Origin of the sequence: Xanthobacter dioxanivorans, assembly GCF_016807805.1 — a bacterium.
In the GTDB taxonomy this organism is placed as follows: Bacteria; Pseudomonadota; Alphaproteobacteria; order Rhizobiales; family Xanthobacteraceae; genus Xanthobacter; species Xanthobacter dioxanivorans.
This window is the reverse complement of the sequence record NZ_CP063362.1, coordinates 4,029,506-4,257,776: the sequence shown is the minus strand read 5'-3', so window position 1 is coordinate 4,257,776 and position 228,271 is coordinate 4,029,506. Positions and strand designations below refer to the sequence as shown.

The 228,271-nt window shown below is 68.9% G+C and carries 198 protein-coding genes, 3 tRNA genes and 10 pseudogenes (2 of these 211 cut by a window edge); 83 read left to right on the top strand and 128 right to left on the bottom strand.

The features are described 5' to 3' along the window. From EZH22_RS19830 to EZH22_RS19820, 3 genes and pseudogenes are all read right to left on the bottom strand, one after another. A protein-coding gene (locus tag EZH22_RS19830) for an ArnT family glycosyltransferase (protein ID WP_203192190.1) crosses the window boundary here: on the bottom strand, window positions 1-628 show its 5' portion. 1,106 nt of this gene lie to the left of the window's left edge; 628 of the gene's 1,734 nt are visible here — the first part of the coding sequence; its start codon is at window positions 626-628; its stop codon lies beyond the left edge, outside the window. Between the two features lie 188 nt (window positions 629-816). After that, window positions 817-996 (bottom strand): hemin uptake protein HemP, encoded by a 180-nt coding sequence (locus tag EZH22_RS19825; RefSeq protein ID WP_231711560.1) that lies wholly within the window; start codon window positions 994-996, stop codon window positions 817-819. Between the two features lie 400 nt (window positions 997-1,396). Then, a pseudogene (locus EZH22_RS19820) lies at window positions 1,397-2,229 on the bottom strand (aldo/keto reductase). Between the two features lie 447 nt (window positions 2,230-2,676). Here EZH22_RS19820 and EZH22_RS19815 point away from each other — a divergent pair. Then, the gene (locus EZH22_RS19815; protein ID WP_231711058.1) at window positions 2,677-3,552 is read left to right on the top strand and encodes an alpha/beta hydrolase; all 876 of its coding nucleotides are present in this window, start codon (window positions 2,677-2,679) and stop codon (window positions 3,550-3,552) included. 190 nt (window positions 3,553-3,742) lie between these two features. Here EZH22_RS19815 and EZH22_RS19810 read toward each other — a convergent pair whose 3' ends face one another. From EZH22_RS19810 to EZH22_RS19770, 9 genes are read right to left on the bottom strand one after another with little or no spacing between them, the layout of a single operon-like run. Then, entirely contained in the window at window positions 3,743-4,942 is a 1,200-nt protein-coding gene (locus EZH22_RS19810) for an amidohydrolase family protein (protein ID WP_203192189.1), read from the bottom strand. Between the two features lie 26 nt (window positions 4,943-4,968). Beyond that, a complete protein-coding gene (locus EZH22_RS19805) occupies window positions 4,969-5,553 on the bottom strand; it encodes an amino acid synthesis family protein (RefSeq protein ID WP_203192188.1) in 585 nt (194 codons plus the stop codon). A gap of 5 nt (window positions 5,554-5,558) precedes the next feature. After that, entirely contained in the window at window positions 5,559-6,137 is a 579-nt protein-coding gene (locus EZH22_RS19800) for an amino acid synthesis family protein (protein WP_203192187.1), read from the bottom strand. A gap of 27 nt (window positions 6,138-6,164) precedes the next feature. Continuing rightward, the gene (locus tag EZH22_RS19795; RefSeq protein ID WP_203192186.1) at window positions 6,165-6,953 is read right to left on the bottom strand and encodes an ABC transporter permease; all 789 of its coding nucleotides are present in this window, start codon (window positions 6,951-6,953) and stop codon (window positions 6,165-6,167) included. Between the two features lie 10 nt (window positions 6,954-6,963). Next, a complete protein-coding gene (locus EZH22_RS19790; RefSeq protein ID WP_203192185.1) occupies window positions 6,964-7,824 on the bottom strand; it encodes an ABC transporter permease in 861 nt (286 codons plus the stop codon). Window positions 7,825-7,829: 5 nt separating this feature from the next. Next, entirely contained in the window at window positions 7,830-8,957 is a 1,128-nt protein-coding gene (locus tag EZH22_RS19785) for an ABC transporter ATP-binding protein (protein WP_231711559.1), read from the bottom strand. Between the two features lie 5 nt (window positions 8,958-8,962). After that, window positions 8,963-10,039 carry an extracellular solute-binding protein gene (locus EZH22_RS19780; protein WP_203192183.1) on the bottom strand — a complete coding sequence of 359 codons (1,077 nt, stop codon included), beginning with the start codon at window positions 10,037-10,039 and terminating at the stop codon, window positions 8,963-8,965. Window positions 10,040-10,099: 60 nt separating this feature from the next. Continuing rightward, complete coding sequence (locus EZH22_RS32420; protein WP_269902919.1) at window positions 10,100-10,282, bottom strand: hypothetical protein; 183 nt, start codon at window positions 10,280-10,282, stop codon at window positions 10,100-10,102. Next, window positions 10,222-11,202 (bottom strand): mandelate racemase/muconate lactonizing enzyme family protein, encoded by a 981-nt coding sequence (locus tag EZH22_RS19770; RefSeq protein WP_203192181.1) that lies wholly within the window; start codon window positions 11,200-11,202, stop codon window positions 10,222-10,224. Before EZH22_RS19770 ends, EZH22_RS32420 begins: the two co-directional genes overlap by 61 nt. 499 nt (window positions 11,203-11,701) lie before the next feature. On the opposite strand from EZH22_RS19770, the gene EZH22_RS19765 reads away from it, so the two are divergent. From EZH22_RS19765 to EZH22_RS19730, 8 genes are all read left to right on the top strand, one after another. Continuing rightward, window positions 11,702-12,208: a MarR family winged helix-turn-helix transcriptional regulator gene (locus EZH22_RS19765; protein ID WP_203192180.1), complete on the top strand. Its 507-nt coding sequence runs from the start codon at window positions 11,702-11,704 to the stop codon at window positions 12,206-12,208. A 149-nt stretch (window positions 12,209-12,357) separates the two neighbouring features. After that, window positions 12,358-13,401, top strand: coding sequence for an amidohydrolase family protein (locus EZH22_RS19760; RefSeq protein WP_203192179.1), 1,044 nt, complete (start codon window positions 12,358-12,360; stop codon window positions 13,399-13,401). A gap of 1 nt (window position 13,402) precedes the next feature. After that, entirely contained in the window at window positions 13,403-14,560 is a 1,158-nt protein-coding gene (locus EZH22_RS19755; RefSeq protein WP_231711057.1) for an FAD-dependent monooxygenase, read from the top strand. 30 nt (window positions 14,561-14,590) lie between these two features. Beyond that, window positions 14,591-15,406, top strand: a complete 816-nt coding sequence (locus EZH22_RS19750) for an MBL fold metallo-hydrolase (RefSeq protein WP_203192177.1) — start codon at window positions 14,591-14,593, stop codon at window positions 15,404-15,406. Window positions 15,407-15,485: 79 nt separating this feature from the next. Continuing rightward, complete coding sequence (gene hpxZ / locus EZH22_RS19745) at window positions 15,486-15,881, top strand: oxalurate catabolism protein HpxZ (protein WP_203192176.1); 396 nt, start codon at window positions 15,486-15,488, stop codon at window positions 15,879-15,881. 78 nt (window positions 15,882-15,959) lie between these two features. After that, the gene (locus tag EZH22_RS19740) at window positions 15,960-17,072 is read left to right on the top strand and encodes an NADH:flavin oxidoreductase/NADH oxidase (RefSeq protein ID WP_203192175.1); all 1,113 of its coding nucleotides are present in this window, start codon (window positions 15,960-15,962) and stop codon (window positions 17,070-17,072) included. A 396-nt stretch (window positions 17,073-17,468) separates the two neighbouring features. Continuing rightward, on the top strand, window positions 17,469-18,422 hold the full coding sequence (gene dusA, locus EZH22_RS19735; protein ID WP_231711056.1) for a tRNA dihydrouridine(20/20a) synthase DusA: 954 nt from the start codon (window positions 17,469-17,471) through the stop codon (window positions 18,420-18,422). A 192-nt stretch (window positions 18,423-18,614) separates the two neighbouring features. Beyond that, window positions 18,615-19,451, top strand: a complete 837-nt coding sequence (locus EZH22_RS19730; RefSeq protein WP_203192173.1) for a sulfite exporter TauE/SafE family protein — start codon at window positions 18,615-18,617, stop codon at window positions 19,449-19,451. A gap of 4 nt (window positions 19,452-19,455) precedes the next feature. On the opposite strand, the gene EZH22_RS19725 is transcribed toward EZH22_RS19730, so the two are convergent. Further along, on the bottom strand, window positions 19,456-20,091 hold the full coding sequence (locus tag EZH22_RS19725; protein ID WP_203192172.1) for a hypothetical protein: 636 nt from the start codon (window positions 20,089-20,091) through the stop codon (window positions 19,456-19,458). Between the two features lie 203 nt (window positions 20,092-20,294). Between EZH22_RS19725 and EZH22_RS19720 the strand changes: the two genes are divergently transcribed. Next, on the top strand, window positions 20,295-21,185 hold the full coding sequence (locus tag EZH22_RS19720; RefSeq protein ID WP_203192171.1) for an ATP-binding protein: 891 nt from the start codon (window positions 20,295-20,297) through the stop codon (window positions 21,183-21,185). Between the two features lie 91 nt (window positions 21,186-21,276). Here EZH22_RS19720 and EZH22_RS19715 read toward each other — a convergent pair whose 3' ends face one another. From EZH22_RS19715 to EZH22_RS19705, 3 genes are all read right to left on the bottom strand, one after another. Further along, window positions 21,277-23,055: an SPOR domain-containing protein gene (locus EZH22_RS19715; RefSeq protein WP_203192170.1), complete on the bottom strand. Its 1,779-nt coding sequence runs from the start codon at window positions 23,053-23,055 to the stop codon at window positions 21,277-21,279. Window positions 23,056-23,195: 140 nt separating this feature from the next. Next, the gene (gene argS, locus EZH22_RS19710) at window positions 23,196-24,956 is read right to left on the bottom strand and encodes an arginine--tRNA ligase (RefSeq protein WP_203192169.1); all 1,761 of its coding nucleotides are present in this window, start codon (window positions 24,954-24,956) and stop codon (window positions 23,196-23,198) included. 34 nt (window positions 24,957-24,990) lie between these two features. Further along, window positions 24,991-26,196 carry a deoxyguanosinetriphosphate triphosphohydrolase gene (locus tag EZH22_RS19705; protein WP_203192168.1) on the bottom strand — a complete coding sequence of 402 codons (1,206 nt, stop codon included), beginning with the start codon at window positions 26,194-26,196 and terminating at the stop codon, window positions 24,991-24,993. Window positions 26,197-26,370: 174 nt separating this feature from the next. Between EZH22_RS19705 and EZH22_RS19700 the strand changes: the two genes are divergently transcribed. Beyond that, a complete protein-coding gene (locus EZH22_RS19700; RefSeq protein ID WP_203192167.1) occupies window positions 26,371-26,745 on the top strand; it encodes a HesB/IscA family protein in 375 nt (124 codons plus the stop codon). A gap of 500 nt (window positions 26,746-27,245) precedes the next feature. On the opposite strand, the gene EZH22_RS19695 is transcribed toward EZH22_RS19700, so the two are convergent. The 3 genes from EZH22_RS19695 to EZH22_RS19685 all read right to left on the bottom strand — a co-directional run bounded on the left by EZH22_RS19695 (window position 27,246) and on the right by EZH22_RS19685 (window position 29,831). Beyond that, complete coding sequence (locus EZH22_RS19695) at window positions 27,246-28,070, bottom strand: alginate O-acetyltransferase AlgX-related protein (protein ID WP_203192166.1); 825 nt, start codon at window positions 28,068-28,070, stop codon at window positions 27,246-27,248. After that, window positions 28,040-28,297, bottom strand: coding sequence for a hypothetical protein (locus EZH22_RS19690; RefSeq protein WP_203192165.1), 258 nt, complete (start codon window positions 28,295-28,297; stop codon window positions 28,040-28,042). Before EZH22_RS19690 ends, EZH22_RS19695 begins: the two co-directional genes overlap by 31 nt. Window positions 28,298-28,424: 127 nt before the next feature. Next, a complete protein-coding gene (locus tag EZH22_RS19685) occupies window positions 28,425-29,831 on the bottom strand; it encodes an MBOAT family O-acyltransferase (RefSeq protein WP_203192164.1) in 1,407 nt (468 codons plus the stop codon). 849 nt (window positions 29,832-30,680) lie between these two features. Here EZH22_RS19685 and xth point away from each other — a divergent pair. Next, window positions 30,681-31,469, top strand: a complete 789-nt coding sequence (gene xth, locus EZH22_RS19680; protein WP_203192163.1) for an exodeoxyribonuclease III — start codon at window positions 30,681-30,683, stop codon at window positions 31,467-31,469. Window positions 31,470-31,503: 34 nt separating this feature from the next. Then, entirely contained in the window at window positions 31,504-31,911 is a 408-nt protein-coding gene (locus EZH22_RS19675) for a GFA family protein (RefSeq protein WP_203192162.1), read from the top strand. On the opposite strand, the gene EZH22_RS19670 is transcribed toward EZH22_RS19675, so the two are convergent. The 3 genes from EZH22_RS19670 to EZH22_RS19660 all read right to left on the bottom strand — a co-directional run bounded on the left by EZH22_RS19670 (window position 31,842) and on the right by EZH22_RS19660 (window position 35,148). Continuing rightward, window positions 31,842-33,059, bottom strand: coding sequence for a vWA domain-containing protein (locus EZH22_RS19670; protein WP_203192161.1), 1,218 nt, complete (start codon window positions 33,057-33,059; stop codon window positions 31,842-31,844). The genes EZH22_RS19675 and EZH22_RS19670 overlap by 70 nt on opposite strands. A gap of 32 nt (window positions 33,060-33,091) precedes the next feature. Continuing rightward, window positions 33,092-34,024, bottom strand: a complete 933-nt coding sequence (locus EZH22_RS19665) for an AAA family ATPase (protein ID WP_203192160.1) — start codon at window positions 34,022-34,024, stop codon at window positions 33,092-33,094. Window positions 34,025-34,350: 326 nt separating this feature from the next. After that, window positions 34,351-35,148 (bottom strand): SDR family NAD(P)-dependent oxidoreductase, encoded by a 798-nt coding sequence (locus EZH22_RS19660; RefSeq protein WP_203192159.1) that lies wholly within the window; start codon window positions 35,146-35,148, stop codon window positions 34,351-34,353. 233 nt (window positions 35,149-35,381) lie between these two features. Between EZH22_RS19660 and EZH22_RS19655 the strand changes: the two genes are divergently transcribed. Together EZH22_RS19655 and EZH22_RS19650 are read left to right on the top strand one after the other, a co-directional pair. Further along, window positions 35,382-36,533 carry a polysaccharide biosynthesis/export family protein gene (locus EZH22_RS19655; protein ID WP_203192158.1) on the top strand — a complete coding sequence of 384 codons (1,152 nt, stop codon included), beginning with the start codon at window positions 35,382-35,384 and terminating at the stop codon, window positions 36,531-36,533. Between the two features lie 11 nt (window positions 36,534-36,544). Then, window positions 36,545-37,915 carry a hypothetical protein gene (locus EZH22_RS19650; protein ID WP_203192157.1) on the top strand — a complete coding sequence of 457 codons (1,371 nt, stop codon included), beginning with the start codon at window positions 36,545-36,547 and terminating at the stop codon, window positions 37,913-37,915. A 6-nt stretch (window positions 37,916-37,921) separates the two neighbouring features. Here EZH22_RS19650 and EZH22_RS19645 read toward each other — a convergent pair whose 3' ends face one another. From EZH22_RS19645 to EZH22_RS19620, 6 genes are all read right to left on the bottom strand, one after another. Continuing rightward, window positions 37,922-38,998, bottom strand: coding sequence for a hypothetical protein (locus EZH22_RS19645; RefSeq protein WP_203192156.1), 1,077 nt, complete (start codon window positions 38,996-38,998; stop codon window positions 37,922-37,924). Window positions 38,999-39,039: 41 nt separating this feature from the next. Then, entirely contained in the window at window positions 39,040-40,323 is a 1,284-nt protein-coding gene (locus EZH22_RS19640) for a hypothetical protein (protein WP_203192155.1), read from the bottom strand. A 19-nt stretch (window positions 40,324-40,342) separates the two neighbouring features. Then, entirely contained in the window at window positions 40,343-41,170 is an 828-nt protein-coding gene (locus EZH22_RS19635) for a class I SAM-dependent methyltransferase (RefSeq protein WP_231711558.1), read from the bottom strand. Window positions 41,171-41,188: 18 nt separating this feature from the next. Further along, window positions 41,189-42,520, bottom strand: a complete 1,332-nt coding sequence (locus EZH22_RS19630) for a glycosyltransferase family 4 protein (RefSeq protein ID WP_203192153.1) — start codon at window positions 42,518-42,520, stop codon at window positions 41,189-41,191. Beyond that, window positions 42,445-43,440, bottom strand: coding sequence for an NAD-dependent epimerase/dehydratase family protein (locus EZH22_RS19625; protein WP_203192152.1), 996 nt, complete (start codon window positions 43,438-43,440; stop codon window positions 42,445-42,447). Before EZH22_RS19625 ends, EZH22_RS19630 begins: the two co-directional genes overlap by 76 nt. Before the next feature lie 236 nt (window positions 43,441-43,676). Beyond that, complete coding sequence (locus tag EZH22_RS19620) at window positions 43,677-45,179, bottom strand: glycosyltransferase family 4 protein (RefSeq protein WP_203192151.1); 1,503 nt, start codon at window positions 45,177-45,179, stop codon at window positions 43,677-43,679. 235 nt (window positions 45,180-45,414) lie between these two features. On the opposite strand from EZH22_RS19620, the gene EZH22_RS19615 reads away from it, so the two are divergent. The 3 genes from EZH22_RS19615 to EZH22_RS19605 are packed head-to-tail and all read left to right on the top strand — an operon-like array spanning window position 45,415 to window position 48,174. Beyond that, a complete protein-coding gene (locus EZH22_RS19615) occupies window positions 45,415-46,698 on the top strand; it encodes a hypothetical protein (protein ID WP_203192150.1) in 1,284 nt (427 codons plus the stop codon). Window positions 46,699-46,705: 7 nt separating this feature from the next. Next, entirely contained in the window at window positions 46,706-47,362 is a 657-nt protein-coding gene (locus tag EZH22_RS19610; RefSeq protein ID WP_203192149.1) for an ABC transporter ATP-binding protein, read from the top strand. Between the two features lie 2 nt (window positions 47,363-47,364). Then, window positions 47,365-48,174: an ABC transporter permease gene (locus tag EZH22_RS19605; protein ID WP_203192148.1), complete on the top strand. Its 810-nt coding sequence runs from the start codon at window positions 47,365-47,367 to the stop codon at window positions 48,172-48,174. A gap of 294 nt (window positions 48,175-48,468) precedes the next feature. Here EZH22_RS19605 and EZH22_RS19600 read toward each other — a convergent pair whose 3' ends face one another. Next, window positions 48,469-49,155, bottom strand: coding sequence for a CatB-related O-acetyltransferase (locus EZH22_RS19600; RefSeq protein WP_203192147.1), 687 nt, complete (start codon window positions 49,153-49,155; stop codon window positions 48,469-48,471). On the opposite strand from EZH22_RS19600, the gene EZH22_RS19595 reads away from it, so the two are divergent. From EZH22_RS19595 to EZH22_RS19575, 5 genes are all read left to right on the top strand, one after another. Continuing rightward, window positions 49,154-50,569 carry a hypothetical protein gene (locus EZH22_RS19595; RefSeq protein ID WP_203192146.1) on the top strand — a complete coding sequence of 472 codons (1,416 nt, stop codon included), beginning with the start codon at window positions 49,154-49,156 and terminating at the stop codon, window positions 50,567-50,569. The genes EZH22_RS19600 and EZH22_RS19595 overlap by 2 nt on opposite strands. A 487-nt stretch (window positions 50,570-51,056) precedes the next feature. Then, window positions 51,057-52,661, top strand: a complete 1,605-nt coding sequence (locus EZH22_RS19590; protein ID WP_203192145.1) for a glycosyltransferase family 2 protein — start codon at window positions 51,057-51,059, stop codon at window positions 52,659-52,661. Next, a complete protein-coding gene (locus EZH22_RS19585) occupies window positions 52,658-53,899 on the top strand; it encodes a glycosyltransferase family 4 protein (protein WP_203192144.1) in 1,242 nt (413 codons plus the stop codon). Before EZH22_RS19590 ends, EZH22_RS19585 begins: the two co-directional genes overlap by 4 nt. Window positions 53,900-54,285: 386 nt before the next feature. After that, entirely contained in the window at window positions 54,286-61,668 is a 7,383-nt protein-coding gene (locus tag EZH22_RS19580; RefSeq protein ID WP_203192143.1) for a type I polyketide synthase, read from the top strand. Further along, the gene (locus EZH22_RS19575) at window positions 61,665-62,993 is read left to right on the top strand and encodes an aminotransferase class I/II-fold pyridoxal phosphate-dependent enzyme (protein WP_203192142.1); all 1,329 of its coding nucleotides are present in this window, start codon (window positions 61,665-61,667) and stop codon (window positions 62,991-62,993) included. The genes EZH22_RS19580 and EZH22_RS19575 overlap by 4 nt, the downstream gene beginning before the upstream one ends. A 6-nt stretch (window positions 62,994-62,999) precedes the next feature. On the opposite strand, the gene EZH22_RS19570 is transcribed toward EZH22_RS19575, so the two are convergent. From EZH22_RS19570 to EZH22_RS19550, 5 genes are all read right to left on the bottom strand, one after another. Further along, entirely contained in the window at window positions 63,000-64,199 is a 1,200-nt protein-coding gene (locus EZH22_RS19570; protein ID WP_203192141.1) for a glycosyltransferase, read from the bottom strand. Next, window positions 64,196-65,599: a glycosyltransferase gene (locus tag EZH22_RS19565; protein ID WP_203192140.1), complete on the bottom strand. Its 1,404-nt coding sequence runs from the start codon at window positions 65,597-65,599 to the stop codon at window positions 64,196-64,198. Before EZH22_RS19565 ends, EZH22_RS19570 begins: the two co-directional genes overlap by 4 nt. Window positions 65,600-65,756: 157 nt before the next feature. Further along, window positions 65,757-66,536, bottom strand: a complete 780-nt coding sequence (locus EZH22_RS19560; protein WP_231711055.1) for a queuosine precursor transporter — start codon at window positions 66,534-66,536, stop codon at window positions 65,757-65,759. A gap of 105 nt (window positions 66,537-66,641) precedes the next feature. After that, window positions 66,642-67,865: a class I SAM-dependent RNA methyltransferase gene (locus EZH22_RS19555; protein ID WP_231711054.1), complete on the bottom strand. Its 1,224-nt coding sequence runs from the start codon at window positions 67,863-67,865 to the stop codon at window positions 66,642-66,644. Then, the gene (locus EZH22_RS19550; RefSeq protein WP_231711053.1) at window positions 67,862-68,581 is read right to left on the bottom strand and encodes a TlyA family RNA methyltransferase; all 720 of its coding nucleotides are present in this window, start codon (window positions 68,579-68,581) and stop codon (window positions 67,862-67,864) included. The genes EZH22_RS19555 and EZH22_RS19550 overlap by 4 nt, the downstream gene beginning before the upstream one ends. A gap of 262 nt (window positions 68,582-68,843) precedes the next feature. Between EZH22_RS19550 and EZH22_RS19545 the strand changes: the two genes are divergently transcribed. Next, complete coding sequence (locus tag EZH22_RS19545; protein WP_203192137.1) at window positions 68,844-69,395, top strand: hypothetical protein; 552 nt, start codon at window positions 68,844-68,846, stop codon at window positions 69,393-69,395. Window positions 69,396-69,502: 107 nt separating this feature from the next. Then, entirely contained in the window at window positions 69,503-70,018 is a 516-nt protein-coding gene (locus EZH22_RS19540; protein ID WP_203192136.1) for a hypothetical protein, read from the top strand. 96 nt (window positions 70,019-70,114) lie between these two features. On the opposite strand, the gene ureG is transcribed toward EZH22_RS19540, so the two are convergent. From ureG to urtA, 14 genes are all read right to left on the bottom strand, one after another. Continuing rightward, entirely contained in the window at window positions 70,115-70,738 is a 624-nt protein-coding gene (gene ureG / locus EZH22_RS19535) for an urease accessory protein UreG (protein ID WP_203192135.1), read from the bottom strand. Then, the gene (locus EZH22_RS19530; RefSeq protein WP_231711052.1) at window positions 70,735-71,406 is read right to left on the bottom strand and encodes an urease accessory protein UreF; all 672 of its coding nucleotides are present in this window, start codon (window positions 71,404-71,406) and stop codon (window positions 70,735-70,737) included. The genes ureG and EZH22_RS19530 overlap by 4 nt, the downstream gene beginning before the upstream one ends. Window positions 71,407-71,635: 229 nt before the next feature. Next, entirely contained in the window at window positions 71,636-72,319 is a 684-nt protein-coding gene (locus EZH22_RS19525) for an urease accessory protein UreE (protein ID WP_203192133.1), read from the bottom strand. A 66-nt stretch (window positions 72,320-72,385) separates the two neighbouring features. After that, window positions 72,386-72,943 carry a Dps family protein gene (locus EZH22_RS19520; RefSeq protein ID WP_203192132.1) on the bottom strand — a complete coding sequence of 186 codons (558 nt, stop codon included), beginning with the start codon at window positions 72,941-72,943 and terminating at the stop codon, window positions 72,386-72,388. Between the two features lie 94 nt (window positions 72,944-73,037). Further along, window positions 73,038-74,750, bottom strand: coding sequence for an urease subunit alpha (gene ureC / locus EZH22_RS19515; protein WP_203192131.1), 1,713 nt, complete (start codon window positions 74,748-74,750; stop codon window positions 73,038-73,040). 11 nt (window positions 74,751-74,761) lie between these two features. After that, complete coding sequence (locus EZH22_RS19510) at window positions 74,762-75,118, bottom strand: GFA family protein (RefSeq protein WP_203192130.1); 357 nt, start codon at window positions 75,116-75,118, stop codon at window positions 74,762-74,764. Window position 75,119: 1 nt separating this feature from the next. Continuing rightward, window positions 75,120-75,740, bottom strand: coding sequence for an urease subunit gamma (locus EZH22_RS19505; RefSeq protein WP_203192129.1), 621 nt, complete (start codon window positions 75,738-75,740; stop codon window positions 75,120-75,122). Between the two features lie 55 nt (window positions 75,741-75,795). After that, entirely contained in the window at window positions 75,796-76,014 is a 219-nt protein-coding gene (locus EZH22_RS19500) for a hypothetical protein (protein WP_203192128.1), read from the bottom strand. A gap of 13 nt (window positions 76,015-76,027) precedes the next feature. Then, window positions 76,028-76,879, bottom strand: coding sequence for an urease accessory protein UreD (locus EZH22_RS19495; protein ID WP_231711051.1), 852 nt, complete (start codon window positions 76,877-76,879; stop codon window positions 76,028-76,030). Further along, window positions 76,845-77,540, bottom strand: a complete 696-nt coding sequence (gene urtE, locus EZH22_RS19490) for an urea ABC transporter ATP-binding subunit UrtE (RefSeq protein ID WP_203192127.1) — start codon at window positions 77,538-77,540, stop codon at window positions 76,845-76,847. Before urtE ends, EZH22_RS19495 begins: the two co-directional genes overlap by 35 nt. Window positions 77,541-77,717: 177 nt before the next feature. Further along, the gene (urtD, locus tag EZH22_RS19485) at window positions 77,718-78,503 is read right to left on the bottom strand and encodes an urea ABC transporter ATP-binding protein UrtD (protein ID WP_203196639.1); all 786 of its coding nucleotides are present in this window, start codon (window positions 78,501-78,503) and stop codon (window positions 77,718-77,720) included. Window positions 78,504-78,589: 86 nt separating this feature from the next. Next, on the bottom strand, window positions 78,590-79,717 hold the full coding sequence (gene urtC / locus EZH22_RS19480; RefSeq protein ID WP_203192126.1) for an urea ABC transporter permease subunit UrtC: 1,128 nt from the start codon (window positions 79,715-79,717) through the stop codon (window positions 78,590-78,592). A 232-nt stretch (window positions 79,718-79,949) separates the two neighbouring features. Continuing rightward, on the bottom strand, window positions 79,950-81,518 hold the full coding sequence (gene urtB, locus EZH22_RS19475) for an urea ABC transporter permease subunit UrtB (RefSeq protein ID WP_231711557.1): 1,569 nt from the start codon (window positions 81,516-81,518) through the stop codon (window positions 79,950-79,952). 386 nt (window positions 81,519-81,904) lie between these two features. Beyond that, window positions 81,905-83,137, bottom strand: a complete 1,233-nt coding sequence (gene urtA, locus EZH22_RS19470; protein ID WP_231711556.1) for an urea ABC transporter substrate-binding protein — start codon at window positions 83,135-83,137, stop codon at window positions 81,905-81,907. An 879-nt stretch (window positions 83,138-84,016) separates the two neighbouring features. On the opposite strand from urtA, the gene EZH22_RS19465 reads away from it, so the two are divergent. Further along, window positions 84,017-84,628 (top strand): carbonic anhydrase, encoded by a 612-nt coding sequence (locus tag EZH22_RS19465; RefSeq protein ID WP_203192124.1) that lies wholly within the window; start codon window positions 84,017-84,019, stop codon window positions 84,626-84,628. Between the two features lie 144 nt (window positions 84,629-84,772). Next, the gene (gene mgtE / locus EZH22_RS19460; protein WP_203192123.1) at window positions 84,773-86,137 is read left to right on the top strand and encodes a magnesium transporter; all 1,365 of its coding nucleotides are present in this window, start codon (window positions 84,773-84,775) and stop codon (window positions 86,135-86,137) included. Window positions 86,138-86,145: 8 nt separating this feature from the next. Here the strand turns inward: mgtE (EZH22_RS19460) and EZH22_RS19455 are convergent, their stop codons facing one another. Next, on the bottom strand, window positions 86,146-86,397 hold the full coding sequence (locus EZH22_RS19455; RefSeq protein ID WP_203192122.1) for a hypothetical protein: 252 nt from the start codon (window positions 86,395-86,397) through the stop codon (window positions 86,146-86,148). Window positions 86,398-86,556: 159 nt separating this feature from the next. On the opposite strand from EZH22_RS19455, the gene EZH22_RS19450 reads away from it, so the two are divergent. Further along, window positions 86,557-87,894 (top strand): HdeD family acid-resistance protein, encoded by a 1,338-nt coding sequence (locus EZH22_RS19450; RefSeq protein WP_203192121.1) that lies wholly within the window; start codon window positions 86,557-86,559, stop codon window positions 87,892-87,894. After that, window positions 87,891-89,054: an MFS transporter gene (locus EZH22_RS19445; RefSeq protein WP_203192120.1), complete on the top strand. Its 1,164-nt coding sequence runs from the start codon at window positions 87,891-87,893 to the stop codon at window positions 89,052-89,054. The genes EZH22_RS19450 and EZH22_RS19445 overlap by 4 nt, the downstream gene beginning before the upstream one ends. 21 nt (window positions 89,055-89,075) lie before the next feature. Here EZH22_RS19445 and EZH22_RS19440 read toward each other — a convergent pair whose 3' ends face one another. Beyond that, window positions 89,076-89,783, bottom strand: coding sequence for a DUF1796 family putative cysteine peptidase (locus EZH22_RS19440; RefSeq protein WP_203192119.1), 708 nt, complete (start codon window positions 89,781-89,783; stop codon window positions 89,076-89,078). A 159-nt stretch (window positions 89,784-89,942) separates the two neighbouring features. Continuing rightward, window positions 89,943-90,019, bottom strand: a tRNA-Pro gene (locus EZH22_RS19435). 165 nt (window positions 90,020-90,184) lie between these two features. Here EZH22_RS19435 and fabI point away from each other — a divergent pair. The 4 genes from fabI (at window position 90,185) to EZH22_RS19415 (ending at window position 93,237) form a co-directional block, all read left to right on the top strand. Continuing rightward, a complete protein-coding gene (gene fabI / locus EZH22_RS19430; protein WP_203192118.1) occupies window positions 90,185-91,012 on the top strand; it encodes an enoyl-ACP reductase FabI in 828 nt (275 codons plus the stop codon). 103 nt (window positions 91,013-91,115) lie between these two features. Continuing rightward, window positions 91,116-91,625 carry a hypothetical protein gene (locus EZH22_RS19425; protein ID WP_203192117.1) on the top strand — a complete coding sequence of 170 codons (510 nt, stop codon included), beginning with the start codon at window positions 91,116-91,118 and terminating at the stop codon, window positions 91,623-91,625. A 73-nt stretch (window positions 91,626-91,698) separates the two neighbouring features. After that, window positions 91,699-92,289: a histidine phosphatase family protein gene (locus EZH22_RS19420; protein WP_203192116.1), complete on the top strand. Its 591-nt coding sequence runs from the start codon at window positions 91,699-91,701 to the stop codon at window positions 92,287-92,289. Between the two features lie 198 nt (window positions 92,290-92,487). Then, entirely contained in the window at window positions 92,488-93,237 is a 750-nt protein-coding gene (locus EZH22_RS19415; protein WP_203192115.1) for a hypothetical protein, read from the top strand. Window positions 93,238-93,327: 90 nt separating this feature from the next. On the opposite strand, the gene EZH22_RS32655 is transcribed toward EZH22_RS19415, so the two are convergent. Then, window positions 93,328-93,795: a transporter associated domain-containing protein gene (locus EZH22_RS32655; RefSeq protein ID WP_333473609.1), complete on the bottom strand. Its 468-nt coding sequence runs from the start codon at window positions 93,793-93,795 to the stop codon at window positions 93,328-93,330. A 308-nt stretch (window positions 93,796-94,103) separates the two neighbouring features. Next, window positions 94,104-94,640 (bottom strand): annotated as a pseudogene (locus EZH22_RS32650) (CNNM domain-containing protein); the annotation flags it as partial. Window positions 94,641-94,863: 223 nt separating this feature from the next. Between EZH22_RS32650 and aroC the strand changes: the two are divergent. The 4 genes and pseudogenes from aroC to EZH22_RS19390 all read left to right on the top strand — a co-directional run bounded on the left by aroC (window position 94,864) and on the right by EZH22_RS19390 (window position 99,026). Further along, the gene (aroC, locus tag EZH22_RS19405; protein ID WP_203192114.1) at window positions 94,864-95,988 is read left to right on the top strand and encodes a chorismate synthase; all 1,125 of its coding nucleotides are present in this window, start codon (window positions 94,864-94,866) and stop codon (window positions 95,986-95,988) included. 167 nt (window positions 95,989-96,155) lie between these two features. Beyond that, window positions 96,156-96,533 (top strand): PRC-barrel domain-containing protein, encoded by a 378-nt coding sequence (locus tag EZH22_RS19400; protein ID WP_203196636.1) that lies wholly within the window; start codon window positions 96,156-96,158, stop codon window positions 96,531-96,533. Window positions 96,534-96,666: 133 nt separating this feature from the next. Further along, the gene (ribB, locus tag EZH22_RS19395) at window positions 96,667-97,980 is read left to right on the top strand and encodes a 3,4-dihydroxy-2-butanone-4-phosphate synthase (protein ID WP_203192113.1); all 1,314 of its coding nucleotides are present in this window, start codon (window positions 96,667-96,669) and stop codon (window positions 97,978-97,980) included. Window positions 97,981-98,193: 213 nt separating this feature from the next. After that, a pseudogene (locus EZH22_RS19390) lies at window positions 98,194-99,026 on the top strand (DUF1194 domain-containing protein). A 44-nt stretch (window positions 99,027-99,070) separates the two neighbouring features. On the opposite strand, the pseudogene fni reads toward EZH22_RS19390, so the two are convergent. Continuing rightward, window positions 99,071-100,107, bottom strand: a pseudogene (gene fni, locus EZH22_RS19385) (type 2 isopentenyl-diphosphate Delta-isomerase). Between the two features lie 201 nt (window positions 100,108-100,308). Between fni and EZH22_RS19380 the strand changes: the two are divergent. From EZH22_RS19380 to EZH22_RS19370, 3 genes are read left to right on the top strand one after another with little or no spacing between them, the layout of a single operon-like run. Further along, window positions 100,309-101,394 carry a polyprenyl synthetase family protein gene (locus tag EZH22_RS19380; protein WP_231711555.1) on the top strand — a complete coding sequence of 362 codons (1,086 nt, stop codon included), beginning with the start codon at window positions 100,309-100,311 and terminating at the stop codon, window positions 101,392-101,394. Next, on the top strand, window positions 101,391-102,365 hold the full coding sequence (locus EZH22_RS19375; RefSeq protein WP_203192111.1) for an ABC transporter ATP-binding protein: 975 nt from the start codon (window positions 101,391-101,393) through the stop codon (window positions 102,363-102,365). The genes EZH22_RS19380 and EZH22_RS19375 overlap by 4 nt, the downstream gene beginning before the upstream one ends. Beyond that, window positions 102,362-103,552, top strand: a complete 1,191-nt coding sequence (locus tag EZH22_RS19370) for an ABC transporter permease (protein WP_203192110.1) — start codon at window positions 102,362-102,364, stop codon at window positions 103,550-103,552. The genes EZH22_RS19375 and EZH22_RS19370 overlap by 4 nt, the downstream gene beginning before the upstream one ends. Window positions 103,553-103,584: 32 nt before the next feature. On the opposite strand, the gene EZH22_RS19365 is transcribed toward EZH22_RS19370, so the two are convergent. The 10 genes and pseudogenes from EZH22_RS19365 to EZH22_RS19320 form a co-directional block, all read right to left on the bottom strand. Continuing rightward, on the bottom strand, window positions 103,585-104,163 hold the full coding sequence (locus tag EZH22_RS19365; RefSeq protein WP_203192109.1) for a flavodoxin family protein: 579 nt from the start codon (window positions 104,161-104,163) through the stop codon (window positions 103,585-103,587). Window positions 104,164-104,282: 119 nt separating this feature from the next. After that, window positions 104,283-105,299, bottom strand: a complete 1,017-nt coding sequence (gene era, locus EZH22_RS19360; RefSeq protein WP_203196635.1) for a GTPase Era — start codon at window positions 105,297-105,299, stop codon at window positions 104,283-104,285. A gap of 80 nt (window positions 105,300-105,379) precedes the next feature. After that, window positions 105,380-106,116 (bottom strand): annotated as a pseudogene (rnc, locus tag EZH22_RS19355) (ribonuclease III). Next, entirely contained in the window at window positions 106,086-106,838 is a 753-nt protein-coding gene (gene lepB / locus EZH22_RS19350; RefSeq protein WP_203192108.1) for a signal peptidase I, read from the bottom strand. Before lepB ends, rnc begins: the two are co-directional and overlap by 31 nt. Before the next feature lie 159 nt (window positions 106,839-106,997). Then, window positions 106,998-107,405 (bottom strand): holo-ACP synthase, encoded by a 408-nt coding sequence (gene acpS / locus EZH22_RS19345; protein WP_203192107.1) that lies wholly within the window; start codon window positions 107,403-107,405, stop codon window positions 106,998-107,000. Next, window positions 107,402-108,175: a pyridoxine 5'-phosphate synthase gene (locus EZH22_RS19340; RefSeq protein WP_408647617.1), complete on the bottom strand. Its 774-nt coding sequence runs from the start codon at window positions 108,173-108,175 to the stop codon at window positions 107,402-107,404. Before EZH22_RS19340 ends, acpS begins: the two co-directional genes overlap by 4 nt. A gap of 35 nt (window positions 108,176-108,210) precedes the next feature. After that, a pseudogene (locus tag EZH22_RS19335) lies at window positions 108,211-110,420 on the bottom strand (RelA/SpoT family protein). 250 nt (window positions 110,421-110,670) lie between these two features. After that, the gene (locus EZH22_RS19330) at window positions 110,671-111,645 is read right to left on the bottom strand and encodes a quinone oxidoreductase family protein (RefSeq protein ID WP_203192106.1); all 975 of its coding nucleotides are present in this window, start codon (window positions 111,643-111,645) and stop codon (window positions 110,671-110,673) included. A gap of 69 nt (window positions 111,646-111,714) precedes the next feature. Next, window positions 111,715-112,467, bottom strand: a complete 753-nt coding sequence (locus EZH22_RS19325; RefSeq protein WP_203192105.1) for an SDR family oxidoreductase — start codon at window positions 112,465-112,467, stop codon at window positions 111,715-111,717. Continuing rightward, window positions 112,464-113,225: a TerC family protein gene (locus EZH22_RS19320; protein WP_203192104.1), complete on the bottom strand. Its 762-nt coding sequence runs from the start codon at window positions 113,223-113,225 to the stop codon at window positions 112,464-112,466. Before EZH22_RS19320 ends, EZH22_RS19325 begins: the two co-directional genes overlap by 4 nt. A 269-nt stretch (window positions 113,226-113,494) precedes the next feature. On the opposite strand from EZH22_RS19320, the gene EZH22_RS19315 reads away from it, so the two are divergent. Then, the gene (locus EZH22_RS19315; RefSeq protein WP_203192103.1) at window positions 113,495-114,673 is read left to right on the top strand and encodes a UbiH/UbiF family hydroxylase; all 1,179 of its coding nucleotides are present in this window, start codon (window positions 113,495-113,497) and stop codon (window positions 114,671-114,673) included. 3 nt (window positions 114,674-114,676) lie between these two features. Here the strand turns inward: EZH22_RS19315 and EZH22_RS19310 are convergent, their stop codons facing one another. Both EZH22_RS19310 and EZH22_RS19305 read right to left on the bottom strand, forming a co-directional pair. Then, window positions 114,677-115,633 carry an AEC family transporter gene (locus tag EZH22_RS19310; protein ID WP_203192102.1) on the bottom strand — a complete coding sequence of 319 codons (957 nt, stop codon included), beginning with the start codon at window positions 115,631-115,633 and terminating at the stop codon, window positions 114,677-114,679. Window positions 115,634-115,762: 129 nt separating this feature from the next. Continuing rightward, window positions 115,763-116,587: a gamma-glutamylcyclotransferase family protein gene (locus EZH22_RS19305; RefSeq protein WP_203192101.1), complete on the bottom strand. Its 825-nt coding sequence runs from the start codon at window positions 116,585-116,587 to the stop codon at window positions 115,763-115,765. Window positions 116,588-116,734: 147 nt separating this feature from the next. Between EZH22_RS19305 and EZH22_RS19300 the strand changes: the two genes are divergently transcribed. Together EZH22_RS19300 and hspQ are read left to right on the top strand one after the other, a co-directional pair. Further along, window positions 116,735-117,775 carry an HpcH/HpaI aldolase/citrate lyase family protein gene (locus EZH22_RS19300; protein WP_203192100.1) on the top strand — a complete coding sequence of 347 codons (1,041 nt, stop codon included), beginning with the start codon at window positions 116,735-116,737 and terminating at the stop codon, window positions 117,773-117,775. Between the two features lie 179 nt (window positions 117,776-117,954). Beyond that, window positions 117,955-118,278 (top strand): heat shock protein HspQ, encoded by a 324-nt coding sequence (gene hspQ, locus EZH22_RS19295; protein WP_203196633.1) that lies wholly within the window; start codon window positions 117,955-117,957, stop codon window positions 118,276-118,278. A gap of 135 nt (window positions 118,279-118,413) precedes the next feature. Here the strand turns inward: hspQ and EZH22_RS19290 are convergent, their stop codons facing one another. Beyond that, window positions 118,414-119,229: an invasion associated locus B family protein gene (locus EZH22_RS19290; RefSeq protein ID WP_203192099.1), complete on the bottom strand. Its 816-nt coding sequence runs from the start codon at window positions 119,227-119,229 to the stop codon at window positions 118,414-118,416. A gap of 498 nt (window positions 119,230-119,727) precedes the next feature. Here EZH22_RS19290 and EZH22_RS19285 point away from each other — a divergent pair, with 498 nt between their 5' ends. From EZH22_RS19285 to rpmG, 8 genes are all read left to right on the top strand, one after another. Then, window positions 119,728-121,584: an extracellular solute-binding protein gene (locus EZH22_RS19285; protein WP_408647740.1), complete on the top strand. Its 1,857-nt coding sequence runs from the start codon at window positions 119,728-119,730 to the stop codon at window positions 121,582-121,584. A 902-nt stretch (window positions 121,585-122,486) separates the two neighbouring features. Continuing rightward, on the top strand, window positions 122,487-123,311 hold the full coding sequence (locus EZH22_RS19280) for an SH3 domain-containing protein (protein WP_203192098.1): 825 nt from the start codon (window positions 122,487-122,489) through the stop codon (window positions 123,309-123,311). Between the two features lie 228 nt (window positions 123,312-123,539). Then, window positions 123,540-123,791, top strand: coding sequence for a hypothetical protein (locus EZH22_RS19275; RefSeq protein ID WP_203192097.1), 252 nt, complete (start codon window positions 123,540-123,542; stop codon window positions 123,789-123,791). Between the two features lie 301 nt (window positions 123,792-124,092). Next, window positions 124,093-126,414: a ribonuclease R gene (gene rnr / locus EZH22_RS19270; protein ID WP_203196631.1), complete on the top strand. Its 2,322-nt coding sequence runs from the start codon at window positions 124,093-124,095 to the stop codon at window positions 126,412-126,414. A gap of 10 nt (window positions 126,415-126,424) precedes the next feature. After that, a complete protein-coding gene (locus EZH22_RS19265; protein WP_231711047.1) occupies window positions 126,425-126,955 on the top strand; it encodes a DUF983 domain-containing protein in 531 nt (176 codons plus the stop codon). 4 nt (window positions 126,956-126,959) lie between these two features. Further along, the gene (locus tag EZH22_RS19260) at window positions 126,960-127,520 is read left to right on the top strand and encodes an NUDIX hydrolase (protein WP_231711046.1); all 561 of its coding nucleotides are present in this window, start codon (window positions 126,960-126,962) and stop codon (window positions 127,518-127,520) included. A gap of 182 nt (window positions 127,521-127,702) precedes the next feature. Next, a complete protein-coding gene (locus tag EZH22_RS19255; protein ID WP_203192096.1) occupies window positions 127,703-128,878 on the top strand; it encodes an MFS transporter in 1,176 nt (391 codons plus the stop codon). A 119-nt stretch (window positions 128,879-128,997) separates the two neighbouring features. Continuing rightward, the gene (gene rpmG / locus EZH22_RS19250; RefSeq protein ID WP_203192095.1) at window positions 128,998-129,165 is read left to right on the top strand and encodes a 50S ribosomal protein L33; all 168 of its coding nucleotides are present in this window, start codon (window positions 128,998-129,000) and stop codon (window positions 129,163-129,165) included. Between the two features lie 466 nt (window positions 129,166-129,631). Here rpmG and EZH22_RS19245 read toward each other — a convergent pair whose 3' ends face one another. Beyond that, the gene (locus EZH22_RS19245; RefSeq protein WP_203192094.1) at window positions 129,632-130,000 is read right to left on the bottom strand and encodes a response regulator; all 369 of its coding nucleotides are present in this window, start codon (window positions 129,998-130,000) and stop codon (window positions 129,632-129,634) included. A 106-nt stretch (window positions 130,001-130,106) separates the two neighbouring features. Here EZH22_RS19245 and EZH22_RS19240 point away from each other — a divergent pair, with 106 nt between their 5' ends. The 4 genes from EZH22_RS19240 (at window position 130,107) to purB (ending at window position 134,297) form a co-directional block, all read left to right on the top strand. Further along, the gene (locus EZH22_RS19240) at window positions 130,107-130,433 is read left to right on the top strand and encodes a DUF3572 domain-containing protein (protein ID WP_203192093.1); all 327 of its coding nucleotides are present in this window, start codon (window positions 130,107-130,109) and stop codon (window positions 130,431-130,433) included. 24 nt (window positions 130,434-130,457) lie between these two features. Then, on the top strand, window positions 130,458-131,744 hold the full coding sequence (locus EZH22_RS19235; RefSeq protein ID WP_203192092.1) for a DNA polymerase IV: 1,287 nt from the start codon (window positions 130,458-130,460) through the stop codon (window positions 131,742-131,744). 196 nt (window positions 131,745-131,940) lie between these two features. Continuing rightward, entirely contained in the window at window positions 131,941-132,894 is a 954-nt protein-coding gene (locus EZH22_RS19230) for a Na+-dependent transporter (protein WP_203192091.1), read from the top strand. A gap of 95 nt (window positions 132,895-132,989) precedes the next feature. Beyond that, window positions 132,990-134,297 (top strand): adenylosuccinate lyase, encoded by a 1,308-nt coding sequence (gene purB / locus EZH22_RS19225; protein ID WP_203192090.1) that lies wholly within the window; start codon window positions 132,990-132,992, stop codon window positions 134,295-134,297. A 327-nt stretch (window positions 134,298-134,624) separates the two neighbouring features. Here the strand turns inward: purB and EZH22_RS19220 are convergent, their stop codons facing one another. The 9 genes from EZH22_RS19220 to purC form a co-directional block, all read right to left on the bottom strand. Beyond that, window positions 134,625-134,930, bottom strand: coding sequence for a hypothetical protein (locus tag EZH22_RS19220; protein WP_203192089.1), 306 nt, complete (start codon window positions 134,928-134,930; stop codon window positions 134,625-134,627). 25 nt (window positions 134,931-134,955) lie between these two features. Further along, a complete protein-coding gene (grxD, locus tag EZH22_RS19215) occupies window positions 134,956-135,294 on the bottom strand; it encodes a Grx4 family monothiol glutaredoxin (protein WP_203192088.1) in 339 nt (112 codons plus the stop codon). A 145-nt stretch (window positions 135,295-135,439) separates the two neighbouring features. After that, window positions 135,440-135,919, bottom strand: coding sequence for a RidA family protein (locus EZH22_RS19210; protein WP_231711045.1), 480 nt, complete (start codon window positions 135,917-135,919; stop codon window positions 135,440-135,442). 85 nt (window positions 135,920-136,004) lie between these two features. Continuing rightward, complete coding sequence (locus EZH22_RS19205; RefSeq protein ID WP_203192087.1) at window positions 136,005-136,244, bottom strand: BolA family protein; 240 nt, start codon at window positions 136,242-136,244, stop codon at window positions 136,005-136,007. Window positions 136,245-136,278: 34 nt separating this feature from the next. Further along, a complete protein-coding gene (purL, locus tag EZH22_RS19200; protein ID WP_203192086.1) occupies window positions 136,279-138,495 on the bottom strand; it encodes a phosphoribosylformylglycinamidine synthase subunit PurL in 2,217 nt (738 codons plus the stop codon). A gap of 117 nt (window positions 138,496-138,612) precedes the next feature. Continuing rightward, window positions 138,613-139,071 carry a hypothetical protein gene (locus EZH22_RS19195; protein ID WP_203192085.1) on the bottom strand — a complete coding sequence of 153 codons (459 nt, stop codon included), beginning with the start codon at window positions 139,069-139,071 and terminating at the stop codon, window positions 138,613-138,615. Between the two features lies 1 nt (window position 139,072). Next, complete coding sequence (purQ, locus tag EZH22_RS19190; RefSeq protein ID WP_203192084.1) at window positions 139,073-139,771, bottom strand: phosphoribosylformylglycinamidine synthase subunit PurQ; 699 nt, start codon at window positions 139,769-139,771, stop codon at window positions 139,073-139,075. Between the two features lie 116 nt (window positions 139,772-139,887). Further along, window positions 139,888-140,130: a phosphoribosylformylglycinamidine synthase subunit PurS gene (gene purS / locus EZH22_RS19185; RefSeq protein ID WP_203192083.1), complete on the bottom strand. Its 243-nt coding sequence runs from the start codon at window positions 140,128-140,130 to the stop codon at window positions 139,888-139,890. Window positions 140,131-140,324: 194 nt separating this feature from the next. Continuing rightward, window positions 140,325-141,119, bottom strand: a complete 795-nt coding sequence (purC, locus tag EZH22_RS19180) for a phosphoribosylaminoimidazolesuccinocarboxamide synthase (RefSeq protein WP_203192082.1) — start codon at window positions 141,117-141,119, stop codon at window positions 140,325-140,327. 312 nt (window positions 141,120-141,431) lie between these two features. Between purC and EZH22_RS19175 the strand changes: the two genes are divergently transcribed. Continuing rightward, window positions 141,432-141,752 (top strand): DUF1476 domain-containing protein, encoded by a 321-nt coding sequence (locus EZH22_RS19175; RefSeq protein WP_203192081.1) that lies wholly within the window; start codon window positions 141,432-141,434, stop codon window positions 141,750-141,752. Window positions 141,753-141,891: 139 nt separating this feature from the next. Here EZH22_RS19175 and rpsD read toward each other — a convergent pair whose 3' ends face one another. Further along, entirely contained in the window at window positions 141,892-142,509 is a 618-nt protein-coding gene (rpsD, locus tag EZH22_RS19170) for a 30S ribosomal protein S4 (RefSeq protein ID WP_203192080.1), read from the bottom strand. Between the two features lie 431 nt (window positions 142,510-142,940). Between rpsD and EZH22_RS19165 the strand changes: the two genes are divergently transcribed. Beyond that, window positions 142,941-143,651 (top strand): type 1 glutamine amidotransferase, encoded by a 711-nt coding sequence (locus tag EZH22_RS19165; protein WP_231711044.1) that lies wholly within the window; start codon window positions 142,941-142,943, stop codon window positions 143,649-143,651. Between the two features lie 188 nt (window positions 143,652-143,839). Here the strand turns inward: EZH22_RS19165 and EZH22_RS19160 are convergent, their stop codons facing one another. The 13 genes from EZH22_RS19160 to EZH22_RS19100 form a co-directional block, all read right to left on the bottom strand. Beyond that, window positions 143,840-145,075: a lytic murein transglycosylase gene (locus tag EZH22_RS19160; RefSeq protein WP_203192078.1), complete on the bottom strand. Its 1,236-nt coding sequence runs from the start codon at window positions 145,073-145,075 to the stop codon at window positions 143,840-143,842. A gap of 19 nt (window positions 145,076-145,094) precedes the next feature. Then, window positions 145,095-145,868, bottom strand: a complete 774-nt coding sequence (locus tag EZH22_RS19155) for an aspartate/glutamate racemase family protein (protein WP_231711554.1) — start codon at window positions 145,866-145,868, stop codon at window positions 145,095-145,097. A 232-nt stretch (window positions 145,869-146,100) separates the two neighbouring features. Beyond that, complete coding sequence (locus EZH22_RS32935) at window positions 146,101-146,766, bottom strand: hypothetical protein (RefSeq protein ID WP_408647616.1); 666 nt, start codon at window positions 146,764-146,766, stop codon at window positions 146,101-146,103. A 100-nt stretch (window positions 146,767-146,866) separates the two neighbouring features. Continuing rightward, window positions 146,867-149,089: an OmpA family protein gene (locus EZH22_RS19145; protein ID WP_203192076.1), complete on the bottom strand. Its 2,223-nt coding sequence runs from the start codon at window positions 149,087-149,089 to the stop codon at window positions 146,867-146,869. Between the two features lie 516 nt (window positions 149,090-149,605). Then, window positions 149,606-151,015 carry a carbohydrate porin gene (locus tag EZH22_RS19140; RefSeq protein ID WP_203192075.1) on the bottom strand — a complete coding sequence of 470 codons (1,410 nt, stop codon included), beginning with the start codon at window positions 151,013-151,015 and terminating at the stop codon, window positions 149,606-149,608. 264 nt (window positions 151,016-151,279) lie between these two features. Continuing rightward, on the bottom strand, window positions 151,280-152,749 hold the full coding sequence (locus EZH22_RS19135) for a porin (protein ID WP_203192074.1): 1,470 nt from the start codon (window positions 152,747-152,749) through the stop codon (window positions 151,280-151,282). A gap of 677 nt (window positions 152,750-153,426) precedes the next feature. Next, window positions 153,427-153,518: transfer RNA gene (locus EZH22_RS19130), tRNA-Ser, on the bottom strand. Window positions 153,519-153,631: 113 nt separating this feature from the next. After that, the gene (locus tag EZH22_RS19125) at window positions 153,632-155,608 is read right to left on the bottom strand and encodes a tetratricopeptide repeat protein (RefSeq protein ID WP_203192073.1); all 1,977 of its coding nucleotides are present in this window, start codon (window positions 155,606-155,608) and stop codon (window positions 153,632-153,634) included. Window positions 155,609-155,708: 100 nt separating this feature from the next. Next, window positions 155,709-156,422 carry a glutathione S-transferase N-terminal domain-containing protein gene (locus EZH22_RS19120; RefSeq protein ID WP_203192072.1) on the bottom strand — a complete coding sequence of 238 codons (714 nt, stop codon included), beginning with the start codon at window positions 156,420-156,422 and terminating at the stop codon, window positions 155,709-155,711. A 227-nt stretch (window positions 156,423-156,649) separates the two neighbouring features. Beyond that, the gene (locus EZH22_RS19115; protein WP_231711043.1) at window positions 156,650-157,120 is read right to left on the bottom strand and encodes a GNAT family N-acetyltransferase; all 471 of its coding nucleotides are present in this window, start codon (window positions 157,118-157,120) and stop codon (window positions 156,650-156,652) included. After that, window positions 157,111-158,637, bottom strand: coding sequence for an ArnT family glycosyltransferase (locus tag EZH22_RS19110; protein WP_203192070.1), 1,527 nt, complete (start codon window positions 158,635-158,637; stop codon window positions 157,111-157,113). The genes EZH22_RS19115 and EZH22_RS19110 overlap by 10 nt, the downstream gene beginning before the upstream one ends. A 121-nt stretch (window positions 158,638-158,758) precedes the next feature. Beyond that, entirely contained in the window at window positions 158,759-159,049 is a 291-nt protein-coding gene (locus tag EZH22_RS19105) for an acylphosphatase (protein ID WP_408647615.1), read from the bottom strand. Window positions 159,050-159,074: 25 nt separating this feature from the next. Further along, the gene (locus EZH22_RS19100; protein WP_203192069.1) at window positions 159,075-159,899 is read right to left on the bottom strand and encodes a cell envelope integrity EipB family protein; all 825 of its coding nucleotides are present in this window, start codon (window positions 159,897-159,899) and stop codon (window positions 159,075-159,077) included. A gap of 127 nt (window positions 159,900-160,026) precedes the next feature. Here EZH22_RS19100 and EZH22_RS19095 point away from each other — a divergent pair, with 127 nt between their 5' ends. The 4 genes from EZH22_RS19095 (at window position 160,027) to EZH22_RS19080 (ending at window position 163,391) form a co-directional block, all read left to right on the top strand. Then, entirely contained in the window at window positions 160,027-160,491 is a 465-nt protein-coding gene (locus EZH22_RS19095; protein ID WP_203192068.1) for a RidA family protein, read from the top strand. A gap of 23 nt (window positions 160,492-160,514) precedes the next feature. Beyond that, entirely contained in the window at window positions 160,515-161,258 is a 744-nt protein-coding gene (locus EZH22_RS19090; protein ID WP_203192067.1) for a glycerophosphodiester phosphodiesterase family protein, read from the top strand. 90 nt (window positions 161,259-161,348) lie between these two features. Beyond that, window positions 161,349-162,521, top strand: coding sequence for a GNAT family N-acetyltransferase (locus EZH22_RS19085; RefSeq protein WP_203192066.1), 1,173 nt, complete (start codon window positions 161,349-161,351; stop codon window positions 162,519-162,521). Between the two features lie 99 nt (window positions 162,522-162,620). Continuing rightward, window positions 162,621-163,391, top strand: coding sequence for a proteasome-type protease (locus tag EZH22_RS19080; RefSeq protein ID WP_203192065.1), 771 nt, complete (start codon window positions 162,621-162,623; stop codon window positions 163,389-163,391). Between the two features lie 66 nt (window positions 163,392-163,457). Here EZH22_RS19080 and EZH22_RS19075 read toward each other — a convergent pair whose 3' ends face one another. The 6 genes from EZH22_RS19075 to dusB all read right to left on the bottom strand — a co-directional run bounded on the left by EZH22_RS19075 (window position 163,458) and on the right by dusB (window position 168,965). Further along, on the bottom strand, window positions 163,458-163,919 hold the full coding sequence (locus tag EZH22_RS19075) for a peptidylprolyl isomerase (RefSeq protein ID WP_203192064.1): 462 nt from the start codon (window positions 163,917-163,919) through the stop codon (window positions 163,458-163,460). A 129-nt stretch (window positions 163,920-164,048) separates the two neighbouring features. Then, window positions 164,049-164,624: a peptidylprolyl isomerase gene (locus EZH22_RS19070; protein ID WP_408647614.1), complete on the bottom strand. Its 576-nt coding sequence runs from the start codon at window positions 164,622-164,624 to the stop codon at window positions 164,049-164,051. Window positions 164,625-164,670: 46 nt separating this feature from the next. Next, on the bottom strand, window positions 164,671-165,189 hold the full coding sequence (gene coaD / locus EZH22_RS19065) for a pantetheine-phosphate adenylyltransferase (protein ID WP_203192063.1): 519 nt from the start codon (window positions 165,187-165,189) through the stop codon (window positions 164,671-164,673). A gap of 134 nt (window positions 165,190-165,323) precedes the next feature. Beyond that, window positions 165,324-166,766, bottom strand: coding sequence for a nitrogen regulation protein NR(I) (gene ntrC / locus EZH22_RS19060; RefSeq protein WP_203196626.1), 1,443 nt, complete (start codon window positions 166,764-166,766; stop codon window positions 165,324-165,326). A gap of 7 nt (window positions 166,767-166,773) precedes the next feature. Further along, a complete protein-coding gene (locus EZH22_RS19055; RefSeq protein ID WP_203192062.1) occupies window positions 166,774-167,895 on the bottom strand; it encodes a two-component system sensor histidine kinase NtrB in 1,122 nt (373 codons plus the stop codon). Window positions 167,896-167,927: 32 nt separating this feature from the next. Next, window positions 167,928-168,965, bottom strand: a complete 1,038-nt coding sequence (gene dusB / locus EZH22_RS19050; RefSeq protein ID WP_231711042.1) for a tRNA dihydrouridine synthase DusB — start codon at window positions 168,963-168,965, stop codon at window positions 167,928-167,930. 151 nt (window positions 168,966-169,116) lie between these two features. Here dusB and EZH22_RS19045 point away from each other — a divergent pair, with 151 nt between their 5' ends. From EZH22_RS19045 to EZH22_RS19030, 4 genes and pseudogenes are all read left to right on the top strand, one after another. Beyond that, window positions 169,117-170,316, top strand: coding sequence for a bifunctional 2-C-methyl-D-erythritol 4-phosphate cytidylyltransferase/2-C-methyl-D-erythritol 2,4-cyclodiphosphate synthase (locus tag EZH22_RS19045; RefSeq protein WP_203192060.1), 1,200 nt, complete (start codon window positions 169,117-169,119; stop codon window positions 170,314-170,316). Further along, a pseudogene (locus EZH22_RS19040) lies at window positions 170,298-170,803 on the top strand (CinA family protein). The gene EZH22_RS19045 and the pseudogene EZH22_RS19040 overlap by 19 nt, the downstream one beginning before the upstream one ends. A 57-nt stretch (window positions 170,804-170,860) precedes the next feature. Next, on the top strand, window positions 170,861-171,379 hold the full coding sequence (ruvX, locus tag EZH22_RS19035) for a Holliday junction resolvase RuvX (RefSeq protein ID WP_203192059.1): 519 nt from the start codon (window positions 170,861-170,863) through the stop codon (window positions 171,377-171,379). A 182-nt stretch (window positions 171,380-171,561) separates the two neighbouring features. Continuing rightward, on the top strand, window positions 171,562-172,500 hold the full coding sequence (locus EZH22_RS19030) for an AEC family transporter (protein WP_203192058.1): 939 nt from the start codon (window positions 171,562-171,564) through the stop codon (window positions 172,498-172,500). 91 nt (window positions 172,501-172,591) lie between these two features. Here EZH22_RS19030 and EZH22_RS19025 read toward each other — a convergent pair whose 3' ends face one another. Beyond that, window positions 172,592-173,020, bottom strand: a complete 429-nt coding sequence (locus tag EZH22_RS19025) for a hypothetical protein (protein ID WP_203192057.1) — start codon at window positions 173,018-173,020, stop codon at window positions 172,592-172,594. A 271-nt stretch (window positions 173,021-173,291) separates the two neighbouring features. Between EZH22_RS19025 and EZH22_RS19020 the strand changes: the two genes are divergently transcribed. The 5 genes from EZH22_RS19020 to topA all read left to right on the top strand — a co-directional run bounded on the left by EZH22_RS19020 (window position 173,292) and on the right by topA (window position 180,899). After that, the gene (locus tag EZH22_RS19020) at window positions 173,292-174,239 is read left to right on the top strand and encodes an aspartate carbamoyltransferase catalytic subunit (RefSeq protein WP_203192056.1); all 948 of its coding nucleotides are present in this window, start codon (window positions 173,292-173,294) and stop codon (window positions 174,237-174,239) included. Next, window positions 174,232-175,548, top strand: a complete 1,317-nt coding sequence (locus tag EZH22_RS19015; RefSeq protein ID WP_203192055.1) for a dihydroorotase — start codon at window positions 174,232-174,234, stop codon at window positions 175,546-175,548. Before EZH22_RS19020 ends, EZH22_RS19015 begins: the two co-directional genes overlap by 8 nt. Window positions 175,549-175,587: 39 nt before the next feature. After that, window positions 175,588-176,196 carry a glycerol-3-phosphate 1-O-acyltransferase PlsY gene (gene plsY, locus EZH22_RS19010; protein WP_203192054.1) on the top strand — a complete coding sequence of 203 codons (609 nt, stop codon included), beginning with the start codon at window positions 175,588-175,590 and terminating at the stop codon, window positions 176,194-176,196. A 9-nt stretch (window positions 176,197-176,205) separates the two neighbouring features. Beyond that, entirely contained in the window at window positions 176,206-177,345 is a 1,140-nt protein-coding gene (dprA, locus tag EZH22_RS19005; RefSeq protein ID WP_203192053.1) for a DNA-processing protein DprA, read from the top strand. Between the two features lie 878 nt (window positions 177,346-178,223). Continuing rightward, window positions 178,224-180,899 carry a type I DNA topoisomerase gene (gene topA / locus EZH22_RS19000; protein ID WP_203192052.1) on the top strand — a complete coding sequence of 892 codons (2,676 nt, stop codon included), beginning with the start codon at window positions 178,224-178,226 and terminating at the stop codon, window positions 180,897-180,899. A 9-nt stretch (window positions 180,900-180,908) separates the two neighbouring features. Here the strand turns inward: topA and EZH22_RS18995 are convergent, their stop codons facing one another. Together EZH22_RS18995 and EZH22_RS18990 are read right to left on the bottom strand one after the other, a co-directional pair. Further along, entirely contained in the window at window positions 180,909-182,414 is a 1,506-nt protein-coding gene (locus EZH22_RS18995; RefSeq protein ID WP_203192051.1) for an MDR family MFS transporter, read from the bottom strand. A gap of 115 nt (window positions 182,415-182,529) precedes the next feature. After that, complete coding sequence (locus EZH22_RS18990; RefSeq protein ID WP_203192050.1) at window positions 182,530-183,681, bottom strand: zinc-binding metallopeptidase family protein; 1,152 nt, start codon at window positions 183,679-183,681, stop codon at window positions 182,530-182,532. 255 nt (window positions 183,682-183,936) lie between these two features. Here EZH22_RS18990 and EZH22_RS18985 point away from each other — a divergent pair, with 255 nt between their 5' ends. The 4 genes and pseudogenes from EZH22_RS18985 (at window position 183,937) to EZH22_RS18970 (ending at window position 187,762) form a co-directional block, all read left to right on the top strand. Beyond that, on the top strand, window positions 183,937-185,076 hold the full coding sequence (locus EZH22_RS18985) for a TRAP transporter substrate-binding protein (protein WP_203192049.1): 1,140 nt from the start codon (window positions 183,937-183,939) through the stop codon (window positions 185,074-185,076). 243 nt (window positions 185,077-185,319) lie between these two features. Beyond that, a pseudogene (locus EZH22_RS31920) lies at window positions 185,320-185,736 on the top strand (TRAP transporter small permease subunit); the annotation flags it as partial. A gap of 181 nt (window positions 185,737-185,917) precedes the next feature. Then, window positions 185,918-187,248 (top strand): annotated as a pseudogene (locus tag EZH22_RS18975) (TRAP transporter large permease). Window positions 187,249-187,306: 58 nt separating this feature from the next. Next, window positions 187,307-187,762 carry a DUF488 domain-containing protein gene (locus EZH22_RS18970; protein ID WP_203192048.1) on the top strand — a complete coding sequence of 152 codons (456 nt, stop codon included), beginning with the start codon at window positions 187,307-187,309 and terminating at the stop codon, window positions 187,760-187,762. Here the strand turns inward: EZH22_RS18970 and EZH22_RS18965 are convergent. The 3 genes from EZH22_RS18965 to EZH22_RS18955 form a co-directional block, all read right to left on the bottom strand. Beyond that, on the bottom strand, window positions 187,743-189,377 hold the full coding sequence (locus EZH22_RS18965) for an NTP transferase domain-containing protein (protein ID WP_203192047.1): 1,635 nt from the start codon (window positions 189,375-189,377) through the stop codon (window positions 187,743-187,745). The genes EZH22_RS18970 and EZH22_RS18965 overlap by 20 nt on opposite strands. Then, window positions 189,374-190,078 carry an XdhC family protein gene (locus tag EZH22_RS18960; protein WP_203192046.1) on the bottom strand — a complete coding sequence of 235 codons (705 nt, stop codon included), beginning with the start codon at window positions 190,076-190,078 and terminating at the stop codon, window positions 189,374-189,376. Before EZH22_RS18960 ends, EZH22_RS18965 begins: the two co-directional genes overlap by 4 nt. Before the next feature lie 98 nt (window positions 190,079-190,176). Next, complete coding sequence (locus tag EZH22_RS18955) at window positions 190,177-190,500, bottom strand: XdhC family protein (RefSeq protein WP_203192045.1); 324 nt, start codon at window positions 190,498-190,500, stop codon at window positions 190,177-190,179. A 137-nt stretch (window positions 190,501-190,637) separates the two neighbouring features. On the opposite strand from EZH22_RS18955, the gene EZH22_RS18950 reads away from it, so the two are divergent. Next, window positions 190,638-191,711, top strand: a complete 1,074-nt coding sequence (locus EZH22_RS18950; protein WP_203192044.1) for a lysine-2,3-aminomutase-like protein — start codon at window positions 190,638-190,640, stop codon at window positions 191,709-191,711. A 49-nt stretch (window positions 191,712-191,760) separates the two neighbouring features. Then, entirely contained in the window at window positions 191,761-192,630 is an 870-nt protein-coding gene (locus EZH22_RS18945; RefSeq protein ID WP_203192043.1) for a PCC domain-containing protein, read from the top strand. A 12-nt stretch (window positions 192,631-192,642) separates the two neighbouring features. Here EZH22_RS18945 and EZH22_RS18940 read toward each other — a convergent pair whose 3' ends face one another. From EZH22_RS18940 to mgtE (EZH22_RS18895), 10 genes and pseudogenes are all read right to left on the bottom strand, one after another. Continuing rightward, window positions 192,643-194,049, bottom strand: coding sequence for a TRAP transporter large permease (locus EZH22_RS18940; protein WP_203192042.1), 1,407 nt, complete (start codon window positions 194,047-194,049; stop codon window positions 192,643-192,645). A gap of 3 nt (window positions 194,050-194,052) precedes the next feature. Then, on the bottom strand, window positions 194,053-194,637 hold the full coding sequence (locus EZH22_RS18935; protein ID WP_203192041.1) for a TRAP transporter small permease: 585 nt from the start codon (window positions 194,635-194,637) through the stop codon (window positions 194,053-194,055). A gap of 234 nt (window positions 194,638-194,871) precedes the next feature. Continuing rightward, on the bottom strand, window positions 194,872-195,861 hold the full coding sequence (locus EZH22_RS18930; RefSeq protein ID WP_203192040.1) for a sialic acid TRAP transporter substrate-binding protein SiaP: 990 nt from the start codon (window positions 195,859-195,861) through the stop codon (window positions 194,872-194,874). A 191-nt stretch (window positions 195,862-196,052) separates the two neighbouring features. Continuing rightward, a complete protein-coding gene (locus EZH22_RS18925) occupies window positions 196,053-197,120 on the bottom strand; it encodes an aminotransferase class III-fold pyridoxal phosphate-dependent enzyme (RefSeq protein ID WP_203192039.1) in 1,068 nt (355 codons plus the stop codon). Window positions 197,121-197,163: 43 nt separating this feature from the next. Then, the gene (locus EZH22_RS18920; protein WP_203192038.1) at window positions 197,164-197,628 is read right to left on the bottom strand and encodes a hypothetical protein; all 465 of its coding nucleotides are present in this window, start codon (window positions 197,626-197,628) and stop codon (window positions 197,164-197,166) included. A gap of 27 nt (window positions 197,629-197,655) precedes the next feature. Next, window positions 197,656-198,036 carry a 4a-hydroxytetrahydrobiopterin dehydratase gene (locus EZH22_RS18915; protein WP_203192037.1) on the bottom strand — a complete coding sequence of 127 codons (381 nt, stop codon included), beginning with the start codon at window positions 198,034-198,036 and terminating at the stop codon, window positions 197,656-197,658. Between the two features lie 155 nt (window positions 198,037-198,191). After that, window positions 198,192-199,117, bottom strand: a pseudogene (gene folD / locus EZH22_RS18910) (bifunctional methylenetetrahydrofolate dehydrogenase/methenyltetrahydrofolate cyclohydrolase FolD). A 170-nt stretch (window positions 199,118-199,287) separates the two neighbouring features. Beyond that, window positions 199,288-200,115, bottom strand: a complete 828-nt coding sequence (locus EZH22_RS18905) for a putative bifunctional diguanylate cyclase/phosphodiesterase (protein ID WP_203192036.1) — start codon at window positions 200,113-200,115, stop codon at window positions 199,288-199,290. Beyond that, entirely contained in the window at window positions 200,085-201,431 is a 1,347-nt protein-coding gene (locus tag EZH22_RS18900; RefSeq protein ID WP_203192035.1) for a diguanylate cyclase domain-containing protein, read from the bottom strand. The genes EZH22_RS18905 and EZH22_RS18900 overlap by 31 nt, the downstream gene beginning before the upstream one ends. Window positions 201,432-201,651: 220 nt before the next feature. Beyond that, window positions 201,652-203,067 (bottom strand): magnesium transporter, encoded by a 1,416-nt coding sequence (gene mgtE, locus EZH22_RS18895; protein WP_203192034.1) that lies wholly within the window; start codon window positions 203,065-203,067, stop codon window positions 201,652-201,654. Window positions 203,068-203,473: 406 nt separating this feature from the next. On the opposite strand from mgtE (EZH22_RS18895), the gene EZH22_RS18890 reads away from it, so the two are divergent. After that, window positions 203,474-204,235, top strand: coding sequence for a polysaccharide deacetylase family protein (locus EZH22_RS18890; RefSeq protein ID WP_203196625.1), 762 nt, complete (start codon window positions 203,474-203,476; stop codon window positions 204,233-204,235). A 94-nt stretch (window positions 204,236-204,329) separates the two neighbouring features. Here the strand turns inward: EZH22_RS18890 and EZH22_RS18885 are convergent. Then, window positions 204,330-204,414: transfer RNA gene (locus tag EZH22_RS18885), tRNA-Leu, on the bottom strand. 192 nt (window positions 204,415-204,606) lie between these two features. On the opposite strand from EZH22_RS18885, the gene lipB reads away from it, so the two are divergent. Continuing rightward, window positions 204,607-205,335: a lipoyl(octanoyl) transferase LipB gene (gene lipB / locus EZH22_RS18880; RefSeq protein WP_203196624.1), complete on the top strand. Its 729-nt coding sequence runs from the start codon at window positions 204,607-204,609 to the stop codon at window positions 205,333-205,335. 216 nt (window positions 205,336-205,551) lie between these two features. Here lipB and gatB read toward each other — a convergent pair whose 3' ends face one another. From gatB to ssb, 9 genes are all read right to left on the bottom strand, one after another. Beyond that, complete coding sequence (gatB, locus tag EZH22_RS18875; protein ID WP_203192033.1) at window positions 205,552-207,042, bottom strand: Asp-tRNA(Asn)/Glu-tRNA(Gln) amidotransferase subunit GatB; 1,491 nt, start codon at window positions 207,040-207,042, stop codon at window positions 205,552-205,554. Between the two features lie 200 nt (window positions 207,043-207,242). Then, window positions 207,243-208,727 carry an Asp-tRNA(Asn)/Glu-tRNA(Gln) amidotransferase subunit GatA gene (gene gatA, locus EZH22_RS18870; RefSeq protein ID WP_203192032.1) on the bottom strand — a complete coding sequence of 495 codons (1,485 nt, stop codon included), beginning with the start codon at window positions 208,725-208,727 and terminating at the stop codon, window positions 207,243-207,245. Continuing rightward, window positions 208,724-209,011, bottom strand: coding sequence for an Asp-tRNA(Asn)/Glu-tRNA(Gln) amidotransferase subunit GatC (gatC, locus tag EZH22_RS18865; RefSeq protein WP_203192031.1), 288 nt, complete (start codon window positions 209,009-209,011; stop codon window positions 208,724-208,726). The genes gatA and gatC overlap by 4 nt, the downstream gene beginning before the upstream one ends. Window positions 209,012-209,092: 81 nt before the next feature. After that, the gene (locus EZH22_RS18860; protein WP_333473608.1) at window positions 209,093-209,308 is read right to left on the bottom strand and encodes a type II toxin-antitoxin system RelE/ParE family toxin; all 216 of its coding nucleotides are present in this window, start codon (window positions 209,306-209,308) and stop codon (window positions 209,093-209,095) included. Window positions 209,309-209,376: 68 nt separating this feature from the next. Further along, a complete protein-coding gene (locus EZH22_RS18855) occupies window positions 209,377-209,619 on the bottom strand; it encodes a type II toxin-antitoxin system ParD family antitoxin (RefSeq protein ID WP_203192030.1) in 243 nt (80 codons plus the stop codon). 54 nt (window positions 209,620-209,673) lie between these two features. Further along, the gene (gene recQ, locus EZH22_RS18850; RefSeq protein WP_203192029.1) at window positions 209,674-211,497 is read right to left on the bottom strand and encodes a DNA helicase RecQ; all 1,824 of its coding nucleotides are present in this window, start codon (window positions 211,495-211,497) and stop codon (window positions 209,674-209,676) included. Between the two features lie 259 nt (window positions 211,498-211,756). After that, complete coding sequence (locus tag EZH22_RS18845) at window positions 211,757-212,368, bottom strand: LysE family translocator (RefSeq protein ID WP_203192028.1); 612 nt, start codon at window positions 212,366-212,368, stop codon at window positions 211,757-211,759. Window positions 212,369-212,528: 160 nt separating this feature from the next. Further along, on the bottom strand, window positions 212,529-215,270 hold the full coding sequence (gene gyrA / locus EZH22_RS18840) for a DNA gyrase subunit A (protein WP_203192027.1): 2,742 nt from the start codon (window positions 215,268-215,270) through the stop codon (window positions 212,529-212,531). Between the two features lie 475 nt (window positions 215,271-215,745). Further along, entirely contained in the window at window positions 215,746-216,288 is a 543-nt protein-coding gene (gene ssb / locus EZH22_RS18835; protein WP_203192026.1) for a single-stranded DNA-binding protein, read from the bottom strand. Window positions 216,289-216,436: 148 nt separating this feature from the next. On the opposite strand from ssb, the gene EZH22_RS18830 reads away from it, so the two are divergent. Both EZH22_RS18830 and uvrA read left to right on the top strand, forming a co-directional pair. Further along, window positions 216,437-216,763, top strand: a complete 327-nt coding sequence (locus EZH22_RS18830) for a hypothetical protein (protein ID WP_203192025.1) — start codon at window positions 216,437-216,439, stop codon at window positions 216,761-216,763. A gap of 34 nt (window positions 216,764-216,797) precedes the next feature. Further along, on the top strand, window positions 216,798-219,869 hold the full coding sequence (gene uvrA / locus EZH22_RS18825; RefSeq protein WP_203192024.1) for an excinuclease ABC subunit UvrA: 3,072 nt from the start codon (window positions 216,798-216,800) through the stop codon (window positions 219,867-219,869). Window positions 219,870-220,172: 303 nt separating this feature from the next. Here uvrA and EZH22_RS18820 read toward each other — a convergent pair whose 3' ends face one another. Continuing rightward, a complete protein-coding gene (locus tag EZH22_RS18820) occupies window positions 220,173-220,868 on the bottom strand; it encodes an FkbM family methyltransferase (RefSeq protein ID WP_203192023.1) in 696 nt (231 codons plus the stop codon). Window positions 220,869-221,156: 288 nt separating this feature from the next. On the opposite strand from EZH22_RS18820, the gene EZH22_RS18815 reads away from it, so the two are divergent. The 3 genes from EZH22_RS18815 to EZH22_RS18805 all read left to right on the top strand — a co-directional run bounded on the left by EZH22_RS18815 (window position 221,157) and on the right by EZH22_RS18805 (window position 224,150). Continuing rightward, entirely contained in the window at window positions 221,157-221,318 is a 162-nt protein-coding gene (locus EZH22_RS18815) for a DUF1127 domain-containing protein (RefSeq protein WP_203192022.1), read from the top strand. Between the two features lie 231 nt (window positions 221,319-221,549). Further along, window positions 221,550-223,037, top strand: coding sequence for a methylenetetrahydrofolate--tRNA-(uracil(54)-C(5))-methyltransferase (FADH(2)-oxidizing) TrmFO (gene trmFO, locus EZH22_RS18810; protein WP_333473607.1), 1,488 nt, complete (start codon window positions 221,550-221,552; stop codon window positions 223,035-223,037). A 9-nt stretch (window positions 223,038-223,046) separates the two neighbouring features. Further along, window positions 223,047-224,150: a serine/threonine protein kinase gene (locus tag EZH22_RS18805; protein WP_203192021.1), complete on the top strand. Its 1,104-nt coding sequence runs from the start codon at window positions 223,047-223,049 to the stop codon at window positions 224,148-224,150. 218 nt (window positions 224,151-224,368) lie between these two features. Here EZH22_RS18805 and EZH22_RS18800 read toward each other — a convergent pair whose 3' ends face one another. The 4 genes in view from EZH22_RS18800 to secD are tightly spaced (at most 43 nt apart) and all read right to left on the bottom strand, a layout consistent with a single transcriptional unit that may run on beyond the window. Further along, window positions 224,369-225,277, bottom strand: a complete 909-nt coding sequence (locus tag EZH22_RS18800; RefSeq protein ID WP_408647739.1) for a phytoene/squalene synthase family protein — start codon at window positions 225,275-225,277, stop codon at window positions 224,369-224,371. Between the two features lie 36 nt (window positions 225,278-225,313). Next, window positions 225,314-225,700, bottom strand: coding sequence for an Mth938-like domain-containing protein (locus tag EZH22_RS18795; protein WP_231711040.1), 387 nt, complete (start codon window positions 225,698-225,700; stop codon window positions 225,314-225,316). Window positions 225,701-225,743: 43 nt separating this feature from the next. After that, on the bottom strand, window positions 225,744-226,766 hold the full coding sequence (gene secF / locus EZH22_RS18790; protein ID WP_231711039.1) for a protein translocase subunit SecF: 1,023 nt from the start codon (window positions 226,764-226,766) through the stop codon (window positions 225,744-225,746). Window positions 226,767-226,779: 13 nt separating this feature from the next. After that, on the bottom strand, window positions 226,780-228,271 hold the 3' portion of the coding sequence (secD, locus tag EZH22_RS18785; protein WP_203192019.1) for a protein translocase subunit SecD. Its footprint extends 116 nt past the window's final position; only the last 1,492 of its 1,608 coding nucleotides appear in the window; its start codon lies beyond the right edge, outside the window; its stop codon occupies window positions 226,780-226,782.

Here is a 228,271-nt window from a genome sequence, read left to right as displayed (position 1 = left end):
CGGTCCAGAAGATGGCGGCGAGCTTCAGGTCCCCCTTCCGCCCGGCGGCCGGCAGCGCATAGGCCCGCGCCAGGGCGCCGAAGGACGCCATGATGGTGAACAGCAGGACCGCATCGGTCTTGGCGAGGCGCGCCTCCACCCCCAGCAGCACGCAGCTCGCCATCATGAGGCCGGCGAGGAGCGCGCCCCGACGCGAGACGAAGACGAGCGCCGTCCAGTAGGTCAGCAGCACGGCACCGATGGCGGCGAACAGGGAGGGCAGGCGGTAGAGCCAGATGGAGCCGCGCGCCGAGGGGCCGATCACCGCCTCGCCGGCCTTCACCGTCGCGGCCTGGAGCCAGTAGATGCCGATGGGCTTCTTGTGGCGGGCCTGGGTGTGGAAGCGGATGTCCACGAAGTTCCCGCTCTCCAGCATCTGCTTCGTGGCCTGGGCGAAGCGGGCCTCATCGCGGTCGATGGGAGAGAGCTGGAAGAAGCCGGGCAGGAAGGCGAGGAGCGACACCGCCACCAGAAGGAGGCTGGCGCGGCCGTGACGCGCCGACGCCCCGTCGAGGATGCGCACGAAGCGTCGCGGAAGGTCGAGGACGAACGCCCGCCGCTGGCCGGACGCAGGCTCGGAGATGGCCATGCTTCTGTTTGGATCCGCTCGAATTGGGCGCGGACAATAGCAGAAACGCCCGTGCCGGAAAGGCCCGGACGAGGGGTGCGACAAGCGCCCTCCGGCCGGCGCGGACCTGATGCAGACGAAACGCGGCGAAGGCATGGCACGCCGCAACTCTCCGGGGGATCGTCCGCCCGGCCGTTCCCGGCGGGTCCCTACTTGGTGAGGATCAGCTTGTTCTGCGAGGTGAGGCGCAACTGGTAGGTGTGCTCACCGTGCGCGATGGTGATGAGGCGCCCGGCGGCAAACAGGTCGCGGCTGTCGAGCTGCGCATCCACCATGGGAATGGCGCGCCGGGGCCCGCAGCCCGCCTCGCCGCGCCAGTGCCCTCCCATGTCCGTGCCGTCGTGCTCCAGCCCGCCATGCTCCTGCCCGCCATGCTCCCGGCCGTCGTGCCGGGCATGAACCCGATGTTCAAATTCAGACATTTTGAACCGCTCCAGATTTGGAAGCACCCTCGTCGCAACCCGGACAGTTGCCGGCCACTTTAGAAGTATTCAATACTAGAGTACCACATGCTTATCCTTGAGTAATACATTGTCGCCGGCTGATCAAGCCGCTTGCACCCATGTGGATACAGATGCGCGACAGCGAGCCCCGCGTCTCAAGCCTAGGCGTGGGGAGGGCACGTCCCGTCGTCGCCGCCGGCACTACGGGCGGGCCCGCGCGCGAGCCGGCTTTGCCGGGCGGCGGGGACGCGCGGGCCCGGCTTGCGCGACGTCGCTCGAAGCGGCGTCAGAGCATTTCGAGGGAGGTCTTGCGGCGCGGCGCCGGGAAGGCGCGATCGATGGCTGCGAGGTCCTCGGCATCCAGCACGAGGGCCCGGGCGCCGGCGTTCATCTCCACATGGGCGATGCGACTCGCCTTCGGGATGGCGATCACGTCGCCGCGCCGCATCACCCAGGCCAGCGCCACCTGGAACGGATCGACCCCGTGCTTTTTCGCCACCGCCCCCAGCGCGCCGCCCCGCGGCAGGCGCGCCTGCTCGATGGGGCTGTAGGCCATGACCGGGATCCGCGCGGCCGCGAGCTGCGGGAAGAGGTCGAACTCCGGCCCCCGCCGGCTCGGATTGTACAGCACCTGGTTGGCGGCGCAGGCCTCTCCGCCGGGGGTGGCGAGAAGCTCGTCCATGTCGGCGGCGTCGAGGTTGCTCACCCCCACATGCGGATCTTGCCCGCGGCCTGGAGCGCCTCGAAGCCGGCGATGGTGTCGGCGAAAGGGTGGTTGCCGCGCCAGTGCAGCAGATAAAGGTCGATGACCTCCGTCTTCAGCCGCCGCAGGCTGCGCTCGCAGGCGGAGATGACGCCCGAGCGGCTGCCGTTGTGCGGATAGACCTTGCTGACGAGGAACACTTCCCCGCGCCGCCCGGCCATGGCCTCGGCCACCACCTCCTCCGCCCCGCCGTCGGCATACATTTCCGCCGTGTCGATCAGGGTCAGGCCGAGGTCGAGCCCGGCACGCAGAGCCACCACCTCCCCGGCCCGCGCCGCCGCGCGTTCCCCCATGTACCAGGTCCCCTGGCCGAGGGCCGGCACCGTCTCGCCGTTGGGGAATGTGACCGTCCGCATCTTCCGCCCCGCCTCGTTCGGCTGCGACCTTAGCCCAGCCCTCAGGAAGGTCCAGAGGCCGGCGCGGCCGACCCGTTTGCATCCGCGCGTCCATACTCTACAAGAACAAAAACGGCGGGCGCGCGCTGCGACGGTGCCCGGTTACGGTATGCCGGGAGACGACGGAGTGACGGAGGCGGGCACGGCAAACCGGCGGAAGGCAGTCAGGATCCGGCTTCTCGCGCCCCTGTTTCTGCTGGCCCTTGGCGCCTGCGCCAATCCGGAAGGCGTGCTGGTGCCGCTGAACCCCGGCACGCCGGCGGGCGACCGGGTGGACATGCTGGTGGCCACCACCCGCGCGCCCTCGCCGGCGGAGGGCGTGGTGTTCACCGGCGAGCGGGGCGATGGCCTCGCCTTTACCAATATCGTCGTCTCCATCCCGCCGGATCGGGCGGTCGGCTCCATCCAGTGGCCGCGGCAGGTGCCCGCGGATCCCGCGCGGGACTTCGCGGTGACGCGGGTGGCCCCCTCGCCCGCAGCCAGGTGCTGCCCTGGTTCCAGGGCCAGCCGCGCGCCAAGCGCCGGGTGCTGGTGTTCGTTCACGGCTTCAACACGCGCTTCGATGCCTCGGTGTTCCGCTTCGCCCAGTTCGTGCACGACACCGGCACCGACTACGTGCCGGTGCTGTTCTCCTGGCCGTCGCGCGGGCGGGTGGGCGACTATATCTATGACCGCGAGAGCACCAATTTCTCCCGCTCCGACCTGGCCTATGTCCTCGCCACCGCGGCGAAGAGCCCGCACGTGGACGAGGTGGTGGTGCTGGCCCACTCCATGGGCGCGTGGCTGGCGGTGGAGGCGCTGCGCCAGCTCACTCTGGCGCAGGGGCGGGTGCCGGCGAAAATCTCCAACGTCATCCTCGCCTCGCCGGACCTCGACATCGACGTGTTCGAGCGGCAGGTGCGCGAGTTGGGGCCGAAGCGGCCGCATCTGACCATCTTCGTCTCGCGCAACGACCAGGCCCTGGGCCTGTCGCGCTTCCTCGCCGGCCAGGTGACGCGCGTGGGGTCCGTGGACCTGACCGATCCGGCCTATGCCGCCCGGCTGGAGCAGGCGACGGGGATCACCGTGCTCGACCTCACCGCCCTGCAGGGGGGAGACGCGCTGAACCACAGCAAGTTCGCCACCCAGCCGGACATGGTGCGCCTCCTCGGCGACCGGCTGATGGCCGGCCAGACCATCGCCGACGACGCGAGCCCCGGCGCCACCGCCGTCCAGGCCCTGGGCGGCGCCGTCGGCACCGTGGTCACCGCGCCGATCCAGGTGTTCGCGGCCGGGCGGAACTGAGCGCTCCGATCAACGGACAGGATCGCGAACAGCGCCCCACGCGTCGGCGCAGAGAAGCCCGGCCTCAACCCGTGCGCAGACAGAACCCTTCCCTTCGGCCTTGAAAACTTCGGCACCTTCAAGGCCTTCGCATCAGAAACGGCGCCGGCGCGCCGCTGGCCAGGATCCCCTGCCCCGGAAGCAAGGCGGCTCAGGGGCGCGCCTTGACGATCTCGGGCACGACCTCCGCCGGAGGTGTGTTGCGGCTCCTGCCGCAGCGCACGATGCCATCGATCACCACCATGCCCACCCCCGGCAGGTCGCCGGCGGAGATGCTGGAGAGCAGGTCCTTGCCGGAGCTGCACTGCGCCCGCGCCAGGAAGACGAGGTCCGCCGCGCGGCCGGCTTCGAGGCGGCCGCCGTCCAGGCGCTGGATGCGGGCGGTGTTGCCGGTGGCAAAGCAGATGGCCGCTTCCGGCGGGATGTCGGCGAGCCCGCAAAGGAGGCTCATCACCCGGAGGATGCCGAGCGGCTGCACGCCGGAGCCGGCGGGGGAATCGGTGCCGAGGATCACCCGGTCGAGGCAGCCCAGCTCGGCGGCGGTGCGGGCGGCGAACACCGCCATCTTCTCGTTGCCGTTGTGGACGATCTCGATGGCCCGGGGGGAACGCTCGATCAGCTCGCGGATCTCATCCGGCGGCAAGGCGGTGTGGCCGCCGTTGATGTGGCCGATCACGTCCGCATCGGAGGCGAGCACCACGTTCTTGTCGATCATGCCCGAGCCGGGGATGGACGGCCCGCCGGTGTGGATGATGGTGCGCATGCCGTATTTGCGCGCCCATGCCACCGCCTGGCGCGCCTCGTCCGCCTCCTTCACCGTGCCGAGGCCGATCTCGGCGATGCGGTCCACGCCGATGGCGGCGAGCTCGGCGAAGTCGGCCTCGCTCATGCCGCGCTCCACCACCACCGCGCCGGCATGGACCTTCATGCCGGAAGGATGGAAGGTGCTGAAGGCGCGTTGGGCGGTGATGGCCAGCGCCTTGGCGCCGATCACGTCCCGCGGGCGCCCGGGCAGGTGCACCTCGCCCACGGAGACCAGCGTGGTCACGCCGCCATGGACCATGGAATCGATCCAGCCGATCTGGTTCTGCCGTGGCGTCCAGTCGCCGAACACCGGGTGCGAATGGCTGTCGATGAGGCCCGGCGCCACCGCCGCGCCGTGGGCGTCGATCACCGTATCGGCGCCTTCGGTGTCGCAATCAGCGAAGGCGCCGACGGCGGTGATCCGTCCGCCCTCGCACACCAGCGTATCCGCCGCGAGGATGGGGTTGGCGAGGTCGCCCGAAAGGGCAAGCCCGATGTTGCGGACGACAAGCTTGCCGGCCGAAGGTGCGGCCTGGTCATGGGCCATGGTTGGCTCCCTGTTCGCTGAGGGGCTCAGACGAGCCCGTCGGTGCCCACCACCTGGTCGAGCGTCAGGCCGCCGACGCGGGGCGCGGGCCGGCCGCTGTCGGTGACGGCGATGGCCACCACGATCTCGCCGCGGCGTGGCGCATCGCCGATGCGGGCCTCCACCGCATCGAAATGGCTGCGCACCCGCGCCGCATCCTTGTGGCCGAGGGGTACGTCGATGGCGGTGCCGGGGCCGCCCATCTTCTTGGCGGAGGGGATGAGGGCCGCCCCGCCGCCCACCGTGGCGCGCAGGCTGGTGCCCAGCTTGGGATGCAGGATGGCGGCGGCATGCTCCAGCTCGCCCTGGTCGCCCACGATCACGCCCTTGCCATAGCTGTGCGCCGCCTCCGGCGCGATGCCGAGGGCCTCCACGCAGCGCCGGCCGAGCAGGTCGCCCAGCTCCAGGCCGATATCGGAGAGGTCCGAGAGGTCCTCGGCATAGGTGCCGGCGAACGGGTTGGCGATCACCGCCATGGCCACGGCGCGGCGGGTGGGCGGATCCACCGGGCGGCCCATCTGCGAATGGATCTCGTCAATCTGCACGACGACCTTGCGGATTTCTGCCTTCATCACCCTCACCTCAGTCCGTCCATTGCGGAAATCTGGTCCGCGCGCAGGCCGCCCAGGCGGTCGTGCACGCGGGGGCCGCTGGTCATGGCCAGCACGAAGACGATCTCGTCCGGCTGTGGCGCGCCGGGCACCCGCACCTCGAAGGCGTCGAAATGGCTGCGCACGTAGCTGGCATTGGTGTGGGTGATGGGCACGTCCAGCGTCGCGCCCGGCCCCGCCACCTTCTTGGCCGAGGGCACGATGGCCCTGGCATCGCCGAGCAGGGCGCGCATGGCATAGCCGCCCGGGACGTGCCAGAGGGCGCCGTGCTCCAATTCGCCATCAGTGCCCACCAGCGAGCCCTTGCCATAGCCATCGATGGCCGACAGCGGCACCCCCAGCGCCGCGCTGGTGCGCCGTGCCATCTCCAGGCCCAGGGGCTTCAGCGCCTCCATCATGGGCACGATGTCGGGCTCGTAGCGGCCGGCGAAGGGATTGCGCAACACGATGCCCACCGCCGCGCGCCGCCGTGGCACGGCCGGAGGCGGGCCGAATTCGTGATGGATCTCCTCCATCTGGGTGAAGGTCCGCAGAAGCTCAATCATCGAGGGGTCCCGAGGCGGAAGGAAGGGTCAGCGGCCCCGCAAGGCCAGCGGCAGCAGGAAGATGAGGCCGGCCAGCGAGGCGAAGACGAGGAGGGTGGAGATGGCCGCGACCGAGGGGTCGGCATAGGCCAGGAGCTGCTGCATCAGCCGCAGCGGCAGGGTGTCGCCGCGAGTGATGAAGAGGGAGAGCGAGAAATTGTCGAAAGAGATCAGGAAGGCCGAGACCCCGCCCGCGATCACCCCGCCGCGGATCATGGGCAGGGTCACGCGGAAGAAAGTGCCCACCGGACCCACCCCGAGATTCAGGGAGGCGCGCTCCAGCGAGCCGTCGTGGTTGGCCAGGGCCGCGCTCACCATGGCCACCACGTAGGGCACGCCGAGCACCGCGTGACCGAGCGTCGCGGCGAGGATGCCGGGCCGCATATCGTAGACCGCCAGCGTGAACAAAAGGCCGAGGCCAAGCACGATGGCCGGCATGGCGATGGGCAGCATCACCACCGCCTGCACCGCCGCACGCCCACGGAACCGGTAGCGGTGCAGCGCGATGGCCGCCCCGGTGCCGGCGATGGTGGCGAGCGCGGCATTGCCGAGGCCGATGATGGCGGAAACCGTCAGCCCCTCGATATATTGCGGCGTCTGGAGCGCCACCGCGAACCAGCGCAGGCTGAAGCCCGGAATGGGGAACTCCAGCCGGTCGCCGCTGGAGAAGGCGACGATGCCGGCGATGATGATGGGTCCCATGAGGAACAGCACCACCAGCGCCGCGAAGAAGCGGCTGGCAAGGCCAGGGGTGGAATAGCTCTGCGAGGTCGCCATCGGTTCCCCCTCAGATGCTCGCCCACGGCGCGACGCGCCGGACGATGAGGTTGGCCGTGAGGAGGAACAGAGCCACCGCCGCCAGCACCAGCGTGGCCATGGCCCCGGCGAGCGCCCAGCTGGCATTGGTGCTGGATTCGTAGAAGATGGCCGGAGCCAGCATCTGGAACCGGGTGGAGCCCATCAAGGCCGGGATCACATAGTCCGAGAGCACGCCGGCGAACACCAGCTGCATGCCCGCCACCGCTCCCGGGAGCGAAATGGGCATGACCACGCGGAACCAGGTGAACCAGCGCCCGCCGCCGAGATTGGCCGAGGCGCGCAGCATGGTCTCGTCCACCTTCCGGAGCGAGGTGACCAGCGGCAGGATCATCAGCGGCAGGTAGCGGTGGATGAGGCCGAGGCCCATGCCGCTCACCTCGTTCATGATGTGCACCGGCTGGCTCACCAGGCCCAGGCGGATGAGCGCCTGGTTGAGCATGCCGCTGTCGGAGACGATCACCATCCAGCCGAACACCCGCATGATGACGCTGACATAGATGGGCAGGTACACCGCCCACAGCAGGAACGCCCGGCCCGAGCCGGACGACTGCGCCAGCAGCCAGGCGAAGGGATAGGAGATGGCCAAAGCCAGCAGCGCGACGCCGCCCGCCGCCAGAAGGGTGTTGGTGAAAACGGTGAGGTAATAGCTGTCGCTCAGCACCTTGGCGTAGTTGGCGAAGGTGAAGCCCGGCACCAGGATCCCCATGGGGTCGTCGATATAGACGCTGTTGCGCGCGGTAATGGCGATGGGGATGACGAAGAACGGGATGAGCAGCGCGCCGGTGGGCGCGAGCCAGAGCCAGGGTGTGAGGCTGTTGCGCGTTGCCATGGCGCTCACCCGGCCGCGCCGAGCCGGCAGGCCGCCGGATCGAAGTCCAGATAGACGGCGTCGCCCACCCGCACGGCCAGTTGCTGGACACCCGCCTGAGCCGGGCGGTCCACCACGATCTGGGCATCGCCGAGAAAGACGATGACCCGTTCCTGCGCGCCGAGGAAGGTGCGCAGGGTGACGATGCCGGGGGCCGTGGGATGCACAGGCGTCGGCGTCGGCGACAGGGCGATGTCCTCGGCCCGCAGGTCAAGGCTCACCGGACCCGCCCCGGACCCGGCGACGGTCTCCTCGGGCGCGATGAAATCGAGGGCCGGCGGCACCCGCATGCGATGCCCGGCCCCCTCGGCCACGAGGACGCCGGCGAGGCGGTTGGTGGTGCCGAGGAAGCGCAGCACGGAGCTGGATTGGGGCGCGCGGTAGACCTCCTCCGGCGTGCCGATCTGGGCAATGCGGCCGCCCTGCATGATGGCGATGCGGTCGGCCAGCGCGAAAGCCTCGCGCTGGTCATGGGTGACGAGGACGGTGGTGACCCTGAGGCGGCGCAGCAGCAGCGACAGCTCCAGCTGCATGTCTTCGCGCAAGTTGCGGTCAAGGGCACTGAAGGCCTCGTCCAGCAGCAGCATGTCCGGGCGCACGGCCAGCGCCCGGGCGACGGCCACGCGCTGGCGCTGGCCGCCCGAGAGCTGGGCTGGAAAACGCGTCTCCAGGCCGCCGAGGTGCAGCAGCGCCACCATCTCGGCGACCCGCGCGCGGATCTCCGCTTTGTCGAGGCGGCGGGCGTGGAGGCCGTAGGCGATGTTGTCCGTCACCGTCATGTGCGGAAACATGGCGTAGTGCTGGAACACCATCGCCACGTTGCGCTTGTGCGGCGCAATGCCGGTGATGGCCTTGCCGCGCAGGCTGATGGTGCCGTAGTCCGGTGTCTCGAAACCGGCGATCATGTTGAGCAAGGTGGACTTGCCGCAGCCCGAGGCGCCGAGCAGCGCCACGATCTCCCCGCGCCGCAGCGCGAGGCTGCAGCGGTCCACCGCCACATGGCCGTCGAACGACTTGCACAGATTGTCGAGCACCAGCTCGGGTGGCTCCATGCCGGCTCCGCTGCCTGTCGTGTCCGCCGGCATGGTGACCATGGCGTTCAACTCTGGACCTCGCGGGTGTAGCGATCGAGCCACTCCTTTTGCCGGAGCGCGGCGAACTCCTCGTCCTGGAACCAGACCAGCGAAGCATCCGCATTCACCAGCGGAGCGACGTCCGGGGGAATGGTCACGTCGGCGCGCACCGGGGTGGCGAGCAGGTTGGTGACCATGGCCGCCTGCGACGGCTTGGTGAGAGTGAAGTTCATGTAGGTCTTGGCCTGCGCGATGCGCGGGGAATTGACCGGGATGCACAGATCGTAAGGCACCGCGAGCACGCCCTCCTTGGGCGAGCACTTCACCACCTGCGGCGCCTTGCGCGTGGTGTTGGCGATGCGGATGGCAAACTGCGGGGCGATGCCGATGTCGCCGCGCTCGATCAGCATGTTGGGCTGGCTGCCGTCGGCATAGAAGGAGCGGACGGCGGGCTTCAGCGCCTTGAGACGCGCGAAGGCCTCGTTGAGGCCGGCTTCCGATTTCATGTCGCCGGCGATGGCCTTCACCAGGCAGGCGAGGAAGCCGAAGGCCGAGGAGCCATTGACGGCGCTCGGCAGCATGATCTTGCCCTTCATGTCGTCGCGCCACAGGTCGAGCCAGGACGTGACGGGGGTCGGGATCTGCTTGGTGTCCACCATCAGGTCGAAGGTGTCGAGCATGGTCGCCACGCCCCAGCCGCCCTCCGGGATGATGTGGGGCAGAAGGTGCGGCGCCTCGGCGAAATCAGTGGGCTTCACCGGCGCGAACAGTCCGCCCTTCATGCCGCGCAGGCCCCAGGCGCGCGAGATCATCACCAGGTCGAAGGGCGGGTCCGCCTTCTGGGTCTGGATCTTGGCGCTGGCGCTGGGCGAGATCTCGACGTCGTAGATGACCTTGATGCCGGTCGCCTGCTCGAACGGCTTGGCGATGATGTCGCCGAGCACCTGATAGGGGCCGCCGAAATGGGTGACGCGTAGCGTCACGTCTTCGGCGCGGGCCGAGCGCCCGGCCGACGCCGCGCCGAGGGCGCCGAAGGCGGCGGCGCCAAGGGCGAGGCGTGCGCCACCTGCCAGCAGGTCTCTGCGCTTGATATCAAAGGTCATCGCGCTCTCCGTCGATCGAATTCGGGGCTGTCCGGGACGTGGACCAGGGCTGTTGCTTACTCAATTGAGGCGCATGCGACGCAGCGCGTCGCGATTGACGGTAATGCCGAGGCCGGGCCCGCCGGGCACCGGAAGGGTGCCTTCCGTATCCAGCAGGCAGGGATGGGCGACGGGCTGCTCGGTCAGGTCATCGTGGAGCGGTGTGCGCAGCAGGCTGCATTCCATGATGCGGAATTCCGGCAGCGCCGCCGCCAGATGCAGCGCGGCGGCAGCCTTGACCGGGCCCCCGCATGATGGGGCGCGAATGGCACACCGAGGCTAGCGGCGGCCATCGCCGCCCGCATGAAGCCGGTAATGCCTCCGATGCGCCCGCAATCCGGCTGGAGCAGATCCACGGCGCCGGCGGAAACCAGGGCGATGGCGCCACGCGGGCCGTATTCACTCTCGCCCGCCGCCAGCGGCAGGATGCCATGGGCATTCAGCCGCGCGAGCCCTGCCACGTCGGCGGGATCCAGTGGCTCTTCCAGCCACAGATACCCAAGCTCGGCAAGGCGGCGGGCGAGCGTGACCGCCGCAGGAAAATCAAAGGCGCCGTTGGGATCGGCAACCAGGGCGACGCCTTCACCCACCGCGTCGCGGATAAGGGCCACGCGGGCGAGCGCCGCGTCGAGGGGCGGCGAGATCTTGACCTTGATCTGGCGGAAGCCGAGGGCGACGGCCCGCTCCGCCACGGCGACGGCCTGCGCGTCGGGGATCCAGCCGATAAAGGACGCATAAGCCGGTACCCGGCTGCGCCCATGACCGGCCAGCAGCGTATGGATGGGCGCGTCGAGGCGCTGGCCGAGCAGATCCCACAAGGCGATGTCGATGGCAGAAATTGCCTCGGCTCCCGCTCCGCCCACCGGCGTCACAAGCGCACGGCGCATCTGCTCCCATAAGCCGCCGATGGCGTTTTCATCGGCGCCCAGCAGGAGCGGAGACAGGGTGGCCTCGACAATGCTGGCGGCGGCCTGTGGCGCGGCCGGCGAGAAGGCTTCCCCAAAGCCGCTGCGCCCATCCTTGGTGACAACCTCCACCACGAGGCCTTTCACGGAGCCGGACCGGCCCGACCAGGCCGGCTGAGGCGTCGCGAGCGGATAGGCGGTCAGGGCGGCTATGGTCATCCGGGTCTCCAAGATCACCAAGAGATCGCAGTTGAAGCGCAGGACATTCGTTCGATATCAAATTATTATTCGTCGAACTATGTAGACGTTATTGCGGTATGAAAGGCGTGTCAATTCAAGGGGTATCCCAAATTTTATGCGCCTGCCGGCAGGTGGGGCGCCAAAATTTGTGCAACCGCAAGCCTATGCGGCAATCCGCTCTCGGGAAGCGGCGAAGTCGCCAGGATGCGTTGCCATGACACGGAATACAGGTTATTCGGGAAACGTTTCGGGAATGCGCTCGCGCAACGTCCAAAACCATTTTACATCGAATGATTAGCGGAGGCGACGCGGCATGGTCAGGATTGGGACCCGCAGCAAGGACAGGACCTCCACGCCCGCCGAGACGGAACCTGATGCCGGAGAAATCCCTGCACCGGCTCCGGCGCGAACCGGCAGGCGCAAGGGTGCGGCAGAGGGGGGCGCCAAGAAAGGGACCGCGAAGGCGGGGCAGCTTCAGGTGCCCATCAACGCCATCGTCGAGCAGTGGCATCGCGAGAGGCCGGACCTCGACCCCGAGCCGATGCGGCTGTTCGGCGCCCTGGCGCAGGCACACCTTCTGACCACGCCCTACATGAACAACGTGCTGGAGCAGCACGGCCTCGTGCGGGGCACGTTCGATGTGCTTTCCGCCTTGCGCCGGGCGGGCCTGCCTTATTCCCTGACCCCCAAGCAACTGGCAGAATCCCTGCTGCTGAGCGGGGCCGGAATGACCAACCGGCTCGACCGGCTGGAAAGCCTCAACCTCATCGCCCGCCTGCCCGAACCGAACGACCGGCGCAGCCTCAAGATCCAGCTCACCCAGAAGGGTGTGAAGCTGATAGATGAGATCATCCCGAAGTTCGTGGAGGCGCAACACCGCCTCGTCGCCCGCCTTGGCCTGGCGGACACCGAAATGCTGCTGGGCCTGCTGGAGCGCCTCTCCGCGGCCCTCATGGAAGACATCGGGGCCGAACCTTCAGCGTGACCATTTCCGGGCGATTGACAGGATGAAAAGCGCATCCTATGGTCAATTAGTTCGATATCGAATTATATGATATTGAACGAGTTGCGACCGAGCGCATTCCCTTGCCCTGACCTGTGCCCGGCCGCCCCCATGTTGGATCGGGACACGAGATGCTTCGCCCCAGTCACCTTTCCGTGGTCGACATGCACGCCCATTACGTGGCACCCGACCTCATCCACGAAGCGGAGCGCCACGGCACGGACTATGGCGTGAGCATAATGCGTGACGCGGATGGCCGCGCCCGCCTCGCCTTCGCCGACGGCACCGTGCTGCGCCCCTTCTTCCACGAATTGTGCGACCTTAGCGTCCGCGTGTTCGGCATGGACGCCGCGGGCATCGGCCTGCAGGTGGTGTCCACCTGGACCGACATGGCCGGCGACCAGATCCCCCCGGCGCAGGGCGCGCGGTGGTCGCGGCTTCAGAACGAGACTCTCGCGGCCGATGCGGCCAAGTCCGGAGACCGTTTCGCGGCCATGGGCACGCTGCCCCTGCAGGATGTTTCGCTCGCATTGGCGGAACTGGACCACATGGCGCGGAATCTCGGCATCCGGTCGGTGGAGATCGGCACCAACATCAATGGGCGCGATCTCGACCATCCGGACTTCCGGCCCCTGTGGAAGCGCCTGTGCGATCTCGACATGCTGGTGCTGCTGCATCCTCCCTTCAAGCCCGTGGGCGAGGGCCGCAACGGCGACTATTTCCTCAACAATCTCATCTCATTCCCGGTGGACACCACCATCGCCGCCGCACGCCTCATGTTCAGCGGCATCCTCGATGATCTGCCATGGCTCAAGATCTGCCTTGCCCATGCGGGGGGCTTCCTGCCCTACCAAATCGGCCGCATGGACCGGGGCTTCGCGGCCCATCCGGCCTGCAGCCGCAGCCTCGGCACGGCACCTTCCCGCCTGCTGGACCGCTTCTTCTACGACACGCTCACCCATGACGATGCCGCCCTCGCCTTCCTGGTGACGCAGGTGGGAGCGGAGCGGGTGGTCTATGGCAGCGATTATCCGTTCGAAATGCTGGATCCCACCGGCCCGGAACGGGTGCGCCGGCTGGGGCTCGGCACGGCGCAGGAGGATGCGGTGCTCGGTGGCACCATCCGGGACCTCCTTTCCGCGGCCGATGCGCCGCTTGCAGAGGGAGAGGGCTGACATGCGGCGCGACATCCGGATTGCGGTCATCGGCGCGGGGCTCGGTGGCATGACCACGGCCGGCCTGCTCCAGCGTGCCGGCTTCAAGGTGCAGGTGTTCGAACAGGCGGCCGCCTTCTCCCGCATTGGCGCCGGCATCCACCTCAGCCCCAATGTGATGAAGGTGATGCGCCGCCTGGGCATCGAAACGACGCTCACAGACATCGGCCTGCATCCCGACGCCTTCGTGAGCCGCAAGTGGGACACGGGCGAGGTGTTGTTCGAACTGCCGTTCCACCCGCAGAACGAGGCGCATTTCGGCGCCGCCTACATCAACGTGCACCGGGGCGACCTGCATCAGGTGCTGGAATCCGCCCTCGATCACGGCACGGTCGCCTTCGGCCACAAGCTGCGCGCGATGGAGGAGCGGCACGGCATCGTGCACCTCGCCTTCGAGAACGGAGCGAAGGCCGAGGCGGATCTCGTCATCGGCGCGGACGGGGTGAATTCCCGCGTACGGGAATATCTGCTCGGCACGGAAAAGCCGCGCTATAGCGGCCACGTCGCCCACCGCGCGGTGTTCCCGGCGGCGCTGCTGAACGGCCTGCCCATCCGCGCCTGCACCAAATGGTGGGGCGAGGGCAGCCACATCCTCGTCTATTACATGACCCAGGCGCGGGAGGAGGTCTACGTGGTCTCCAGCGTGCCCCATCGCGAATGGACCTCGCCCCAGTCCTTCCTGCCGTGCGACCGCGACGCCTTCATCGCCGCCTTCGACGGCTACCATCCCGAGTTGCAGCAGGTGGTGGCGGCGGCGCCGGAGGTGACCATGTGGCCGGTGTTCGACCGCGAGCCGGTGGATTGCTGGAGCCGGGGCAACGTGGTGCTGCTGGGCGACGCCTGCCACCCGCTGCGGCCCTACATGGCCTCCGGCGCCGCCATGGCCATCGAGGACGGCGCGGTGCTCGCCCGCTGCCTCGCCGACATCGGCCATGACGACCCCGCCACGGCGTTCTCCTGGTACGCCGCAAACCGCATGCCGCGCACCAACAAGGTGCAGCGCATCTCCGTGGCCAACACCTGGTTCCGCGGCCCCACCGATCCCGACTGGCTGTTCTGCTACGACGCCTGCGCCGTGCCGCTCCTGGCACCGCAGGAGGCCCCGAGGGAACTGGCCTGACCTGCGGGTCGGCAACACGGCGAGGCATCCATGACAGCCTTCATCTGCACCACCTGCGGCACCCAATATGCCCCGACGCCGGAGCCTCCGGCCCGGTGCCTGATCTGCGAGGAGGAGCGCCAGTTCGTGGCCGCCACCGGCCAGGCCTGGACCACGCTGGAGCGCCTCCAGGTGACCCACAGCCCCATCTTTCGCTACGAAGGCGAGCTGATGGCGCTGGGCATCGCCCCCGCCTTCGGCATCAACCAGCGCGCGCTCCTCGTGCCCACGCCCGCCGGGACCGTGATGTGGGACTGCGTCAGCCTGGTGAGCCCGGCCATGGTGGATCTCATCAAGGGCCTCGGCGGCCTCACCGCCATCGCCATCTCCCACCCGCATTATTACACCACGCTGGTGGACTGGAGCCGCGCCTTCGGCGGCATCCCCGTCTATCTCCACAAGGCGGATGCGGAATGGGTGATGCGCCCGGATCCCTCAATCCGCTTCTGGGAGGGGGAAACGCTGGAGATCGCGCCCGGCTTCACGTTGGTGCGCAGCGGCGGCCATTTCGAGGGCGGCACGGTGGCCCACTGGGCGGCGGGCGCAGGCGGGCGCGGCGCGCTGCTCTCCGGCGACCTCCTCCAGGTGGTGGCGGACCGCAAGCACCTGGGCTTCATGCGCTCCTATCCGAACTTCATCCCGCTCGGCGCGCAAGCGGTGGCGCAGGTGGCGGCGCGGGTCGCGCCGTTCGCCTATGACGCGATTTATGGCGCCTTCTGGAACGGCCTCATCCCCGCCGGGGCGCAGGAGGCCATGGCCCGCTCCGTGGCGCGGCACATCGCGTGGCTCGATCGCCCGGCCCCCTGACGCCCGACGCCTGCGCGGCCCGTGCGCGAACCCACCCGGCTCCGGTCGCGTACCGGGGCCGATGGCAAGAGGACCCGCCATGAATATCGATCTGCCGGATGTGCATGCCGAGGCCGAGGCCGCCTTCCTCAGCTATGAGGCGGCGCTGGTCGCCAACGATCTCGATGCGCTGCGGGACCTGTTCTGGGACAGCCCGCTCACCCTGCGCTTCGGCGCCGCGGAGCACCTCTACGGCCGCGACGCCATCGTCGCCTTCCGTGCGGCCCGCCCCGCCGCGCCGCGGCCGCGCGCGCTCCTGTCCTACGTGGTCACCACCTTCGGCACCCATATGGCGAGCGCCAATGCGGTGTTCCGCAACGAGGGGGAGACCCGCATCGGCCGCCAGAGCCAGGCCTGGGTGCGCCTGCCGGAGGGCTGGCGCATCGTCAGCGCCCATGTCTCCTACGCGGACCCGGGCGTGCTTGATGCACCCTGAGGCCCAGCGGTCCATCCACGCGCCGACCGTCTTGGCCGACAATGCCGTTCCCCTGCCCTCCCCAAACTGGCGAGCCCCATGAGCGCCCTGTTCTCCCCCCTGGCCCTGCGGGGCGTCACGCTGGCCAACCGCATCGTCGTGTCCCCCATGTGCCAATATTCGGCGGACGAGGGCGCCGCCACCGACTGGCACCTGATCCACCTCGGCCAGATGGCCCTTTCCGGCGCGGGCCTGCTGTGCCTGGAGGCGACGGCGGTGGAGCCGGCCGGCCGCATCTCTCCGCACGACCTCGGCCTGTGGGACGACCGCACCGAAGCAGCCCTCGCCCGCGTTCTCACCGCGGTGCGCGCCTATTCGCGCATGCCGGTCGCGGTGCAGCTCGGCCATGCGGGGCGCAAGGCGTCGAGCAATGTGCCCTGGAAGGGCGGCGCCCTGCTCCCGCCGGAGGCGGGCGGCTGGCATCCCTTCGCTCCGTCCGCCGTGCCCCACAAGGAGAGCGAACCGCCGCCCCAGGCGCTGGACGCGGAGGGCCTCGCGCGGGTGCGCACGGCCTTCGTATCGGCGGCACGAAGGGCGGCGCGCCTCGGCATCGACGCCATCGAGCTCCATGGCGCCCACGGCTATCTGCTGCACCAGTTCCTCTCGCCCCTCGCCAACCGGCGCACCGATGCCTATGGCGGCTCGCTGGAGAACCGCATGCGCTTCCCGCTGGAGGTGTTCGATGCCGTGCGCGCCGCGTTTCCGGACGACCGGCCGGTGGGCATGCGCATCTCCGCCACCGACTGGGTGGAGGGCGGCTGGGACCTCGACCAGTCCATCGTCTTCGCCCGCGCGCTGAAGGCCCATGGCGCGGACTTCATCGACGTGTCGTCGGGGGGAGTGTCCCCCCTGCAGAAGATCACCCTCGGTGCCGGCTACCAGGTGCCATTCGCGGCGGCGGTGAAGGCGGCGACGGGCATGCCCACCGTGGCGGTGGGGCTCATCACCCAGCCGGCCCTGGCGGAGCGCATCGTCGCCACGGGCGAGGCCGACATGGTGGCCCTGGCCCGCGGCCTCCTCTACGACCCGCGCTGGCCCTGGCATGCGGCGGCGGAGCTGGGCGCCAGCGTGGAGGCCGCCCCCCAATACTGGCGCTGCCAGCCCTCCGGCAATCGCCAGCTGTTCGGCGAGACCCTTACGGGCGCGCGCTGACGCCCGGCTGTCGCAGACCGACGACGCGCACCTTCACCACGGCGCCGCGTGAGCGCGGAAGCGTTTCGCGTCACGCGACCTGCGCGTGACGGCGGGTTCCTGGCGATCGATGCGGCGCTCCATGTCGAGCGCCCATTCCCCGGCATCCTTGCGGCGCAGGAACGTCTCGCTGACGTACTGCCCCTTCCGACGGATCTGGGTTCTCCAGGAGCCGGATTTTAGTATAGGGAGGGTCGCCAATCCGTGCGCGCTCTGTGTGCACCGCACTCACGCGTCGAAAAATCGGAAATTGGGGCGTATCGTGGCGAAAAATCGAGTGCACACGACGCGGCCCAATGCCTTGAAACCACAAAGATAATGTCGAAAAATCAATCATTTGGATTTGCCATTGCGCCCATGATGGATTGGACGGACCGGCACTGCCGCGCCTTCCATCGTACCTTCTCGCGCCATGCGCGGCTTTATACGGAAATGGTCACCGCCCCCGCCATCCTGCATGGCGACCGCGACCGGCTGCTCGGCTTCGCGGCGAACGAACACCCGGTGGCGGTGCAGCTCGGCGGCAGCGATCCGGCGCAGCTCGCGCAGGCGGCCCGCATCTGCGCCGATTTCGGCTATGACGAGATCAACCTGAACGTGGGCTGCCCCTCCGACCGGGTGCAGGGCGGCAATTTCGGCGCCTGCCTCATGCGCGAGCCCGGCACCGTCGCCGACAGCGTCGCCGCCATGAAGGCCGCCGTCACGCTTCCGGTCACCGTCAAGTGCCGCATCGGCGTGGACGAGCAGGACCCCGAGGAAGCCCTGGACACCCTCGCCGACGCGGTGGTGGCGGCGGGGGTGGACGGGCTCATCGTCCATGCCCGCAAGGCGTGGCTGAATGGCCTGTCGCCCCGCGAGAACCGGGATATCCCGCCCCTCGACTACGACCGGGTGCGGCGGCTGAAAGCGCGCCTGCCGGACCTGCCCATCTCCCTCAATGGGGGCCTGACCAGCCTGGAGCAGGGGCTGGCCGAGGGCCACGGCCTCGACGGCATGATGCTGGGGCGGGCGGCCTACCATGAGCCGGAGCTGCTGCACGCGGTGGACCCGCTCCTCTTCGGCGCCCCCGCACCTCATGCGGATACCTTCGCGGCGCTGGAGGCGTTCGAGCCCTATGTGGCGCGGCACCTTGAGGCCGGCGGCCGCCTCAGCGACATCACCCGCCACATGCTGGGCCTGTTCGGCGGCCGCAAGGGCGCGCGCATCTTCCGCCGGCGCCTGTCGACCGAGGCCATCATGCCGGGCGCCGGGCTCGACGTGCTGCGCTCCGCCGTGGACGAGGTGCGCCGGCGCGATCCCATCGCCGCCTGATCGGCCCGCCGCCGCCTCCCCATTGCGCCAGGCCTGCGTGGAATGCGCGGCTTGGCCCGCGCCGCATGCGGCGCGGATGGTGGACAGAAGACCGAATCCACGCCACTTGATCGCCCCCGTCTTCCCGTTTCCGGTCCGCGCCGGCTGAACCGGCCGTCGCGCGACCGGTGTTCCGCCTGCCCCGGACATCCCATGCTGCAATCCGTCCCCCTCGATGAACTGGCCGTCCTGCTCGCCGCGCTTCTGGCGGGCGGCGTGCTCACCGGGCTGATCGCCGGGCTGTTCGGCGTGGGCGGGGGCGGGGTCATCGTGCCGGTGCTCTACGAGGTGTTCGGCATCATCGGGGTGAGCGATTCCGTGCGGATGCAACTGTGTGTCGGCACCTCGCTGGCGGTCATCATCCCCACCGCCATCACCTCCCAACGGGCCCACATGGCCAAGGGCGCGGTGCTGCCGGGGGTGGTGCGCACCTGGCGCGCGCCGGCCATCATCGGCATCATCGCCGGAAGCGCCATCGCGGCGGTGGCGCCGGGACGGGTGCTGCAGGCCGCCTTCGTGCTGGTCATCGGCCTGCTCGGGCTGAAAAGCCTCGTCGGCCGCAACGACATCACAGTCTCCGACCACCTGCCGGGCGCCGGCGCCATGCGGGCCTACGGCTTCTTCATCGGCCTGGCCTCGTCCCTGGTGGGGATCTCCGGCGGCGGCATCGCCACCAACATCCTGCTGCTGTACGGCGTGCCGATCCACGCGGCGGTGGCCACGTCCGCCGGCATCGGCATCATCATCCCCATCCCCGGCGTCATCGGCTATGCCATCGCCGGCTGGCCGCACCTGTCCGAGCTGCCGCCCTTGTCCATCGGCTACGTGTCGGTGATCGGCTTCCTGTGCATCGCGCCCCTGGCCGCCTTCGTCGCGCCGTTCGGGGCGCGCCTCGCACACCGGCTCGCCCGCCGGCACCTGGAGATGGCCTTCGGCCTGTTCATGCTGCTGATCGCGGCGCGCTTCCTCTACGCCGTGATCACCGGCTGACCGCTCACCAGCGGTGGGAGAAGCCGGCGGTGATGCTCTTGTTGAGGGTCGAGCCCGTATCGGCGAGCGAGGTGGTGACGCTGACGTCGCCGAACAGCTTCTGCTGCGCGCTCACCGAGGGCAGCAGCTTCGGGGTCTCCTGCGTCGCCTTGGTGGCCAGGGAGAAGGTGGTGCCCGTCTCGGCCAGCTTCAGGCTCACCGTCTTGTCGGTCTCCCACGCCTGCGCTCCGCCGGCGACCGCATAGCTGTCGGCGAACACCGCGTCGATGCCGTCCACGAGGGGAATGGTGCGCTCGAAGGTGGTGGCGACCTTGCCCCTGGCGTCCGTGGGGCTGAGCGAGACATTCACCGTATTCTTCTGCCACAGCATCCAGTCGGGCAGGCTCCGCAGCGAGACCTTGGCATAAGCGGTGCCGGCAAGATCGCTCGCCCCGGCGGCCGGGACGGGCGCGGCGCTCGCCGCCGCCGTCGACAGGTCCATGCCGAACACGGTGCCCAGGTCGTCCACCGCGCTGGAATAGGTCATGGACGTAGTGCCGTCCGGGTTGAGGGACGTCTTCGCCACCACCTGCCCGTCCGCCAGCGCAGGGCCGGCGAGCGCGACGAGGACGGGCAAAAGGAGCGCGGTGCGGGGCATCATCGGCATCCTCCGGCAGAACGGGCGCGGGCGGCGCCGCGGGTATCGGGTTCATCCCAGATGCATGCGGAGAAGTTAAGGCAGCCTTGCCGAAGGCCGCCGCCCCCCGCTGCATGCGATCCGCGCATGGCTCGCGCCGGCCGAACGCACGCCGGTGCCTTGCGGGCGGGCGAGCGGGGTCCTATCCCGCCACCGGGAGGACCAAGATGCCAGATCGACAGGAAACCGAGACCGCCACCTTTGCCTTGCTTGCCCGCATCGCGGACGCGCTGGAGCGCCTCGCCCCCGCCCCCATCGCCAAGCCCGATTTCGATGCCGCCGACGCGTTCGTGTGGGCCACCGAGCCCGCCCGCTTCGAGCCGGTGCCGCGGGTGAACCGGGTGGAGATGGAGCTGCTGCAGGGCATCGACCGCGTGCGCGACCAGCTGATCGAGAACACCGAGCGCTTCGCCCGCGGCCTGCCGGCCAACAACGCCCTGCTGTGGGGCGCCCGCGGCATGGGCAAGAGCTCGCTGGTCAAGGCCGCCCATGCGTCCATCAACCGCGCGCAGGCATCCCCGGACGGCCCCCGGCTGAAGCTGGTGGAGATCCATCGCGAGGATATCGAGAGCCTGCCGCTGCTCATGGGGCTGGTGCGCCGCTCCGCCCACCGTTTCATCGTCTTCTGCGACGACCTGTCCTTCGACGCGGATGATACCTCCTACAAGTCGCTCAAGGCGGTGCTGGAGGGTGGCATCGAGGGGCGTCCGGACAATGTGATCTTCTACGCCACCTCCAACCGGCGCCACCTGCTGCCCCGGGACATGATGGAGAACGAGCGCTCCACCGCCATCAATCCCGGCGAGGCGGTGGAGGAGAAGGTCTCCCTCTCCGACCGGTTCGGCCTGTGGCTGGGCTTCCACAAGTGCAGCCAGGACGAATACCTCGCCATGGTGGCGGCCTATGTGGCGCACCACGGCCTGCCGGTCGGCGAAGAGGCATGGCGGCCGCAGGCGCTCGAATGGGCGACCACCCGTGGCGCCCGCTCGGGCCGCACCGCCTACCAGTTCGTGCAGGATCTCGCCGGCCGCCTCGGCGTGCCGCTCAAGGCGGCGTGAATCGGAAGGGCCGCCGTCCCTCGCGGGAACCGGCGGCCCTTATTCCTGAGACGGCCTGACGATCGCGAGCGGATCCGTCAGCCGGTCACCCTCAGTTCTTTGCGACGATGCAGTCCCCACCCTGAGCGTGGAGCGCCTGGCAGAGCTGGTTGGCCTGGTCGCGCGTGGCGAACGGTCCCACCTGGGCGCGGAAGAAGATGCCCCGGTCACCCAGGTCGGCCTTCTTCACGCTTGCCCGGTAGCTGCCGAGAATGTTCGGGTATTTCTGCTGGAGCGCGCGCCAGGAGCCGTTGGCGTCCGCCTCGGTGCGCTGGGACGCCACCTGCACCACATAGGCGCCGTTGGCCAGGGGCGTCGGCATGGCGGTGGCGTTGGATGCGCCGGCATTCTGCGCCGCGGCGGCGGTCGCCGCGCTGGCCGGGTCGGGCAGCGAGGACGCGGGATTGGCCGCATAGGCCGTCACCGGAGAGGCCGACACCGCCGGCGCGGCGCTGTCGGCCCGGACGGCGAGGGTGCGGACCTTCTTCGGCTCGTTGAGGCTGGGGGCGCCGGCTGCGGACACCTGGGCCTGGGTGGACGCCTGGGCCTGGGCGGACGGCGCCGGCTGGGACGGTGCGCCGGCATCCGGAGCGGCGGCGTAGGACTTGGAGACGGCGGCGGTCACGTCCACCGGCTGCTCCTCGCGCGGCACCACCCGCTCGTTGGCGGCGGTGGTATTGCCGCCGAGGCGGTCGTAGATGAGCTTCTGCTGCGGATCGGCCGGCGGCGGGGTCGGATTGACGGTCTTGGACGAGCCCGCGTCGGCCTTGATCACCGGCGGCGATCCGCTGGCACTCATCGCGTGCTTGCCCACCGCCATGTTGTAGGCGAATACGCCCGCCGCGCCGGCCACCAGCAGGCCGAGGATGGAGACGCCGAGCAGCAGCGCCATGCGCCCCCTGCGGCGGCGCGGCTCCTGGTCGTAGATGTCCTCGCCGTGGGGGGGCATATAGCCCTCGTCGGCGTATTCAGGATCGTAGGCGTCGTCGTAATCGTCGTAGGCGTCGTCGTCCCGGCGGGGGGCGGAGTAGGCGTAGGCCGCCTGGTCGTCATCCTCGTCGTCACGATCATCGCGGCGCGTGCCGTAGGCTCGGGCGTCCTCGTAGCGGGCGTCCGCCGGGCGGGCCTCGCCATAGCGCGGCTCGGCGGGACGCGCAGCAGTCCCTTGGCGCGGATCTTGGCCACGACCATAGGCGGCGCGATCATCATAGGTGTGATCATCGTTGTCATCGTCGGCATAGGCCTGAGGGGCGGCATATCCCTGCGAGGCATAGGACTGCCCGCCGCGGGCCTGCGTGGCCGCCGGCCGGGCCGGGACATCGTCCTCGTAGTCGTCCTCATCGTCGACCACGGCCGGCTGCGGACGCGCCGGCATGGTCCGCGCGAGAGAGCCGTAGCCGAGCCGAACCGTCCCGTCCTGGGTGGGATAGGGCGAAGAAGCCTCGGCCTGCGTGCGGTAGGCGGGGGAAGACGGCGCAACGCGGGCCGGAGCACTTGCGTACCGGGCGGCGGCGGGAGCGGCCTGCGGGGCGGGCGCCCAGTCGGTCGCATCGTCGTCCGTATCGTCCTCGTCGTAATAGGCAGCCGGCTGGGCGGCGGGCTGGCGCGCGGCCGGAGCGGCATAAGCGGGTGCGCGCTGCGCCTGGCGAGGATCGGCATGGGCCGGCTGCGGCACGGCGGCCGGGCGCGGCGCCGTCAGCTGGCGCTGAGGGGCCTGCTGCGGCGGCATGTCGGAGAAATCGTCGAACGGATCGTTGTCACCGATCAGTCGGGCAAGCTCGGCGAGGGGGTCACCCCCGCCCGAGGAAGCTGGCGCGCTGCGTTCGCGCATCACGCGCTCCGCGGCACCATCGTCACGCCGGTAGCGGAACCTGCTTTCGTCGCCCATATCGCCTCGATGCGTTGTCGTTCGCCCCGGAGGGGGGATCCCGGCCCAGGCACTACCGCCCTGTCGGGGCGCGGGGCGGGCAATCATTTCATCTCGTCAACGGCCTCCACCCCCAGCACTTTGAGACCCGAGGCGAGCACCGCAGCCACGCCATGGACCAATGCCAAGCGCGCCGAGCTCAACTCTCGATCATTCTCCATAATGAAGCGTAAATGTGGCAAGTCTTTTCCACGGTTCCACTGGCCGTGAAACTCGCTGGCCAAATCGTGCAGGAAGAACGCGATGCGATGGGGCTCCCGCGCCGCCGCCGCCTGCTCGATGAGCCGCGGCCAGCCGGCCAGCCGGCGCAGCACGAGAAGTTCGCCCTCGTCGTCGAGTCGGTCGAGCGGCGCCCCAGCGAACGCCGCCGCTTCCCGCGGCAGGTCCTTGAACGCCTCGGCCGCGTTGCGCAGGATCGACTTGGCGCGGGCGTGGGCATACTGCACGTAGAACACCGGGTTCTCGCGCGACTGCTCGATCACCTTGGCCAGGTCGAAGTCGAGCGGCGCGTCGTTCTTGCGGAACAGCATCATGAAGCGCACCGCGTCGCGCCCCACCTCGTCCACCACCTCGCGCAGGGTGACGAACGAGCCCGCGCGCTTGGACATGCGCACCGGCTCGCCGGCGCGGAACAGGCGCACCAGCTGGATCAACTCCACATCCAGCGACGCCCTGCCGCCGGATACCGCCTTCACCGCCGCCTGCATGCGCTTCACATAGCCGCCGTGGTCGGCGCCCCAGACGTCGATCATCTTCAGGAAGCCGCGGTCCACCTTGTCCTTGTGGTAGGCGATGTCGCCGGCAAAATAGGTGTAGCTGCCGTCCGACTTCTTCAGCGGCCGGTCCACGTCGTCGCCGAAGTCGGTGGAGCGGAACAGGGTCTGCTCGCGATCCTCCCAATCCTCGATGGGCGCGCCCTTGGGCGGCGGCAGGCGGCCCTCATAGACCTCGCCGGTGGTGCGCAGGGCCTCGATGGTGGCGCCCACCTTGTCCACGGCGCCCACCGAAAGGGACCGTTCGGAGAAGAACACGTCGAACTCGATACCCAGCGCCGCGAGGTCGTCGCGGATCATCACCATCATGGCGCCGATGGCGAAGCTGCGGAAGATCGGCAGCCATTCGGCTTCCGGCGCCTCCATGTATTCGCCGCCGTGCATCCGGGCCAGCTCCTGGCCCACGGGCACGAGATAGTCGCCCGGATAGAGCCCGTCCGGAATGTCCGCCGGCTCCCCGGTCACCGCCTCACGGTAGCGCAGGAAGGCGGAACGGCCCAGCACGTCCACCTGCGCGCCGGCATCGTTGATGTAATATTCCTTGGTCACGGCGAAGCCGGCGAAATCCAGCAGCCGCGCCAGCGCGTCGCCGAACACCGCGCCCCGGCAATGGCCCACATGCATGGGCCCCGTGGGGTTGGCGGAGACGTATTCCACGTTCACCTTCTCGCCGGCCCCGAGCGGGGAGCGGCCGAAATCCAGGCCCTGCCGCAGCAGCGCCGCGAGCACGGCGGGCCAGAAGGTGGCGTCGAGGCCGATATTGATGAAGCCCGGCCCGGCCACGTCCACCTTGGCGACGCCCTGCACCTGCATGAGCTTGCCGGCGATGCGCTCGGCGAGGTCGCGCGGCTTCACGCCCGCATCCTTGGCCAGCACCATGGCGGCGTTGGTGGCGAGGTCGCCGTGGCTCGCATCGCGCGGCGGCTCGACCACCACGCGGGCGAGGTCGAGGCCCTGGGAGACCTGTCCTTCGGCGGCAAGGGCGGCGACGGCTGCGCGCACGTGATCGGCGAAGATCGCGTAGACGTTCATGGGGTGGGGTCCGATCGGGTTGGTTGCCGGGCGCCTATCGCAAGTCCGGCGTCAAGTCAAAGAAGCGGGCGTGCTGGTCGAGGGCGTAGCGGTCGGTCATGCCGGCGATGTAGTCGGCCACGCGGCGCGCCATCCGCTCGGAACCGAGGCCGTCGATGTCGTCATGCCAGGAGGAGGGCATATCCTTGGGATGGCTCAGGAAATGGCCGTAGAGATCACGCACCACCTGCTGCGCGTCGGCCATGATGCGGTTGACCCGCTCGTGTCGGTACATGCGCGGGAAAAGAAAGCCCTTCACCGCCTTTTCCTTCTCCCGCATGGCCGGCGAGAAGCCCACCACCGGGCCGTCCAGCGCCCGCACCGCCTCGGCCGAGGCGACGCCGGCGGCGTCCGCCCGCCGCTCGCTTTCCGCCACCACGTCCTCGATGAGGCGGGTGATGACGCGCCGGAACACCTCGTTCACCGTGCGCGGCAGATCGAGGCCGCGATAGCGCTGGCGCACCTCGGCGATGGCCTCGCCCAGGAGCGGCAGCTCGGCGAGGTCGTCGAGGGTGAACATGCCGGCCCTGAGGCCATCGTCGAAATCGTGCACGTCATAGGCGATGTCGTCGGCGATGGCCGCCGCCTGCGCCTCGGCCGAGGCGTGGCTCCACAATTCCAGGTCCTGCTGCGCGGAATGCACGCGGATGGCGTGGGGCAGGCCGTCGCGGTAGCGGCCGATGCCCCGCCCCTGCCGGTCGGTGAGCGGGCCATTGTGCTTGGCGATGCCCTCCAGGGTCTCCCAGGTGAGGTTGAGGCCGTCGAACTGGGCGTAGCGCCGCTCGATGCGCGTCACCACGCGCAGGGACTGCGCATTGTGGTCGAAACCGCCCTGCCCCTTCAGGCAGGCATCCAGCGCCCGCTCGCCCGCATGGGCGAAGGGCGGGTGACCGAGGTCGTGGGCCAGCGCCAGGGCCTCCGCCAGGTCCTCGTCGAGGCCGAGCGCCCGGGCGATGGAGCGCGCCACCTGCGCCACCTCCAGCGTGTGGGTGAGGCGGGTGCGGTAATGGTCGCCCTCGTTGAACACGAAGACCTGGGTCTTGTGCTTCAACCGGCGGAAGGCGGTGGAATGGATGATGCGGTCGCAGTCGCGCCGGAACGGGCTGCGCGGCGGCATCTCCGGTTCCGGAAAGAGGCGGCCGCGCGCCTCGAGGGCATCGCAGGCCCAGGCCACGCGGGGCCTTGCGCCGGAAACCGCCATCTTCGCCCCCTCCCCTCGGTCCTCTTGCCGGCCCGTCCGCCAGCGGCCGGCAGAGGGCGCATGCCGGAGCGGGATGCCCCGTGCCGGCGCTTTTTGCAGTGCATCCCTTTAATTCAGGGACCGTTGGCCTTACCTTAAGGGCCATTGCCAGCTTCATTTCATAAAGTCGATACCATGGACACCACCCTCGCCCCGACCCAGGCCGCCGATGTTCCCGCGGTCGAACTCGAATTCACCGTCACCGACGCGGCGGCCCGCCGCATCGGGCAGATCCTTTCCCCTGAGCCGCCCGGCACCTTCCTGCGGCTCAGCGTGGAAGGCGGCGGCTGCTCCGGCTTCTCGTACAAGTACGACGTGACCCGCGAGCAGACCGAGGACGACCTCGTGATCGAGAAGGAAGGCGCCAAGATCGTCGTCGACCGCCTCTCGCTCGACTACATCAAGGGCTCCCAGCTCGACTACAAGGCGGACCTCATGGGCTCCGCCTTCAAGATCTCCAACCCCCTCGCCACGGCGAAGTGCGGCTGCGGATCGAGCTTCGCGGTCTGAGCCGCGCACGGCGGGCATGAGGACCTGCGCCCCCCGGCATCCGGGGGCGCGCAAGTCCATGCCTGTCCATCCATGCCTGTCCATCGACGACGGCAGGGCGCGCGAAACCTCCCCATTCGGGTCGCCATCCGGCTTGTCCGGTTGCGGCTGCGCCCAAAGCCCTGCGTCGTTCCCGACCGCCGGGTGGATGCCCCGGACGAGCCGGGCCATGACGGTTGCTTTCGGATCGGATGCGCCGCCGCCTCATCCCGCCCGCTGCGCCCCTCTCCCCTTGTGGGAGTGGGCTGGGGTGAGGGGTGGCACGGCCTCGGAAAACAGAGCGCAAACGGAGAAACCAGCCCCTCACCCCCGGCCCCTCTCCCGCGAGGGGAGAAGCACCGCGCCGGCGGAACGGTGGATGCCCCCGGCGAGCAGCGATGACGGGTGCATTGGAGGCAAATGCCGACGCCGCCGCCAGGCGCCGGACCTCGCCATGACCGCAGACGGGCGCTATCCCCACCCTACGGCGCCACGTTGAGCGGTACCGCCCGGGTCCACGGGCGCGGCAGGCCCTTGGGCCAGTCGTCGCCGTAGCAGGGGAAGAATCGCTCGGTGCGGGCGAAGATGATCAGGTCTGGCTTGAAGCGCCTCACGTCGTCGAAGCTGAAATCGCAATTGCCAGTCACCCGCGCCGAGGCGTGCATCCAGCCCACCACGCTCACGTCCGCGTTGGCGAACAGGCGCGGCCACGTCACCGCGGTGAACGAATCGCCCATGATCAGCACCCGCTGGCCGGTCGGCGCGTAGTCGCGCACCACGGACTTGAACGCGATATGCTCGTTGTGGTGCGACAGGGCCGGGTCGAAGCGCGGCTTGGCCGAGCGGTCGGTGATCTGGAGGCGGAAATTCTCCTCCTTCACGTCGGGCGGCATGCGCATGGCGCGCAGCAGGTCGCCACGCGGCGCCTCGTGGAGTTCCCCCACCAGCTGGGCCGGGTCGACCTGCCAGCCGGGATGCCCCGCCGCTGCCATCACCGCATTGAACGCGAGCACGCTGGAGCGGTTGTTCCAGTGGGTATCGGTGAGCAGGTACCGGGGCCGGGGACTGGCGCGCAGCACCGCCCTGAGATCCACCGTCGCCACGCCCTCGGCCTTCAGCCCCTGCAGGGCGAGGTCGTATTCGGTGACCGGATAGGCAAGCGCGTCGGTCCAGGCGGGCAGCGCCTCCAGCTCCACCGACTGGGCGTTGGGCGGGATCGCCACCACGATGCGCGTGCCCTGGGGCGCCAGCACCCGCTGCATCTCGCCCACCATGGTCACGAAGCGCTCCACGTTGGCGGTCCGCACCAGGGCGCCGGAGGATTGCTGCGGCGTCTGCTCGCGCCCCAGAACAGCTGCCCGTCGCGCCCGGCATAGAAGGGCCGGCTGTCGGGCGAGCGCAGGTCCGCGCGCAGCTCGCGGCGCAGCACCGGCAGGGTGGCGCGAAAGCCGAAATTGTCCTGGATGTAGGTGCCGATGTTGCGGAACCAGTAGTTCAGCTTCTTGTCCCAGCTGAATTCGGCCGGGACCTTCACCCGCCAATCCCCCGTGCCAGGGGGTCGGGGATGAGGTTCGACACCAGCAGGAAGCCGAACAGGCCGGCGACCATCAGGCCCATGTAGCGGCGGTGGCGCGCGAGCATCGTCATGATCCGTCCTCCGCTCAGAACCGGTAATAAAGGAATGGGGTGGCGGTGGTGCCGCCCACCCAGGCGATGCTCGCCAGCATCAGCACGGCGACGAGGGCATAGTCCGCCACGCTGGCCAAGGCCCCCTCCCCCGCCAACGCCTTCCAGCGCGGCCAGCGGAAGAAGCCGATGAGGCCGCCCGCGACCAGCATGACGACAGCGAGCGGGGTGAGCCCGAAGCCCAGCGCCATGGAGGCGCGGCTGAAGCCGTGGAGGCCGACGAGGCCGCCAAACATGTCGACGGCGCCGGGGAAGCTGTCGGCGCGGAACCAGACCCAGCCCAGCATGACCACCAGCACGGTATAAAGATGGGCGAGGACGCCCGGCGCCCGCTTCAGCCAGCGGCCGAGGAAGGCGCGCTCGATGATGAGGAAGGCGCCGTGGTGCGCGCCCCAGATCACGAAGTTCCAGCTTGCTCCGTGCCACAGGCCGCAGAGCAGGAACACGGCGGACAAATTGATGTAGGTACGCAGCTCGCCGCGCCGGTTGCCGCCCAGCGGGATGTAGAGATAGTCGCGCAGGAAGGCGGACAGGCTCATGTGCCAGCGGCGCCAGAAATCGGTAATCGAGTGCGCCGTATAGGGCAGGCGGAAGTTGCGCGGCAGCACGAAGCCCACCATCACGCCGAGGCCCACCGCCATGGTGGAATAGCCGGCGAAGTCGAAATAGATCTGCACCGTGTAGGCATAAAGGCCCAGCCACGCCTCCACGAAGGTGGGGTGCGTGGTGGTGTCGAACACCCCGTCCACCAGCCGCGCCACCTCGTCGGCGATGAGCACCTTCCAGGCGAGGCCGATGGCGAACAGCCGCGCCCCGGCCGAGAACCGCCCCAGCGTGACGCGCCGCTCGGAGAGCTGCCGCGCCACGGTGGCGTAGCGCACGATGGGGCCGGCCACGAGCTGCGGGAACATGCACATGTAGAGCGCGAACTGGGCCGGGTCGCGATTGGCGTGCACCTTCCGCTTGTAGATGTCCGCGAGGTACGAGATGGCGTGGAAGGAATAGAAGGAGATGCCCAGCGGCAGCGAGATCCTCGGCAGCGGCAGGGCGAAGCCGGCCGGCGCGACCAGCGCGTTCAGGTTCTCCACCAGGAAGCCGGTATATTTGAAGATGCCGAGCAGGATCAGGTTGAAGGCGACGCCGCCAGCGAGCAGGCGCTGGCGGCCCGGGCCCTCGCGCCCGTCGATGGCGCGGGCGAGGAAGAAGTTGACCGCCACCGATCCCAGAAGAATGAGGATGTGCGGCGTATAGCCAGCCGCGTAGAAGACGAGCGAAAAGGCAAGAAAGATGTAGTTCCGCGTCGTGACGGTCTTCGCGGAGAAGTAGGTGACGAGGAACAGAGGGAAGAAATAGAACAGGAATTCGATGGACGCGAACGTCATGCCGCTCTGCCGCCTGTGAGGGACAAGGGGCGTTCCTGCCACTCTTTTCCCGCGCTCGCAACCCTTGCGGGGAATGGCGAGCGCTCCCCTCGCGCCTCGGCCGACTGCGGCGATAGCGGCAGGAGAGCCGTGGCCCATCCTCCGGAATCGCCGCGCCGTGCGTGTCCCGCCCCTCTCCGCCGCATCGCCCGCCGGCGTCCCCGCCGACTGCAGCGGGGCGGAATGCGAGCCGGGACCCCGCGCGGGGTCCCCGCGCAAGGGCTCGCCGCGCGGCGGGCGGTGCCTCTTCCCCTCTCCCCTCGCGGGAGAGGGTGGATCGCGGCGTAGCCGCGAGACGGGTGAGGGGGATGGTGCCGATTGGCGCAGAGTTCCGACGTGGAGAGATCCTGCCACCCCCTCACCCCAACCCTCTCCCGCGAGGGGAGAGGGGGCGCGGTGGTGCCTGGACTTCTTGCCATCCGTCATGGCCGGGATTGCCCGGAGAACCACGTCTCGTCCGGCACCCCTCTCGCATCCCGACCGACTGCGGCGCGGCGGGCGGTGCCTCTTCCCCTCTCCCCTCGCGGGAGAGGGTGGATCGCGGCCAAGCCGCGAGACGGGTGAGGGGGCTGGTGCCGCTTGGCGCAGAGTTCCGACTTGGAGAGCGCCTGCCACCCGCTCACCCCAACCCTCTCCCGCGAGGGGAGAGGGGGCGAGCCGGTGCCTGGGTCGCATCACGCCCCCGATGAGTCGGCCGCCTGCTGTCTTTCTCCCCGCCTCCCGTCAGCCCCCTCCCCCGCTTCCGGTCCCCGCCCTCTGGCGCCCGGCTCCGGCCCGGGGCTATCCTCCCGCCCGAAGGAGCCCGGCCCCATGCGCATCGCCACCTGGAACGTCAATTCCGTCCGCCAGCGTCTCGACCACGCGGTGAAGTGGCTGTCGGAGACGCGGCCGGACATCGTCTGCCTCCAGGAGATCAAGTGCCAGACCGAGGCGTTCCCGAAGGAGCCGTTCGAGGCGCTGGGCTACAACGTTTCCGTCCACGGCCAGAAGGGCTTCAACGGCGTCGCCGTCCTCTCCCGCCTGCCGCTGGAGGACGTGACCCATGGCCTCGCCGGCGACGACGGGGACGAACAGGCCCGCTTCATCGAGGCGGTGGTGTCGGTGAAGGGCGGGGTGGTGCGGGTCGCCTGCCTCTATTTGCCCAACGGCAACCCGCCCGACACCGAGAAATACCCCTACAAGCTCGGCTTCATGCAGCGCCTGCACGATTTTGCCGCCGACCGCCTCGCGCTGGAGGAGCCGCTGATCCTCGCCGGCGACTTCAACGTGATCCCCGAGCCGCGCGACGCCGCCGACCCCGCCGCCTGGGTGAACGACGCCTTGTTCCTGCCGCGCACCCGCACCGCCTTCCGCGCCCTGACCCATCTCGGCCTCACCGACGCGCTGCGCGCCACCTCGGACGCGGAGCGGCTCTATACCTTCTGGGACTACCAGGCCGGCGCCTGGCAAAGGGACAACGGCATCCGCATCGATCACCTGCTGCTTTCCCCTCAGGCGGCGGACAAGCTCATCGCCACCGGCGTCGACAAGCACGTGCGGGCCTGGGAGAAGCCCTCCGACCATGTGCCGGTCTGGGCCGATTTCGCCATCGCGGCGTGACGCCATGAACGGGAACGCCATGAAGGGGAACGCCATGGCGCCCCTGACCGGCGGCTGCCTGTGCGGCCGGCTGCGCTATGGCGTCCGGCGGGTGCAGAGCGCCTACTGGTGCCATTGCACCATGTGCCGGCGGGTGTCCGGGGCCGGCGCGCTGCCGTGGGCCACCGTGATGCGGCAGGATTTCGCCTTCACCCAAGGCACCCCGGCCACCTATGCCTCCTCGCCCGGCGTGGTGCGCGCCTTCTGCGGCACTTGCGGCAGCCCGATCCTGTTCGACATGGCGGCGGAGGCGGCGGTGGATGTCACCCTCGGCACGCTGGACGATCCCGACGCGGTTCGGCCCGATCATCACATCTGGGCCGAAACCGCCCTTCAGATGAGCGCGGGGCTGGGGGCCGGACTGCCGCGCCACGCCGCCGAGCGGCCGGCGGAGCCGGAATAGTCCCGCCCGAGCGCCGCCACGAGGCTTTCCAGGCTTTTCAGGTCGTGCACCGGGCGGAAATCGTCCACGTGCGGCAGCATGGCCTTTACCCCCCGCGCCTTCGGCTCGAAGCCCTCGTAGCGCAAGAGCGGGTTGAGCCAGACGAGGCGCCGACACGAGCGCTTCAGGCGCGCCATCTCGGCCGCGAGCTGCGGGTCCACGTCCCGCTCCAGCCCATCGGTGAACAGCAGCACCACCGGGTTCTGCGCCATCATCCGCCGCGACCACAGCCGGTTGAAGGCGTGGAGGGAGGGCGCGATGCGGGTGCCGCCGGCCCAGTCCTGCGCCACCTCGGCCACCGCCTTCAGGGCCGCGTCGGGATCGCGCCGGCGCAGGGCCCGCGTCGCATTGGTGAGCCGGGTGCCGAACAGGAACACGCCGACGCGCCGCTTCGCCCCCAAGGCGTGCAGGAAATGCAGGATCGGCCGCGAATAGTCCGCCATGGAGCCGGAGATATCCACCAGCGCCACCACCGGCGGAGGCTTGAGGCGCGGGCCGCGCCGCTTCAGTTGCAGCAGGTCGCCGCCGGTCGCGAGCGCGGCCCGCAGGGAGGCGCGGAAATCCACGCGGCGGCCACGGGGATCGCCGGCGAGGCGCCGGGTGCGGGCGCGGTCGTCGGGCATGCGCAGGGCGGCGATGCGCCGGCGCGCCTCGGCCAGCTCGGCGGCGGTCATCTCGGCGAAGTCCCTCGTGCGCAGCACGTCCTCGCTGGAGGCGGACAGCCGCGCCTCCACCTCGATGCGCGGCTTGTCCGGCGGGCGTGGCGTGCCGACGCCGGAGAACAGCGCCTCCTCCACCCGCCGGAGCACGCTCTCGCGCTTCTTCTCCCGCTGCGGTACCGCCACCGGCGACAGCAGCGCCATGAGCTTCTCCTGGTGCGCCCGCCGCCGCCAGAACAGGCGGAACGCTTGGTCGAACACCGGGCTGTCCTCGTGGCGGGAGACGAAGAGCGCGTGGAGGGTCCAGTAGAAGTCGGCGCGCGAGCCGATGCCCGCCACCTCCACCGCCGCGACCGCATCCAGCACCCGCCCCGGCCCCACGGAGAGCCCGGCCGCCCGCAGGGCACGGCCGAAATAGGCGATGTTGTCGGCCAGGCGGCCGCCGGCCACGGCTCTCGCCCCGGGGGTCGTCGCCTCGGGGCTCACTCGGCCGCCCGCGCCGCCTGCCGCGCCTCCTCGATGAGGCGGGCGATGCGGGGGGCGTCGGTGGCGGCGATGTCGTCCTGGTACTTCAGCAGCACGCCCAGCGTGTCGCCCACCAGCGCCGGATCGAGGGCGACCGCGTCGAGCTCCACCAGGGCCGAGGCCCAGTCCAGGGTCTCGGCGATGCCCGGCAGCTTGAACAGATCCTCCCGCCGCAGCGCCTGGACGAAGGCCACCACCTCGGCCGCAAGCCGCGCCGGGGCATCCGGCAGCCGCGCCCTGAGGATGGCCAGCTCACGCGCGGCGTCCGGATAGTCCACCCAGTGGTAGAGACACCGCCGCTTCAGCGCGTCATGGATCTCGCGGGTGCGGTTGGAGGTGAGGACGATGATGGGCGGCGCGGCCGCCTTTACCGTTCCAAGCTCGGGAATGGTGATCTGGTGGTCGGCGAGCACTTCCAGGAGAAACGCCTCGAAGGCCTCGTCGGTGCGGTCCAGCTCGTCCACCAGCAGCACCGGCGGACCCTCCGGCTGCGGCTCCAGCGCCTCCAGCAGCGGACGGCGCAGCAGATAGCGCTGCGAAAACACATCCGCCGCGATGGACGCCTTGTCGGTCTCCCCCGCCGCCTCGGCGAGGCGGATGGCGATCATCTGCGCCGCGTGGTTCCACTCGTAGACGGCGGCGGAAAGATCCAGCCCCTCGTAGCATTGCAGGCGGATGAGCCGGCGGCCGAGGGCGGCGGCCAGCGTCTTCGCCACCTCGGTCTTGCCCACCCCGGCCTCGCCCTCCAGCAGCAGCGGACGGCCCATGCGCAAGGCGAGGAAAACCACGGTGGCAAGGGCACGATCCGCCACGTAGCCCTGCCCCGTGAGCAGGGCGAGGGTGTCGTCGATGGAGCCGGGAAGCCCCGCCCGGGTCGGACGCGCGGTCATGGCCGAAGACTAGAGCGCGATCCCATCGGATGGAAACAGAAACTGTTTTCATCCGATGGAGGAACCACTCTCTAAACCATTGAATTGAGGCCGGTTCATCACTCACGTCGTATCATGCGGCGATATGATGTGCGTGGATCCGGCTCTGGGACCGATCGACATTCAGATCGACCGGCGCCCTCCCTGCACCACCGTCATGGCCGGGCTTGTCCCGGCCATGACGGTGGCCGAAGAAAAACGCGGACACTGAAGGTCGATCGGTCCTGGAGGGCGCCGAGATCCGATGGCAACGCCCGGCTCGGGCATCGGTCCGCGGCGCGGTCGGGCTACGGTGCGCGCCTGCCTACCAGAAGGCGCATCTGGATGGCGGCGAGGCGGTGCCGGACGAGGTCGCCGAGCGCGGCGATGGCGCGCAGCTTCCAGCTCGGAGCCGAGAGGAAGCCGCCGCGCCGGGCCGTGCGGATCATGTGCCGCGCCACCGCCTCCGCGCTCAGCGGCGGCCCGCCCGCGGCGAAGGCGGCGATGGCGCGCGGGCGACGGGACAGCTCGTGAGCGAGCTGCGGCGTATCCGTGTCCGGCGGCACCGCCACCGTGACGCCCACCCCCGCCGCGGCGAGCTCGATCCGCAGCACCTCGCCAAGCCCGCGCACCGCGAACTTCGTGGCGCAATAGCCGCCATAGCCGGCAACTCCGAACAGGCCCGCGCCCGAGGAGACCAGAATGATATGGCCGCGCCCCGCCTCCGCCATGGCCGGCGCCGCGGCGCGGACCAGATGGCAGGTGCCGAGCAGGTTGGTCGCGACCTGCTCCTCCAGCAGCGCCGGATCCTGATCGAGAAAGAAGCCGGGCTCCACGATGCCGGCGCTGGCGATGACCCAGAGCGGCGGCCCGAACTCCGCCGCCAGCGCGTCGACCACCCGCGCGCAGCGCGGCCCGTCGCGCACGTCGAGGCAGCGCGCCTCCACCGCGATGCCCTCCGCCCGCAAGGCGCCGGCCGCGGCGGCAAGCCTCGCCTCGTCGCGACCGAGGAGCGCCACGCGGCACCCCTCACCGCCCAGAAGCCGGGCGCAGGCGAGGCCGATGCCGCTCGACCCGCCGCTGATGACCGCGAGCGGGTGATTCATGTCCGCGTCCGTCATGCCCGCGCCGCCATACCCCCTGTGCTACCGCCGGGCCGTTTTTCCCCCGGCGCCACAGGACGCCATCCCCATACCAGTGGCCCGGTTATGCGACCAGTCGTCCCAATGTTGCACAACCGCAACACTCCCTTAAACGTTGTATGGCTAGGTCGATCTCGCCAATCGCGACATGTATAACAGCGACGGTATCGTAGCGGCGGACGAGAATCTGAATTTTCATGCAGGCTTACGCTCGAATTCTTGCATTCGCGCTCCTGTGCGGGAGCCTGCTTGGCTGTACCGCGCTGCCATCGTCGGGGCCATCGCGGGTCGATCTGGAGACGGCCCAGCCGGAGGACGACCAGCGGTACCTGCTGGTGGATGTGGATGATCGCACCCTCTATCTCCTGGCCCAGGAGCGCCCCGCCACGTTCGGGGCGCGCTTCGGCGACTACCGGCCCCCGAGCCGCTATGTGGTCGGCGTCGGTGACAGCCTGACGGTGACCATCTGGGAGGCGGCGGCCGGCGGCCTGTTTTCCGGGCCAGTGATCGACCGCCTCGGCACCGGCTCGCGCAGCGCCGCGATCCCGGAGCAGCAGGTGGCGCAGGATGGCTCGATCACCGTGCCCTATGCCGGCCGGATCCCGGTGGCGGGCAAGACCACGGCGCAGATCGAGGCCACCATCGTCGACCGCCTCTCCGGCAAGGCCATCGAGCCGCAGGTGGTGGTGGTGGTGTCGAAGAGCGTCAGCAACGCCGCGACCGTGCTCGGCGAGGTCACCACCGGCGCGGTGGTGCCCCTGTCCCCGCGCGGCGACCGGGTGCTGGACGTGATCGCCGCGGCCGGGGGCATCAAGGTTCCGGCCCACGAGGTGTTCGTGCGGCTCAGCCGCAGCGGCGCCACCGTGACCGTGCCCATGCAGGTCCTGCTGAACAATCCGGCCGAGGACGTCTATGTCCGCCCGCAAGACAAGATCGTGCTCATCCGCGATCCGCAGACCTTCACCGTGTTCGGCGCCGCCGGCAATCCCACCATCGTGCCATTCGACGCGGTGGGCATCACCCTCGAAGAATCGATCGCCCGCGTGGGCGGCCTGCTCGATGCCCGCGCCGATCCGTCCGGCGTGTACCTGATGCGCATCGAGCCGGTGCGCTTCGCCGCGCAATTGCGGCCGGATGCCCGGCCGCTGCAGAGCCAGGGCTATGTGCGCGTGATCTATCGCTGGAACATGCGTGATCCCAACGCCCTGTTCCTCGCCCGCAGCTTCCAGATCCGCAACAAGGATGCGATCTACATCGCCAATGCGCCGCTGGCGGACCTGCAGAAGATCACCTCCCTCTTCAACGCCGTGGCTCAGCCCGTGGTGAGCACCGCCGTGGTGGCGCAGTAGCGGGCGCGGCGATGAGCTCCCCGGCGCACGCGCACAGCGGGATCTCCAAGGCGCTCCAGCCGGGTCAGGCGGAGGCGGGTGGGGCGGAGGCGGTGCGCCGTACCGTCCGGCCGATCGCGCAGATGCCGTTGGTGGTGCTCCGCCGCCTGGCGCCGATCATGCGCCCGGTCGCCCGCCGCATCGCCACCCTCGCGCCCCTCCTTGCGCCGAGCCCGAGCCCCTTGCCCGCTGGTGTCCGGGCTGGAACCGCGCCCGGAGCGAGCGCCCGGCTGCTGACGCTCACCCGCGCGCAGGTGGCCCTGGCGAGCTTTCTCCTCGCGGTGGTGCTGCCGACGGCGGCAACTTTCCTTTATCTCTGGCTCGTGGCGATGCCGCAGTTCCGTTCGGAGGCGCGCCTCGTGGTGCGCGGCAACCTGGAGACCATCGCCAACTCCGGCGCGCCGACCTCGGGCAACGGCGTCCCGCAGGTGCCCAACAGCCAGGAAGCCCGCGTGGTGGTGGACTATCTCAAGAGCCGCGCCATGGTCGATGCGCTGCAGCAGCAGTTCGACCTGCGCCGCGTGTTCGGCGTATCGGGGCGCGACCCCGTCTTCGCCCTCGCCGCCGACGCCAGCATGGAGGACGTGCTCGCCTACTGGAACCGGCAGGTGAGCGTGAGCCTGGAATCCCTGTCGGGGGTGATCAAGGTCCAGGTCGACGCCTTCAGCCCGGAGAGCGCCGCGCTGCTCGCCGCCTTCATCCTGCGGCAGGCGGAGGCGGTGACCAACGAGCTTACCACCCGCAACCGCGGCGACCGCGTGCTCCAGGCGCAGGCGGAGGAACGCAGCGCCTTCGCCGAGCTCGCCCTCGTCCGCACCGAGCTCGAGCAGTTCCGCAACGTGCAGGGCACCATCGACCCCACCCGCTCCGCCCTCAATTCCTTCACGACCATCGCCAAGCTGCGCGACCAGCGCTCGTCGCTCAACACCGACCTTTCCGCCGCCCGCGCCCGCCTTGACGAGGATTCCCCCGTGGTGCGGGCGCTCAAGGAGCGGCTGCGCTCGCTGGACGAGAAGATCGCCGCCCTGGATTCCGCACTGCTGGGTGGAACGGCTCGGCCGCAGGAGGGCAGCAGCGCCAACCTCGCCGCCTCCGCCGCCATCGAGATGCGCCGGCGGATGGCCGAGCAGCGGCTCCAGCGCGCCGAGGCGGAGCTGATGGACGCCCGCGCGCAGCAGGCGCAGAAGCAGGTCTACATCCTCACCTTCATGGCGCCTTCCATGCCCGCCGACCGCGCCTTTCCCCATCCGTTCCTGCAGGCCGCCGCCGTGTTCGGCATCCTGGCCGCGGCCTGGGCGGTGATCGCCCTTTACGTGACCAGCGTCTACGCCCGCAGCCGGTGAGAGGCGTCAGGCCGACGCGGTCGCCACCGGCGCCTCCTCGGTCACCTCGTCGGCGCGCGCGAACACTTCGGTGATATCCGTGAAGAGCTGCACGTCCGCCGCGAGCAAATCGTGCACCACCGGCCATTCGCGCACCTGCGCCTCCAGCTCCTTCACCTGCCGCGACCAGGACAAGGGCGGCACTTCGGGCAAGGGGATCTCCAGCACCGCCGCGAGGGTGTCCCAATAGGCCTCCACCTCGCTGGAGAGGCCCACCACGTCCATCTCGGACAGGATGTCGAGGGCGTTCTCCACCGCCGTGGTCTCCAGCTGATCATCCGAGCCACGGCAGGTGAGCAGGCGCGCGAGCGGGCTTGCGATCAGCGAGCGCTCGAACGGCGTCAGCGTGCCGATCCAGGTCTGAAGGTCGCCCATCTCCTGGACATTGGCGCGCGAGAGGCTCTCCACCAGCGGCCGGTAGGCCTCGTTGAGCACCGAATAGGCGAGGTTCGGCGTCTTCACCCCCCAGCGCAGCACGAGGAGCTGCTCCGCCAGTTCCTCGAACGGATCGCGCACCAGCACCGAGCACTTGAACCCGCGATCGCGCAGCAGCGGCTCGTAGGCGCGGTAGTACAGCCGCCCGGTGGCGAAGATCGAGGGAGTGAAGGCGATGCCGAGGATGGACTTCACCGCCTCCTCGGGAATGCGGTCGAGCCGCGTGAAGGTCATGTGGAACAGGCTCTGAAACGGCTCGTTCAGCGCCGCCTGCGGCACCAGCCGGGTCTCCAGCCGGAAGAACTTGAGATCCGTCCGCGCCGCCGCCGGCCGACGGCGGTAGATGCGGATGTTGGTGGCATCGTCGTAGAGCTCGAGGTCCTGCACCTCGGACAGGTTCGACAGGATCTGCTCGTCGATCACGAAGCCGCAGATTCCGGTCTCGTGCAGCCCCTGCTCGCGCAGCAGCGGGCGCAGCACGCTGGCCGACACCACCTTCTTCAGCTCGCCACCGGCGAACACCGCCACGTGGGGCGTGCTCGCCGGATTGTCGGGCATGATCCAGCCGACGATGCGCGAACCTGCATCCTCGTCGATGCTAAACAGCACGGCACGGCTCCGGGTTGGCGTCGGTCATGCCTCGTCCCTCCTCAGTGGCGGTGGTCGCGGATGACCGCGAGGAGGATCATCGCATTGATCCAGAAGATGCCCGCGAGGGCGAACACGAACAGGCCGGTCTTCCACCATTTCGGCTCGGAGGCAGTGGTCGGCAGGCTCGGCGGCACGAAGACGTTGACGAAGGCGCTCTGCGCCCGTGCCCGCCGCTCCGCCTCCTGCAGGCCGGCAACAGCGATGGACTGGAGGGTCTCGGCGAAGCGAACCTCCAGCTCTGCCTCCTCGTAGGACGCAAGGGCGTCCACCGCCGAGCGCCGCGCGCCGGGCTCGGCGAGGCGCGCCCGGAAGTCGGCGATCTCCGAATCCACCGCCCGCACCCGGTCGCGCAGCACGCCGAGGGTGGGCCCGTCCGGGGCCGAAAGGCGTTCCAGCGCGCGCATTTCCCGGTCGGCGGAGATGCGCTCCTGCTCCAGCCGCAGCAGGCTCGCGCCGAGGGCGTCGGCCGCCTGGACGGGATCGACCGAGCGTTGGCGCCCGCGCCATTCCTGCTGGCTCACCAGCGCCTGCTCGTAGCGCCGTCTGGCGCGGTCCAGCTGTTCGCGCGCCCGGCCCACGCTATCGGCGCGGGCGCGCACGACGATGTCGTTGAGCAGGCGCTCGCCGTCCGTCACCACCCGCTCCCCGAGGGTGCGCGCATCCTGTGGCGAGAAGGCCCGCACCCGCAGCAGCACGATCTCCGACCGGCGGTCCACGGCGGCGGTGACGTGCCGGTTCCAGTAGCGCCACAGGTCCTCGAGGCTGGCGTCGGCGCCGAGGGCGGACCAGCGGTCGATGCCGGCGCGGGAGAAGAAGCGGCGCAGCCAGCCCTCCTCGTCGAGCCGGGCGACATAGGACCGGCTGGTCACGTAATTGGTAAAGATGAAGGGCGCCTGCGACTGCTGGCTGGTGCCGAGCCCGCCGAGCAGGTTGGAGAGGCCCCGCAGGATGCCGCCCGCCGCCCCCTTGGCGCCCTCGTCGCCGGGATCGGCCCCGGCCCGCTCCGGAATGGCCTCGCGGATGGCGAGGCGGGCCTCGGACACATAGACCGGCGAGGCGACGAAGGCGGCGAAGATCGCGGCCAGCACGGCCGGCACCAGGACGCAGGCCACGAAGGACAGGCGCAGCAGGCGGAACCAGCGCGAGGAGGCCGAGGCGCCGGATCCATACGTCCGCGGCAGCCGCCGCCAGCGCAGGGCGGGCCGCACGAACGGCCGCGCGACAAGGGCGCGTCCCCGCTCCAGAAGGATCCGGATGGGCGGCGCGGCGGGCAGCCCGGCCATCCTCACCGCGCCTTCAGGATCACGACGTCCTGGAAGTCGTGAAGAGCGCCGACGGCGATGCCCGCCACCTCGAACCACCGCCCCACACCGCGCGCACATAGGCCTCGGACACGAAGGTGATGCCGTAGTCATAGGCGGCGCTGGTGAGATGGCCGTTCTGGAGGATGAAGGCATAGCCGGGCCCCGCCGCCAGCTCCGCCGCGGCGGCGTCGAGGGCCGGTCGGGGGATGGACAGCATCTCGAAGATGCGCGCCTCGCCACGCGCCCGCTCCAACGCCCGCGCCCCGTGGATGGAGAGCAGCAGCACCGCCCCCGGCCGGGCGACACGCGCCAGCTCGGCGAGATAGAACAGGTGGTCCTTCTCGCTCAGATGGCTGAAGACGGAGACGGACACGACGGCGTCGAAGCTATCGGCAGGGGACGGAAGCGGCTTGCGGGGCGCGGTGAGCACCGCTTCCACATGAGCGAGGTTCTCCGCCACCCAGGCGATGTGGCGCGGGTCCACGTCCATGCCCACGTAGCGCCCGCCAAAGCCGTGGAAAAGCCGGGCGAGGCGGCCGACCCCCACGCCGAAATCGAGGATCGACGGGCAGGTGCGCAGCGGCCGCGGGCTGATGCGCTCCAGCGCGCGCATGAAGTCGACGCCGTGGCTGGCGAAGTCGCGCGGCTCGGTCAGCCCGGTGGTGTTGTGCATGAGATCGGCCGGCGGGAACGGGGCGATCTCGCCTTCCGCCGGGACGATGCCGTCGCGCAGCAGGTTGCGTTCGAGCCAGCGGTCGAAATCCCCGGCGATGCCCGCCGGCTCACGCTCCAGCACCGCTGCCCCCGCCTTGATCTCGCCCGCCATCGCCTTCACGCATCGCCCTCATTCGCCGCCCGGACCCGTCGCCCCGGCACGGACGCGATCATAAAGCGCCACCACATCCGCCACCATAGCGCGCGAGGTACGTCCATATTGCGTCTGCGCCCCCAGCTCGCGCGCAAGGCCCGGCGTCGCCGCGAACCGCCCCAGAAGTCCGGCCAGGTCGTCCACGGACCCCGTGGGGAAGCTGAAGCCGTTGCGCCCTTCCTCCACGAACTCGCTCATGCCCTCCACCCGCGAGACGAGGACCGGCGTGTGGGTCGCCAGCGCCTGGAGCAGGATCAGCGGGCTGTTCTCCACCCAGGTGGAGGGAATGGCCAGCACGTCCATCTCCCCCAGCACCGCGGCGATGCGCTCCATGGGAAAGGTGCCGCGGAAGGTCACCGGCAGGCCGGCGGCCAGCTCCCGCAGGCGGCCGGCATAGGCCGGGTCCATGGCTTCGTCGCCATGGATGTCCAGCGTCAGGGCCGGCGAGCCCACCCGCCGCAGGGCCTCGATGAGCAGATGCGGCCCCTTGTGAGCGGCGAGCTGGCCGACGAAGCCGATGCGCGTCGGCCCCGGCGGGCGCTCGGGCTTGGGCGCGCGGTCGATGTCGATGCCGAACCGGCTGAGCTCCAGCGGCACCGGGATGCCCGCCTTGCGATAGGCCTCCAGCAGGAACCGCGTCGGCGCCAGCGCCCCGGCATAGGCGCCGTAGGCGGCGCGCAAATGGTCCGGCCGCGCGCGCAGCGCGGCGATGGTGGGCGCCTCGGGGCCGGCGAGCCGGGGCACGCGGGCGAGCACCCGGGGCACGATCGCGCGGCGCAGGCGCCCGGCCGACCCCTCGTCCGCCGCCTGCTGCGGAAACAGCGCGCAGGCGAGGCAATTGGAGCGCTGCCGGTTCGGCCCGGCGCAGAGCGCGCCGTCCGGCGTGCTGAGCTTGTTGTTGTAGCAGAAGCCGAAAAAGTCGGTGAAGGTCGCCACCGTGGTCAAGCCCAGCCGCCGCGTCACGTCGAGGAGCGCGGTGGTGTGGTTGATGAGGTGGCACACATGGACGATGTCCGGCCGCACGTCGCGCAGGATGCGTTCATGGACGAAATGCAGGTCCGGCAGGTCATAGGTGTCGCGCACGCCGCGGTTCGGGATGACGTTGCGGTCGATGCGGATCACCGGGATGCCGTCGAAGCTGTCGCGCTCGGCGAGCGTGGACTGGCGCGGCTCGCCGGGAAAGGTGGCGGTGACCACGACCGGCTCGTGCCCGAGCGACGCGAGCTCGCGGGCTAGGTTCCGTGTGTAACTTTCGGTCCCGTAAAAATGCCCGGGATAATAGCAGTGGACGAAAAGGGCGACGCGCATTCCAGACCCAACTCCGCACGCAACTCGCCGATCAGCATCTCGATGCCGAGGTCGAGGTCGATGGTCGGACCCCAGCCGATTCGCTCCCGCGCGCGCTCGATATCCAGCACCGATGCCTTCACGTCAAAGGCGCGCGCCGCGGCCTGGTGGACGGCGAGGCGACGCCCGAGCACCGCCTCGAGCTTGACGATGACCTGTTTCAGGGAATGCCCGACCCCGGAGCCGATGTTGATCGGGCCTTGAACGTTCCGCCGGCCGCCGGCGGCGACCAGGGCGGCGACCACGTCGTCCACGTGGATGTAGTCGCGCACCACGTCCCCGTCCCCGTAGAGGGTTACCGGCTCGCCGCGCAGGCCGGCGCGGGCGAACAGGGTCACGGCGCCGAGGCCCTTCTTCTCGTTCTGGCCGGCGCCGTAGCAATTGCTGAAGCGCAGCGCGATGCCGTCCACGCCGTGCACGGCGCGATACTTCTCGATGTAGTGCTCCACCGTGAGCTTGGAGATGCCATAGGCGCTCACCGGCCGCGTCAGGTGCCGCTCGCTCACCGGCAGGGCATCGGGCGGGCCGTAGACGCTGCCGCCGGAGGAGGCGAACACGATGCGCACGCCGGGCGCCCGGCGTGCCGCCTCCAGCATGCGCACGGTGCCCACCACGTTGTCGGTGACGTCCTGCGCCGGATCATGGGAGGCGCTGGAGGGAATGGTGGACCAGGCCAGGTGGTAGACCGTGTCGACCTGCCGGAGCAGCTCGTCCCACCCGTCGAACGAGGCGAGGTCCACGACCTTCCACTGCACCCCCGGCCAGGCCGGCCGCTCACCTGCGGCCCGCGTGGTGGCGATGATGCCCACCGAGAGCCGCGACAGCCGTTCGCAGAGCCGCCGTCCGATCAGCCCGGTACCCCCGACAACCAGACTTGTCATCCCCACCCCACCGACGCGATGCTCTTGCGCTCCGCGTCCCCTGACATCCGGCGATCGCCGATCCGGGGCACCCGCTCCGGCCGGCACAGGAAAGACCGTGGGATTTCCCTGGACGCCGCATGACGCCCCTTGGGAAGGACCCATCCCCCTGTGATACCACCCTAGCGCGAGCACTACCCTGACGCCACCGAATGTTACTGCGGTGCGGAAATTCCTCCCGGCGTGCGGCGGGAAAATCACACCTCTGGGTAGAATTGAGCCGGCGGAAAGCCCGGCATGGGGTCCGCCTCGCGCCCCAGCGCCTCGGCATAGACCTGCGCGTAGGCGCGAATCATTCCGTCGAGGGAGAAGCGGCGCGCGCGCTCCATGTTGGCGCGGGACAGGGCGGCCATGCGCTCGGGCTGGTCGAGCAGGCCCACGAGGATATCGGCGAGCGCGCCGCCGGTGGCGCCGAGCGTCTCGTCGCCGCCTAGGATCTCCGGCAGGGCGCCGGTGCGCAGGCCCGCCACCGCCTGCCCCATGGCCATGGCGAAGGGGGTCACCTGCCCGAAGCTCTCCCGCACCACCGGCGCCACGAAGGTGCGGAACTGCCGGTAGAGCTGCGGCAATTGATCGAACGGCACCACCCCGGTGAACTCGAAATTGCGCCGGACGCCGGCCGCGCTCACCCGCGCGAAGTAGACCGGCAGCAGCTCGCCGTCCCCCACCACCAGGACGCGCGTGCGCGGGCGCCGCTGGGCGACCTCGATGAGCGGCTCGATGGAGGCGTCGTCCAGCTTGTCGCGGGCGAGGCGATAGACCATGCCGATGGTGTCCGCCGCCCCCGGGGCCCACGCGGCCGGCGGCCGGAAGCGGTCGAGGTCGATGCCTGGATGGATGACGCGCCCGTTGCCCACGCCGGGCGCGAAGGTGACGCGGATATAGTTCGAAACGAACAGATAGGCGTGGATGCGCGGGTCGCGCAGCGGCTCGACCGGCGTATTCACGTTTTCCAGGATCACGGCGGAGGTCGCCTTCGCCGCGTCGAGGGCCGCCTCGTACCACGGCCGATCGCCCTCGCCCCAGTAATGCAGGTGCACCATGTCCGGCTTCACCGCGTCGAGCAGCGCCGCGAAGGCCGTGGCGGGGGTGCCGAGGGGCAGGTGGTGCAGCACCATGCCCTCGTGCCGGCCGTTGGGGGGCAGGGCCGCGGTGACCACCTGCATCTCGTAGCGGTGCCCCAGGCGCTCGTGCAGGTCCACCACCAGCTGCGTCGACCCGCCGACGAAGACGTTGGGGATGACGTGCAGCACGCGCGGGCGCTCGCCCACCGGGGCATGGCGCGGACGCACCCGATACACCACCCCCCGGTGCCCGAGCATGAGCCCGGCGAAATCGCGCGCCATGTGCCGCGCCGCGCGCAGCGGCCGCACGCGCGGGTGCCAGGCGCCGGAGGCGTCCTGCACGAGGCCGGTGCTGGTGATGACGCCGGCGCGCGCCATCTCCCGGAGGAAGGCGAGCGAGGGCCCCGGCGACACGACGAGGTCGCGCAGCCGCGCCAGCGGCAGCGGCAGGTCGCGCGGCGGGCGCTGGTTCGCGTGGACCTGCTGGAGGATGTGGCCGACGAGGTTCGCGTGCACCTGCATGGCCGCCACCTGCTCCCGCAGGGCCTCCTGGCCGGCGAGGAGGGCGGCGTTCTGGCGGGCGAGGTCCTCGATCCGCCCGTTGAGCGCGGCGATCGCTTCGGGAAGCGCCGCCACGGCATCCCCCTGCGCCCTCTCCTCCCCGCCCCCGCGATCCTCGGCGAATGGGGGCGTACTGGCAGGAAGCGGTCGGGTCATCCGGGCGTCGATCTGGGGTGGTGGAACGGGGGAGCGGATCGCAAATTGGATCGCCGCAAGATAGACACGGAAGGTGTCCGAATGCTAGTAGCCACATGACAGTGAGCGCGAAGGTTGAAGCTGCGGTCCCCGCGGGAGTGGCGAGGGTGGGAAGGTGAACCAGACCGTCGCATCGCCCGTGCAGAGGTTGCCGGAGCAGCACGCCGCACCCGACGTCCTGCTCAAGCGCAATTCCCGCATCCGCGAGGAGCTGCGCCGCCAGGCGCGGCAGGCGCGCATGCGCCAGTCGGTGGTGCGCCCGTCCGGCGCCGCCTTCTGGAGCGCCGAGGCGCGCGCTATCGCCGAGTTCCGGCTGCCGCTCATGGCGAGCTTCATCACCATCGTGGTGGTGCCGTCCTTGCTGGTGGCGTTCTACTTCGTCTTCATCGCCTCCAGCCAGTATCTCTCCGAGGCGCGCTTCGCCGTGCGCGCCGCCGAGCATTCGGGGCTGGAAAGCCTCAGCGGCGCCTCCGCCTTGCAGGGGCTCTCGGAGGTGCAGGATTCCCTCATCATCGCCAACTACGTGAAGAGCCTCGCGGTGGTGGAGGCGCTGGAGCAGCGCGTCGGCCTGCGCGCGCTGTTCTCCCGCCCGGGGATCGACTGGATCTCGCGCTTCAATCCCGACCGGCCCATCGAGCGGCTGGAGAAGAGCTGGCGCAGCCAGATCGAGACGGCGATCGAGGCGCCCTCCGGCATCATCACGGTGCGGGTCTGGGCCTTCTCGCCGGAGGATTCGCTCGCGATCGCCCAAGCCATCGTCGGCCTCAGCGAGGACATGGTGAACAAGCTCGGCGAGCGCACCCGCGAGGACGCCATCGCCCAGAGCCGGACCGAGCTGGAGCGCGCCGAGGCGCGGCTGCGCCGGGCCCGCGCCGCCTTGCGCGACCTGCGCAACGAGGTGGGTGTGATCGATCCCGCCCGCACCAACGAAGGCATCGCCAAGCTGGTCGGCGACCTGGAAAGCGATCTCCTGCTCATCGACCAGGAGCTGGCCACCGCGCGGCGCACCCTGAGCCCGGAGGCGCCGCAGTTCGCGCTGCTGGAGGCGCGCCGGCAGGCGACGCGGGAGAACATCGCCCTGCTCAAGGCGCGCCTCACCGTCGCCGCCGGCGGCGACAAGGACACGCTTTCGGCGGTGATGACCCGCTACGACACCCTCGACCTGGAGCGCCAGATCGCCGAGCGGCAGTACACCGCGGCGGCGGCGGCGCAGGAACAGGCACGCATCGCGGCGGAGCGGCAGGGCATGTACCTCGCCACCTTCGTCAAGCCGGTACTGGCGCAGGAGGCGGACTATCCCCACCGCTTCTGGCTGCCGCTGGCGGCGGCGCTGGTGTTCTGCCTGATCTGGCTGGTGATCGTCTCGGTGTTCGAGATCATGCGGCACCTGAAGGCGTGAGGCGGGCATGATCGTCATCGACCGCCTGACCAAGACCTACTGGACCCACTTCCGCCGCAAGGTGGTGCTGAGCAACGTGTCGGTGAACCTCGACCCCAAGCTCAGCTACGGCCTGCTGGGCCAGAACGGCGCCGGGAAGTCCACCTTCCTCAAGCTGATCGCCGGCACCGAGGCGCCCACCTCCGGGCGCATCCACCGCTCGGTGCGCATGTCCTGGCCGCTGGGATTTGCCGGCGGCTTCCATCCGCTGATGACGGGGCGGGAGAACGTGCGCTTCCTCGCCCGCGTCTACGATGCCGACATCGCCGAGGTCACCGACTTCGTCGAGGATTTCAGCGAGCTCGGCCGCGACCTCGACATGCCGGTGAAGACCTATTCCTCCGGCATGACCTCGCGCCTCGCCTTCGCCGTGTCCATGGCCATCGAGTTCGATTTCTACCTGGTGGACGAGATCACCGCGGTGGGCGATTCCCGCTTCCAGCTCAAATGCGCGCGCGCCTTCGCCGAGCGCCGGGCGCGGGCCGGCCTGATCATGGCCTCGCACTCCACCGGCACCATCAAGGACTATTGCGGCGCCGGCATGGTGCTGCAGAAGGGGCGGCTGATGGTGTTCGAGGACATCAACGATGCCATCGAGGTGCATCGCCAGGCCATGGAGGCATGAGCATGACCGCCCCCGACACCTCCAACCCCCGTCCCGCCCTCGACGGCTGGTCCACCGCCTCGGCGATGCATGCGCGGGTGGTGGGGGCGGTGATCATGCGCGACCTCCAGACCCGCTTCGGCACCGGCTATCTGGGGTTTCTGCTAGGGCTGATCATGCCACTGGGGCACCTCACGATCGCGATGGTGATAACAGCGCTCCTTGGCCGCCCGGCGCCGCTAGGTTCAAATACTATTGTATTCCTAATGACCGGAGTTTTACCATTTATTATTTGGCTATATACTCACCGTCAAATAATGACAACAATCGCGCAGAATCGTCCTCTGTTAAACTTTCCAAATGTTGATATATTTGATCTTTTTATGGCACGGATAATTGTCGAAATAGCGAACAGCACATTGGTTGTCACCATTGTTATATCATCAATATTTTTTGTTGAGGATGCAATTTTCATTGATAACTGGCCTAGATTTATTTCAGGCCTGATTTACGCCTGGATGCTCGGTGTTGGTACCGGAATTATATTTGGCTGCTTCTCAAATATCACGCATATAGCATTCATATTGGGAAATATTTTAGGACCGCTTCTCTGGGCAACATCCGGCGTATTCTTTCTTCCGGATGAGTTGCCAGAAAAACTAGGAAATATTATTTTCTTCAATCCTTTAGCGCAGATAATATGCGACGTGCGTGTTGCGTATTATGCGGAATTTACGAGCTCATTCCTGGACATTTATTTTATAAACTATAGCATATTAATTATATTTTTTTCAGGCATGGCGCTGGTACCAATAATGCGCCGGATTTCCTAAATTTAATTATATTTCTAGAAATTCAATTTATATACTAGAGGGCGCTGACGTCATCACGGCTCCCCGCCGGATCGGATGCTCTTCAAGCCTGGGAAAGCCGCGAGCGGTCCGTGATGCCCGGCCTTCCACGAAACATTCGCTCCGAAATCGTGTGCGACTTCCTGAAACAAGACTCCCTGCCTTGACAGCGCGAAAGTGCCGACATCGCCGTTGAGAACCCATCCGGGCAAATTTCTAATCGCGCCACATAGTGCACTCTAATTCATCCGACGTTTAGACGGGCATTTCGACAAATTAGAGCAGATCAGCTACCGTCAACCACCCCGGATTGTACTCGCGCAGCCTGCACTCTTCGATCGCTTTGTCGATCTCGTCCAGCGCCCTAAGGGGATCGCTCAAGTCGAAACGTTGCAGATCAACCAACGAATAGCGCCACCAACTGGAAGCGCAGAGACGCGCGATCGTCGGACCATCGAACCGATAGCGAATGATTCGCGCCGGGTTCCCCGCAACGATCGCATAAGGAGGAACAGACTGGATCACGTTCGACATGCCGCCGATCACCGCTCCATCGCCGATCGTCACCCCACCCCGGATGAAGGCGTTCTGCCCAATCCATACGTCATTCCCGATTTTAATCGGCCGCAAGCTGCCTGCGAAATTGCGTGCAGGACCCTCTTCTCCCGCAAGCGCCCGGTGCCAGCCGAAGAGGTTGGGATTCTCCGCCAAAGACGAAGTGGTCAGCCACTCCATGGCATGCTCGTTTGCACCGATCACAACCCCGGGGGCAATCGAGCAATACCGACCGATGCTGGCGCAGACAATTTCGCCCGGACCATGAAGCATGGTGAACGCACCAACCTCCACGGCCGTATCCCAACGGATCTGCTTGGTGATCCGCGCGGGCGGTTCGAGCCGGAAATTCCGTGCGCCCGCAGCTGGCGGAGGCGGGACGATCGAAACGAGGGACGCCAAAGGCATGGTCACATTTCTGATTGAAAAACCACGGTACGTATATATATACGGGAAACAAATATTTGAGGATAGCAGGGGGCGCAGAGAGGGAATGTCGGAAGCTGCCAGGCTCTGCGTGCTATTTGACGCCGATACGAGGAACAACAGGGACCTCCTAGCGGTTAACTACAATAAAATCTCATCACTTTTCGAAGGATTTGCTGATGTTGTCGCGGTTTTCGAAGGGAAAGGCGCGGACAATCTGCCATTTGAGAGAGTGATTGAGCTTTCTAGCACCGAGATTTTTAACAACACTGCACACCAAAAGGGCGACTCGCTTATCCCCGGCAACGTAGACCTCAAGCTCCTCGCCTCCGTGGAGTGCTTACCCGAGTTCACGCACTTCATAAGAATCGAGTTCGACGTGTGGCCGACGGATAAAGCCGTCGCACACATTCCGGAGCTCTGTCGGCATGCAACTAGCGGCGCATTCGGCGCAAGCTTCATTCGAAGTCAGAGCAACGACAGCACCTGGATGTACTGGCCTACTTTGCAGGAGTCACCTGGGGAGTCTGTCTCTGCGACAGAGAGGATGACCGGGTTCTTGCCCTTGATGTTTTTTTCCCGTGAATTCATCGAGCATTACAGGACCGAGCTGGAAAGGGGCTGGCGAGGGCATTACGAGGCGTTGATGCCGACCTTGGCTCGCCGAGCGGGTGTCCCGCTGGTCGAACTCGGGCAAGAAGGGTTGAAACTGACATCCTACTGCGAGTTCAATACCGTGGCGCGTGAGTACGATACCCCCAGCGACGGCGCCTTCATCCACCCGGTCAAGACTCTGGGAAAACGATCCGTCACCGCGCATACCTACATCGACAAGATTCACGCCACGGCAGCCGAGATCGACGAGATCGCGCGCCGCATGCGGGAATCATCCTGCTATCTCGAATATGGTTCTGGGGGCACCACGCTGCTTGCGTGCGAGCTTGGAGTCCAGAGCATTACCTCGATAGATACAGACCTTGCATTTTGCACGCAGCTGATTGAAAAATACAGTCTACGTAGTTACATCGATACTGGGCGGCTTGCGTTGCGCCATGTTAATATTGGAAAGACTGGTAACTGGGGATATCCCCTCTCCACTCCACCCGAACGTCAAATACATAATTATATTTCATGGCCATCCAAGATTGATGGGATCGACTTAATTCTCATAGATGGCCGCTACAGAGTCGCTGTGGCAGCCGCAGCAGCACTTGCCATTACCAGCAATACCGTCATCATGTTTCATGATTACTTCGACAGACCCCAGTATGGCCTCGTCGAGGAGTTCCTTGCGCCTGTGGGAAGAGTCGAGCGGTTAGCAGTTTTCCGCAAGATTGAAGGAGCTGAAGAGAAGGCCAGGGCTATACTGCGGGACAAGTTTTCGCTGGCAGACTAGCCTATCTCAAAGATATGCGGCGCAATTTGACTCACCATTTACATAGTTTCCAACCCACTATTCCTCGATCGGAAAATCATAACGTTGCATTTAATTCAAGAAGGACAGGTCAGGCAAGCACATGAGGTGGCTTTTTACTCGCCTACGATTAGGCCGCATGGGGAATCGTTTGGAGGGCGCTCAAGCGCCGATTTCGGGCCAAATGCCATCGCCCATTGAGCCGTCGGTTGAGTCGCCAACCTCAGCGAATGCCACGGTGGAGGGACCTGTTTGGTCACCGCTCATAGATCTGGGTGCCGCAGGTCGGGCGCAAGGCGGCGCAGGCCTCGATCGCATTTTCTTCAAGGATGGAATCCTTGTTCTTACAGGATGGACCTGCGGTGCCGCCTCCATTTTCGTCACTGGAGGGCAGGGTCTTGCGACTCCGCAAGTCTGCTGTGATGTGTCGCGCCCCGATGTCGAGGAGCTCTATCCGTTCGAAGTACCCGTGCGGGGATTCCTTCTGTTCTGGCTCGGGCCCCTGTCACCGTCGGCCGCAGTCGTCGCCCGGGTCGAAGGGCAGGAGAAGGTGCTCGCCCTTGCCGACTTTCCCGCCGCGCGGCTTGAGGCGGATCTCGCGCGCATCCTGCGGGAATACGCGCCGGCCCGCGGCGCCCTGTTCGACGCGCTGCGCGATTTCCCCGTTCATTTGAAGCACGTGGCTTGGGCCGCGACACCGTCGCCGCATCCCGGCGGTCCGCGCGGGCATATCGACATCCTCAATGCCGTGCCCGGCGCCGGCGGCCTGTGCGCGGGATGGACCCTGGGGCGGGTCGATTTCTTCCTGGTGGACGATGCCGGCGGATGCCTGCCGCTGGCCGGCCGCGCCCTGCGCTGGAACCGGCCGGACATCTTCCACGGCTTCGAGGCCGACTACGGCGCGGACTGCGCCGACGCCGGCTTCCTCCAGGCGCTGCCGGAAACGCTCCGGGAGAAGGCCGCGGTGCGGCTCGTCGCCCGCTCCGGCACCGAGCTTGTGCTCGTCCACGAGCGCCCGCTGGAGCTCGCGCCCCTCGATGCGGTGGGATTTGCCCGCTGGTCGTTCGCCCTGCCGGTGCCCCCCGAGCGCATGGTGGAGCGCTTCGCCGGCCACGACGGCGCGGTGCTGCGGCGGCTGGTGGCGCGCAGCCGGACCCACACGGCCGCGAACGCCCCCCTCGTCAAGCGCATCGGCCCGCAGGTGGAGGCGCCGGAGGTGTCGCTGCTGGTGCCGCTCTTCGGCCGCTACGACTTCGTCGACCACCAGCTGCTCGAATTCGCCGACGACCCGTTCATCACCCGGCGCTGCGAGGTGATCTACATCGTCGACGACCCCAACATCGCCGCCCCCGTGCTGTCGGCGATGGAGGGCTGGTGGCAGCTCTACGGCGTGCCGCTCACGGTGGTGTGGGGCGGGCGCAACCGCGGCTTTTCCGGCGCCAACAATCTCGGCCTGTCGGTGGCGCGCGGGCGGCAGGTGCTGTTCCTCAATTCCGACGTGGTGCCCACCGCCCCCGGCTGGCTGGAAAAGCTCAGCCGGCGGCTGGACGCCCATCCCGGCCACGGCCTGCTCGGCGCGCGGCTGCTGTTCCCCGGCGGCGGGCTGCAGCACGACGGCATGGCATTCGAGTTCAACCGCACCTACGGCGTGTGGCTGAACCAGCATCCCGGCAAGGGCCTGCCCGCCCCCGTGGCGACGGACGGCGCGGTGGTGGACTGGCCCGCCGCCACCGGCGCCTGCCTCATCGGCCGGCGGGAAGAGATCGGCGCCCTCGGCGGCTTCAGCGAGGACTATCTCATCGGCGACTTCGAGGATTCCGACCTCTGCCTCAAGGTGGAGGCGGCGGGGCGGAAGATCGGCGTTTGCCCGGACATCGCGCTCACCCACCTGGAGCGCCAGTCCTTCGGCCTGCACGGGTCGGGCGAGTTCCGGGTGCGGGTGATGCTGTTCAACGCCTGGCTCCACCAGGAGCGGTGGGGCGAGGCCCTCGCCCGCCATGCCGTCGCCCAGGATATCCGCGCCCAGGATGCCCGGGCCGGCCATGCCGGCGCGCAAGCGGAGGCCGCGTGGTGATCGGAACCATCCTCGTCATCGCCCACGGCCACCGCGAGTTCAGCACCGGCGGCGCCGAAGTCGCCGCCCACCAGCTGTTCGAGGCGCTGCGCCGCATGGGCGTGGCGCGCAAGGTGGCGCTGCTGGCGCGGCACGCGGGTCCGGAGCAGTCCGGGCTCATCTCGGTGCTGCGCGAGGACGAATATCTCTGGCGCACCGGCATGGGCGACTGGTTCAAGTTCCGCAGCGCCGTGCCGGAAGCGGTGCCGGCCGCCTTCCGGCGCTTCCTCGCCGGGCTGAAGCCGGACATCGTCTTCGTGCACCATTATGCGCATATGGGCCTGGAGATGCTGCGCGAGATCCGCCGCACCTGCCCCAACGCGCGCATCGTGCTGACGCTGCATGAATTCCTCGCCATCTGCGCCAATAACGGCCAGATGGTGAAGCCCGGCACGCGGGAGCTGTGCTTCGGCGAGAGCCTGCAGGCCTGCGCCGGCTGCTTCCCGGAGCGCAGCGAGGAGGATTTCTGGCTGCGCAAGCACTTCGTGCGCCGCCATTTCGATGCGGTGGACCGCTTCATCGCCCCCTCGGACTTCCTGCGCCGGCGCTACGTGGCCTGGGGCCTGCCGGAAGGGCGCATCCGCGTCATCGAGAACGGCCAGCCACGCGGCGCGCGCCTGCCGCCGCGGCCCCTGCCGCCGGGCGGGACGCGCAACCGCTTCGCCTTCTTCGGGCAGGTGACGCCGTTCAAGGGCGTCGACGTGCTGCTCGCCGCCCTCGCCCATCTGCCGCGCCGGCTGCGCAAGGAGCTCCACCTGGAGGTGCACGGCGCCAATCTGGAGGCCCAGGCCGAGGACTTCCGCGCCCGCGTCGAGGCGCTGCGTGGTCCGCTCATGGAGGACGGCGTGCTCCACTGGCCGGGGGCGTACCACCGGGACGACCTCGCCCGCCGCATGGCGCGCATCGACTGGGTGGTGGTGCCGTCCGTCTGGTGGGAAAATTCTCCCGTGGTGATCCAGGAGGCCCGCCGCTTCGGCCGGCCGATCCTCTGCTCCAACATCGGCGGCATGGCGGAGCACGTGCGGGACGGCCTGGACGGCCTGCACGTGGGCGTCGGCAACACCGCCGACTGGGGCGAGACCATGCTGTCCGCGGCGGCGGACGCGGACCGGTGGGAGCGCATGCACCAGAACATGCAGCCGCCGGTCGACGTGGAAGAGGCTGCCCGCGACTATCTCGCCTGGGCGGTGGGGGGGTGATTCGGCGGCCGACGCCGCCGATGGCCGGCCCCGCCCGGCGTCGGCGATCCCCCTGACGTGAGCGGCCGCAGATCACGCTCGCGTGATATCTCCCGGAGGTACCTGACTAAATGCTCATGTCTTGGGCATCGGGACCGATCTCCCGCCATGATTGCACCGGATTTTTCCTCGACCAGCCTCCGGTGCTGGGATATAGCTGAAAGACTGGGCGACGAGAGAAAGTTCATGTCAAGGTCAGGGCGCAACACAACTTCCCCGCACTGCGGAGAAGAAATTGAACTTGCACGTAAACTGGAATCTGCTGACGAAGTCAGGATGATGAACGCGTTCATTGTCACAGCGTCTGCTCTGGAACACTGAATTTTTCCGGGGCACGGACAAGAACATTGAACCGATCTTCTCCATATGACATCGCCGTCGTTGGCCATGCGTGTCGGCTGCCCGGCGCTTCTGATGTAACGGAACTGTGGGCGCTGCTCCGCGCCGGGGGCTCGGCGGTGAGCGATGCCCCGGTCGGCCGCTGGCCGGTGGAGCGGGCCCTCCATCCGCGGCGGACAGAGCCGGGCTTCAGCTACACCTTTGCCGGCGGCTATATCGCGGACCCCTTCGCGTTCGATCCGTCCGTCTTCGGCATTTCCCCGCGCGAGGCGCAGCAGATCGACCCGCAGCAGCGCCTGCTGCTGGAGGTGGTCTGGGAGGCGCTGGAGGATGCCGGCCTGCCGCCGTCGCGAACGGCCCGGCAGGACATCGGCGTCTATGTGGGCGCCTCGAACGTGGACTACCAGGCCGGCGCCTCCGGCGACCCGGCGGCGATCGAGAGCCATTTCATGACAGGCAATTCCCTGTCGATCGTCTCGAACCGCATCTCCTACATCTTCGACTGGCGGGGGCCGAGCTTCACGGTGGACTCCGCCTGCTCGTCCTCCTTCGTGGCGCTTGCCCAGGCGGCGGCGGCCCTGGAGGCGGGGATGATCGACACCGCCGTGGTGGCGGGGGTGAACCTGCTGCTGTCGCCGGCCCCGTTCATCGGCTTCTCGCGCGCCTCCATGCTGTCGCCCACCGGCCGCTGCCGCCCCTTCTCCGCCGCCGCCGACGGCTATGTGCGCTCGGAGGGGGCCATCGCCCTGGTCGTGCGCCGCGGCGCGGATGCGCGGGGGGATGGCAGCCGCATCCATGCGCAGGTGGTCGCCGCCGGGGTGAACTCGGACGGCCGGACCTCCGGCATCTCCCTGCCCTCCATCGAGGGGCAGAGCGAGCTGATGGGCGCCACCTACCGCAGCCTCGGCATCGGCGGCGACGCTCTCGCCTTCGTCGAGGCGCATGGAACCGGCACCCCGGTGGGCGACCCCATCGAGGCGCGCGCCATCGGCGGCGCCCTCGCCGTGGGGCGCGCGGCGCCGCTTCCGGTGGGCTCGGTGAAGTCCAATATCGGCCACCTGGAATGCGTGTCGGGCCTGGCCGGATTCCTCAAGGCATCGCTGGCCCTGAAGCACCGCGTGCTGCCGCGCACGCTGCACCTGGAACAGCTCAATCCGAACATTCCCTTCACCGAGCTGAACCTCGATCCGGCGCGGGCGGAGACGATCCTCGACCCGGTCCGCACGCCGTTCGCCGGCATCTGCAACTACGGCTTCGGCGGCACCAATGCCCATGTGGTGCTGCGCGCTCCGGACGACCTGCCGGCCCTGCCGGACACCACGCCGGAACCCGCTTCGGCGCGGTTCCTGGCCCTCTCTGCCCGGTCGCAGGACGCGCTGCGCGCCCTCGCCGGCGCCTATGCCGGGCGCCTGGAGGCCGGCGATGCCGCCCCAGCGGAGATCGCCGGCGCCGCCCGTCACCAGCGGGACCTCCTCGACCAGCGCCTCGCCGTGCCGGTGAGCGAACCGGCGGCGATGGCCTCCGCCCTGCGCCGCTTCGCCCGCGGCGACCTCGCGGAGCCGGGCGTGGCCTCGGGCAAGGCGACGCCGAGGACCGGGAAGGCCGTGTTCGTCTATAGCGGCAATGGCGCCCAGTGGGTCGGCATGGGCCGCGCCGCCTACGCCCGCAACGCCGCCTACCGCGCCTGCTTCGGGGAGGTGGACCGGCTTTACATGCAGGTCGGGGGATGGTCGCTCGTCGCGGCGCTGCACGCGGGCGACCTCGCCGATCGCATCGCCCACACCTCGGTGGCCCAGCCACTCATCTTCGCCATCCAGACCGCGACCACCGCCGCCCTGGCGGAGGAAGGCCTGGCGCCCGATATCGTCCTCGGCCACAGCGTCGGGGACGTGGCGGCGGCGCTGGCAAGTGGCGCGCTCGATCTTGAATCGGCGGTCCATCTCATCCACCACCGCAGCCTCCGACAGGAAAGCGTGGCCGGCCGCGGCCGGATGATCGCCCTGGCGGCAGGGGAGGAGCAGGCCGCCGCCTTCGTCGACGACCTCGGCAGCGCGGACCTCGAGATCGCCGCGGTGAACGGCCCGCGCTCGGTGACCCTCAGCGGTTCCGAGGAGGCCATCGTCCTGGCGGAGAAGGCGGCCCGGCTCCGTCGCCTCGCCACGGTGCAGCTCGGCATCGACTATCCTTTCCATTCCCACCTGCTGGACGGGGCCGAGGCTGGCATCCGCGACGACCTGCGGGCACTCGCCCCCCGCGACACGCGCATCACCTTCGTCTCCACCGTCACCGGCGACGTGTTGCCGGGCACGGCGCTGGGCGCCAGCTACTGGTGGCGCAACATCCGCAACCCGGTGCGCTTCGCCGACGCCCTGGCGCGGGCCGGAGCGCTGGGCGGCACCCATTTCCTGGAGATCGGCCCGCGCCCCATCCTCGTCTCGGCGGCGGGCGAGACCCTGAGGCAGGCCGGCTATGCGGCCGAATGCTTCGGCAGCCTGTCGGAGCGCGACGACGAGGGCGACGGCGATCCCGTGCGCGCCACCGCCGCGCGCGCCTTCGTGCGCGGCATGCGCATGGACGAGGCGCGCGCCTTCGGGCCGGCGCCGGGCGCGCCGCTGCCCCTGCCGCATTATCCCTGGCAGCGCCAGCGCTTCATCCTGTCCGGCACATCCGAGGCCCTCGACCTCTACGGGGCGACGGTCGCTGCCACGCCGACCCATCCCCTGCTCGGCCGGCGGGTCAGCGCCGGCGTGCCGGAGTGGCTCGGCTTCATCGACTCGCAGATCATCCCCTATCTCGCCGACCACAAGGTGGAGGGCGAGGCGGTCGTGCCCGGCGCCGCCCTCGCGGAGATGATGCTGGCGGTGGGCCGGGAGGCGTTCGGCGCCGTGCCGGTGGAATTGTCCGCCTTCGACATCCTGCGCCCGCTCACCCTCGCCGAGGGGAGCATGCGCGAGGTCTCGACCCGCCTCGACGAGGCGACCCACACCTGCGAGATCTGGGCCCGGCGGCGGCTGGGCGGCGGCGAATTCGCGCTCCACGCCACCGGCCATCTCGCCCCCGCCGCCGGCAAGCCGGTGCGCCTGCCACCGCCCGATCCGGGCCGGTTGAGGGCTGTCGCCGCCGAAACCATCTATGCGGCGGCGATCCGGTGCGGCCTGGACTACGGCCCGAGCTTCCGCAAGGTGCTGGGGACGCTGCGGGACGACGACGGCAGCGTGAGCCGCCTCGCCACCGGCGCCCTTCCCCTCGGCATGTTCCAGGACCTGCACGTCATCGATCCCACCTCCCTCGATGCGGCGCTCCACCCCCTGTTCCTCGATGCCCGGCTGCGCGACGGCGAGGTCCGCACGCACCTGCCCGTGCGCATCGGCGCCCTGCGCCTGTGGCAGGCGCGAACCCCCGTCACCGAAAGCATCCTGCGCCGGCGGCGGGAGAACCGCTTCACCTCCTCGGTGGACATCACCCTCATCGCCGCCGACGGCTCGGTGGTGGCGGAAGTGGAGGGGCTGGTGCTGCGCGAGGTGGTCCTCGCCCGACGCAACGACGCGGAACGGCTGTTCCGCATGGAGCTGGAGCCCGTCCGCATCGCGCTGGCCGCGCCCGCCTCCGGTCCCGCGGCGCCGCCCGCGCCGCCCCTCGCCACCGACGCCCTCCTGCTGCTGCGCGCCTTCGTGCGCTCGCAGGCCTACGAGACTGCCCGGCGGCTCGCCGTGGGCGACGACGTCTCCCCCGCCACCCTCGTCGCGCACGGCCGCCTTTCGCCGGAGGCGCAGGACCGCTTCACCCCCCTGCTGGACCATCTCGCCACCTACGGCCTCGCCGTCGCGGCGGGACCGGGCTGGCGCCTGCTGCCGGCTGAGCTGCCCGCATCCACCATCCTCCTGCGCACCCTGGTGGCGCGTTTCCCGGAAGCGAACGCGGAGATCCGGCTCGCCGCCCATTTCCAGGCGAGCCTGCCGGACGCGCTGGAGAAGGGCGTCCCGTGGCGCCTGCCCGCGGCGCTGGCGGAGCAGTTCGAGGAGGACGGCCTCGCCTTCCGCGCCGGCCTCGACGCCATCCGGCGCACGGTGACGGCGCGGATCGCCGCCTGCGCGCCCGCGCGGCCGCATGTGGTCGTCGCACGCCCCTGGACGGCGGGCCTCATGCGCACCCTCCTGCCCTTCATGCAGGCGGATGCGATCCGCGTCACCCTGGCCGGGGCGGACGGGGCGGCCTTCGATCGGATCGCCTCGCGCTCCGGCATGGGGGCCCTCGGCTTCCTTGACACGACGCAGGACGACACACACCCGACACCGGCCGACGTCGTGGTCGGTGTCGCCTCCGGCGGCCTGTTCGGCGGCGACCCCTCCGAGGGCGCGCGCCTCGCCGCCCTCGCCGCCGGCGCGCACCTGGCGGTGGTGCACCCGGCGCCCGATCCGGCCCTTGACCTCCTGCTCGGCGCCTCCGCCGCACCGCATCTCGTGCCGTCGCGGGCGGAGCTGGAAGCGCTCCTCCAGCGCATCGGCGGCCTCGTCAACGAGGCGGAATTGCTGGCGGACGGCGCGTCCGCGCTGCTCACCGGCACCCTGCCCGCAACCGCCTCCGCGCCTGCGCCGGCACCGGTCGCCGTCTTGTGGAGCGGTGCCGCGCGCGCCTTCGCGCAGCTCATCCGGGAGGCCGAGCCCGGCACCACCCTCCTCGGCAGCGGCGATGCCCTGCCTGCCCGGCCCACCGGCGGCGCCCTGGTGGTGCCCGTCGCCTTCGAGCCCGATCCCCCCGCCCGCACAGGGCTCGCGTCCGCCCTCATGGACCTGAAGGCGGTGTTCGCGAAGGCGAGTGCCGCCGGCGACGCCTTCCGGCTGTGGATCGTCACCGCGCGCGGCCGCACGGCCGAAGGCGCCGCGCTCGATCCGCGGGCGACCGCCGTCTGCGCCTTTGCCCGCGTGGCGATGAACGAGCACCCCGGCCTCGATATCCGCCTTATCGACGTGGATGCCTTCGATGCCGAGGCGGCCCGCCGCGTGCTCGGCCTCGTCCGCCTCGACAGCCCGGAGACAGAGCGCGTCTCCACCCGGCAGGGCGAGCGCGCCGCGCGGGTGCTGCGCGGCGCCGGCGCATTGCGCGCCGAGATCTCGGACACGCTCAGGGTTCGCCTCGACGTGCCCCAGCAGGGCGCGCTCGGCTCCATGGAATGGTGCGTGGCCGACCGGATCGCGCCGTCCGACGGCGAGATCGAGATCGAGGTCGCCGCCACCGGCCTCAATTTCCGCGACGTGATGCTGGCGCTGGGCGCCCTCGACGACGACATCCTCGGCCCGGGCCTCACCGGCGCCTCCCTCGGCTTCGAATGCGCCGGCACGGTGGTGCGGGTCGGCCGCGATGCCGGGGACCACAAGGTGGGCGATACGGTGATGGGCTTTGCCCCCGATGCCTTTTCCTCCCACGTCACCGTGCCGGCCTGGTTCGCCTTCCCCATTCCGGACGGGGTGCCGCCCGAGGCGGCCGCCGCGGTTCCGGTGGCCTTCGCCACCGCCTGGTATGCCCTTGTCGAATGCGCCCGGCTCGCCCCCGGCGAGACGGTGCTGGTGCACGGGGCGGCCGGCGGGGTCGGCCTCGCCGCGGTCGAGATCGCCCATAGCCGCGGCGCCCGCGTGATCGCGACCGCCGGCACGCCGGAAAAGGCGGCGCTGCTGCGGGCTCTCGGCGTCGAGGCCGTGTTCAACTCCCGCGACCTGGCCTTCGCCCGCGAGATCGCCCAGGCCTATGGCGCGGTGGACGTGGTGCTGAATTCACTGGCCGGTCCGGCGATGGCGGCAAGCCTGCGACTGGTGAAGCCGTTCGGCCGCTTCGTCGAGCTCGGCAAGCGCGACTTCCTCGCCAACACCGCCGTGGGCCTGCGCCCGTTCGCGCGGAACCTGAGCTATTTCGGCATCGACCTCGACCAGCTTCTCGCCCACGATCCCGGCCGGGCGAAGGCGATGATGCGCGACATTGGCGCGGCCTTCGCGGACGGGACGCTGAAGCCCATTTCCTACCGCGTCGTGGCCGGGGAGGCGGTGGAAGACGCCTTTCGCCAAATGCAGGCGGCCCGGCACGTGGGCAAGCTCGTGGTCCGCCCGCCGCGGGAGGGCCGCGTCCGGCCGGCGCCTGCTCCCGCTTTGGCCCTGCGCGAAGGGGTGCATCTGGTGGTGGGCGGCACGCGCGGCTTCGGGTTCGAGACCGCCCTCTTCCTCGCGGCGCGGACGATGGGGGTGGTGGTGGTGGCCTCCCGCGCCGGGGCCTGCGCGCCCGAGATCGAGGCGCGCATCGATGCGGCGCGCCGCGCCGGCGCCCGCATCGTGATCGAGCGGCTCGACGCGCGGGACGCGGATGCGGTTGCCGCCCTCGTCGCGCGGCTGGTGGCCGAGCACGGCCCGCTCCGGGGCATCTACCACACTGCCATGGTGCTGGAGGACGGCATCATCCAGAATCTCACGCCGGAGAGCCTCGCCAGCGTCCTCGCCCCCAAGGTGGACGGCGTGGTCGCGCTCGATCGGGTCACGCAGGCCCATCCGGTGGACCAGTTCGTGGTCTATTCCTCGGCCTCCGCCATGATCGGCAGCCCCGGCCAGGGCGCCTATGTGGCGGCCAACGCCTTCCTGGAAGGGGTGGTGCGCAATCGCCGCGCCCGGGGCGAGAGCGGCCTCGCGGTCGCGTGGGGCGCCATCTCCGATGCCGGCGTCCTCGCCCAGGACGAGGCGCTGGGGCTGCGCCTCCAGCGGGCGACCGGCGTGGCAGGCATCCCGGCGCGGGACGCCCTGGCCTTCCTCCAGCGACTGATGGCCCAGGGCGGCGAAGCCGAGCCGGTGAACGTCTACGCGCAGGTGAACCAGACCGCCATCGCCAGCCAGCTTTCGGTGCTGAAGACGCCCAGCTTCCCCCGCCTCTTCGCCGGCACGGCCCACGGGACCACGGGCGAGAGCGGCAACCTTCAGGAACAGCTGGAAGGCCGGACGGACGCCGAAGCCCTCGGCCTGCTCTGCGAGGTGCTGGCGCGCGAGACCGCCGCCATCCTGCGCCTGCCGGCGGACGCGGTGGATGCCGGCGCCGTGCTGTCCGACCTTGGCATGGATTCGCTCATGGCGCTGGAGCTGCGGCTGACGCTGGAGAAGAAGTTCGGCCTGGAACTGCCGCTGCTCGGCATCGGCGGCGGGCGCACGCTGGCGGACCTCGCCGGCCTCGCCCTCGCCGGCCTCAGGGGCGCGCCGGCCGCGCAGGCGCCCGCCGCAACGGACGGCGCCGATCCACTCGCCATTCCGGCACCCGATGCCGCGCTGATCGCCCAGCACGGCATCCGCCTCGATGCCGATGGCGCCGGCACGCTGCTCGGCGCCATCGAGGAGAAGCGCACGACGGCGGGAGGCCTCCCGTGACCGCGCGGGGCGGCCTGTCGGACGCGGAACTGGCCCGGCTGATGAACGAGATGCGCGAGGGGCCCCGGCCCACGGCGCCCGCCGCTCTTCCCGCCAGCCCGGCCCACGACGCGCTCCTCTCCTTCTCCACCCTGCCCCGGTTCGCGGAACTGCGGACCCAGAGCGCCGCCGCCGAGGTGCTGGGCATCGAGAACCCCTACCACCGCCTGCACGAGGCACGGGCCGGCGCCGTCTCGCGCATGGCCGGGCGGGAGATCGTCAACTTCGCCTCCTACGACTATCTCGGCCTCAACGGCGACCCGCGCATCACCCGGGCGGTGGTCGAGGCGGCGGAGGCGTGGGGCACCAGCGTCTCGGCGAGCCGCCTGTCGGCAGGTGAGCGGCCGGCGCATCGCGCGCTGGAGGAGGCCCTGGCCGGCGTCTACGCGGCGGAGGATGCGCTCGCCTTCGTCAGCGGGCACGCCACGCCGCTGGCCGTGCTGCCGACCCTGATGGGTCCCAAGGACCTCATCGTCACCGACGCCCTCATGCACAATTCGGTGGTGCTCGGCGCCCAGTATTCCGGCGCCACGCGCCGCTCATTCCCGCACAACGACCTCGACGCGCTGGAAGCGATGCTCGCCCGCGACCGCGACCATTTCGCCCGCGTGCTGCTCATCAGCGAGGGCCTCTTTTCCATGGACGGGGACGGGCCGGACCTGAAGCGCCTGGTGGCGCTCAAGCAACGCTTCGGCTGCTGGCTGATGATCGACGACGCCCACGGGCTCGGCGTGCTCGGGCGCACCGGGCGCGGTCTTGCGGAACATCAAAGCGTGGACCCGCGCGGCGTGGACATCTGGTTCGGCACCCTGTCGAAGACCCTGGTCAGCTGCGGCGGCTACATCGCCGGACCTTCGGCGCTGATCGCCTACCTGAAGGCCTTCGCACCCGGCATGGTCTACAGCGTGGGGCTGCCGGTGCCGGTGGCGGAAGCGGCGCGCACCGCCCTCGCCATCTTGCTGGAGGAGCCGGGCCGCGTCGCCCACCTCCAGGCGAACAGCATCGCCTTCCGGGATGGCGCGGCGGCCGCCGGCTTCGACGTGGGAACGTCCTGGGGCACCGGCATCGTGCCGGTGATGGTGGGTGAGACCATCAAGACCGTGCTGCTGGCGCAGAAGCTGCTGGAGCGCGGTATCAATGCCTTCCCGGTGCTGCCGCCGGGGGTTCCCGACCGCTCGGCGCGGCTGCGCTTCTTCATCTCCGCGGCCCACCGGCCGGAGCATCTCGACGCGGCCCTCTACGCCCTTCGGGAAGAGGGCGCGCGGCTCGGTATCGTTGGGTTCTGACCGCCTTCACGCGACACGCCGGTTGCGGGCGACGATGCCCTCCACGGCTTCGAGCCACGCCGCGACCGCCGCATCCCAGCCGATGGAATTCCGGTGCGCCACCAGCGCCTCGCGCAGTTCGGCCCGAACCGCCGCATGTTCCGCAACGCGCGCCACCGCAGCCACGAAGCCCTTAAGGTCCGCCGGCTCGAACAGGAGGCCGGTGCGGCCGTCGGCGATCTGGTCGGGAAGGCCGCCGGCGCGCGGAGCGATCACTGGCGTTCCGCTGGCCTGTGCTTCATAGACCGCCAGGCTCGCATTCTCGTGGCGCGACGCGGTGGCGTAGAGATCGGCGTTGGCGAGCAGCCCCGGCATGCGCGCCCGCGGCACCGCCCCCAGCAGGTGCCCTTGGGGGACGGCGGTGGCGAGGAGCTGCGCCACACGGGGCCGGAGCGCTCCCTCCCCCGCGACCACGACGGCGAGCCGGTCGCCGAGCCGCCGGCCCAAAGCGGGCAACGCCCCTTCCCAGAAGCGCCATCCCTTGTCCGCCGTGAGCCGCCCCACGACGAGCAGCACGAAGCGACCGTCGATCTCCGGCAGCCCCCATTCCCGCGCCCAATAGCCCGGCTGGCGTAAGGCCGGCGTGAAGAGGGAGGTGTCCGCGCCGTTGAACCGGCCGTACACGCCGGTGCGGAGCCCGAAGGATTCCAACCGCCGGTGGGTCTCGGCGCTGGGCACGAGGGTCGCGTCATAGAGCGCATAGAGCCGCGCCACCGCCCGCCACCCGATGGCGCCGAGCGGCCGCAAGGCGCCATCGCCCACCGCATAGTCCACGAAATTCGTGTGGAAGAAGGCGATGCTGGGCACGCCGTGGCGGCGCGCATAGGCGCGGGCGGGAATGCGCTTCAGCCCGAGGGCGAGGCGCTCCGGCTCGTCCACGTGGATCACGTCCGGCCGGAAGGCGGCGAGGGCAGTCTCGATCTCGCCGTGAGCCGCGTGCACCGCATTTCGGTCACCATGGGCACCGCCGAACGGCGCGCTGGCGAGCGCCACATGCTCGACCCCTTCCGGCAATGCGCCGATGCCACCGAGGGCGGGACCGGGACGCGGCGCGAGGAGCAGAACGCGGTGCCCGCGGGCGGCGAGGCGCATCACCCGCTCGTGCACGCTCACCGTCACGCCGTCGAGCACCGGCAGGTAGCCGGAGCTGATCAGGGCGATCTTCATGCCGGCGCGCGGCTCGCCGGGGCCGGAAGCGCGCCGAAGCGCCCGTAGAGATCGAGCACGTCGCGCGCCATGTCCTGCTCGGTGCGATCGAACACGGTCGATGCGCTCATGGCGCGGGCAAGGCCCGGATCATCCACAAAGCGGCGCAGAACCTGCGCCAGGGCGTCGACGTCGCCGCGGGGGAAGGAAAAACCGTTCACCCCCTCGGCGACGAACTCGGTCATGCCGGCCACGTCTGAGACCACCACCGGCGTATGTGTCGCGAGGGCCTTCAGCAGCGTGAGCGGGGCATTCTCGAACCAGGTGGACGGCAGGACGGCCACGTCCAGCTCCGCCATCACATCGGCGGTTGCAGCCGCGTCGAAGGTGCCGCGGAAGGTGACCGGCATGGGCGCCGCCACCTCCCGCAGATCGCGGGCATAGTCGGGCGCGAGCTGCTCCGAGCCCCAGATGTCGAGGGTGAAGGCCTCTGGCGGCAGCAGCCGCAGCGCCTGGAGCAGCAGGTGCGGGCCCTTGTGGTACATGAGCTGGCCGATGAAGCCGAAGCGCACGGGCCCGGCCGGCCGCGGCGGCTTCGGCCGCCGGTCGATGTCCACGCCGAACACGCTGCGCACGAGGGGCGTCGGCGTGCCGTTGGCTCGGAATACGTCCTCCAGGAAGCCGGTGGGGGCGATGGCGGCGCGGTAGCGGCCCATGGCAGCCCTCAGCACGTCCGGCCGGCGCACCACCGCGCGCGCGTCGGTTCCGATCGGCGGCGGCAAGAAAACGTGCAGCCGGGCGGCGAAGGCGGCGGCGAAATCGCGCATCCCCGGATGGGAAACGGCCCGCCAGAACGGCGTGGGCTGCTCGATCGCCCTGAGCGAGAGGCCGCACCGCATGCAATTGAGGCGCGCCGCATCGGGGCCGCGGCACAGCCCGCCGCCGGGGATCTCCAGCGTCGCGGTGAGGCAGATGTTGAAGAAGTCGGTCAGCGTGGCAAAGGTGGGAATGCCCAGCGCGGCGGTCACCTCCGGCAGGACCGCCGTGAAGTTCCCGAGATGGCAGACATGCACCACGTCCGGCGCGATCTCCCGCAGGATGCGGGTCAGGAGCGGCACGAGGGAGGGCTGGTCGTAGCTGTCCCGCGCCGAGCGCGGCGGCGTCCGGTTGCGGTCGATGCGCAGCACCGGGATGCCGGCATGCACGTAGCGCTCGACCTCCTCCGCCTGGGGCGACTCCCCCGCCTCGCGGGCGGTCACCACGACCGGCAGGTGGCCAAGCTCCGCGAACCGCCGCGCCAGCGTCAGGGTATAGGCTTCGGTGCCATAGACATGGTCGGGATAGAAGGCATGGACGAACAGAGCCACCCTGAGGGGCCGGAAGGGATGCGGCAGGTGGTCGTGATCGTGAAACTGGCGCATCGGCCCCTGTGTCGTGACGCGTGGCGATCCGGCCAGCTTCGGCACGGCCCGCGGATCACGTGGAATTGCCTTCCCCGTACCTCAGGTTGCTAACACCGAACGGTACGGCAATCCAGCTTGCGCGATCAAAAATCGCCACGGCCATCGCGCTGGGCGGCTAGACCTTGGTGCGGAACGGCGTGAAATCCGTTCCCACGTCATAGACGTCGATCCCCTCCCGCCGCTTCATGAAGGCCACGATCTTGTAGGTGACGGGGGTGAGCAGCACTTCCCAGCCCACCTTCATCAGGTAGTTGCTCACCATCACGGCGACCACGAGATGCGTCTCCCATACGCCGAGGAAGGCCAGCGGATAAAAGATGAGGCTGTCCACGGCCTGCCCCACCACGGTCGAGCCGATGGTGCGCGTCCACAGGTGGCGGCCGCCGGTGAGAACCTTCATCAAGGCAAGGACATAGGCGTTGACGAACTCGCCGCACCAGAAGGCGAGGATGGAGGCGGCGAAGATGCGCGGCGTCTGGCCGAAGACGGTGGTCAGCGCATCCTGCGCCGGCCAGCCGGGGGCCGGCGGCATGGCCACCACCGCGGCCGCCATGGCCGCCGCGTAGATGGAGGCGACGAACCCCACCCACACCACGCGCCGGGCGCGGGCATAGCCGTAGACCTCGGTGAGCACGTCGCCGAGCACGTAAGAGAGTGGAAAGAACAGCACTGCCGAACCGAAGATCACCGGCCCGATGTACGGCACCTGCACCACCGAGACCTTCGCCGCGCCGATGAGGTTGGAGCAGATGAGGATGACCGAGAAGGCCACCATGCAATAATCGTAATAGCGCAGGCGCCGCCCTTCGAGGGCGCTTGCCTCGACGGCGCGGATGCCGGACGGCTCGCGCACCCCCGGAACGGAGGGGATGGCATCTTCGGGGAAGGGTTTCACGGGGCAGCCTCTATGCTGCGCCGCATTAGAACCCAATTGCCAGCGCCCGACTAGATTCGCCCGACGAGATTGCCCTGCGGGGAGATTGCCCTGCGGTGCGGCGGCTCAGCGCTCGAGCACGCCCACCAGTTCCACATGGGCCGAATAGCGGAACTGATCCACCGGCGTCACATGCCGCAGGTGGAAGCCGCCGGCGGCGAGGACGCGCGCGTCACGGGCGAAGGTGGCGGCGTTGCAGGACACATAGACGACGCGCGCCAACTTCGCGCGGGCGAGTTCGGCCACCTGGGCCTCCGCGCCCTGGCGCGGCGGGTCGAGCACCACCGCATCGAAGGCGGAAAGCTCCGCCGGCATGAGCGGGCGGCGGAAGAGGTCGCGGGCCTCCCCCTCCACGCCGCGCAGGCCGGAGGTTGCACGAGCCGCCTTCAGCAGCGCGGCGAGCGCCCCCTGATGGCTTTCGACCGCAAACACGCGGGCCGTCTCGGCGAGCCGCAGCGCGAACGTGCCGGCCCCGGCAAAGAGGTCGGCGACCCGCTTCGCCCCGGCGGTCGCGGCGAGCACCGCCTCCGCCAGCACACGCTCGCCCTCGGCCGTGGCCTGGAGGAAGGCGGCGGGTGGCAGTTCCACCTCGGCCCGGCCCATGGCGAGGCGCGGCGGCGTGCGCTGGAGCAGCAGCTCGCCATGGCGGGTCAGCCGTGCCAGGTCGAAGCGCGCGGCGAGCCCGGCGAGTTCACACACGAGGGCCGGCGGCAGCGGCCCGGAGCCGCGCACATCCATGTCGAGCCCGGTATCGGTGGCGACCACCTGCACGTCCAGCGGCTTCTTCAGCGGCGCCAGCGCCTGCGCCACCGCGCGGGCGGCCGGCAGGGCGGCATGAAGGCTCGGCGCCAGCACCGGACAGGCGCCGATCTCCACCATGGCGTGGGAGCGCCGCTCGGCGAAGCCCACCACGGTGCGCGCCCCGTATTGCCGGGCGTGGAAGATCACCCGCCGCCGCCCGGCCCCGTGGGCATCCACGATCGGCCGGACCTCGGTCCCGACACCCTCGCGGGCGAGCGCTTCCGCCACGAGGCCGCGCTTCCAGGCGAGATAGGGGGCGATCTGCCAGTGCTGGAGCAGGCAGCCGCCGCAATGGCCGAAATGGGGGCAGAAGGGCGTGGCGCGCTCCGGGCTCGACCGCAGCACCTCGTCCACGACGAAGCGGTCCTTCTCGATGTGCCCGCGCACCTCTTCGCCCGACAGGGTGTAGGGCGCGAACAGCGGTCCGGCGGGCCCCTGGGCGAGGCCGTCGCCCTGCGCGCCCATGCGATCGATGGTGATCTCGGTCACGGCCTTGCCGCCCCGACGAGGAATTCACGGTTGCCGTCTCCCCCCTCGATGGGTGAGGGAACCCGGCCGAGGACCCGCCAGCCGAGGGCCGCGATCTCGCCTTCTACCCGGGCGCAGACCGCCTCGTGCACCGCCGCGTCGCGGACCACGCCCTTGCGCACGGCGGCGCGGCCTGCCTCGAACTGCGGTTTCACCAGCGCCACCAGGCTCGCCCGCGGGGCGGCAAAGGCGAGCGCCGGCGGCAGCACGAGCGCCAGCGAGATGAAGCTCACGTCCACCACCACGAGATCCACCGGCTCGGGGATGGCGGCGCGTTCCAGGGTGCGGATGTCCGTGCCCTCCATCAGTTGCACCTCCGGCCGGGCGGCGAGGCGGGGATGGAGCTGGGCGCGCCCCACATCCACCGCATGGATGCGCCGCGCGCCCCGCCGCAGCAGCACCTCGGTAAAGCCGCCGGTGGATGCGCCCACGTCCAGGGCGACGAGGCCGCGGGGATCGATGCCGAACGCATCGAGACCGGCGGCGAGCTTCAACGCGCCGCGGGACACGAAGTCGTGAACATCTTCCGCGCTGATCGAGGCGGCGGGGTTCACCTCGGCCGAGGGCTTCGCCACCACTACCCCGTCGGCGCGCACGAGCCCCGCCGCGATGGCCGCCTGGGCGCGGGCACGGCTCTCGAACAACCCAAGCTCCACCAGCAGGCGATCGATGCGCACCCGCCCCGATGCCCCCGCGCGAGGCGACTCGGCCGGGGAGTGGGCGCCGCGTTCAGGAAGCTCGGGCATGGTGAATTGGGCCGCGGGGTTTCAACACATTTCCCGCGCGTGTTGTCGCGGCGGGCGGGACGCCGTGATATGCGATGGCGTCGGGGGACGCAAACATCACTCGTCTATGGGGTGATTGAAGGCACCGGGACGCATGCGCGTCTTCGGGGCACGGCATTCCTTGGGATCGTGCACGGGCGAGGACCGAGAATCCATGCGGGCATGGCTGCTCACGAAAGTGCTCGTCGCGATCGCGGCGCTCATCGCGACCCCTGTCCTTGCCGCGCCCAAGAGCAGCAAGGGGACGGCGCAAGAGCCCAAGAAGGATGCCAAGAAGGAGACCAAGGGCGAGAAGGCGGATCCGCGCGTCTGGGTCCTCGCCAGAGGCGAGGATACGATCGTGCTGCGCTTCGGCCTGCCCCGCGCCGCCGATCCGGTGTTCGCCGTCGCCTGCCAGCCGGGCGCCCAGCTCATCCAGTTCACGGTGGAGGTCGCCTCGGGCAAGGTGAAGGCTGGCGATGGCGTCGCCCTGTCGCTCGCCGCCGGCAAGCGCCGGCTGGAGCTCGCCGCCTCGGCCTTCCGCGGCGCGGCGGATGGGCGCGTGGTCGTGGAGGCGGCCGTTTCTCTGGAGGGGCGGGTGCTCGACCTTTTTTCCGAGGGCGAAACCCTGGTCGTGAAGATGCCCGGCGCCAGCGACAGCTACCCCCTGGCTGGCGCCAAGGCCAAGCTTCCGGACTTCCGCCGCGCCTGCCTCATCGGCCGATGATTCCCGCGCGCCATAGATTTCATCGCAAAGTCAGAAGCTTACGGCACGGCTTCCCCTTTGCTGCGCAGCCGGTATGATCCGCCGCCGCAAAAACTGGACCCACACCCATGCTTCGTCCCGCTCTTGCCCTCTGCACCCTTCTCGCGCTCGCCGGACCAGCGGCCGCCCAGCAGAAGATGACCTGGCACCTGCAGGAAGGCGAGGAGACGACCGCCCTCGTCTTCGGCGTGCCGGACAGCGACGATGGCGCCATCTTCTTCCTGTGCAAGCCGGGCACGCCCGGGCTCACGGTGCAGTCCATGATCGGCTCCAAGGGCATCGAGCGCGGCGCCAGCACGGCCCTGGTCCTCACCGTCGGCGCCACCAAGAAGAGCCTCGTCGGCAAGGGCGTCGCAGGGGAGGAGGGCGAGCAGGTGGACGTGGAGGCGCCCGCCCAGATGGCCGACCTCAAGGCTTTCGCCAAGGCAGGCGGCACCTTGACGATCGAGGTGAAGGGCGCCAAGCGCGCCATTTCCCTCTCGGGTGTCGGCCCCCTGGTCGCCAAGTTCGAGGCCGCCTGCAAGGCGAAGCCGGCGCCCAAGGCCGAGCCGGGCAGCGAGCCGAAGGCCGGTCCCAAGACGTGATCTCACAAGACCTGATCTCACAAGACCTGATTCCATGACCCGACCCGCGGCCGCTCCGGATCGGCCGCGGAATGCGCCGCCGCCGCCCCGCAGTCCTCACGCGGCGGCCGAGAGGCCCCCTGCCTGCTCGATGAAGCGGGCCACCACGTCCACCCCCACGCCGTTGCGGATGGAGGCGAAGACGTAGGGCCGCCCGGCGCGCATGCGAATGGTGTCCGCCTCCATGACCGAGAGGTCGGCGCCCACCATGGGGGCAAGGTCGGTCTTGTTCACCACCAGCAGGTCGGACCTTGTGATGCCGGGTCCTCCCTTGCGCGGGATCTTCTCGCCGCCCGCCACGTCGATCACGTAAATGGTGATGTCCGCCAGCTCCGGCGAGAAGGTCGCGGCGAGATTGTCGCCGCCGGATTCGATCAGCACGAGATCGAGGTTGGGGAAGCGGGCCTGCATGTCCGCCACCGCCCGCAGATTGATGGAGGCATCCTCGCGGATGGCGGTGTGCGGGCAGCCGCCCGTCTCCACGCCCAGGATGCGCTCCGGCGGCAGGGCCCCGGCCACGGTGAGAAGCCGGGCGTCCTCCTTCGTGTAGATGTCGTTGGTGATGGCGCAGATGTCGTAGCGCGCGCGGAAGGCCTTGCACAACGCCTCCATGAGCGCAGTCTTGCCAGACCCCACGGGGCCGCCGACGCCGACGCGGAGCGGAGATTTGCCGGAACTCATGAGCGGAACAGCCTCGTATATTGGGTTTCGTGGCGGAAGCTGCCGAGATCGGCGCGGAAAGTGGCGCTGCCGATATCGTCGAGGGTGAGCGCGGGGATGTCCGCGGCGAGCGCGCCAATGGAGGCGGCACGGCCGGCCACCACGCGCGTGCCCGCCGTCTGCCCGATGGGCGCCAGCCGCACCGCGGCGGAGACGAGGTTCTGCACGGTGGCGAGCAGGAACGCTTCGAGCGTCGCGCCGAGCGGCAGGCCGTGGGCGCCCGCGGCAAGGCCGACGGCGACGGGATAAGCCACTTCGCCGGTGAGCGGTGCGACGATGCCGTCCAGGGCTGGGCCCGGCCATGCCGCGCGCACGGCATCCAGAAAGGAGCGGCCCTGCTGGCACGTCTCCAGCCTCAGCTCGGCGGAGGGCGCGAGGGCGACGGCAAGGGCGTTGACCTCGGCGAGAGCCGCGCAATCGCCCGCGACGGCCGCCCTGTGCGCATGGGCCAGGAGGATGCCATCCGAGCGGACGAAGCCCTGCGTCAGCAGGTCGGCGAGGAAGGCCGCGAGGCTTTTCTCGTCCGTCACGTCACCGGCCGCGACCGCCCATTCGAGGGTGTGGGAATAGGCGTAGGCGCCCACCGGAAATGCGGGGGAGAGCCAGGCGAAGAGCGGCAGGAGCGACACCGACCCGGCCTCCTTCCGGGCGGAGGGCGCTTCCCCCTCCCCGCTCGTTTCCAGCGCGGGCGGAGGTGACGCATCCCCGCAGGGTGATCCACTATCGCCAGAAGGTGATGATGCGTCGCCGCCGCCGGCACCGACCACCGAGCCCTCGTTCCCTGCCGGGGAGAACCGGGAGGGGGGCATCTCGCACCGTTCACGGACTGGCGCAGGTGGCGCGGCCGGCATGCCCCGTTCAGCCATGCTTGTGATCGTGCCCGCAGCCAGGGCCATGGACATGCCCATGCTCCGAGTGGGCGGGTTTCGCCTCTACGTGATCGTGGTGACCATGATCGTGGTGACCGTGATCGTGGCCGCAGGCGCAATCTGCACCGTGCTCGTGATGCGCGTGGGAATGGTCGTGGTGCTCGTGCGCGGAATGCTCATGCCCGGAATGCTCGTGCGCATGGTCATGGGCGTCGTGGCCGTGTCCGCCATGGGCCTCCGCCGCCTCGTAGGCCCCCTTCTCGGGCCGGAACGGCCGCACCACCTTCGTCACTGCCGCGCCGAGGCCGCGCACCATCTCGGTCAGCACGTGGTCGTCCACGAAATAGACCGCGCTCTCCGTGATCTCGGCCGGCACGTGCCGGTTGCCGAGATGCCAGGCCACCTTCATGAGCCGGAGCGGATTGACGGTGGTGACCTCCACCAGCTCCTCCGGCGCCGCCTTGATGCGGACGAGCCGGCCGTCCTCCAGCTTCACCGCGTCGCCATCGTCGAGCACCGTCGCCTTGTCGAGATCGAGCAGGAACGCAGTACCGCCATCGCCGGTCATGGCGAAGCGGCGGCGGTGGCGGGCGAGGTGATCGAGGGTGATCTCGTCCGCCACCTTCTCGGCGCGGACGGCGGGACGGCGGACGACGGCGGTGGCGCGGATCATGCCTTCACTCCATAAGCGCCCCCGAACACCGCCCGGCCCGAAACGAGGCTCAGGGCCGGCTTGCGCTCAGGTGGCGCTGTCCTGTCGATTCTGGTTGGTCTCGAACAGGAACCACAGGCGCTTTTCGGCCTCGTCCACATATTCTTCCAGCAGGCTGGCCGTGGCAATGTCCTCCGCATCGTCGGCCACTTCATGGGCGGCCCGCATGGACTTGATGGCCGCCTTGTTGTCGGCGATCAGCTCCGTGAACATGGCTTCCGGCGCGACATAGGCCGCGTTGTTCTCCTTGAGGCCGGTGAGCTTCAGGATCTCGCCGTAGGAATGCACCGTCTGGCAGCCGATCTTGCGCACGCGCTCGGCCAGCGGGTCGATGGTTTCCTCGATGGCGGAGGCCTGCTCGTCCAGCAGCAGGTGATAGTCGCGGAAGTGCTTGCCGCTGACGTGCCAGTGGAAATTCTTGGTCTTCAGATAGAGCACGAAGGTGTCGGCAAGCACGCGGTTCAGGGCGTCGGCCACCTTCTGCGCCTTCAGGTGATCGAGATCGGTGGGGGTGGCGAGTGCCGCAGTCGCGGCAACAGCAGAAGGCTTGGCCGTCTTCTTGGACAATGAACGCACGTTCGACATGGGCTGGCTCCTCAATCGGCGAGTTGCAACACCCGCTAGAAGCAAGGAGCCATGGCAAAGGTTCCGGCCGCGCGACGTCTTTCGCGCCGGGTGCTCAGAACAGAAAATACCTTTGCGCCATGGGCAGAACCTCGGCCGGCTCGCAGACCAGCAGCTCGCCATCCGCCCGCACGTCGTAGGTCTCGGGGTCCACCTCGATATGGGGCGTGGCGTCGTTGTTGATCATGCTCTTCTTGGAGATCCCCGAGCGGGTGTTCTCCACCGCCACCAGCTCCTTCTGGATGCCGAGGCGGGACGCCAGCCCGTCCTCCACCGCCGCCTTCGAGACGAAGGTGAGCGAGGTGTGGGTGCGGGCCCGGCCATAGGCACCGAACATGGGCCGGTAATGCACCGGCTGGGGCGTGGGGATGGAGGCGTTGGGATCGCCCATCTGCGCCATGGCGATGGCCCCGCCCTTGATGACGAGATCCGGCTTCACGCCGAAGAAGGCCGGTGTCCACAAAACAAGGTCGGCGAGCTTGCCCGGCTCCACCGAGCCGATGTGCCTCGACATGCCGTGGGCGATGGCGGGATTGATGGTGTATTTGGCTATGTAGCGGCGGGCGCGCAGGTTGTCGCTGTCGGTCTCGCCCGGCAGCTTGCCGCGCTGGCGCTTCATCTTGTCCGCCGTCTGCCAGGTGCGGATGATCACCTCGCCCACCCGCCCCATGGCCTGGCTGTCCGAACTCATCATGGAGAGGGCGCCGAGGTCGTGCAGGATGTCCTCGGCCGCGATGGTTTCCTTGCGGATGCGGCTCTCGGCGAAGGCGAGGTCCTCGGCGATCTCCGGATCGAGATGGTGGCACACCATGAGCATGTCGAGATGCTCGTCGATGGTGTTGCGGGTATAGGGCCGGGTCGGATTGGTGGAGGAGGGCAGGACGTTCGCCAGCCCCGCCACCTTGATGATGTCCGGCGCATGTCCGCCGCCCGCCCCCTCGGTGTGGAAGGCATGGATGGTGCGGCCCTTGAAGGCGGCGATGGTGTCCTCCACGAAGCCCGACTCGTTGAGCGTGTCCGTGTGGATCATCACCTGCACGTCGAGCGCGTCAGCCACCGACAGGCAACAGTCGATGGCGGACGGCGTCGTCCCCCAGTCCTCATGGAGCTTGAGCGCGCAGGCGCCGGCCAGCACCATTTCCTCCAGCGCCGCAGGCAGGGAGGCATTGCCCTTGCCGGCGAAGGCGAGGTTCATGGGGAAGGAATCCGCCGCCTCGATCATCCGGGCGATGTGCCACGGCCCCGGTGTGCAGGTGGTGGCGAAGGTGCCTGTGGCCGGCCCCGTGCCGCCGCCCAGCATGGTGGTGACGCCCGAGGCCAGCGCCTCCTCGATCTGCTGCGGGCAGATGAAGTGAATGTGGCTGTCGAAGCCGCCGGCGGTGAGGATCTTTCCCTCCCCGGCGATCACTTCCGTGCCCGGGCCGATGATGATGTCGACGTCCGACTGCACATCCGGATTGCCCGCCTTGCCGAGGCGGACGATGCGCCCGTTCTTCAACCCCACGTCGGCCTTCACCACACCCCAGTGGTCGAGCACCACGGCATTGGTGATGACGGTGTCGACCGCCCCGTCGGCGTTGGCCACCTGCGACTGGCCCATGCCGTCGCGAATCACCTTGCCGCCGCCGAACTTCACCTCCTCGCCATAGGTGGTGAAATCTTTCTCGATCTCGATGAACAGCGAGGTGTCGGCAAGCCGCACCTTGTCGCCCACGGTGGGGCCGAACATGTGGGCATAGGCGGCGCGGGGCATCTTGGACGAGGACATGGGACGGTTCCTTACTTGCTCGCGCCGTCGTACTCGGTGGGGGTCAGCGTCTTCACGTCCACGCCATCGAGGCAGCGGGCGTTGATCGCCACCATTTCGGCGCCGTCGGGCGCCGTGCCTCTGGCAAAGGATTCGATGCCGCAGGTGGAGCAGAACAGGTGCCGGATCTTGCCCGTGTTGAACAGGTATTCGGTGGTCTTCCCCTCCCCGGCCCGCAGACTGAAGGCACCGGCGGGAGCGAAGGCGAAGATGCTGCCCAGCCTGCCGCAGCGGGAGCAGTTGCAGCTGACCGTGTGGTCGAGATCCACATCCACCTCGTAGCGGACGCTGCCGCACTGGCAGCCGCCCAGATAGTGCCGGACCGTCATTTCAGAGCTTCCCCGCCACCGCGCCCCGGAACCCGTAGACCTCCCGCTTGCCGCCGAAGGGCACCAGCGTGACCTCCCGCGTGGCGCCGGGCTCGAAGCGCACCGCCGTGCCGGGGGCGATGTCGAGGCGCATGCCGCGGGTCTTCTCCCGCTCGAAGGCGAGGGCCGGGTTGGTCTCGAAGAAATGGTAGTGGCTGCCCACCTGGATCGGCCGGTCGCCGGTATTGGCCACGCTGACGCGCACCCGCTCCGCGCCCGCGTTGAAATGGATGTCGCCTTCCTGCGGCACCAGCTCGCCGGGAACCAGGTCGGACGGCGCCCCCCGGATGGGGTGGTGCACGGTGACGAGCTTGGTGCCGTCCGGAAAGGTCGCCTCCACCTGGATGTCGTGGATCATCTCGGCGATGCCCTCCATCACCTGGTCGGAGGTGATGACCTTGGCGCCCGCCTCCATCAGCTCCGCCACCGTCCGCCCGTCGCGGGCGCCTTCCACCACGAAATCGGTGATGAGCGCGACCGCCTCGGGGTGGTTCAGCTTCACGCCGCGGGCAAGGCGCTTGCGCGCCACCTCCGCGGCCATGGCGATGAAGAGCTTGTCCTTCTCGCGCGGCGTGAGAATCATCTCGTGGGTCCTTCAAGCCTTGGCATCGCTTCACACGTGGGCAGCAGGGGCATGCTCAGAAAAAGACGCCCCGGTTCGCGGAATCCCACGTCACGTTCCCTCCTGCGGCGCGCGCCGCGCTCAGCACACAGCAGAAGGCAGTAAATTCCTCGGCTGGCAGGGGTCCGATCCGGAATGGCGCCGCCGCCGGAGGCGCCCCCACGCCCAAGAGGTCGATGAAGCCCGCCTTGTTGTCCACATCGTAATAGATGCGCCACCGGTCGAATTGCTGCATCTCGCCTCTCCCATCAGGTGGCCCACACGCGGGGCAAGGGTGCCTTCCGGAAGGCCATCAGAAACGAGGTCGCCGCGCGGCGCAACGTCCCGATGTCGGGGCAGAGCCAGCGCACGGCGAGAATCCCGTTCCAGGCGCTGGCGCCGGCCTCGCTGGGCACGGATTCGAGCAGGGCGCGCACCTCCTCGAGCCGCGCCTCGGCGTCGGGCGCGATGTAGAGGAGCGTCGCCATCGCCCGCGCGCCCGCCGCCACGGCCGGCCGCTCCAGAAGCGTGCCGATGGGGCCTTCGAGCCGGAAGGCGTCGGCGAACACGAGGGCGCCGCCGCGGCGGATGCGCCAGTGGTCCTCGATATGCCCCTCCCCCATCGTGTCGCCATGGGCGAGGCGGCCGAGCATGAGCGCCTCGAACGACAGGAAGGTGGCATCCGGTGCGACATCCACCTCGTAACGGCGCTTCAGACGGGCCCGGTCGAACAGGATGGTTTCCTGCGGCAACCATTCCAGCAGGCCCCCGTCCTGAACGGACAACCGCACCGCGATCTCCGCCAGCGGGCCGTCCGATCGATAGACCTTCTCCGCCGCCGGGGTGGAGACGGTGAGGTGCGCGCCGGCAGCCGTATCCGCCGTGATGCTGAAGCGGTCGCCGCAGCACACCCCCCCGGCGGTGTTGACGATGACGGCTTCCAGCCCCGGCCCGCCCCGCGGCACGCGCAGGCGCAAGGCTCCGCCCTCCGCGAGGTCGGCGACCCGGGTTAAGGCACCGAAGCGCGCGGCGGCGATGCGGACCCGGCCTTCGCTGCGCTGACGGACCGGCGCGGCCGGCGTCCCGTCAGATCGCCATGAGGCGGCGGACATCGTCGCCATCAAGCCCGCTCCTGTCGCCGCTCGCCACCACCTCGCCTCGGTCCATCAGGATGAAGCTGTCGGCGAGATCACGCGCGAATTCGAAATACTGCTCCACCAGGATGATGGCCATATCTCCCTTGTCCCGCAGATAGGAGATGGCGCGGCCGATGTCCTTGATGATGGAGGGCTGGATGCCCTCCGTGGGCTCGTCGAGCACCAAAAGGCGCGGGCGGGTCACCAGCGCCCGGCCGATGGCGAGCTGCTGCTGCTGTCCGCCGGACAGGTCGCCGCCCCGCCGTCGCAGCATGGAGTTCAGCACCGGGAAGAGGTCGAACACCTCCTGTGGCACGAACTTGTCCTTGCCGGCGAGGCGCGCGTAGCCGGTCTCCAGGTTCTCCTTCACCGACAAAAGCGGGAACACCTCGCGCCCCTGGGGCACGAAGCCGATGCCGAGGGCGGCGCGGTCGGGGGTCGAGAGGCGGGAGATCTCCTTGCCTTCCAGCGTGATCGAGCCGCCAGCGATGGGCCGCTGGCCGACGATGGCCCGCAGCAGCGAGGTCTTGCCCACGCCGTTGCGGCCGAGCACGCAGGTGACCTTGCCCGCGTGCGCCTCCACCGACACCTTCTTCAAGGTGTGGGCGGCGCCGTAATAGAGGTCGAGGTTCTCAACCTTCAGCATGGGGATGCTCCGAGCGCGAGCCGGTGGCGCTCCCCTCTCCCCTTGCGGGAGAGGGGTTGGGGGTGAGGGGGGCGGGCAGGTTCCATTCACTCGGCAGATGGGTGCCGACGGCGGCAAACCCTCACCCCATCCCTCTCCCGCAAGGGGAGAGGGGGCTTCAGAGCGACAAGCCATCCCTCACCTCCCCAGATACACTTCGATGACGCGCTCGTCGGCGCTCACCTGGTCGAGCGGGCCTTCGGCGAGCACGGAACCTTCGTGCAGCACCGTGACCTTCACGTCGAGGTCGCGGACGAACTGCATGTCATGCTCCACCACCACCACCGAGCGCGTCTGGGCGATCTCGCGCAGGAGGACCGCCGTGTCGGCCGTCTCCTGGTCGGTCATGCCGGCGGCGGGCTCGTCCACCAGCAGCAGGCGCGGTTCCTGCGCCAGCAGCATGCCGATCTCCAGCCACTGCTTCTGGCCGTGGCTGAGGTCGCCGGCGCGGCGGAAGCGGCTGTCCTTCAGCCGCACCCGCTCCAGCAGCTCGTCGATGCGCTCGCGCTCGTGGGGCGTGCGGCGCCAGTAGATGTTGGAGAAGGGCCGCCGGTCCTCCTTCAGGGCGAGCAGGACGTTGTCCTCCACCGTGTGCATGTCGAAGACGGTGGGCGTCTGGAACTTGCGGCCGATGCCGAGCTGGGCGATGGCCGCCTCGTCGAGGCTGGTGAGGTCCTGCGTCCCGGCGAACAGGGCGACCCCCTGGTTGGGGCGGGTCTTGCCGGTGATCACGTCCATCATGGTGGTCTTGCCGGCGCCATTGGGACCGATGATGGCCCGCATCTCCGCCTCGCCGATGACGAGGGAGAGCGCGTTGAGAGCGCGGAAGCCGTCGAAGGAGACGGTGATGTTGTCGAGATAGAGCAGCGCCGACGTCAGCGCCCTGGGATTGGGCGCGGCGCTGGCCGCCGCCACCTCCCGCATCTCCGCTTCCAGCGCGAGGGCGCCGTGGGACTTCACCACATAGGGCTCGGAGGATTGCATCTGGCTGGTTTCGAAGCTCATGGCGCTCACTCCGCCGGCTCGGGGCTGGGCGTCGGGGCGGTCCGCCGCGCCTTCCATCGTTCGGAGATGCTGGAGGCGAGCCCCAGCACGCCCTTGGGCAGGAACAGCGTCACCAGCACGAACAGGGCTCCGAGGCCGAACAGCCAGGCCTCCGGAAACACGCCGGTGAACCAGGTCTTGCCCGCATTGACGATGAGCGCCCCCAGCGCCGCGCCCACCAGCGTGCCGCGCCCGCCCACCGCCACCCAGATCACCATCTCGATGGACTGGGCGGGAGCGAACTCGGATGGGTTGATGATGCCCACCTGCGGCACGTAGAGCGCGCCGGCGACGCCGGCCAGCATGGCCGAGAGCACCCAGGCGACCAGCTTGTAGTTCTCCACCCGGTAGCCAAGGAACCGGGTGCGGCTCTCGGTGTCGCGCACAGCCACCAGCACCTTGCCATATTTGGAGGTGACCAGCGCCCGGCACAGCAGGTACCCCGCCGCCAGCGCCAGCGCCGACGCCACGAACAGCACGAGGCGGGTGGACGGCGCCGAGATGGGAAATCCGAGGATGTCCTTGAAGTCGGTCAGGCCGTTATTGCCGCCGAAGCCCATGTCATTGCGGAAGAAGGCGAGCATGAGGGCGAACGTCATCGCCTGGGTGATGATGGAGAGGTAGACGCCCGTCACCCGCGAGCGAAAAGCGAACCAGCCGAACACGAAGGCCAGAGCCCCCGGCACCAGCACCACCATGAGCATGGCGAAGGGGAAGATGTCGAAGCCCTGCCAGAACCACGGCAGCTCCTTATAGTTCAGGAACACCATGAAGTCGGGCAGCACCGGGTTGCCGTAGACGCCGCGCGGGCCGATCTGGCGCATGAGATACATGCCCATGGCGTAGCCACCCAGCGCGAAGAAGGCGCCGTGGCCCAGCGACAGCACGCCGCAATACCCCCACACCAGGTCCACCGCGACGGCGAGCAGCGCGTAGGCGAGGTACTTGCCGAGCAGCGGGATCATGTAGTCCGGCACGTGCAGAGGATTGCCGGGCGGCAGCAGCAGGTTGGACGCGGGAATGAGCACCGCTGCGGCCAGAACGACGATGAGGAAGATAGCGCCGGTGCGGTCGATGATGCCGGGGCGGTTCATGCGGCAAGGCTCCTCGATGCGGCGACAGACGGGCGAAACGACCGGGAGCGGAGAGCCCCCTCTCCCCGTGCGGGAGAGAGCTTGGGTGAGGGGTGGCAGGTGGCTCCGTTGTCCTGCAAGCAGCGGCAAGCCGCACCAGCCCCCTCACCCGCCGCGCTGCGCCGCGATCCCCCCTCTCCCGCGAGGGGAGAGGGGGAGCCGGCGAGGGCGCGGCGCCGGTTGGTCCCACCCCTCACGATTCCACCGCCCGGCCCTTGAGCGCGAACAGGCCGCGCGGGCGCTTCTGGATGAACAGGATGATGAAGACGAGCAGCAGAATCTTGCCCAGCACCGCGCCGGCGAACGGCTCCAGCAGCTTGTTGGCGATGCCCAGGGTGAAGGCGCCGACCAGCGTGCCCCAGAGGTTCCCCACCCCGCCGAACACCACCACCATGAAGCTGTCGATGATGTAGCCCTGCCCGAGGTTCGGGCTCACGTTGTCGATCTGCGAGAGGGCCACGCCGGCGATGCCGGCGATGCCGGAGCCGAGGCCGAAGGTGAGCGCGTCGATGCGGCCGGTGCGGATGCCCATGGCCGCCGCCATGCGCCGGTTCTGCGTCACCGCCCGCACATAGAGGCCGAGCGGCGTTCGCTTCAGCACCAGCAGCAGGGCGAAGAACACCATGAGGGCGAAGACGATGATCCACAGGCGGTTGTAGGTGATGGACAATTGCCCCACCTGGAACGCCCCGGACATCCAGGACGGGGCCCCCACCTCCTGGTTGGTGGGCCCGAACACGGAGCGCACCGCTTGCTGCAGGATCAACGACACGCCCCACGTGGCGAGCAGGGTCTCCAGCGGCCGGCCGTAGAGGAAGCGGATGACCGTCCGCTCGATGAGGATGCCCACCAGCGCCGTGAACAGGAAGGCCAGCGGCAGGGCGATGGCCAGCGACCAGTCGAACAGCCAGGGCGCCGACTGACGGATGACGTTCTGCACCATGAAGGTGGTGTAGGCGCCCAGCATCACCATCTCGCCATGGGCCATGTTGATGACGCCCATGACGCCGAAGGTGATGGCGAGGCCGATGGCCGCGAGCAGCAGCACCGAGCCCAGCGACAGCCCGTACCACACGTTCTGCGCCACCGCCCAGAACTTGAGGTTCTGCTCCACCTTGGCGATGCCCGCATCGGCCGCGGTCCTGAGGGCCGGCGGGGAATCGGCCGGCAGGGAGCGCAGCAGGCTGATGGCCTCCTGGTCACCCCGGGCGGTGATCTTCTGGATGGCGACGCGGCGCTCGGCCTCCGGCGCATCGGCCTTGCCGATGAGGATGGCCGCCCGCGCCTGCTCCAGCGCCTCCTTGATGGAAGGCACCGTCTCCTTGGCGATGGCGGCTTCCACCGTCGGCAGCGTCACCGGATCGCGCGACTTGAACACGGCAGCCGCCGCATCGGCGCGGCGGGCGGGATCGGGGTTGAGCAGCGAGAGCGCGCCGGAGGCGGCGTCGATGGCGCGGCGCACCCGGTTGTTGGCGCGCACCGGCGTCAGCGTCGCGGGCGGTGCCGCCACGGCGGCGCCGGTCGCCGCATCCACCACGCCCGAGCGGGCACGGATGTACACGCTCTTGGTGGCCGGATCGAAGACCAGCCGCCCTTCACCGAGCGCGTCCACCACAGCGGCGGCCTGGGCGCTGCCGCTGGCGGCGAGCGCCACCAGGGCGTCGGCGGTGTCGGAATAGCTGTCGTTCGCGAACTTCGCGACGATGGCCGAAATGTCGGGCTGGCCCTGGGCTCGCACGGCGCCGCCGAAGAGTGCGGCCATGAGGAGGACGAGGACGGGAAGCGCGAGGGTCCGCAGCGCGAAAGCCGGCGGAACGGGAAGGCGCAGGCGCATCATGAAGGGCATCCGCTCCGGAGCCCGCCTCCCTCGGGCCGCATCGCGGCCAGACGGGACAACGACCTCCACGCTCGAGACGTGGGACGGCCCCACCGATCGGGTCGACCGGACCCGGGGGAAGCCGGCCCAAACGCTGCCGGCCGGGACCGACGGTTTGCGACGGGTAGAGCGACAAGGCTCCCCCTCCCCTTGCGGGGAGAGGGAGGGGCGCCCCGGAGGGGACGGTACGAGAGGAGTCCGAAGATCAACTGCCTTGAAAACTCACGCCTGCTCGGCCGAAGGGATCGCCTTCGACGATCACCTCATCGCGCTCACTTGGCGGACGAGAGGCAGACGTTCTTGGTGGTGTCGAAGTTGCCGCAATTGTACTTCACCCAGTCGGCAACCAGGTTCTTGGAGCCTTCGAGATAGCGCGACCAGGCTTCACCCGGGATGAGGTCCTTGGTCTTCCACACCACGTCGAACTGCCCATTGCCCTCGATCTCGCCGATGAAGACGGGCTTGGTGATGTGGTGGTTGGGGAGCATCTCGGAGACGCCGCCGGTGAGGTTGGCCTGCTTGATGCCCGGCAGCGCCGCGATCACCTTGTCCTGGTCCACCGTGCCGGCCTTCTCCACCGCCTTCACCCACATGTTGAAGCCGATATAGTGGGCCTCCATGGGGTCGTTGGTAACGCGCTTCGGGTCCTTGGTGAAGGCGTGCCACTTGGCGATGAAGTCCTTGTTCGCCGGCGTGTCGATGGACATGAAGTAGTTCCATGCCGCGAGGTGGCCGAGGAGCGGCTTGGTGTCGATGCCGGCAACCTCTTCCTCGCCCACCGAGAAGGCCACCACCGGGATGTCCTTGGCCTGGATACCCTGGTTGGCGAGCTCCTTGTAGAACGGTACGTTTGCGTCACCGTTGATGGTGGAGACCACTGCGGTCTTCTTGCCCGCGGAGCCGAACTTCTTGATGTCGGAGACGATGGTCTGCCAGTCGGAATGACCGAACGGCGTGTAGTTGATCATGATGTCCTCGGCCTTCACGCCGCGGGACTTCAGGTAAGCCTCAAGGATCTTGTTGGTGGTGCGGGGATAGACGTAGTCCGTGCCCGCGAGCACCCAGCGCTCCACCTTCTCGTCGTTGGCGAGGTAGTCCACCGCTGGGATCGCCTGCTGGTTCGGGGCGGCGCCGGTGTAGAAGACGTTGCGCTCGCTCTCCTCACCCTCGTACTGCACGGGATAGAAGAGGATGTTGTTCAGTTCCTTGAATACCGGCAGTACCGACTTGCGCGACACCGAGGTCCAGCAGCCGAACACGGCGGCGACCTTGTCCTTGGTGATGAGCTCGCGCGCCTTCTCGGCGAACAGCGGCCAGTTGGAGGCGGGATCCACCACCACCGCCTCGAGCTTCTTGCCCAGCAGGCCGCCCTTCTTGTTCTGCTCCTCGATGAGCATGAGCATCGCATCCTTCAGCGTGGTCTCGCTGATGGCCATGGTGCCCGAAAGAGAATGCAGGATGCCGACCTTGATGGTCTCCTGCGCCTTCGCCGCGCCGATTCCCATCGTCCCCGCGATGACGGCAGCGGCGGCCAGCGCCCCCAGTCCCTTGGTCGCCTGTCCCAGCAAACCGAGCATACGCTCTCTCCCCTGTTGTGAGGCCGGCACGAACCAGCCGTAGGTGTGATCAGCAAGGCGTGTGCCATGCAACAGGGTGCGGGGGATTCAACCGGGACGAGAAATGCGGATCGGGCGGCGCGGGAGGCCGCCCCGCCCGCGAAATCGCCAGACGCATGGCGCCCTCCGGAGTTCCTTCACAACCCGGCGGCCATCGGGCCGCGAGCGAGGGACGGCAGCGGCGGGAGCATCTCGAACTGGGCACCGCGTGCCGTTCGCCCGCGATGCGTGATCGGACCGCACTCAATGACGTCACGAATTGAGCAAATGCCTAAAAATTAGGCCTTCACTTTCAACGCTCCGTCGCGCGGCGATCTTGGGCTTTAAGACACCGCTGAAGACACCGCAGCTTGTCGATAAAGGTCGTGGCAAGCGTCGTGGATTTCGCGAGATGCGCGGCATCGCCCAGTGCCGGCTCACGCCGGCCATCCAGCGGACTTTCGTCCGCCCGTGCTCGCAAGCATGACAGCCCGAGGGGAAGAACAGGCGTACTTCCACGCTCGCGGACGCGTGTCGCCGAAGCGTCGATACGCCTCAGAGGAAGTTGAATACGTACAGAAGGATAATCACCGACAGCGGCACACCCATGATCCAAAGCAAAAGACCTCGCATCGTTCTTACCTCGCGCTATGTTACTTTGCGTTCGGTGAATAAACGTGGCGCGAGGGTCACGGGTTCCACGAGATCGAATGGATGGCGCGCGTGCCGGCTTGACTTGTGGCCGCGGGTCAGCCTTCCGTGCCTTTGGCAGCAAGATGGAGCGGCGGTGTGGACGACCTGATCTCCGGCTACAGAAGATTTCGTGAAACGGCGTGGCCCGAGCGCAAGCAGGTCTTCGAACAGCTCGCCGCCCGAGGCCAGAAGCCCGAGACCCTCGTCATCGCCTGCTCGGATAGCCGTGTCGACCCGCAGATGATCTTCGATGCCGGCCCCGGGGAGATGTTCATCGTGCGCAACGTGGCCAATCTGGTGCCGCCGTTCCAGCCCGACACCAACTATCACGGCACCTCGGCCGCCATCGAGTTCGCGGTGCGTGCGCTCGAGGTCAAGCACGTGGTGGTGATGGGCCACGCCCAGTGCGGCGGCGTCCATGCGCTGCTGGAGGGCGCACCGCCCGAAGTCGGCGACTTCGTCGCCAACTGGATGAAGATCGCCGAGCCCGCGCGCCTCATGGCCGAGGATGCGCGCCTGGCGCCGACGGAACGCCAGCGCTTCTGCGAGCAATGCTGCGTGAAGCTGTCGCTTTCCAACCTCGCAAGCTTCCCCTGGGTGGCCGAGCGCGTGGAGGCCGGGCGCCTCAACCTGCACGGCGCCTATTTCGGCGTGGCCACCGGCCGGCTCGAAATCCTCGGGGATGACGGAACCTTCAGCGCGGCGTGACGCGGCGGGGATGGCCCTTCATCCGCCTCCCGGCCGAAGCGGCGGATGAAACGTCACGGCGACGCAGCAGATTTCCGTTACGCGAGAAAATCTCGGCGGGACGGCCGAATCGGCCATCGGTGCGGGCGCGGTGGGGGAAGGGACATGAACATCGGGAAAATCGAGACCACGGAGCATGCCGCCCTCACCTCCCGCCTCGGCCGGGAGCACGTGGCGGACATCGTCGAGTTCCTGAACGGCAAGACCGCGCAGGAGGCGACGGAGATCGTTGCCCACATGCCCCTGCAATGGTCGGTGGAAGTGCTCGACCAGCCCCATTTCCGCGATGCGTGCGAGGTGATCGAGGCCCTGCCGCAGGACAAGGCCGTGGCCCTTCTTGAAGGCATGTCGGCCGACCGCGCCTCCGATGTGCTGCGCTGGATCGACGCGCCCGCAAGGGGCCACCTGCGCGACGCGCTCAACGCCGACACCCGCACCGCCATCGACCACCTGCTCACCTATCCGGAGGGCACCGCCGGCGCCCTCATGACCACGGAATTCGTGAGCGTGCCCGCCAACTGGACCGTGAAACAGACCCTCGACCACATCCGCGAGGTGGAGCACAGCCGCGAGACGGTCTACGCCATCTTCGTGCTCGACCCGACGACGAAGCGGCTGGTGAACACGGTCTCCCTGCGCCGGCTCATCTCCGGCGTCCCGGATGCACCCATCCTGTCCGTCGCCCACGCCTACGCGCCCATCAGCGTGCCCGCCACCATGCCCCAGGAGGAGGTGGCGCGCGCAATCTCCAAGTACGACTTCCTCGCCGTCCCGGTGGTGGACTCGACCGGCCATATGCTCGGCATCGTCACCGTGGACGACGTCATCGACGCCATGATCGAGGAGCAGACCGAGGACGTGCAGCGCATGGGCGGCATGGAAGCCATCGACGAGCCCTACCTCGCGATTCCCTTCGCGGAGATGATCAAGAAGCGCGCCGGCTGGCTGTGCATCCTGTTCGTTTCGGAAATGTTCACCGCCAGCGCCATGCAATTCTTCTCCGATGAGCTGGAGAAGGCCATCGTGCTCGCCTTGTTCATTCCCCTCGTCATGAGCTCGGGCGGCAATTCGGGCTCGCAGGCCACCTCCCTCATCATCCGCGCCCTCGCCCTCCAGCAGGTGCGCCTGCGCGACTGGTGGCGCGTCGCCCTGCGCGAGCTGCCCACCGGCATCGTGCTCGGCGGCATCCTCGGCATCATCGGCGTCATCCGCATCACCGTGTGGCAGCAGGCCGGCTTCTTCGACTATGGCGATTACTGGAAGCTGCTCGCCGTCACCATCGGCGCGTCGCTGATCGGCATCGTCACTTTCGGATCGCTCGCCGGCTCGCTCCTGCCCTTCCTCTTAAAGCGCCTCGGCTTCGATCCGGCGACGGCGTCAGCCCCCTTCATCGCCACGCTGGTGGATGTCACCGGCATCGTCATCTACTTCTCGGTGGCCTGGCTGTTCCTGCACGGCACCATCCTGTGAAACCGCCCTCAGTGGCGGCGCAGGAAGCGCATGAGGGTGCCGTAGCCATCCGGCTCCGCGTCCTCCTGCGCGGCCGGCGGCAGATCATCGGCGGCCGCGTCGGCAAGGTCGGCGCTGGTCACCTCGAAGCCGCGGGAGGCAAGGAAACGTACCGCGTCCTCGGTGCTGGAAAAGCCGTCCACGGCTTCGGCGAGAACCGCGCTGAGGGCGGTGTTTCCGGTGGCGTCGGCCTTCAGCCGCTCCATGTGGGCATTGGTCATCTGGTCCCTCCCCTTTCTCGGTGAGATCATGAGGTGCCAACCCTTCCCCGCCCTGCAGGTTCCGAAAAGGTATCGTCGGAGGGGCAAAACCTCTTGCATCTCGATCTGCCGCCACGTCATGCTGCGGCTCGGTTTCTCCCACGGTGAATTCGAATCTCGATGGTGCAGCTCGCATTCATTCTCGTAGGTGCCAAGGCCCTGCGGGAACGTTGGTGGGTCCTTTCGGCGCTTGCGGCTTCACTGATCGGCGTCGCGGTGCTGATCCTCCTGGACGCCATGGACGGCACCATGTCGGTGGCGACCCAGGTGTTCGGCGCGGTGTTCGTCTTCGAGGGGCTGCTCGGCTTCGTCACCGCCTTCGCCCTGCACGGGGTGAAGAGCCGCAGCCTGGCCTTGTTCCGCGCCTTCGCCCTCGTCTTCGTGGGCCTGTTCATCCTCGATTATCCGTCGCGCAACGGCATGGCCCTGTCGCTCCTGTTCGGCGCGGCCTTCCTGCTCGACGGTGTCGCGCGCATCGTCACGGCGGTGGTGGTGCGCTTCCGCCTGTGGCGCGCCACGGTGGCGGTGGGGGTGATGGAGCTGATCCTCGCCGCCGTCATCGCCAGCCGCTGGCCGCTCGCGCACGAACTCAAGGTGCCGCTGTGCGTGAGCCTGCTGCTGCTCATGTCGGGGTGGATCCTGCTGCGGGCCAGCCTGATGCTGCGGGCGCACCTGGAGGAGGTCGCCGTCCTCGCCCTGCCGATCTTCGGCGGACGCAACTGGTACGACAACGCGCCGGTGATCGTGGACGACACCGGGCCGCTGCCGCCCTCCGAAGGGCCGCTGACCGTGCGGGTTTGGACCCCCGTGGGCTCGGCGGACGTGGGCGGACGGCGCCCGCTCATCGACCGCTACATCGCCGCCGTGGACCGCAACGGCGCCATTTCCACCGGCCACTCGGCGCTGGAGCTCAGGCCCGACCTCTATATCAGCCACTATCCGGCGCAGGAGATCGACCACCCGCCGGAGGAGTTCGCCGCCCTCCTGCGCGCCACGCGGGAGAACGACATCCCCGGCCGCTTCCAACCTTCCTACGCCTATGAATGCGCCAATTGGTGCGAAGCGGACGCGAAGGTCGAGTTCACCCGATTCGACGCGCGGCGCCTGCGCGCCTTCTGGGCCGGGTACCGGCAGGACGACACCTATAACCTCACCAACCGCAATTGCTCGGTGGTGGTGGCGGCGGCGCTGGATTCGGCGCTCGAGGGCGCGCTGGCGAGCCGGATGGCGTGGCTGAGGGTCGCCCGGCTCATGGCCAATCCGGACGTCTGGGCCGCCGCCTACATCCGCTCCCGCGCCGAAGCCATGAGCTGGACCCCCGGCCTCGTGCTCGATTATGCCCGCACCCTCCAGCGCATCCTCGAGCCGGCGCCGCCGCCCTTCGCCATCCGCCTGCGGGATTTCGTGCGGCGGCTCACCCGTTCCCGCCGCCCTGTCCCGGAGCCCGGCAGCCCATGAGCGAAACCACGGATGCGTTGTCCGAATCGGCCGGCGGCAGCGTCCTCGCCCGCGGCGCGGTCATCGCCACCGCGATGGTGTTCGGCCTGACCTATTCGCTGAGCGCCCCGCTCATCGCCTTCGACCTCGCCGCCCGCGGGCTGAGCGAGGCGGTGATCGGCGCGAACGCCGCCATGCACGCGGTGGGCGTCCTGATCACGGCGGTGGCGCTGCCCCGCCTCGTCGCCAGCCTCGGCCCGCGCCGCCTCATCTTCCTGTCCATCGCCATCTCCGCCGTGGCGCTCCTCGCCTTTCCGGCGCTGCCGATGGTGTGGATGTGGTTCCTCCTGCGCCTGTTCCTGGGCATGGCGGCGGAGGCCCTGTTCGTGACCTCCGAGACCTGGATCAACGCCCTGTCCACCGAAGGCACGCGGGCCCGCTCCATGGCGGCCTATACGGCGGCGCTGTCGGTGGGGCTGGCGCTGGGGCCGCTCATCCTGTCGCTGGTGGGCACGGTGGGCGCCCTGCCCTACGTGGTGGGCGCGGGCATCGCCCTCCTCGCCGCCGGCTTCGTCGCCTCGCCGCGGGTGGTCGCCCCGCATTTCGACGAACCGACCGTGGGCAATCCCATCCGTTTCGTGCGGCTCGCGCCGCTGGCCCTCGGCGCGACCATGCTGAACGCCGCCATCGAGACCGCGGGCCTTTCCTTTCTCGCCCTCTACGCGGTGAATCTCGGCTGGGGCGAGGAGAACGCCACCCGCCTCATGTCGGTGATGATGATCGGCGCCATCATCTTGCAGCTGCCCATCGGCTGGCTCGGCGACAAGATGGACCGCCGCCGCCTGGTCATCGGCCTCGCCACCGTCTCAGCCCTGGGCGCGGCGGTGTGGCCCCTGGTGCTCGGCCACCCGGTGGCGACCTACGCACTGCTCTTCGTCTGGGGCGGCGCCTTCGTCGGCATCTACACCATCATGATCACGCTGGTGGGCAGCCGCTTCCGCGGCGGCGACCTGGTGGGCATCTATGCGGTGTCCGGCCTGTTCTGGGGCCTCGGCGCGCTGGTCGGGCCCCTCGGCGCGGGCATTGCCATGCAGGTTCATGTGCATGGCCTCGCCATCTTCGCCACCCTGGCCTGCGCCGCCTTCGCCCTCGCCGCGGTGCGGCTGCGCGATTCGACCTGAGGTGCTCCGGAGGGCGGCGACTCAGCGCCGGCCTTTTTCGAGGGTGGCGGTCAGGTCGTCATAGCGGAAGCGCGTGCCGGACGGCGGGCAGGCGATGCCGCAGGCCCGGAAAGTGGCGTTCCACCCGCGGCGCGAACCGAGGTCGTTATGGTCGCGATAGGCCGGGATCTGCGCCGTCACCAGCCAGGGACGCGGGGCGACGGGCGCATAGTCCAGCAGCAGCAGCCGCGGATCGGCGGCAAGGGTGGACAGGCAGCCGAACAGGCGGTCAAGGGCGGCCTCCAGCGCGGGCCCCTGTGGATCGTGCTCCCGCAGACGCTGGCGCACGAAGAGCGTCGTCCCCGTGCGGCATGTGGACACCATGCGCTCCTGCAGCATTGCGTATTTGGCGACGAGGCGGCCGGAGATGGCCTCCTCGCTCAGGGCGAGGAAATCCTCCCCGGCGGGGAATTCGTGCAGGTGCACCGTACCGCCCAGGCGTGAATACAGCGCGGCCTTGCCCCCGTAGTCGGAGACCTTGACGATCTCCTGCGGCGCGAAGACCGCCGCGGCGCCCGCTTCCAGCACCGGCGCGACGCCCGCGAGCGGCGTGATCCACCAGTCGAAGGGATAGGCCTGCTCGGCCCGGGACAGTCGGCGCACCTGGAATGCCACCTCGCAGAGGGCGCCCAGGCTGACGATTCGATCCGCAAGGAGGCGCGGCGCCGCCCGGTTGAACATGTTCAGCATGCTGCGAATCCTAGCACACCGCCGCCTCCGGCGCCGAACCCGGCGATTGCATGCGCGCCGGCTGCGCGCGGCCACGGCTGCCGCGCCGCAGAAACCGTTGGGGAATATGGGATGTGGGTGAAATGCGTGGCGGAAGGAAGCCTTCGCCGAATTCACAGCTGGTCGGAGTGGCAGGATTTGAACCTGCGACCCCCACGTCCCGAACGTGGTGCGCTACCAGACTGCGCTACACTCCGATCCAGAGGCGCTGCGTATAACCCTCCCTTTTCGGCGATGCAAGAGGCAGAGCGCGGTAGCCTCGCTTGAACGGTGGATGGCCCCATGCCATAGGAAGCGCGCCCCGAGGCGCATATGGACGGCGTCATGCGGTATCAATGGCTTGAGCATCTGGAGTTGGGTCAATGGCGACGGACGGTTTCGCGAGCGGTCTTCTGAAGGGCAAGCGCGGGCTGATTCTCGGTGTCGCCAATAACCGCTCCATTGCCTACGGCATCGCCAAGTCCGCACGCGCCCACGGAGCGGAGCTCGCCCTTACCTACCAGGGGGAGGCGCTCAAAAAGCGCGTGGAGCCCCTCGCCGCCGAGCTGGGCGGCCACCTCGTCGGCCATTGCGACGTCACCGAGCCGGAAACCCTCGACGCCGTCTTCGCCGAGACCGAAAAGCTGTTCGGCACGCTCGATTTCGTCGTCCACTGCATCGCCTTTTCCAACAAGGACGAGCTGGACGGCCGCTATGTCGACACCTCGGCCGACAATTTCACCAAGACCATGTTCATCTCCTGCTACTCCTTCACCGCCATCGCCCAGCGGGCGGAGAAGCTGATGGCGAACGGCGGCTCGCTGCTCACCCTCACCTATTACGGGGCGGAGAAGTGGATGCCGCATTACAACGTCATGGGCGTGGCCAAGGCCGCGCTCGAGGCGAGCGTGCGCTACCTCGCCGCCGACCTCGGCCCCAAGGCCATCCGCGTCAACGCCATCTCCGCCGGCCCGATCAAGACGCTCGCCGCCTCCGGCATCGGCGATTTTCGCTATATCCTGAAGTGGAACGAGCTGAACTCGCCGCTGCGCCGCACCGTCACCACGGACGAGGTGGGCGACACCAGCGTGTACTTCCTTTCCGATTTGTCGCGGGGTGTGACCGGTGAAGTGCACCATGTGGACGCCGGATATCATATCGTCGGCATGAAGCACCCCGACGCGCCGGACCTTGCTCTGGTGCGGGATTGAAGATGCGCCGATGACCGGCCGCGAGCGACCCGCCTCTGCGTGACCATTTGCGAGTGACCCCTTGCGAGTTGCATGGCCGCCCCTGACAACGAGGAGATCGACAATGCCGGCGACCCGAGTTCGCGCCGCCCTTTCCGCCCTCGCAATGACCGCCGCCGCGCTGCTCATCCCCGCCGGCTCGGCCCTCGCCCAGAGCCCGCCGACGTTCCAGGAATATCCCCTGCGTGACCGCGTCTTCGGACCCGGCGGCGCGGTCTTTCCGGATTATGTCACCCCCAGCGAATACGGTGTCACGTTCATGACCGGGGGCACGGGCACCCGCAGCGCCCTGTTCGCCGCCGGCACCTCGGACTACAACTGCCAGCAGACCCAGATCCCGACCATCCAGGTCCTGTCCGCGCCTCCTGGCGGCAAGGTGCAGATCCGGTTCGGCGCCTTCACCGCCTCGGCCATTGACGGCGGATACACCACCCGCTGTCTCGGCCGTCCGGCCAAGGGGCTCATCGTGAGCTTCAAGGGCAAGGCGGCTCCCGGATCCCGGATCGCCCTGCGCGTCATCTACCCGCCGCGCGGCGTCTGGTACGACCACGTGATCCCGGTTCCCGCGCAGTGATCGTTCATCCGGCGGAGCCCTCGGCGCAGGGTCCCCGGCTCCCCTGCTCCCCGGCCCAACCGGTGCGAGAGCCATGACCACGACGCGACGCTACTTCCTGGTGCGGCACGGCGAAACCGACTGGAACGTGGTCGGCCGCCTGCAGGGCCGCCGAGACGTGCCGCTCAATGCCCTGGGCCGGATCCAGGCCGGGCGGGTGGGGCGCGTGCTGCACCAGCTCGCCGGCCCTCCCGATCGCCTCACCTACGTTTCCAGCCCGCTGTCCCGCGCGGTGGAGACCATGCGCATCCTGCGCACCAGCCTCGATCTGCCCGCCGCCGATTTCCGCACCGACCCGCGCCTCGCCGAGATCTCCTTCGGCCAGTGGGAAGGGCAGACCTGGCCCGAAATCCGCCGGCGCGACCACGAGGGCGTGCGTCGACGCGACCTCGATCCGTGGAACTTCACCCCGCCCGGCGGCGAGAGCTACGGCATCCTGTGCGACCGCGTGAACGCCGCCTGCGCCGAGGTGGAGGGCGAGGCCGTGATCGTCACCCATGGCGGGGTGATCCGCGCCCTCCTCCACGTGAAGGCCGGCATGCCCGAAGGCGAAGCGGCCATCCTCCCGGTCCGGCAGGGCGCGGTCTACGTGGTCGCCGGCGGTGGCTTCGAAGTGGCGGACTGAAGCGCGGCCGCGCGTCCCTCGTTCCGTCCCGCGGTATTTCCTAGCAATTTCCCCGGCATTGCCCGCGGCGGTTTTCCCCGGATTTTTCTTGGCATTTTTCTTGCTGCATCAAACCCGTACGCCCGGAACCGTGTCGTGAACACGACGCCGCTCCCCATTTTTGACGCCTTTCGCCGGAGCCCCGCGGGGAGACCTTTCATGACCGACATGGCCGAACTGCAAAAGCGGAAGATGCCGCTCAATCTCGCCATCGTGCACGTGGACCCCGACGCGTTCATCGCCCACTACATGGCCTGGCTCGAGATCACGAAGTTCATCACCGCCCTGCGTGCCGGCGAGGCAACGGTGCCCGCCGACGGCAAGACCCCGGCGCTGACACCGGCCGAGCTCGCCAATGGCGGGGTGCACAACGTGGGCAACGATGCGGTGTTCGCCTTCTGCATGACGGCGGCGCTGAAAGGCGACAAGGCCGCGGTCGACAAGGTCGAGGCGGCCCTCATCGACGCCATGGGCAAGGAGTATCCGGGCAATTTCGCCCTCTGGCACTTCCGCACCCAGATCGACGCGCCGGTGACGCTGGACGATTTCGTCGGGCAGGCGGGAAAGAAGATGCTGCTGGGCGACATTCCGCCCCCGCCCCTGCGCGCCAAGGAAAACTGGAGCGCGGGCCTGCGTTTCTTCGAAAAGGCGCGCAAGTCCAACTTCGTCCACGAGATCATGTACCCGCTCGCCCTATGGACGCGGGTGAAATGGAACGAGACGCTGGAGAAGGGCGTCTCCTTCATGGCGCATATCGAGGACAACCTGCCGATCCTGCGCGAGGTGCTGGAGGATCCGCGCAACGACCAGCCCTTCATCGCCAACCTCCTGCTGAAGGTGGCGCCGGGCGCGGACATGGAGCTCGACGAGGAATACCAGGGCTTCCTGCGCTCCCTCGCCCGGCGCTGAGGCGGCGCGCCGCGCTTTCCCGGCAAACCGCCGGAGGAGCAAGACGCGTCCGCCCGGCCCGGTTAGGCTGCGCCTTGCTCCGCCCCTGTCTCAGGCCTCGCCCGCCACCTTCTGGCGGTGCAGCACATGGGGGCGGGAGACCAGCAGCTTGTCGATGCGCCGCCCGTCCATGTCGACGATCTCGAACCGCCAGCCGAGGGCGTGGAACACCGCGCCCTCCTCCGGCAGTTCCTTGATGCGCGACAGGGCGAAGCCGGCCACCGTGTGGAAGCCGTCGTCCACCGGGAAGGCAACGTCGAGCAGGTCCCGCAGTTCGTCGATGGGGGTGTCGCCGGCGACCAGGAAGCTGCCGTCCTGCCGCTCCACCACGTTGCGCTGCACATGCGCGTCGGCCTCCACCGAGCCGGTGATGGCCAGAAGCAGATCGTAGCCGGTGACGACGCCGGCCATGTCGCCATACTCATCCACCACGATGCCCATGGGCACCACCGCCCCGCGCAGGATGCGCATGGCCTCGAGCGCCCCCACATTCTCCACGATGAAGGGAACGGTCTGCACATACTGGCGGGGGTCCGGACGCTCCCCTTCAGGTAGGCATCGAGAACGTGCTTGGCCTGAATGACGCCGATGGTCTCCTCCGGCGAGCCATCGCAGGCGGGCAGACGCGAATGCGGCGTGTTGAGCAGTACCTGGCGCACCTCGTCCGCATCCTTGGAGATGTCCACCCATTCCACGTCCGGCCGCGGCGTCATGATGGCGGTGACTGGGCGGTCGGCGAGACGCATCACGCCTGAGATCATCCGGCGCTCGGCCGGATCGATCACGCCCGCCGTCTCCGCCTCGGTGATGATGGCGCGGATCTCCTCGTCGGTGACGGCGCTGGAGCCGTGGGCGCGATCGCCCAGCAGGCGCAGCACGAGCCGCGTCGAGGCGTCCAGCAGCCAGACGGCCGGCGCCGCCACCTTCGACAGGGTGACCATCAGCGGCGCGACGACGCACGCGAGAGGTTCCGGATTCTGCAGGGCCAGCCGCTTGGGAATGAGCTCGCCGATCACCAGCGACACGTAGGTGATGGCCGCCACGACCGCCGCATAACCCACGGGATGGGCGAAGCTCGCCGGCATGCCGGCATCCCGCAGCGCCACGCCCAGCTGCTCGCCGAGGCTGGCGCCGGAGAAGGCACCGGCCAGGATGCCGATGAGGGTGATGCCGATCTGCACCGTGGAGAGGAACCGGCCCGGGTCCTCCCCAAGCTTCATCGCGGCCAGGGCGCCACGCCGGCCGCGATCCGCGAGCGACTTCAGGCGCGCCGGGCGCGAAGAGACGATGGACAATTCCGCGGCTGCAAGAACAGCATTGAGCAACACGAGGAAGATGACGATCAGGATTTCGAGCAAAGGCATGGCGGGGATAGGAAAGCTCCGTCGGCGCTCCTCATAGCACAGGATCGCCGCCCTGTGTGACACCGGTACCGCATTTGCCGCAGAGCCTGCGCCGAAAGCGTCCGGAAAGGCGCCCGGGAGCGTCGATTGCGGCCGGCAGTTCAGTCATCGGCCTGGGTCCGGCGTTTCCCCGGCCGCGATCCTCGTCTATTGAACTGCGACGAGCAGGGGATTTTGCCACGTCATGTCGTTCAACACGTTCGGGCATCTGTTTCGGGTCACCACCTTCGGGGAAAGCCACGGGGTCGCCATCGGCTGCGTGGTGGACGGCTGCCCGCCCAACCTGCGCTTCACCCTCGACGAGGTGCAGGCGGCCCTCGACCGGCGGCGGCCCGGCCAGTCCCGCTTCACCACCCAGCGGCGCGAGCCCGACCAGGTGAAGGTGCTGTCGGGCACGCTGGAGCACCCCGAGGGAGGCCTCGTCACCACCGGCACGCCCATCGCCCTGCTCATCGAAAACGTGGACCAGAGGTCCAAGGACTATGCCGACATCGCCGGCGCCTACCGGCCGGGGCATGCCGACTTCACCTACGACATCAAGTACGGCATCCGCGACCATCGCGGCGGCGGACGCTCCTCCGCTCGCGAGACCGCGACCCGCGTCGCGGCCGGCGCCGTCGCGGCCAAGGTGCTGCCGGGGGTCACCGTGCGCGGTGCCGTGGTGCGCATTGGCGAGATCGAGATCGACCGGAGCCGCTGGGACTGGGACGAGGTGCCCAACAACCCGTTCTTCTGCCCGGACCCGCAGACCGTGCCGCTGTGGGAGGCCTATCTCGACGGCATCCGCAAGGCCGGCTCCTCCGTGGGGGCGGTGGTGGAGGTGGTGGCGGAGAACGTCCCCCCCGGCCTCGGCGCCCCGCTCTACGCCAAGCTCGACGCGGACCTCGCCAGCGCGCTCATGGGCATCAATGCGGCCAAGGGCGTGGAGATCGGCGAAGGCTTCAACGCCGCCCGCCTCACCGGCGAGGAGAATGCCGACGAGATGCGCCTCGGCAACGAGGGCAAGCCGCATTTCCTCGCCAATCATGCCGGCGGCATCCTCGGCGGCATCTCCACCGGCGCGCCCATCGTGGCGCGGTTCGCGGTGAAGCCCACCTCCTCCATTCTCACGCCGCGGCTGACGGTGGATCGCGCCGGGCAGGAGACGGAGATCTTCACCAAGGGCCGCCACGACCCGTGCGTGGGCATCCGCGCGGTGCCGGTGGGCGAGGCCATGGTGTGGTGCGTGCTCGCCGACCATCTCCTGCGGCACCGCGGGCAGGTGGGCGCGAGCCCGCATTGGCCGTTCGCCGCCTCCTCCACGGCTTGAGGGAAGCCGTCCCGCCCTTGCGATGTGCAGGTCCGTCCTGCGTGCGCACCCGGATCTGAGCGGCCGGACGCGAGCGGCCCCGGTGCGAACAGGTTGGAACGCCCCGTCTCATCACGCGTTGATGAGGCAGACACCTCAGCCTGGAGGAAACACGCATGCATACCGAAATGCAGAACCCGAACATCAAGCTCACCCATAACCTCGTCGCCAGCGACATGGTGGTGGGCACCTCGGTCTACGATCCCAACGATCAGAAGATCGGCTCCGTGGAGCGCCTGATCCTCGAGAAGACGAGCGGCCGTGTTTCCTACGCCGTTCTGAGCTTCGGCGGATTCCTCGGCCTCGGCGAGGATTACTATCCCGTGCCGTGGCAGATGCTGACCTACGATGAATCGCTCGGCGGGTTCCGCATCAACCTGACCAAGGACCAGGTGGAGAGCGCACCTAAATACCATGCCAACGAGGAGTATGACTGGAGCTCCGACAACGGGCGCCGCATCTCCGACTATTATGGCGTGCCGCCGTTCGGCGCCGCCACCATGTGAGCGGGCGCCCGGCGCGTAACGTGAAAGGCTGCCGCAAGGCAGCCTTTTTCGCATTCGCGCCTGCGAAATTCATCACACCTGAATGTTTCATAATTTTCATTGTCACTGAAAACAGTCGCGTTATGCTGCGGGCATGAAGCTCTCGGAATGGCTCTCGGCGACCGGAACGAAGCGCAGCGCCTTCGCCAGGCGGGTGGGGATGTCGCCCGCCAGCGTCACGTCCCTGTGCAACGACGAACGTGCCTGGATCTCCCGCGAGAGCGCCGAGAAGATCGCCGAGGCCACCGGTCACCAGGTGACGCCAAACGATTTTCTCGGGCTTCCCGAGCCCCGCATCCGAGGTTTGCCCGTGACCGATACCACCCAGTCCCGCGTCCAGTCCGCCATCGAAGCCTTCGCGCGAGGCGAGATCGTGGTCGTCACCGATGACGACGACCGGGAGAACGAGGGCGACCTCATCGTCGCCGCATCCCTGGCAACGCCGGAGAAGATGGCCTTCATCATCCGCAATACGTCCGGCATCGTCTGCACGCCCCTGCCCCCGTCCGAGGCGAAGCGGCTGCGGCTCGACCCGATGGTGTCGAACAACGACGCGCCCATGGGCACCGCCTTCACCATCTCCATCGACGTGCGGCACGGCACCACCACCGGCATCTCCGCCGAGGAGCGCACCAACACGGTGCGGGCGCTGGCCAATCCGAACATGGGGGCGGGCGATTTCGTGCGGCCGGGCCACGTCTTCCCGCTCATCGCCAAGGAAGGCGGCGTGCTCATGCGCTCCGGCCACACCGAGGCCGCGGTGGACCTGTGCCGCCTCGCCGGTGTGCCGCCGGTGGGCGTGATCGCGGAGCTGGTCAATGACGACGGCACCGTGCAGCGCGGTCCGCAGGTCACCGCCTTCGCCGAAAAGCACACGCTCGTGCGCATCTCGGTGGCCGACCTCATCGCCTACCGTCAGGCGCGCGAGAAGCTGGTGACCCGGGCGGCCGAATTCCCGGTCGCCACCTCCGTCGGCGAGCTGCACGGCTACTCCTACGTCACCCCCTTCGATCCGGTGAACCACCTCGCTTTGGTGAAAGGCCGCATTGGCGACGGGGAGAAGGTGCTGGTGCGTCTGCACCGCGCCGATCCGGTGGCCGACGCCTTCACCGGCGGCAAGAGCATCCAGAAGGCGCTGGCGCGCATCGACGCCGAAGGCCGCGGCGTGCTCGTCTATCTGCGCGACGGAACGGCGGGCGTGCCGGCGGTCGCCATCGGCCACGACAACGAGAAGAGCCCCAGCGAGGCCGAGCGCGACCGACACTGGCGGGAGGTGGGCCTCGGTGCCCAGATCCTGCGGGACCTCGGCATCGTGTCGATTCGCCTGCTGGCGTCCAAGGCGCGCACCTATGTGGGCCTCGCCGGTTTCGGTATCGAGATCCTCGACACGGAATCGCTCGACGGCTGACGGTCGCTGAAATTTTGTGCACCGAAAACCGACCTAAGCCATTGCGACAGAACAACGACACCCCTCGCCAACGGCGCGGGGTGAGCACCCGTCAGGCTTGCGCCGGAAATCGTGAGGTGAAAACAGGCGGCTAACGACTTCTCCCGCCCGCCGGACGGTGTCAGCATCCACGTGACGTGATGCCGCGCCTTTCCGGCAGGAGGGGAGAAATCGATGTTTGAGCGTCTGCGTCGCTTGTGCGTCTACGCCACCTTCGCCCTGTTCGGCCTCGCCACCGCCGCCGCGCCGGCTTCGGCAGAGACAGTCCGGGGCACGCAGGTGGACCTGGAACTGGTCCTCGCGGTGGACATCTCCTATTCCATGGACCAGGAGGAGCAGGCGCTCCAGCGCGAAGGCTATGCCACCGCGGTGGTTTCCCGCGAGTTCCTCGAAGCCCTGCGCCTCGGCCCCACGGGGAGGATCGCGGTCGCCTACGTGGAATGGGCTGGAGAAACGGAACAGCAGGTGGTGGTGAGCTGGCGCGTCATCGACGGTCCGGACACTGCCAGGGCGTTTGCCGAGGCCATTTCCAGCGCCCCCCTGCGGCGGGCCTATCGCACCTCCATCTCGAGCGCCCTGCTGTTCGGCGCGGACCAGTTCGACCTGAACGGCTTCCAGGGGCTTCGGCGGGTCATCGACGTGTCCGGCGACGGGGTGAACAACCAGGGCCCCCGGTCAGCCTCGCACGGGATGCCGTGGTGTCACGGGGCATCACGGTCAACGGCCTGCCGCTGCTGATGAAGCGATCCGGCGCGTCGGCGCTCGATATCCCCGAGCTCGACGTCTATTACGAGGACTGTGTCATCGGCGGGGCCGGCGCGTTCGTCATCCCGGTCCAGCATCAGGACGAATTCGCCCGGGCGATCAAGACCAAGCTCGTCCTCGAAGTGGCCGATCTCGCCGTGCCCGCCGCCCGCGGCAGCCTGGTCATGAAGGCGGTGGGGAGCCAGCCGCGCATCTCTTGCACCATCGGCGAGAAGATCTGGATGGACCACTGGGCCAACTGAACCGCCGGCACGGCAGTCAGAGGGTGTCCAGAGTCAGAGGGTGTTCAGAGGCAGAGGGTGTCCTGGAGCGGCACCCGGCGCAGGGCCGGCAGGTCCGCCGCGCCCGTGATGAAGCAGGCGATGCGCAGTTGCGCTTCGAGGATGGAGAGATGCTCCACCACCGCTTCGGTGGAGGTGACAGCCGCTTGGAGCGTTCCCGCCGCCTGGCCCACGAGGTCGGCACCGAGGCGGATCGCCTTCGCCGCATCCACCCCATCACGGATGCCGCCGGATGCGATGAGCGGCGTGCCGGGACAGGCGGCGCGAACCTGCCGCAGGGCCTCCGCCGTGGGAATGCCCCAGCCGGCGAAGGCGGCGGCGATGGCCCGGGCGCGACCGGACCCGCGCGCGCCTTCCACCAGTGCCCAGTTGGTGCCCCCCGCCCCTGCCACGTCGAGCACGGCGACGCCGCACTCCACCAGCCGCACCGCCACGGCGGCGGACAGGCCGAAGCCCACCTCCTTCGCCACCACCGGCACGCCAACACGGGCGGCGAGCATGCCGATCCGCCGCAGCACGCCGCGCCAGTCCCGGTCACCACCGTCCTGGATCGCCTCCTGCAGCGGGTTGAGGTGGATCACCAGGCCATCCGCGCCGATCATCTCCACCGCCCGCCGCGCTCGGTCAACGCCCCGTCGTCGAGGATCTGCGCCGCGCCGAGATTGGCCAGGAGCAGGATGTCGGGCGCCCGCCGCCGCAGCTCAGGCCCCAGGCCGCCCGCCGCCCCGGACTCGAGGGCGATGCGCTGCGAACCGACGCCGAGGGCGATGCCGAGCGCCTGCGCCGCCTCGGCGAGATGGGCGTTGATGGCTTCCGAGCGGCGTGGGCCGCCGGTCATGGCGGAGATCAGGAGCGGTGCGCGCAGCCGCCGCCCGAGCATCTCGACGGACAGGTCTACGTCGTCGAGCGACAGTTCCGGCGCGGCGCAATGCACAAGGCGAACAGCATCGAACCCGGTTTCGACGCGGGATCGGACCCCTCCGCCGCCGAGCACGATATCGATATGGTCTTCCTTGCGGCGGCCCGCGTCGCTCTCGTTCATGCTTCCCCGCCGGTGCCGCGGCTCGCGCCCGGCTCGGATGACGTCGATACCGCACGCCGCGGCCGCGGCGAGGAGGTCACACGCCGCCAGATTCTGTTCTGCACCCAAGCTGCTGCTCTAGCGCCCTTGTCTAAGCGGTGATCTAAAGTCATTCAAGGCAACGTATTTCGTGGACCGGGGACCTCGGCTCCCGTGGGCGACATGAAGAGGGGGCGCGCGTTCATGGCGCAGAAGGGCGGACGCAACACGCGGACGGAAACTCCGGCGTCGCACGATGTGGCGCGCTCCAACGGCGCACAGGGCGCCCTCCAGGGGGCGCTCGCCGTCCAGATGGCCGAAGCCCCCGCCGGCGCGTTGCACGCGGAGGAGGCCGCCTCTGCCCATTCGTTTCCGCCCCGTTCGCGTGATCTCTCCTACCTGCGTGCCGTGATCGACCGCCGCCTCGGCCTCCTGGTACCGCCACCCGCGTCCCATCCGGCGGTGCTGCACGCCGCCATGCGGCACATCCTGCTCGCGCCGGGCAAACGGCTGCGTCCGCTGCTGGCCATGGCCGCCGCGATCCAGCTCGATGCATCCGAACACGCCGCCCTCGATTTCGGCTGCGCGCTGGAAATGATCCACGCCTCGTCCCTTATCGTGGACGACCTGCCGAGCATGGACGACGCGGCCATGCGGCGCTCGCAGCCCACCACCCATGTGCAGTACGGGGAGGATGTGGCGGTCCTCGCCGCCATCGCGCTGCTCTCCCGCGCCTTCGGCGTCGCCGCGGCGGCTCCGGCCGTGCCGGAGCCGGTCCGGCTCGACGCCGTATCCATCCTCTCGCTGGCGGTGGGCTCCCTCGGCCTGTGCGGCGGGCAGTATGACGACCTAAGGCCCAGCACCGGCCGCAGCCTCGCCGCCACCGAGGACGTGAACCGCCGCAAGACCGGCGTGCTGTTCTCCGCCGCGGTGGAAATCGCCGGGCGTGTGGCCGGCGCAGACGAGGCGCAGTTCGCCCATCTTCGGGCGGTGGCCGGCCATGTGGGCCGCGCCTACCAGATCCTCGACGACATCCTCGACGCCTCGTCCTCCGCCGCCGCCCTCGGCAAGGACGTGGGCAAGGATGCCCACAAGGTGACGGTGATCGCCTCGCTCGGCGCCCCGCGGGCCCGCAAGCTGCTGGCGGAACACTTGGCGGGGGCCCTTTCTGCCTCTAAAGAGCTGGGACCCAACAAGGACGGGCAGGAGCCCCTGCGAGACTTCATGGACGCTGCCTTCGGTGAACTGATGGGGCCGCTGGCGCTGTGAGCGCCGCGCCGCAACATAAGGACGAAGCCCCGGACGACAGCACGGCCCCTCCCCTCGCCATAGCCGGCCTCGAGGCCGGCTATGGCGCGCGCACCGTGCTTTCCGGCGTCGATCTTCGCGTGCCCTCGGGGATTGTCACCGCCCTCGTCGGCCCCAACGGCGCGGGAAAGACCACGCTGGTGCGGGCGATCTGCGGCCGCATCCCGCCGCGGGCCGGTGCGGTCGAGGTGTGCGGGGCGCCCGCCGCCGAAGGCGCCGCCCGCGCGCGCATCGGCCTCGCGCCGCAGGACATCGCCCTCTACCGCTCCCTGACCATCGCCGAGAACCTCGCCATCTTCGCCCGCCTGGCCGGCGTTGACCGGGCGCGGGTGCCGGCGTGCGTCGCGGCGGTGATGGCGCGGACCGGGGTCGCGGAGCGGGGCGGCGAGCGCATCGACCGGCTCTCCGGCGGCTGGCAGCGGCGGGCCAATGTCGCGGCCGCCCTCGTGGGCACGCCGCGCCTGCTGGTGCTCGACGAACCGACCGTGGGCGTGGATGCCCCTGCCCGCGCCGACCTTGCCGCCCTCGTGCGCCGGCTCGCACAGGACGGGCTCGGCATTCTCCTCATCACCCATGATTTCGCCTTCGCCGAGGCGGTGGCGGATCGCGTCGCCATCCTGGCGGGGGGACGCATCGCGCTGGAGGGACCGCTCGAAGCCCTCCTCGCGTCCCGCTTCCCCCGCCGGCGCACGGCTCAGGTGACCTTCGCGACGACGCCCACCCCTGCCGGCCGGCGCGCCCTCGAAGCGCTGGGGCTGCGTGGAGACGGGCACTCCGAGCACTTCACCGGCACGCTCGAGGACACGCCCGAGGCCGCCGGCGATCTGATCGCGGCGCTGCGCGCGGCGGGGCTCTCGCCGCGCACCATCGCCCTCGAGGCCGCCGGCCTCGACGCCCTCTATGAGGATGTCACCGGGGAGTCCCGGCGATGACCTTCGCCATCATGCGCGCCATGGCCATCACCCTGCTGCGCGACCGTGGCGCGCTGCTGATGACCTTCGTGCTGCCGCCGCTGCTCTTCATCCTGTTCGCCGCCGTGTTCGCCGGCACCGGGGGCGAGACCTCCACCATCAAGGTGGCCGCCGCCCGCGAGACCGATGCGCCGGCCGCCGAGACCTTCCTCGCCGCCCTCGGGCGCGCCGCCGACGTGGCGCTGGTGCGCGCCACGCCCCAGGCGGTGAGCGGGCTCGTGGCCGACGGCACCGTGGACGTGGGCCTCATCGTGCGCGGCGATCTTTCGGGCGCGACCGACAAGCCGCCCCTCGTGCTGCTCACCGATCCCGCCCGCGGCGTGGCCGCCGCCATCCTGTCCGCGCGCATCCAGCGCCTGTTCACCGACGAGCTGCCCGGCATGGCCATCCGGCGCGTGGCGTCGCAGATGCAGGTGTTGACGGGCCCGTTCACGCCCGAGCAGCAGGAGCGGCTCGATGCCTCCGTCGCCCGCGCCCCGGAACTGGTGGCCCAGGGCGGCGCGGAGCTGATGGAGCGCCAGCCGGTGGCGCGCCTCAGGGCCGAGCCGGGCGTCAGCTACTATGCCGGCGCGATCGCCATGCTGTTCCTGCTGTTCTCGGCGGTGCAGGGTGCCGCGAGCCTCGTGGACGAGCGGCGCTCCGGCGTGTTCGACCGCATCGTCATGAGCCGCGGCGGCGTCGGTGCGCTGGTGGCCGGAAAGCTCGGCTTCCTCGTGCTCCAGGGCCTCGCCCTCGCGGCGGTGCTGTTCACCGTGGCGCAGGTGATCTACGGGGTGCACGTGGTGCAGCACCTCGGCACCTTCCTCGCCGTGGCGGCGGCCGCCTCGGCGGCGGCGGCGGGCGTCGCCTTGCCACTGGCGGCGGTGGCACGCACGCGGCAACAGGCGCAAACCCTCTCCACCTTCGCCGTGCTCCTGCTCTCGGCGGTGGGCGGCAGCATGGTGCCGCGCTTCCTGATGCCCGACTGGCTCCAGCAGCTGGGCGTGCTGACACCCACCGCGTGGGGCATCGAGGCGTTCCAGGATGCCCTGTGGCGCGGCGCGGGACTCGCGGCCCTGCTGCCGGGCCTTGCCGTCCTGCTCGGCTATGCCGTACTTGGCGGCGCGCTGACACTCTGGCTCATCCGCCGCCAAGTACGACTCGCGTGAAATTGCGACTCGCGTGAAAGGCGAGGCGCCCCTCAGGCGCCCTTGACCCAGCGGACCGTCGCCTCGGCGACACGGTGGCCGAGATAGGCCGCCGTGCGGCGGTCGGCATCGGGCGGGACCACGTCCGGGCCCTGGTCGATATTGGACTGCACGAAGGCACCGCCGAAGCCGCCGAGGCGGTTCAGGTCATCGATGGACGCCTTGGAGCTGTTGTTGCCGGGATGGAGGCCGAGGCCCACCCACACCATGCCGTGCTGCTGGGACAGGTTGAACAGCGCATGCAGGCCCTGCAGCTTGTCCCCGTTCTGGCTGCCGGAATTGACGAAGCCCGCGGCGAGCTTGTCCTTCCACTTCAGCTCCATCCAGCGCTTGGAGGACTTTTCCGCAAAGGCCCAGAAGCCGGCCGACACGGAGCCCATATAGATGGGCGCACCGAAGATGATGGCGGCGGCGCCGTCCAGCACCTCCCACTTCTCATCCACTTCGTCCACGGAGATCAGGACGCCGTCCACGGCATCCACTTCCTTGACGCCGGCAAGAACGGATTCGGCCACCACCTTGGTGTGGCCATAGCCGGAGTGATAGACGATCGCGACGACGGGCTTGGACATGTGACATCTCCCGGTTGGTTCGGCCTCCGTTTTATCGTGCATATATGCCGATACACAGACGAGTGCCTGCAAAGCTCAATTGCATTAACGCAATCAAACTCCGCCCGGAGCGCTCTCTCCTACCCGCCCTTCGGGAATTCCAGCCCCATCTCGCGATACCGCTCGGGATCGTCGGCCCAGCTCTCGCGCACCTTCACGAACAGAAAGAGGTGGACCTTCTGCTCGATGATGCCGGCAATCTCGGCCCGCGCTTCCGACGAGATGGTCTTGATGGTCTGGCCGGCCTTGCCGAGCACGATCTTGCGCTGGCTCTCGCGCTCCACATAGATCGTCTGCTCGATGCGCACCGAGCCGTTGCGCAGCTCCTTCCAGCTTTCGGTCTCCACCGTGGAGCGGTAGGGGAGCTCGTCGTGCAGGCGCAGGAACATTTTCTCGCGGGTGATCTCCGCCGCCAGCATGCGCATGGGCGCGTCCGAGACCTGGTCTTCCGGATAGAGCCAGGGGCTGAGCGGCACCATCTCGGCAAACCAGCGGCGCACGTCGGCGACGCCGTCTCCGGTGAGGGCCGAGACCATGAAGACGCGATCGAACGGCAGGCGCTCGTTCAGCTGCGCCGCCAGCGCCAGCAGCGTGTCGCGGCGAATCAGGTCGATCTTGTTGAGGATGAGCGCACGCGGCTTGCGGATGTCCTTCAAGGGTCCGAGCAGCGCCTCGATCTCCTCGTCCATCCCGCGTTTGGCATCCACCAGCAAGGCGATGACATCGGCGTCGGCCGCGTGGGTCCAGGCGCTGGTCACCATCGCCCGCTCCAGCCGCCGCTTGGGCGAGAAGATGCCGGGCGTGTCCACCAGCACCACCTGCGCAGCCCCGTCGAGGGCGATGCCGCGCACGATGGCGCGGGTCGTCTGCACCTTGTGGGAGACGATGGACACCTTGGTGCCCACGAGGGCGTTGGTGAGCGTCGACTTGCCCGCATTGGGGGCGCCCAGCAGCGCGACGAAGCCGCAGCGGGTGGGTCCTTCGAGAGGCGCGGGAACGCCGTCCGCCGCAGGGTCCGCCTCGTCGAGATCCTCATCCTCGTCGTCGAAGTCGTCGTCGAAATCGCCTTCGGCCTCCGCGGCGAACGTCTCCGGCATCTCGTCTTCCGGAATCTCCCGCGCAGCCGGATCGGCCTTCGCCTTCGGGCCATCGCCCGCACGCTTCCTGCCTGCCGCCATCACGTCTCGTCCTTCTGCCAGACGCCCTCTCGGACGAGGAAGGCGGCGGCCGCCGCCTTCTGCGCATTCTGCTTCGATGCCCCTTCCGCCTGCGCCGAGGGCAGGCCGGGCAAATCCACCGCCACGGTGAAGCGCGGGGCATGGTCCGGTCCGGAGCGGATCACCTCGCGATAGGAAGGCGGAGGCAGGCCACGGGCCTGCGCCCATTCCTGGAGCACGGTCTTGGCGTCGCGCAGCGGCCTCCGGGGGTCTCGAGCCGCGGCCGCCAGAAGCGCTCGACCACATCCTGCGCCGCCAGGTAGCCGCCATCGAGGAAGACCGCCGCCACCACGCCCTCCGCCACGTCGGCCAGGATGGCGCGGCGCTTGTGCGCGCCGGACTGGCTTTCGCCGGGACCCAGGCGGATGAAAGGGCCGAGATTCATGTCTTCGGCCACCTCGGCGCAGGCCTCCTCGCGCACCAGCTCGGCGAGCCGGCGCGACAATTCTCCCTCCTCCCCCTCCGGGAAGGCGAGATAAAGCATGTGGGACACCACCGAGCCGAGCACGTGGTCGCCGAGGAATTCCATCCTCTGGTAGGACCTGAGGCGTGGCGCTTCGCCCTTCACGGCGCTGATGTGCGACAGAGCGAGGTCAAGCGCCGACCGGTCGCGGAACCGGTAGCCGATCCGCTCTTCGAGCAGAGCGAGATCCGCGCCCACGCCGTTCAATGCACCCGAGTGAACAGCCGATCCCATCGCACCGTCCAAGGCCACGTCCAAACCTGCCACGCGGAAGCGCCCTCGTCGATCGAGAAGAAGATCAGCTGCGCCTTGCCGATCAGATTCTCGAACGGCACGTAGCCCACCTGGCTGAGCACCCGGCTGTCCGCCGAATTGTCGCGGTTGTCGCCCATCATGAAGAAGTGGCCCGGAGGCACCTCGTAGACGGGTGTGTTGTCATAAAAGCCGTTGTCCACGAGATCGAGGGTCTCGTAGGAGACGCCGTTGGGCAAGGTCTCGCGCCAGCGCTTGATCGGCACCTTGCGGCCCGAGCCGTCGTCCTCGTTCACGTCCGGCAGCCGCTCGCGCTGGACCGGGGCGCCATTGATGTGGAGCAGGCCACCGATCATCTGGATCTTGTCGCCGGGCATGCCGATGACGCGCTTGATATAGTCGGTCTCGTTGTCCCGCGGCAGCTTGAACACCACCACGTCGCCGCGCGTCGGCTCGGAGCCGAGAATGCGCCCCGCGAACAGGTTGGGCGAGAAGGGGATGGAGAAGCGCGAATAGCCGTAGCTGTATTTCGAGACAAACAGGTAGTCGCCGATCAGCAGCGTGTCCTTCATGGATCCCGAGGGGATGTTGAAGGGCTGGAACAGGAAGGTCCGGATCACGAACGCAATCAGCAGCGCATGAACGATCACGCGGACGGTTTCGAAAAAGCCGCCGTCCTTCTTGGAGTCGCTGGTCGCGGTCATCGTATGTCCAAAAAATTCCTGGGTGGGGCGCAGCGTAGAGGAAACTGCGCCGAAACTGAGGAGGAAGCCGCCCGATCGGCCTCACGCTCCACAGACCGAAGGACCCTATAGAGGCTTCGTCCGCTCCCGGCAACGCAGGCCTTGGCCGCTGCCGCTTCGTCAGCCGGCGGTCTTCGGGACGGCGGAAATGATCACATAGGCCGCCGTCAACGGCCCCTCGTCGGTCAGCGAGAGATGGATGCGCGGCTCGTATCCTGCCGGCACGAGGGCGGCGAGCCGCCGCGCCGCGCCGCCGGTGAGCGCCAGGGTCGGCTGGCCGGAGGGCAGGTTCACCACCCCCATGTCGCGCCAGAACACGCCATGGCTCAGGCCGGTGCCCAGCGCCTTGGCGCACGCCTCCTTGGCGGCGAAGCGCTTGGCGTAGGTCTCGGCCCGCAGCTTGCGCCGATCCGCCTTGGCGCGCTCCACCGGCGTGAACACCCGGTCGAGAAACCGGTCGCCGAAGCGCTCGATGGAGCGGGCGATGCGCCGGGCATCCGAAAAGTCCGAGCCGATGCCGATGATCATGCGGCCTCGCCGTCCGCCAGCCGCGCCCGGCCGGCGGCGATCGCCGCGCGCATGCGCTGCACGGCGGCATCGAGGCCGACAAACACCGCCTCGCCGATGAGGAAATGGCCGATGTTCAGTTCCGCGATCTCCGGGAAGGCCGCCACCCGCTCGGCGGTGGCATGGTCCAGCCCATGCCCCGCATGCACTTCGAGACCAAGGCCGGCGGCCTGTCGGGCTCCGGCCTTCAGCCGCGCGAACTCGGCCTCGGCCGCCTCGTGCCGCCCTTCGGCGCAGGCATCGCACCAGGCGCCGGTGTGCAACTCCACGATGTCCGCCCCGAGCTCCGCCGCCGCCGCGATCTGCGATGGTTCCGCCGCGATGAACAGGGACACAAGGATGCCCGCCGTCTTCAGCCGCGCGATGCGAGGAGCGAGGTCGGCGCGCTGGCCGGCGGCGTCGAGGCCGCCCTCGGTGGTGCGCTCCTCCCGCCGCTCCGGCACCAGGCAGCAGGCATGGGGCCGGATGCGGCCGGCGATGGCCACCATCTCGTCGGTGGCCGCCATTTCGAAATTGAGCGGCAGGTCGATCTCCGCCTTCAGCCGCTCCATGTCGGTGTCGCGGATGTGCCGCCGGTCCTCGCGTAGGTGGGCGGTGATGCCGTCGGCCCCCGCCGCCTGCGCCAGCAGCGCGGCACGCACCGGGTCCGGATGGGCGCCGCCGCGGGCATTGCGCACCGTCGCCACATGATCGACGTTCACCCCGAGCCGCACCGGCCTTGGCACCGTCATCGCCTTGCTCCTGATACGAGATACCCGCCCGGCCGTCAGCCGTTGACCCGTTCCACGTGGGAGACCACCTCGCGGGCCTTCAGGTCCGCCATGATGGTATTGAGGTGTCGCAGATCGAACACCTCGATGTCGATGATCATCTCGTGGAAATCCGCCGAGCGCGAGCGCATCTGCAAGCCCTCGATGTTGCCGCCGCGGTCGCCGATGGCGCTCGCCACCTGCGCCAGCGAGCCGGGCGCGTTGCGGGCCGTCAGCATGATGCGGGCGGGGAAGCGGCCTTCCGCCAGCTCGTCCACGTCCCAGCGCACGTCGAGCCAGCGCTCGGGCGCGTCTTCGAAATTCTGCAGGGACGGCGACTGGATGGGATAGATGGTGATGCCCTCGCCCGGCGTGAGGATGCCGACGATCCGGTCGCCCGGCACCGCGCCGCCCTCGGGGGCGAAGCGCACCGGCAGCTCGCCGTTGATGCCGCGGATGGGAATGGCATCGAGCCGCTCGCCCGTGGCGCCCTCGGGGATCTTGAACTTCAGGTTGTGGCCGCGCTTCAGCTCGAACCAGCCTTCGCCGTTCGCCTGCCGGCCGACCCGGTCCTCGGCGCGCGGCGGCACCCATTCGGGATGGACGGCACGGATAAGGTCGTCGGTCTTGATCTCGCCCCGCCCCACGGCCGCGAACACGTCGTCGGCCGCGCCGCGGGCGAGGCGCGGGGTCGCCTTGGCCATCCCGTCCTCGGTGAAGGTCTTGCCGGCCTTGGCGAAGGCGCGCTCGGCGATCTTGCGGCCGAGCCCGGCATATTGCGCCCGCACCGCCGTGCGCGTCGCCCGCCGCACCGCCGCCCGCGCCTTGCCGGTGACGGCGATGGTCTCCCACGCCCCCGGCGGGGTCTGGGCCTTCGACGTGATGATCTCCACCTCGTCGCCGTTCTTCAGCTCGGAGACGAGGGGCGAGATGGTGCCGTTGATCTTGCAGCCGACCGCCGTGTTGCCCACGTCGGTGTGCACGGCATAGGCGAAGTCGATGGGGGTCGCCTTGCGCGGCAGGGCGATGAGCCGGCCCTTGGGGTGAAGCAGAACACCTGATCGTGGAACAGCTCGAGCTTGGTGTGCTCGAGGAATTCCTCCGGCGAGAGGCCCTGGGAGAGGTTCTCGATGGTCTTGCGCAGCCAGGCATAGGCCCGGCTCTCATTGGAGAGCATGGGCCCCGGCGCGCCGGACGCATCCTTGTAGAGGGCATGGGCGGCGATGCCGTATTCGGCGATCTCCTCCATGTCGCGGGTGCGGATCTGCATTTCCACCCGTTGCCGGCGCGGGCCGATGATGGTGGTGTGGAGCGAGCGGTAGTCGTTCGGCTTGGGGGTGGAGATGTAGTCCTTGAACCGCCCGGGCACGATGGGCCACTTGGTGTGGATCACCCCCAGCGCGCGGTAGCAGTCCTCCACTGAACCCACGATGACGCGGAAGCCGTAGAGGTCGGAGAGCTGCTCGAAGCCGATGGCCTTGCGCTCCATCTTGCCCCAGATGGAATAGGGCCGCTTCTCCCGCCCCTTCACCTCGGCCGAGATGCCGCGCCGGCCCAGCTCGCCTTTCAGCTCCTGCTCGATCTCCTGCACCAGCGCGCCGTTGCCCTGCCGCAGCTCCGAGACCCGGTTGGCGATGGAGTCATAGGCCTCCGGCGAGAGCTGGCGGAAGGAGAGGTCCTCCAGCTCCTCGCGCATGTCCTGCATGCCCATGCGCGCGGCCAGCGGGGCGTAGATGTCCAGGGTCTCCTGGGCGACGCGGTCGCGCTTCTCGGGCGGCACCCATTTCAGGGTGCGCATGTTGTGCAGGCGGTCGGCGAGCTTCACCAGCAGCACCCGCACGTCGTCGGCGATGGCCAGCAGCAGCTTGCGCAGGTTTTCCGCCTGCTTGGCCTGCTTGGACACGAGGTCCAGCTTCTTGATCTTGGTGAGGCCCTCCACCAGCGTCGCGATCTGCATGCCGAACAGGCGCTCGATCTCGGTCTTGGTGGCGCTGGTGTCCTCGATGGTGTCGTGCAGCAGCGCCGAGACGATGGTGGCGTCGTCCAGCTTGAGGTCGGTGAGGATCGCCGCGACTTCGAGCGGATGGGAGAAATAGGGATCGCCGGAGGCGCGCAGCTGGCTGCCGTGCGCGCGCATGGCATAGACGTAGGCGCGGTCGAGCAGCGCCTCGTCGGTGTTGGGATTATACCGTCGAACGCGCTCGACGAGTTCGTATTGGCGCATCATGGCCGGAACGATCCGTCGCAGCACGGGCGGAGCGGGTTCAGCGGGTGAACGGCCGGCCCCATCCTTGTTTGTCCCGTAGATATCATGCGGAAGGGGGACGAGCGCAAGGCATAGCTGCCACGCATCCTGGGAAAAGCGTGGCGATCCTGCGCGTTAGGAGGCGCCGGCGCACAGGCCTTCACTGCTCCCGACGGATTTTTCGGCTGCCATGCCCGAGCTGGGCGCGGCCATGGCAGCCGATCGGCCTGCCCTACGGCAGCAGCAGGGTGGAGCCTGTGGTGCCGCGCGATTCGAGGTCCCGGTGGGCCTTCTGCGCGTCCTTCAGCGCATAGGTCTGGTTGATGGGGATCTTCACCGCGCCGGTCAGCACGGCCTCGAACAGGTCGTTGGCGGTGGCAACCAGATCGGCGCGCTTGGCGACGAAGGTGCCGAGCGTCGGCCGGGTGGCGAACAGGGAGCCCTTCGCCGAGAGCTGGAGCAGGTCGAAATTCTTGATGGCGCCCGACGCATTGCCGAAGCTCACCCACAGCCCGAGCGGCTTGAGGCAGTCGAGGGAGGCCGGATAGGTCGCCTGGCCCACGCCGTCATAGACCACGTCGCACATCTTGCCGGAGGTGATCTCCTTCACCCGGTGCACGAAATCCTCCTCGCGATAGAGGATCACCTCGTCGCAGCCGTGGGAGGCGGCAAGTTCCGCCTTCTCCTTCGACCCCACCGTCCCGATGACGGTGGCGCCGAGGTGCTTGGCCCATTGCGACAGGATCAGCCCGACGCCGCCGGCCGCCGCGTGGAGCAGAATCACGTCGCCAGGCTTCACGTGGTGGGTGCGGCGCACCAGGTACTGCGCCGTCATGCCCTTCAGCATCATGGCGGCGGCGGTCTGGTCGTCGATGGCTGCGGGCAGGTGCACCAGGGCGGTCGCCGGCACGTTGCGCAGCTCCGCATAGGCGCCGATGGCCATGGCATAGGCGACCCGGTCGCCGGGGTGGAAGTCGGTCACGTCCGGCCCCACCGCCTCGACCACGCCCGCCCCTTCGTTGCCGGGCACGAACGGCAGGCTTGCCGCCTTGTAGAGGCCGGTGCGGAAATAGACGTCGATGAAGTTGAGGCCGATGGCCGTGTGCCGAACCTGGACCTCGCCCGGTCCGGGCGAAGGCACGACGATGTCCTCGTAGGTAAGGACTTCGGGACCGCCCGTTTGATGCACCCGAACCGCATGGACCATGACGCCGAACCCCTTATCCGTCCCCAGACGCGCAGGATCATAGGCCCGGCGAGGCCCGCCGCAAGGTGCTCAGCGCCCGCCCGATACCTTCAGCACGGCGCCGGTGGTATAGCTCGCGGCCTCCGACAGCAGGAACAGCACCGCCTGCGCCACCTCGTCCGCCGTGCCGGGCCGCGCCAGCGGGATGGAGGGCGCCAGGCGCTCAAGCCGGCCGACCGCGCCGCTGGCGTCGTGGATGTCGGTGGCGATGAGGCCGGGCGCCACCGCATTCACGCGGATGCCTTCCCGCGCCAGCTCGCGGGCGAGCCCCAGGGTGAAGCTGTCGATGGCGCCCTTGCTGGCGGCGTACCACACATATTCCCCCGCCGATCCGAGCGTCGCCGCCATGGAGGAGATGTTGATGATGGCCCCTCCCCCGCCGCCGCGCGCGGTGGACATGCGCTTCACCGCCTCCTGCGCCACCAGCAGCGCGCCGGTGACGTTGAGGTCGATGACGCGGGCGATCTCCGCCGGATCGGCATCGGCGAAGGCGCCGGTGCGGCCGGTGATGCCCGCATTGTTCACCAGGTGGGTCAGCGGGCCGAAGCGCGCGTCGGTCTCGGCGAACAGGCGGGTGATGTCCTCCGGAACGCCGACATCGGCCTGGATGATCGCGACTTCGGCGCCGAGGGCGCGGGCGGCGGCGGCGGTCGCCTCGGCGGCGGCCGCGTCACGGGTATAGTTGAGGGCGATCCTGCCGTATCCGGCCTTGGCCGCCCCGATCACGCAGGCGGCGCCGATGCCCCGGCTGCCGCCCGTCACCATCAGAACCCGATCCGTCATTGCGATCCTCCGGCGCGCCGCGCCGCCACGTGCCGCTTGCGGCGGCCAGCGGCCGCCACGTTCAGCATCTCCACCATCACCGAAAAGGCCATGGCGGCATAGATGTAGCCCTTCGGGATATGCATGCCGAAGCCGTCGGCCACCAGCGTCATGCCGATGAGCACGAGAAAGGCGAGCGCCAGCATCTTGGTGGTGGGATGGGCGGCGATGAAGGCCGAGAGCGGACCCGACGCGGCGAACATGATGCCCACCGCGATGATCACCGCGAGAATCATGATGGCGAGATGCTCCGCCATTCCAATGGCAGTGAGGATGGAATCCACCGAGAAGACGAGGTCCAGCAGGATCACCTGCGCCACCACCGATACGAACGCGCGCTGCGCATATTCGCCCGCGCCCACGCCCTCACCCGGCTCGTCCTCCCCCTCCACCGCCGCATGCATCTCATGCGTCGCCTTGGCGATGAGGAAGGCGCCGCCGCCCATGAGGATGATGTCGCGCCAGGAAAAATCATGCCCGAAGGCGGAGAACAGGCTCTGCTGCAGCCCGATGAGCCAGGACAGGGCGAACAGCAGCGCGATGCGCAGGCCGAGGGCCGCCGAAAGCCCGATCTGCCGTGCCCGCAGCGCCTGCGCCGGCGGCAGGCGCTGCACCACGAGCGAGATGAACACCACATTGTCGATGCCGAAGATGATCTCCATGGCCGTAAGCGTCACGAGAGCCGCCCAGGCCTCCGGCGATGTAATCCAGTCCAGCATCCGCCCCTCCGCGCCGATTCCGCGCCAGCATGGGCAAATGTGCAGGCGCCGCAACCGTTCGGAGCGGCGAATGGCGTGAAAGGCGGCATGCGTGCCGATGGGGCAACACGCCGCGCGGCTGCGTCGAGGTGAAGCCGCGCGATCCGCCCAGCCCTTGCCTCCGCAGGCTTGGGGGGCAGCGGTCGCCGGAGGGTCGGCCTTTTCTCGCGCGCGGTCAGGTTCTAGTGTCCGCGTGGCGCCTGGGCGCGCGGTGATTTGGGGAGGCGGGAATGGCGCACGACGACATGCACGAGGTGATCGTGGTGGGCGCGGGGCCGGCCGGGCTCGCCGCCGCCCTCGGCCTTGCCGCCCGTGGCGTGCCCACTGCCCTCGTCACCGGTCCCGACCGCGGCGCCGACCATCGCACCACCGCGCTGCTGGAAGGCTCGGTGCGCATCCTGGAGGATTTCGGCGTGTGGGCGGGCCTCTCGGATCGCGCCGCGCCGCTGCGCGACATGCGCATCGCCGATGCCACGCACCGGCTCGTGCGCGCGCCGGAGGTGACGTTCCGCTCATCTGAGATCGGGCTCGAGGCCTTCGGCTACAACATCGAGAACGACGCCCTGCGCAACGGCCTCCTCGCCGTCGCCATGCAGCAGCCCGCCCTTCGCATCGTGCGGGCGGCGCTGGAGCGCATCGACTTCGCGCCGGACGCCCTCACGCTGCACCTGTCCGATGACACCACGCTGCGCACCCGCCTCGTCGCCGCGGCGGACGGCCGGCACTCCACCGTGCGGGCTGCGGCGGGCATCCGCATGCGCACCCGCGCCTATCCGCAGGTGGCCTTCACCGCCACCGTGCAGCACTCCCGCCCGCACGAGGACACCTCCACCGAATTCCATACCGAGACCGGTCCCTTCACCCTCGTGCCGTTGCCGGGGGACCGCTCTTCCGTCGTCTGTGTGGTGAGCGAGCGGGAGGCGGTGCGCCTGCTCGGCCTCGACGACGGGGCGCTGGCGCGGGAGCTGGAGGCGCGCGCCTCCTCCGTGCTCGGCCGGTTCGAGATGGAGGGCGGACGCGGCGCCTTCCCGCTGGCGGCGGAAACCGCCGAGCAACTGGTCGGCCCGCGCATCGCGCTTCTGAGCGAGGCCGCCCACATCATGCCGCCCATCGGCGCGCAAGGGCTCAATCTCGGCCTGCGCGACGCAAGCGTGCTGGTGGACCTCGTGGCGAACGCCTACGCCGCCGGCCGGGACGTGGGCGGCGAGGAGGTTCTCTCGCGCTATGCCGCCTCGCGCCAGCGCGACATTTCCGGCCGCATGCGGGCGGTCGACCTGCTCAACCGCTCTTTGCTGTCGGACCTGGTGCCGATCCAGAGTGTCCGCGGCTTCGGGCTGTATCTGCTGGATCGCATTGGCCCGCTGCGGCGCAAGCTGATGCGGCTCGGCATCGGCGAGAAGGCGGCCTGACGTTCAGAACAGGCTGAGCGGGATCAGCTGCTCGCGCAGAAGGTACAGCATCCCCGTCACCGTCACGATGGAGGACAAGGTGCCGAGGAGGACGGCGGTGGACGCCTCCTCCACGAACACGTGGTACTGCCGCGCCAGCACGAAGACGTTGAGGGCGGGGGGCAGGGCCGCCATCAGCAGCAGCGTCTGCGCCCACACGGGGGAGAACGGCCCGAACAGGGACAGCGACACCAGCGCGATGGCCGGGTGGCCGACCAGCTTCAGCAGCAGCAGCGGGCCAAGCTCCGCCGGCACCCGCCGGAGCGGCCGCAGCGCCACGGTGACCCCCAGCGTGAACAGGGCGCACGGGGCGGCGGCATTCTTCAGGAAATCGAGCATGCGGGCGAGGGCGTCCGGCTCCTTGAACTCCAGCGCCGCCGCCACCACGCCGAGCAGGGTAGCGATGTTGAAGGGGTGGGTGAGCACCCGCTTGGCGATGAGGCCGAACGTGTGGGCGAGGCTCTCGCCGCGTCCCCGCATGGCCATGAGCAGCGGCACCACGGTGAAGAAGAAGACGCTGTCGCAGGCGAAGATGAGGGCCGCCGGCGACGCCGCCGCCTGCCCCAGCGCGGCGATGGTCAGGCCGGGGCCCATATAGCCCACGTTGGCATAGGCGCCGATGGTGATGGCGATCGCCCCCTCCCCCACATTGCCGCGCCGGAACATCAGGCCGATGGCGAACGCGAGGGCGGCCGTGGTGGCGGTGGAAACCACCACCGCCAGGATGAAGGCGGGATTGGCGAGCTCATGAATCGGCGTCTGCGCGACGATGCGATAGAACAGCGCCGGCAGCGCCACATAGATGATGAAGAAGGTCAGCCAGGCGAGGCCGGTCTCCGGCAGCCTGACCCGCCAGCCACAGAAATAGCCAAGCAGGATCAGTCCGAAAAAGGGAAAGGCGAGGCCGAAGAGATCGCTCATGGTGGCCGGGAAGCTGCGCGCGGGCGCATTGGGGGGGACATCGCGGGAGCCCCGCGGCCCCTCCTTAATCACCGCCGCCGCCGATGGGAAGCGACGGACGCCGGCGAAGGGCCCCGCCGGAGGGGCGGCTCAGGGCGCGAGGCGCGGCGCGGGCTGCTGCGCGCCCTGATCCAGCAGGTTGCGCGCCGCATAGAGCTCGGGATAGAGGCGGTTGCGGAACTGGCTCGCCGCCGGCTCCACCGTGGACAGCAGCCGGTCGATGGCTCCCGCCTGGGGCGTCATGGCCCACGGCCGGCGCGCGATGGGCCGGTCGTCCAGCCAGAACGAGCTCCAGTCGAACGACGTCTCGACCAGCTCCCGCGCGAAGTCGCTCCCCTCGGCGATGGCGCCCTGGAGAACCACGTCGATATAGGATTGCAGCAGGGGAAAATCCGCATCCGGCAGGCGCAGGTCGCTCGCGCGCGCACCGGCGACGCCTTTGGGCACGTAGACCCAGACCCGTCCGGTCCGGGGCAGGCCCTGCCAGCCGATGGCCTCGATCACCGCCGGGTCCAGCTCGACCCGGTCGTAGGCGCCCTCGCGCCGGTCGAAGGCGGCCATCTCGTCGGTGCTCATCACCGGAAAGACCACCCCGTTGATGGAGCTCGGCGCCTCGCGTTCGGCCCGCCGGCGCAGGCCCAGCGCGGTGAACCCGGCACCGCCCGAGCGCGTCCCGGACCGCGCCACCCAGCCGCGGACATAGCCGAAGGCGGCGGAGATGCGCGCCGGGACGGCCGCCACCCGGCGCCCCGACGTGCTGGTGCGCGATGGCTCGTTGATGAGGGTTCCATAGCCGAACAGGAACTCGCCGGGTGTCTCGGCGAGCCGCTCCCCCCAGAAATCGCGGGCCTGGACCGGAGCCGCCGACGCTGCGAGCCCCGCAAGGCCGAGAAGAACGTCACGCCGCGCGATCATGGAACCTCGTCCTGTACCGGAGGAGCCAGCGGAGCTCAGTCTCCATCCCCGTGAGTCGTGTTGCACCGGTGCGCCACCTATGCTGCATTGCATTCAACATATTGGCGCGGGGCACGATGCCCCGTCGCCGGTTCCACGGGGGAACAGATGAAGCTGCCGCGCCAATTCTTCAAGCCGCTCGCCATCGGGGCGCCCGCGCCCTATCGCGAGTTGCCCGTGCGGCTCGAACGTATGATCCATTTCGTGCCGCCGCACCTCGAGAAGATGCGGGCGAAGGTGCCGGACATCGCCAGACAGGTCGACGTGGTACTTGGCAACCTTGAAGATGCGATCCCCTCCGATGCCAAGGAAGCCGCCCGCAGGGGCTTCATCGAAATGGCCAAGGCCACCGACTTCGGCGACACCGGCCTATGGACCCGCATCAACTGCCTCAACAGCCCCTGGGTGCTGGAAGATATCACCGAGATCGTCGGCGAGATCGGCGACAAGCTCGACGTGATCATGCTGCCCAAGGTCGAGGGCGCCTGGGACATCCACTATCTGGACCAGCTGCTCGCCCAGCTGGAGGCGCGGCATGCCATCGGCAAGCCCATCCTCATCCACGCCATCCTCGAGACCGCCGAGGGCGTGAAGAACGTGGAGGAAATCGCCGCCGCCTCCCCCCGCATGCACGGCATGAGCCTGGGGCCGGCGGACCTCGCCGCCTCCCGCGCCATGAAGACCACCCGCGTCGGCGGCGGCCATCCGGACTACAAGGTGCTGGCCGACGCCGATGGCGACAAGCCGCGGGCCGGCTACCAGCAGGACCTGTGGCACTACACCGTCGGCAAGATGGTGGACGCCTGCGCCGCCAACGGCATCAAGCCTTTCTACGGCCCGTTCGGCGACTTCTCCGACCTCGCCGCGTGCGAGAGCCAGTTCCGCAACGCCTTCCTCCAGGGCTGCGTCGGCGCATGGTCCCTGCACCCCACCCAGATCGACATCGCCAAGCGCGTCTTCTCGCCGGATCCGGGCGAGGTGGCCTTCGCCCTGAAGATCCTCGCGGCCATGCCCGACGGCGCGGGCGCGGTGATGATCGACGGCAAGATGCAGGATGATGCGACCTGGAAGCAGGCCAAGGTGATCGTGGACCTTGCCCGCATTGTCGCAGCCAAGGATCCGGAAATGGGCAAAGCCTACGGATTGTGAGAGAATTCGTTAACGAGCCGCGTCCGGCCGGGTGCCGGACTAGAGGCGGCGGACATTTGAAGAGGCGGGATATGGGTAGTCAGGAGAAGGCGCGCGCAAAACCCGCCGCCGACGTGCATGTGCCGGACGGCGTGGTCGCAATGCCGCTTCCGGCCGCGGTGGCGGAGTTCGGGTCGGGCATGCGGCAGGCGAAGTTCCGCATCGGAGAGGTGGTGCGCCACAAGCACTTCCCATTCCGTGGCGTGGTCTTCGACGTCGACCCCGTGTTCGACAACACCGAGGAATGGTGGCTCTCCATCCCGGAGGAGATCCGGCCCCACAAGGATCAGCCCTTCTACCATCTGCTCGCCGAGAATGCGGAGAGCGAATACGTCGCCTATGTCTCCGAGCAGAATCTGGAGCACGACCCTTCCGACGAGCCGGTGCGCCATCCCAAGGTGAACGAGGCGCTTTCGGCGGACGGTTCCGGCGGCTGGCGGGTGCGGCCCGGCCTGGTCAACTGACACGAGCTTATGCGGCCCGGGCGCGCGTTCCGGACGTGGGTCCCATTGGAATGAAAAGGGCCGGCGATGCGCCGGCCCTTTTGTTTTCCAGAGCTTTCCAATCTGCGACGCGCCCTCGGAAGCGCCGCGCCGGCATCACTGGGCGTTCTGCTTGCCCTGCCAGGACTTCATGATCGCCGCAGCGGTGTCCTGGTCCTTCTTGGCCTGCTCGGGATCCTTCTGTTGCGAGGCCTGGGCGGCCTGGGCCGCTTCCATACGCTTGCGCTGAAGCTCCTGAGCCACTGCGGCGTCCATGCCGGGGCCGTCATACACCTTGCCGAAATCGGCGTTGGAGATGGGCAGGCGCACGTCGCGCTGCTGCGGGTTCCGCATTTCCAGGAACACCGACTTGGCCGACTTCATCTTGCTGATGAACTCGGCATTCACGATGGTCTGCGAGATGCAGATCGGCCCGCTCTGCACCGTGCAGATGGTATAGGGCAGCGCCACCGCCTGGGTGTCGAACATCATGCGCATGCCGGGCTGGAGCATGAAGCCCTGCGGCACGAAGATTTCGAGGCTCCGCTCGGCGGCGCCCTCGATGCCGGACAGCTGGATCTGCGCGTACGGCTGGTTGTTCACGATGATGACCGAGGCGAGCGCGCAGCCGCGCCGCTTCTTGCTCGGATCCTTGTCGTCCGGGATGTCGTTGCACACCTTCTGCCAGGGCGTCGATGTCACGCCGGCATCGGCGGCCTGGCCGGGGGCGCCGCCGCCTGGAGCAGCCGGGGCACCGGCGGGAGCGGCAGGCGGCCTGGCCGTCGCGGCGGCTGGCGGCTTGGCGGGCGCCGGCTTGGCGGCAGGGGCCTGCGCGGGCTGCGCCTGGGAGAATGCGGGCCCGGCGAACGCCACAGCGAGCAGCGTGGCGGCAATTCCAGCCGAGAGCTGCGCGATGGATCGGGTCTTGGTCATTGTGGCCTTTCCTGTGGTCTCAACCGCCGGGCGCAGACCATGCCATCAAGGCACGCGCATGCGGAACCCCCTCGCACCTCGGACACCGGCTCTCTCCTGCCCAATTGCGGCGAGAAGGTGACGGCACCGGCCGAAGCCGACCGTGCGGCATGCTGCACTACCTTCGTCACGAATGCGGCCAAGGAGAGGCCGGCAGGCTCCGCGGAAAGGAACAGGTGGAGGCGCACCTCTTAGGGGTGAAAGGCCAAGCCCGTCCACACAAATCGTGAACCCCATCCAGCTAGGGTGTGAAGGGGGCAGGTTGCACTGCCGGTTGATCGGACCCAGCGTCCTCCATTCCCGCCTCGGGCGGCGGATTCGCGGCTCTGGCCGATTCAACCTGCGCGCATCCGGCCCTAGAGTGGTCTGCGGGCAGGAGCCTGCGTCCCCGGGCGCGGCTTCGCGCCTGGAGCGCTGCCGGGCATCGGCAGCGCAGTGGCCGTGGAGGGCGACGAGATGATGATGCACCGCCGGCGGTTGCGCACCTTCCGGTCGCTTCTGCTCGCCCTCCCGCTGGCTTTGCCGGGATTTCCGGCCGCAGCCCAGGAACCGGCGGGCGAGGCGCCAGGGGTCGCGGCGGCTTCGGCGTCCGTTTCCGCCCCGTCCATCGCCATGCGCGGCGCGCCGGACCTGCCGGCCGACTTCAGCGCCCTGCCCTACGCCAATGCGGATGCGCCGAAGGGCGGGCGCCTCGAACTGTCCATGACCGGCACCTTCGACAGCCTGAACCCGTTCATCATCAAGGGCTCGGCACCGACCTTCATTCGCAGCTACGTGGTCGAGAGCCTGATGGCGCGCTCCCTCGACGAGCCGTTCACCCTCTACCCGCTGCTCGCCCGCACAGTGACGACGGACGGCCCGCGCTCCTTCGTGGAATTTTCCCTCGACCCCCGCGCCCGCTTCTCCAGCGGCGCGCCGGTGACCAGCGCGGACGTGCTCTTCTCCTTCGCCCTGATGCGGGACATGGGACGCCCGAATCACCGGCTCTACTATGCCAAGGTGGCCCGCGCCGAGGCGCCGGACGCCGCCACCGTGCGCTTCACCTTCGCCGAACCGGACCGGGAGCTGGCGCTCATCATGGGCCTGATGCCGGTCTTCGACCGCTCGACCATCGACCGGGACCGCTTCGAGGAGACGAGCCTCACCTCGCTCGTCGGCTCCGGTCCCTACAAGGTCGGCGCCGTGGAGGCGGGCTCCGCCATCACCCTGGAGCGCCGGGCGGACTATTGGGGCCGCGACGAGCCGTTCAATCGCGGCCTCTACAATTTCGACCAGGTGCGCTTCACCTATTATCGCGACGTCAACACGGAGTTCGAGGCCTTCAAGAAGGGGCTCGTGGACGCGCGCTTCGAATACGACCCCGGCCGCTGGGAGACCGGGTACGACTTTCCCGCCACCCGCTCCGGCCAGGTGGTCAGGGAAGTGATCCCCACGGGCACGCCCAAGCCTTACTCCGCCTTCGTCTTCAACACCCGCCGCCCGATCTTCTCCGGCGAGAGGGTGCGCCGCGCGCTCATCGAGCTCTTCGACTTCGAATGGCTCGACCGCAGCTTCTATCATGGGCTTTACCAACGTACCGGCAGCTTCTTCGAGGGCTCGGTGCTCGCCAGTTCCGGCCGGAAGGCGGATGCGCGCGAATTGGCCCTTCTCGCTCCCTTCCCCGGATCCGTGGTGCCGGACGTGCTCGCCGGTACCTACCGCCCCCCGGTTTCCGACGGTTCCGGTCGCGACCGCGCGCGCCTGCGCAGCGCCCTCGACCTGCTTGGAGCGGCGGGATGGGAATTAAGGAAAGGCGGCCTGGTGCAACAGGGCAGCGGCGCCCCGTTCGCCTTCGAGATCATGGTGGCGACGCGCGAACAGGAGCGCCTCGCGCTGGCCTATGCGAGCCAGCTGAAGCGCGCCGGCATCACCGCGCAGGTGCGGTTCGTGGATTCGGTGCAGTTCGACGCGCGACGTTCCGCCTACGACTTCGACATGGTGCCCTTCGCCTGGGGCCAGTCGCTGTCGCCCGGCAACGAGCAGGCCTTCTATTTCGGCGCCGCCGCTGCCGACACGCCGGGCACGCGCAACTATATGGGCGCGAAGTCTCCCGCCATCGACGCCGCCATCGCCGCCCTTCTCGCCGCCGAGGACGAGGACGACTACGTCGCCGCCGCGCGGGTCCTCGACCGCCTGCTCATTTCCGGCGCCTACGCGGTGCCCCTGTTCCACACGCCCGGCCAGTGGCTCGCGCGCTGGACCCGGATCGAGCGACCGGCCCGTCCGGCCCTCTACGGCACCCTGCCGGAGACGTGGTGGCACGCGCCGGGACGCTGACGCCGGCTCAGGCGCGCCGGGTGGCGGCGCGGCCACGGACCGCAACCACGCCCAGCACCACGAAGACCAGCAGCACCACGCCCTGCGCCACCGCGAAGGGGGCTCGCTCTGGGTCGGCGCCGCCGCCTTCAGGGCGGGAATCTTGGCAAAGGCCTGGGCGACCGCGACGAAGACGAGGAAATAGAGGCTGGCGACCACGGTTCCGGCATAAATCGAATGCCACCGCCCGGCCAGATGCGGGCCGATCCAGGCATAAGCGGCGGGGACGAGCACCAGAAGCGCGACGGCGCCGACCACGTGCGACGGCAGTATCCCATTGAAAGGAAAGAGAAAGCCCGTTGCGCTGGTGAGAAAGGCGAGGATCAGGAAGAGTCCCTGCCACAAAGTGGGCGCTTCGCCGCGGATCAGCCCGGCCAGCGCCGGGATGCCCGCGGCGATGGCGAACAGGCTGATCCAGGTGTGAATGCCGGTCAGGGTCGTGGGGTCGAACATGGATCGCCTCCTCCCGTAGGGTACCGCACCAGCATGCCTGAGAACGTGGCCGTTCGCATCGTCGTCGATGCCCGGCGGCGGGCGAGGCCGGCGCGCGCCTGCCCCGCCGCGCTGCCGGCTACCTACCATTCGGGCAAATATCGGCCGCAATCAACCTTCACTGTCCGCCGCCTCATGGCTGTTTTGCTGGCAAATGAAAGAGCGAAACGATCCGAATTTCTCCGTGACGCCTCCGGGGTTCATGGATTTGCAACTTTAAAGTCTACACCTACTCTCGAGTGGTAGATTGGCGGGGAGGTGAATGCATGGCTGGCCTCCAGCGCGCCCTTAGGCGCACCGATGATTTCAGGGACGACGTTGCCGGTTCCGCGGATCGCGTGGCCCATGATCCGCCACATGATCCGCCATCCGTGAGGGAGCTGCTGCAGGACAACGACCCGGTTCGCCGGCGATCCGGCCACCTTGAGCCCGGCTATATGGCGCGCCCCCGCATCGGCACCCGGCCACGCGCCCGCAGCGCCAGGAAAAGGCGGGGAGACGGGACCATTCTTTGGCGCGTGCTCGCCGTGTCGACCGCCGTGCTCATTCTCGGCACGGGCGGGCTCCTCGCTTTGCATGCCATGGCTCCGGGTGCGGGTGTCCATGCCCCCGTTCGCGCCGACCCGCGCCGCACCGAGGCCGCGATCGCACCCGTGGTCACGCCGTTCAGGGCAAGCAACGAAAAGCCCGCCAGGGAAAGGACCGCCGGCGAAAAGGCGGACAGCGAAAGTCTTGCCCGGCGCGCCGCTGCGGCCGCCTCCGCCCTCGCGCCACCGGCGTCTTCTGCCGCCCCGGGACCGGGCTCTGCCGTCCCCGACGCGCCGGCAGCCGATCCGGCCCCTACCGCCGCGGACTTCGCCCGCCCCGCCTTCCTCGAGCCCCTGTCCGGCGAAGCGGCCGACACGCCCGAGGAAACGGTCGTGGCCGAAGCCGACACCACGGTCCCGCAGACCGATCCGCCAGCGACCGCCGTCCCCCTGCCGGCGCCACGCCCCGCATCGGCACAGGAGGCGGATAGCCGTTCCGCCCGCATCCGCATGGCCGTGACGCTGCGATCCGGCCCGCGTCGGTCCGCCTCGGCGATCGGCACGCTGGGCGAGGGAACGAAGGTGACGCTATATTCCTGCAAATCCTGGTGCGAGGTGTCGGCAGGCGACAAGCGCGGCTTCGTCTACAAGAACGCCGTCGCGCGGTAGAGCGGATCGACATTCAGATCGACCGGCGCCCTCCTGCACCGCCGTCACGGCCGGGCTTGTCCCGGCCATGACGGCGGCCGAAGAAAACGCGGACACTGAAGGTCGATCGGCCCTGGAGCGTGATCCGGGTCTCGCCTGATGGACGAATCATCCGGTGGACGCGCCCCGTTCCGTTCCGGAACCACCGACCCGGCTCCGGGTTGAACCGCCAGACAGGGAGGTTCAACCATGAGACATCTCATCCTGGCCGGCAGCATCGGCCTCGCCCTCGCATGTGTGGCCGGCAGCGCCGATGCGCAGGGCGTCGTTCGCGGCGCGCAGCAGGGCGCAGCGGTCGGAAACAAGGCCGCGGGTCCGGTTGGCGCGGTCGTGGGTGGCACCGTCGGCGGCTTCACGGGCGGCATCATCGGCGGCGTGAAGGGCGTGCTCGGCATTCCCCAGAATACCAGGGTACGCAAGACCAGCATGCGCAACCGATAGGCGGGCTTGGTCGGCGCCCTTGCGGCGTTTTCCAATGAGATGGAGGGCGCCTCACCGTCCGAACGGGAACTCAGCGTTCTGCATCCGGACGGATCGCGCTCTAGCCCGCGGCGCGCGTTCCGGGTAGCGTTCCGGCAAACGGACAGGTCCATTGCCGAAGCGCCCCACCACGCCGCCCACGCGTTCCCCGAAATCCCGCACCGAGAAGGGCCGCGCCGGTAAAACGCGCGCCGCCCGCCGGGACGCGGCGGAGCGCGCGCGCAGCGAGGCGCTCGTCGTCGCCCCGCACGCCACCGGCGCGATGCCGACGAAGGAGCAGGTACTCGCCTTCATCGCCTCCCAGAGTGGCGAGGTGGGCAAGCGCGAGATCGCCCGCGCCTTCGGCCTCAATGCCGAGCAGAAGCTCGAGCTGAAGAGCCTGCTGCGCGACCTGTCCGAAGAAGGCAACGTGGACCGACGCCACCGCCGCCTGCACGTGCCCGGCGCCCTGCCCGGCGTGGTGCTGGCGGACATCGTTTCGCGCGATGCGGACGGCGAGCTGATCGCCGTCCCGGTGGAATGGGACAGCGAGGCCCACGGCGAGGCCCCCACCATTCTCGTCCAGGTGCCCCGCAACGGACCGCGCCGGGCCGCCGGCCCCGCGCCGGGCCTGTCCGACCGGGTGCTGCTGCGGATCGTGGAAGGCTCCATCGAGCACGCGGTTCCCCATGTGGGCCGCGTCATCAAGGTGCTGGAGAAGGCGCGCCGGCAGACCCTCGGCATCTTCCGCGCGGCGCCCCACGGGGGCGGGCGCATCATCCCCATCGACAAGAAATCCCTCGGCCGCGAGCTGCAAGTGCCGCCCGGCGCCGAGCAGGAGGCGGAGGACGGCGACCTCGTCACCGTCGAGCTCACGCGCCAGCGCGTGTTCGGCCTGCCCACGGCACGGGTTAAGGAGCGCCTCGGCTCGATGAAGAGCGAGAAGGCGGTGAGTCTCATCGCCATCCACGCCCACGCCATCCCCCACGTCTTCCCCGATTCGGTGCTGAAGGACGCCGAGGCGGCGAGGAAGGCGACGGTGCGCGGCCGCGAGGACTGGCGGGACCTTCCCCTCGTCACCATCGACCCGCCGGACGCCAAGGACCATGACGACGCGGTCCACGCCGTGCCGGACGACAATCCCGACAACGACGGCGGCTTCGTCGTCACCGTGGCCATCGCCGACGTGTCGGCCTATGTGCGGCCGGGCTCGGCGCTGGACCGGGAGGCGCTGGTCCGCGGCAATTCGGTCTATTTCCCGGACCGGGTGGTGCCCATGCTGCCCGAGCGCATCTCCAACGATCTGTGCTCGCTGCGCCCGAAGGAGGACAGGCCGGCGCTGGCCGTGCGCATGGTGATCGGCCAGGACGGCCGCAAGCGCGGGCACACCTTTCACCGCATCTTCATGCGCTCGGCGGGCAAGCTGGCCTATGCCCAGGCGCAGGATGCCATCGAGGGCCGCACCGACCATGTGACCGACCCGCTGGTCGAGGGTGTGCTGAAGCCGCTTTATGCCGCCTACGCCTGCGTCAAGAAGGCACGGGACAACCGCCAGCCCCTCGACCTCGACCTGCCCGAGCGCAAGATCCTGCTGAAGGAAGACGGCACGGTGGACAAGGTGGTGGTGCCCGACCGGCTCGACGCGCACCGCCTCATCGAGGAGTTCATGATCCTCGCCAACGTGGCCGCGGCGGAGACGCTGGAGGAGAGGAAGACCCCCCTCATCTACCGCGTCCATGACGGCCCCTCGCTGGAAAAGATCTCCAACCTGCGGGATTTCCTGAAGACCCTCGACATCGCCTTGCCGAAGATCGACGCGGTGCGCCCCTCCCACTTCAACCGCATCCTGGAGCAGGTGCGCGATACGGACACCGCGCCGCTGGTCAACCAGGTGATCCTGCGCAGCCAGTCGCAGGCGGAGTATTCCGCCGAGAATTATGGCCATTTCGGCCTGAACCTGCGCCGCTACGCCCATTTCACCTCGCCGATCCGCCGCTACGCCGATCTCGTGGTGCATCGCGGCCTCGTGCGCGCCATGGACTTCGGCACGGACGGCCTGCCGGACGACGCCACCCCGGCGAGCCTCGGCGAGGTGGCGGCCGCCATCTCCGTGACCGAGCGCCGCGCCATGGCGGCGGAGCGGGAGACGGTGGACCGCCTCATCGCCCACCATCTGGCCGACCAGATCGGCGCGGTCTTCAAGGGTCGGGTGACCGGGGCCACCAAGGCGGGACTCTTCGTCGCGCTCGACGAGACCGGGGCGGACGGCTTCATTCCTGCCTCGACCCTGGGCCAGGACTATTACCGCTTCGACGAAACCCGTCAGGGGCTGGTAGGCGAGCGGACAGGCGAAATGCACCGCATCGGCGACCGGGTGGAGGTCAAGCTGGTGGAGGCCGCGCCGGTGGCGGGTGCGCTCCGGTTTGAGCTTCTCACCGAAGGCTCCTATGTAAAGGGACCTCGCGGACGTTCGGGATCTGGTCGGCGCGGCGGCGCGAAGCCGTATCCGGTGCAGACCGGGAGGGGAAATGGGGGCCCGCCCGCCGGAGCAGGCGGGAGGACCACCGGCAAGGGCCGGCCGGGAAAAGGGCGATCGCGTCCATGAGAGATCGAGCGTGACGACACCGACGAGCATGACGGTGACCAAGAGCCTGCCCGCCTCCGCCGCCGAGGCGGCGGAGGCGGCGCGCCTCGACGCGTCGGTGGAGCCTCCCGCTCAATCCCGGCCGCTACCGGCCGCGCTCCTGCGCGGCGCCCGCTGCCTATGCCCCGCCTGCGGCCAGGGCAGCCTTTTTTCCAGCTATATCAAGGTGGCGCCCTACTGCCCGAAATGCGCCGAGGAGCTCTACCACCAGAGGGCCGACGATGCCCCGCCCTATGCCGTCATCTTCGTGGTCGGGCATATCGTGGTCCCGCTGATGGTGCTGGTGGAGGAGCTCTTCCGTCCCGAGCTCTGGGTGCACCTGTCGCTGTGGCTGCCGCTGACGCTCGGGCTGTGCCTCGCGCTCCTGCCGCCCCTGAAGGGCATGCTGGTAAACCTGCAATGGGCCCTGCGCATGCACGGCTTCGATCCCGCAAGCGAGGAGCGGGAGGCTCCGCCCGACGGAGTGAAGCCCGTCGTCCGCGCCGTCCGACCCATCCGCTGAGATCATGACCGACTTCGCCACACGCCTCACCAATGCCGAGCGCCGGCAGGACTGGCCCAATGTCCGGCCCAACGACGCCGCGACGCTGATCCTCATCGACCGCAAGGGCAAGAGCCCCCGCGTTCTCATGGGCCGACGCCATCCCAAGCTGAAATTCATGCCCGGCGTGTTCGTCTTTCCCGGCGGACGGCTCGAGAAGGCCGACAGGGCCATGCCCGTCTATGGCGTGCTCGACCCGGACAGCGAGCGCCGGCTGATGACGCGCGTGCAGCGTCCCACCCTGACCCGCGCCCGCGGCCTCGCCGCCGCCTCGATCCGCGAGATGTATGAGGAAACCGGCCTGCTCATCGGCACCAGGGAGCTCGGCGCCCCGGAAGCGCCTTCCACCGACTGGAGCGTCTTCGAGGAGCGCGGCGTGTTTCCCGACCTGGGCGCGCTCACCTACGTGGCGCGCGCCATCACCCCGCCGCGACGGCCCAGGCGGTTCGACACCCGCTTCTTCGCCGCCGATGCGGGGGCGGTATGCGATGAAGTCCCCGGCCTGGTGGGGCAGAGTCCGAGCTGATCGAGCTGCGCTGGCTCACCTTTGCGGAGACGGAGAAGGAGGACCTTCCGACCGTCACCCGCGTGGTGCTGGAGGAAGTCGCCGGCCGCATCGACGCCGGTTTCGGCCCGCGCCTGCCGGTTCCCTTCTATTCGATGCAGCACGGGCGCTTTGTCCGCAGCCTCCTCGACTGATCGCCCCTGATGCATGCACCCGACAGGCCCCTCGGCCACATGAGCCGCACGGCCTCCATCACGGCCGCCATTTCCGCCATCACGGTGGTGGGAGTGGGTATCAGCCTCTCGATCCCGTTGCTGGCCCTGGAACTCGAGGGCCGTGGCATCTCCAGCACCTGGATCGGGGTAAACACCGCGGTGGCGGGTGTCGCCACCATCCTCACGGCGCCGTTCGTGCCGCTGCTGGTGCGCAAGGCGGGCATGCGGGCGCTGCTGGTGGGTGCCATCCTCATCGCCGCGACGAGCCTCATCGGCTTCAAGGCGGCGCCCTCCTTCCTCATGTGGTTTCCGTTGCGCTTCGCCTTCGGCGCGGCACTGTGCATCCTGTTCGCGGTGAGCGAGTTCTGGATCAACACCCTCGCCCCGCCCAACCGGCGCGGGCTCATCATGGGCATCTATGCCACCGCGCTCTCCATCGGCGCGGCGATGGGCCCGGGGATCCTGAGCGTGCTCGGCGCCTCGGGCTGGCACCCCTACCTCGCAGGGGCGGCGGTGCTATGCCTCGGGGCCGTGCCCATCCTGCTCGCCCACGGCATCACCCCGCGCATCCACGACGAGGACCATCATGGCGTGCTGACCTTCGTGCGCCGCTCGCCGTCCGCGATACTCGCCGCCCTCGTCTTCGGCGCCATCGAAACCGCCGTGATGACCTTCCTGCCGCTCTACGGCCTGCGCCTCGGCATGGCCGAGACCAGCGCCTCGCTGCTGCTCACGGCGGCGGTGCTGGGCAACGTGGCGTTCCAGATTCCCCTCGGCCTCATCAGCGACAAGGTGGACCGGCGGCTCCTGCTGCTCGTCTGCTCCATCGGCGGCGCGCTGGGATCCCTCGCTTTGCCCTTCGTGCAGGTGTCCAGCCCGCTGTTCCTCGTCATGATCTTCCTCGCCACCGGGGTGGTGGGCTCACTCTATACGGTGGGCCTCGCCCATCTCGGCGAGCGATTCCACGGGGCGGACCTCGCGGCGGCGAATGCGGCCTTCGTAATGCTCTACTCGGTGGGCCTCATCGTCGGGCCGCCGTTGGCGGGCTTCGGCATGAACCTCTACAATCCCTACGGCTTCGCCTTCGTCATCACCGCCATGCTCGGCCTCTACGCGGTGGTGGTGGCGGCCCGGCTCTCCCTGCGGGCGAGGGCCGCCACTTGACATTCCGGGCGGCTTGAGAGAGTTTCCGCGCCCACGAGCCGCCTGCCCGGCAGCGCGTCCGTTCTTCTTTTCGCAACCTCACGGTTCGCGCGCCGCTCGCGGCACCCAGGGATCAAGACATGGCCAAGGCTGCAACCATCAAGATCAAGCTCCTGTCCAGCGCGGATACGGGCGTGTTCTACGTCACCAAGAAGAACTCCCGCACCAAGACCGACAAGCTGGTGCTGAAGAAGTACGATCCGGTGGCGCGCAAGCACGTCGAGTTCCGCGAGACCAAGATCAAGTGAGCTGCTGCGGCGTCGCAAGGCGCCGCGCCATTGCTTGTTCATCGTGACTGATTTTCATCGTGACTGACCAGGGCGCCGCAAGGCGCCCTTTTCTTTTGCGCGCGACCGCGCGCCGCGACCTGCCCCGGCAGGCCTGCAATCACGATGGAGTGGGATGTGAGATGAAGCGGATGTGGATGACCGGTGGGGAGCAAGCGGGGAGGCCTCCCGCAAAGCTCACCCACCGGCCAAACCCCACGGACCCAGGAGATGCGGCGGACCTGAGCACTCCGTAGGGTTGTCAAGAACCAGAAGACACCAAGGCCGAACCGGCACGGCTCCAAAACCGCGCTCCAACCGGGACCGCGTGTCTCCTGCTTCACATCTGCAAGGCACGAAGACTAGCACAACGCCGAAAAAGGAAAAGCCGCTGATTCGCTACCGAGCCGGCTGATCTTTGGGATAGGCCGGCCGGAGGAACGGCGCCTCACCCGCCGGCGAACTGGCGCACCGTCTCCAGGAACTTGGCCACCGAAATGGGTTTGGACAGGTAGGCCTCGCAGCCGCCGGCGCGAATGCGCTCCTCGTCGCCCTTCATGGCGAAGGCGGTCACCGCCACCACGGGAATCGCCCTCAGCTCCGGGTCCGCCTTCAGCTTGCGTGTCACGTCGAGGCCGGAAATCTCCGGCAGTTGGATGTCCATGATGATGAGGTCGGGCCGGTGGGCGCGGGCAAGATCCACCGCCTCCACCCCCGAGCGCGTTTCCACCGTGCGGTAGCCGTGGGCTTCGAGGAGGTCATGGAAGAGCTTCATGTTGAGCTCGTTGTCCTCCACGATCATCACCGTCTTGGCCATCGCGCTTTCTCCTCGGGCGGCGGCCCGGAACCCGCCGGCTTCTAAGGGAGCCCGGAACGTGCTGGAATGGGAGCACAGCTAGAGCTCATTCCTTGCGGAAGCGCAAATGCCCATTCAGGACAAACCGAGAGGCCTCAAGGCGCAGCGCGACGCGGCGCAGGACGTGGCGGTCTCGGCCCTCGCCTTCATCGCCGCCGACGGCGAGCGCCTGGTGCGATTCCTTTCCGAGACCGGCCTGAGCCCCGCCACCCTGCGGGATGCGGCGGCGCGGCGGGACTTCGGCGCCGGCGTCCTCGCCTTCATCCTTTCCGATGAGCCGATGCTGCTCGCCTTCGCCGCCGAGCAGGGGCTCGACCCCAGGCATGTGGCCGGCGCCCACGATATCCTCGCCCCGCACGCGGACCCCGACGCCACGGTGCGCCGCCCCATGTAGCGCCTCGTGCACGGAGCGCCGCCCGTGACCTTCGCCCCCGGCTTCTGCCGCGACTGCCTCGCCGACGTGCCCCACGGCGCGCGCTGCCCGGCCTGCGGCGGTCCGCGCATCGTGCGCCACCCGGCGCTGCATCGGCTCGCCATCGCGCACGTGGATTGCGATGCCTTCTTCGCCGCAGTGGAAAAGCGCGACGACCCGAGCCTCGCCGACGTGCCGCTGATCATCGGCGGCGGCAAGCGCGGCGTGGTCTCCACCGCCTGCTACATCGCCCGCATCCATGGGGTGCGCTCGGCGATGCCCATGTTCAAGGCGCTGGCCCTGTGCCCCGAGGCCGTGGTGGTGAAGCCGAACATGGAGAAGTACAGGACGGTGGGCCGGCAGGTGCGCGCGCTCATGCAGCAGCTCACCCCGCTGGTGGAGCCGCTCTCCATCGACGAGGCCTTCCTCGATCTCTCCGGCACCGATGCGCTGCACGGGGCGAGCCCCGCCCGCACCCTCGCCCGCTTTGCCCGGCGGGTGGAGCAGGACATCGGCATCACGATCTCGGTGGGGCTCGCCGCCAACAAGTTCATGGCCAAGATCGCCTCCGACCTCGACAAGCCGCGCGGCTTCTCGGTCCTCGGGCAGGAAGAGGCGGCCGCCTTCCTCGCCCCGCGCCCGGTCACCTTCATCTGGGGCGTGGGCGCGGCCTTCGGGGCGAAGCTGGCGCGGGACGGCTTCCACCACATTGCCGACCTCCAGCGCGCCGATCCGGCGGACCTCGCCCGGCGCTACGGCGCCGAGGGACTGCGCCTGTCGCGCCTTGCCTTCGGCATCGATGCCCGCAAGGTGGAGCCGGAGCGGGAGGCGAAAAGCGTCTCCGCCGAGACCACCTTTGACAAGGACATCGGCGCCCCGCGCCCGCTGGAGCAGACGCTCTACGCCCTCGCCGAGGAAGTCAGCGACCGCCTGAAGCGCGCCGGGATCGCCGGCAGGTCGGTGACGCTGAAGCTGAAGACAGCCGACTTTCGCCTGCGCACCCGCTCGCGCACGCTGGAGGCCCCCACCTGTCTCGCCGCACGGATTCACGGGGTCGCCCACGATCTGCTGGCAAAGGAAACAGACGGCACCTTGTTCCGCCTCATCGGCGTCGGGGTTTCGGACCTCGGCCCCATCTCCGAGGCCGATCCGGCGGACCTCGTCGACACGACGACGCAGCGCCTCAAGGCCGCCGAGAGCGCCATGGACGAGCTGCGCGCCAAGTTCGGGCGCAGCGCAGTTTCCCGCGGCATCCTCATCGACGCGACCACGGATCGGCGCAAGCGGCGGTGACGCCCGAACGCGCGCCGCGCCTTCCTCCCCGCCCCTCCCGGCGGCCAGAGCATCCTCATGCGGAACCGACGCCGGTTCGGCTAAGGAAAATGCGTCAAACCAAAGACTTGGAACAGTTTCGCGATTCCAAGAACCGCGAAACTGTTCTAGAGCGTCCTCTCGCTCGAACCATGCCAGGAAAGCGGCCGCGCCGCCCATGTCCTTGTTCTTCCTTCTTTCCCGCGCCCTTGCCACCCTCGGCCGCTGGAGCGCGCCGGCGGTGGCGGCGAGCGTCTTCATCGGCCTCGCCTTGCCGCCGCTCGCGGCGGTGGCGAAGCCGCTCATCGTCGCGACCATCCTGGCCTTGCTCACCCTCGCCTTCCTGCGCACCGACCTTTCCGGCACGTTCAGCGCGCGGCGCACGGGCGTCGCGCTCCTCGCCGTCGCATGGAGCATGCTCGCTCTGCCGCTGGCGCTGGGGGCCGTCACTTCGGCCATGGGCGAGCCCTCGGGCGTCACGCTCGCGCTGCTGATGCAGGCCTGCGCCCCGCCGATCATGTCCGCCCCCGCCTTCGCGCTGCTGCTGGGGCTTGATCCCCGCCTCGTGCTGGCGGTGATGGTGGGCGCCATGGTGCTGACGCCCCTCTCGGCACCGCTGCTGGTCGCGCATTTCTCCCACGGCGCCCTCCAGCTCGACGCGCTGGGGCTGGCGGTGCGCCTCGGGGCGGTGCTCGGCGGCACCGCGGCGGCGGGGCTTGCCTTGCGCGCCTTTGCCACCCCCGGGCGCGTCGCCCTGTGGCGCGCCCATCTCGACGGCCTGAACGTGCTGCTGCTGGCCCTGCTCGCGGTGGGGCTGATGGACGGGGTGACGGCGTGGTTCATCGCCGATCCAGGTTTCGTGGCGGGGCTCCTCGCGGTGGCGTTCGCCCTGTCCCTTGGCGCTCTCGGGGTGACGGCGCTGCTGTTCCGGCGGATCGGGGCCGGCGACGCGCTGATGGTGGGGTTCGCCGCCGGGCATCGCAACATTTCGGTGATGGTGGCCGCCACCGGCGCCGTGCTGCCCCCCGAGACGTGGCTCTACGTGGCCGTGGCGCAGTTTCCCATCTACCTGCTGCCCCTGTTCCTGATGCCGCTGGCCCGGCGCATCCGCGCCGTCGACCCGGAGGCATGAGACTCCCGTCCGGCAGAAGCGCGCCCCGGCGGCTACCCCCCAGGGCGCCTTTCTGCTAGAGCCCTCGCCTGACCTGAGATTTCACGAGCACCGCAATGATCCCCCGTTACAGCCGGCCCGAAATGGCCGCCATCTGGTCGCCCGAAACCCGCTTCCGCATCTGGTTCGAGATCGAGGCCCATGCCGCCGATGCCATGGCGGCGCTTGGCATCGTGCCGAAGGAGGCCGCGGCCAAGATCTGGGAACTGGGCGGCAAGGCCGAGTTCAACGTGGACCGCATCGACGAGATCGAGCGGGACGTGAAGCACGACGTCATCGCCTTCCTCACCCACCTGTCCGAGTTCGTGGGCCCCGAGGCGCGCTTCGTGCACCAGGGGATGACCTCGTCCGACGTGCTCGACACCTGCCTCGCCGTGCAGCTCGCGCGCGCCGCCGATCTGCTCATCGCCGACGTGGACAAGCTGCTCGCCGTGCTGGAGCGCCGGGCGTTCGAGTTCAAGCTCACGCCCACGGTGGGCCGCTCCCACGGCATCCACGCCGAGCCCACCACCTTCGGCATCAAGCTGGCCATCGCCGCGGCCGAGTTCCAGCGTTCCCGCGCCCGGCTGGTGGCCGCCCGCGCCGAGGTCGCCACCTGCGCCATTTCCGGCGCGGTGGGCACCTATGCCCACGTGGATCCGCGTGTGGAAGCCCATGTGGCGGAAAAGATGGGGCTTCAGGTGGAGACGGTCTCCACCCAGGTGATCCCGCGCGACCGGCACGCCATGTTCTTCGCGGTGCTGGGCGTTGTCGCCTCGTCGGTGGAACGGCTCGCCACCGAGGTGCGTCACCTGCAGCGCACCGAAGTGCTGGAGGCGGAGGAATATTTCTCGCCCGAGCAGAAGGGCTCCTCGGCCATGCCGCACAAGCGCAACCCGGTGCTCACCGAGAACCTCACGGGCCTTGCCCGCATGGTGCGCGCCTATGTGACACCAGCGCTGGAGAACGTGGCCCTGTGGCACGAGCGGGACATCTCCCACTCCTCGGTGGAGCGCATGATCGGCCCGGATTCCACCGTGACGCTGGACTTCGCCCTGTCCCGCCTCACCGGCGTGATGGACAAGCTGGTGGTCCACACGGACAACATGCAGAAGAACATGGACAAGCTGGGAGGCCTCATCCACTCCCAGCGCGTCCTGCTCGCCCTCACCCAGAAGGGTGCGAGCCGCGAGGACAGCTATCGCCTCGTGCAGCGCAACGCCATGCGCGTCTGGCGCGGCGAAGGCGACTTCCGCACCTTCCTCCTGGCCGATCCGGACGTGCGCAAGTACCTCTCGGAAGACGACATCAACGAGAAGTTTGATCTCGGCTATCACCTGAAGAACGTGGATACGATCTTCACCCGGGTGTTCGGCCGGGCCTGAGCGGGGCGAGCAGCCCCCATCGGGGGCCGCTTCATTCGCATGATTGTTCTGGTCGGGCCCGCGCCCGATCATTTTTCTATGTGCGCTGGTCTATCCGCGCCGCGCCTTGCGCGCTCGCACCCGGGCACTTGCACCCAGGCACTTGAACCCGCCCACTTGCACCCGGACAGCCGTGTTCATGCACGATGCCGGCCATCCCGATCCTGAAAGAAACACCTGATGGGGTGGAACACCTGATGGGGTGGAACACCTGATAGGGTGGGCAGTCGCGCATGTGGCGCGCAGCAACGGGACGGCCACGCCGGGAGACGAGCAGGCGCCTGAGCCTCAGAAGACCGCGACCACGCCCACCAGGAACGCCAGCGGCGGCAGCCACATCATGGCCAGCGCCAGATCGCGCCGGTTGCGACGCCACATCCACAGCCCCAGGGCCGGCGACAGCAGGCAGATGGCGAGGGTCGATCCCCATCCCAGAACGGCTGACGCTTCTCCCCGCGCACCCTCCGGGCCGCCGAAGACGAACCCGGAGATGCCAATGAGGAGCGCGGCGAGGCCGGCATTGATGACAAGGCCGAGCGCGATCGCGAGTTTCAGCGCAAGCGGCGCCGGAGGCTGGGCTTCGGACACGCTCACGCTTTCATCCGTCTCTCAGCGCGGTTCAGCCGACGGCGCGGTCGCGCAGGGCGACACCCTTTTCCTCGAGCATCGGCAGCAGTTCGCCCGACTGGAACATCTCACGGACGATGTCACAGCCGCCCACGAACTCGCCCTTGATGTAGAGCTGGGGAATGGTCGGCCAGTTGGCATAGTCCTTGATGCCCTGGCGGATGCCGTCGTTCTCGAGCACGTTCACGCCCTTGAAGGGCACGCCGACGTGATCGAGGATCTGCACCACCTGGCCGGAAAAGCCGCACTGCGGGAATTGGGGCGTGCCCTTCATGAACAGGACCACGTCACCCGACTTCACGATGGCGTCGATGTCTTCGCGAATGCTCATAGGTCAAATTCCAAGCTGGCGGGCCGGCAAAGGAGGGCCCTATGGGTCAAAGATCGGCCTTCGCGGCGCAAAGCGCAAGGGTCACGGGGTCACTGCCCCCGGGGCGGAGCAGCCCGGGCGGGCCGCGCCTGGCCCACCCGGAGGCTCATTTGCGCGGCGCGTAGAAGGTGCCCTCCACCTCGACGATGTCGTCCTGGTTCAGGCGATCGACCTCGATGATGGTGCGCGGCGGATACGGACCCTTGCCCCACAATTCCTCCTGCACCTTGTTCACGATCGGGCGAAAGCGAAACATGTCGGTCACGTAGACCACGAGGCGCACCGAATCCTGCAGGCTGGCGCCTTCGGACTTTGCGATCAGCTCCATGTTCCGGAACGCCTGGCGCACCCGCGCCTCGTCGCCCTGGACGAGGGCGTTGGTCGCCGGATCGATCCCGCGCATGCCGGCGACGAACACGAAGTCACCCGCGCGCGTGCCGAGGTTCCAGGTGCCGGTCGGCTTGATTGCACCTTCGGGCGCGAGGGTCTTCACCCCGTTGGGGGAGTCCGCGACGGCCGGAGCGCCGGCAAGGACGAGAAGCAGACCGGCGGCGCAGGCGCGATACCAGGTGCGGGGCATGGACATGGGGCTCTCCTTCGGGAAGACACCCACAGTCACACGCAATTACCGCCACCCGCAAATAGCCAGACGCTGCACCCGATGCGGAGAATCAATCGGCGGTAGGCGCCGACGTCTGCAGCGCCAAGGCATGCAGCACCCCGCCCATGTTCCCCCTGAGGGCGGCATAGACCATCTGGTGCTGCTGGACCCGGCTCTTGCCGCGAAACGCTTCGGAGACGATGCGCGCGGCGTAGTGATCGCCGTCGCCGGCGAGATCCTCGATCACCACCGTCGCGTCGGGCAGCGCCTCCTTGATGAGCTGCTCGATGTCGCGGGCGTTCATGGGCATGGTCACGGGATCCTTGCAAATCGGGCGTCCCGGATCAGGACGACGCCCCCATATAGATGGGCAACCACGTCTCGTGCCGGTCGCGCAGCGTTTCCACGACTATCGAGCGGTCGTCCGGCAGGATCAAGCGATCCCCGCCGGTCTTGCCGATCTTCGCCATGGGGACGCCCGCCATCTCGGCCTTGTGAATCACCTCGGCGCTCTGGCCGGAGGGAACCGTGACCACGTAGCGCGCCTGGTCCTCGCCGAACCACCAGGCGTAGGGATCAAGGCCGGCGGGCGGGGCTTCCAGGGAGGCGCCCACATGCCCGGCCATGGCCATCTCGGCGATGGCCACCAGCAGGCCGCCATCCGACACGTCGTGCACCGCGGTGGCGATGCCGTCGCGGATAAGGCCGCGCACGAAGTCACCGTTGCGCTTCTCGGCGATGAGGTCGACCGGAGGCGGCGCCCCCTCCTCCCGCTCGCAGACGGTGGCGAGGAAGGCCGAGGCGCCGAGCCAGCCCTGAGTCTTGCCGACGAGGAGGACGGGCTCCCCCGCCGCCTTGAAGGCAAGCGTCATGGTCTGGTCGAGATCCTCGATCAGGCCGACGCCGCCGATGGCCGGCGTGGGCAGGATCCCCTTGCCGTTGGTCTCGTTGTAGAGGCTGACATTGCCCGACACGACGGGGAAGTCGAGCGCCTCGCAGGCGGCGCCGATGCCTTTCACGCAGGCCACGAACTGGCCCATGATCTCCGGCTTCTCGGGATTGCCGAAATTCAGGTTGTCGGTGACCGCGATGGGGGTCGCGCCAACGGCGGTGAGGTTGCGCCAGGCCTCCGCCACCGCCTGCTTGCCACCCTCGAACGGCCCCGCCTCGCAATAGCGCGGCGTGACATCGGTGGTGAGGGCAAGGGCCTTCGGCCCGTCCTCGATGCGCACCACCGCCGCGTCGCCGCCCGGGCGCTGCACGGTGTTGCCGAGAATGAGATGGTCGTACTGCTCCCACACCCAGCGCTTGGAGCACAGGTCAGGCGAGGCGATGAGCCGTTCCAGCGCATCGGCCACCGAGGCACCGGTGCGCACCTCGGCCGGATCGATCACCGGGCGCGGCGCGGGCTCCTCATAGGGGCGGCGATATTCCGGCGCCTCGTCGCCCAGTTCCTTGATAGGCAGGTCCGCCTCCACGAAACCCTTGTGCTTCACCACGAAACGCAGCGTGTCGGTGGTATGGCCGATGATGGCGAAGTCCAGGCCCCACTTGCGGAAGATGGCCTCGGCCTCGTCTTCCTTGCCATCGGCGATCACCATGAGCATCCGCTCCTGGCTCTCCGACAGCATCATCTCATAGGCGGTCATGCCGGTTTCGCGGCAGGGCACGGCGTCGAGGTTCAGCTCCACGCCGAGGTCGCCCTTGGCGCCCATCTCCACGGCGGAGCAGGTGAGGCCGGCGGCGCCCATGTCCTGGATCGCCACCACGCAGCCTGCCTTCATGATCTCCAGGCAGGCCTCAAGAAGCAGCTTCTCGGCGAAGGGGTCGCCCACCTGCACGGTGGGACGCTTCTCCTCGGCATCCGCGCCGAACTCCGCCGAGGCCATGGTGGCGCCGTGGATGCCGTCGCGGCCGGTCTTGGAGCCCAGATAGACGATGGCGCGGCCGACGCCGGTGGCCGCCGCGTAGAAGATCTCGTCCGTCCTGGCGATACCCACCGCCATGGCGTTGACCAGGATGTTGCCATTGTAGCGCTTGTGGAAGCCCACCGAGCCACCCACCGTGGGCACGCCGAAGGAGTTGCCATAGCCGCCGATGCCGGCCACCACGCCGGCCAGCAGGCGACGGGTCTTCACGTTGTGGCAATCGCCGAAGCGCAGGAAGTTGAGCGCCGCGACGGGCCGCGCGCCCATGGTGAACACGTCGCGCAGGATGCCGCCCACGCCCGTCCCCGCACCCTGGTAGGGTTCGATGAAGGAGGGGTGGTTGTGGCTCTCCATCTTGAACACGACGGCGAGGCCGTCGCCAATGTCGACCACGCCGGCATTCTCGCCGGGGCCCTGGATCACGCGCTTGCCTGTGGTGGGCAGGGTGCGCAGCCAGACCTTGGACGACTTGTAGGAGCAATGCTCGTTCCACATGGCGGAGACGATGCCGAGCTCCGTGATCGACGGCTCGCGGCCGATCAGCTTGACGAAGTGCTCATACTCCTCCGGCTTCAGGCCGTGCTCGGCCACCAGCTCCGGAGTGATGCGGGGCGTATTGGGAATGAGGTTCATAACGGGGTCGCCCGATGTCCTTGTCCTGAGGCGCTGCGGCCAGCACCACAGTCTGCTTCCATTACCGGCGGATGATCGCCGCGTTCGCTCGTGACGCTGTCGCTCCGCCCACCGCCCCTAGCACAGCGACCCGCGCCCAAGCTTTGCGGTCTCCGCCCGCAATTTACTTGTCAGCCCCGGATCCTGATCAAACTCCACTAGACGGATGATGTAGCCACTGGGGCGGTCAGGAATGCGGATAATTTCTAGTTGTGATTCCGTCTGACCGGACGCCTTCTCGGCGATGTCCCAGCTGTCAATGACGTGCTGGCTCGAGTTCGATGAACTCTTGCTGACAGCATAGTCGCCGAGCACCCCTCCCGCCCGCGTCCAGCACCCGGCCACCGCCCGGCGGACCTCCTGCGACACCGACTCGGCGGTCCGTCCATATTCCATGGCGATCACTGTCTTCTTTGGCGCGGCAGCTGCACCTTCCGGGGCGTTCGCCGCCGGCACCGTCGCGCAGGCGCCCAATGCGGCAACAGGAACCGCAAGACCGCTATTCCGGACGAGATTCCGCCATGCGTCCAAAGCCATTTTACGCCGCCTTCAGGGCGCCGGCGAGGCTCTCGAACAGGCCACGGCCGTCGGTGGGGCCGATCTCCGGCTCGATGTAGTTTTCAGGGTGCGGCATCATGCCGAGCACGTTGAACTTCTCGGAATAGATCCCGGCGATGCCGTTGATGGCCCCGTTGGGTCCATCCGTCTCGTCGATCTGCCCGTCGCGGCGGGCATAGCGGAAGGCGACGCGGCCCTCGGTCTCCAGCCGGGCGATGGTCGCCTCGTCGGCGGTGTAGTTGCCTTCGCCGTGGGCGACGGGGACGCGGATGAGATCCCCCTTGCGATAGGCCTTGGTGAAGGGCGTGTCGGCCCGCTCCACTCTCAGGCGCACCTCGCGGCAGACGAAGCGCAGGCGCGCGTTGCGCACCAGCACGCCGGGCAGCAGCCCCGCCTCGCACAGGATCTGGAAGCCGTTGCAGATGCCCAGCACCAGGCCGCCCTTTGCGGCATGGGCACGGACGGCATCCATGATGTTGGCGCGCGCCGCGATGGCGCCGCACCTGAGATAGTCGCCATACGAGAAGCCGCCGGGCAGGACCACAAGGTCGGTGCCGTTCGGCAGTTCGTGCTCGGCGTGCCAGACCACCTGCGGCTTGGCGCCGGCGACAAGGCGGAGCGCGCGCACCGCGTCCTGCTCACGGTTGGAGCCTGGGAAGAGGATGACGGCTGGTTTCATGATCTCTCAATGGGCGCAGGCAGGGTCGAGCCGGCATTCGGGAGAGCGACGCTGCTGAGCCGTATCGGCCATTTTAGCATATCGCCCATGTCACATCACTCCGCGCGGTCGCATCACTACTCCGCGAACTCGACCTTGTAGGTCTCGATGACGGTGTTGGCGAGGAGCTTGTCGCAGGCATCCTTGAGGGCGCCCTCGGCGGCGGCGCGGTCGTTGCCGGCAAGCTCCACGTCGAAGACCTTGCCCTGGCGCACGCTCTGCACGCCGGAGACGCCGAGGGAGCGCAGCGCGCCCTCGATGGCCTTGCCCTGCGGGTCGAGCACCGCGGATTTCAGGGTGACGATCACACGGGCCTTCATGACAGCTTTGCCTTCATGACACCTTCTGCTCTCTGCCTGTCCCGTCGCCACGCGGATGCGGGCGGGGCGGGAGTGGACCGGGCCGGCAAGCGGAGCAATCCGTTGCAACGCAAAACGGGGGCCGATCCGGCCCCCGCCTAGCATCTTTCGGCCACAGGGCTCAATGCCCTACTCCACCGGCCTCGCTCACAGCCTCACTTGACCAGAACCGGGCCCTTGCCCTGGGTCGGATCGTTCTCCATGAGAATCCCAAGCCGGCGGGCCACTTCGCTGTAGGCCTCGACCAGCCCGCCCATGTCGCGGCGGAAACGGTCCTTGTCCATCTTGTCGTTGGACTTGATGTCCCAGAGCCGGCACGAATCGGGGCTGATCTCGTCGGCCACCACGATCCGCATCATGTCGTTCTCCCACAGGCGGCCGCATTCCATCTTGAAGTCCACAAGACGGATGCCGGCGCCGAGGAACAGGCCGGACAGGAAGTCGTTGACGCGGATCGCCAGGGCGATGATGTCGTCGATTTCCTGGGTGTTGGCCCAGCCGAACGCGGTGATGTGCTCTTCCGACACCAGCGGGTCATTGAGCGCATCGTTCTTGTAATAGAATTCGATGATGGAGCGCGGCAGCTGGGTGCCTTCCTCGATCCCGAGACGGGTCGAGATGGAGCCGGCGGCGACGTTGCGCACCACGATTTCCAGCGGGATGATCTCCACCTCGCGGATGAGCTGCTCGCGCATGTTCAACCGGCGGATGAAGTGGGTCGGCACCCCGATGTCGTTCAACCGGGAGAAGATATACTCCGAGATCCGGTTGTTCAGCACACCCTTGCCGTCGATGACTTCGTGCTTCTTCGCGTTGAAGGCCGTGGCATCGTCCTTGAAGTGCTGAATGAGTGTGCCGGGCTCAGGTCCTTCATAGAGGACTTTCGCCTTGCCTTCGTAGATTCGGCGGCGGCGGCTCATGGGAATATACCGCTGATTGAGGAAATCCATGGGTTTGCCAAGGCTCCGTTCGTGTGACGCTCCTCGGCGGGACCGGAACGGCTGTCGCCAGCTCATACCAAGCCCGTGCGGACCCTAGCCGATCGGGCGGCGCAATACAACGTAAGTGCATGCCCGCGGCAAATACGCCACCCTCGCCCGGCCGTCACCGACCGGACCTGCGGGACGCGACAGGAAGCGGCGCCTCGCCACCGTTGATCTAAGGTGAGGCGAAGGATATTCAAGGCGCGCGTGCGGCCACAGGGCCGTGCAAACCGATCCCGGGCGGCGCGCCGCCGCCCATTCGCCAGGAAGAGGGGTGCCATGACCACGTTCGACAAGCGCGAGGAAGGGTTCGAGAAGCGCTTCGCGCTCGACGAGGAGACCCGCTTCAAGGCCGTCGCCCGCCGCAACAAGAAGCTCGGCCTCTGGGCGGCGGAGAAGCTTGGTCTCTCGGGCGAGGACGCCCAGGCCTATGCCAAGGAAGTGGTGGTCGCCGACCTGCATGAAGCCGGCGACGAGGACGTGTTCCGCAAGCTGCGCGGCGATTTCGATGCCAAGGGCGTGGACGTGTCCGACCACCAGATCCGGCGGAACATGGACGAGTTCATGGCCGCTGCCGCCGCCGAGGTCAAAGCGGGCTGACGCCCCGCCGGGCCAAGCGGGGCCGCCTGGCCACCCGCTTGCTTCAGACCAGCCTCCAGATCAGCAAAAAGGCCGCCCCATGGGGCGGCCTTTTCGTTTGGTGGCATCGCGTTTGGTTGCGTTGCGTCCGGCGTTGCCGTCAGCGCGAATAATACTCGACCACGAGGTTCGGCTCCATCTGGACCGGATAGGGCACCTCGTTGAGCTCCGGCACGCGGGCGAAGCGGGCGGCGAGCTTGTTGGCGTCGAGCTCGATGTAATCGGGCACGTCGCGCTCGGCGAGCTGCTGGGCTTCGAGCACCAGAAGCATCTGGCGCGAAGCTTCCTTCACCTCGACCACGTCGCCGACCTTCACCAGGTAGGAAGCGATGTTCACGCGCTTGCCGTTCACCTTCACGTGTCCGTGAGAGACGAACTGGCGGGCGGCGAAGATGGTGGGCACGAACTTGGCGCGGTAGACCACCGCATCCAGGCGGCGCTCCAGCAGGCCGATCAGGTTGGCGCCGGTGTCGCCCTTCAGGCGCGAGGCCTCGACGTACACCTTGTGGAACTGCTTCTCGCCGATGGAGCCGTAATAGCCCTTCAGCTTCTGCTTGGCGCGCAGCTGCACGCCGAAATCGGACAGCTTGCCCTTGCGGCGCTGGCCGTGCTGGCCGGGGCCGTACTCGCGGCGGTTCACCGGGCTCTTGGGGCGGCCCCAGATGTTCTCGCCCATACGGCGATCGATCTTGTGCTTGGCCGCAATGCGCTTGCTCATGTAACGCGGATCCTTAGGTCTTAAGGTTGGTTGGGATCGCGCCCCTCCTCTGCGAACCGGGCGCAAGGCCCATTCCGCCGACAGGCTCGCCCGGCGCGCTGCCGATCGATGCCACGGGTGCGTGAAACGCCGAACGGGCCGCTGACGGCCCGCTAGGTGGCCGGCTTCTTAGTCGCGAAACCGTGCAGTGTCAATGTGCGCGGCCCAATGGCGCCACCTCACGCGGCCAGGCGCGTGACGCGGATCGTCAGCCCGAGGCCGCACAGGGCGATTCCCGCCAGCACCTCGGCCGCGCGTGCGAACCGCTCGCCCACCCGCCATCCCACCACCGGCCTGCAATGCCATGGCCCTTGCCGGTCCGGCCGACGGTGCGCCAGTATGCCGGCGCCTTGTCCTCCCGCGCGTCCACCTACCCTGCCCCGGAGACTTCCTTGCGCGTCCTCGTCTTCCAGCATGTCGCCGCAGAACACCCCGGCAGCCTCCGCGATCTCATGCGGGCGGATGGCGTGGTGTGGGATCCCGTCGAGCTCGACGAGGGCGAGGCGATTCCGCCCCTCGACGGCTATGACGCCCTCATGGTGTTCGGTGGCCCCATGGATGTGTGGCAGGAGGAGGAGCATCCCTGGCTGGTGCCCGAGAAGGCGGCCATCCGGGACTGGGTCTCGGCGGGGCGACCCTTTCTCGGCGTCTGCCTCGGCCACCAGCTTCTCGCCGAGGCACTGGGCGGCAAGGTGGGGCTGATGTCCGCGCCGGAAGTGGGCGTGACCGATGTGACCCTCACCAAAGCGGGGCAAAGCTCGCCCCTGTTCCAGGGGTTTGCCCCCACCTTCCCCACCCTGCAATGGCATGGGGCGGCGGTGCGGACGCTGCCGCCCGGTGGCGTCATCCTCGCCGAGAATGCCCATTGCCCCATCCAGGCGCTGCAGGTGGGCCCGCGCGCCTTCGGCATCCAGTACCATGTGGAGCTGACCGAGACGACTGTGCCCGAATGGGGCGCCATCACCGAATATCGCTGCGCGCTGGAGGCCATCGTCGGGGACGGCGGCCAGGCGGTGCTGGAAGCCGCCACGCGCGAGAAGATGCCGGTGTTCCGGGACGCTGCGGCCAAGCTCTACCGCAATTTCAGAGCGACCTGGGGGTGAGGTCCGGAGGCTGTGCGCGACGGCGCCCTTCTGGCGTGGCGGTACGTGGCCGCGCCGGAGGACGGGCAAGACCCTGCACGTCTACCACACCGGCGACGCTCTCGCCCTGGACCGGCGGACCAGCCGGCTGAACATCGAGCTCGGCGCCGACGAACATATCGTCAAGGCCTGGATCGGCTGAGGTCCCCTCACCGCCTCTGCCGCAGCGTGTTGAGCACGGCGATGGAGGCGTAGCCGTCGGCCGGGCTGATGCCGGCCTTCTCCTGGAACGCCTTCACCGCGCGCATGGTATCGGCGCCCACGCGCCCGTCGGTGCCGCCGGTATTGAAGCCCGCAGCGGTGAGGCGCTGCTGCACCTCCTGAACTTCCGCCAGGGTGAGCGCCCGCTCGCCACCGGGCCAGGGCGTCGCGAATGGCCCGTCCCCCATGACCCGGTCCCCGAGGTGCAGCACGGCGAGGGCGTAGTTGGACGAGGGATTGTAGCTGCGCACCGCATAGAAATTATGCAGCAGCAGCAACGCCGGGCCGCCGGGGCCGCCGGGAAGCCACAGCCGGGCCGGCTCGTCGTAGCCGGAGATGGACTGCCCCTCCACCGTCACGATGCCCTGCTGGCCCCATTGCGCCAGCGGACGCCACGTCTTGTTGTCGGCAAGGTCGGTGTTGAAGCCCGCGGGCATCTTCACCTCGAAGCCCCACGGCTCATCCCGCCGGTACTTGCCGCGCTTGACGATGTAATTGGCGGTGCCGGCCAAGGCATCGTCCGGCTTGCCGAAGGGCGAGATGCGCCCGTCGCCGTCGAAGTCCACGCCCATGTTGAGCCAGACCTCGGGCATCCACTGGGTGTGGCCCATGGCCCCGGCCCAGGAGCCGGTCATCTCCTGCGGCGTACCCCAGCCGCGCTCGACGATGACCAGCGCGTTGAGCAGTTCCGCCTCCCAATAGGAGCGGCGGCGCGCATCGCCCCAGGCCAGAGCGGCGAGCGAGGGGAAGATGGGCTTCATGTGGGCGGGATTGTTCAGCACGTCGCCGAAGGCGCTCTCCATCCCCCAATAGCCGAGCATCACCCGCCGATCGACACCGAAGGCCTTCTCGATGCGCTCCAGCAGCCCGGCATATTGGCGCGCCCGCTCCTTGCCCGTGGCGATGCGCCAGTCGGACACGCGGCGGTTGATGTATTGCCAGGTCTGCTCCTTGAACTCCGCCTGGTTGCGGTCCTGGGCATAGACGCTGGTGTCCGGCTTCAGTCCCGAGAACACGCGATTATAGGTGGCGTCCGAAACCCCACGGGCGCGCGCCCTCGCCCGAAAGGTCTCGACCCACCGCGGAAAGGGCTTCGCCGCCTGCTGCGCGAGGGCCGGCGTGGCCAGGGTGGCCGCGCCCATCAGGCTCAGGGTGAAGGCACGTCGGTCGATCCCGCGGGTCATTCCATCCCCTTGTCTGACATCATGAAATTTCCGCGGGCGCCAGCACTTCCGGCGCCGCGACCGCACGGCCGACGATGGACGAGACCCGCTCGGCCTCAAGCGGCCGCAGGGTCGAGACCACCCGCACCGGCGTGCCGTCGGCCGGGCCGATGGACGGACCGATAAGCTGCGTCACCCGCCGCGCGATGGCGGGCGCGGGATCGATCCAGGTCACCGGCCAGGGCGCGAGGCGCGTGAAACGGTCGAGGAGGAGCGGATAATGGGTGCAGGCGAGCACCACCGTATCGGTGCGCCGGCCGCCGGAGGAAACGAAACAGGGCGCGATCTCGGCGGCGATGTCGGCATCGTCCACCTCGTCACCGGCCACGGCCGCCTCGGCGAGACCGGCGAGCCGGTCACTGGGCACGAGGGCCACGTCGCAGCCGGCGGCGAACGCGCGGATGAGCTCCGCCGTATAGTCGCGCCGCACCGTGCCGGGAGTCGCGAGGACGCTGACGCGCTTGGTGCGGGAGGCGAGGCAGGCCGGCTTCACCGCCGGCACGGTACCCACGAACGGCACGGCGTGGCGGGCGCGCAGCATGGGCAGGGCGAGGGTGGATATGGTGTTGCAGGCGATGACCACCAGATCGGGCGACACTTCGCCGATCAGCTGCCCCACCACATGGCCGACGCGGGCCACCAGTACGTCGTCGGCAAGGGCACCATAGGGAAATGCGGCGTCGTCCGCGGCATAGACGAAGCGCGCGTCGGCGCGCGCACGGGCGATCTCGCGGAAGACTGAGAGCCCGCCCATCCCGGAATCGAAGACGAGAATGGTGGGCGCGCCCTCAGGGCGCGCCGCGGGAACCTCACTGGGAAGCTGGGCAAATGGGAGCGACACGGGATTCTCGGCAGCGGCAGCTACGGACGCCATGGCTTATCCTCAACAGCGCGGGCGAGATTGTGACGCGCGCACCGTAAAGGAAGCATGAGCAAAGCGACGTCCAGGGCGTGGACCGTCGCCCTGCCCGCTTGGAAGCGCCGCATCACCTCTTGCGGCGGGCAGGCCCTTCCGGCGGGGGCGTCCCATCGGCGAAGCCCCGGGCCTGGCCGATCCAGTCCTCCCGCTCGATGCGCCCCGGGAAGGCCAGGTAGCTGCCCACCCACATCACTTCCTCCGGCGTCCAGGCGGCGATCTGACGAAAGTGGAAGATGCCCAGCGCGTGGAGGCGACGCTCGTTCTGCGGGCCGATGCCCTTGAGCAGCTTCAGGTCGTCCGCCGTCCCGCCTTCGGGCGCATCCAGCGTCGGCGGCCGCACGCCCGGATGCGATTCGCTCGCGCCCCGCTCCCGAGGGGGTGGCGGCTCATGCGGGTCCTCCTCCTCCGGCGGCAACGGAGGCGCCGATGCGAGCAGCCGGGTGAAGAGGTCGGGCTCCGGTTCCGGCCGGGCCGCAGCGTCCTCCGCCTTGCCCCCCGCCCGCGCCGGAAGGGCCGATTGCGCCGGCGCAAAAGACGTGGACCGGGGCACGGCGGGAGCGCCGAAATCGCCGTTCACCAGCCGCTGCGGCGGCTCGGACGGCGGGCGCGCCCGGTCCGGCACATCGTCCCCCGCCCCGGCTCGCAGGCGGCGGCCGAGGAAGAGGCCGAGCGCGAGCCCGGCCAGAAAGGCGAACGCCAGAAGCAGAAGCGCCTCGGTATTGAAGGCGGTCATGCGCGCCTCCCGTTGTCTGAGCGGCCCATGGCCAGGCCGGTGAGAAGGCCAATGATGAGGGCACCGAGGAGATAGGGCCACAGAGCAAGGGCGAGATAAATCACGGCGCGTGCTCCTTCACCTCGAATTCGATCCGGCGGTTCAGCGCCTTCCCGGCTTCCGTATCGTTGGGCGCCACCGGCTGCCCGGCACCGAAACCGGCAGAGGAGAGACGATCGGCGGGAATGCCCGCATTCACCAGATAGGCGAGGACGGCGGCGGCCCGCGCTTCCGACAGGCGCTGGTTGAACTCGCCGTCGCCCATCCCGTCCGTGTGGCCGGAAATGCGCACCACCGCCGAGGGACAGCGCTTCAGCGTGAAGACCAGCCGGTCGATGAGGCCGCGGCTGCGCCGGTCGATCTCCGCGCTGCCGATGGCGAAGCGAATGGTGCCCCGCCCCAGGAGCTCACCCACCAGCTTGCCGCAGGTGCCCGCATCCACGGAGGGGCCGGCGGGGGTGGCCTCAAGCGCCGTTTCTATCACGAAGGGGGGGCGCACCGACCGCCTCAGCTCGTTCTCCACGTCGATCGCCGCCCCGGGGACGAGGATCGCGCCCGAAAGGCGGAGCTGTGCGTCCACGAGGCTGAGTTCGCCCGCTCCCATCCGCGACAGCTGGCCCAGCCCGGCGAGCGCCGCGCCGACAAACCCTTCCGGGGCGCCCGCGCCCACGGCGGAGACATCGTTCACCTTCTCCCGCAGGAAGTCACGCTCAAGCACGGCCTTGAGGGCGTCGTGGGCCGCCATGTCGGGGTAGAAGCCCGACACCGTCAGCTCGCTCCCCTCCCGCCGGACGGAAAACACATAAGGCGAGATGGTGGGCGGCTTCACCGCGGCTGCCGTCGCAACGACGCCCTGCGGCGGTGCCTTCACCGCCTGCTGGATGGACAGGTACGCGGCCGAATCGAGCGCTTCGCCGGAAAGGGTCACCTGTGTCCCCGAAATCTCGGCCGCCCCGGCGCGCAGCTTTGCGAGCTGGGTCACGGCGAAGCCCGCCGCGCTCACCCAGAGCTCCGGAGCGGGACCTCCGGAGGCCAGCCGCATCTCGTCGGTAACTTGCGCGCCTGAAAACGTGGTCCGCGCCGCATCCACGAGCAGCCGCCGCGCCTCGTCGGAGGGAGCAAAGCCGGTGAGGCGCACGGCCTCGGCGGTGCGGTCGAGCCGCCAGGTAAAGGGGACGGCGCGCGGGGGCTCCACCGCAAAGCGCGTGATCTGGAAGCCCTCGGGCGGCGCCTTGCGAAGGGCCGAGATCCGGTCGAAGGCGGAAAACCCCGGTGCCGCACCCTCCACCGCGATGGAGCTGTCCGACAAGGTGACGCGGCCTCCGGGCAGCTGGGCGAGGAGCAGGCCGGCGAAGCGCACCGCCTTCAGCCAGAGTTCCGTGCTCGGCGCGCCGTCCGCGAGGCGGGTGTCGTCCTTGATCCCGATGCCGGTGATGACGGAGGACAAGGCCGCCGCCACCTCCGCCCGCGCCGGCGCGGAGGGCACGAAGCCACTGAGGCGCAGCATGCCGCCGTCGCGGACGGCCGACCAGTAGAACGGGGAAGCCACCGGCGGGCGGACGGCGAAACGCGCGAGGGTCATCCCGTCCGGCAGCGGGCCGTGCATGATCTCGGCGAGGGCGTCGTAGCTGGCGAGGTCCAGGGCCCGCCCCTCGATGGCGATGGCCCCGTCCGACAGGGTGATGCGACCGGAAGGCAGCTTCTTGAGCTGGGTCAGACCGAAGGCGACCAGCGCCGCGAAATCCCCCGGCGGGGCGCCCCTGGCCCGCACCAGCCGGTCCAGCCCGGTCACCACATCGCCGCCGGAGCGGGCGATGGCCCCGATGCGCCGGAGCGAATCGACGGAGGGCACATAGCCGTCGAGGGCGATGGCGCGCCCGTCCTTGATCGCGCTGAAGGTGAAGGGACGGCGCTCGGGCAGGAGCGTGGTGCGGTCCTGCACCACCCGCACGCCGAACAGGCCCTCGAGCGAGGCGCGGACCTTGATGCGCGCCTCCTCCGCCAGCGCCTCGCCCTCGAGCGTGGCGTCGCGGCCCTCGAACCGGGCGGACGCCCAGGACTCACCCGTGCGGGCGAGGATGTCGGCGGCGGCCGCGTCGAGTTCCGCCTCCACCGGCTCGCGCGCGATCGAGAGCATGACCACGGCGAGGGCGCACCAGACCACGAGGCCCGCGACAAGGACCCTCCACCTCCTCCATGGAGATGCGCCCGGCCCGGCGCCGTTGGTCCGCTCCGCCCCGGCGGCGCGATCGTTCGAGGCCCCCTGCGGGCCGGCAGACGTCATGGGTCGCGCGCTCCCCGGGATCCCTCTCCCCAGGATCCCGCCGGCGCGGCTCGGCGCGCCGGTAGATCCTCTCCACTCCTGCGAGACCGAGACGGGCTGCCGCCCCGGCAACGACGCCGCAACGGGTCCGGCGGGCCGGCCGCGTTCGGCCTCCACCCGGCCGATGCCAAGTGGATGGCGGGGAGTTGAGCACATTTCGGCGCGGGTTCGGAAGCCTCGCGCATCTGGATCGGATCGGCCGCCCACCGCGGAGGAGGATCTCCTGCCAACGGCCTCGGTCTTCGAGCGATACGGAGCGGGCCGCGCTCAGGCGCCGCGCCGGCTTGGACCAACGGCCGATGCGTCAAGCTCGTCGGCGGTTGGCATGCGCGGCCTCCGCGCGTCCGGCGATGCCGGACGGCGACCTGTTCCTCTCGGTCCCATGGGGATGCGGGATCTTGCCCGGCCTTGCCGCCGCCGACGGCGCGTCCGCGGCGCAGGCGCCGCGGACCACGGGACCCGGAGCGGGCTTCGCACTCAATAGTTGATGGTCGTGCGCACCCCGAACACCGACGCGTTCTTGATGGTGGTCAGGCCGAACGGATCGTTGGGATTGAGAACGCCGCCGCCGGGGTTCCAGATGTACTGGAAATCGGGTTGGATGGTCCATCCGGGCATGATCTGCGCCGAATAGGTGACTTCCAGCACCGTCTCGCTGCTGCGAATCGGATAGTAGGCGCCGGAATAGAGGCCCGTATCCCGGTCGAAGTCGCGCGCCGCGGCAGTGACGCGGGCGGTGCCGAAAGCGACGCCGAAGGAATCATCCTCGCGGCCGGGCACCATGCCCTTGAAGTTGACGCCCCCATCCGCATAGAAGCCGATCTGGTTCTGGGCGCTCGGCGCGGCTGAAAGCCGGCCGAAGACGCTGATGCCCTTATCCTTCGTGCCGGGCATGCGATAGATCATCTGATCGATGATGGCATAGAAGGAATAGTCGCCGCGGATCTGGTTCGGCAAGCCGATGGAAGCCGGGCTCGCCAGCGGGATGCCGAAGATGTCGTAGCGCTGGTCGTCGAACGAGTTGGAATTGTACCACGCGCCGAGCTTGATGGTGCCCGGCAGCCAGGCGGCAGTGTCGCCCTTGTTGTAGCTGTAGGCCACCTCGCCGATCACGAACACGCCCTGATCGACCAGGAAGTTGAGGCCGTACTTGTTCTCCTCCTGCGGATCGCCGCAGCAGGGCGCCGGATTGCCGTTGAAGACACCGAGCATGTAGGTGAAATCGTCGTTCGGCACCCACTTCAGCCGCACGCCGGGCGTGGCGAGGGGGTAAGCGGGGCCGCCGCTCGGCAGGTCGGCGGCGAAGAGGGCCGGCCACCCGAAGGTGGAGTTCAGGAACAGGGCGCCGTTCTCGCTGGCGGCGAACTCGGAATCGGCGGACAGCTGCCCGAACCGCAGGCTCGACTTCCCGTCGGCGAAAGCCTGCTCGATGTAGAGCTCGAACAGGCGGGTCGACGACAGTGCGTCCACATTGCTCACGCCCATGATGTTGCCCAGGAACTCGCCGGAAAAGCCCGATCCCTGGATCTGCAGCACGCTGGCGTGGAAGGTGGCGCCTTTCCAGCTGAACAGCTTGTCCAGGTCCGCATCCAGGGAGAACTGGAAGCGCCCATTATAGGCGGTGCCGGTGCCGAGCCCGCCGTCGGCATTTCTCCACAGCTCGCCGATGTAGTTGACGCCGACCTTGATGCCCGCATCCGCCAGCTTCGTGCGATAGCCGCCCCAGTCACCGAGCCAACCCAGGTGGGGCGCGATGGACGGCTCAGCCTCCTCCTCCGCCGGCGCTTCGGCAGCCGCCGGCGCCTTGGTGGAGACGTCTGCCGCCATTGCCCCCGCGCTGCCCAGAAGGATCACCGCGGTCATGCCGGCGGCCAGAAACGATTTCACGCCCCGGGTCCCGCAACCTGCTGTGTCAACTTGCAATTCGCGCTCGGCATCCTGGCGCCCCGCGGCGTTGATCATCTCGAATCCCTTCGTGAACACCCCAACGCATATTGGCAAACCCGGGCCTTGAAATGAATTCCCGAAGAAAACTAAAGAATTATTCTAATTCAATATTTAGCCGGGACGAGTTTCCTCACGAATATACAAAAAAGCCCCGGCGGAATACCGCCGGGGCCTCTTTTTTCAACCGATGCCGTGAAGCAGCGATCAGAAGTTCCGCTGCACGCGGACGCCGCCCGACCAGATGTCGGTGGAGCCGCCCATGAGCGAGCCGATCGCAGTGCCGGTGTTGCTGATGGCCGTGTACTGGCCCAGCGGCACCGAGCCGTCGACCTTCGAGTACAGCACTTCCGCGCCGATATCGAGGTTCTTCACCGGCGACCAGATGGTGTTCACACCCACCTGCCACATGTTGAAGTCGAAGGCGGCGACGATGTTGTCCGGCACTTCGTAGGAGAGGTAGCCGGCATAGAGCGCCGAGCGCAGGCCGGGCGTCCAGTAGTGGCGGAACTGGCCCTGCAGCGACCAGCCCTTGGTCAGGCTGGTGTCGCCGAAGACGTTGGTCGCCACCGCATCGGCCACGGTGTAGAACGCGCCGTTCGCGATCAGCGAGCCGCCGACCTGGGTCAGGTCGATGGAGCCGACGCCCACGGAGCGGCCCTGGGCGGTGCCGGAGAGGCCGATATAGGAGGCCGCACCCTGCTCGTAGCCGGCCTGGATGAACAGGCTGTCACCCGCCGCGAGGAAGGGCAGCTTGAACTCCACGGTGCCGCCGATGGCCCAGCCCCACTGCGAGCTGGTCTCGATGCCCGGGACGAAGCCGGCATACCACGGAAGCGTCGCGACCACCTGGTGCAGGGCACCGGACAGCTGCGCGGAACCCCAGGCCTGGTCGAGGCGCAGGTTGGCCACGATGTCAGGCGCCTGCTGGCCGCCCTGGAAGTTGGTGTAGGACAGACCGGTCGCAACCGTGCTGACGCCGAACACCGGCTGGGCGGTGGAGCCGCTCATCTGCACGCCGGTGGTACGGTTGGCCGTATCTTCCAGCGAGAGGGTGGCGGAGAAGCCGTTGCCGAACTGGGCGGTGTAGGCCGCCAGGGTGGTCCACATGTTGGAGCCGGCGTACGGCGTCGTCAGCATGTAGTTCAGGCCGGTGTCGAAGAACGACTGGGTGTAGCCGAACGTGAAGCCGGAGAACTGGATGAAGGCGCGCTCGAAGTACAGGCCGTTGTTCGGGCCCACGCCGGCGCCGCTCTGGGAGTTCCACTCGGCGCCGAAGCGCACGTAGGAACGCAGGGTGCCGTAGTCGGTCTGGGTACGGGCGTCGAAGTCGATCGTGCCGCGGACGCGGGTCAGGTAGTCGTTGTCGTCGCCGTCCGAGAAGGGATAGGCGAGCGCACCGGCGGCGCCGGCGCCGTTGAAGATCGTGCCGGCCGGCGAGGCGATCGCCGGGTTAAAGGTGCCGACCGAATTGATGTAGGTATCGAAACGGGCGTAGCCGCCGATCTTGATGCAGGTGTCGGTGCCCGGGATGTAGAAGTAGCCCGCGCCGTAAGCCGAGCACACCTTGACGTATTCGACAGCCTTTGCCTTGACGGGCAGGTCGGCGGCCTGAGCTCCGGCTACAGCGACGAGACCCGCCGCGCTGCCGAGGAGAAGGCTCTTCACCATCTTCATCGTGTGACCTCCAAGTTTGGTTCCGAGGGAGCGAGTTCCGCTTCGCCGGTGCGGCTTGCACCCCGAGAGAGTTCTGCCCCGATTCCCAGCGCCTATTTGACCGTTTCGAAAAACGCCCCAACACGCGATGGGCGACCGGGGACTGCCCCCCTTCGTCGCAAAGCCAACATACAAAAGGCCGAACTGTGATCAATGAGAACGGCACCAAACACGCCTTTGGGAGGGTGCTTTTCCGGTAAGTGTTGCAGGAATGGCACTCATGGACTTGACCTATCAAAATACCTTCAACCCAGGCGGGACGACGCATGCGTCAGACCGCACAACTCATTGTTAATCTTTATTTTTTATCATCTTGAGCGTAGCCTTTGTGGATACGCCGGAGGCGCGCGGCGGCGGGCCGGGGGGCATTCCTCGGGCGCTAAAGCGTAGCCATGAGGCCCCTCCCCCTCCGGGCGCGTCGGGAAACCGGGGCGTGTCCCTTCAGCAACACTCCACGCCCTGGCTTGGGGCGGCGGGGCGGATCGCTTCCGCAGGGGCAGGATTCGCGGGTCAGGGGGCGCAGAAAGGTGGCCTCGATTCGCTTTGCCGGCGCATTGTCCATCGGCGCGGCGCTCCGTCGGCGGATCGCATTCCGCAGGGGCACGAACAGGAACGGGGCCACGACGTGGGAGCGGGAATGGCGGAGACGGAGGGATTCGAACCCTCGAGACCCTTTTGGGGGTCTGCTCATTTAGCAAACGAGTGCCTTCAGCCTCTCGGCCACGTCTCCGGCGCCTCTCCGTATGCCGAACCCCTGCCCGCTTTGCAAGCCGCGCGCCTCATTTACGTGGAGGAGAAAACCTCCGCCGGCATCCCGAAGCTGCCGCAATGCCGTCGCGGAGGCTAGGCGCCGCGCGTCATGCTGCGGACCGCTTCGGTTATCGCATGGAACACGCCGCCCCAGTTGCCCGGCTCGACCTGCCGGAACAGTCGGAGGCTGGGAAAAAAGACGCTGCGGTCGCCCTCATAGCCCCAGCGCCAGTCCGGCACCGCCCGCAATGCCACGAAAGCCGGGTGGGCCCGCACGCCGCACAAGTGGGTAAGCGCCGTATCACTGGAGATCACCAGATCGAGGTGATGCAGCACGCCAACGGTATCAGTGAAGATGCCATCGGCGTTGAAATCATGCCCGAGCTGAACGACGGAATCGGCAAACGGCACCTGCTGCAACTGGTCTCGCCCGGCCCCGTGCTGAAGGCTGACCAAACGCACTCCGGGCAGTTTCGCCAGCGGCGCAAATTCCGCCAACGGTATGGACCGTCCCACATCCACATTGCGCGACGGGTTCCCCTGCCAGTTTATGCCGATGGTGAAGAGGCTTTCGTCCCTCACCCAGCTCCATTTCGCAATTCGATCGGGTGAAGCGGTAATATAAGGCGGCTCAGGCCACCGCTCCGGATCAGGCTGCAGCAGAAGCGGCAGGCTGCCCGCCGCGATCCAGCGCAGCCCGGGCCGCATCGTGTCGATCTCCGACAAATCGCCGATGATGGACACACGGGCATCCAGGTTCTGCAGCAGCGGCACCAAGCCCGGGCGGGTCAGCAGCACCGTGCGGATGTCGTCATCCGCGAGGAGACGCACCAGACGGCTAAAGAGAAGTTCGTCACCGATGCCCTGCTCGCCCAGTACGACCAGCATTTCCGGCCTTTCCCGTCCATCCCAGCGGGTGAACGCAAGCGGCCGGAAGGGCGGCGGGAGCGTATGTTCTCGGGACTCGTAGGCGGTCCAGCCGTCCGTCCACCGCCCATGGGCAAGGTCGTCCGCCGCCGTCAGAAACCGGCCGTTCGGCTCCTGTGGATCTCGTTGCAACGCGAGCTCCAGAGCGGGACGAATCTCTTCCGACCGGCCGAGATCGCCCAAGAGTCGCGCGCGGGTGACGTACGCCGACGCAAGCTGCGGATCCGCGGCAATGGCCCCCTCCACGTCGGCCATCGCACCCGCGAAGTCCTCTCCCGCCCGGCGGACCTCTGCGCGATGCTGCCGAAACCGTGCCGACGCAGGTGTCGCCGCGAGCGCGAGATCGCACTGGGCGAGCGCTGCCGGAAAATCCTCCAAGAGGCGCAATACGACGATCAACTCATCACGCACGATCGCGTCGGTCGCATTGTGCTCCAGAGCCGCATAAAAACTGTCGCGGGCCTCCTCCAGCCGGCCCCGGCTCATCAGGCTGCGCCCCTTCAGGGCGTATCCTTCCGACGATTTCGGCGAAAGACGGATGACTTGGTCGGCGGCGGCGGCCGCGGCGGCTGTTCGATCGAGCTCGAGCAGCGTGGTCGCCTTGGCGATCCAGTAGCGAGCCTCCCCGGGATGCAAGGCCGTGAGGGCTTCGATGTCGTTCAGAGCATCTTCGGGGCGTCCGAGTTGCAACAGGGCAGTCGATCGATTCGCAAGCGCCTCCGTCGACCGACGATCAAGAGCCAGCACCTGATCGAACCGCGCCACAGCTTCGGCCTGGCGGCCGAGAGCGCCGAGCACGCCACCGGCGAGAAAATGGGCTTCGGTCAGCTGGGGAGCGAGCCTTGCCGCAGCCTCGAATGCCGCCAGGGCGGGCTCCAGGTCCTGGACGGCCTGCAGGCACGCTCCGAGGAGCAAATGCGCGTGCGGATTGGTCGGGTTCCTCTCGTGCGCCCGGCGGGCGGCAACGAGGGCCTCCTTGGCATGGCCCCCTTGCAGGTATGCAAGCACGAGAAGACGAGCGATCTCAAAAGCGGATGGCTGTGCCTTGACGAGGCGGCGATAGATACTGATCGCCTTGTCGAGCTTGCCCTTGCGATGCAGGTCGGCGGCCCGATTGAACTCTGCGCGCACGTCTAACGTCATGGATGCGCGTCTCCAGGCACTGGATGTTTGAGCCCGGTTGTAGATCAGCTTGCGGTTAGAGGGAACGCCAAGATGACTATTCCGATCGGCGTGGCGTGTCTCAAGGACGCGCCCGCTGCCCGAACAGCACGGCTTGCGCGTCCTTGTCCTTGGAGATGTCGGACTTCGCCCGCTCCTCGGCGTTCACCGCGAGGCCGCGCTGCACGGCCGGCCGGGCCAGGACCCGCGCGAGCCAGGCCTTCAGGTGCGGAAACTCCTCGATGTGCTGGCCCTGCCGCTCCCACAGCTTCGACCACCCGAGGCAGGCCATGTCGGCGATGGAATAGGCGCCGGCGAGATAATCCCGATCCTTCAGCCGGGTGTTCATGACGCCGTAGAGCCGGTGCACCTCGTTGGTGTAGCGCTCGATGGCGTAGGGGATCTTCTCCGGCGCATAGGTGCGGAAATGGTGCGCCTGGCCGGCCATGGGGCCGAGCCCGCCCATCTGCCAGAACAGCCACTGGTCCACCTCCACCCGGCCGCGCTCGTCGGCGGGGTAGAACTGGCCGGTCTTGCGGCCGAGATACTGCAGGATCGCCCCCGACTCGAACACCGAGAGGGGCCGCCCGTCCGGTCCGTCGGGATCGATGATGGCCGGGATCTTGTTGTTCGGCGAGATGGCGAGGAAGTCCGGCTTGAACTGGTCGCCCTTGCCGATGTTCACGAGCTTCACCTCGTACGGCAGGCCGCATTCCTCCAGCATGATGGCGATCTTCCACCCGTTGGGGGTGGGCCAGTAATAGAGCTCGATCGGCGAAGCCTGAACCTGGGCCATGATGCGCTCCCTCCGGCCGTGTCGGCACGGACTGCGGCCGGGGCGACAGGCGCCGCGAGCCCACTGGCCCGCCCGGCGAAGCCGCCCCCGGCTCTTGAAAACTGAGACCCAAAGAGTTGAGACTCGCGGTGCAGCTGGATCGCAACGCTCCCGGCCGCAACGGCCTCTAGAGGTAGACATCCCCCGCGAACAGGGCAAGAGCCCCTCCGGAAGGCGTGACCGGGTGGTCACAAGCCGATCTTGAAGCCTTCATGCGAGTTGGCGAAGCCCAGCCGGCGATAGAAGCGGTGGGCATCGAGCCGAACCTTGTTCGAGGTGAGCGCGAGGCTCTTCGCCCCGGCACGCCGGGCCTCGCCGATGGCGAAGCGCACCATGGCCTCGCCGATGCGCCGTCCCCGCAGCCCGGCATCCACCTGCACCGCCTCGAGCAGGGCGCGCAGCGCCCCGCGGGCCGGCAGGCTGTGCACGACGACCAGCTGGAAGGTGCCGACGACCCGCCCGTCCAGCTCCGCCACGAACAGGCAGGTGCGCGGATCGGCGTCGATGGCGTCGAAGGCGACACGGTAGTCGGCGCGCGCCGACGCCTTGCAGGTGTCGCCGTGGCCACCCAGCTCATCCGCCGCGAAGAGCGCCACCAGGGCCTGGAGGTCCTCCGGGCGGGCGGCGCGGATGACCGGGGCGTCCACCGTCACCGGCACAGCGGGTCGTCCGGGGGCAGGATGGTCATCTGCCAGTCGCTCCAGCGGTGCGGGTTCATCATCGGCGACCACCATTTGACCGACATCTCGATGGTGTTCTGGCCGGCCGGGGGCAGCAGCTGGGGCAGGCCGTTGACGATACCGGTCACCCGTGCGCATCCGGTGGAAGGCCGCGGCGGCGGCCGGTACTGGAACTCGCGCACGATCACGACCCGCGCCCCGGGAATGGCGGCGCGCAGCCGGCCGGCCGAGGTGCGGTCGTCCGCCACCAGGGTCGGGGCGGCGCCGAGCTTGCCGGCCACCGCGGCCTGGATCTTGTAGAGCGGCTCGGCCGCCATGCAGCGCCCGCACAGGCGCGGATCCGGCCACAGCGGCACCGCCACGCGGGTCACCATCACCGCGAGGCTGAGCGCAAGGAGGAGGCCCAGATAAAGGTTCACGCGCCGCTGCCAGCCCCCGAGCCGCTCCAGCTCCGCGAACAGATAGACCGGCAGCAGCAGCAGGAAGACATGGAAATAGCGGTCGCGCAGGCTGGTGGTGCCCACCGCGATGGTCGCCGCGAGCGTCACCAGGATGCCGACGACGATGATGGTGCGCAGGACATGCCGGGCGGCGCGGCGCTCGCCGTCCTCAGGCACGGCCCCTTCGCCGCGATTGTAGGGCAGGAACACCACCGCCATCAGCAGCACGAGCGGCAGCACGTAGCCTGCAAGCGCGCCGACCACCGACGACAGCACGTCGTCCCAGCCGGCGCCGGTGGCGCCGATGGTCTGCGCCGTGGCGGCGGCCACGTCCTGATGGCCGGCATGAAGCGCCCAGGCATAGATGGCGAGCGGCAGGGCCGCCACCAGCACCGTCAGGCCGATGCGCGGATTGAGGATGACGCGGCGATAGGTCGGCTCCAGGAGGCAGGCGACGACCAGCACGCCAAGGAAAGCGGCAAAGCCGAACTTGCCGAGGAGCCCGATGGCGATCCACGCGCCAAGCCCGGCATAAAGACCGGTGGACGGGCGGCGCGCCAGGGTGGCGAGGGTGAGGAACGCGCCGGCGATGGCGACGATCATCACGTTGGAATGGGTGAGGATGCGGTGGCTGTGATAGCCGATCACCCAGATCGTGGACAGCGAGAAGGCCGCCAGCGCCTGGAGCCGCGGATCGGCGATGACCTTCTGCGCGACGCGGTAGACCAGCATGGCGCAGGCGAACAGCAGGCCATAGCGCAGGACCGCGAACGACAGGGTGCCGGTGCCCAGCACCTGCTGCAGGCCGTAGAGAAGCCAGTCGAAGAAGGGCGGGTTGCGCGGAACATAGGAGAGTTCCAGCGACTGGACCATGTAGCTCTCGATCGCGTCGTCCGCATTGACGGCGATCTCGAAGAAGACGGCGATGAGCGCGTGGATGAGCATCCACGCGCCGATGATCACCGTCACCCCCTCGGGGCGGGCCCAGAAAGGAAGAGCGGGAGAGGCGATGGCGTGTGGCGCCTGCGCCTCCCTTGAAGGAAGGGTGTCAGTCACGACGATAGGGCACTCCGAACATCCGCGGCGCCTCTATAGACGTGCCGGCCCCGGCGCGCCACCTCGACCCGCTCCGGCGAACCTCCCGCCGGTTCGGACCCGGCGTCCCTCGCGCGGCGCCTCACAGGGTCTCAAGCATGGCGAAGCGCGCGCGGCCGCCGGCGGCCAGGGCCGTGTCCGAGGCCTCGTGCAGCAGCATGTCGTCCACGCGCGCGCCAGCCGGCCCCGTGCGGCAGGCGGCAAGCATGGCCTCGACCGCGTCGGGATCGCCGGCGAAGACCGCTTCCACCGCGCCGCTGCGCCGGTTGCGGACGAAGCCGAGGAGGCCCCTGGCCTCCGCCTCGCGGGCGCACCACGCGCGATAGCCCACCCCCTGCACCCGACCGCGCAGCATCACATGGACGAACCGCACCCAAGCCCTCCCATCCGGCACGCACCTATTTGGCGCAGGCCTCCGACGGCTTCAGCGCCTCGAAGGCGGACATGGCGCCGACCAGCGCGAAGCGGCCATAGTCGATCTTCAGGCTGCCCACCACGCCGTTGTCGTAGAGCGAGAAGGCCATGACGTAGGACGGGGCCCGTCCCGTGGCGCCCTCGTCGTAATAGCTCACCGTCACCGGATAGAAGGTGCGCCCGGACAGGGTCGCGCGGGCGGGAGCGGCGAGGCGCGTCTCGTCCGTGCTCGGCGCGCCGATGACGGTGAGCGTGTCGAACACCTTGCCTGGGTCGCTGGTGCCTTCATAGACCTTGGCCTGAAACACGCGCTCGCCCTCGGCCGCGACCTTGAGCACACGCATCACGTGCTCGGTGGGCAGAAGGATCTCCCCCTTGAGCTCCAGCGTCTCGCCCTTGGGCTTGGTCACGGTCACTTTCAGCGCGTCCTGGCCCTGCCGCACCACGCTCGCCTCGGTGCGCGATTCGGGGTCGCCCGCATCGTCGGAGGTGGAGAGGAAGCGGTAGGACTTCGCCTCGCCGTCCTCCCAGGCCTTGGAGGTGGTTGCCTGCTTCTGCGGGTCGCCCTCCCCGGTCGAGGCGACGCTTTCCTGCCGGGTCAGCGTGTTGTAGCCGCCGCAGGCGTCGCCGGTGATCTCGTAGTCGATGCGCCCGCTCATGTCCTCCAGCTGGCCGGAGGGCTTGGATGTGTCCAGCGAGAGCCTGTAGCTCGCCCGGTGTGGCAGCAGCCCGACGGCGCTCGCCGGGGCCGCCCCGAGGCACCACAGGCCGAGCGTGGCCGCGGCCGTAAGGCGCAATGAAAAGCGCATGTCCCTTGTTCCCTTTCGATCGCCCTGCGGCGATGACCCGCGCAGCTTGCGCGGGCGCGGCGGTTCGGCCAAGAGAAGGTCCCAATTGCGCACACCGTGTGGCAGCCCGCCCTCCGTGGAGACCATGATGACATCGCCCATCGACTCCAAGCTCGCCGAACTTGGAATCACCCTGCCGACGCCCGCGCCGCCGCTCGCCAATTATGTGCCTGTGGTGCGCACCGGCAACCTGCTCTTCGTTTCGGGCCAGGTTTCCGTCGACGGCGCCGGCAAGATCATGACCGGCAAGCTCGGCGCGGGGGTGGACATCGACACCGGCCGCCAGGCGGCACGGCTGTGCGCCATCAACATCCTCGCCCAGGTGAAGGCCGTGGTCGGAGACCTCGACAAGGTGGTGCGGGTAGTGAAGCTCGTGGCCTTCGTGAATTCCACGCCGGACTTCGTGGACCAGGCCAAGGTGGTAAACGGCTGCTCGGACCTTTTCGTGGAGATCCTCGGCGACAAGGGCCGCCACGCCCGCTCCGCCGTGGGCATCGCCGCCCTGCCGTTCGATGCGGCGGTGGAGGTGGACGCCATCGTCGAGGTCGCCTGAGGCGGGCGAAGCGGAGACACCGGATGGGCGACCTCGGCTGGCTCACCGCGCGCCCGGTCGCCCATCGCGGGCTGCACGACGCGGCCCGCGGCATCATCGAGAACGCGCCGGCGGCCATGGCGGCCGCAGTCGCCGCCGACTACGCCATCGAACTCGATCTGCAGGCCAGCGCCGACGGCGAGGCGATGGTGTTCCACGATTTCACCCTCGACCGCCTCACCGATGCGGCGGGCCCCTTCGCCGCGCGCACGGCGCAGGAGCTGGAAGCCATCGCCTTCCGCGGCACGGCGGACCGCATCCTCACCTTGTCCGCCCTGATGGCGCAGGTGGCGGGGCGCGTGCCGTTGGTGATCGAGATCAAGAGCGCCTTTGACGGCGACACCCGCCTCGCCACCCGGGCGGCGGACCTGGTGGCCGCCTATCCCGGCCCGGCGGCGCTCATGTCTTTCGATCCGGCGATGCTGGTGGAAATCGGCATGCGCGCGCCGACGGTGGTCCGGGGCATCGTCGCCCAGGAGCATTATGGCGGGCCGGACTGGCCGGGAATCGACGCCGCGCAGGGCGAGATGCTGGCCGACCTGCTGCATTGGCCGCGCACGCGGTTCCAGTTCATCAACTACCGTGTCGCCGACCTCGCCCGCCCGGCCGTGCAGCGGTTTCGCGACGCCGGCATGCCGGTGCTCGCCTGGACCGTGCGCACCGCCGCCGACCTCGCGCGCGCCGCGCAGGGCGCCGACCAGATCGTGTTCGAGGGCTTCAGGCCGTGAAGGCCGGACCGCGACATGACGCGGCGGTAGACGGGCCTGCGGCGTCCTGTCGCGGTGGGCAGGCCCTGATGCAACGCACAAATTAGCGGAATGCCCGACGCCCGCATCCGCATCCTGCCCGCGCTATCCGAAATCAAGCCGGCGGAGTGGAACGCCTGCGCCGCCGGCGGGGCGGAACGCCCCGAGCCCTTCCTCTCCCACGCCTTCCTCTCCGCCTTGGAAGACTCCGGCTGCGCCGCCGCCCGCACCGGCTGGCTGCCGCAACACCTGGTGCTGGACGGGCCGGACGGCGCGGCGGCCGCAGTCATGCCCGCTTATCTGAAATCCCATTCGCGCGGCGAGTACGTGTTCGACCAAGGCTGGGCCGACGCCCTCAGCCACGCCGGCGGCGAATATTACCCCAAGGTGCAGGTGGCGGTTCCGTTCACCCCGGTGACCGGGCGCCGCCTGCTGCTGCGCGACCCCGCGGATCCGATCGGCCGGCCGGCGCTGACGGCCGGGCTGAAGGAGCTGGTGCGGCTGCGCGGCGCCTCCTCCGCCCATGTCACCTTCACCACCGAGGCGGAATGGGAGGGGCTGGCCCAGCTCGGCTTCCTCAAGCGGACCGACCGGCAGTTCCACTGGACCAACCAAGGCTACGCCACCTACGACGACTTCCTCACCGAGCTCGCATCGCGCAAGCGCAAGGCGCTGAAGAAGGAGCGGCGCGAGGCGCTCGCCGACGGCATCACCATCGAGTGGCTCACCGGCGGAACGCTCACCCAGGACGCGTTCGACGCCTTCTTCACCTTCTATCTCGACACCGGCAGCCGCAAATGGGGGGCGCCCTACCTCAACCGCCGCTTCTTCACCCTGGCGGCCGAGCGCATGCCGGAGCAGATCCTTCTGGTGATGGCGCGGCGGGAGGGGCGATACATCGCCGGCGCCCTCAACTTTGTCGGCGCCGACACGCTTTACGGCCGGTACTGGGGCGCCATCGAGCAGCACCCTTTCCTGCATTTCGAGGTCTGCTATCACCAGGCCATCGACTACGCCATCGCCCACAAGCTCAGGGTGGTGGAGGCCGGCGCCCAGGGCGAGCACAAGCTCGCGCGCGGCTATCTGCCCGCCACCACCTACAGCGCCCACTACATCGTCCATCCGGGTCTGGAACGCGCCGTGGCGCAGTATCTCGACCGCGAGCGCGCCTATGTGGAGGAGGACGCCTGCGTCCTAACCGAGCTCGGCCCCTTCCGCCGCGGCCGGGAAGAGGAGCAGGACTGAGCCTGCGCCAGTCGCATTGCAGCGCTGCGACATCATCCGCCCGTTGCCGCGCGCGGGGCCCCGTCGCTATAGTCGCCCGCGCGTAATCAGGGGTTTGCGATGACGTATTGCTGCGGGGTGCTGGTGCGGGACGGTCTCGTGATGATCGCGGATACCCGGACCAATGCCGGCCTCGACAACATCTCCACCTTCCGCAAGCTCCACATCTTCGAGGAGCCGGGGCACCATGTGCTGGGCCTCGCCTCCGCCGGAAACCTCTCGGTGACCCAATCCGTGGTCAGCCTGCTGCATGAGGGCGTGGAAGACCACGAGGCTGGCGAACGCCACCAGCTGCGAGAATGCCGCACCATGTTCCAGGCCGCCCAGTTGGTGGGCAACGCCATTCGCCAGGTGCACCGGGTGAACGGCGCCGTGATGGAGCAGAGCAGCGTCAATTTCGACGTCTCCTTCCTGCTCGGCGGCCAGATCGCCGGCGGGCCGCTGCGCCTGTTCATGATCTATTCGGCAGGCAACTTCATCGAGTGCACCCAGGACACCCCCTTCCTGCAGATCGGCGAGCACAAATACGGCAAGCCGGTGCTCGACCGCGCCGTGGTCTACGACATGGAGATTGCCGAGGCGCTGAAGTCGAGCCTCATCTCCATGGACTCCACCATGCGCTCCAACCTCGGCGTGGGGCTGCCCATCGACGTGCTGGTGGTGACGCCGGACACCCTGCGCTCCGAGCTCGCCTTCCGCATCGAGCCGGGCGAGCCTTATTTCCACGACCTGCGCGAGCGCTGGTCGGCGGCACTGCGCGCGGCCCACGCCTCCATTCCCCGGCCGCCCTACCTCAAGGACGTGCGCACCCACGCCATGACCGAGGTCTGAGGAAAACGCGGCCGACACAAAAAAGGGCGCCGAAGGCGCCCCTTTCAGTGTCGGAACCTCACGCGCTCACGCCGCCTTGGGCGCCAGCTTGGCGGTGACGATCATGTCGGGATCCCGCACCGGCTCGCCGCGCTTGATCTGGTCGACATTCTCCATGCCGGAAACGACTTCGCCCCACACGGTGTACTGGCCGTCGAGGAAGCGGGCGTCGGAGAAGCAGATGAAGAACTGGCTGTCACCGGAATCGGGGTTCTGCGCGCGCGCCATGGAGACGGTGCCGCGCACGTGGGGCTGGCGGTTGAACTCGGCCTTCAGCTTCTTGCCGGAACCGCCGGTGCCGTTGCCGAACTGGCCGTCGCCGGTCTGGGCCATGAAGCCCTCGATGACCCGGTGGAACGGCACGTTGTTGTAGAAGCCCTCGGCGACCAGCTCCTTGATGCGGGCCACGTGGCCGGGAGCCAGATCGGGGCGGAACGCGATGGTGACCGGCCCCTTGGTGGTCTCCAGAATCAGTACCTCTTCACTCATGGTCCTCATCCTTTCCAGGCGGTGCCGGACGTCCCGGCCACCGCGTCCGCCCGGCACCGCCGGGGCTTGGGGAAACCTCCGCCCCGCCGGACCGACCGGCGAGGGTGCACCTTCAACCTGTCCGGTGCCCTATTTGGCACCCGGCTTCACGTCCGCAGCCACCTGCATCTTCACGATGCGATCGGGATTGCTGACGGAGCCGTTGTTGGACGAAGAGCCCTTCTTGACCTTGTCGACGAACTCCATGCCGGAGACCACCTGGCCCACCACCGTGTACTGGCCGTTCAGGCTGGGGGTCTCGCCGAACATGATGAAGAACTGGGAATTGGCGCTGTTGGGCGATGAGCTGCGGGCCATGCCCACCACGCCGCGGGAGAACGGCACGCTCGAGAATTCCGCCGGCAGGTTGGGATACTTGGAGCCGCCGGTACCATTGCCGTACTGTCCGTCGCCGGTCTGGGCCATGAAGCCGTCGATGACCCGGTGGAACGGCACGTTGTTGTAATACCCCTCGCGGACGAGCGTCTTGATGCGCTCCACGTGCTGCGGCGCAAGGTCGGGACGCAGCTGAATGACGACGCGGCCGTAGGTCGTGTCGAGATAGATAGTGTTCTGCGGGTCGGGCTTCGTCTGCGCCGCCGCCGGCAGCGCCACGGCGAAGGCGAGGAGGGCTGCGGCGAGAAGGCGGCCCATAAAGCGCATCATGACAATCTCCAGCGAACGGCCCCACGGGGGCGGAAGGACATGCGGCTCAGCGCGGGAACTTGGTGCCAAGGCGCGCCAGCACCGCGCCCGGCACGAAGGCGGAAACGTCCCCGCCCATGGACGCGATCTGCCGCACCAGAGTGGCGGTGATGGGGCGCACCCGCGGCGAGGCCGGCAGGAATACGGTCTGGATCTGGGGCGCCAGCACCCCGTTCATCCCCGCCATCTGCATCTCGTAGTCGAGGTCGGTGCCATCGCGCAGGCCGCGGATGAGCAGCGTCGCGCCGAGCTGCTGGGCGGTGGTGATGATGAGGTTGTCGAAAGTCACGGCCTCCAGCGTCGCCTTTTCCTCGGCGGCCACGGGGGCACAGACCTCGCGCAGCATCTCCAGACGCTCCTCGGGCGAGAAGAGCGGCGCCTTGCCGGGATGGATGCCCACCGCCAGCACCAGCCGGTCGGCGAGCCGGCAGGCCGAACGCACCACGTCGAGGTGGCCGTTGGTGAGGGGGTCGAACGACCCGCCATAGATGGCGATGCGGGGAGTGTGGGGTTCGGGCGCGCTCATGGGGCGCAAGGCGTAGCGGTCCCGGCGCGCGGATGCAACGGGGTAGGCCGACAGCTTCGGCCCACCCCGTTGTCCTGCCCTCGTCCCGCGGTGCCTCGGTGCGGGGCTCCCCTCAGCTCTTCGCGACGTCCCGTTCAGCGCGAGGTGCGGATCACCTGGATGTCGAGGTCGCGGATCTTCTTGCGCAGCGTGTTGCGGTTGAGCCCCAGCAATTCGGCCGCCTTGATCTGGTTGCCCCGCGTCGCCGCCAGCGCGGCGGACAGAAGCGGATACTCCACATCCTTGAGGATGCGGTGGTAGAGGCCGGGCGGGGGCAGATCCTCGCCGAAGCCGGAGAAATAGGTATTTAAGTGCCGCTCCACCGAGGCGCCCAGCGTCGCGTCAACCGGGCCGTCCTCCGAGAGCATGCTCGGCATAGGCTCGGACAGCTCCGCCTCGATGATCGCCGGGGTGATCACCTCCTGCGGATAGAGGGCCGCGAGGCGCCGCACGAGGTTTTCGAGTTCGCGCACGTTGCCGGGCCAGCGGTAGCGCTTCAGCCGGTCTAACGCCGCCGAGTCGATCTGCTTGGCCGGCAGGCCCTCCCGCTCGGCCTGAAGGAAGAAGTGGCGCACCAGGTCCGGCACGTCTTCCGAGCGCTCGCGCAGGGGCGGCAGGCGCAGGGGCACCACGTTCAGGCGGAAGAACAGGTCCTCGCGGAACAGGCCCTGCTGGATCAGGGTGCGCAGGTCCTTGTTGGTGGCCGCAATGATGCGCACGTCGGTCTTGATGGGGGTGCGCCCGCCCACCGTCGTGTACTCGCCCTGCTGGAGCACGCGCAGGAGGCGGGTCTGCGCCTCCATGGGCATGTCGCCGATCTCGTCGAGGAAGAGCGTGCCGCCCTCCGCCTGCTCGAACCGGCCGGGATTGCGGGTGGTGGCGCCGGTGAACGAGCCCTTCTCGTGGCCGAACAGCTCCGATTCGATCAGGTCGCGCGGGATCGCCGCCATGTTGATGGCGACGAACGGCCCGGTGCGGCGCTTGCCGTAGTCGTGCAGCGCGCGGGCCACCAGCTCCTTGCCGGTGCCGCTCTCGCCCGCGATCATCACGGTGAGGTCGGTCTGCATGAGGCGGGCGAGGAGACGGTAGATCTCCTGCATGGCGGGCGAGCGGCCCACCAGCGGGATGTTGTCCTGCTCCTCGGGGGCGTGATGGCCGCTGTCCCCCTTCTTCGGCTCGGCCAGCGCCCGGCCGACGATGGAGATCAGCTCCTTCAGGTCGAAGGGCTTGGGCAGGTATTCATAGGCCCCGCGCTCGGAGGCGCGGATGGCGGTCATGAAGGTGTTCTGCGCGCTCATGACGATGACCGGCAGGTCCGGCCGCGCCTTCTTGATGCGCGGCAGGAGATCGAAGGCGTTCTCGTCGGGCATCACCACGTCGGTGATGACGAGGTCGCCGTCGCCCTGGCTCACCCAGCGCCAGAGCGTGGCGGCGTTGCCGCAGGACCGCACCTCGTAGCCGGCGCGCGAGAGCGCCTGGTTGAGCACGGTACGGATCGCGGCGTCGTCGTCGGCGACCAGGATGCTTCCGGTAGGCATCGACACCTCAGTTATCCTCTTGGGGGGCGCTCTTGCCGCGATACATGGGCAGGAGCACGCGGAAGGTTGTACGGCGGGGCTGGCTGTCGCATTCGACGATACCGCCGTGGTCGCCGATGATCTTCGCCACCAAAGCAAGACCGAGGCCACTTCCGGTGGGCTTGGTGGTCACGAACGGGTCGAACAGGTGGGGCAGAAGATCGTCCGGCACCCCCTTGCCGTTGTCGCGCACGCAGAATTCGAGCGGCAGGCTCACCCGCGTGGAGGCACCCGGCACCGTCAGGCGCACGCCCGGGCGAAACGCCGTGGTGAGCTGGATTTCCCCGTCCTGGTCGCTTTCGATGGCCTCGGCGGCGTTCTTCACCAGGTTCAGGAACACCTGGATCAGCTGGTCGCGGTTGGCGAGCACTGGCGGCAGCGAGGGGTCGTACTCCTCGACGAAGCGGATGTGCCGGGCAAAGCCCGAGGAGGCGAGCGTGCGCACGTGCTCCAGCACCGCGTGGATGTTCACCGGCTCACGCTCCACCGGCCGCTCGTCGGAGAACACTTCCATGCGGTCGACGAGCTTCACGATGCGGTCGGCCTCCTCGCAGATGAGGCGGGTGAGGGCGCGGTCCTCGTCGTCGGCGGACTGTTCGAGCAGCTGGGCCGCGCCGCGGATGCCGGAGAGCGGGTTCTTGATCTCGTGCGCCAGCATGGAGGCCAGCGCGCTCACCGAGCGGGCGGCGCCGCGATGGGTCAGCTGGCGGTCCATCTTGTCGGCGATGGTGCGCTCCTGAAGCATCACCACCACCTGGTCGGGATGCTCCGACACCGGCGCCACGTGGATGTCCACGACGCGCTCCCCGCCGTTGCGCGGCGTGCCGAGATCGACCCGATATTCGTTCACCGGCGCCCCTCGCGCCCGCACCTGCTCGATGAGGCCCAGCAACGGCGTGCCGAACGGCACGAAATCGCTCAGCGGGCGGCGCCGCAGCAGCGGCGCGCTCACCTCGAAGAAGGCTTCCGCGGCCACGTTCGCCTCCGCCACATGGCCGTTGCCGGCGATGGTGAAGACGGGATGGGGAACGGCGTCCAGGATGGCGCGCGTCATGCCGTGCTCCGGCTCACTCTTGCGCTTGTGATCCATCTTTCCCGTATCTTGCTTTCTGGCTTCGGCCTTCATGCCGCCGCCCTCCACATGAGTTCGTCATAGGCGGCGCAGATCCCGGCGCGCACGCCGCCGGGGTCGTCGAGCACGAGGAGGCGCTTGCGCCAGCGCGCCACGAACGCCCCGTGCGCCTCCCCCTCCCCGCCGGCCGCCGCATCGAGGGCCCAGCCCACGTGCTTGCGCGCCTGGCGCACGCCGAGGGCCGTGCCGTAAAGCGAAAGCCAGCCGTCATAAAGTTCCAGCAGCACGTCGCGCTGCTCGTCGAGGGGCGGATCCTCCGCCCCGCATTGCCCGGCCAGCGCCTGCGCCACCCGCCCCGGAAACCAGGGACGGCCCTGCGCGCCGCGTCCGATCATCACGCCGTCGGCGCCCGAGGCGGCGAGAATGGCCGCCCCGTCGGCGGCGGCGACGACATCGCCATTGGCCACGACGGGGATCGCGACCGCCGCCTTGACCGTGCGGATGGAGGGCCAATCCGCCCGGCCGGTATAGAAGTGGCAACGGGTTCGGCCATGCACCGTCACCATGGCGAGGCCGCTCTCCTGCGCCATGCGGGCCAGAGCGACGGCGGTGGGCTGGCTTTCATCCCAGCCGAGCCGCGTCTTCACCGTGACCGGCACCGAAACCGCCGCGCGCACCGCCTCGAAGATGGCCCAGGCCAACGGCAGGTCCCGCAACAGCGCGGCGCCGGCGGCGCCGGTGGTGACGCGCTTGGCCGGGCAGCCCATGTTGATGTCGATGAGGCCGGCTCCCGCCGCCTCGGCCATCCGCGCAGCCTCTCCCATCAGGCGCGGATCGTTGCCGGCGATCTGCACCGCATGAAACGGGACCCCTTCTCCCTGGGCACGCAGCGTCATCTCGGGGTGGCCCTCCAGAAGCGCCTCGCTCGCGACCATTTCTGATATGACGAGGCCCGCGCCGTAGCGGACAGCCATCCGCCTTACCGGCGCATCGGTGATTCCCGCCATGGGGGCGAGGATGACCGCATTGGGCAGGGCAACGGCGCCGACCCGCAACGCCGGAATGGAAAATGGGACAGTCTCTTGCACAGAAATTAGGCCAGCCGTGTTCTGCCTACATCTTAGACAATTGCACGAGCCACGCAAGGGCAGTCTGCGTGGAAGTGCGGCGCAACACGAAGACGTCACCCGCCGCCTTCCGACGCCCACACGCAACTGAAGCCTGTGCATGGGGCCGCCCATGACCGGCGAGGCCCCGCAAAATTGCGTCGCGATCGTCGTCGCGGCCGGTCGCGGCACCCGCGCCGGGGGCGCATTGCCCAAACAATATCAGCTGCTCGCAGGTGAGCCGGTGCTGCGCCGCACTTTGCAGCTTTTTGCGTCGCACCCCGACGTGACGGCTGTGCTTCCGGTCATCCATAGCGCCGATTCCGGCCTATTTGCGGAGACTGCGCGCGGTCTGCCCAAGATACTGGCACCCGTGTTCGGAGGCGCCACCCGCCAGGCGTCCGTCAGGGCGGGCCTTGCGGCGCTGACGGCGCATGGCGCGCCTGATGCCGTGCTCGTCCACGACGCAGCCCGTCCGCATGCCTCGCCCGCGCTCGTGGCCCGGGCGGTCGCCGCTGTGCGCATTGCGCCGGCGGCCATTCCGGTGCTGCCGGTCACCGACACGGTGAAGAGCCTGGATGCCGCCGGGCAGGTGACAGGCACCCTCGACCGCAGCATCCTGCGCACGGTCCAGACCCCGCAGGCCTTCCGTTTCGCCCCCCTCATGGCCGCCCATGTTGCAGCGGCGGCCGCCGGGGTCGAGGCGCTGACGGACGATGCGGCGGTGATGGAATGGGCGGGCCACCCCGTGGCCACCTTCGAGGGCGAGACGACCAACGTGAAGCTGACCACACCCGAGGACATGGAGCGTGCCGCCCGTGCCCCCTTCCAGGACCTCGCCGACGTGCGCACCGGCACCGGTTTCGACGTGCATGCCTTCGGCGCCGGGGACCACGTGATGCTGGGCGGCGTCGCCGTGCCGCACGCGTTCGGCCTCGTCGGCCATTCCGATGCGGACGTGGGGCTGCACGCTCTCACCGATGCGCTGCTCGGCGCCCTGTGCGACGGGGACATCGGCGCCCATTTCCCGCCCTCCGACCCGCAATGGAAGGGGGCCTCGTCCGACCGCTTCCTTGCCCATGCGGTGGAGAAGGTGGCGGCACGGGGCGGGCGGATCGCCCATCTGGACCTGACCCTCATCTGCGAGGCGCCGAAGGTGGGGCCGCACCGCGAGGCCATCCGCGCCGAGATCGCGCGAATCACCGGCGTGCCGGCCTCGCGCATCTCGGTGAAGGCGACCACCACCGAGAAGCTCGGCTTCACCGGCCGGCGCGAGGGCATCGCGGCGATGGCCAGCGCCACCATCCGCCTGCCATGGGAGGAGGACGCGTGATCGACGCGGAGACCTACGCACGCGCCGTCGGCGTGCTCGACGCCTTCCGCGCCCGCGGCTGGACGCTGGCAACGGCGGAATCCTGCACCGGCGGCCTCGTCGCCGGCGCTCTCACCGCCGTGCCCGGCTCTTCCGACGTGGTGGACCGGGGCTTCGTGACCTATTCCAACGCCGCCAAGATGGCCATGCTCGGCGTACCCGAGGCAACGCTCGCCGCCCATGGCGCGGTCAGCGAGGAGACCGCCCGCGCCATGGCCGGGGGGCACGCGCCGCCGCCGGGGTGGATGTGGCGGTGTCCATCACCGGCGTCGCCGGGCCCGGCGGCGGGTCGGTGGCGAAGCCGGTGGGCTTGGTGCACTTCGCCTGCGCCCGGCGCGACGGCAGCGTGGAACACCGGGAAAGGCGCTTCGGCGGCCTCAGCCGCGACGAGATCCGCCATCGCTCGGTCCTGGAGGCCCTGGACCTGCTCGCCCGCGCCGCAGTCTGAGCCCCACGCGGGGAGGCCCGCCATGGCCCGCCCCGCCCCGCGTGCTAGCCATGGGCGATGACGGATGCCGCCTCCCCCGCCCCCATCGGCCCGCTCGCCGAGATCGCCGCGCGGCTTCCGCTCCGCGGCTCCCTCATCGGGCTCGATCTCGGCACCAAGACCATCGGGGTAGCGACCTGCGATCCCGACCGCCGCATCGCCACCACCGTGGAAACGGTCAAGCGCAGCAAGTTCACCGCCGATGCCGAGCGCCTCATCGCCCTCGCCGACGAGCGGCGCGCCGTGGGCTTCGTGCTGGGCCTGCCCCTCAACATGGACGGCTCGGAAGGCCCCCGCGCCCAGGCGAGCCGGGCCTTTGCCCGCAATTTCGCCCGCCTCGCCGGCCGGCCCATCGCCTTCTGGGACGAGCGGCTCTCCACCGCCGCCGTCGAGCGCGGCCTCATCGCCGCCGACATGAGCCGCGCCCGCCGCGCCGCCGTGGTGGACCAGCACGCCGCCCTCTTCATCCTGGAAGGCGCGCTCGACTTCCTCGCCGGCCGCGCCGCGAACACAGCCGGAACCGAGGCGGAGGACTGATTCGGTCCCCTCCCGTGCCCGGCCTGTTCTCCCGGCCCGTCGCCGGCATCCCAAATTGAGACGCCGGCTTTCCTTAATATTCCACGCGCTCTAAAGGGATGTTGCCGTGTGCGACGCAAAGCGCCGGCCGGGAGGATAAATTGCCTGCCGCCGAACGGCGGGGGTTGTATCTGCGTGCGTCCATGTCCGTGATCTTCACCGCGCTTGCGCCGGTCTTCCTCATCATCGCCCTCGGCGCCACGCTGCGGCGGATCCTGCTTACGGATCCCGCGCACTGGGCGGCGCTGGAGAAGCTCACCTATTTCGTGCTGTTCCCGTCCCTGCTCATCGTCTCGGCGGTGAAGGCGGACCTCAGCCAGGTGAACGTGCTTGCCGTGGGCGGAGCCCTCATCGGCAGCGTGGTGATCCTTTCCGGCCTCATCCTCCTCGTCCACCGCCCGCTGATCGCGGCGCTGGCGGCGGACGGGCCGGGCTTCACCTCCCTGTTCCAGGGCGCGGTGCGGTGGAACACCTATATCGTTCTGGCGGTGGCGGGCGGCCTGTTCCACGCCGAGGGCATCACCATCGCCGCGCTTGCGCTGGTGGCCATGATCCCGGTGGTGAACATCATCGCCGTGCTGGTGCTGGCGAGCTTCGCGGGCCGCCATCCGCCGACATTCGGCTATGTGATCGGCCAGTTGGGCCGCAACCCCTACATCTGGTCCTGCGCCCTGGGCGCGGCGCTCAACGCCACTCATTTTCCGGTGCCCGCCGTGATCGTCGAGTTCGGCGACATCCTCGGCCGCGCCTCCCTCGCCCTCGGGCTGCTGGTGGTGGGTGGCGGGCTGGTGTTGGACCGGCTGACCAAGCCTCGTCCCATCGTGTTCGCCAGCCTGGCGCTGAAGCTGCTGGTGAAGCCGGCCATCGCCCTGGTCCTGTCGCTGCTCCTCGGCCTCACCGGCACCGAGCTGGTGGTGGTGGCGATCACGGCGGCGGTGCCCTCGGCACCCAACGGCTATGTCCTTGCCCGGCAGATGGGCGGGGATGCGCCGCTGCTGGCGGAGATCCTCACGCTCCAGATCATCGCGGCGGCCATCACCCTGCCGGTCGTGGTGGCGGTCGCCAAAATGCTGGCCGGGTAGGAGGCGATCGCCAAAGGTCCGGCTGGACGGAAGGGCCAACGAAAAGGGCGGCCCGAAGGCCGCCCGTTCGTATCCGCGCTCGCCGGCCGCCTCAGCAGGGCGACCAGTAGCCTCCGCCGTAGGGCCCGGTCTGCACCCAGCAGCTGCGGGGGCGCGGCGCGGGCTGCACATAGACCACCGGCGGGGGTTCCGGCTCGTAATAGACAACGGGCGGCGGTGGCGGCGCGCTGCCGGCGGCGCCGGCAATGGCGGCGGCGCCGAGGATGCCGAGCCCGATCGCCGCGCCCACGGCCGCGCCGTTGTTGCGCCCGCAATTCCAGCAGCCACCGCCGTACCAGCGGCCGCGATACCAGTAGCCCACCTCGGTGGGCGCGGCGGCGTGCGCCGGGGCAAGCGCGGTGGCGCCCGATCCGATGGCCGCGGCCGAAGCCGGCGCCGCCACGCCCGATGCGGCGGCAGCCGCCAGCGTCAGCGCCAGAACCTGCGCCCGCAGGGGCTTCGCCCGGAGGAGAGAAGTCATTTCAGCAACTCCCAAAACGTCGCGGGCCCAGGGCCCTTGAAGACGGTGACCGGACGGCAATTGGCTTCCGGTCCGGCATGAGCTTCGTAGAGACTGAGTGCCAAAGTGTGGCGCAGGGCCGGCGGTTCCGGGGAAGAATGTTCACGAATGATGAACGACTTCTGAACGCCGGCGCGGCGGGGGCGGCGGGGCGATGCCCGCACAAAGCCGGGCACGGGAAAGCAGCTTCCCTTGCCCCTCGCCCCGCCTGCCGCTATGCCTGCCGCCTGCCATGCATGCTGCACCCGCCTTCACCCTCTCCGGCCGAGACCTCCTCGGCATCGAAGGCCTCTCCGCCGGTGAAATCCTGGGGCTGCTCGACCTCGCCGAGGAGTTCGTCGAACTCAACCGGCAGATCGAGAAGAAGCGCACCACCCTGCGCGGACGCACCCAGATCAACCTGTTCTTCGAGGCCTCCACCCGCACCCAGTCCTCCTTCGAGATCGCCGGAAAGCGCCTCGGGGCGGACGTGATGAACATGTCCGTCGCCTCCTCCTCGGTGAAGAAGGGGGAAACGCTGATCGACACCGCCATCACGCTCAACGCCATGCACCCGGACATCCTGGTGGTGCGCCACCACGCCTCCGGCGCGGTGGCGCTGCTGGCGCGCAAGGTCGACTGCTGCGTGGTGAACGCCGGCGACGGCGCCCACGAGCATCCCACCCAGGCTTTGCTGGACGCCCTCACCATCCGCCGCAACAAGGGGCGCATCCAGGGCCTCACGGTGGCCATCTGCGGCGACGTGCTGCATTCGCGCGTCGCCCGCTCCAACATCCTGCTGCTCAACGCCCTGGGCGCGAAGGTGCGGGTGGTTGCCCCCTCCACCCTCCTGCCCGCCGGCGTCGAAAGCCTCGGCGTCGAGGTGTTCCGCACCATGGAGGCGGGGCTCGAGGGGGCCGACATCGTGATGATGCTGCGCCTGCAGCGCGAGCGGATGGCCGGCTCCTTCATTCCCTCGGTGAAGGAGTACTTCCACTATTTCGGCCTCGACGAGGCCAAGCTGCGACTTGCCGCCCCCGACGCGCTGGTGATGCATCCCGGCCCGATGAATCGCGGCGTGGAGATCGATTCGAGCGTGGCGGACGGCGCGCAATCCCTGATCCGCGAGCAGGTGGAGATGGGCGTCGCGGTGCGCATGGCCGTGCTCGATACCCTCGCCCGGAAGCTTCCCAATGCGTGACGGCCGCCTTCCCCACCAGAACCCGCGCCCGTTGCTTTTGGCCAATGCGCGGGTGATCGACCCGTCCCGCGGCTCAGACTTCCACGGCGACGTCTACCTCGCCGACGGCGTGATCAAGGATGCCGGCTTCGGCATCGCCGCCGCCGGCGTTCCCGAGGGCGCAGAGGTGGTGGACTGCAAGGGCGCCGTGGTGGCGCCCGGCCTCGTCGACATGCGCGCCTTCGTCGGCGAGCCCGGCGCCGAGCACCGTGAGACGCTGGCTTCCGCCAGCCATGCGGCGGCGGCGGGCGGCGTCACCACCATCATCTGTCAGCCGACCACCGACCCGGTGGTGGACGACCCGGCCATCGTCGACTTCATCCTGCGCCGCGCGCGGGACACGGCGGTGGTGCGCGTGCACCCCATGGCGGCCATCACCAAGGGCCTGAAGGGCGAGGAGATGACCGAGATCGGCCTGTTGCAGGCCGCCGGCGCCGTCGCCTTCACCGATGGCTACCGCTCCGTCGCGAGCGCGCAGGTGCTGCGCCGGGCGCTGACCTATGCCCGCGATTTCGACGCCCTCCTGGTGCACCACACCGAGGACGCGACCATGTCGCAGGGGGCCATGAACGAGGGCGCCTTCGCCGCGCGCCTCGGCCTTTCCGGCAATCCCAAGGCCGCCGAGACCATCGTTCTGGAACGCGACGTTCGGCTCGTGGCGAGCGCGCGCGGACGCTACCACGCGGCGGCGCTGACTTGCTCCGAATCGCTGGAGGTACTGGCGCGGGCCAAGGCGGCGGGCCTGCCGGTAACGGCCTCCGCCACCATCAACCACCTGTCCTTCAACGAGCTCGATATCGGTGCCTACCGCACCTATTTCCGGCTCGCCCCGCCGCTGCGGGCGGAGGAGGACCGTCAGGCCCTGATCCGGGCGGTGGCCTCCGGCGTCATCGACGTGGTGGTCTCCGACCATCTGCCGCAGGACGTGGAGGGCAAGCGCCTGCCCTTCTCCGAGGCCGAGCCCGGCGCCATCGGGCTCGAAACCCTGCTGTCCGCGGCGCTCCGGCTCGTCCATTCCGACCAGGTGGACCTCGTGAACCTGCTCGCCGCCCTCTCCACCCGGCCGGCGCAGATCCTCGGCCTCGATGCGGGAACGCTGCGCCCCGGCGCGCCGGCGGACGTGGTCGTGTTCGATCCCGGCCTGCCCTACGTGCTCGATCCGGCGCAGCTGAAGTCCCGTTGCCGCAACACCCCGTTCGACGAGGCACGGCTCGACGGCCGGGTGCTGCGGACCATCGTTGCCGGCCAAACCATCTACGAATACGTTTGATGCGCCCGCCCCGCTCGCGCTTCCGCCGCTGAGGTCGCAATGCCCGATGCCCCATCGTCCGTGCTCGTGCTGCTGCTGGCGCTGGCGTTCGGCTACCTGCTCGGCTCGATCCCGTTCGGCCTGCTGCTGACCCGGACGGCGGGCACGAAGGACATCCGCTCCATCGGCTCCGGCAACATCGGCGCCACCAACGTGCTGCGCACCGGCCGCAAGGACCTTGCCGCCGCGACGCTGCTGCTGGATGCGCTGAAGGGGACCCTCGCGGTGCTCGCGGCCGGGTATTTCTACGGGGAGAACGCCGCCTTCGCGGCGGGGCTCGGCGCCTTCCTCGGCCATATCGCTCCGGTGTGGCTTGGCTTTCGCGGCGGCAAGGGGGTGGCCACCTTCCTCGGCATCGCACTGGGCCTGTTCTGGCCGGCCGCCCTCGCCTTCGCCGTGGTGTGGCTGGCCGCCGCCTACTTCACCCGCTACTCGTCCCTGTCCGCGCTGATGGCCTCGGTGGCGACGGTGGTCGCCGCGAAGGTCTTCGGCACCGACGCCCTGGCGCTGCTGCTGGCGACCCTCGCCATCCTCTTGTGGATCAAGCATCACGCCAACATCCGCCGCCTCCTCGATGGGACCGAGGGCAAGATCGGCGCGAAAGGCTGAGGTCCCGGCATGTCGCGCGGCAAGCCCCCGGGAACCGCCGGCCCCGGTCCGGGCGAACTGCTCGGCCCCGCCCAGCGGCTCGACTGGCTGCGCCTCATCCGCACCGAGAATGTGGGACCGCGCACCTTCCGCACCCTCATCAACCAGTTCGGCGGCGCGGCGGCCGCGCTCGACGCCCTGCCCACCCTCGCCCGGCGCGGCGGACGGCTGGTGCCCCCGCGCACGCCCACCCGCGAGGAAGCCGAGGCCGAGATGGCGGCCCTCGCCCGAATCGGGGCGCGGCTGGTCGCCATGGGCGAGGCCGACTATCCGTCCGCCCTCGCCCAGCTCGACGATGCGCCGCCGCTCATCTGCGTCCGCGGCCGGGGCGAGGTGCTGCGCCGGCCGATGGTGGGCATTGTCGGAGCACGCAACGCATCCGCCGCCGGCCGCACCTTCGCCGCGCGCCTCGCCCGCGATCTGGCGGCAGCGGGCTGGGTGGTGGTCTCGGGCCTCGCGCGCGGCATTGACGCCGCGGCGCACGAGGCAAGCCTCGACGGCGGCACGGTGGGCGTGTTCGCCGGCGGTCTCGCCCGCCCCTACCCGCCGGAGAATTTGAAGCTCATCGAGGCGGTGGCCGACATGGGCGCGGTGGTCTCGGAAATGCCGGTGGCGTGGGAGCCGCGGGCGCGCGACTTCCCGCGCCGCAACCGGCTCGTTTCCGGCATGTCCCTTGGCGTCGTCGTGGTGGAGGCCGCGGAGCGCTCGGGCTCCCTCATCACCGCCCGGCTCGCCGCCGAGCAGGGGCGCGAGGTGTTCGCGGTGCCCGGCTCGCCGCTCGATCCGCGCGCCGGCGGCACCAACCGCCTGATCAAGCAGGGGGCAACACTGGTCACCGCGGCGGCGGACGTGATCGAGGTGCTCACGCCCATGGCCGGACAGGCGGGTCCGGAGGCCATCGAGGCGGATGGCCCGCCGATCGAGCCCGCCGCTCCCGGCGAGGATGCGCGCGCCCGCATCGTGGGCCTGCTCGGGCCCGTCCCAACGTTCATCGACGACCTGGTGCGGCTCTCCGGCTGCACGGCCGCCGAGGTGCAGATCGTGCTGCTGGAACTCGACCTTGCCGGCCGGCTCGACCGGCCGGGCACCGGGCGCGTCGCGCTGAAGTAGCGGCCCGGCCTCCGCGGCGCGAGCGGCCCCAGCACGTGCCAATCCGCCGAACCGGCCAGGGAGCGGCGGAACGGCCCTCCTCCATCCGCGGCGCGGCATCGGGCCGGCTAGCGCCGCCGGCTTCGGCCCGCGAGCATCCTCGTGCTCCGCTCCGTCCCGGTTCGCGCGAAGCAGGCGGATCGAATCGAGGCTGGAGTGGCCTTGCGCTTCACCTGCGAGGCGGTCCTAGAGCGGTTTCGGGCGGAGTCCGGTTCACGCAAAGAAAACGCATTTAAACAAAGGGTTGGAGCGCTTGCGGTGAACTGGGGTTCACCACAAGCGCTTCTAGCCTGTGATGCCGCTCCCTGGCCTGCCTGCGCCATCGGAGACCGCCCTGGCTTCCAAGCGGGCCATTTCTAGGATGTAGGCCAGGGTGGTGAGACCGTTCGCTCGCGCGATGCGGGAAAGTTCCGCAGTGATCGCAGCCACATAGGCTGCGGCTGCCGCGGGGTCGCCCGCTTGTCCTGAACTGTGTTCATTGGTCATGGCGCCGTCTGTCGCCCTCTCGGAAACACATACCTCTTATAGATTGTCATAGGTATTAAAACATACCTGAAGTTGTATAATCCAAGCGCCGTCCTCCAGATCCATCGGGAGCGGGACATTTGACAGGTGCCGTCCGGCTCCCCATGTTGCCCCCGCTCCTCCGGTGCCGCGATCCGGGCCGGCGGCCTTCACGGGCCGTCCCGATCCGGCGCGCCCCGGCTGGCCGGGGATGCTGGACACCGGACGGAACAGATCCGAACGGGGCGTCGGCGGGTCCGCAGCGGCCTGACGGCAGAACTTCATCCCTGGGGCCGCGCAATGGGGCGGCGGCCCTTGAACAGACATGGTTCGTCATGCAGGTCGTCATCGTCGAATCGCCGGCTAAGGCGAAGACGATCAACAAATATCTCGGCCCCGGCTATGAGGTCATCGCCTCCTACGGCCATGTGCGCGACCTGCCGTCGAAGGACGGCTCGGTCGATCCGGACGCCGATTTCCGCATGCTCTGGGAGGTGGATCCCAAGGCACAGAAGCGGCTCAACGAGATCGCGAGCGCGGTGAAGGGGGCGAGCGGGCTCATCCTCGCCACCGACCCGGATCGCGAGGGCGAGGCCATCTCCTGGCACGTGCTGGAGGTGCTGAAGCAGAAGAAAGCGCTGAAGGACCAGAAGGTCGAGCGCGTCGTCTTCAACGCCATCACCAAGCAGGCCGTGCTGGACGCCATGAAGGCGCCCCGCGCCATCGACGTGGCGCTGGTGGACGCCTATCTCGCCCGCCGCGCGCTGGATTATCTCGTCGGCTTCACGCTCTCCCCGGTGCTGTGGCGCAAGCTGCCCGGCGCCCGCTCGGCCGGCCGCGTGCAGTCTGTCGCACTGCGCCTGGTTTGCGACCGTGAGCGTGAGATCGAGACCTTCGTCGCCCGCGAATACTGGTCCATCGTCGCCAAGCTCGCGACGCCCCGCGCCGAGGAATTCGAGGCGCGGCTTTCGGGCGCCGACGGCAAGAAGATCACCCGCCTCTCCGTGGGCACCGCCGAGGAAGCCAAGGCCTTCCGCGCGGCGCTGGAGGCGGCGGATTTCCGCGTGCGCTCGGTGGAAGCCAAGCCGGTCCGCCGGCATCCGCAGCCGCCCTTCACCACCTCCACCCTGCAGCAGGAAGCCAGCCGCAAGCTCGGCCTCGCGCCGGCCCGCACCATGCAGATCGCCCAGCGCCTCTACGAGGGCGTGGACGTGGGCGGCGAGACGGTGGGCCTCATCACCTACATGCGAACTGATGGCGTGGACATGGCCCCCGAGGCGGTGGCCGCCACCCGCAGCGCCATCGGCAAGCAGTTCGGCCCGAAATACCTGCCCGGCGTGCCGCGCAAGTACACCACCAAGGCCAAGAACGCGCAGGAGGCCCACGAGGCCATCCGCCCCACCGACCCCGCCCGGCATCCCCGCGAGGCGGCGCGCCATCTCGATAGCGAGCAGGCCAAGCTCTACGAGCTGATCTGGATCCGCACCGTGGCGAGCCAGATGGAATCGGCGGAGCTGGAGCGCACCACCGCCGATATCGAGGCGAAAGCAGGCGGCCGCGTCCTCGACCTCACCGCCACCGGCACCGTGGTGAAGTTCGACGGCTTCCTCACCCTCTATCGCGAGGGCAAGGACGATGACGACGACGACGAGGAGAGCCGCCGCCTCCCGGCCATGAGCGCCGATGACAAGCTCGACCGGCGCGACATCCTCACCGACCAGCACTTCACCGAGCCGCCGCCGCGCTATTCGGAGGCCTCCCTGGTGAAGCGCATGGAGGAGCTCGGCATCGGCCGCCCCTCCACCTATGCCGCCGTGCTCGCCGTGCTGCGCGACCGCGAATATGTGAAGCTCGACAAGAAACGCCTCGTTCCGGAAGACAAGGGACGGCTGGTGACGGCCTTCCTCGAAAGCTTCTTCAAGCGCTACGTGGAATACGACTTCACCGCCGACCTCGAGGAGAAGCTCGACGAGGTGTCCGCGGCGGAGCTCGACTGGAAGGAGGTGCTGCGCGCCTTCTGGCAGGATTTCCACGCCGCCATCGAGGCCACCAAGGACCTGCGCGTGTCGCAGGTGCTGGACGCCCTCGACGAGATGCTCACCGCCCACATCTTCCCCCCGACCGAGGACGGGACCGACCCGCGCCTGTGCCCCACCTGCGGGACCGGGCGGCTGTCGCTGAAGATGGGCAAGTTCGGCGCCTTCATCGGCTGCTCCAACTATCCCGAATGCCGCCATACCCGCCCCCTCACCGGCGGGGAAAGCGCGCCGGAGGGCGACGGCAAGCGCGTGCTCGGGATCGACCCGGAGACCGGCGAGGAAGTCACCATCCGCTCGGGCCGCTTCGGCACCTACCTCCAGCTCGGCGAGGGCAAGGACGGGGAGAAGCCCAAGCGCTCCTCCTTGCCGAAGGGCCTTGCCCCGGCGGATGTGGAGCTGGACATCGCCCTCAAGCTGCTGGCCCTGCCGCGCGAGGTGGGCAAGCATCCGGAGGATGGCGAACCCATCCTCGCCGGCATCGGCCGCTACGGGCCGTATGTCCAGCACGGGCGCACCTACGCCAACATCGAGGACGGCGACGACATCCTTGCCGTCGGCCTCAACCGGGCGGTCACCCTCATCGCCGAGAAGCAGTCCAAGGGGCGCGGCGGGCGCGGCGCGGCCACCCCGGGCCGAACGCTCGGCGATCACCCCACCCACGGCGGGCCGATCACCGTGCGGCCGGGCCGGTTCGGTCCCTATGTGAACCACGGCAAGGTCAACGCGACCCTGCCCAAGTCGGTGGACCCCGAAGCCCTGACCCTGGAAGCGGCGGTCGCCCTCATCGACGCCAAGGCGGCGGCATCCCCGGCGAAGCCGGCCCGCGGCGGCCGGAAGGCGCCGGGGGCCGCAGATGCCGGCGACGGGGCGAAGGCAGCCAAGAAGGCGACCGCCAAGAAGGCAACCGCGAAGAAGCCGGCCGCCAAGACATCCGCGAAAAGTGCCGGAAAAGGCAACAAGGCAGCGGAGTAGGTACCGCTCCTACCCGATCGACCCCGCCTCCCCCGTGACCAGTACGGAGCCGCGCAGGGGCCGCTCGGGCAATGTCCACAGCAGCGCCGTGGCGGCGAGCTGAACCACCGCCACGGCAGCGAAAACCAGGCCGAAGGCGGCGGCGAGAGCCGGTGTCCCGGCGCCATGCGCCAGTGTTTCCGCATCGAGTCCCGACCCGCGGCCCAGCACGGCCAGCAGCACGGCGCCGAGCACGGCCACCACGAGCGCCCCACCGAGCTGGCGGAAGAAGGTCATCACCCCCGTCGCCGTCCCCATGCGGTGCGGCGGCACGGCATTCTGGATGGAGATGGTGCACACCGGCAGCATCATGCCGATGCCGATGCCCACCAGGGTCAGCAGCATTCCGAGCACGGCCAGCGGCAGGGCGGCCGCCGCGCCGGCGAGCCCCGCCAGCGTCAGCGTGGCGACCAGGCTTCCGGCCAGGGCCGGACGCTTGTAGTGCGTGAGCCGCGGCATGGTGCGGGCCGACAGGGTGGCGCCGCAGACCACGCCCCCCATCAGAGGAATGAGGGCGAGCCCCGACTGGCTCGCCGAGAGCCCGCGCACCGTTTCGAAATAGAGCGGCACGAAGATGGACAGGCCCACCATCGATCCAACCGTCATGAACGACGTGGCGATGCCGCGCCCCACCACCTGGTCGGTGAGGAGGTCGAGGGGAAGGAACGGCTCCGCCGCGCGCCTCATCCGCCAGATGAACAGGCCGGTGAACAGCGCCGTGCCGGCGAGCAGGCCGAGGATCTCCGGTGACGTCCATGGGTAGCGCAAGCCCCCCCACCCGAGCGCGAGCAGCAGCAGGATGCTCGCCACCGCCATCAAGGCGGCGCCGGCGATGTCCATGTCGTGCCGGCGTTCGTGCCGCGGCAGCCGCTTGAGGGCACGGCGCGTCACGATGAAGGCGGCGAGCCCCAGCGGCAGGTTGATCCAGAAGATGAGCGACCAGTGGAGGTGCTGGGCGAACAGCCCGCCGAGCACCGGCCCGGCAATGCTGGAGGCGGCGAAGACGCCTGCAATGTAGCCCTGATAGCGCACCCGATCACGCGGCGACACCACGTCCGCGATGATGGTCTGCGCCAGCGAGATGAGCCCCCCGCCGCCCAGCCCCTGGAGTCCGCGCGCCAGCACCAGGATGAGAAGGCTCGGTGCCAGCGCGCAGGCGACGGAGGCCAGCGAGAACACCGCGACCGAGATCAGCAGCATCACCCGCCGGCCGTGAATGTCACTGAGCTTGCCGTAGAGCGGCGTCGCGATCGTCGCGGCGATGAGATAGGCGGTCACCACCCAGGAGAGATTCGTGAAGTCGCCGAATGCGGCGCCAATGGTGGGCAACGCGGTGGCGACGATGGTCTGGTCCAGCGCCCCCAGCAACATGGCGAGCATCAGGCCGGCGATGATGCGCAGCACCTCGTCATGGCCGAGCGGCGCCGCGGCATCAGGGCCGGAGGGGTGTGACAGGACGGCCGGGGGATGGGTCATGCAGGGGGAATCGGTGCGCGGCAAGGTGGCTCATGGGCGATCGCCGGGCGCAAAAATGCAAGGGCGGGGACGAAAGAAGGGAGCCCGGCGCGCGGCCGGGCTCGTCACAATCCCGTCAGGCGGCCTCGGGCTTGCCCTCCGGAGCGTCGGCCTCGTTCTTGCCGCGGCCCGGGGGAATCTCCTCGCCAGTCGATGCGGCAACCGGATCCGCCTCCACCTGGCGATGGATCATGCGGTGGATGAAGCCAAGCTTCTGGATCACGCCCGGACCGAGGATGAACGGATAGGCGTCCGACATGCCGAGGCAGCGGTTGAGGTTGTTCAACGCGAACGACATGGGCAGCCACGAATCCACCATCTGCTGGACGGGGCAGGCCTGGTAGGGGTTGAAGTCCACCTCGGCGCCCAGCTCGCCGGTGCTGTCGAGCCCCGGATGAACCTGGATGCCGAACGCCGCGGCCATCTCCAGCGTGTCCACGATGTGGACATAGTGCTTGAAAGTCTCCGCGAAATCCTCCCACGGATGCGCGGTGGCATAGGCGGAGACGAAATTGGACTGCCAGTCGGGCAGCGGACCGTTGCTGTAATAGGTCTTCAGGGCCTCGCCATAATCGGCCGTCTCGTCGCCGAACACGGCGCGGAAGGCTTCCAGCCGCCCGGCGTCACGCACCAGGCGGTTCCAGTAATAATGGCCCACCTCGTGGCGGAAATGTCCGAGCAGGGTGCGGTAAAGCTCACCGAGATCGCTCTTGCGCTGCTCGCGCTCGGCATCGTCGGCCTCGGCCAGGGCGATGGTGATGAGGCCCTCGTCATGGCCGGTCATCACCCTCGGCGTGGAGCCGTCGGGCGCGTCGGCGAGGAAGTCGAAGCACAGGCCGCCCTCGCGGTCCTCGTTGCTTTCCAGCGGCAGGTTGAGGCGCACGAGCGAATAGACAAGCCGATGCTTTGCCATCTCCACCTTGCGCCATTTGCGCAGGTTCTCCGGAACAGCGAGGTCGGGCACGATGCGGTTGTGACGGCAGGCGAGGCAGAATTCGCCCTCTTCCTCCTCCGGCACCAGCCAGTTGCAGGCATCGTGCGCCGCATTGGCGCAGAAGCGGTAGCGCCCGCCCGTCTGACCGAGCGCCTGCCACGCGTCCCCGTCCGGCTCCAGCGCCGCGAGCTCGTTCATCTCGGCGATGTAGCCGAGATCGTGACCGCACTTCTCGCAGCGACGGTTCTCGAAATAGAGCAGTTGATCGCAGGCCGCGCAGCGAAACAGACGCATGTTCTCCCTCTCCTCCTCCGGCCTTCGCGAGCGGCGCCGGACGCGCTCTCGATGATGCACTGCCGCATATAACGGCAGGTGCCACCCCCGGTTCCAAAGGGCCCGTTTTGGCCGGTTTCACAAAATTAGCTGACCTTCGACTTTAAGCTATTGCCCTGAGGGCATGCCGTGGCGTCTTCTCTCTGACGTAACGTGGCTCGAGGTGCGCCAACACCCGCCAGGCAAAAATGCCGGCTCGCCACAAGGGAGGAAAATGTGAGCCAAGACAAGAGCACGAATGACAAGAGCACGAATGACAGGGCACGTCCCACCCGACGCGCCCTTCTCGCCGTCGCGGCCGCCGCCGGCGCCACGGCTGTCGCCGCTCCTGCGGTCCATGCCCAGGCGCCGGTCAAGCTGAAGTTCCAGTCCACCTGGCCTAACAAGGACATCTTCCACGAATTCGCCGGCGACTTCGTGAAGACGGTGAACGCCATGTCCGGTGGACGGGTGGAGGTGGAACTGCTCGCGGCCGGCGCGGTCGTCCCCGCTTTCCAGGTGGCGGACGCGGTCTCCGCCGGCATCATCGACGGCGGCCACGGCGTGTCCGCCTACTGGTACGGCAAGAACAAGGCCTTCTCGCTGTTCGGCACCGCCCCCGCCTTCGGCTGGGATGCGGACGAACTGATGGGCTGGATCCGCTACGGCGGCGGTCAGCAGCTCTACGACGAGCTGGTACAGACCATCCTGAAGCTCAACGTGGTGGGCCTGCTCACCGGCCCCATGCCGGGACAGCCGCTCGGCTGGTTCAAGAGCGAGATCACCAGCCCCGACCAGCTCAAGGGCCTGAAGTATCGCACCGTCGGCCTTGCCGCCGACCTGAACAAAGAACTGGGCGTCGCCGTCACCATCCTGCCCGGCGGCGAGATCGTGCCGGCCATGGACCGCGGCCTCATCGACGGGGCGGAGTTCAACAACCCCTCCTCCGACACGGTGCTGGGCTTCCCGGACGTGTCCAAGGTCTACATGGTGAAGAGCTATCACCAGGCCCTCGAATGCTTCGAGGTGCTGTTCAACAAGACCAAGTTCGACGGGCTGCCGAAGGACGTGCAGGCGATCATCCGCGGGGCCTCCGACGCCGCCTCCTCGGACATGATGTGGAAGGCGCAGGATCGCTATTCCAAGGACCTGGAGGCGCTCAAGGCGCGCGGCGTGAAGGTGGTGCAGACCCCGCCGGCCGTGCTCCAGGCGCAGCTCAACGCCTGGGACAAGGTGATCGCCACCCTCTCCGCCGATCCCTTCTTCAAGAAGGTCATCGACAGCCAGATGGCGTGGGCGAAGCGCGTGGTGGGCTTCCGCCTCGAATACGAGCCGGACAGCGCCATGGCCTACAACCACTTCTTCAAGCGGGCGTAGGGCGCGGCGGCTCGCGCAGGGACGCGGCGGCACAAACGCGTCGCATCCCTGCGATCCTCACAGCCGTCATGGCCGGCCTTGTGCCGGCCATTCACGCCCCGCGGCCGGGGCAACCCTTGTGGTCATGCGCGCGGCCGGGCGTGAACGCCCGGCACGACCCGGGCCCGGCACCTCTCGCCCTGCAGTACCGGACAGCCGTCCAGCCAAACAAAAAAACATTGCCCTTCCGCAGGAAACCCGCTGATGCAACGGTTCCTTCTGGCCGTGGACACGGTCAACACCTTCATCGGAAAGCTGTTCGCCTGGAGCGTCGTCGTCCTCACGGTAGCGATCTGCTACGAAGTGTTCTGCCGTTACATGCTGCGCTCGCCCACGTCATGGGCCTATGACGTCTCCTACATGCTCTACGGCACCCTGTTCATGATGGCCGGCGCCTACACACTGTCGCGCAATGGCCATGTTCGGGGCGATTTCCTCTACCGCAACTGGCCGGTAAAGCGGCAGGCGGCGGTCGACCTTGCCTTGTACTTCCTGTTCTTCTTTCCGGGCATCCTCGCCCTCATCTATGCGGGCTGGGGTTATTTCCGCCTGTCCTGGCTGCTCAACGAGCATTCCTCCTTCTCTCCCGACGGCCCCATCATCTGGCCATTCAAGGGCCTCATCCCCCTGACCGGTGTGATGATGCTGTTCCAGGGCATCGTCGAGGTGATCCGCTGCCTCCTCACGCTGAGGTCCGGCGTGTGGCCGCAACGTCTCAACGACGTGGAGGAGATGGAAAAGCTCATCCTCGAGCAGGCCGCCAACAAGGCGGATGCGGAAGCCATCGGCCGGGGGCGCTGTGATGTCCTTCCTCTTGTCCGATCCCGCCCTCGGCATCCTGATGCTGGTGCTGTTCCTTGTCTTCCTGATGCTCGGCTTCCCCATCGCCTTCACGCTGATGGCGCTGGGCGTGGGCTTTGGATACTTCACGCGCGGCGACACCGTGTTCCAGCTCTTCGTCCAGCGCACCTATTCGGTCATGGCGAACGACGTGCTCATCTCCATCCCGCTGTTCCTGTTCATGGGCTATGTGGTGGAGCGGGCGAGCATCCTCGACCGGCTGTTCCGCGCCATCCAGCTCGCCGCCGGCTGGGTGCCCGGATCCCTCGCCGTGGCCACCCTCATCACCTGCGCCATGTTCGCCACCGCCACCGGCATCGTCGGCGCGGTGGTGACGCTCATGGGCCTCCTCGCCTTCCCAGCCATGCTGCGCGCTGGCTACGACACGCGCCTGGCCGCCGGCGTCGTCTGCGCCGGCGGGTGCCTCGGCATCCTCATCCCGCCGAGCGTGATGCTGATCCTCTACGGCGCCACCGCCGGCGTGTCGGTGGTGAAGCTCTATGCGGCGGCCTTCCTGCCGGGCCTCATGCTCTCCGGCCTCTACATCCTCTACGTGGTGATCCGGGCCACTGTGAACCCCGCGCTGGCCCCCAAGCTGCCGGCGGCGCAGCGGGCGGGCTCGGTGCGGGAGATCGTCTTCGCGCTGGCCACCTCCTTCCTGCCCCTGGCGCTTCTCATCTCCAGCGTGCTCGGGGCCATCGTCTTCGGCCTCGCCACCCCTTCGGAGGCGGCGGCGGTGGGCGCGGCGGGCGCTGTGCTGCTGGCGCTGGTCTATCGCAGCTTCTCGTTCGACAAGCTGAAGGAGAGCGTGTTCCTCACCGCCCGCGCCTCGGCGATGGTGTGCTGGCTGTTCGTCGGCTCGGCGGTGTTCTCCGCCGTGTTCGCGTTGCTCGGCGGCCAGCAGGTGGTGGAGAATTTCGTCCTCTCCCTCAACCTCGGGCCCATCGGCTTCCTGCTGCTCACGCAGGCCATCATCTTCGTGCTCGGCTGGCCGCTGGAATGGACCGAGATCATCGTGATCTTCCTGCCCATCTTCCTGCCGCTGCTGGACAATTTCGGGGTGGACCCGATCTTCTTCGGGGTGCTGGTGGCGCTGAACCTGCAGACCTCCTTCCTGTCCCCGCCGGTGGCCATGGCGCCCTTCTATCTGAAGGGCGTCGCGCCGAAGCACGTCTCCATCGACGAGATCTTCTCGGGGTGATGCCGTTCCTCGCCATCGTCATCCTGTCCATGGCGCTGCTCTACATCTTCCCCGGCATCGCGCTATGGCTGCCGAAGGCGCTGTACGGGTGAAGCGGGGCGGCCGATGCGCCCTATGGCGCCCGGCGGGAGAGAGCGGCATGATCGGGCGATGAGCGCGACTTCCCTCTTCACCATCGGCTATGAGCAGAGCACGCCCTCGGCCTTCCAGTCGGCGCTGAGCGACGCGAAGGTGGACCTTGTTGTGGACGTGCGGGCGGTAGCGGCATCGCGCCGGCCCGGCTTCTCCAAGACCGCGCTTGCGGCGGGCATCGCCGAACACGGCATCGCCTATGTGCACCTGAGGGCGCTCGGCACGCCGAAGGAGGGCCGGCTCGCCGCCCGCAGCGGTGACCACGACAGCCTCATGCGCATCTATGACGCGCACCTCGCCACCGCCCCCGCGCAGGCGGCGCTGGAGGAACTGGCCGATCTGGCAAAGGGCCGGCGCCTTTGCCTGCTCTGCTACGAGCGGCATGTGGAGGGCTGCCACCGCCTGCGCCTCGCCGAATGGATGTGCGAGCGCCTTGACATCGGCGTCACCCACCTCACGCCGGCTCCGTTCTGACCGCCTTCCCCGCCACCGCCCGCGCCTCGGCGAGGAGATGGGGGGTATCCACGTCGAGGAAGGCGCCCGCGCCTTCCACTGCCACCTCGGCCACCACCTCGGCATTGGCGGCAAGGACGTGCCGGGCCCCCACGTCACCCTCCAGCGCGCCGAGGTCGGCGAAATAGCGCCGCGACCACAGCACCGGATGGCCGCGCTGGCCCCCCTCCACCGGAACGGCGATGAAGCGCCCCTCGTCCGGCGCATGGGCCGCCATCAGCCGGTCGAGCAGGTCCGGACCGACCAGGGGCATGTCGCCCAGCACCACGAGCGCGCCCGCCGCCGTCTCGGGCACGGCCGCAATGCCCATCCGCAGGGAGGAGGCCATTCCGGTGGCATAATCGGCATTGTGCACCAGCCGCACGTCGAGCCCGGAGAGGGCGGCACCGATGCGCTCGCCCTCATGGCCGGTGACGACGATGACGGGCCGCGCCCGCGAGGCGAGCGCCGCCTGTGCCACCCGGCGGATGACCGGCACGCCCCCCACCTCGGCAACGAGCTTGTTCACCCCGCCTCCCATGCGCGAGCTCCGCCCCGCCGCGAGGATGACGGCGGCGAAGCCCGCGGCTTCGCTCGCCTCCCCCTCGGCCCGCGGATGCGGGCGGGCGGCGATGTCGGTGAGGAGCCCGCCGGGTCCCATCCGGGCGATGTCGCGCGATGTCACCTCGAGGCCCGCGAGGAGGCGCGCGAGGATGAAGTCGAAGCCGTTCTCCTTCGGGCTGCGCGCGCAGCCCGGCGCCCCAAGCACGGGGACCGTGCCGAGCCGGCCCAGCATCAGGAGGTTGCCCGGGTCCACCGGCATGCCGAGGCGGACCACCTCGCCCCCGGCAGCGACCAGGGCCGAGGGGATCACGTCGTTGCGGTCGGCGATGGCCGAGGCGCCGAAGACAATGACCAACTCCGCCCCGTCCGCCACGGCGGAGCGGATCGCCTGCGCCAGCGGCGCCGCCTCGTGCGGCGTGCGGCGCTCGCTCCGGATCACCGCGCCGGTGGGCGCGAGACGGGCGCGGGTGACCGCAAGGGTCTTCTCCACCACCTTGGCGGCGAGGCCAGGCAGCAAGGTGGAGATCACGCCCACCTTGCGCAGCCGGAACGGCGCGACGGCAAGGAGGCCGCCGGCCTCCCGCGCCGCCGCCTCCACCAGGATGGAGGACACCCCGTAGGGGATGATCTTCACCGTTCCCACCATGTCCCCCACCGCGACGGCGGAGAGGTCGCGCAGGGTGGCGAGGGTGATGGCCTCGTCCACGCCGTTGAACGCATCCAGCGCGGCATCCGAAACGCGAAGCACGCCGGCCACGTCGGCATAGAGGTTCGCGCGGCCGGTGAACGGCGCATTGACCCGCACGTGCGCGCCGGCCACGGCCTCGGCCAAGGTTCGCGCGGCCACATCCTCCGGCACGTCCCCCGGCTCGAGGTGCGCCGCGATCACATCGCTGAAGCCGGCGGCGGCGAGGCGCGCGATCTCCGATCGTCCAAGGCGCGTGCCCTTCTTGATCACGCCGCCGTCGAGCCGCACCGAATGGGCGGCGATGGCGCCTTCCGCGTCTGAGAGCGGGAGCGGGCCGAATTTCAAGCCACGGCTCCTTCCGCTTCCGCCGCGCCGAGCCGCAGGGCGCGGATGACCTCAGCCAGCACCGCCACCGCGATCTCCGCCGGGCTCGCCGCCCCAAGGTCGAGACCGATGGGAGCATGGATGCGGGCGATGGCGGCCGGCGGGATGCCGCCCGCCGCCAGCCGCTCCACGCGCTTTGCGTGGGTGCGGCGCGAGCCGAGGGCACCCACATAGAAGCATCCCACCTGGAGCGCGGCGGCAATCGCCGGCTCGTCGATCTTGGGATCATGGGTCAGGGCCACCAGGGCGGTGAAGGGATCAATCCCGTAGGCCGGCAAAGCAAGGTCCGGCCATTCCCCGATCACCGGCACGTCCGGGAACCGCTCCGGCGTGGCGAAGGCGGTGCGCGGATCGAGGATGGTCACGTCGAAGCCGGCGATGCGTGCCATGGGCGCGAGCGCCTGCGAGATGTGGACGGCGCCGATGACGAGCATGCGCGGCGCCGGCACGTCCACCGCGAGGAAAGCGCGCTCCGCCCCCTCGCCCACCATGCGGCTGCGCCGCTCGCCGAGGGCGGCGCGGAGGAGGCCGGCCAGCGGGTCGGCGGACAGGCTCGCCTGGGTGACAAGGCGCTGGGCGCCGCCTTCCATCTCGGTCACGAGCACGAACGGGCGGCGCGCGGCGCGCTCGGCATTCAGGGCGGCGAGAAGGTCGAGGCGCATGACAAACATCCTCCCTCGGGGCGTTCCGGCCGGAACCGACGATCATCTTCCCCATTGAATATAACGCGAAACGCGCCGCGTCATCCGGGGCATCCGCCTCAGTCCACCCGCTCCACATAGACGGCGATCTTGCCGCCGCAGGACAGGCCCACTTTCCAGGCGGTCTCGTCGGCGACACCGAACTCCAGCGTCCTCGACGCGCCGGAGGCGATCACCTCCGCCGCCTCGCCCACCACAGCACCCTCCACGCATCCGCCGGAAACGGAGCCGAGGAAATTGCCGTCCGCGTCGATCACCAAGCGGCTGCCCACCGGGCGCGGCGCGGAACCCCAGGTCTCCAGCACGGTGGCGAGGGCAACACCCCGCCCCTCGCGGCGCCAGCGCTCGGCGGCGGCAAGAACATCGCCTTCGGTCACGTCCATCGGATCTCTCCTCAGCCCGCGCCGGCCCGAACTGGCCCGGCGCGGCGCATTTCTATATAGGTGCGCATTCGCGGCGGCGGCGCCAGTGGGTGCGCCGGCTCCTGCGCCGTCTGATGCCGCGCCCCTTAGATCCCGTGATGCCGAACCTGCTGCCCCTGCCCGCCCGCGATACCGGAACGCTCCGCACCCCCGACGACCTCCTCGCCGCCGGCCTCGCGCACGCGAGCGCCCGCGCCGGGCTCGCGGCGGTGGCCGAACGCTATGCGGTGGCCATCACGCCGGCCTTGGCCGGCGCCATCGACCGGACCGATCCGGCCGACCCCATCGCCCGCCAGTTCGTGCCCGATCCGCGCGAGCTGGAGCTGCGCCCCGAAGAGCGCGCCGATCCCATCGGCGACGACGCGCACAGCCCGGTGCCCGGCATCGTCCATCGCTATCGCGACCGGGCGCTACTGAAGATCGTCAGCGTCTGCGCCGTCTATTGCCGCTTCTGCTTCCGCCGCGAAATGGTCGGCCCGGGCGCCGCCTCCGCCCTCGCGCCCGAGACGCTGGAGGCGGCCTATGCCTATCTGTCCGCCCATCCCGAGATCTGGGAGGTGATCCTCACCGGCGGCGATCCCTTCATGCTGTCCCCGCGCCGCATGGCCGAGGCGGTGGCGCGCCTTGCCGCCATCGAGCACGTGAAGGTGCTGCGGTTCCACACCCGCGTGCCCATCGCCGCGCCGGAGCGGGTGAGCGACGCCTTCGTCCGATCGCTGAAGGCGCCGGGCGTGGCGAGCTATGTGGCGGTTCACGTGAACCATGCGCGTGAGCTGACCCCGCAGGCCCGCTCCGCCCTGGCGCGGATGGCGGACGCGGGCATCCCGCTTTTGTCCCAGTCGGTGTTGCTGCGGGGCGTGAACGATGATGCGGCGACCCTCGCCGACCTGTTCCGCGCCTTGGTGGAATGCCGGGTGAAGCCCTATTACCTGCACCATCCGGACCTCGCCCCCGGCACCGCCCATTTCCGCCTCGGCGTCGGCGAGGGGCAGGCGCTGATGCGCGCCCTGCGCGGCCGCCTCTCCGGCATCGCCATGCCCACCTACGTGCTCGACATTCCCGGCGGCGCCGGGAAGGTGCCGCTGACGCCCGTGCATCTGGACGCCGCCGGCGACCGCCTCGCCGTCACCGACAATTGCGGCGACGTGCATCTTTATCCGCCGCAGGGGTGATGGGGCCTTCCACCCGTGCTATCGCGGGAACAAGAAACGGGAGGACGCCATGGGGGAGCCGCGCCGGGTGCAGCAGCCGGGACCTGAAGCGCAGGGGCGCATGGAGAGCGCCGTCGGCAGCCTGCGGGTGCTCGATTTCACGCTTCAGCCCGGCCTCACCCTCAATGCCGCCATCACCGGACCGCTGCTGGAAACCGGCTTCAGCGCCGCGCAGGTTGAAATATCCGGCGGAGCTCTCGGTCCCTTCACCTATGTGATGCCCGCCGCCTCCCCCGACGCCACCCACGCGGCCTGGTACAGCGCACCTTTCACCCCGCAGGGCACGACGCGGCTGGAACATGGCAACGTCACCTTTGGCCGCAAGGACGGGGCGTCCTTCATCCACTGTCACGCCTTCTGGATCGAGCCCGACGGCAGCCGGCACTGCGGCCACATCATGCCGCACGACACCATCGTGGCGGCGCCCATCCGTGCCCGCGCCTATGGGGCGGCCGAGGTGGAGACCACCGCCGACTTCGATCCGGAAACCAACTTCCCCCTGTTCACGCCCCACGCCGTCAGGGCTCCCGCCACGGATGGCCCGCGCATCGCGTTTGCCCGGGTGCGGCCGAACGTGGACCTCTTCCACGCCGTGGAGGAGCTGTGCCGGCGGCACGGCTTTGCCGCCGGGCGGATGCGCGGCGGGGTCGGCAGCATCATCGGCGCGCGCTTCTCGGATGCCCCGGCGGTCAACGACTACGCCACGGAAGTCTTCGTCACCTCCGGTGTCGTCGCGCCGGACGCCACGGGGGCGCTGGTGGCCGACATCTCCCTCTCGCTGGTGGGGATGAGCGGCGTGCTGGCGCAGGGCCGCCTCGTGCGCGGCGACAATCCGGTGCTGATCACCTTCGAGCTAGCGGTGGAGGAGGCTGCTCCGTAAGCAGCCCTGCCCCTATTTCCCGAGCCCCATCGTCTGCGGCAGCCACAAGGTGAGCGCCGGGATGTAGGTGATGGCCAGGAGCGCGATCATCAGCGGCACCAGCCACGGCAGGATGGCGATGGTGGTGCGCTCCACCGACAGCTTCGCCACCCGCGCCAGCACGAACAGCACCATGCCCAGCGGCGGGTGCAGGAGGCCGATCATCAGGTTCAGCGTCATCACCAGCCCGAAATGGATCGGGTCGATGCCGAGCTTGAGCACGATGGGCAGGAGGATCGGCACCAGGATGGTGATGGCCGCGATGGTGTCGATGAAGCAGCCCACGAACAGGATGAGCAGGTTGGCGAGCGCCAGGAACACCCATTTGTTCTGGGTGAAGCCAAGGATGGCGTCGGAGAGCATCTGCGCCGCCTGGCTGGCGGTGAGCAGCCAGGCAAAGATGGAGGCCGCCGTGACGATGAACAGCACCGAGGCGGTGGTCTCGATGGTGTCGAACGTCGCCTTGGCCAGGGTGCGGAAGGTCATGGACCGGTAGCGCACGAGGCCGAGGAACAGCGACCAGATCACCGCCGCCACCGCCGCCTCGGTGGGCGTGAACCAGCCCAGCGTCATGCCGCCGATGAGGATGACCGGCGTCATCAGCGCCATCACGGCGGAAAAGTCGAAATACCAGTCCAGCGCCACCAGGGCCGCCAGGGCGACGAGCACGGCGGCATTGGTGGACAGGCCCAGCTCGATCATCACATAGACCGCCACCGGGAAGGCCAGCACCACCACCACCTCGGTGCCGGCCGAGATGATCTGGCGCCAGGAGAAGGCGGCATCCGAGCCCCAGCCGTTGCGCCGGGCGAAATAGGCCACGGTGATCATCATCAGCAGCGTCATCACCACGCCGGGCACCACCCCGCCGAGGAACAGCGCGCCGATGGAGACGTTGGCGAGCATGCCGTAGATCACGAACGGCAGGCTCGGCGGGATGATGGGGCCGAGCGTCGCCGAGGCGGCGGTGACGCCGACCGAGAACTCGGTGGAATAGCCATGGTCCTTCATGGCCTTGATCTCGATGGTGCCGAGCCCGGCCGCGTCGGCGATGGCGGTGCCCGACATGCCGGAGAAGATCACCGAGCCGATGATGTTCACCTGCCCGAGTCCACCGCGCATCCAGCCCACCAGGGCGACGGCGAAGGCATAGATGCGGCCGGTGACGCCGGCGATGTTCATGAGGTTGCCGGCGAGGATGAAGAAGGGCACCGCCAGCAGCGGAAAGCTCTCCACGCCGGCGATCATGCGCTGGGCGATGACCACGTCCGGCACGCTGCCGGAGACGAGGATGTAGATGAGCGAGGAGCCGGCCATGGAGATGGCCACCGGGACCCCGCACACCATGAGGAAGAGGAAGGCGCCGATGAGCAGCCACATGGCTCAGTCCCCCTTGTGGTCGAGGGTGCCGTCGAAGGCTTCGGGCCGCTCCAACACGGAATATCCGCGGCGCACGTTGCCCACCGTCACCTGCACGGAGCGGACCAGCATCATCACGAAGCCGAACAGCACGGCGTAGTAGACGACGCTCTTGGGGGCATCCACCATCACCATGGGCTCGTCGCCCACGAGCGAGATGTAGCGCACCATCAGCCAGACGCCGTAGGCGATGAAGGCAGTGCGCACGAGGTCCACCAAGAGCGCCATCGCTCGCCCAGCTTTGGGCGGCAGGAAGCGATAGAGCAGGTCCACCTGGATGTGCCGCGACAGGCGCACGCACATGGCGGCGCCGATGAACACCACCGCCACGAGGCAGTAGGTGGCGAGCTCCTCGGTCCAGGCGAAGCTGTCGTTCAGCACGTAGCGGGTGAAGAACTGGGTGAAGACCAGCCCCGCCATGCCCCAGAAGATCACCAGCGTGACCCAGTCCTCCACCGCATAGACGGAAAGGTCCACCTCGTCCTGCGGCTGGTCGAAGGTGTGGGCGAGTTCCTCGCCGGTGACGCGGGTATGGACTTCATGGGCCATCGGAGGGTCCGGACTGGAAGGGGATGGGGCCGGCCTGGCGGATCGGACGGCCGAACGCTTGCGCGCCAACCGATGGCGCTCCCCTCTCCCCTTGCGGGAGAGGGGCAGGGGGAGGGGTGAAGGCGCCGACTTCAAGACACCTGCGGCAGGGACAAGGGGAGGCATAGCCCTCACCCCGGCCCTCTCCCGCAAGGGGAGAGGGAGCACGTCGGAAGGGGCTGGGCCTTCGTCCGCTCACATGTTGCTCTTGACCGCCTGGATGCGGTCCCAGTCCGCCTTGCGGTAACCGAAGCTCTCGAACGTGATGTTCTTCATCACCGTGTCGCGGAAGTCGGCCGTATCCACCTCGATCACGGTGAGGCCCTTCTGCTTGAAGATGTCGAGCAGTTCCTTCTCGCGCTTCGCCACTTCCGCCGTCGCCCGCGCCGCCGCTTCCTGCGCCACCTCGGTGAAGATCTTGCGGTCCTCGGGCGAGAGCTTCTTCCACAGGCCGCCGGAGATCACCGTGTTGAGGTGGTCGACGATGTGGCCGGTGAGGATGATGTTCTTCTGCACCTCGTAGAATTTCTTCGCCTCGATGGTGGTGAGCGGGTTTTCCTGCGCATCCACGGTGCCATTCTGCAGCGCCAGATAGACCTCGGCGAAGGCGATGGGCGCGATGTTGGCGCCGCAGGCCTTGGGCATGGCGAGGTAGGCCGGGGCGTCGGGCACGCGGATCTTGAGGCCCTTCATCTCGGCGCAGGTCTTGAACGGCTTGTTGGAGGTGGCCTGGCGCACGCCATAATAGGTGACGGCGACGATGTGATTGCCGGTCTTGTCCTCATAGCCCTTGGCGAGCTCGTTGAAGACGTCGCTCTTGGCATAAGCCAGCAGGTGCTCCGCATCGCGGAAGGTGTAGGGATAGTAGGTGACGCCGATGGGCGGATAGGCCTTTCCGGCGAAGCTCGACCCGGAGATGATCATGTCCACGGTGCCCAGCGCCAGGCCCTGGTTGATGTCGCTCTCCTTGCCGAGCTGCGAGGAGGGATAGACATCGATCTGGTAGCGTCCGTTGGTGCGCTTGGCGATCTCGCCCGCCGCCCAGACGGACGCGGTGTGGAACGGCTCCGAGGGTTCGTAGACGTGCGCCCATTTCAGCTTGGTCTGGGCACCCGCGGGGCCGGCCACGGCCGCCAATGCAAGCACGGCGAGCGCGGCCGTAAGGCCACGGCGAAAATTGAGCATGCTGTTCCTCCCAATCTTTTGTCGCGGCGGTGTTCCGCCTGCTCTTTTTAGATCCGCGCAAATGGCAGTCCTGCGTCGATTAAATCGTTTTGATCACAGATTGCAAGCCTGCCCGCGGTTGTTCCATCGTACAATTCGCGCGACCTCGGGCAAGGGGTGTTGCGGGCGGCGGGGCGGGGCGGGGTCGCCGGTCAGGTCACGACGCAGGCGGATCCGGCCGGCGCCGCCTCCATTGCCGCGACCACCTCGTCCAGGCGGTCGGCCGCCGCGATGATCTGCGCCTCACCCACGTTCAGCGGCGGCAGAAACGCCAGCACATCACCCGCGGCCCGCACCAGAAGGCCTTCCGCCGCGAGGCGCCGCGCCAGGTCTTCCGCCGGGGCGGCGCAGACGAGGCCCTGCATCAGCCCGGTGCCGACGAGGCCCGTGAACAGATCCGGGCGCCGGTAGCGCAGGCTGGCAAGGCGATCCTCCAGCAGCCAGCCGAGGCTCTGCACGCGCGCCTCGAAGCCCGGCGCAAGCGCCGCGCCGATCACCGGGGCCGCCGCGACCAGCGCATCCGGCGACACCTGCGGCAGGGACCCGGGCAGGCCGCGGGCCACCTTGACGGTGAGCACGAGGGCCGCGAGGGGCACGCCCGCCCCCTCCCCCACCAGCATCAGATCGGGCGTCACCCCGGTCCATTCGTGGGCGAAGGCCATGCCGGTGCGGCCGAGGCCGCCGTCGCTCTCGTCAAAGACGAGCGCGAGGCCATATTCGTCCGCGCTCTCCCGCAGCTCGGCGAGGAAGGCGCCGGGGAGCAATTCGATTCCACCCGCGAGGCGCACCGGCGAAACCAGGATACCGGCCGTGCGCGGGCCGATCTCGGCGCGGATGGCGCCGATGTCCTCCGGCACCCGCGACACCTCTACATCGCCGGCGAATTCCGGCGGCAGCGGCTCCGGCCCGGCGCAGACGAGGAGATGGCGCCGCTTCGGCCGGCCAGCGACGCGGTGGTGGGTGCGCAGGGTCTCCAGCATCACCCGGCGGGCGGCCGTGGCCGAGGGCAGGAGGAGCGCGGCATCGCCGAAGGAATGAGCGACGAGCAGCGCGGCAAGGGTCGACGGGTCGGCCGGCAGGCCGTCCTCCGGCGTCAGCGGCACAAGGCAGGTGCCGGAGAAGTCCAGCGGGAGGACAAGCGGCTCAGTGCCGTCCGCAGCAGGACTTTCGGACAACTCCTGCACGCGCGTCGGCGACGCGCTGTCACGATCATCCGGCACTCGAAATCTCCTGCCACGCAAGTCATCAAAGAATGCGGGCAGTCTACCACTTTTCAGCGATGAGCCGCCGCGAATAGTCGTCATGGGTGAACGTGATTTCGAGGGCTGGATCGCGTTCCCACCGCATGCTGGCGGTGCGATGCCAGTATTCGGCCACCCGTACACCGAGGGTGGTCATACTCTCGCCCGCCATGCAGCCGCCCATGCCGGTCCGCCGCTCGATCTCCGTCGTGTGGCAGGGCGGGTCATGATAGAGCCCATCGTCATTGGCACGGATCTGCGCGGCCACGGTGGAAGGGCGTCTGTCGCGGTCTTCAACGCGGGAGCAGCAGACGAAAAAAGAGCGCCGGCAGGCCTGGCAGACCACCTCCACCAGCGCGGCCTCCTGCGCATAAATGTCCGACTTCAGGTGCGGCGCGAACGGCACATAGCGCGGCACGCCGTGCTCATCGTACCAGAGGATCGGATCGGCGATCCGGGACACGATGTCGTCGTAGCTGCCCTTCATCTGTCTCCCCTGCCCTTTGTCTTCGCCTCAGTCGTATTTCACATAAGCGAACCTGAGGTCATGCTGCGGCGTGCCCTCCAGCGGCGCGTTCTCCGCTGCGCCGGGTTGCCACTGCACCACCTCCTCGATCTTCTTCGCCAAAGCGAAGTCGCGCACCGTGATGCCTTTGGCATCGTGCGACTGCAGGCGCACCTCCACCCAGGCATAGGAGGCGGTGAGGTCGGGATGGTGCCAGGCGGCCTCGGCGAGATGGCCCACGGTGTTGATCACCATGAGCGTGCCCTTCCAGCTGTTGGTCTTGTAGGTGCGGCGGATCCAGCCGTCCTCGTAGCGCCAGTGCGGCAGCTCCGCTTTCAGACGCGCCACGATCTCCTCGGGGGTGAAGGTGGCCTTGCGGTCGATGGTCATGAATGTCTCCTCGGGACGGGAGGCGGTGTCTCCGGCGCACATTATGCGCTATTCGCGCGGCGGATTGGTCCCTTCAGGCATGACCACCCCCCTCTCTCCCTGCGGGAGAGGGTTGGGGTGAGGGGTGGCGCCCGCTCCGAGGCGCCGCCTCCACCTCAGGCGATGCCAGCCTGCCGCTTGGCCGCCGTCAGCGTGTTCTGGAGCAGGCAGGCGATGGTCATGGGGCCGACGCCCCCGGCACCGGAGTGATGAGCCCGGCGATGCCCTGGGCCTCGGCATAGGCCACGTCCCCCACCAGCCGGGTCTTGCCGTCCGCCTTCGGAATGCGGTTGATGCCCACGTCGATCACCGTGGCGCCCGGCTTGATCCAGTCGCCGCGCACCATTTCCGGCCGGCCCACCGCGGCCACGAGGATGTCGGCGGTGCGGCATTCCCCCGGCAGGTCGCGGGTGCGCGAATGGGCGATGGTGACGGTGCAGTCCTCCTTCAGCAGGAGCTGTGCCGCCGGCTTGCCGACGATGTTGGAGCGGCCCACCACCACGGCCTTCAGGCCGGCGAGGTTGCCGAGATGGTGCTTCAGCAACAGCACGCAGCCGAGCGGCGTGCACGGCACAAGGGCATCGAGGCCCACCGCGAGGCGGCCGGCATTCACCACGTGGAAGCCGTCCACGTCCTTGGCCGGATCGATGGTGGAGAGCACCTTCATGGCATCGATCTGCGGTGGCAGCGGCAGCTGCACCAGGATGCCGTTGACCGCCGGGTCCGCGTTCAGCGTGGCGATCAGCGCCAGGAGCGTTTCCTCTGGCGTGTCGACGGGCAGCTTGTGCTCGAAGGAGGCCATGCCGGCCTCGGCCGTCTGTGCCGCCTTGTTGCGCACATAGACCTGGCTCGCCGGGTCTTCCCCCACCAGGACGACGGCAAGGCCGGGCTTGAGGCCCGCGCGCGCGCCGAGCTGCGCCACCTCCTCCGCGACGCGGGCCCTGAGGCCGGCTGCGAACGCCTTTCCGTCGATGGGCTTGGTCTCGATCACGAAGCATCCCCCATGGCTCGGGGCCGGATGTCCCGGAACGGACGCCGGCATTGCGATGTGTGGGAGCGCGACCCCGCATGATCGCGGCGCGCTCCGTTCACGGCTTGCCGTTTCTCCGCACCGAAACATCCCGACGCAAGGGCTAAGGACGACCTGCGACGCCACGGCGAGCCGATGCGCCTTATAAGGATAAAAATTTTCTCATAAAGAATAAAATGCAACTATCGCACCCCGGGGCGCAGCGGGGAGACCACGTCGCCCGGCGCCGTGGGGACCAGGAGCGGACCACCCTCCGCCTCCCGCTCCAGCATGGCCACGGCGGCGGCCAGCGGCAGCGGCGGCGCGAACAGGTAGCCCTGGGCCTCCTGCATGCCGATGCTGCGCAGGAACCGCAGCTGGTCCGGCGTCTCGACGCCCTCCGCCGTCACGATGATGCCGAGGGAGCGGCCGACGCGCACCTTGTACTCGACGATCGCCGCCGCGTCCGGGTCCTGCCCCAGCTTGAAGATGAAGTCCTTGTCGATCTTGATCTTGGAGATGGGAAAGCGACGCACGTGCACGACCGAGGCGTAGCCGGTGCCGAAATCGTCGAGGGCGAGCCGGACGCCCGTATCGCGCAGGTCATCCAGGCCGGTCTGCACTTCCGGCGAAGGCAGGAGCACCGCGCTTTCCGTGATCTCGATCTCGAGCCGCCGCGGGTCGAAGCCCGTCTCGCGCATGGTCTCGAGGATGCGACGGATGACACCGGTGGACCTCAGGGTGACAGGCGACATGTTCACGGCGAGGGTCGTGTGTCCGAGCGCGCGCGCCTCCACGCAGGCCCGGCGCAGCACGTGCAGGTCGATGGCGGCGATGAGCTGGCTCTCCTCCGCCGCCGGCACGAAATCTGACGGCGGCAGCCGCCCGCGCGTGGGGTGGTCCCACCGCGCCAGCGCCTCGAACCCCACGATGCGGCCGGTCTCCAGGTCGACCACCGGCTGGTAGAGCAGTGACAGCTCGCCGCGTTCGAGCGCCGCGGTCAGGTCCACCGTGATCTGCCGGCGCTGCACCTGCTCGCGTTCGAACTTCGCCTCGAACCTGCGCAGGACGCCCCGCCCCCCGCCTTCGCCCGGTAGAGGGCGATATCGGCGAAGCGCAGCAGCTCGGAGCCCGAGGTGGCATCCTGCGGGGCGCAGGCCGCGCCCATCGAGGCGCTGATGCTCACCGCCTCTCCCTCCGCCTGCACCGGCGGTTCGAGCGCCTTGAAGATGCGGGCCCCGAGGGCGTCGACGTCGCCGGGCTCCCGGCACTTGGTGAGCATGACGAACTCATCCCCACCGAAGCGGGCGACGATGCCGTTGTCCCCGAGCGCCGCGCGCAGCCGCACCGCGACCTCGCACAGGAGCTTGTCCCCTGCGGCATGGCCGGCGCTGTCGTTGATTTCCTTGAAGCCGTCGAGATCGATGAAGAGCAGCGCGAGGGTCTCCCCCTCCCGCCGCTGCGCCAGGGCGGCCTCAAGCTCCTCCAGGAAGCAGCCGCGGTTGGCGAGCCCGGTCAGAAAATCCTGATGCGCCATCTCGCGCACTCGGGCCTCGCTGTCGGCGAGCTCCTTCGCCATGCGCTGGGCTCGGATCATGAGAGCCAGGAAGATCGCCGCCAGCAACCCGATGAAGATGGTCGCCACCGGCAGCAGCTCGCGCACCATGCCGCGGCCGGCCCCCATGCTGCGCCACACCAGCCGCGCCTCGGAGCCGTCATACAGGTTGGGGACGAAGACGGTCCTCGGATCACCCGATCCGCTCTCGCCGGGGTGCAGTTGCACGTTCTCCAGGCTGGCGGGTTCCCCCAGCTCCTTCAGGAAATCGGGATCGACCACGTCCACGGTGACCGCCAGCAGGGGCTGGGCCACGTTGAGCTTGGATTCCTTCTCCTCGAAAGGCCGCGCCACCATGAGGCCGGAAACTCCGCCGCCGCTGGCGACAAAGCCGCTGCGCATCGCCTCTCGCCCTTCCGCCATCGCCCGCTCGACAGCGGGGCGGATCCAGGCAAATGCAGCAACGGAGCCTTCCTTCCCGTTCTCCGACGAATAGATCACGTTGCCCTTGGCATCGGTGATGTAGACGAATTCGAAGCCGAACCCGTCATTCAGCCGCCGGCCGAAGCGCTCGTGCACACGTGCGAGATCCCCGTTCGACAATGCGCTCAGCGTAGCCTGCTCACTCTCGGCCGTGGCCAGCGCCCGCTTCATCACCGTCTCGTGGGCCCGCAGCGAGGCAAGCAGCGCCTGGCGCTCGCGCACGGCCGACTGCCGGTCGTTGCGCAGGCTCGCCATGACGATGACGGCGCCGAGCGCGGCCACCAGCAGTGCCAGGGCGACAAGCCCCACCAGAAGGCGGCGATCCGCGGCGATGCCCGGATATCTCGAGATGACCTGTCCTCCTCCAACGTCCCGCGCGCCGGTACCGCGCGGTGGCGGCGTCCGGCGGGAACCGCCCGCCTCGTCGCGCGTCCTGATGCGGCGCCAGAGGCAGAACGATTTGTCTTTCAGATCGCGAGCCCCTGCAAGAACATATGGGGCGCGGACCGTCCGGAACGGAGGTCTGCGTCTACCGTGCTCCGAACCACAATGTGGCAAGACCAAGGAAGGCGAAGAAGCCGACGCTATCGGTAACCATAGTCACGAAAACTCCGGACGCGACGGCCGGATCCAGTTTCAGCCGGGAGATGGCGAGCGGAATGAGGATGCCGAACAGTCCCGCCGCGATCATGTTCATCACCAGCGCCGCCGAGATCACGGCGCCGAGCTGCAGGTTGGAGAACCACAGGGCGGCGATGATGCCGAGGAGGGTGGCGAGCATCACCCCGTTGAGAAGCCCCACCAGCACCTCGCGCGAGACGATGCGCCGGGCATTGTGACTGGAGAGGTCGCGCGTCGCGAGGGCGCGCACGGCAACCGTCATGGTCTGCGTGCCCGCATTGCCGCCCATGGAGGCGACGATGGGCATGAGCACGGCCAGCGCCACCATCTTCTCGATGGTGGCCTCGAACAGGCCGATGATGGAGGCGGAGACGAAGGCGGTGCCGAGATTAACCACCAGCCACGGCAGCCGGCTGCGCGCGGTGTAGCCCACGGTGTCGGAGAGTTCCTCGTCGCTGCCGACGCCGGCGAGGGCGCGCAGGTCCTCGTCCGCCTCCTCCTGGATCACGTCCACCACGTCGTCGATGGTCATCACCCCGACGAGCCGCCCGGCATCGTCCACCACGGGGGCGGAGACGAGGTTGTAGCGCTCGAACATGCGCGCCACGTCCTCCTGGTCCTGCGAGGCCTTCACCACCTTGAGCTGATCGGCCTTCACCTGGGTGACCAGCATGGGGCGCCGCGTGCGCAGCAGGCGGTCGAGGGAGACGGAGCCGATGAGACGGTAGCCGGGATCCACCACGAAGACTTCGTAGAAGGTCTCCGGCAGGTCGACCGTCTCGCGCATGTAGTCGATGGTGCGCCCCACCGTCCAGAACGGCGGAACGGCGATGAACTCGGTCTGCATGCGCCGGCCGGCGCTCTCCTCGGGATAGTCGAGGGAGCGCTGCAGCGCGACGCGCTCGGGCGCCGGCAGATGCTCCAGCACGGCCGCCATCTCGCCCTCGTCGAGGTCCTCGAGGATGTAGACGGCGTCGTCGGAATCCAGCTCGCGCATGCCGCGCGCGATGGTCAGCGGGGAGAGGCCGCGCAGGATGCCGAGGCGCACCGTCTCGTCGAGCTCGGTGAGCGCGGTGAAGTCGAAGGCATCCCCCAGCAACTCGATGAGGCGGCGGCGCTCGTCGCCGTCCAGCTCCTCGATGAGGTCGCCCATGTCGGCTTCGTGCAGGTCCGCCGTGAGCGCCTTCAGCCGGTCCACGTCGCGGGTGGCGATGGCGGCCTCGACTGCATCCCGGAAGGCGCCGGACAGGTTGCCCTCGGCGTCGCGCGCCGGCGGCGCCTCACTGGCGCCGTCCACGGCGGTGGGATCGGCATCCTCGCGCATGGGCTCCTCCCGGTCTCGAAGGCGGGGGTGGGGCGCCCGCGCCGCTCGCGGCCCGGGCATATCGGGGATGGGACGGGCCGGACATCCCATCGCGAGAGGATGGAGGATCGAAGCCCATCCCCGCCTCTAGAGGGCCTGCGGGCGTTTGTGAAGCCATGCGCTTCACATCTGCGAAGAAGTCCGAGGATCGCCGGCACGCGGGCACCGCCCGGCCCGTGTGTCACGCCCGCCTTTCTTTCCTCCAAGGGGTGGCCTACAGGCCGTCCCCGGCCTGGGGGGAAGGCCGGCGTCGGGCGGGTCTCGACCGGCGCGGAGCCTGCTCCGGCCGGACGGCGGCGCGGTCAGGGGGACAGTGAAGATGAAACGGACAGGTGAGATGACACCCCACATGCGGCGGCTGGTCGCAATGCTCGTCCTTCTTCTTCCTCTCGCCGGCCTCGGTGCCGGTGGCGCGGGCGCGGCCCCCTGCCCCGGCCGGCCCGATGCGCTCGGCACCTCGCGGGTGCTGGAGGTGGAGCCCAAAGGCGTGCGCGTCGGCACGAAATCGTTCCCGCAGACCCTGCCGCTGGCTCCGGGCGAGGTGGTGCTCACCTTCGATGACGGTCCCTGGCCCAGGACCACCGCGGCCGTGCTCGACGCGCTCAAGGCGGAATGCGTCCACGCCACCTTCTTCCTCATCGGCGAGAATGCGAGGGCGCGGCCGGAGCTGGTGCGCCGGGCCCTGGCGGAGGGGCACACCATCGCCCATCACAGCATGACCCACCCTTCGGCCACCCTGGCCAAGCTGCCCTTCGAGGACGCGGTGAAGGAGATCGAGCGCGGCATCGCCGCAGACGAGACGGCCGCCTACGGGGGGAGCGGCGGCACGCCGCGCACTCCGTTCTTCCGCTTTCCCGGCTTCGCCTCGACCCCGAAGCTGCTGGATTATCTCGACGCGAAGGGGTTCGCCGTGTTCGGCGCCGATTTCTGGGCGAGCGACTGGAACGTGATGACACCCGAGGCCGAGCTCGATCTGGTGTTGAAGCGCCTTGAAGCGGCAGGCGGCGGCATCGTCCTGTTCCACGACACCAAAAGCTACACCGCAGCCATGATTCCCGCCTTCCTGCGGGCGCTGTCGGACCGCGGCTTCAAGGTGGTGCACATGGTGCCGAAGGGCGCGCAGCCATAGGGCGACATAAAAACCGGCGCCGAAACGAAAACGGCGGCCCAAAGGCCGCCGTTTTCGTCACTGGCACCGGGGCGCCGGAAACTCACCGATCCACTGGTGCGGACGAGAGGACTCGAACCTCCACGGGTCTCCCCACTAGCACCTCAAGCTAGCGCGTCTACCAATTCCGCCACGACCGCAGTCAGGGATGGCACCGTCCAGGGGTTCCGTTTGAAGGACCGCTCCCAGCCGGGGGCCATCGTCTAACAGATCGAATGTGCGCCCACAAGAGCCCCGTGCAGCCGGCGCAAGACCTCGCCTGGGCCCTGTGGATGACCTGCACCGGGCCGAAGGACTGGACCGCCGGCCCGGATGGATTAAAGCATCCTTCCATGACCGCCACCACGCCGCGCGCCAGCCTCGAAACCGACTTCCGTCCCACGGATGCCGCCACCCCGCCCGTCGAATGGGCCGTCAGCGAAAGGCTCGTCCCCTACCCCGAGGCGCTTGCCGCCATGGAGGCGCGGGCCGCCGCCATCGCCGAGGGAACGGCAGCGGAATGCGTGTGGCTGCTGGAGCACCCGCCGCTCTACACCGCCGGCACCAGCGCCCGGCCGGAGGACCTCGTCGATGCGCGCTTCCCGGTCTACGAGACCGGGCGCGGCGGACAGTTCACCTATCACGGCCCCGGCCAGCGCGTGGCCTATGTGATGCTCGACCTCAAGCGCCGCGCGCCGGACGTGCGGCGTTATGTGAGCGCGCTTGAGGCGTGGCTCATCGGCACGCTGTCCGCCTTCAACGTCACCGGTGAGCGGCGGGAGGACCGGGTGGGCGTCTGGGTGCGGCGGCAGGGGAGCGATGGACTGGGCGGCGGCGAGGACAAGATCGCCGCCATCGGCATTCGCGTGCGGCGCTGGGTGACCTTCCACGGCATCTCGCTGAACGTGGAACCGGATCTTTCCCACTTCGGCGGCATCGTGCCCTGCGGCGTGCGCGAGCATGGCGTCACCAGCCTCGCCGACCTCGGCCTGCCGGTGTCGATGGCGGAGGTGGACGCGGTGATGCGGGTGGCGTTCGAGGAAGTGTTCGGGCCGACAGCGCCGGGGGCGGCGTTGGCTTGAGCGTGCAGCAATGCGCCCCGGACAAGCGACGGCGCCGCCGGAGCGCTGATCCGGGGCCCAGCGCAAGACTTCCGCGCACCGGATCATGCGTCAGAGCCGCGGGATGAGAAGCGCCTTCGGCGGTCCCTTGCGCTGGGCCGCGGCTCGCATTCCGCATGCGCTGCATGCGTCCGGGGCGCGAGAGCGCGAGGGCAGCAGGCCCGCTGGAAAGCCCCCTCAGATTCCCAGCTTCGCCTTCAGGATCTCGTTCAGCGCCTGCGGGTTGGCCTTGCCGCCGGAGGCCTTCATGGCCTGGCCGACGAACCAGCCGAGCATGGTCGGCTTGGCCAGCACCTGGGCCACCTTGTCCGGATTGGCGGCGATGATCTCGTCCACCACCTTCTCGATGGCGCCCGTGTCGGTCACCTGCTTCATGCCGCGGGCTTCCACCACCACGCGCGGATCGCCGCCCTCGGTGAAGACGATCTCGAACAGGTCCTTGGCGATCTTGGAGGAGATGGTGCCTTCCGCGATCAAATCGAGGATGGCGCCGATCTGGTACGGCGTCACCGGCGAGGAAGTGACGTCCTTGCCTTCCTTGTTCAGGCGGCCGAACAGCTCGTTGATGACGAAGTTCGCCGCCGCCTTGCCGTCGCGCCTGGAGCCACCGCCTTCCACCACCTGCTCGAAATAGTCCGCCGTCTCACGCTCCGCCACCAACACGCCCGCGTCATAGGGGCTGAGGCCATATTCGGCGATGAAGCGGGCCTTCTTCTCGTCCGGCAGTTCCGGCAAGTCAGCGGCGAGGCCATCCACCCAGTCGGCGTGCAGGACGAGGGGAAGCAGGTCTGGATCGGGGAAATAGCGATAATCGTGCGCCTCTTCCTTGGAGCGCATGGACCGCGTCTCGCCCTTGTTCGGGTCGAACAGGCGCGTCTCCTGGGAGATGGTGCCGCCGTCCTCCAGAATCTCGATCTGCCGACGGGCCTCCACCTCGATGGCCTGGCCGATGAAGCGGATGGAGTTGACGTTCTTGATCTCGCAGCGCGTGCCGAGCGGCTCGCCCGGCCGGCGCACCGAGACGTTCACGTCGGCGCGCAGGTTGCCCTTCTCCATGTCGCCGTCGCAGGTGCCCAGATAGCGCAGGATGGTGCGCAGCTTGGTCACGTAGGCCTTGGCTTCTTCCGACGAGCGCAAATCGGGCCGGGAGACGATCTCCATCAGCGCCACGCCCGAGCGGTTGAGGTCCACGAAGGACAGGGTCGGCGACAAATCGTGGATGGACTTGCCGGCGTCCTGCTCCAGATGCAGGCGCTCGATGCCAACGGTGATGCTCTCGCCGTCCGGCAGATCGACGATCACCTCGCCCTCGCCCACCACGGGCTGCTGGTACTGGCTGATCTGGTAGCCCTGCGGCAGGTCCGGATAGAAGTAATTCTTCCGGTCGAACACCGAGGTCAGGTTGATCTCGGCCTTCAGGCCGAGCCCGGTGCGCACCGCCTGGGCGACGCATTCCTTGTTGATGACCGGAAGCATGCCGGGCATGGCCGCATCCACCAGCGAGACGTGGTCGTTGGGCGGGCCGCCGAAAGCGGTGGAGGCGCCGGAGAAGAGCTTGGCATTGGAAGCGACCTGGGCGTGCACTTCCATGCCGATCACCACCTCCCAGTCGCCGGTGGCGCCGGGAATGAGCTTCTTGGCCTCGGCGGGCCGCATGTGAAGGGTCATGGTCGTCCTATGGCGTCGGCGGCTCGACCGCCTCTCATGCGTCTGGTTAAACCCGGCGGGTGGCATCTGGCAACGGGCGGCGCGCCAGCTTCATCCTGCCAGAGCGCGCGCCCGGCTCCAAAGGCACCCTCGCCCGGGGCAGCCGGACCCAGCCTGAACCACAGCCGGCTGTCCGCTCGCCTGCTCCGGGCGCGGGCCCCTCAGCCCTTCCACCACAGGTCTTCCACCGGGAAGCGGCCGGCCGCCTCCTCGATCACCTCGGCGAGGGAGAACAGCGTTTCCTCCCCGAACGGGCGGCCGATGAGCTGGAGGCCGAGGGGCAGCCCGTCCGCCGAGAGCCCGGCGGGAACGGAGATGCCGGGCAGGCCGGCCATGTTCACCGTCACCGTGAACACGTCGTTGAGATACATCTCCACCGGGTCGGCCTTCAGCTTCTCGCCGATGCCGAAGGCGGGCGAGGGCGTGGCCGGGGTGAGGACGGCATCCACCCCCTGGGCGAAGACGGTGTCGAAGTCGCGCTTGATCAGGCTGCGCACCTTCTGGGCACGCAGGTAATAGGCGTCGTAATAGCCGGCGGAGAGCACGTAGGTGCCGATCATGATGCGCCGGCGCACCTCGGGGCCGAAGCCGGCGGCGCGGGTGTTCTCGTACATCTCCACCACGTCGCGGCCGGGCACGCGCGCGCCGTAGCGCACACCGTCGAAGCGGGCGAGGTTGGAGGAAGCTTCCGCCGGCGCGACGATGTAATAGGCCGGCAGAGCGTACTGGGTGTGCGGCAGGGAGATGTCGACGATCTCGGCGCCGGCATCCTCCAGCCATTTTGCGCCCTCGCGCCAGAGGGCGTCGATCTCGTCGGCCATGCCGTCCATGCGGTACTCGCGCGGGATGCCGATCCGCTTGCCCTTGATGGAGGCGCCCACCGCCTCCTCATAGTCCGGCACCGGACGGTTCACGCTGGTGGAATCCTTCGGATCGTAGCCCGCCATGGAGCGCAGCAGCAGCGCCGCATCGTTCACGGTGCGGGCGAAGGGGCCGGCCTGGTCGAGGGAGGAGGCGAACGCGACGATGCCCCAGCGCGAGCAGCGTCCATAGGTGGGCTTGATGCCCACGATGCCGGTGAAGGCCGCCGGCTGGCGGATGGAGCCGCCGGTGTCGGTGCCGGTCGCGCCCGCGCACAGGAAGGCGGAAACCGCCGCCGCCGAACCGCCGGAGGAGCCGCCGGGGACCAGATAGGTATCGTCTCCCTCGCGCCGCCACGGCGACAGGACGGGTCCGAAGGCCGAGGTCTCGTTGGACGAGCCCATGGCGAACTCGTCATTGTTGAGCTTGCCGAGCATCACCGCCCCGTCGCGCCACAGATTGGCGGTGACGGAGGATTCGTACTGCGGCACGAAATCGTCGAGGATCTTCGAGCAGGCGGTGGTGCGCACGCCCTCGGTGCAGAACATGTCCTTGATGCCGAGGGGGATGCCCTCCAGCGACCCGGTGTCGCCCGAGGCGATGCGCCGGTCGCTCTCCTTCGCCATGTCGAGGGCGATCTCGGGCGTCTCCAGCACGTATGCGTTGAGCGGGCGGGCCTGCTCCATGGCCTTGAGGTAGGCCTGCGTGAGCTCCACGGAGGTGAACTCCCCCAGGGCGAGGCCTTCGCGCGCCTGGGTGAGGGTGAGCTGTGTGAGCTTCGTCATTCCACCACCTTCGGCACTGTGAAGAAGCCGCCCTCGGACTGGGGCGCGTTGGCGAGCACCTTTTCGGGACAGTGGCCGTCGGTCACCTCATCCTCCCGCATGGGCAGCTCCATCGGCACGACGCTGGTGAGCGGCTCGACGCCGGAGACGTCGAGGTCCGCCAGCTGCTCGACGAATTCGAGGATGGCGTTGAGTTCTTTCTCGAGATGGCCGAGTTCCTCCTCGCGCACCGAGATGCGCGCGAGATGGGCCACCCGGCGGACAGTCGCCTGATCGACGGACATGATGCGCTCCCAAAAGCTGCCCGCCGCTATAGCAAGGGGTATGCCGCGGTGGAAGGGTTTGCCGGGGAAGGACGGGGGAGGCTAAAGATGCCTTGAGACATCCATGCGCTGGTGGAGGATCCGCACGACGGTGAGGGATCCGTCGTCCGGAAGCCGGAAAAATATTACGTGCGAGCCGACCGTAAGCCGGAAGTATCCGGCGCGCACATCCTCGGCACTGCGTGCCACGCTTGCACCGGCTGCGAGACATAAGCCTCGGCCCGGCGGCGACCCCACTTTTCCTCGGAATAGGCCCATATGGCGTCCAGGTCGGCGCGCGCCCTGGGCGTGAGAAGAACGAGGCGCGCCGGGCTCACCTGACGGGCTCAGAGGTGCTGGCGCCGCTTGCCTGCCAGAAATGATTCGACATCGAAGGGCTCCGCGGCGCCACTGGCCTCCCCCTCCGACAAAGCGGCCCGCAAGGTTTCAAGCCGCGCCTCGTGTTCCTCCAGCAGCCGCAGCCCGGCGCGGACGACATCGCTCGCCGAATTGTAGCGACCGCCCGAGACCTGCCGGTCAACGAAATCCGCAAAATGGGTCCCGAGCGAGATCGAGGTGTTACGCGCCATGACCATGTCCTCCTCGCGAAGAATACCAATTTTTGGTATCGGCCGGCAACCTGACTACCCCTCCCGCACCACATCCAGGAACTGCGTCCCGTAGCGCATGAGCTTGGCTTCGCCGATGCCGGAGATCATGCCCAGCGCCTTCATCGTCTCCGGCTTCAGCTCGGCGATGGCCATCAGCGTTGTGTCGTGGAAGATCACGTAGGGCGGCACCCCCTGGGCGCGGGCGATCTCCAGGCGCAGGGCCTTGAGCCGCTGGAACCGGGCCTCGTCGGCGGGATCCTGCAGGGCGGGGCGCGGGCCCCTTCCGTTGCCGCCGGACCGCGCCGGCCGCGCGCGCTGCTCCGCCTTCAGCTCCACCTTCTGCTCGCCGCGCAGCACCGGCCGGCATTTCTCGGTGAGGCCGAGGCTGCCGTGGCCCTCCGTATCCACCCACAGATGCCCCATGGCGACCATCTGGCGGACCATGGCGCGCCATTCGTCGCGTGAGAAATCTTTGCCGATGCCGAAGGTGGAGAGCTTGTCGTGGCCGAACTTCAGCACCTTCTCGTTGGCTTCGCCGAGCAGCACGTCGATGACGTGCCCGGCGCCGAAGCGCTCGCCCGTGCGATAGACGCAGGACAAGAGCTTGCGCGCCGCCTCGGTGCCATCGAACGTGCGCGGCGGGTCGAGGCAGGTGTCGCAATTGCCGCAGGGCTCGTCGAGGTCCTCCTCGAAATACTTGAGCAGCACCTGCCGGCGGCATTGCGCCGTCTCGCACAGGCCGAGCAGCGCATCGAGCTTGCCGCGCTCCACGCGCTTGCGCGCCTCGGGCGCATCCGAGGCCTCCACGAACTGGATGAGCTTGGCCACGTCCTCGACGCCGTAGAGCAGCAGCGCCTCGGACGGCAGGCCGTCGCGGCCGGCGCGGCCGGTCTCCTGATAATAGGCCTCGATGCTCTTGGGCAGATCGAGATGGACCACGAAGCGCACGTCCGGCTTGTCGATGCCCATGCCGAAGGCGATGGTGGCCACCATCACCACCCCTTCCTCCTTCAGGAAGCGGTCCTGGTGGCGGGCGCGGGTGTCGGCGTCGAGGCCGGCATGGTAGGGCAGCGCGGTGCGGCCCTCGGTGGCCAGCATCTCGGCGGTGGCGTCCACCTTGGCGCGGCTCATGCAATAGATGATGCCCGCCTCGCTGTCATGGGCGTCGAGGAACGCCTTGAGCTGCGCGCGCGGGTTGGATTTCGGCGTGATGCGGTAGCGGATGTTGGGCCGGTCGAAGGAGGAGAGGAAGATCCGCCCCTCCCCCAGCGCCAGCCGGTCCACGATCTCGCGCCGCGTGGGGCCATCCGCCGTGGCGGTCAGCGCCATGCGCGGCACGCCGGGAAAGCGCTCGTGCAGCACCGTGAGCTGGCGGTATTCGGGCCGGAAATCGTGCCCCCACTGGGACACGCAGTGCGCCTCGTCGATGGCGAAGAGCGAGAGCCGCGCCCCGTCCAGGAGGGTGAGGAAGCCATCGGTCAGCAGGCGTTCGGGCGCCACGTAGAGCAGGTCCAGCTCGCCCATGGCCAGCGCCCGCTCCACCTTCCGCGCCTCGCCCGGGGCGAGCGACGAGTTGAGCATGGCCGCTTTTACCCCGAGCTGCCGCAGGGCCTGCACCTGGTCGTGCATCAGGGCGATGAGCGGCGAGACCACGATGGCCGTGCCCGGCCGGACCAGGGCCGGCACCTGGTAGCACAGGGACTTGCCGCCGCCGGTGGGCATGAGGACGAGGGCGTCTCCCCCCGCCACCACATGGTCCACGATGTCCTCCTGCCGGCCACGGAACGCCTCGTAGCCGAAGACGTGGCGCAGGACCTGGAGGGGGGTGGAATCGGAGGAGGCGACTGGCGCGGGCATGGCGCCTTATAGTCCCAAGCCGCGCGGGGCAATGCGGGAAGGAGACGCGGTCGGATTTGGCGCGGTCTCGTGTCCCGGACGCATGCCGCGATAGCCGAGCGCAAGGCGGGACCCCGGCGCGGGATTCCGGCGCAGCAGGCAAGGTCGTTGGGTGCGCTCAGACAGGGAAGCGCCTTCGGCGGGTTCCCGCGCCGAGGTCCCGGCGCGCCTTTCGCGGCCCTCCGCTCCGTGGGCCGCCGGCCGGGACGCGAGGTGGCCCCTACCGCCGCCCCGCCGCCAGCAGCAGGGCCGCGCCGCCCACCAGGATGCCGGCCGACACCCGGTCGGCGATCCGCGTGAACCGCCCCTTGAGCGCGGCGCGGGCCTTGTCCGCCGCCACCGCCCACAGCACGTCGCCCACCAGCGCGATGCCCGCGAACACCGCCGCGAGCAGCGCGATCTGCGGCACCGGGTTGGCCGTATCGGTCACGAACTGGGGCAGGAAGGCCGCGTGGAACAGCAGGGTCTTGGGATTGGCGAACGCCACCGCCAGCCCGCGCCCGAAGGCGGCACGGGCCGATGGGGCCGGCGCCGCCACCCCCGAGCCGGCGCTGCGCCATTGCAGGACGGCGAGCCACACGAGATAGGCCGCGCCCGCATAGCGCACGAGGTCGAAATTCCGGGAAAACGCCTCGACCACGTAGGCAAGGCCGGCCGCCACCAGGGTGAGCTGGGCGATGAGCCCCACATTGACGCCGGTGGCGGTGAGGATGCCCGCGCGCCGCCCATGCTTGAGGCTGGTGCCGACGATGAGCGCCACGTTCGGCCCCGGCGTCGCCGCGAGGGCGACGCAGGCGAGCACGAACAAGGCAAGGCTTTCCGTGGCGATCATCCCTTCCCCCGATCCGGCCGAGGTTCACTCGGCTGTGCTCCGGCGGTACTGGAACGCGGTGCTGGGACGTGGCACCGGCCGGCTGGCCCGGCCGAGCCATGCCGCCACCCGGCGCCCCATCTCACCGCAAGCACATAAGCGCATCCCGCCGGCGCCCGCTTTATGCCTCCGGCGCCTCGCCTGCATCCTCGCCGTCGGCATCGGCCCCGGCATCGTCGCTGATGTGCTCCACCGAGACCACCCGCTCGCCTTCCGCCGTGTCGAACACGATCACGCCCTGGCTGGCGCGACCGACGATGCGGATGCCATCCACCGGGCAGCGGATGAGCTGGCCGCCGTCGGTCACCAGCATGATCTGGTCCTGGTCCTCCACCGGGAAGGAGGCGACGAGGCGGCCGTTGCGCTCGTTCACCGCCATGGCGACGATGCCCTTGCCGCCGCGGCCGGTGACCCGGTACTCGTAGGACGAGGTCCGCTTGCCGTAGCCGTTCTCGGAGACGGTGAGGATGAACTGCTCCAGCGCGCTCATCTGCGCGTAGCGCTCCTGGCTGAGCTGGCCGGAGCCGCTCGCGCCTTCCTCCTGCTCCACCTCGGCGCTCTCGCCCGCCTCGCCGCGCAGGGCCCGGCGCATCTTGATGTAGGCAAGGCGCTGGTCGGCCTCCGCATCCACATGGCGGATGATGGCCATGGAGATGATCTTGTCACCCTCCTCCAGCCGGATGCCCCGCACGCCGACGCTGTCACGCCCCTTGAACAGCCGCACCTCGGTGACCGGGAAGCGGATGCAGGCGCCGGCCGCGGTGGTGAGCAGCACGTCGTCATCTTCCGTGCACAGGCCCACCTCGGCGATGGACTCGCCGTCGGCGAGCTTCATGGCGATCTTGCCGTTGCGGTTCACCTGGGCGAAATCGGTGAGCGCATTGCGCCGCACCGTGCCGCCGGTGGTGGCGAACATGATCTGCAGGCGGTCGTCCGCCTCCCGCTCCTCCGGCAGCAGCACCACGGAGGTGATCCGCTCGTCCTGCTCCAGCGGCAGGATGTTGATGAGCGCCTTGCCGCGCGCCTGGGGCGCCGCAAGCGGCAAGCGCCACACCTTCAGCTTGTAGACCTGCCCCTTGGACGAGAAGAACAGCACCGGCGCGTGGGTCGAGGCGACGAACAGACGGGTGACGAAGTCCTCGTCCCGCGTCTGCATGGCCGAGCGGCCCTTGCCGCCGCGCCGCTGCGCCCGGTAGGTGGAGAGGGGCACGCGCTTGATGTAGCCGGCGTGGGAGACGGTGACCACCATCTCCTCACGCTGGATGAGGTCTTCGTCTTCCAGGTCGCCGAAGCCCTCCACGATCTCCGTGCGGCGCGGCGTGCCGAACTCCGCCTTGATGGCCAGCAACTCGTCGCGAATGATGGCCCGCATGCGTGGCCGGCTGGCGAGGATATCCAGATAGTCGGCGATCTCGGTGGCGAGCTTGTCCAGCTCGTCGGCCACCTCGTCGCGGCCCAGCGCGGTGAGGCGCTGCAGGCGCAGGTCGAGGATGGCGCGGGCCTGCACCTCGGAGAGGCGGTAGGTATCGTCCGCGTTCAACTTGTGGCGCGGATCGGCGATGAGGGCGATGAGCGGCGCCATGTCCTTGGCCGGCCAGTCGCGACCCATCAGCGACTCGCGGGCGCTGGCCGGATCCGGCGCCGTGCGGATCAGGCGGATGACCTCGTCGATGTTCGCCACCGCGATGGCGAGGCCCACCAGAACGTGGGCGCGGTCGCGCGCCTTGCGCAGCAGGAACTTGGTGCGCCGGCGGATCACCTCCTCGCGGAAGGCGATGAAGGCGGTTAGGACGTCGTGCAGGGTGAGCACGCCCGGCTTGCCGCCGGAGAGCGCCACCATGTTCACGCCGAACGAGGTCTGCAGAAGCGTGAGGCGGTAGAGGTTGTTCAGCACCACGTCCGCCTGGGCGTCGCGCTTGATCTCGATGACCACCCGCATGCCGTCGCGGTCGCTCTCGTCGCGGATCTCGGAGATGCCCTCGACGCGCTTGTCGCGCACCAGCTCGGCGATCTTCTCGACCATCGTCGCCTTGTTCACCTGATAGGGAATCTCGGTGATGATGAGCGCTTCGCGATCCTTGCGCGTGGTCTCGATGGCGACCCTGGCCCGCATGAGCACCGAACCACGGCCGGTCAGGTACGCCTGGCGGATGCCGGTGCGCCCGAGGATCATCGCGCCGGTGGGGAAGTCAGGCCCGGGCAGCAGGTCGAGCAGCGCCTCGGGCTCCAGCGTGGGGTCGTCGAGCAGCGCGACGGTGGTGTCGATGATCTCGCCGAGATTGTGCGGCGGGATGTTGGTGGCCATGCCCACCGCGATGCCGCCGGCACCGTTCACCAGCAGGTTGGGGAACTTGGCCGGCAGGACGGTGGGTTCGCTCTCCGAGTTGTCGTAGTTGTCCTGATAGTCGACCGTGTCCTTGTCGAGGTCGTCGAGCAGGGTGCCGGTCACCTTCTCCAGGCGCACCTCGGTGTAGCGCATGGCCGCCGGGGCGTCGCCGTCCACCGAGCCGAAATTCCCCTGCCCGTCCACCAGTGGCAGGCGCATGGCGAAGGTCTGGGCCATGCGCACGAGGGCGTCGTAGACCGACTGGTCGCCATGGGGATGGTACTTGCCGATCACGTCGCCGACCACGCGGGCGGACTTGCGGTACTGCTTGTTCCACTCGTACCCGTTCTCGTGCATGGAAAACAGGATGCGGCGATGCACCGGCTTGAGGCCGTCGCGCACGTCGGGCAGGGCCCGGGCGACGATGACGCTCATGGCGTAATCGAGGTAGGAGCGCGACAGCTCCTCCGTGATGGAAACGGGCCGGATATCGGACGGCGGCTCGCCGCCGGGCTTCGGCGTCTCGGAATCGGCCAAAAGTCAGCACTCTCAATCGTGGAACGAGGTGTCCCCTTCTAGCCGATTCACCTTGCGGACGCCAGCGAAACCCCTGCGGCAGAACGATTTTTTCTTATTATTTATCAATTACTTACAGGCAGTCGCGCAAGAGGCGTGCCGACAATTTGACCCTTTTGCGTCAAATGGCCCCCGCCAGCCGAAAACGACGGCGCGCACGAGGCACCCCGGATGCTGGACGAAGGCCCCGTACCGGCGGGCCCGCCCCCGAAACGAACGGGACCCGCACGCCGGCGCGCAGCTACGGCACGCCATCGCCCGCCGCTCAGCGCAAGGGGTATGACGAGCAGGATGGGGCTCCAACGCCCGCGCGGCGCAGTGCTGCCAGGATCGACAATGGCCCGCCCCGGCTTGACAATGGCAGGCCCCGCCAGAGGCGGGCGAGAGCGCGCGGCATCACACGCCCGGACCCGTCCGCGCCCCCTGCACGGCAGCTCTAGAAGGGAATCTCGTCGTCGAGATCGTTCACCGGCCGCCCGCCGGCCGAGCCGCCGCCCGCGGGAGCCGGCCTGCGTCCGCCGCCGGAACCGCCGCCATAGCTGCCCCCGCCGCCGATGCTGCCGCCACCCATGGGGCTTGCGGAACCGAAGTCCGATCCGCCGCCATATTCTTCGGCGCCGCCGCCCTCGCCGCGTCCGTCAAGCAGTGTCAGCTCGCCGCGATAGGGCCGCAGCACCACCTCGGTGGTGTAGGTCTCGCGCCCGTCCTTCTCATATTTGCGGGTTTCGAGCTGCCCCTCGATATAGACCTTGGAGCCCTTCTTCAGGAACCGCTCGGCGACGCCCACCAGATTCTCGTTGAAGATCACCACCCGGTGCCATTCCGTGCGCTCGCGGCGCTCGCCGGAGGCCTTGTCCCGCCAGTTCTCCGAGGTGGCAATGGACAGGTTGCACACCCGCCCGCCGTTCTGGAACGCCTTCACCTCCGGATCCCGGCCGAGATTGCCGATCAGGATCACCTTGTTGACGCTGCCGGCCATCCCGCCACTCCCTCGTTCACCGATGCCTGTTGCGGCCTGCACCCTATCGCCCCCGCGACACCGCGCGAGCGGAAAAGCGCACTTTTCCACCTGAGACTGCCGGCCGGGGCCCCCGGCCCTACCCTGCCCCCGTCGCGGGTGACCCGCCATGTTCCTGTTGTGTTCTTATCCGTTCGCGATTTCGGGCGCAAGCGGCATGTGCGGCCATGCCGCCGATGCTCGTGGACTGCTGCGCCGGATTTTTGACTCGCGGCCCCCGTTGGTTCCTGATATGTTCTCTACCGCATTGCACACGGACGACTACATTTGGGCCATGATGATGAGCGAATTTGATCCGCCGGGAGTGGAGGCGAAGCTCGACGACACGCCCGGATGGGACATGATTGCTCGGCCCCGCTTGCAGTCCTCGCCGCCACGTTTGCCCCCGTCGCCGGTTCGCTCAGCCCTGCTGAAGGCGGCCTTCCTTCTGCCCTGACCCTTTTCGCGCCTGACGGCGCAAGCGGAGATCCATGTCCGATCGCGCTCTCCCTTCGCGGGCGGCTTCCGCCCCAGAACCTGCCCGCCGCGACGCCCGCACGCTCTCGGTGCGCGGCGCGCGCGAGCACAATCTGAAGAACGTGGATCTCGAGATCCCGCGCGACAGCCTCGTGGTGTTCACCGGGCTGTCGGGCTCGGGCAAGAGCTCGCTCGCCTTCGACACCATCTACGCGGAGGGCCAGCGGCGCTACGTGGAAAGCCTGTCGGCCTATGCCCGCCAGTTCCTGGAGATGATGCAGAAGCCGGACGTGGACCAGATCGACGGCCTGTCTCCCGCCATCTCCATCGAGCAGAAGACCACCTCGAAGAACCCCCGCTCCACGGTGGGCACGGTCACCGAGATCTACGACTACATGCGCCTGCTCTGGGCGCGCACGGGCGTGCCCTATTCGCCCGCCACCGGCCTGCCCATCGAGAGCCAGACCGTCTCCCAGATGGTGGACCGGACGCTGGCCCTGCCCGAGGGCACGCGGCTCTACATCCTCGCGCCGGTGGTGCGCGGGCGGAAGGGCGAGTACCGCAAGGAGCTCGCCGAATGGATGAAGAAGGGCTTCCAGCGGGTGAAGGTGGACGGCGCCTTCCACGAGATCGCCGAGGCCCCGGCTCTGGACAAGAAGTTCAAGCACGACATCGACGTGGTGGTGGACCGCATCGTGGTGCGCGCCGACCTTGCCGCCCGCCTCGCCGACAGCTTCGAGACCGCCCTGGGGCTTGCCGACGGCATCGCCGTGGCCGAGTTCGCCGACGAGAAGGACGAGGCCGGCGCCCCCCGGCGCATCCTGTTCTCGGAGAAGTTCGCCTGCCCGGTCTCCGGCTTCACCATCTCCGAGATCGAGCCGCGCCTGTTCTCCTTCAACAATCCGTTCGGCGCCTGCCCGGCCTGCGACGGCCTGGGCGTGGAGCAGACCATCGATCCGGACCTGGTGGTGCCGGACAAGGCCCGCTCGCTGAAGCAGGGCGCCATCGCCCCGTGGGCGAAGTCCACCTCGCCCTATTACGGCCAGACGCTGGATGCCCTGGCCAGGCATTACAAGTTCAAGCTCAACGTACCCTTCGCCGATCTGCCGGAGAAAGCCAGGGACGTGCTGCTCTTCGGCTCGGGCGACGAGAAGGTCACCTTCGCCTACGACGACGGCATGCGCGCCTACGAGACATCAAAGACGTTCGAGGGCGTGGTGCGCAACCTCGACCGACGCTGGAAGGAGACGGACAGCGACTGGGCGCGGGAGGAGATCTCGAAATATTTCTCCACGGTGCCATGCAAGGTCTGCTCGGGCTATCGCCTGAAGCCGGAGGCGCGCGCGGTGAAGATCGCCGGCAAGCATATCGGCGAGGTGGGCGAGCTCTCGGTAAAGGCGGCCGCCGGCTGGTTCGAGACGCTGCCGGGCGCGCTCACCGAAAAGCAGAACGAGATCGCCGGGCGGATCCTCAAGGAGATCCGCGAGCGCCTCCAGTTCCTGCTCGACGTGGGTCTCGAGTATCTCACCCTGGCCCGGGCCTCCGGCACCCTGTCCGGCGGCGAGAGCCAGCGCATCCGCCTCGCCTCGCAGATCGGCTCGGGGCTCACCGGCGTGCTCTACGTGCTGGACGAGCCGTCCATCGGCCTGCACCAGCGCGACAATGCCCGTCTGCTGGAGACGCTGAAGCATCTGCGCGACCTCGGCAACACGGTGATCGTGGTGGAACACGACGAGGACGCCATTCTCGCCGCCGATTATGTGGTGGACGTGGGCCCCGGCGCCGGCATCCATGGCGGGTGCATCGTGGCCCAGGGCACGCCGGCCGAGATCCTCGCCGATCCCAATTCGCTCACCGGCCGCTATCTCACCGGGGCGCTCTCGGTGGGCGTGCCGGCGCGGCGCAAGCCCAATCCCAAGCGCACGCTGAAGCTCTCCGGCGCGCGCGGCAACAACCTGAAGAACGTCACCGCCGAGATCCCGCTCGGCCTGTTCACCTGCATCACCGGCGTGTCGGGCGGCGGCAAGTCCACGCTGCTCATCGACACCCTCTACAAGGCGGTGGCGCGGCGCCTCAACGGCGCCTCCGAGGCGCCGGCCCCGTTCGACAAGCTGGAGGGGCTGGAGCACCTCGACAAGGTCATCGACATCGACCAGTCGCCCATCGGCCGCACGCCACGCTCCAATCCCGCCACCTATACCGGGGCCTTCACCCCCATCCGCGAATGGTTCGCCGGCCTGCCGGAGGCCAAGGCGCGCGGCTACGGCGCCGGTCGCTTCTCGTTCAACGTGAAGGGCGGGCGCTGCGAGGCCTGCCAGGGCGACGGCGTCATCAAGATCGAGATGCACTTCCTGCCGGACGTCTACGTCACCTGCGACGTGTGCAAGGGCAAGCGCTACAATCGCGAGACGCTGGAGGTCACCTTTAAGAACAAGTCCATCGCCGACGTGCTGGACATGACGGTGGAAGAGGGCGCGCAGTTCTTCAAGGCGGTGCCGTCCGTGCGCGAGAAGCTGGAGACGCTGCACCGCGTGGGCCTCGACTACATCAAGGTGGGCCAGCAGGCGACCACGCTCTCCGGCGGCGAGGCGCAGCGGGTGAAGCTCTCCAAGGAGCTGTCGAAGCGCGCCACGGGGCGCACCCTCTATATCCTCGACGAGCCCACCACGGGCCTGCACTTCCACGACGTGAAGAAGCTGCTCGAAGTGCTGCATGAACTGGTGGAGCAGGGCAATTCGGTGGTGGTGATCGAGCACAATCTCGAAGTCATCAAGACCGCCGACTGGATCCTGGACCTCGGCCCCGAGGGCGGGGATGGGGGCGGCGAGATCGTGGTGGCCGGCACGCCGGAGACCGTGGCGCAGCATCCGCGCTCCCACACCGGCCACTTCCTCGCCGAGGTGCTGGCGCGCCGCCCCATGGCGGGGCCACGCGATCGGGCCACGGGTGCCGCGCAGGTGCGTGGAGCCGCGCGGAGCCGGACGCCACCGGACGTTGCGGAAGAACCGGCGAGCCTGCTTGCGGAAACGCCCGCCGAGAGCGCCAGGCCGGTCCGCGGACGGCGGCGACGCCAGGCCGCTGAATAGGGGCGACCCTCACGCCAGGCTGCCGAACAGGCGGCACCACCACGCCAGGCGGAAGGCGGACGGTTCGGGCGGACGGGCTCGCCAGCCCTGATGGACGCCGCCGGATAGAGGCGGCGGGCATCCTCTGACGGGCATCGTCATCCGGGCATCGCCTCTCGCGTGACCGGGGCGCAGCCGGGCGCGTGCCGCGCAAGGATGCGGACGCGGCAAGCACGCGGCTCCCGGGCAGTGGGGCGACAGAGCGTGTGGCGACAGGATCGAGAGGCAGGCCAGCCTGCGGAGAGCGAGGCGATGGCGTGTGGGTCAGCGGCGGATGCGCCGCAGCATCCGTCCGATTCCGTAGGTCCATGCGAGCTGCAGCCGGCCGTCCAGGCCGAGCGGGAAGCGTTCTTCCCGAGGCACGAACCAGGCATTGTGCCCGGTGCGGCGCACCAGCCGGTAGCCGCCACGCCTCAGCAGGCTCGTTGTCTCCCCGAAGCGCGTCAGGTCGTCCACCAGGATGAGCTTCGGTCGATAGCGGGACAGGTCCAGCCCGCGCAGCACGTCCGGCTCGGCCCCTTCGACGTCCACCGACAGGTAATCCAGCCGTTCGATGCCGGCGTCTTCCAGCACGCAATCCAGCGTGGACGCAGGCACGTCGATCACCAGCTCATCCGTCACCTTCCGGGGATCGAAGCGCACGGTGCTGTTGCCGCGGCGCTCCAGCAGCGCGATGTGCCCCGCCGCCGCTTGCTGCGGCGCCACGCAGGCACATTGCCGCACCTGCGCCCGGCGGCTTCTGCGCAGATTGTCCGCAAGGTCCGGCAGCGGCTCGATCAGCAGCCCATCCCAGCCACCCAACTCCAGGTGGTAGGTCTGGCTCTGGTAAACCGGATCGTAAGCGCCCACTTCGACGAAATAACCGACTTTGCCGGCAAAAAAACTGGCGACGAGGCTTTGTTCTTCATGCCCGGACGTCACCGTATCCGTCATCTGTCCGACGCCGTTAAGCATAGACATGAGCAAATCCCTCAGGTCTCGTCCCATCTCCGCTGACAGCAAGCGCTTCAACATCGTGGATATGAAGATAAGCGCTTCATCGCACGCGCTCGAAGGAGTGACTACAAGAAACGTTGCTTAGTTGTATTACATAGCGTCACCGCACGCAGCGTGCGGCAACCCGGATCATGCGCGAGGCGCAATGCTGCAATGCGATCGCCATTCTATGGCATTGCAGCATGACGCGCTATGTATCGTTACGAGAATCGCGTGGTGCAGATGCATCCTGCGAATGAGTGGAGAGAAATCATGTTGCTCTGGGGTTTCCTGGCGCGGCAGTTCCGCCGGTGGCAGGTCTACAATCGCACCGTGGCTGAGCTGTCCCAGCTCGACGATCGCAGCCTCGCGGACATCAATGTGACCCGTGGCGAGATCCGCGCCGTAGCGCGGCACGCATCCGTCGCCGGCTGACCGCCAACGACAAAGAATGAACGGCTGGCGGATTTCCGCCGGCGCGTGAGAATGGCCCCCCAGGGGCCATTTTCGTTTATGGGGCAATGCGTTCTCGGCCCACGCCCGGCCCGGATTGCGCGGCTTGGCGCGGCTCGGAGGGTTGAAGCCGGACGCCCGGCTGTGGCACACCCTCCATCCCATCCCGGAACGGGGAGGCAATTGGCCACCCCGCGGGAGCAAGGAGGACGAATGCCGGGTGAAGCCACGCGCGCGCCGGTCCAGATCGACCTGGCCCGAACTGCCGACGTCCAGGCTCTCGCGCCCGTGACCGGGGGTCCGGCGGTGCATGTGGTCGGCGGCGGCCTCGCCGGGTCCGAGGCGGCCTGGCAGATCGCGGCGCGGGGCGTGCCCGTGGTGCTGCATGAAATGCGTCCGCAGCGCACCACCGAAGCCCATCTCACCGATGGCCTCGCCGAGCTCGTCTGCTCCAACTCCTTCCGCTCCGACGACGCGCAGGCCAATGCGGTGGGCGTCCTGCATGCCGAAATGCGGCAGGCCGGCTCGCTCATCCTGCGTTGCGCCGACCTCAATCAGGTGCCCGCCGGCGGCGCCCTCGCCGTGGACCGCGAGGGCTTCTCGCGCGCGGTGACGCAGGCGCTGGAAGATCACCCCCTCATCGAGATCCGCCGCGAGGAGGTCACCGACCTGCCCCCCGCCGACTGGGACAAGGTGATCCTCGCCACCGGCCCCCTCACCTCCGCCGCGCTGGCGGAGGCCATTCTGGCGCGCACCGGCGAGAGCGCGCTCGCCTTCTTCGACGCCATCGCCCCCATCGTGCATTTCGACAGCATCGACATGGGCAAGGCGTGGTTCCAGTCGCGCTACGACAAGCCCGGGCCCGGTGGCACCGGGGCGGACTATATCAACTGCCCTCTGGACGAAGCCCAGTACCACGCCTTCGTGGATGCCCTCATCGCCGGCGAGAAGGCGCCCATGCGCGACTTCGAGGCGAAGACGCCCTATTTCGACGGCTGCCTGCCCATCGAGGTGATGGCCGAGCGCGGCCGCGAGACCCTGCGCTTCGGCCCCATGAAGCCGGTGGGCCTCACCAATCCCCACGCCCCGGACGTCAAGGCCTATGCCATCGTCCAGCTGCGCCAGGACAACAAGCTCGGCACGCTCTACAACATGGTGGGCTTCCAGACGAAGCTGCGCCATGGCGAGCAGGCACGCGTGTTCCGCGCCATTCCGGGGCTGGAGAATGCCGAGTTCGCGCGCCTCGGCGGCCTCCACCGCAACACCTATCTCAACTCGCCCCGCCTGCTGGACGCAACGCTGCAGCTGAAGGCGGATCCGCGGCTGCGCTTCGCCGGCCAGATCACCGGCTGCGAGGGCTATGTGGAAAGCGCGGCGGTGGGGCTCATGGCGGGACGCTTCGCGGCGGCCGAGCGGCTCGGCGAAGCGGTGGTGCCGCCGCCGCCCACCACGGCGCACGGGGCGCTGCTCGCCCACATCACCGGCGGCCATGTGGAGGCGCAGGAGGAGAGCGCGGCGCGCTCCTTCCAGCCCATGAACATCAATTTCGGCCTCTTCCCGCCGCTGGAGGAGGCCCCGCGCGGCGAGCCCGGCAAGCGCCTGCGCGGCGCCGAGAAGACGCTGGCCAAGAAGAAGGCCCTCGCCGTCCGGGCGCTCGCCCACATGGCGGCGTGGCTCGACACGCCGGCCCGGGCGGCTTAGGAGGCGCTCATGCCGCGCATGTCCAGCTCGCCGCCGCCCGTGGAATACCGTGCCGACCCGGCCCGTTTCGCCGTCGATACGGTGCTGAAGCGCGACGTGTTCTCAACCGTCGAGCGCGGCACCTGGACGGATGCGCGCGGGCGCGCGTGGCCAGCCGTGCGCCGGCGCTGGAACGAGGTCTCGCCGTGGCTGGCGCCTCTGGCCCGGCGCCTCGCCGCCTTCGAGATCAAGGCGCTGGAGCGTGTCACCCGCACCGGGGTGACGACCCCGCTCCTCGCCGTGGGCGACCGCTTCCTGGTGCGCGGCTGGGTGGAGGGCGTGCCTTTGCAGATCGCCCGGCCCGCCGGCGACCTCCATTTCTTCCGCTCCGCCAAGGCGGCGCTGCATACGCTGCATGCCGCCGGATATGTGCACAACGACCTCGCCAAGCAGCAGAACTGGCTGCGCGGGGCGGACGGCGAAGCCTGGCTCATGGATTTCCAGCTGGCCCTGCCCATCAGCCGGCGCTGGAAGATGGGGCGGGTGCTGGCCTATGAGGACCTGCGGCACCTCCTGAAGCACAAGCGCACATACTGCCCGCAGGCGCTCACCGCCCGCGAGAAGAAGATGCTGGCGACCAAGAGCCTGCCCACCCGGGTATGGATGGCAACGGGCAAGAAGCTCTACCGCTTCGTCACGCGCCGCCTCATGTCGTATTCAGATACCGAGGGGCGCGGCCCCAGGGTCACCCAGGTGGCGCCGCGCATCGCGGCGGCCCTCGCCACCCATCCGGCGGTGGCCGAGGTGCACATGGCCGACTTCCAGACCCTGGGCGGCAAGGTGGGCCTCTACGCGTTCGTCGCCCCGCGCGGGACGGTGACGGAGGAGGCGCTGCGCGCGCATCTCGCCGCCGCTTTGCCCGACCGGCCGCATCTCGACCGGCTCCAGCTGGTGGAGGCCCTGCCCCACGGTCCAGACGGCGCAGTACGGGACGACCTGCTGCTGCTCGTCGCCCGCAACCAGATCGAGATGCTGGACGAGCTGGCGGGATCGGAGCCCGTCCGGCTGCTGGTGGCGGAGATCGCGCGGGGTCGGCTGAACCTGACGGACCGGATCACCCGCCCGGCAGCGTGAGACGCGCGACCGCGCCCGGGGCCATCGACGGAGGAGCCTCACCGACGGCAGAAGCCGGCGCGCAGAGCCGGGACCCGGCGGAGAGGTCTGCGAAACAGGCTCTGGCTCCGTGCTGCTGAGACCCGCAAGCGCCCTTCCGAGCCCCTTCGGCAGGGTCTTCATGCCGGGGCACCGCTCCCTTTTCGTCACTGCTCCAGTCGCCCGGCGCACGAGCCCCCTCAGAACCACACCCGCCCGGACGCCGCCCGGCGTGCCGCGCGCCAGAGGGCGAACTGGCGCCGGAATGGCGAAAGCCCGCCCACCTGCCGAAACGGGTCCTTCACCCGCGCCAGCGCCTTGAGGTCGCCCGCGACCAGCGCCAGCGGCAGATAGGGCGCCGCGACGGCATCAGCCGGGCCAAGCTTTACGGCTGCGTCCCGCGCCGCCGCGAGGTGCCGCGCCGCCTGCGCTCGCCAATCCGCGAGGGCGGCCTGGAGCTGTGGCGTCACGGTGCCGGACACCGCGTCATCCCGCCCGATGCCGTGCCGCGCGAGGAGATCGAGCGGCAAATAGCACTGCCCGCGCGCCGCGTGGATGGGGAAGGCGCGCAGGAGCCCGGTCATGGCCAGCGCCACGCCCCCATGGCCGGACAGGTCACCTGTCGCCGCAGCCGCGGCCGGGGAAAGCACCAGCGCCGAGAGCTGCAGCAAAGCGGAGGCTGTCTCCCCCGCATAGCCTTCCAGGTCCGCCACTGACGGCATGGGATCATCGTAGAGGTCGAATATGCGCGCATCCACGAGGGCGACCAGGCTCGCGCGCGGCAGGGCGAAGCGGTCAGCGGTGTCCAGCAGCGCCGCGGCGATGGGGTGGCCTTCCACGGCGCCCCTCCCCTGCCCCTCGATCACCTCCCGCCACCAGGCGAGGCGCACCTCGCCGGGGAGCGGCTCGCGCACCACCTCGCGCACCCGCGCCACGTCGAGGCTGAAGGCGTAGAGGGCAAGGAGATGGCGCCTCAGCTCCTCGGGCGCGAAAAGCGCGGCGAGGAAACGGTCGCGGTCCTGTGCCCGCACCTGTTCGGCGCAATAGGCATAGGCGGCGGCGATGAGCGCATCGGGGGGCGCATCCGGGGACATGGGGGGCGGGGACATGGGGGCCGGGGACATGGGGGCCTCCTCCGCCCGCCGTCAGACGGCAATGAGGGCCGCGCCCACCCGGCGGCCCTCGGCGAGCAGCACGTTGTAGGTGGCGGCGGCAGCCGGTGTGGGCATCAGCTCGAAGCGCAGGCCCTTGCCGCGCAGGAGTTGCTTCAGCGGCTCCCTGAGATGCGCCGGGTCGGCCCCCGTGCCGATGAACAGCAGCTCGAACGCCGCAGCCTCGGCGAGGATGGGCGCGAGGGCGCCCGCATCGACCTGCGCCATGGCGGCCGGAGCCCAGGCGCGGATACCGGACGGCAGCGCCAGGATGGAGCCGGCATGGGACATGCCGGCGAAATGGAAGAACTGGTCGCCATAGCCGTCGATGGCGACCTGACGGGGCAGGAACTGGCGCAGGGGCAAATCGCGCGGAGACAAGTCACGCGGAGGCGAAGGATCGCCGGGCGCCCGCGCCACCGCCTCAGGCCTTGGCCGGCTTGGACGGCCCACCCGACGGCGACGCCTTGCCCGGCTCGGCCTTCGCGGCCTCGGCCTTGGCAGGCAGCGCCTTGGCTGCAGCGCCATCCGCCTCGGCATCGGCCGCCACCACCGAGGCGCGCAGGCCGAGATGGATGAGGATGGGCGCCGCCACGAAGATGGTGGAATAGGTGCCGATCACCACGCCCACCGTCATCGCCAGCGAGAAGCCGCGCAGCACCTCGCCGCCGAAGAAATACAGGGCGAGGGTGGCGAAGAAGGTGGTGGTGGAGACGATGATGGTGCGCGAGAAGGTGGCGTTCACCGCCACGTCGAGCAGCTCGGGCAGCGGCATTTTCTTGTAGCGGCGCAGCATCTCGCGGATGCGGTCGTACACGACCACCGTGTCGTTGAGCGAATAGCCCATGATGGTGAGGATGGCGGCGATGGAGGTGAGGTCGAAGTCGATCCCGAACGCCGAATAGATCATCAGCGTGACGAAGATGTCGTGCATCGTCGTCACGATGGCGCCCACCGCGAACTGCCACTCGAAGCGGAACCACAGATAGGCCAGAACCGCCACCGCGCCGAGCACGAGGGCGAGGATGGACTGGCGCACCAGCTCGCCGGAAACGCTGGGACCCACCGTCTCCACGCGGCGGATGGTGTATTCGGTGCCGAGCACGTCCCTCACCTTGGCAAGGATCGCCTGCTGGGCCTCGTCGGTGCTGCCGAACGCGCCGATGCGGATCAGCACGTCGCGCGGTGAGCCGAACTCCTGGATCTGCACGTCGCCCACGTCGAGGTCCGTGAGGTGCTCGCGCAGGGCGCCCACGTCGGCCACCTGCTGGCTGGTCTGCGCCTCGATGAGCGTGCCGCCGCGGAAATCGATGCCCAGATTGAAGCCGTAGATGGCGAACAGGAGCACGGCGACAATGGACAGCGCCGCCGAGAACGGGAACGTCCAGTGGCGCAGGCGCATGAAGTGGATGTTGGTCTGCGCCGGGATGTAGTCGATCAAAGGCATGTGCGGCGGACCTTCAGATGGGCAGCTTCGCCGGCCGCCGCCACTTCACCCAATAGGCGATCATGAGCCGCGTCAGGGTGTAGGCGGTGAACATGGTGGTCAGAAGGCCGAGGATGTAGGTGACGGCGAAGCCGCGCACCGGGCCCGACCCGCCCATGAGGAACAGGATGACCGCCGTGGCAAGCGAGGTGATGTTGGCGTCGAGGATGGTGCCGAGGGCGTTCACGAAGCCCTTGTCGATGGCCGAGATGGCAGACCGGCCTTCCCGCGCCTCGTCGCGCATGCGCTCGAAGATGACGACGTTGGAATCAACCGCCATGCCGATGGTGAGCACGACGCCGGCGATGCCCGGCAGGGTCAGCGTCGCCCCCAGCACCGACTGCAGGGCGAACATGAGCATGATATGCACGGCCAGCGCCACCAGCGCGAACAGGCCGAACAGGCCGTAGACCGCGAGCATGAACACCGCCACGAGGCCGGTGGCCACGTAGGCGGCCACCTTGCCGGCATGGATGGAATCGGCGCCGAGGCTCGGGCCGACGGTGCGTTCCTCCACCACCTTGAGCGGGGCCGGCAGGGCGCCGGCGCGCAGGAGGATGGCGAGGTCGTTGGCCTGCTGCACGCTGAACGAGCCGGAGATCTGCCCGGAGCCGCCGAGGATGGGCTCGCGGATCACCGGCGCCGAGATCACCTGGTTGTCGAGCACGATGGCGAAGGGCCGGCCCACCGCCTCCTGCGAGACCGCGGCGAAGCGCTTGGCGCCGTTGGAATTGAAGCGGAAGGTGACGATGGGTTCGCGGGTGGTCTGGTCGAAGCCCGCCTGGGCGTCCACCAGGTCCTCGCCGGAGACGCGCACCTGCTTCTCGACCAGATAGGGCTGGCCGTCCTGGCCCTGCAGCACGTCCGATTCCGGCGGCGGGCGGCCTTCCAGCGCCTGCTGCGGCGACATGGACATGTCCACCATGCGGAACGAGAGCTTGGCGGTCTGGCCGAGCAGGTTCTTGAGGCGCTGCGGGTCCTGCAGGCCCGGCACCTGCACCAGGATGCGGTCGAGGCCCTGGCGCTGGATGTTGGGTTCCACCGTGCCGAGCTGGTCGATACGGCGGCGGATGATCTCGATGGACTGGTCCACCGCCGAGCGCATGCGCGCGGTGAGCCCCGCCTCGGTGAGCTGGACGGTGACGGCCCCCTCCGAGGACGAGGAGACGGCGATGTCCATCTCGCCCGAGGAATTGCCGAACAAGGCGTTGGTGACCGGGGTGGCGAGCTTGCGCAGCTCGGTGACCGCCTTCTGGGTCTCGGTGGGGTCGCGCAGGCGCAGGCTCACGCTGGTGTCGCGCACCACGAGGTTGGAATAGCCGATCTTCTGGTCGCGCAGCACGCGGCGCACGTCGTCGCGCACCTGCTCGGTGCGCTCCTTGCGCAGCGCCGTGCCGTCCACCTCGAGCAGGATGTGCGAACCGCCCTGGAGGTCGAGCCCCAGCGTGACGCGGCTGGACGCCAGC

Excerpts from the sequence above, each read along its gene's own strand:
- EZH22_RS19795 (WP_203192186.1), bottom strand. The coding sequence starts at position 6,953 with ATGGCGACCTCGCAGAGCTATTCCACCCCTGGCCTTGCCAGCCGCTTC.
- EZH22_RS19070 (WP_408647614.1), bottom strand. The coding sequence starts at position 164,624 with ATGATGCGCTTTATGGGCCGCCTTCTCGCCGCAGCCCTCCTCGCCTTC.
- EZH22_RS19565 (WP_203192140.1), bottom strand. The coding sequence starts at position 65,599 with ATGCGCCAGTTTCACGATCACGACCACCTGCCGCATCCCTTCCGGCCC.
- EZH22_RS19340 (WP_408647617.1), bottom strand. The coding sequence starts at position 108,175 with ATGACGGTGCCAAGGCCGGTGCGGCTCGGGGTGAACGTCGATCATGTG.
- EZH22_RS19095 (WP_203192068.1), top strand. The coding sequence starts at position 160,027 with ATGACATCGCCCATCGACTCCAAGCTCGCCGAACTTGGAATCACCCTG.
- EZH22_RS18845 (WP_203192028.1), bottom strand. The coding sequence starts at position 212,368 with ATGATCGCCACGGAAAGCCTTGCCTTGTTCGTGCTCGCCTGCGTCGCC.
- EZH22_RS19605 (WP_203192148.1), top strand. The coding sequence starts at position 47,365 with ATGACCGCCCCCGACACCTCCAACCCCCGTCCCGCCCTCGACGGCTGG.
- ruvX (WP_203192059.1), top strand. The coding sequence starts at position 170,861 with ATGACGGATGCCGCCTCCCCCGCCCCCATCGGCCCGCTCGCCGAGATC.
- grxD (WP_203192088.1), bottom strand. The coding sequence starts at position 135,294 with ATGAGCATTCGCGAAGACATCGACGCCATCGTGAAGTCGGGTGACGTG.
- EZH22_RS19630 (WP_203192153.1), bottom strand. The coding sequence starts at position 42,520 with ATGCGCGTCGCCCTTTTCGTCCACTGCTATTATCCCGGGCATTTTTAC.
- trmFO (WP_333473607.1), top strand. The coding sequence starts at position 221,550 with ATGCCGGGTGAAGCCACGCGCGCGCCGGTCCAGATCGACCTGGCCCGA.
- lipB (WP_203196624.1), top strand. The coding sequence starts at position 204,607 with ATGACCGCCACCACGCCGCGCGCCAGCCTCGAAACCGACTTCCGTCCC.
- mgtE (WP_203192034.1), bottom strand. The coding sequence starts at position 203,067 with ATGCGCGAGGATGCCGATCCCACCGCCGTGGACGGCGCCAGTGAGGCG.
- EZH22_RS19520 (WP_203192132.1), bottom strand. The coding sequence starts at position 72,943 with ATGTCGAACGTGCGTTCATTGTCCAAGAAGACGGCCAAGCCTTCTGCT.
- EZH22_RS19125 (WP_203192073.1), bottom strand. The coding sequence starts at position 155,608 with ATGACGTTAGACGTGCGCGCAGAGTTCAATCGGGCCGCCGACCTGCAT.
- lepB (WP_203192108.1), bottom strand. The coding sequence starts at position 106,838 with ATGACCGCGACCAGCGACTCCAAGAAGGACGGCGGCTTTTTCGAAACC.
- EZH22_RS19510 (WP_203192130.1), bottom strand. The coding sequence starts at position 75,118 with ATGACGGTCCGGCACTATCTGGGCGGCTGCCAGTGCGGCAGCGTCCGC.
- EZH22_RS18960 (WP_203192046.1), bottom strand. The coding sequence starts at position 190,078 with ATGCGCCTCGACCTTCTCGCCGCCCTGAATGCCGAGCGCGCCGCGCGC.
- rpsD (WP_203192080.1), bottom strand. The coding sequence starts at position 142,509 with ATGAGCAAGCGCATTGCGGCCAAGCACAAGATCGATCGCCGTATGGGC.
- EZH22_RS19210 (WP_231711045.1), bottom strand. The coding sequence starts at position 135,919 with ATGTCCATGCCCCGCACCTGGTATCGCGCCTGCGCCGCCGGTCTGCTT.
- EZH22_RS19610 (WP_203192149.1), top strand. The coding sequence starts at position 46,706 with ATGATCGTCATCGACCGCCTGACCAAGACCTACTGGACCCACTTCCGC.
- gatA (WP_203192032.1), bottom strand. The coding sequence starts at position 208,727 with ATGACGAAGCTCACACAGCTCACCCTCACCCAGGCGCGCGAAGGCCTC.
- EZH22_RS19660 (WP_203192159.1), bottom strand. The coding sequence starts at position 35,148 with ATGAATCACCCGCTCGCGGTCATCAGCGGCGGGTCGAGCGGCATCGGC.
- EZH22_RS19805 (WP_203192188.1), bottom strand. The coding sequence starts at position 5,553 with ATGAAGGCAGAAATCCGCAAGGTCGTCGTGCAGATTGACGAGATCCAT.
- EZH22_RS18800 (WP_408647739.1), bottom strand. The coding sequence starts at position 225,277 with ATGTCCCCGCCCCCCATGTCCCCGGATGCGCCCCCCGATGCGCTCATC.
- urtC (WP_203192126.1), bottom strand. The coding sequence starts at position 79,717 with ATGAACCGCCCCGGCATCATCGACCGCACCGGCGCTATCTTCCTCATC.
- era (WP_203196635.1), bottom strand. The coding sequence starts at position 105,299 with ATGCCGGAGACGTTCGCCGCGGAGGCCGAAGGCGATTTCGACGACGAC.
- EZH22_RS19080 (WP_203192065.1), top strand. The coding sequence starts at position 162,621 with ATGACGTATTGCTGCGGGGTGCTGGTGCGGGACGGTCTCGTGATGATC.
- EZH22_RS19285 (WP_408647740.1), top strand. The coding sequence starts at position 119,728 with ATGATGCACCGCCGGCGGTTGCGCACCTTCCGGTCGCTTCTGCTCGCC.
- EZH22_RS19570 (WP_203192141.1), bottom strand. The coding sequence starts at position 64,199 with ATGAAGATCGCCCTGATCAGCTCCGGCTACCTGCCGGTGCTCGACGGC.
- EZH22_RS19655 (WP_203192158.1), top strand. The coding sequence starts at position 35,382 with ATGCAGGCTTACGCTCGAATTCTTGCATTCGCGCTCCTGTGCGGGAGC.
- hpxZ (WP_203192176.1), top strand. The coding sequence starts at position 15,486 with ATGAATATCGATCTGCCGGATGTGCATGCCGAGGCCGAGGCCGCCTTC.
- EZH22_RS19195 (WP_203192085.1), bottom strand. The coding sequence starts at position 139,071 with ATGGCTTTGGACGCATGGCGGAATCTCGTCCGGAATAGCGGTCTTGCG.
- EZH22_RS19030 (WP_203192058.1), top strand. The coding sequence starts at position 171,562 with ATGTCCGTGATCTTCACCGCGCTTGCGCCGGTCTTCCTCATCATCGCC.
- xth (WP_203192163.1), top strand. The coding sequence starts at position 30,681 with ATGCGCATCGCCACCTGGAACGTCAATTCCGTCCGCCAGCGTCTCGAC.
- EZH22_RS19420 (WP_203192116.1), top strand. The coding sequence starts at position 91,699 with ATGACCACGACGCGACGCTACTTCCTGGTGCGGCACGGCGAAACCGAC.
- dprA (WP_203192053.1), top strand. The coding sequence starts at position 176,206 with ATGTCGCGCGGCAAGCCCCCGGGAACCGCCGGCCCCGGTCCGGGCGAA.
- EZH22_RS18950 (WP_203192044.1), top strand. The coding sequence starts at position 190,638 with ATGCCGAACCTGCTGCCCCTGCCCGCCCGCGATACCGGAACGCTCCGC.
- EZH22_RS19425 (WP_203192117.1), top strand. The coding sequence starts at position 91,116 with ATGCCGGCGACCCGAGTTCGCGCCGCCCTTTCCGCCCTCGCAATGACC.
- EZH22_RS19015 (WP_203192055.1), top strand. The coding sequence starts at position 174,232 with ATGCGTGACGGCCGCCTTCCCCACCAGAACCCGCGCCCGTTGCTTTTG.
- EZH22_RS19320 (WP_203192104.1), bottom strand. The coding sequence starts at position 113,225 with ATGCTGGACTGGATTACATCGCCGGAGGCCTGGGCGGCTCTCGTGACG.
- EZH22_RS19790 (WP_203192185.1), bottom strand. The coding sequence starts at position 7,824 with ATGGCAACGCGCAACAGCCTCACACCCTGGCTCTGGCTCGCGCCCACC.
- EZH22_RS18955 (WP_203192045.1), bottom strand. The coding sequence starts at position 190,500 with ATGGACGTGACCGAAGGCGATGTTCTTGCCGCCGCCGAGCGCTGGCGC.
- EZH22_RS19700 (WP_203192167.1), top strand. The coding sequence starts at position 26,371 with ATGGACACCACCCTCGCCCCGACCCAGGCCGCCGATGTTCCCGCGGTC.
- EZH22_RS19545 (WP_203192137.1), top strand. The coding sequence starts at position 68,844 with ATGCGGGCATGGCTGCTCACGAAAGTGCTCGTCGCGATCGCGGCGCTC.
- EZH22_RS19810 (WP_203192189.1), bottom strand. The coding sequence starts at position 4,942 with ATGGCCCATGACCAGGCCGCACCTTCGGCCGGCAAGCTTGTCGTCCGC.
- EZH22_RS19205 (WP_203192087.1), bottom strand. The coding sequence starts at position 136,244 with ATGCCCATGAACGCCCGCGACATCGAGCAGCTCATCAAGGAGGCGCTG.
- EZH22_RS32935 (WP_408647616.1), bottom strand. The coding sequence starts at position 146,766 with ATGACCGCCTTCAATACCGAGGCGCTTCTGCTTCTGGCGTTCGCCTTT.
- EZH22_RS18860 (WP_333473608.1), bottom strand. The coding sequence starts at position 209,308 with ATGGGCCTATTCCGAGGAAAAGTGGGGTCGCCGCCGGGCCGAGGCTTA.
- mgtE (WP_203192123.1), top strand. The coding sequence starts at position 84,773 with ATGAACATCGGGAAAATCGAGACCACGGAGCATGCCGCCCTCACCTCC.
- EZH22_RS18830 (WP_203192025.1), top strand. The coding sequence starts at position 216,437 with ATGTTCCTGTTGTGTTCTTATCCGTTCGCGATTTCGGGCGCAAGCGGC.
- EZH22_RS19275 (WP_203192097.1), top strand. The coding sequence starts at position 123,540 with ATGAGACATCTCATCCTGGCCGGCAGCATCGGCCTCGCCCTCGCATGT.
- EZH22_RS18815 (WP_203192022.1), top strand. The coding sequence starts at position 221,157 with ATGTTGCTCTGGGGTTTCCTGGCGCGGCAGTTCCGCCGGTGGCAGGTC.
- urtE (WP_203192127.1), bottom strand. The coding sequence starts at position 77,540 with ATGCTGAAGGTTGAGAACCTCGACCTCTATTACGGCGCCGCCCACACC.
- EZH22_RS19640 (WP_203192155.1), bottom strand. The coding sequence starts at position 40,323 with ATGGCCGGGCTGCCCGCCGCGCCGCCCATCCGGATCCTTCTGGAGCGG.
- EZH22_RS19635 (WP_231711558.1), bottom strand. The coding sequence starts at position 41,170 with ATGGCGGGCGAGATCAAGGCGGGGGCAGCGGTGCTGGAGCGTGAGCCG.
- EZH22_RS19500 (WP_203192128.1), bottom strand. The coding sequence starts at position 76,014 with ATGCAGCAATTCGACCGGTGGCGCATCTATTACGATGTGGACAACAAG.
- EZH22_RS19450 (WP_203192121.1), top strand. The coding sequence starts at position 86,557 with ATGGTGCAGCTCGCATTCATTCTCGTAGGTGCCAAGGCCCTGCGGGAA.
- EZH22_RS19145 (WP_203192076.1), bottom strand. The coding sequence starts at position 149,089 with ATGACGTCTGCCGGCCCGCAGGGGGCCTCGAACGATCGCGCCGCCGGG.
- EZH22_RS19505 (WP_203192129.1), bottom strand. The coding sequence starts at position 75,740 with ATGATTCTCACGCCGCGCGAGAAGGACAAGCTCTTCATCGCCATGGCC.
- EZH22_RS19455 (WP_203192122.1), bottom strand. The coding sequence starts at position 86,397 with ATGACCAATGCCCACATGGAGCGGCTGAAGGCCGACGCCACCGGAAAC.
- EZH22_RS18890 (WP_203196625.1), top strand. The coding sequence starts at position 203,474 with ATGCTCGTCCTTCTTCTTCCTCTCGCCGGCCTCGGTGCCGGTGGCGCG.
- plsY (WP_203192054.1), top strand. The coding sequence starts at position 175,588 with ATGCCCGATGCCCCATCGTCCGTGCTCGTGCTGCTGCTGGCGCTGGCG.
- EZH22_RS19025 (WP_203192057.1), bottom strand. The coding sequence starts at position 173,020 with ATGACTTCTCTCCTCCGGGCGAAGCCCCTGCGGGCGCAGGTTCTGGCG.
- EZH22_RS19155 (WP_231711554.1), bottom strand. The coding sequence starts at position 145,868 with ATGGGCGGGCTCTCAGTCTTCCGCGAGATCGCCCGTGCGCGCGCCGAC.
- EZH22_RS19230 (WP_203192091.1), top strand. The coding sequence starts at position 131,941 with ATGTCCTTGTTCTTCCTTCTTTCCCGCGCCCTTGCCACCCTCGGCCGC.
- ssb (WP_203192026.1), bottom strand. The coding sequence starts at position 216,288 with ATGGCCGGCAGCGTCAACAAGGTGATCCTGATCGGCAATCTCGGCCGG.
- rnr (WP_203196631.1), top strand. The coding sequence starts at position 124,093 with ATGCCGACGAAGGAGCAGGTACTCGCCTTCATCGCCTCCCAGAGTGGC.
- EZH22_RS19255 (WP_203192096.1), top strand. The coding sequence starts at position 127,703 with ATGCATGCACCCGACAGGCCCCTCGGCCACATGAGCCGCACGGCCTCC.
- purL (WP_203192086.1), bottom strand. The coding sequence starts at position 138,495 with ATGAACCTCATTCCCAATACGCCCCGCATCACTCCGGAGCTGGTGGCC.
- gatC (WP_203192031.1), bottom strand. The coding sequence starts at position 209,011 with ATGTCCGTCGATCAGGCGACTGTCCGCCGGGTGGCCCATCTCGCGCGC.
- topA (WP_203192052.1), top strand. The coding sequence starts at position 178,224 with ATGCAGGTCGTCATCGTCGAATCGCCGGCTAAGGCGAAGACGATCAAC.
- EZH22_RS19400 (WP_203196636.1), top strand. The coding sequence starts at position 96,156 with ATGCAGAACCCGAACATCAAGCTCACCCATAACCTCGTCGCCAGCGAC.
- EZH22_RS19310 (WP_203192102.1), bottom strand. The coding sequence starts at position 115,633 with ATGAGCGATCTCTTCGGCCTCGCCTTTCCCTTTTTCGGACTGATCCTG.
- EZH22_RS19760 (WP_203192179.1), top strand. The coding sequence starts at position 12,358 with ATGCTTCGCCCCAGTCACCTTTCCGTGGTCGACATGCACGCCCATTAC.
- EZH22_RS19440 (WP_203192119.1), bottom strand. The coding sequence starts at position 89,783 with ATGCTGAACATGTTCAACCGGGCGGCGCCGCGCCTCCTTGCGGATCGA.
- EZH22_RS19300 (WP_203192100.1), top strand. The coding sequence starts at position 116,735 with ATGAAGCTGCCGCGCCAATTCTTCAAGCCGCTCGCCATCGGGGCGCCC.
- purQ (WP_203192084.1), bottom strand. The coding sequence starts at position 139,771 with ATGAAACCAGCCGTCATCCTCTTCCCAGGCTCCAACCGTGAGCAGGAC.
- EZH22_RS19100 (WP_203192069.1), bottom strand. The coding sequence starts at position 159,899 with ATGCGCTTTTCATTGCGCCTTACGGCCGCGGCCACGCTCGGCCTGTGG.
- EZH22_RS19665 (WP_203192160.1), bottom strand. The coding sequence starts at position 34,024 with ATGACCGCGCGTCCGACCCGGGCGGGGCTTCCCGGCTCCATCGACGAC.
- argS (WP_203192169.1), bottom strand. The coding sequence starts at position 24,956 with ATGAACGTCTACGCGATCTTCGCCGATCACGTGCGCGCAGCCGTCGCC.
- ntrC (WP_203196626.1), bottom strand. The coding sequence starts at position 166,766 with ATGCCTACCGGAAGCATCCTGGTCGCCGACGACGACGCCGCGATCCGT.
- fabI (WP_203192118.1), top strand. The coding sequence starts at position 90,185 with ATGGCGACGGACGGTTTCGCGAGCGGTCTTCTGAAGGGCAAGCGCGGG.
- uvrA (WP_203192024.1), top strand. The coding sequence starts at position 216,798 with ATGTCCGATCGCGCTCTCCCTTCGCGGGCGGCTTCCGCCCCAGAACCT.
- EZH22_RS19730 (WP_203192173.1), top strand. The coding sequence starts at position 18,615 with ATGCTGCAATCCGTCCCCCTCGATGAACTGGCCGTCCTGCTCGCCGCG.
- EZH22_RS18820 (WP_203192023.1), bottom strand. The coding sequence starts at position 220,868 with ATGTCTATGCTTAACGGCGTCGGACAGATGACGGATACGGTGACGTCC.
- EZH22_RS18940 (WP_203192042.1), bottom strand. The coding sequence starts at position 194,049 with ATGTGGCTGCTCATCGGCGCCTTCCTCTTCCTCATGGTGTGCGGGGTC.
- EZH22_RS18935 (WP_203192041.1), bottom strand. The coding sequence starts at position 194,637 with ATGGCCCATGAAGTCCATACCCGCGTCACCGGCGAGGAACTCGCCCAC.
- EZH22_RS18930 (WP_203192040.1), bottom strand. The coding sequence starts at position 195,861 with ATGCTCAATTTTCGCCGTGGCCTTACGGCCGCGCTCGCCGTGCTTGCA.
- aroC (WP_203192114.1), top strand. The coding sequence starts at position 94,864 with ATGTCGTTCAACACGTTCGGGCATCTGTTTCGGGTCACCACCTTCGGG.
- EZH22_RS19705 (WP_203192168.1), bottom strand. The coding sequence starts at position 26,196 with ATGGCGGTTTCCGGCGCAAGGCCCCGCGTGGCCTGGGCCTGCGATGCC.
- EZH22_RS19650 (WP_203192157.1), top strand. The coding sequence starts at position 36,545 with ATGAGCTCCCCGGCGCACGCGCACAGCGGGATCTCCAAGGCGCTCCAG.
- EZH22_RS19380 (WP_231711555.1), top strand. The coding sequence starts at position 100,309 with ATGAAGAGGGGGCGCGCGTTCATGGCGCAGAAGGGCGGACGCAACACG.
- EZH22_RS19785 (WP_231711559.1), bottom strand. The coding sequence starts at position 8,957 with ATGGTCACCATGCCGGCGGACACGACAGGCAGCGGAGCCGGCATGGAG.
- EZH22_RS18805 (WP_203192021.1), top strand. The coding sequence starts at position 223,047 with ATGCCGCGCATGTCCAGCTCGCCGCCGCCCGTGGAATACCGTGCCGAC.
- EZH22_RS19020 (WP_203192056.1), top strand. The coding sequence starts at position 173,292 with ATGCATGCTGCACCCGCCTTCACCCTCTCCGGCCGAGACCTCCTCGGC.
- EZH22_RS19415 (WP_203192115.1), top strand. The coding sequence starts at position 92,488 with ATGACCGACATGGCCGAACTGCAAAAGCGGAAGATGCCGCTCAATCTC.
- EZH22_RS19525 (WP_203192133.1), bottom strand. The coding sequence starts at position 72,319 with ATGATCCGCGCCACCGCCGTCGTCCGCCGTCCCGCCGTCCGCGCCGAG.
- purC (WP_203192082.1), bottom strand. The coding sequence starts at position 141,119 with ATGGATTTCCTCAATCAGCGGTATATTCCCATGAGCCGCCGCCGCCGA.
- EZH22_RS19085 (WP_203192066.1), top strand. The coding sequence starts at position 161,349 with ATGCCCGACGCCCGCATCCGCATCCTGCCCGCGCTATCCGAAATCAAG.
- EZH22_RS19720 (WP_203192171.1), top strand. The coding sequence starts at position 20,295 with ATGCCAGATCGACAGGAAACCGAGACCGCCACCTTTGCCTTGCTTGCC.
- EZH22_RS19045 (WP_203192060.1), top strand. The coding sequence starts at position 169,117 with ATGACCGGCGAGGCCCCGCAAAATTGCGTCGCGATCGTCGTCGCGGCC.
- ureC (WP_203192131.1), bottom strand. The coding sequence starts at position 74,750 with ATGTCCTCGTCCAAGATGCCCCGCGCCGCCTATGCCCACATGTTCGGC.
- EZH22_RS19715 (WP_203192170.1), bottom strand. The coding sequence starts at position 23,055 with ATGCGCGAACGCAGCGCGCCAGCTTCCTCGGGCGGGGGTGACCCCCTC.
- EZH22_RS19825 (WP_231711560.1), bottom strand. The coding sequence starts at position 996 with ATGGGAGGGCACTGGCGCGGCGAGGCGGGCTGCGGGCCCCGGCGCGCC.
- EZH22_RS19325 (WP_203192105.1), bottom strand. The coding sequence starts at position 112,467 with ATGACGGATCGGGTTCTGATGGTGACGGGCGGCAGCCGGGGCATCGGC.
- coaD (WP_203192063.1), bottom strand. The coding sequence starts at position 165,189 with ATGAGCGCGCCCGAACCCCACACTCCCCGCATCGCCATCTATGGCGGG.
- urtA (WP_231711556.1), bottom strand. The coding sequence starts at position 83,137 with ATGGGAATCGGCGCGGCGAAGGCGCAGGAGACCATCAAGGTCGGCATC.
- EZH22_RS19750 (WP_203192177.1), top strand. The coding sequence starts at position 14,591 with ATGACAGCCTTCATCTGCACCACCTGCGGCACCCAATATGCCCCGACG.
- EZH22_RS19330 (WP_203192106.1), bottom strand. The coding sequence starts at position 111,645 with ATGGTCCATGCGGTTCGGGTGCATCAAACGGGCGGTCCCGAAGTCCTT.
- EZH22_RS18855 (WP_203192030.1), bottom strand. The coding sequence starts at position 209,619 with ATGGCGCGTAACACCTCGATCTCGCTCGGGACCCATTTTGCGGATTTC.
- EZH22_RS19305 (WP_203192101.1), bottom strand. The coding sequence starts at position 116,587 with ATGATCGCGCGGCGTGACGTTCTTCTCGGCCTTGCGGGGCTCGCAGCG.
- gatB (WP_203192033.1), bottom strand. The coding sequence starts at position 207,042 with ATGACCCTTCACATGCGGCCCGCCGAGGCCAAGAAGCTCATTCCCGGC.
- dusA (WP_231711056.1), top strand. The coding sequence starts at position 17,469 with ATGATGGATTGGACGGACCGGCACTGCCGCGCCTTCCATCGTACCTTC.
- EZH22_RS19600 (WP_203192147.1), bottom strand. The coding sequence starts at position 49,155 with ATGCCTTTGGCGTCCCTCGTTTCGATCGTCCCGCCTCCGCCAGCTGCG.
- EZH22_RS19090 (WP_203192067.1), top strand. The coding sequence starts at position 160,515 with ATGGGCGACCTCGGCTGGCTCACCGCGCGCCCGGTCGCCCATCGCGGG.
- urtB (WP_231711557.1), bottom strand. The coding sequence starts at position 81,518 with ATGGCCGCACTCTTCGGCGGCGCCGTGCGAGCCCAGGGCCAGCCCGAC.
- urtD (WP_203196639.1), bottom strand. The coding sequence starts at position 78,503 with ATGCGGGAGGTGGCGGCGGCCAGCGCCGCGCCCAATCCCAGGGCGCTG.
- EZH22_RS19685 (WP_203192164.1), bottom strand. The coding sequence starts at position 29,831 with ATGACGTTCGCGTCCATCGAATTCCTGTTCTATTTCTTCCCTCTGTTC.
- EZH22_RS19120 (WP_203192072.1), bottom strand. The coding sequence starts at position 156,422 with ATGGCCCAGGTTCAGGCTTCGCCGATCGAGCTCTATTACTGGCCCACC.
- purB (WP_203192090.1), top strand. The coding sequence starts at position 132,990 with ATGATCCCCCGTTACAGCCGGCCCGAAATGGCCGCCATCTGGTCGCCC.
- EZH22_RS19245 (WP_203192094.1), bottom strand. The coding sequence starts at position 130,000 with ATGGCCAAGACGGTGATGATCGTGGAGGACAACGAGCTCAACATGAAG.
- EZH22_RS19315 (WP_203192103.1), top strand. The coding sequence starts at position 113,495 with ATGGCGCACGACGACATGCACGAGGTGATCGTGGTGGGCGCGGGGCCG.
- EZH22_RS18920 (WP_203192038.1), bottom strand. The coding sequence starts at position 197,628 with ATGAAGGGCAGCTACGACGACATCGTGTCCCGGATCGCCGATCCGATC.
- EZH22_RS19800 (WP_203192187.1), bottom strand. The coding sequence starts at position 6,137 with ATGATTGAGCTTCTGCGGACCTTCACCCAGATGGAGGAGATCCATCAC.
- hspQ (WP_203196633.1), top strand. The coding sequence starts at position 117,955 with ATGCGGCAGGCGAAGTTCCGCATCGGAGAGGTGGTGCGCCACAAGCAC.
- EZH22_RS19370 (WP_203192110.1), top strand. The coding sequence starts at position 102,362 with ATGACCTTCGCCATCATGCGCGCCATGGCCATCACCCTGCTGCGCGAC.
- EZH22_RS18990 (WP_203192050.1), bottom strand. The coding sequence starts at position 183,681 with ATGCGTCTGTTTCGCTGCGCGGCCTGCGATCAACTGCTCTATTTCGAG.
- EZH22_RS19675 (WP_203192162.1), top strand. The coding sequence starts at position 31,504 with ATGGCGCCCCTGACCGGCGGCTGCCTGTGCGGCCGGCTGCGCTATGGC.
- EZH22_RS19240 (WP_203192093.1), top strand. The coding sequence starts at position 130,107 with ATGCCCATTCAGGACAAACCGAGAGGCCTCAAGGCGCAGCGCGACGCG.
- EZH22_RS19260 (WP_231711046.1), top strand. The coding sequence starts at position 126,960 with ATGACCGACTTCGCCACACGCCTCACCAATGCCGAGCGCCGGCAGGAC.
- ribB (WP_203192113.1), top strand. The coding sequence starts at position 96,667 with ATGAAGCTCTCGGAATGGCTCTCGGCGACCGGAACGAAGCGCAGCGCC.
- EZH22_RS18970 (WP_203192048.1), top strand. The coding sequence starts at position 187,307 with ATGAGCGCGACTTCCCTCTTCACCATCGGCTATGAGCAGAGCACGCCC.
- EZH22_RS18995 (WP_203192051.1), bottom strand. The coding sequence starts at position 182,414 with ATGACCCATCCCCCGGCCGTCCTGTCACACCCCTCCGGCCCTGATGCC.
- EZH22_RS19445 (WP_203192120.1), top strand. The coding sequence starts at position 87,891 with ATGAGCGAAACCACGGATGCGTTGTCCGAATCGGCCGGCGGCAGCGTC.
- EZH22_RS19055 (WP_203192062.1), bottom strand. The coding sequence starts at position 167,895 with ATGGATCACAAGCGCAAGAGTGAGCCGGAGCACGGCATGACGCGCGCC.
- EZH22_RS18945 (WP_203192043.1), top strand. The coding sequence starts at position 191,761 with ATGGGGGAGCCGCGCCGGGTGCAGCAGCCGGGACCTGAAGCGCAGGGG.
- EZH22_RS19135 (WP_203192074.1), bottom strand. The coding sequence starts at position 152,749 with ATGAAGATGGTGAAGAGCCTTCTCCTCGGCAGCGCGGCGGGTCTCGTC.
- EZH22_RS19755 (WP_231711057.1), top strand. The coding sequence starts at position 13,403 with ATGCGGCGCGACATCCGGATTGCGGTCATCGGCGCGGGGCTCGGTGGC.
- secF (WP_231711039.1), bottom strand. The coding sequence starts at position 226,766 with ATGCCTTTGATCGACTACATCCCGGCGCAGACCAACATCCACTTCATG.
- recQ (WP_203192029.1), bottom strand. The coding sequence starts at position 211,497 with ATGCCCGCGCCAGTCGCCTCCTCCGATTCCACCCCCCTCCAGGTCCTG.
- purS (WP_203192083.1), bottom strand. The coding sequence starts at position 140,130 with ATGAAGGCCCGTGTGATCGTCACCCTGAAATCCGCGGTGCTCGACCCG.
- EZH22_RS19160 (WP_203192078.1), bottom strand. The coding sequence starts at position 145,075 with ATGACCCGCGGGATCGACCGACGTGCCTTCACCCTGAGCCTGATGGGC.
- EZH22_RS19175 (WP_203192081.1), top strand. The coding sequence starts at position 141,432 with ATGACCACGTTCGACAAGCGCGAGGAAGGGTTCGAGAAGCGCTTCGCG.
- acpS (WP_203192107.1), bottom strand. The coding sequence starts at position 107,405 with ATGATCATCGGCATCGGCTCGGACTTTTCGGATGCCCGGCGCATCGCC.
- EZH22_RS19290 (WP_203192099.1), bottom strand. The coding sequence starts at position 119,229 with ATGACCAAGACCCGATCCATCGCGCAGCTCTCGGCTGGAATTGCCGCC.
- EZH22_RS19365 (WP_203192109.1), bottom strand. The coding sequence starts at position 104,163 with ATGTCCAAGCCCGTCGTCGCGATCGTCTATCACTCCGGCTATGGCCAC.
- EZH22_RS19540 (WP_203192136.1), top strand. The coding sequence starts at position 69,503 with ATGCTTCGTCCCGCTCTTGCCCTCTGCACCCTTCTCGCGCTCGCCGGA.
- EZH22_RS19075 (WP_203192064.1), bottom strand. The coding sequence starts at position 163,919 with ATGAGTGAAGAGGTACTGATTCTGGAGACCACCAAGGGGCCGGTCACC.
- ureG (WP_203192135.1), bottom strand. The coding sequence starts at position 70,738 with ATGAGTTCCGGCAAATCTCCGCTCCGCGTCGGCGTCGGCGGCCCCGTG.
- EZH22_RS19725 (WP_203192172.1), bottom strand. The coding sequence starts at position 20,091 with ATGATGCCCCGCACCGCGCTCCTTTTGCCCGTCCTCGTCGCGCTCGCC.
- rpmG (WP_203192095.1), top strand. The coding sequence starts at position 128,998 with ATGGCCAAGGCTGCAACCATCAAGATCAAGCTCCTGTCCAGCGCGGAT.
- EZH22_RS19780 (WP_203192183.1), bottom strand. The coding sequence starts at position 10,039 with ATGACCTTTGATATCAAGCGCAGAGACCTGCTGGCAGGTGGCGCACGC.
- EZH22_RS19495 (WP_231711051.1), bottom strand. The coding sequence starts at position 76,879 with ATGGCGACGATGTCCGCCGCCTCATGGCGATCTGACGGGACGCCGGCC.
- EZH22_RS19595 (WP_203192146.1), top strand. The coding sequence starts at position 49,154 with ATGGTCACATTTCTGATTGAAAAACCACGGTACGTATATATATACGGG.
- EZH22_RS19770 (WP_203192181.1), bottom strand. The coding sequence starts at position 11,202 with ATGACCATAGCCGCCCTGACCGCCTATCCGCTCGCGACGCCTCAGCCG.
- EZH22_RS18915 (WP_203192037.1), bottom strand. The coding sequence starts at position 198,036 with ATGACCATCGACCGCAAGGCCACCTTCACCCCCGAGGAGATCGTGGCG.
- EZH22_RS19625 (WP_203192152.1), bottom strand. The coding sequence starts at position 43,440 with ATGACAAGTCTGGTTGTCGGGGGTACCGGGCTGATCGGACGGCGGCTC.
- EZH22_RS19740 (WP_203192175.1), top strand. The coding sequence starts at position 15,960 with ATGAGCGCCCTGTTCTCCCCCCTGGCCCTGCGGGGCGTCACGCTGGCC.